General features: G+C 57.9%; 214 protein-coding genes and 1 other RNA gene (1 of these 215 cut by a window edge). 96 read left to right on the top strand and 119 right to left on the bottom strand.

The window, feature by feature from the left end; all coding sequences use genetic code 11:
- Positions 1-33: 33 nt before the first annotated feature.
- The 8 genes from gcvT to FEZ62_RS09010 form a co-directional block, all read right to left on the bottom strand.
- Complete coding sequence (gcvT, locus tag FEZ62_RS09045; protein WP_150547858.1) at positions 34-1,116, bottom strand: glycine cleavage system aminomethyltransferase GcvT; 1,083 nt, start codon at positions 1,114-1,116, stop codon at positions 34-36.
- Between the two features lie 199 nt (positions 1,117-1,315).
- Positions 1,316-2,935: an iron ABC transporter permease gene (locus FEZ62_RS09040; protein WP_090510082.1), complete on the bottom strand. Its 1,620-nt coding sequence runs from the start codon at positions 2,933-2,935 to the stop codon at positions 1,316-1,318.
- Positions 2,936-3,010: 75 nt separating this feature from the next.
- A complete protein-coding gene (locus FEZ62_RS09035; RefSeq protein ID WP_172927442.1) occupies positions 3,011-4,012 on the bottom strand; it encodes an extracellular solute-binding protein in 1,002 nt (333 codons plus the stop codon).
- 124 nt (positions 4,013-4,136) lie between these two features.
- Positions 4,137-5,369, bottom strand: coding sequence for a 2-octaprenyl-3-methyl-6-methoxy-1,4-benzoquinol hydroxylase (locus tag FEZ62_RS09030; RefSeq protein WP_172927441.1), 1,233 nt, complete (start codon positions 5,367-5,369; stop codon positions 4,137-4,139).
- A 9-nt stretch (positions 5,370-5,378) separates the two neighbouring features.
- Positions 5,379-5,861, bottom strand: a complete 483-nt coding sequence (locus FEZ62_RS09025) for a DUF4442 domain-containing protein (protein WP_069898441.1) — start codon at positions 5,859-5,861, stop codon at positions 5,379-5,381.
- An 8-nt stretch (positions 5,862-5,869) separates the two neighbouring features.
- The gene (gene ubiH, locus FEZ62_RS09020; RefSeq protein WP_069898442.1) at positions 5,870-7,057 is read right to left on the bottom strand and encodes a 2-octaprenyl-6-methoxyphenyl hydroxylase; all 1,188 of its coding nucleotides are present in this window, start codon (positions 7,055-7,057) and stop codon (positions 5,870-5,872) included.
- A gap of 4 nt (positions 7,058-7,061) precedes the next feature.
- Positions 7,062-8,396, bottom strand: coding sequence for a Xaa-Pro aminopeptidase (pepP, locus tag FEZ62_RS09015; RefSeq protein WP_172927440.1), 1,335 nt, complete (start codon positions 8,394-8,396; stop codon positions 7,062-7,064).
- A gap of 149 nt (positions 8,397-8,545) precedes the next feature.
- The gene (locus FEZ62_RS09010) at positions 8,546-9,100 is read right to left on the bottom strand and encodes a YecA family protein (protein ID WP_150547863.1); all 555 of its coding nucleotides are present in this window, start codon (positions 9,098-9,100) and stop codon (positions 8,546-8,548) included.
- A 264-nt stretch (positions 9,101-9,364) separates the two neighbouring features.
- On the opposite strand from FEZ62_RS09010, the gene FEZ62_RS09005 reads away from it, so the two are divergent.
- The 4 genes from FEZ62_RS09005 (at position 9,365) to FEZ62_RS08990 (ending at position 10,748) form a co-directional block, all read left to right on the top strand.
- Entirely contained in the window at positions 9,365-9,574 is a 210-nt protein-coding gene (locus FEZ62_RS09005) for a TIGR02449 family protein (protein ID WP_069898445.1), read from the top strand.
- A complete protein-coding gene (locus tag FEZ62_RS09000; RefSeq protein ID WP_069898446.1) occupies positions 9,571-9,885 on the top strand; it encodes a cell division protein ZapA in 315 nt (104 codons plus the stop codon). The genes FEZ62_RS09005 and FEZ62_RS09000 overlap by 4 nt, the downstream gene beginning before the upstream one ends.
- Before the next feature lie 30 nt (positions 9,886-9,915).
- Positions 9,916-10,094: non-coding RNA, 6S RNA (gene ssrS, locus FEZ62_RS08995), on the top strand.
- 57 nt (positions 10,095-10,151) lie between these two features.
- Positions 10,152-10,748: a 5-formyltetrahydrofolate cyclo-ligase gene (locus tag FEZ62_RS08990; RefSeq protein WP_172927439.1), complete on the top strand. Its 597-nt coding sequence runs from the start codon at positions 10,152-10,154 to the stop codon at positions 10,746-10,748.
- Positions 10,749-10,843: 95 nt separating this feature from the next.
- On the opposite strand, the gene FEZ62_RS20855 is transcribed toward FEZ62_RS08990, so the two are convergent.
- Positions 10,844-10,972, bottom strand: coding sequence for a hypothetical protein (locus FEZ62_RS20855; RefSeq protein ID WP_256547012.1), 129 nt, complete (start codon positions 10,970-10,972; stop codon positions 10,844-10,846).
- A 192-nt stretch (positions 10,973-11,164) separates the two neighbouring features.
- On the opposite strand from FEZ62_RS20855, the gene FEZ62_RS08985 reads away from it, so the two are divergent.
- Positions 11,165-11,614 (top strand): EVE domain-containing protein, encoded by a 450-nt coding sequence (locus FEZ62_RS08985; RefSeq protein WP_172927438.1) that lies wholly within the window; start codon positions 11,165-11,167, stop codon positions 11,612-11,614.
- A gap of 147 nt (positions 11,615-11,761) precedes the next feature.
- The gene (locus FEZ62_RS08980; RefSeq protein WP_345940436.1) at positions 11,762-13,507 is read left to right on the top strand and encodes a diguanylate cyclase; all 1,746 of its coding nucleotides are present in this window, start codon (positions 11,762-11,764) and stop codon (positions 13,505-13,507) included.
- Between the two features lie 13 nt (positions 13,508-13,520).
- On the opposite strand, the gene FEZ62_RS08975 is transcribed toward FEZ62_RS08980, so the two are convergent.
- Complete coding sequence (locus FEZ62_RS08975; RefSeq protein WP_172927436.1) at positions 13,521-13,934, bottom strand: flagellar basal body-associated protein FliL; 414 nt, start codon at positions 13,932-13,934, stop codon at positions 13,521-13,523.
- A gap of 177 nt (positions 13,935-14,111) precedes the next feature.
- On the opposite strand from FEZ62_RS08975, the gene FEZ62_RS08970 reads away from it, so the two are divergent.
- Positions 14,112-15,089: an NADPH:quinone oxidoreductase family protein gene (locus tag FEZ62_RS08970; protein ID WP_172927435.1), complete on the top strand. Its 978-nt coding sequence runs from the start codon at positions 14,112-14,114 to the stop codon at positions 15,087-15,089.
- 40 nt (positions 15,090-15,129) lie between these two features.
- Here the strand turns inward: FEZ62_RS08970 and FEZ62_RS08965 are convergent, their stop codons facing one another.
- From FEZ62_RS08965 to trxA, 4 genes are all read right to left on the bottom strand, one after another.
- On the bottom strand, positions 15,130-16,098 hold the full coding sequence (locus FEZ62_RS08965) for a CDP-6-deoxy-delta-3,4-glucoseen reductase (protein ID WP_069898454.1): 969 nt from the start codon (positions 16,096-16,098) through the stop codon (positions 15,130-15,132).
- Positions 16,099-16,138: 40 nt separating this feature from the next.
- Complete coding sequence (gene ubiD, locus FEZ62_RS08960) at positions 16,139-17,605, bottom strand: 4-hydroxy-3-polyprenylbenzoate decarboxylase (protein WP_069898455.1); 1,467 nt, start codon at positions 17,603-17,605, stop codon at positions 16,139-16,141.
- A 333-nt stretch (positions 17,606-17,938) separates the two neighbouring features.
- Positions 17,939-19,198: a transcription termination factor Rho gene (gene rho / locus FEZ62_RS08955; protein WP_069898456.1), complete on the bottom strand. Its 1,260-nt coding sequence runs from the start codon at positions 19,196-19,198 to the stop codon at positions 17,939-17,941.
- Between the two features lie 233 nt (positions 19,199-19,431).
- Positions 19,432-19,758 (bottom strand): thioredoxin TrxA, encoded by a 327-nt coding sequence (trxA, locus tag FEZ62_RS08950; protein ID WP_069898457.1) that lies wholly within the window; start codon positions 19,756-19,758, stop codon positions 19,432-19,434.
- Between the two features lie 282 nt (positions 19,759-20,040).
- Here trxA and ppx point away from each other — a divergent pair, with 282 nt between their 5' ends.
- Entirely contained in the window at positions 20,041-21,543 is a 1,503-nt protein-coding gene (gene ppx / locus FEZ62_RS08945) for an exopolyphosphatase (protein WP_172927434.1), read from the top strand.
- Here ppx and ppk1 read toward each other — a convergent pair.
- From ppk1 to FEZ62_RS08925, 4 genes are all read right to left on the bottom strand, one after another.
- Positions 21,530-23,737 (bottom strand): polyphosphate kinase 1, encoded by a 2,208-nt coding sequence (gene ppk1 / locus FEZ62_RS08940; RefSeq protein WP_172927433.1) that lies wholly within the window; start codon positions 23,735-23,737, stop codon positions 21,530-21,532. The two genes, ppx and ppk1, sit on opposite strands and share 14 nt — an antisense overlap.
- 17 nt (positions 23,738-23,754) lie before the next feature.
- On the bottom strand, positions 23,755-24,768 hold the full coding sequence (gene hemB / locus FEZ62_RS08935; protein ID WP_069898460.1) for a porphobilinogen synthase: 1,014 nt from the start codon (positions 24,766-24,768) through the stop codon (positions 23,755-23,757).
- Between the two features lie 190 nt (positions 24,769-24,958).
- Positions 24,959-26,194, bottom strand: coding sequence for a sterol desaturase family protein (locus FEZ62_RS08930; RefSeq protein WP_172927432.1), 1,236 nt, complete (start codon positions 26,192-26,194; stop codon positions 24,959-24,961).
- Between the two features lie 135 nt (positions 26,195-26,329).
- Positions 26,330-26,737, bottom strand: coding sequence for a thioesterase family protein (locus FEZ62_RS08925; RefSeq protein ID WP_172927431.1), 408 nt, complete (start codon positions 26,735-26,737; stop codon positions 26,330-26,332).
- Positions 26,738-26,976: 239 nt separating this feature from the next.
- Here FEZ62_RS08925 and elbB point away from each other — a divergent pair, with 239 nt between their 5' ends.
- Both elbB and FEZ62_RS08915 read left to right on the top strand, forming a co-directional pair.
- Positions 26,977-27,636 (top strand): isoprenoid biosynthesis glyoxalase ElbB, encoded by a 660-nt coding sequence (gene elbB / locus FEZ62_RS08920; protein ID WP_069898463.1) that lies wholly within the window; start codon positions 26,977-26,979, stop codon positions 27,634-27,636.
- 111 nt (positions 27,637-27,747) lie between these two features.
- The gene (locus tag FEZ62_RS08915) at positions 27,748-28,218 is read left to right on the top strand and encodes a thioesterase family protein (RefSeq protein WP_069898464.1); all 471 of its coding nucleotides are present in this window, start codon (positions 27,748-27,750) and stop codon (positions 28,216-28,218) included.
- Positions 28,219-29,454: 1,236 nt separating this feature from the next.
- Here FEZ62_RS08915 and FEZ62_RS08910 read toward each other — a convergent pair.
- Together FEZ62_RS08910 and FEZ62_RS08905 are read right to left on the bottom strand one after the other, a co-directional pair.
- Positions 29,455-29,907 carry a YaiI/YqxD family protein gene (locus FEZ62_RS08910; RefSeq protein WP_172927430.1) on the bottom strand — a complete coding sequence of 151 codons (453 nt, stop codon included), beginning with the start codon at positions 29,905-29,907 and terminating at the stop codon, positions 29,455-29,457.
- A gap of 84 nt (positions 29,908-29,991) precedes the next feature.
- Positions 29,992-31,890 carry an FTR1 family protein gene (locus FEZ62_RS08905; RefSeq protein ID WP_069898466.1) on the bottom strand — a complete coding sequence of 633 codons (1,899 nt, stop codon included), beginning with the start codon at positions 31,888-31,890 and terminating at the stop codon, positions 29,992-29,994.
- 122 nt (positions 31,891-32,012) lie between these two features.
- Here FEZ62_RS08905 and FEZ62_RS08900 point away from each other — a divergent pair, with 122 nt between their 5' ends.
- Positions 32,013-32,786, top strand: a complete 774-nt coding sequence (locus tag FEZ62_RS08900; protein ID WP_172927429.1) for an SDR family NAD(P)-dependent oxidoreductase — start codon at positions 32,013-32,015, stop codon at positions 32,784-32,786.
- 12 nt (positions 32,787-32,798) lie between these two features.
- On the opposite strand, the gene FEZ62_RS08895 is transcribed toward FEZ62_RS08900, so the two are convergent.
- From FEZ62_RS08895 to FEZ62_RS08885, 3 genes are all read right to left on the bottom strand, one after another.
- On the bottom strand, positions 32,799-33,431 hold the full coding sequence (locus tag FEZ62_RS08895) for a LysE family transporter (protein WP_172927428.1): 633 nt from the start codon (positions 33,429-33,431) through the stop codon (positions 32,799-32,801).
- 90 nt (positions 33,432-33,521) lie between these two features.
- The gene (locus FEZ62_RS08890) at positions 33,522-34,280 is read right to left on the bottom strand and encodes a TerC family protein (RefSeq protein ID WP_090510033.1); all 759 of its coding nucleotides are present in this window, start codon (positions 34,278-34,280) and stop codon (positions 33,522-33,524) included.
- 181 nt (positions 34,281-34,461) lie between these two features.
- Entirely contained in the window at positions 34,462-36,378 is a 1,917-nt protein-coding gene (locus tag FEZ62_RS08885) for an ATP-binding cassette domain-containing protein (RefSeq protein ID WP_172927427.1), read from the bottom strand.
- Between the two features lie 50 nt (positions 36,379-36,428).
- Here FEZ62_RS08885 and FEZ62_RS08880 point away from each other — a divergent pair, with 50 nt between their 5' ends.
- Entirely contained in the window at positions 36,429-36,902 is a 474-nt protein-coding gene (locus tag FEZ62_RS08880) for a TIGR02444 family protein (protein WP_172927426.1), read from the top strand.
- Here the strand turns inward: FEZ62_RS08880 and FEZ62_RS08875 are convergent.
- The 9 genes from FEZ62_RS08875 to FEZ62_RS08835 all read right to left on the bottom strand — a co-directional run bounded on the left by FEZ62_RS08875 (position 36,897) and on the right by FEZ62_RS08835 (position 45,680).
- Positions 36,897-37,970 (bottom strand): AlgP family protein, encoded by a 1,074-nt coding sequence (locus tag FEZ62_RS08875; RefSeq protein ID WP_172927425.1) that lies wholly within the window; start codon positions 37,968-37,970, stop codon positions 36,897-36,899. The genes FEZ62_RS08880 and FEZ62_RS08875 overlap by 6 nt on opposite strands.
- 260 nt (positions 37,971-38,230) lie before the next feature.
- Positions 38,231-38,704 (bottom strand): Rsd/AlgQ family anti-sigma factor, encoded by a 474-nt coding sequence (locus tag FEZ62_RS08870; protein ID WP_069898473.1) that lies wholly within the window; start codon positions 38,702-38,704, stop codon positions 38,231-38,233.
- 279 nt (positions 38,705-38,983) lie between these two features.
- A complete protein-coding gene (locus FEZ62_RS08865; protein WP_172927424.1) occupies positions 38,984-39,475 on the bottom strand; it encodes a disulfide bond formation protein B in 492 nt (163 codons plus the stop codon).
- Positions 39,476-39,629: 154 nt separating this feature from the next.
- On the bottom strand, positions 39,630-40,877 hold the full coding sequence (locus tag FEZ62_RS08860; RefSeq protein WP_172927423.1) for a heme biosynthesis HemY N-terminal domain-containing protein: 1,248 nt from the start codon (positions 40,875-40,877) through the stop codon (positions 39,630-39,632).
- Positions 40,874-42,016, bottom strand: a complete 1,143-nt coding sequence (locus FEZ62_RS08855; RefSeq protein ID WP_069898476.1) for a uroporphyrinogen-III C-methyltransferase — start codon at positions 42,014-42,016, stop codon at positions 40,874-40,876. The genes FEZ62_RS08860 and FEZ62_RS08855 overlap by 4 nt, the downstream gene beginning before the upstream one ends.
- A gap of 17 nt (positions 42,017-42,033) precedes the next feature.
- A complete protein-coding gene (locus tag FEZ62_RS08850; protein WP_172927422.1) occupies positions 42,034-42,807 on the bottom strand; it encodes a uroporphyrinogen-III synthase in 774 nt (257 codons plus the stop codon).
- Complete coding sequence (gene hemC / locus FEZ62_RS08845; RefSeq protein ID WP_172927421.1) at positions 42,804-43,742, bottom strand: hydroxymethylbilane synthase; 939 nt, start codon at positions 43,740-43,742, stop codon at positions 42,804-42,806. Before hemC ends, FEZ62_RS08850 begins: the two co-directional genes overlap by 4 nt.
- Before the next feature lie 118 nt (positions 43,743-43,860).
- Complete coding sequence (locus tag FEZ62_RS08840) at positions 43,861-44,607, bottom strand: LytTR family DNA-binding domain-containing protein (protein WP_069898479.1); 747 nt, start codon at positions 44,605-44,607, stop codon at positions 43,861-43,863.
- Positions 44,604-45,680 carry a sensor histidine kinase gene (locus FEZ62_RS08835; RefSeq protein ID WP_172927420.1) on the bottom strand — a complete coding sequence of 359 codons (1,077 nt, stop codon included), beginning with the start codon at positions 45,678-45,680 and terminating at the stop codon, positions 44,604-44,606. Before FEZ62_RS08835 ends, FEZ62_RS08840 begins: the two co-directional genes overlap by 4 nt.
- 409 nt (positions 45,681-46,089) lie before the next feature.
- Between FEZ62_RS08835 and argH the strand changes: the two genes are divergently transcribed.
- The gene (gene argH / locus FEZ62_RS08830) at positions 46,090-47,484 is read left to right on the top strand and encodes an argininosuccinate lyase (protein WP_090510009.1); all 1,395 of its coding nucleotides are present in this window, start codon (positions 46,090-46,092) and stop codon (positions 47,482-47,484) included.
- Between the two features lie 55 nt (positions 47,485-47,539).
- Here argH and FEZ62_RS08825 read toward each other — a convergent pair whose 3' ends face one another.
- Positions 47,540-48,205, bottom strand: a complete 666-nt coding sequence (locus FEZ62_RS08825) for a glutathione S-transferase (RefSeq protein WP_172927419.1) — start codon at positions 48,203-48,205, stop codon at positions 47,540-47,542.
- Positions 48,206-48,347: 142 nt separating this feature from the next.
- On the opposite strand from FEZ62_RS08825, the gene FEZ62_RS08820 reads away from it, so the two are divergent.
- The 4 genes from FEZ62_RS08820 (at position 48,348) to FEZ62_RS08805 (ending at position 52,926) form a co-directional block, all read left to right on the top strand.
- Positions 48,348-48,629, top strand: coding sequence for a hypothetical protein (locus tag FEZ62_RS08820; protein WP_069898483.1), 282 nt, complete (start codon positions 48,348-48,350; stop codon positions 48,627-48,629).
- A gap of 71 nt (positions 48,630-48,700) precedes the next feature.
- Entirely contained in the window at positions 48,701-49,498 is a 798-nt protein-coding gene (locus FEZ62_RS08815; protein ID WP_172927418.1) for a transporter substrate-binding domain-containing protein, read from the top strand.
- A 188-nt stretch (positions 49,499-49,686) separates the two neighbouring features.
- Positions 49,687-49,932 (top strand): TIGR02647 family protein, encoded by a 246-nt coding sequence (locus tag FEZ62_RS08810; protein WP_069898485.1) that lies wholly within the window; start codon positions 49,687-49,689, stop codon positions 49,930-49,932.
- 117 nt (positions 49,933-50,049) lie between these two features.
- The gene (locus FEZ62_RS08805) at positions 50,050-52,926 is read left to right on the top strand and encodes a class I adenylate cyclase (RefSeq protein ID WP_172927417.1); all 2,877 of its coding nucleotides are present in this window, start codon (positions 50,050-50,052) and stop codon (positions 52,924-52,926) included.
- An 8-nt stretch (positions 52,927-52,934) separates the two neighbouring features.
- Here FEZ62_RS08805 and rnk read toward each other — a convergent pair whose 3' ends face one another.
- Together rnk and cyaY are read right to left on the bottom strand one after the other, a co-directional pair.
- A complete protein-coding gene (gene rnk, locus FEZ62_RS08800; protein WP_069898487.1) occupies positions 52,935-53,345 on the bottom strand; it encodes a nucleoside diphosphate kinase regulator in 411 nt (136 codons plus the stop codon).
- Positions 53,346-53,561: 216 nt separating this feature from the next.
- Positions 53,562-53,894 carry an iron donor protein CyaY gene (gene cyaY / locus FEZ62_RS08795; RefSeq protein ID WP_069898488.1) on the bottom strand — a complete coding sequence of 111 codons (333 nt, stop codon included), beginning with the start codon at positions 53,892-53,894 and terminating at the stop codon, positions 53,562-53,564.
- 390 nt (positions 53,895-54,284) lie between these two features.
- On the opposite strand from cyaY, the gene FEZ62_RS08790 reads away from it, so the two are divergent.
- Genes FEZ62_RS08790 through FEZ62_RS08765 form a run of 6 tightly spaced genes read left to right on the top strand, consistent with a single transcriptional unit; the run spans position 54,285 to position 58,825 of the window.
- Complete coding sequence (locus FEZ62_RS08790) at positions 54,285-54,410, top strand: lipoprotein (protein ID WP_075723223.1); 126 nt, start codon at positions 54,285-54,287, stop codon at positions 54,408-54,410.
- Between the two features lie 9 nt (positions 54,411-54,419).
- Entirely contained in the window at positions 54,420-55,667 is a 1,248-nt protein-coding gene (gene lysA, locus FEZ62_RS08785) for a diaminopimelate decarboxylase (protein WP_172927416.1), read from the top strand.
- Between the two features lie 5 nt (positions 55,668-55,672).
- A complete protein-coding gene (dapF, locus tag FEZ62_RS08780) occupies positions 55,673-56,503 on the top strand; it encodes a diaminopimelate epimerase (protein WP_069898490.1) in 831 nt (276 codons plus the stop codon).
- Positions 56,500-57,198, top strand: a complete 699-nt coding sequence (locus FEZ62_RS08775) for a DUF484 family protein (protein WP_069898491.1) — start codon at positions 56,500-56,502, stop codon at positions 57,196-57,198. Before dapF ends, FEZ62_RS08775 begins: the two co-directional genes overlap by 4 nt.
- A gap of 38 nt (positions 57,199-57,236) precedes the next feature.
- Positions 57,237-58,133: a tyrosine recombinase XerC gene (gene xerC, locus FEZ62_RS08770; protein ID WP_172927415.1), complete on the top strand. Its 897-nt coding sequence runs from the start codon at positions 57,237-57,239 to the stop codon at positions 58,131-58,133.
- On the top strand, positions 58,130-58,825 hold the full coding sequence (locus FEZ62_RS08765) for an HAD-IA family hydrolase (RefSeq protein WP_069898493.1): 696 nt from the start codon (positions 58,130-58,132) through the stop codon (positions 58,823-58,825). The genes xerC and FEZ62_RS08765 overlap by 4 nt, the downstream gene beginning before the upstream one ends.
- A 125-nt stretch (positions 58,826-58,950) precedes the next feature.
- On the opposite strand, the gene sutA is transcribed toward FEZ62_RS08765, so the two are convergent.
- The 4 genes from sutA to glnK form a co-directional block, all read right to left on the bottom strand.
- Entirely contained in the window at positions 58,951-59,277 is a 327-nt protein-coding gene (sutA, locus tag FEZ62_RS08760; RefSeq protein ID WP_069898494.1) for a transcriptional regulator SutA, read from the bottom strand.
- 234 nt (positions 59,278-59,511) lie between these two features.
- Positions 59,512-60,762 carry an ammonium transporter gene (locus FEZ62_RS08755; RefSeq protein WP_172927414.1) on the bottom strand — a complete coding sequence of 417 codons (1,251 nt, stop codon included), beginning with the start codon at positions 60,760-60,762 and terminating at the stop codon, positions 59,512-59,514.
- An 81-nt stretch (positions 60,763-60,843) separates the two neighbouring features.
- Entirely contained in the window at positions 60,844-62,157 is a 1,314-nt protein-coding gene (locus tag FEZ62_RS08750) for an ammonium transporter (protein ID WP_069898496.1), read from the bottom strand.
- A gap of 36 nt (positions 62,158-62,193) precedes the next feature.
- The gene (glnK, locus tag FEZ62_RS08745) at positions 62,194-62,532 is read right to left on the bottom strand and encodes a P-II family nitrogen regulator (protein WP_003096476.1); all 339 of its coding nucleotides are present in this window, start codon (positions 62,530-62,532) and stop codon (positions 62,194-62,196) included.
- Positions 62,533-62,958: 426 nt separating this feature from the next.
- On the opposite strand from glnK, the gene FEZ62_RS08740 reads away from it, so the two are divergent.
- From FEZ62_RS08740 to FEZ62_RS08730, 3 genes are read left to right on the top strand one after another with little or no spacing between them, the layout of a single operon-like run.
- Positions 62,959-63,231: an accessory factor UbiK family protein gene (locus FEZ62_RS08740; protein ID WP_172927413.1), complete on the top strand. Its 273-nt coding sequence runs from the start codon at positions 62,959-62,961 to the stop codon at positions 63,229-63,231.
- Positions 63,232-63,270: 39 nt separating this feature from the next.
- Positions 63,271-64,779 carry a YifB family Mg chelatase-like AAA ATPase gene (locus FEZ62_RS08735; RefSeq protein ID WP_172927412.1) on the top strand — a complete coding sequence of 503 codons (1,509 nt, stop codon included), beginning with the start codon at positions 63,271-63,273 and terminating at the stop codon, positions 64,777-64,779.
- A 51-nt stretch (positions 64,780-64,830) separates the two neighbouring features.
- On the top strand, positions 64,831-65,418 hold the full coding sequence (locus tag FEZ62_RS08730; protein WP_172927411.1) for a DUF427 domain-containing protein: 588 nt from the start codon (positions 64,831-64,833) through the stop codon (positions 65,416-65,418).
- A 130-nt stretch (positions 65,419-65,548) separates the two neighbouring features.
- On the opposite strand, the gene FEZ62_RS08725 is transcribed toward FEZ62_RS08730, so the two are convergent.
- Both FEZ62_RS08725 and FEZ62_RS08720 read right to left on the bottom strand, forming a co-directional pair.
- Positions 65,549-66,349 (bottom strand): gamma-glutamyl-gamma-aminobutyrate hydrolase family protein, encoded by an 801-nt coding sequence (locus FEZ62_RS08725; protein ID WP_069898499.1) that lies wholly within the window; start codon positions 66,347-66,349, stop codon positions 65,549-65,551.
- Positions 66,350-66,725: 376 nt separating this feature from the next.
- Positions 66,726-67,643, bottom strand: a complete 918-nt coding sequence (locus FEZ62_RS08720) for a LysR substrate-binding domain-containing protein (protein WP_090509986.1) — start codon at positions 67,641-67,643, stop codon at positions 66,726-66,728.
- A 100-nt stretch (positions 67,644-67,743) separates the two neighbouring features.
- On the opposite strand from FEZ62_RS08720, the gene FEZ62_RS08715 reads away from it, so the two are divergent.
- Positions 67,744-69,072, top strand: a complete 1,329-nt coding sequence (locus FEZ62_RS08715; protein WP_172927410.1) for an FAD-binding oxidoreductase — start codon at positions 67,744-67,746, stop codon at positions 69,070-69,072.
- Positions 69,073-69,090: 18 nt separating this feature from the next.
- Entirely contained in the window at positions 69,091-70,491 is a 1,401-nt protein-coding gene (locus FEZ62_RS08710) for a NorM family multidrug efflux MATE transporter (protein ID WP_069898502.1), read from the top strand.
- Between the two features lie 45 nt (positions 70,492-70,536).
- On the opposite strand, the gene FEZ62_RS08705 is transcribed toward FEZ62_RS08710, so the two are convergent.
- Entirely contained in the window at positions 70,537-72,210 is a 1,674-nt protein-coding gene (locus tag FEZ62_RS08705; RefSeq protein ID WP_172927409.1) for a bifunctional diguanylate cyclase/phosphodiesterase, read from the bottom strand.
- A gap of 265 nt (positions 72,211-72,475) precedes the next feature.
- On the opposite strand from FEZ62_RS08705, the gene rep reads away from it, so the two are divergent.
- Positions 72,476-74,485: a DNA helicase Rep gene (gene rep, locus FEZ62_RS08700; RefSeq protein ID WP_172927408.1), complete on the top strand. Its 2,010-nt coding sequence runs from the start codon at positions 72,476-72,478 to the stop codon at positions 74,483-74,485.
- A gap of 86 nt (positions 74,486-74,571) precedes the next feature.
- Complete coding sequence (locus FEZ62_RS08695; protein WP_069898505.1) at positions 74,572-75,144, top strand: xanthine phosphoribosyltransferase; 573 nt, start codon at positions 74,572-74,574, stop codon at positions 75,142-75,144.
- A gap of 46 nt (positions 75,145-75,190) precedes the next feature.
- Here FEZ62_RS08695 and FEZ62_RS08690 read toward each other — a convergent pair whose 3' ends face one another.
- From FEZ62_RS08690 to dadA, 6 genes are all read right to left on the bottom strand, one after another.
- Positions 75,191-77,326, bottom strand: a complete 2,136-nt coding sequence (locus tag FEZ62_RS08690) for an acetyl-CoA hydrolase/transferase C-terminal domain-containing protein (protein WP_242454918.1) — start codon at positions 77,324-77,326, stop codon at positions 75,191-75,193.
- A gap of 204 nt (positions 77,327-77,530) precedes the next feature.
- Positions 77,531-77,953, bottom strand: a complete 423-nt coding sequence (locus tag FEZ62_RS08685) for a c-type cytochrome (RefSeq protein ID WP_172927586.1) — start codon at positions 77,951-77,953, stop codon at positions 77,531-77,533.
- A 187-nt stretch (positions 77,954-78,140) separates the two neighbouring features.
- Complete coding sequence (locus FEZ62_RS08680) at positions 78,141-78,689, bottom strand: cupin domain-containing protein (protein ID WP_069898507.1); 549 nt, start codon at positions 78,687-78,689, stop codon at positions 78,141-78,143.
- Between the two features lie 104 nt (positions 78,690-78,793).
- Positions 78,794-79,867, bottom strand: coding sequence for an alanine racemase (gene alr, locus FEZ62_RS08675; protein WP_172927407.1), 1,074 nt, complete (start codon positions 79,865-79,867; stop codon positions 78,794-78,796).
- Positions 79,868-79,935: 68 nt separating this feature from the next.
- On the bottom strand, positions 79,936-80,292 hold the full coding sequence (locus FEZ62_RS08670) for a RidA family protein (RefSeq protein WP_069898509.1): 357 nt from the start codon (positions 80,290-80,292) through the stop codon (positions 79,936-79,938).
- Positions 80,267-81,565, bottom strand: a complete 1,299-nt coding sequence (gene dadA / locus FEZ62_RS08665) for a D-amino acid dehydrogenase (RefSeq protein WP_069898510.1) — start codon at positions 81,563-81,565, stop codon at positions 80,267-80,269. The genes FEZ62_RS08670 and dadA overlap by 26 nt, the downstream gene beginning before the upstream one ends.
- A gap of 155 nt (positions 81,566-81,720) precedes the next feature.
- On the opposite strand from dadA, the gene dadR reads away from it, so the two are divergent.
- Positions 81,721-82,209, top strand: coding sequence for a transcriptional regulator DadR (gene dadR, locus FEZ62_RS08660; protein ID WP_025163949.1), 489 nt, complete (start codon positions 81,721-81,723; stop codon positions 82,207-82,209).
- 129 nt (positions 82,210-82,338) lie between these two features.
- Here dadR and FEZ62_RS08655 read toward each other — a convergent pair whose 3' ends face one another.
- A complete protein-coding gene (locus FEZ62_RS08655; protein WP_172927406.1) occupies positions 82,339-82,839 on the bottom strand; it encodes a lactoylglutathione lyase family protein in 501 nt (166 codons plus the stop codon).
- Positions 82,840-82,935: 96 nt separating this feature from the next.
- On the opposite strand from FEZ62_RS08655, the gene FEZ62_RS08650 reads away from it, so the two are divergent.
- On the top strand, positions 82,936-83,805 hold the full coding sequence (locus tag FEZ62_RS08650; RefSeq protein WP_150547895.1) for a LysR family transcriptional regulator: 870 nt from the start codon (positions 82,936-82,938) through the stop codon (positions 83,803-83,805).
- Between the two features lie 24 nt (positions 83,806-83,829).
- Here FEZ62_RS08650 and FEZ62_RS08645 read toward each other — a convergent pair whose 3' ends face one another.
- The gene (locus FEZ62_RS08645) at positions 83,830-84,183 is read right to left on the bottom strand and encodes a YkgJ family cysteine cluster protein (RefSeq protein ID WP_069898512.1); all 354 of its coding nucleotides are present in this window, start codon (positions 84,181-84,183) and stop codon (positions 83,830-83,832) included.
- A gap of 160 nt (positions 84,184-84,343) precedes the next feature.
- On the opposite strand from FEZ62_RS08645, the gene FEZ62_RS08640 reads away from it, so the two are divergent.
- Complete coding sequence (locus FEZ62_RS08640; RefSeq protein WP_069898513.1) at positions 84,344-85,657, top strand: FAD-binding oxidoreductase; 1,314 nt, start codon at positions 84,344-84,346, stop codon at positions 85,655-85,657.
- Between the two features lie 49 nt (positions 85,658-85,706).
- Here the strand turns inward: FEZ62_RS08640 and FEZ62_RS08635 are convergent, their stop codons facing one another.
- Positions 85,707-86,303: a DJ-1/PfpI family protein gene (locus FEZ62_RS08635; protein ID WP_172927405.1), complete on the bottom strand. Its 597-nt coding sequence runs from the start codon at positions 86,301-86,303 to the stop codon at positions 85,707-85,709.
- Positions 86,304-86,362: 59 nt separating this feature from the next.
- Entirely contained in the window at positions 86,363-86,602 is a 240-nt protein-coding gene (locus tag FEZ62_RS08630; RefSeq protein ID WP_172927404.1) for a DUF1127 domain-containing protein, read from the bottom strand.
- Between the two features lie 185 nt (positions 86,603-86,787).
- Between FEZ62_RS08630 and FEZ62_RS08625 the strand changes: the two genes are divergently transcribed.
- Entirely contained in the window at positions 86,788-88,212 is a 1,425-nt protein-coding gene (locus FEZ62_RS08625) for a PLP-dependent aminotransferase family protein (RefSeq protein WP_150547899.1), read from the top strand.
- A 5-nt stretch (positions 88,213-88,217) separates the two neighbouring features.
- Here FEZ62_RS08625 and FEZ62_RS08620 read toward each other — a convergent pair whose 3' ends face one another.
- The gene (locus FEZ62_RS08620) at positions 88,218-89,363 is read right to left on the bottom strand and encodes an MFS transporter (protein ID WP_090509962.1); all 1,146 of its coding nucleotides are present in this window, start codon (positions 89,361-89,363) and stop codon (positions 88,218-88,220) included.
- 161 nt (positions 89,364-89,524) lie between these two features.
- Positions 89,525-91,018: an aldehyde dehydrogenase gene (locus tag FEZ62_RS08615; protein WP_090509960.1), complete on the bottom strand. Its 1,494-nt coding sequence runs from the start codon at positions 91,016-91,018 to the stop codon at positions 89,525-89,527.
- Positions 91,019-91,269: 251 nt separating this feature from the next.
- Between FEZ62_RS08615 and FEZ62_RS08610 the strand changes: the two genes are divergently transcribed.
- Positions 91,270-91,635, top strand: a complete 366-nt coding sequence (locus FEZ62_RS08610) for a cupin domain-containing protein (RefSeq protein WP_172927403.1) — start codon at positions 91,270-91,272, stop codon at positions 91,633-91,635.
- 146 nt (positions 91,636-91,781) lie between these two features.
- Here FEZ62_RS08610 and rpmG read toward each other — a convergent pair whose 3' ends face one another.
- Positions 91,782-91,937, bottom strand: a complete 156-nt coding sequence (gene rpmG, locus FEZ62_RS08605) for a 50S ribosomal protein L33 (protein WP_002551515.1) — start codon at positions 91,935-91,937, stop codon at positions 91,782-91,784.
- Positions 91,938-91,948: 11 nt separating this feature from the next.
- Entirely contained in the window at positions 91,949-92,185 is a 237-nt protein-coding gene (gene rpmB / locus FEZ62_RS08600; protein ID WP_010489195.1) for a 50S ribosomal protein L28, read from the bottom strand.
- Positions 92,186-92,573: 388 nt separating this feature from the next.
- Here rpmB and FEZ62_RS08595 point away from each other — a divergent pair, with 388 nt between their 5' ends.
- Entirely contained in the window at positions 92,574-94,166 is a 1,593-nt protein-coding gene (locus tag FEZ62_RS08595; protein ID WP_172927402.1) for an ABC transporter substrate-binding protein, read from the top strand.
- A 39-nt stretch (positions 94,167-94,205) separates the two neighbouring features.
- Here FEZ62_RS08595 and radC read toward each other — a convergent pair whose 3' ends face one another.
- Positions 94,206-94,880, bottom strand: a complete 675-nt coding sequence (gene radC, locus FEZ62_RS08590; RefSeq protein WP_172927401.1) for a DNA repair protein RadC — start codon at positions 94,878-94,880, stop codon at positions 94,206-94,208.
- 177 nt (positions 94,881-95,057) lie between these two features.
- Here radC and coaBC point away from each other — a divergent pair, with 177 nt between their 5' ends.
- The 4 genes from coaBC to argB all read left to right on the top strand — a co-directional run bounded on the left by coaBC (position 95,058) and on the right by argB (position 100,271).
- Positions 95,058-96,269 (top strand): bifunctional phosphopantothenoylcysteine decarboxylase/phosphopantothenate--cysteine ligase CoaBC, encoded by a 1,212-nt coding sequence (gene coaBC, locus FEZ62_RS08585; protein ID WP_069898522.1) that lies wholly within the window; start codon positions 95,058-95,060, stop codon positions 96,267-96,269.
- A gap of 43 nt (positions 96,270-96,312) precedes the next feature.
- Positions 96,313-96,768 carry a dUTP diphosphatase gene (dut, locus tag FEZ62_RS08580; protein WP_069898523.1) on the top strand — a complete coding sequence of 152 codons (456 nt, stop codon included), beginning with the start codon at positions 96,313-96,315 and terminating at the stop codon, positions 96,766-96,768.
- A 1,185-nt stretch (positions 96,769-97,953) separates the two neighbouring features.
- Positions 97,954-99,348: a phosphomannomutase/phosphoglucomutase gene (gene algC, locus FEZ62_RS20630; protein WP_201970339.1), complete on the top strand. Its 1,395-nt coding sequence runs from the start codon at positions 97,954-97,956 to the stop codon at positions 99,346-99,348.
- A 26-nt stretch (positions 99,349-99,374) separates the two neighbouring features.
- Complete coding sequence (gene argB / locus FEZ62_RS08570; protein ID WP_069898574.1) at positions 99,375-100,271, top strand: acetylglutamate kinase; 897 nt, start codon at positions 99,375-99,377, stop codon at positions 100,269-100,271.
- Between the two features lie 52 nt (positions 100,272-100,323).
- Here argB and FEZ62_RS08565 read toward each other — a convergent pair whose 3' ends face one another.
- Both FEZ62_RS08565 and pyrE read right to left on the bottom strand, forming a co-directional pair.
- Positions 100,324-100,911: a DUF4124 domain-containing protein gene (locus FEZ62_RS08565; protein WP_172927400.1), complete on the bottom strand. Its 588-nt coding sequence runs from the start codon at positions 100,909-100,911 to the stop codon at positions 100,324-100,326.
- Positions 100,912-100,934: 23 nt separating this feature from the next.
- Complete coding sequence (gene pyrE / locus FEZ62_RS08560; RefSeq protein ID WP_069898526.1) at positions 100,935-101,576, bottom strand: orotate phosphoribosyltransferase; 642 nt, start codon at positions 101,574-101,576, stop codon at positions 100,935-100,937.
- Between the two features lie 92 nt (positions 101,577-101,668).
- Here pyrE and FEZ62_RS08555 point away from each other — a divergent pair, with 92 nt between their 5' ends.
- On the top strand, positions 101,669-102,448 hold the full coding sequence (locus FEZ62_RS08555) for an exodeoxyribonuclease III (RefSeq protein ID WP_069898527.1): 780 nt from the start codon (positions 101,669-101,671) through the stop codon (positions 102,446-102,448).
- A gap of 44 nt (positions 102,449-102,492) precedes the next feature.
- Here the strand turns inward: FEZ62_RS08555 and FEZ62_RS08550 are convergent, their stop codons facing one another.
- Complete coding sequence (locus FEZ62_RS08550; RefSeq protein WP_069898528.1) at positions 102,493-102,867, bottom strand: DUF4870 domain-containing protein; 375 nt, start codon at positions 102,865-102,867, stop codon at positions 102,493-102,495.
- A gap of 24 nt (positions 102,868-102,891) precedes the next feature.
- Positions 102,892-103,614, bottom strand: coding sequence for a ribonuclease PH (gene rph, locus FEZ62_RS08545; protein WP_172927399.1), 723 nt, complete (start codon positions 103,612-103,614; stop codon positions 102,892-102,894).
- A gap of 140 nt (positions 103,615-103,754) precedes the next feature.
- Between rph and FEZ62_RS08540 the strand changes: the two genes are divergently transcribed.
- The 7 genes from FEZ62_RS08540 (at position 103,755) to FEZ62_RS08510 (ending at position 111,179) form a co-directional block, all read left to right on the top strand.
- Positions 103,755-104,618, top strand: a complete 864-nt coding sequence (locus FEZ62_RS08540; RefSeq protein ID WP_069898530.1) for a YicC/YloC family endoribonuclease — start codon at positions 103,755-103,757, stop codon at positions 104,616-104,618.
- 487 nt (positions 104,619-105,105) lie between these two features.
- Positions 105,106-105,723 (top strand): cytochrome P460 family protein, encoded by a 618-nt coding sequence (locus FEZ62_RS08535; RefSeq protein WP_090509943.1) that lies wholly within the window; start codon positions 105,106-105,108, stop codon positions 105,721-105,723.
- A gap of 341 nt (positions 105,724-106,064) precedes the next feature.
- The gene (locus FEZ62_RS08530; protein WP_172927398.1) at positions 106,065-107,345 is read left to right on the top strand and encodes a beta-propeller fold lactonase family protein; all 1,281 of its coding nucleotides are present in this window, start codon (positions 106,065-106,067) and stop codon (positions 107,343-107,345) included.
- Between the two features lie 183 nt (positions 107,346-107,528).
- Positions 107,529-108,149: a guanylate kinase gene (gmk, locus tag FEZ62_RS08525; protein WP_069899890.1), complete on the top strand. Its 621-nt coding sequence runs from the start codon at positions 107,529-107,531 to the stop codon at positions 108,147-108,149.
- Positions 108,150-108,265: 116 nt separating this feature from the next.
- Positions 108,266-108,529, top strand: coding sequence for a DNA-directed RNA polymerase subunit omega (gene rpoZ, locus FEZ62_RS08520; protein ID WP_069899891.1), 264 nt, complete (start codon positions 108,266-108,268; stop codon positions 108,527-108,529).
- A 60-nt stretch (positions 108,530-108,589) separates the two neighbouring features.
- Positions 108,590-110,698 (top strand): bifunctional GTP diphosphokinase/guanosine-3',5'-bis pyrophosphate 3'-pyrophosphohydrolase, encoded by a 2,109-nt coding sequence (gene spoT / locus FEZ62_RS08515; RefSeq protein ID WP_069899892.1) that lies wholly within the window; start codon positions 108,590-108,592, stop codon positions 110,696-110,698.
- 100 nt (positions 110,699-110,798) lie between these two features.
- Positions 110,799-111,179 carry a RidA family protein gene (locus tag FEZ62_RS08510; protein ID WP_069899893.1) on the top strand — a complete coding sequence of 127 codons (381 nt, stop codon included), beginning with the start codon at positions 110,799-110,801 and terminating at the stop codon, positions 111,177-111,179.
- 43 nt (positions 111,180-111,222) lie between these two features.
- Here FEZ62_RS08510 and FEZ62_RS08505 read toward each other — a convergent pair whose 3' ends face one another.
- A complete protein-coding gene (locus tag FEZ62_RS08505) occupies positions 111,223-112,086 on the bottom strand; it encodes an SDR family oxidoreductase (protein WP_172927397.1) in 864 nt (287 codons plus the stop codon).
- A gap of 96 nt (positions 112,087-112,182) precedes the next feature.
- Here FEZ62_RS08505 and FEZ62_RS08500 point away from each other — a divergent pair, with 96 nt between their 5' ends.
- From FEZ62_RS08500 to FEZ62_RS08490, 3 genes are all read left to right on the top strand, one after another.
- Complete coding sequence (locus FEZ62_RS08500; protein WP_090509935.1) at positions 112,183-113,109, top strand: hydrogen peroxide-inducible genes activator; 927 nt, start codon at positions 112,183-112,185, stop codon at positions 113,107-113,109.
- Positions 113,110-113,112: 3 nt separating this feature from the next.
- Positions 113,113-115,188 (top strand): ATP-dependent DNA helicase RecG, encoded by a 2,076-nt coding sequence (recG, locus tag FEZ62_RS08495; protein WP_172927396.1) that lies wholly within the window; start codon positions 113,113-113,115, stop codon positions 115,186-115,188.
- Between the two features lie 200 nt (positions 115,189-115,388).
- Positions 115,389-116,795 carry an aminoacyl-tRNA deacylase and HDOD domain-containing protein gene (locus FEZ62_RS08490; protein WP_172927395.1) on the top strand — a complete coding sequence of 469 codons (1,407 nt, stop codon included), beginning with the start codon at positions 115,389-115,391 and terminating at the stop codon, positions 116,793-116,795.
- A 5-nt stretch (positions 116,796-116,800) separates the two neighbouring features.
- On the opposite strand, the gene FEZ62_RS08485 is transcribed toward FEZ62_RS08490, so the two are convergent.
- The 12 genes from FEZ62_RS08485 to glcD all read right to left on the bottom strand — a co-directional run bounded on the left by FEZ62_RS08485 (position 116,801) and on the right by glcD (position 128,777).
- Complete coding sequence (locus FEZ62_RS08485; protein WP_172927394.1) at positions 116,801-117,529, bottom strand: hypothetical protein; 729 nt, start codon at positions 117,527-117,529, stop codon at positions 116,801-116,803.
- A 51-nt stretch (positions 117,530-117,580) separates the two neighbouring features.
- Complete coding sequence (locus FEZ62_RS08480; RefSeq protein ID WP_069899899.1) at positions 117,581-117,973, bottom strand: helicase; 393 nt, start codon at positions 117,971-117,973, stop codon at positions 117,581-117,583.
- A 240-nt stretch (positions 117,974-118,213) separates the two neighbouring features.
- Positions 118,214-118,486 (bottom strand): HU family DNA-binding protein, encoded by a 273-nt coding sequence (locus FEZ62_RS08475; protein WP_069899923.1) that lies wholly within the window; start codon positions 118,484-118,486, stop codon positions 118,214-118,216.
- 188 nt (positions 118,487-118,674) lie between these two features.
- Positions 118,675-119,823, bottom strand: a complete 1,149-nt coding sequence (locus FEZ62_RS08470; RefSeq protein WP_172927393.1) for an FAD-dependent oxidoreductase — start codon at positions 119,821-119,823, stop codon at positions 118,675-118,677.
- Between the two features lie 79 nt (positions 119,824-119,902).
- On the bottom strand, positions 119,903-120,070 hold the full coding sequence (locus FEZ62_RS08465; protein WP_069899925.1) for a rubredoxin: 168 nt from the start codon (positions 120,068-120,070) through the stop codon (positions 119,903-119,905).
- 117 nt (positions 120,071-120,187) lie between these two features.
- Positions 120,188-120,355: a rubredoxin gene (locus tag FEZ62_RS08460; protein ID WP_069899926.1), complete on the bottom strand. Its 168-nt coding sequence runs from the start codon at positions 120,353-120,355 to the stop codon at positions 120,188-120,190.
- A 143-nt stretch (positions 120,356-120,498) separates the two neighbouring features.
- Entirely contained in the window at positions 120,499-122,199 is a 1,701-nt protein-coding gene (locus tag FEZ62_RS08455; protein ID WP_069899927.1) for an L-lactate permease, read from the bottom strand.
- Between the two features lie 172 nt (positions 122,200-122,371).
- A complete protein-coding gene (locus FEZ62_RS08450) occupies positions 122,372-124,546 on the bottom strand; it encodes a malate synthase G (RefSeq protein ID WP_150547910.1) in 2,175 nt (724 codons plus the stop codon).
- Between the two features lie 45 nt (positions 124,547-124,591).
- Positions 124,592-124,993: a heme-binding protein gene (locus FEZ62_RS08445; RefSeq protein ID WP_069899929.1), complete on the bottom strand. Its 402-nt coding sequence runs from the start codon at positions 124,991-124,993 to the stop codon at positions 124,592-124,594.
- Positions 124,994-125,002: 9 nt separating this feature from the next.
- The gene (gene glcF / locus FEZ62_RS08440; RefSeq protein ID WP_069899930.1) at positions 125,003-126,220 is read right to left on the bottom strand and encodes a glycolate oxidase subunit GlcF; all 1,218 of its coding nucleotides are present in this window, start codon (positions 126,218-126,220) and stop codon (positions 125,003-125,005) included.
- A gap of 2 nt (positions 126,221-126,222) precedes the next feature.
- Positions 126,223-127,278: a glycolate oxidase subunit GlcE gene (glcE, locus tag FEZ62_RS08435; protein WP_172927392.1), complete on the bottom strand. Its 1,056-nt coding sequence runs from the start codon at positions 127,276-127,278 to the stop codon at positions 126,223-126,225.
- Positions 127,278-128,777: a glycolate oxidase subunit GlcD gene (glcD, locus tag FEZ62_RS08430; protein WP_069899932.1), complete on the bottom strand. Its 1,500-nt coding sequence runs from the start codon at positions 128,775-128,777 to the stop codon at positions 127,278-127,280. The genes glcE and glcD overlap by 1 nt, the downstream gene beginning before the upstream one ends.
- Before the next feature lie 254 nt (positions 128,778-129,031).
- Between glcD and glcC the strand changes: the two genes are divergently transcribed.
- The 7 genes from glcC to FEZ62_RS08395 all read left to right on the top strand — a co-directional run bounded on the left by glcC (position 129,032) and on the right by FEZ62_RS08395 (position 136,115).
- A complete protein-coding gene (gene glcC, locus FEZ62_RS08425) occupies positions 129,032-129,805 on the top strand; it encodes a transcriptional regulator GlcC (RefSeq protein ID WP_069899933.1) in 774 nt (257 codons plus the stop codon).
- Positions 129,806-129,856: 51 nt separating this feature from the next.
- Positions 129,857-130,411, top strand: a complete 555-nt coding sequence (locus FEZ62_RS08420) for a chorismate lyase (protein ID WP_090512327.1) — start codon at positions 129,857-129,859, stop codon at positions 130,409-130,411.
- 116 nt (positions 130,412-130,527) lie between these two features.
- Positions 130,528-131,418 (top strand): 4-hydroxybenzoate octaprenyltransferase, encoded by an 891-nt coding sequence (gene ubiA / locus FEZ62_RS08415; protein WP_172927391.1) that lies wholly within the window; start codon positions 130,528-130,530, stop codon positions 131,416-131,418.
- Positions 131,419-131,510: 92 nt separating this feature from the next.
- A complete protein-coding gene (phoB, locus tag FEZ62_RS08410) occupies positions 131,511-132,200 on the top strand; it encodes a phosphate regulon transcriptional regulator PhoB (protein ID WP_069899936.1) in 690 nt (229 codons plus the stop codon).
- A 113-nt stretch (positions 132,201-132,313) separates the two neighbouring features.
- Entirely contained in the window at positions 132,314-133,621 is a 1,308-nt protein-coding gene (gene phoR, locus FEZ62_RS08405) for a phosphate regulon sensor histidine kinase PhoR (RefSeq protein WP_069899937.1), read from the top strand.
- A 127-nt stretch (positions 133,622-133,748) separates the two neighbouring features.
- Positions 133,749-135,089 (top strand): hemolysin family protein, encoded by a 1,341-nt coding sequence (locus FEZ62_RS08400; RefSeq protein WP_090512335.1) that lies wholly within the window; start codon positions 133,749-133,751, stop codon positions 135,087-135,089.
- A 231-nt stretch (positions 135,090-135,320) separates the two neighbouring features.
- The gene (locus FEZ62_RS08395; protein ID WP_069899939.1) at positions 135,321-136,115 is read left to right on the top strand and encodes a hypothetical protein; all 795 of its coding nucleotides are present in this window, start codon (positions 135,321-135,323) and stop codon (positions 136,113-136,115) included.
- A gap of 78 nt (positions 136,116-136,193) precedes the next feature.
- On the opposite strand, the gene FEZ62_RS08390 is transcribed toward FEZ62_RS08395, so the two are convergent.
- From FEZ62_RS08390 to FEZ62_RS08370, 5 genes are all read right to left on the bottom strand, one after another.
- Positions 136,194-137,012 (bottom strand): ABC transporter ATP-binding protein, encoded by an 819-nt coding sequence (locus tag FEZ62_RS08390; protein WP_242454932.1) that lies wholly within the window; start codon positions 137,010-137,012, stop codon positions 136,194-136,196.
- A gap of 5 nt (positions 137,013-137,017) precedes the next feature.
- Positions 137,018-137,821 carry an ABC transporter permease gene (locus tag FEZ62_RS08385; RefSeq protein WP_172927389.1) on the bottom strand — a complete coding sequence of 268 codons (804 nt, stop codon included), beginning with the start codon at positions 137,819-137,821 and terminating at the stop codon, positions 137,018-137,020.
- Between the two features lie 71 nt (positions 137,822-137,892).
- The gene (locus FEZ62_RS08380) at positions 137,893-138,879 is read right to left on the bottom strand and encodes an ABC transporter substrate-binding protein (protein ID WP_069899942.1); all 987 of its coding nucleotides are present in this window, start codon (positions 138,877-138,879) and stop codon (positions 137,893-137,895) included.
- Positions 138,880-139,020: 141 nt separating this feature from the next.
- Positions 139,021-140,403 (bottom strand): aspartate aminotransferase family protein, encoded by a 1,383-nt coding sequence (locus tag FEZ62_RS08375; RefSeq protein ID WP_069899943.1) that lies wholly within the window; start codon positions 140,401-140,403, stop codon positions 139,021-139,023.
- A gap of 52 nt (positions 140,404-140,455) precedes the next feature.
- The gene (locus tag FEZ62_RS08370) at positions 140,456-141,946 is read right to left on the bottom strand and encodes an aldehyde dehydrogenase family protein (protein ID WP_172927585.1); all 1,491 of its coding nucleotides are present in this window, start codon (positions 141,944-141,946) and stop codon (positions 140,456-140,458) included.
- A gap of 382 nt (positions 141,947-142,328) precedes the next feature.
- Between FEZ62_RS08370 and FEZ62_RS08365 the strand changes: the two genes are divergently transcribed.
- Complete coding sequence (locus tag FEZ62_RS08365) at positions 142,329-143,243, top strand: LysR substrate-binding domain-containing protein (protein ID WP_069899944.1); 915 nt, start codon at positions 142,329-142,331, stop codon at positions 143,241-143,243.
- A gap of 263 nt (positions 143,244-143,506) precedes the next feature.
- Here FEZ62_RS08365 and FEZ62_RS08360 read toward each other — a convergent pair whose 3' ends face one another.
- Positions 143,507-144,403, bottom strand: a complete 897-nt coding sequence (locus FEZ62_RS08360; protein WP_069899945.1) for a M23 family metallopeptidase — start codon at positions 144,401-144,403, stop codon at positions 143,507-143,509.
- 234 nt (positions 144,404-144,637) lie between these two features.
- Here FEZ62_RS08360 and FEZ62_RS08355 point away from each other — a divergent pair, with 234 nt between their 5' ends.
- Positions 144,638-146,125: an acetyl-CoA hydrolase/transferase family protein gene (locus FEZ62_RS08355; RefSeq protein ID WP_172927388.1), complete on the top strand. Its 1,488-nt coding sequence runs from the start codon at positions 144,638-144,640 to the stop codon at positions 146,123-146,125.
- Positions 146,126-146,282: 157 nt separating this feature from the next.
- Here the strand turns inward: FEZ62_RS08355 and FEZ62_RS08350 are convergent, their stop codons facing one another.
- The 6 genes from FEZ62_RS08350 to FEZ62_RS08325 form a co-directional block, all read right to left on the bottom strand.
- Positions 146,283-147,176, bottom strand: a complete 894-nt coding sequence (locus tag FEZ62_RS08350; RefSeq protein ID WP_172927387.1) for a response regulator — start codon at positions 147,174-147,176, stop codon at positions 146,283-146,285.
- Between the two features lie 118 nt (positions 147,177-147,294).
- The gene (gene phoU, locus FEZ62_RS08345) at positions 147,295-148,041 is read right to left on the bottom strand and encodes a phosphate signaling complex protein PhoU (protein ID WP_172927386.1); all 747 of its coding nucleotides are present in this window, start codon (positions 148,039-148,041) and stop codon (positions 147,295-147,297) included.
- A gap of 247 nt (positions 148,042-148,288) precedes the next feature.
- The gene (pstB, locus tag FEZ62_RS08340; protein ID WP_090512345.1) at positions 148,289-149,122 is read right to left on the bottom strand and encodes a phosphate ABC transporter ATP-binding protein PstB; all 834 of its coding nucleotides are present in this window, start codon (positions 149,120-149,122) and stop codon (positions 148,289-148,291) included.
- 105 nt (positions 149,123-149,227) lie between these two features.
- A complete protein-coding gene (pstA, locus tag FEZ62_RS08335; protein WP_172927584.1) occupies positions 149,228-150,844 on the bottom strand; it encodes a phosphate ABC transporter permease PstA in 1,617 nt (538 codons plus the stop codon).
- Positions 150,845-150,919: 75 nt separating this feature from the next.
- Entirely contained in the window at positions 150,920-153,205 is a 2,286-nt protein-coding gene (locus tag FEZ62_RS08330) for an ABC transporter permease subunit (RefSeq protein ID WP_172927385.1), read from the bottom strand.
- A gap of 170 nt (positions 153,206-153,375) precedes the next feature.
- On the bottom strand, positions 153,376-154,344 hold the full coding sequence (locus tag FEZ62_RS08325; protein WP_172927384.1) for a phosphate ABC transporter substrate-binding protein PstS: 969 nt from the start codon (positions 154,342-154,344) through the stop codon (positions 153,376-153,378).
- Positions 154,345-154,711: 367 nt separating this feature from the next.
- Between FEZ62_RS08325 and FEZ62_RS08320 the strand changes: the two genes are divergently transcribed.
- Positions 154,712-155,113: an acyl-CoA thioesterase gene (locus tag FEZ62_RS08320; protein WP_090512353.1), complete on the top strand. Its 402-nt coding sequence runs from the start codon at positions 154,712-154,714 to the stop codon at positions 155,111-155,113.
- 89 nt (positions 155,114-155,202) lie between these two features.
- Here the strand turns inward: FEZ62_RS08320 and FEZ62_RS08315 are convergent, their stop codons facing one another.
- The 3 genes from FEZ62_RS08315 to FEZ62_RS08305 all read right to left on the bottom strand — a co-directional run bounded on the left by FEZ62_RS08315 (position 155,203) and on the right by FEZ62_RS08305 (position 157,106).
- Positions 155,203-155,526 (bottom strand): transcriptional regulator, encoded by a 324-nt coding sequence (locus FEZ62_RS08315; protein WP_172927383.1) that lies wholly within the window; start codon positions 155,524-155,526, stop codon positions 155,203-155,205.
- A gap of 5 nt (positions 155,527-155,531) precedes the next feature.
- Complete coding sequence (locus FEZ62_RS08310; RefSeq protein WP_172927382.1) at positions 155,532-155,870, bottom strand: type II toxin-antitoxin system RelE/ParE family toxin; 339 nt, start codon at positions 155,868-155,870, stop codon at positions 155,532-155,534.
- A 135-nt stretch (positions 155,871-156,005) separates the two neighbouring features.
- Positions 156,006-157,106 (bottom strand): TRAP transporter substrate-binding protein, encoded by a 1,101-nt coding sequence (locus FEZ62_RS08305; protein WP_172927381.1) that lies wholly within the window; start codon positions 157,104-157,106, stop codon positions 156,006-156,008.
- A gap of 396 nt (positions 157,107-157,502) precedes the next feature.
- Here FEZ62_RS08305 and FEZ62_RS08300 point away from each other — a divergent pair, with 396 nt between their 5' ends.
- The 3 genes from FEZ62_RS08300 (at position 157,503) to FEZ62_RS08290 (ending at position 160,759) form a co-directional block, all read left to right on the top strand.
- Complete coding sequence (locus FEZ62_RS08300; protein WP_069899956.1) at positions 157,503-158,048, top strand: TRAP transporter small permease subunit; 546 nt, start codon at positions 157,503-157,505, stop codon at positions 158,046-158,048.
- Positions 158,041-159,417 (top strand): TRAP transporter large permease subunit, encoded by a 1,377-nt coding sequence (locus FEZ62_RS08295; RefSeq protein WP_069899957.1) that lies wholly within the window; start codon positions 158,041-158,043, stop codon positions 159,415-159,417. Before FEZ62_RS08300 ends, FEZ62_RS08295 begins: the two co-directional genes overlap by 8 nt.
- Positions 159,418-159,853: 436 nt before the next feature.
- The gene (locus FEZ62_RS08290; RefSeq protein WP_172927380.1) at positions 159,854-160,759 is read left to right on the top strand and encodes a D-hexose-6-phosphate mutarotase; all 906 of its coding nucleotides are present in this window, start codon (positions 159,854-159,856) and stop codon (positions 160,757-160,759) included.
- A 2-nt stretch (positions 160,760-160,761) separates the two neighbouring features.
- Here FEZ62_RS08290 and FEZ62_RS08285 read toward each other — a convergent pair whose 3' ends face one another.
- Positions 160,762-161,247, bottom strand: coding sequence for an FAD/FMN-containing dehydrogenase (locus tag FEZ62_RS08285; RefSeq protein ID WP_172927379.1), 486 nt, complete (start codon positions 161,245-161,247; stop codon positions 160,762-160,764).
- A gap of 139 nt (positions 161,248-161,386) precedes the next feature.
- Between FEZ62_RS08285 and FEZ62_RS08280 the strand changes: the two genes are divergently transcribed.
- A complete protein-coding gene (locus FEZ62_RS08280) occupies positions 161,387-162,670 on the top strand; it encodes a glycosyltransferase (RefSeq protein ID WP_172927378.1) in 1,284 nt (427 codons plus the stop codon).
- Between the two features lie 92 nt (positions 162,671-162,762).
- On the opposite strand, the gene FEZ62_RS08275 is transcribed toward FEZ62_RS08280, so the two are convergent.
- The 4 genes from FEZ62_RS08275 to purE all read right to left on the bottom strand — a co-directional run bounded on the left by FEZ62_RS08275 (position 162,763) and on the right by purE (position 165,424).
- Positions 162,763-163,299: a DUF3299 domain-containing protein gene (locus FEZ62_RS08275; RefSeq protein WP_172927377.1), complete on the bottom strand. Its 537-nt coding sequence runs from the start codon at positions 163,297-163,299 to the stop codon at positions 162,763-162,765.
- A gap of 39 nt (positions 163,300-163,338) precedes the next feature.
- Complete coding sequence (locus tag FEZ62_RS08270) at positions 163,339-163,584, bottom strand: GlsB/YeaQ/YmgE family stress response membrane protein (RefSeq protein WP_069899962.1); 246 nt, start codon at positions 163,582-163,584, stop codon at positions 163,339-163,341.
- A gap of 175 nt (positions 163,585-163,759) precedes the next feature.
- The gene (locus FEZ62_RS08265; RefSeq protein ID WP_150547923.1) at positions 163,760-164,845 is read right to left on the bottom strand and encodes a 5-(carboxyamino)imidazole ribonucleotide synthase; all 1,086 of its coding nucleotides are present in this window, start codon (positions 164,843-164,845) and stop codon (positions 163,760-163,762) included.
- Between the two features lie 87 nt (positions 164,846-164,932).
- Positions 164,933-165,424 (bottom strand): 5-(carboxyamino)imidazole ribonucleotide mutase, encoded by a 492-nt coding sequence (gene purE / locus FEZ62_RS08260; protein ID WP_069899964.1) that lies wholly within the window; start codon positions 165,422-165,424, stop codon positions 164,933-164,935.
- Positions 165,425-165,698: 274 nt separating this feature from the next.
- Here purE and adhP point away from each other — a divergent pair, with 274 nt between their 5' ends.
- From adhP to FEZ62_RS08235, 5 genes are all read left to right on the top strand, one after another.
- Positions 165,699-166,721, top strand: coding sequence for an alcohol dehydrogenase AdhP (adhP, locus tag FEZ62_RS08255; RefSeq protein WP_172927376.1), 1,023 nt, complete (start codon positions 165,699-165,701; stop codon positions 166,719-166,721).
- Between the two features lie 157 nt (positions 166,722-166,878).
- A complete protein-coding gene (locus FEZ62_RS08250; protein WP_172927375.1) occupies positions 166,879-167,868 on the top strand; it encodes an AraC family transcriptional regulator in 990 nt (329 codons plus the stop codon).
- Positions 167,869-168,011: 143 nt separating this feature from the next.
- Positions 168,012-169,049, top strand: coding sequence for a histone deacetylase family protein (locus FEZ62_RS08245; protein ID WP_069899967.1), 1,038 nt, complete (start codon positions 168,012-168,014; stop codon positions 169,047-169,049).
- 61 nt (positions 169,050-169,110) lie between these two features.
- Positions 169,111-170,211, top strand: coding sequence for a polyamine ABC transporter substrate-binding protein (locus FEZ62_RS08240; RefSeq protein WP_150547927.1), 1,101 nt, complete (start codon positions 169,111-169,113; stop codon positions 170,209-170,211).
- 187 nt (positions 170,212-170,398) lie between these two features.
- On the top strand, positions 170,399-170,557 hold the full coding sequence (locus FEZ62_RS08235) for a hypothetical protein (RefSeq protein WP_172927374.1): 159 nt from the start codon (positions 170,399-170,401) through the stop codon (positions 170,555-170,557).
- Positions 170,558-171,560: 1,003 nt separating this feature from the next.
- On the opposite strand, the gene FEZ62_RS08230 is transcribed toward FEZ62_RS08235, so the two are convergent.
- Positions 171,561-172,466: a LysR substrate-binding domain-containing protein gene (locus tag FEZ62_RS08230; RefSeq protein ID WP_069899969.1), complete on the bottom strand. Its 906-nt coding sequence runs from the start codon at positions 172,464-172,466 to the stop codon at positions 171,561-171,563.
- Between the two features lie 217 nt (positions 172,467-172,683).
- On the opposite strand from FEZ62_RS08230, the gene FEZ62_RS08225 reads away from it, so the two are divergent.
- Together FEZ62_RS08225 and FEZ62_RS08220 are read left to right on the top strand one after the other, a co-directional pair.
- Entirely contained in the window at positions 172,684-174,108 is a 1,425-nt protein-coding gene (locus FEZ62_RS08225; protein ID WP_090512386.1) for an aspartate ammonia-lyase, read from the top strand.
- A 341-nt stretch (positions 174,109-174,449) separates the two neighbouring features.
- Complete coding sequence (locus FEZ62_RS08220) at positions 174,450-175,718, top strand: dicarboxylate/amino acid:cation symporter (RefSeq protein ID WP_172927373.1); 1,269 nt, start codon at positions 174,450-174,452, stop codon at positions 175,716-175,718.
- 11 nt (positions 175,719-175,729) lie between these two features.
- On the opposite strand, the gene FEZ62_RS08215 is transcribed toward FEZ62_RS08220, so the two are convergent.
- Positions 175,730-176,542: a helix-turn-helix transcriptional regulator gene (locus tag FEZ62_RS08215; protein WP_172927372.1), complete on the bottom strand. Its 813-nt coding sequence runs from the start codon at positions 176,540-176,542 to the stop codon at positions 175,730-175,732.
- Between the two features lie 157 nt (positions 176,543-176,699).
- Here FEZ62_RS08215 and FEZ62_RS08210 point away from each other — a divergent pair, with 157 nt between their 5' ends.
- From FEZ62_RS08210 to FEZ62_RS08200, 3 genes are all read left to right on the top strand, one after another.
- The gene (locus FEZ62_RS08210; RefSeq protein ID WP_172927371.1) at positions 176,700-178,148 is read left to right on the top strand and encodes an alanine/glycine:cation symporter family protein; all 1,449 of its coding nucleotides are present in this window, start codon (positions 176,700-176,702) and stop codon (positions 178,146-178,148) included.
- A 67-nt stretch (positions 178,149-178,215) separates the two neighbouring features.
- Complete coding sequence (locus tag FEZ62_RS08205; RefSeq protein ID WP_172927370.1) at positions 178,216-179,208, top strand: asparaginase; 993 nt, start codon at positions 178,216-178,218, stop codon at positions 179,206-179,208.
- Between the two features lie 132 nt (positions 179,209-179,340).
- Positions 179,341-179,799, top strand: a complete 459-nt coding sequence (locus FEZ62_RS08200; protein WP_090512399.1) for a GNAT family N-acetyltransferase — start codon at positions 179,341-179,343, stop codon at positions 179,797-179,799.
- A 34-nt stretch (positions 179,800-179,833) separates the two neighbouring features.
- On the opposite strand, the gene FEZ62_RS08195 is transcribed toward FEZ62_RS08200, so the two are convergent.
- Positions 179,834-180,244: a GFA family protein gene (locus FEZ62_RS08195; protein WP_172927369.1), complete on the bottom strand. Its 411-nt coding sequence runs from the start codon at positions 180,242-180,244 to the stop codon at positions 179,834-179,836.
- Between the two features lie 143 nt (positions 180,245-180,387).
- Here FEZ62_RS08195 and FEZ62_RS08190 point away from each other — a divergent pair, with 143 nt between their 5' ends.
- On the top strand, positions 180,388-183,294 hold the full coding sequence (locus FEZ62_RS08190; protein ID WP_172927368.1) for an autotransporter outer membrane beta-barrel domain-containing protein: 2,907 nt from the start codon (positions 180,388-180,390) through the stop codon (positions 183,292-183,294).
- A gap of 77 nt (positions 183,295-183,371) precedes the next feature.
- Here FEZ62_RS08190 and FEZ62_RS08185 read toward each other — a convergent pair whose 3' ends face one another.
- The 8 genes from FEZ62_RS08185 to FEZ62_RS08150 form a co-directional block, all read right to left on the bottom strand.
- A complete protein-coding gene (locus FEZ62_RS08185; protein WP_090512705.1) occupies positions 183,372-184,643 on the bottom strand; it encodes a serine hydrolase in 1,272 nt (423 codons plus the stop codon).
- Between the two features lie 277 nt (positions 184,644-184,920).
- Positions 184,921-185,097 (bottom strand): hypothetical protein, encoded by a 177-nt coding sequence (locus FEZ62_RS08180; protein WP_170827744.1) that lies wholly within the window; start codon positions 185,095-185,097, stop codon positions 184,921-184,923.
- A 20-nt stretch (positions 185,098-185,117) separates the two neighbouring features.
- Positions 185,118-185,477: a hypothetical protein gene (locus FEZ62_RS08175; protein WP_069899976.1), complete on the bottom strand. Its 360-nt coding sequence runs from the start codon at positions 185,475-185,477 to the stop codon at positions 185,118-185,120.
- 288 nt (positions 185,478-185,765) lie between these two features.
- A complete protein-coding gene (locus tag FEZ62_RS08170; RefSeq protein WP_090512404.1) occupies positions 185,766-186,032 on the bottom strand; it encodes a YrhK family protein in 267 nt (88 codons plus the stop codon).
- A 543-nt stretch (positions 186,033-186,575) separates the two neighbouring features.
- The gene (locus FEZ62_RS08165; RefSeq protein ID WP_201970333.1) at positions 186,576-187,280 is read right to left on the bottom strand and encodes an HNH endonuclease; all 705 of its coding nucleotides are present in this window, start codon (positions 187,278-187,280) and stop codon (positions 186,576-186,578) included.
- Between the two features lie 123 nt (positions 187,281-187,403).
- Complete coding sequence (glsB, locus tag FEZ62_RS08160; protein WP_069899979.1) at positions 187,404-188,312, bottom strand: glutaminase B; 909 nt, start codon at positions 188,310-188,312, stop codon at positions 187,404-187,406.
- A 338-nt stretch (positions 188,313-188,650) separates the two neighbouring features.
- On the bottom strand, positions 188,651-190,471 hold the full coding sequence (gene oadA / locus FEZ62_RS08155; protein ID WP_069899980.1) for a sodium-extruding oxaloacetate decarboxylase subunit alpha: 1,821 nt from the start codon (positions 190,469-190,471) through the stop codon (positions 188,651-188,653).
- 11 nt (positions 190,472-190,482) lie between these two features.
- Positions 190,483-191,898 (bottom strand): acetyl-CoA carboxylase biotin carboxylase subunit, encoded by a 1,416-nt coding sequence (locus tag FEZ62_RS08150; protein ID WP_069900111.1) that lies wholly within the window; start codon positions 191,896-191,898, stop codon positions 190,483-190,485.
- Positions 191,899-192,123: 225 nt separating this feature from the next.
- Here FEZ62_RS08150 and FEZ62_RS08145 point away from each other — a divergent pair, with 225 nt between their 5' ends.
- Complete coding sequence (locus tag FEZ62_RS08145) at positions 192,124-193,086, top strand: LysR family transcriptional regulator (protein ID WP_172927367.1); 963 nt, start codon at positions 192,124-192,126, stop codon at positions 193,084-193,086.
- Here FEZ62_RS08145 and FEZ62_RS08140 read toward each other — a convergent pair.
- Both FEZ62_RS08140 and hexR read right to left on the bottom strand, forming a co-directional pair.
- A complete protein-coding gene (locus FEZ62_RS08140; protein ID WP_172927366.1) occupies positions 193,028-193,252 on the bottom strand; it encodes a transcriptional regulator in 225 nt (74 codons plus the stop codon). The two genes, FEZ62_RS08145 and FEZ62_RS08140, sit on opposite strands and share 59 nt — an antisense overlap.
- 797 nt (positions 193,253-194,049) lie before the next feature.
- Entirely contained in the window at positions 194,050-194,916 is an 867-nt protein-coding gene (gene hexR, locus FEZ62_RS08135; RefSeq protein ID WP_069900112.1) for a transcriptional regulator HexR, read from the bottom strand.
- A 110-nt stretch (positions 194,917-195,026) separates the two neighbouring features.
- On the opposite strand from hexR, the gene zwf reads away from it, so the two are divergent.
- Complete coding sequence (gene zwf / locus FEZ62_RS08130; RefSeq protein WP_172927365.1) at positions 195,027-196,514, top strand: glucose-6-phosphate dehydrogenase; 1,488 nt, start codon at positions 195,027-195,029, stop codon at positions 196,512-196,514.
- 18 nt (positions 196,515-196,532) lie between these two features.
- On the opposite strand, the gene FEZ62_RS08125 is transcribed toward zwf, so the two are convergent.
- Entirely contained in the window at positions 196,533-197,198 is a 666-nt protein-coding gene (locus FEZ62_RS08125) for a hypothetical protein (RefSeq protein ID WP_172927364.1), read from the bottom strand.
- A 299-nt stretch (positions 197,199-197,497) separates the two neighbouring features.
- On the opposite strand from FEZ62_RS08125, the gene uvrD reads away from it, so the two are divergent.
- The 5 genes from uvrD to FEZ62_RS08100 all read left to right on the top strand — a co-directional run bounded on the left by uvrD (position 197,498) and on the right by FEZ62_RS08100 (position 202,875).
- Positions 197,498-199,693: a DNA helicase II gene (uvrD, locus tag FEZ62_RS08120; RefSeq protein ID WP_172927363.1), complete on the top strand. Its 2,196-nt coding sequence runs from the start codon at positions 197,498-197,500 to the stop codon at positions 199,691-199,693.
- A gap of 33 nt (positions 199,694-199,726) precedes the next feature.
- Entirely contained in the window at positions 199,727-200,839 is a 1,113-nt protein-coding gene (locus FEZ62_RS08115) for a TRAP transporter substrate-binding protein (protein WP_090512419.1), read from the top strand.
- 161 nt (positions 200,840-201,000) lie between these two features.
- Positions 201,001-201,840, top strand: a complete 840-nt coding sequence (locus FEZ62_RS08110; RefSeq protein ID WP_172927362.1) for a TIM44-like domain-containing protein — start codon at positions 201,001-201,003, stop codon at positions 201,838-201,840.
- 133 nt (positions 201,841-201,973) lie between these two features.
- The gene (locus FEZ62_RS08105; protein ID WP_090512425.1) at positions 201,974-202,342 is read left to right on the top strand and encodes a VOC family protein; all 369 of its coding nucleotides are present in this window, start codon (positions 201,974-201,976) and stop codon (positions 202,340-202,342) included.
- A gap of 125 nt (positions 202,343-202,467) precedes the next feature.
- Complete coding sequence (locus tag FEZ62_RS08100; RefSeq protein WP_069899988.1) at positions 202,468-202,875, top strand: SMI1/KNR4 family protein; 408 nt, start codon at positions 202,468-202,470, stop codon at positions 202,873-202,875.
- Positions 202,876-202,957: 82 nt separating this feature from the next.
- On the opposite strand, the gene FEZ62_RS08095 is transcribed toward FEZ62_RS08100, so the two are convergent.
- Both FEZ62_RS08095 and FEZ62_RS08090 read right to left on the bottom strand, forming a co-directional pair.
- Positions 202,958-203,605 carry a GntR family transcriptional regulator gene (locus tag FEZ62_RS08095; RefSeq protein WP_172927361.1) on the bottom strand — a complete coding sequence of 216 codons (648 nt, stop codon included), beginning with the start codon at positions 203,603-203,605 and terminating at the stop codon, positions 202,958-202,960.
- 63 nt (positions 203,606-203,668) lie between these two features.
- Positions 203,669-204,448 carry an SDR family NAD(P)-dependent oxidoreductase gene (locus FEZ62_RS08090; protein WP_172927360.1) on the bottom strand — a complete coding sequence of 260 codons (780 nt, stop codon included), beginning with the start codon at positions 204,446-204,448 and terminating at the stop codon, positions 203,669-203,671.
- 134 nt (positions 204,449-204,582) lie between these two features.
- Between FEZ62_RS08090 and FEZ62_RS08085 the strand changes: the two genes are divergently transcribed.
- From FEZ62_RS08085 to FEZ62_RS08065, 5 genes are all read left to right on the top strand, one after another.
- Positions 204,583-205,974 (top strand): aspartate aminotransferase family protein, encoded by a 1,392-nt coding sequence (locus FEZ62_RS08085; RefSeq protein ID WP_172927359.1) that lies wholly within the window; start codon positions 204,583-204,585, stop codon positions 205,972-205,974.
- A gap of 65 nt (positions 205,975-206,039) precedes the next feature.
- Positions 206,040-207,407 carry a glutamine synthetase family protein gene (locus tag FEZ62_RS08080; RefSeq protein WP_172927358.1) on the top strand — a complete coding sequence of 456 codons (1,368 nt, stop codon included), beginning with the start codon at positions 206,040-206,042 and terminating at the stop codon, positions 207,405-207,407.
- Between the two features lie 324 nt (positions 207,408-207,731).
- The gene (locus tag FEZ62_RS08075) at positions 207,732-208,490 is read left to right on the top strand and encodes an SDR family oxidoreductase (protein WP_150547941.1); all 759 of its coding nucleotides are present in this window, start codon (positions 207,732-207,734) and stop codon (positions 208,488-208,490) included.
- 186 nt (positions 208,491-208,676) lie between these two features.
- Positions 208,677-209,159, top strand: a complete 483-nt coding sequence (locus FEZ62_RS08070) for an acyl-CoA thioesterase (protein ID WP_172927357.1) — start codon at positions 208,677-208,679, stop codon at positions 209,157-209,159.
- A gap of 95 nt (positions 209,160-209,254) precedes the next feature.
- Complete coding sequence (locus FEZ62_RS08065; protein ID WP_172927356.1) at positions 209,255-209,719, top strand: DUF3301 domain-containing protein; 465 nt, start codon at positions 209,255-209,257, stop codon at positions 209,717-209,719.
- Between the two features lie 15 nt (positions 209,720-209,734).
- On the opposite strand, the gene FEZ62_RS08060 is transcribed toward FEZ62_RS08065, so the two are convergent.
- Positions 209,735-210,613, bottom strand: coding sequence for an alpha/beta hydrolase (locus tag FEZ62_RS08060; RefSeq protein WP_172927355.1), 879 nt, complete (start codon positions 210,611-210,613; stop codon positions 209,735-209,737).
- 64 nt (positions 210,614-210,677) lie between these two features.
- Positions 210,678-211,655 (bottom strand): CobW-like GTP-binding protein, encoded by a 978-nt coding sequence (locus tag FEZ62_RS08055; RefSeq protein WP_172927354.1) that lies wholly within the window; start codon positions 211,653-211,655, stop codon positions 210,678-210,680.
- A 118-nt stretch (positions 211,656-211,773) separates the two neighbouring features.
- On the opposite strand from FEZ62_RS08055, the gene FEZ62_RS08050 reads away from it, so the two are divergent.
- The 3 genes from FEZ62_RS08050 (at position 211,774) to FEZ62_RS08040 (ending at position 215,192) form a co-directional block, all read left to right on the top strand.
- Complete coding sequence (locus FEZ62_RS08050) at positions 211,774-212,127, top strand: NADH:ubiquinone oxidoreductase (protein WP_069899997.1); 354 nt, start codon at positions 211,774-211,776, stop codon at positions 212,125-212,127.
- A 414-nt stretch (positions 212,128-212,541) separates the two neighbouring features.
- Positions 212,542-214,458 carry a putative nucleotidyltransferase substrate binding domain-containing protein gene (locus FEZ62_RS08045; RefSeq protein WP_150547947.1) on the top strand — a complete coding sequence of 639 codons (1,917 nt, stop codon included), beginning with the start codon at positions 212,542-212,544 and terminating at the stop codon, positions 214,456-214,458.
- 8 nt (positions 214,459-214,466) lie between these two features.
- Positions 214,467-215,192 (top strand): 3'-5' exonuclease, encoded by a 726-nt coding sequence (locus tag FEZ62_RS08040; protein ID WP_242454930.1) that lies wholly within the window; start codon positions 214,467-214,469, stop codon positions 215,190-215,192.
- Between the two features lie 83 nt (positions 215,193-215,275).
- Here the strand turns inward: FEZ62_RS08040 and FEZ62_RS08035 are convergent, their stop codons facing one another.
- Positions 215,276-216,943 (bottom strand): BCCT family transporter, encoded by a 1,668-nt coding sequence (locus tag FEZ62_RS08035; RefSeq protein WP_172927352.1) that lies wholly within the window; start codon positions 216,941-216,943, stop codon positions 215,276-215,278.
- A gap of 224 nt (positions 216,944-217,167) precedes the next feature.
- Here FEZ62_RS08035 and cls point away from each other — a divergent pair, with 224 nt between their 5' ends.
- Entirely contained in the window at positions 217,168-218,613 is a 1,446-nt protein-coding gene (gene cls / locus FEZ62_RS08030) for a cardiolipin synthase (protein ID WP_172927351.1), read from the top strand.
- Positions 218,614-218,644: 31 nt separating this feature from the next.
- Here the strand turns inward: cls and FEZ62_RS08025 are convergent, their stop codons facing one another.
- Both FEZ62_RS08025 and FEZ62_RS08020 read right to left on the bottom strand, forming a co-directional pair.
- On the bottom strand, positions 218,645-219,856 hold the full coding sequence (locus FEZ62_RS08025; RefSeq protein WP_172927350.1) for a PepSY-associated TM helix domain-containing protein: 1,212 nt from the start codon (positions 219,854-219,856) through the stop codon (positions 218,645-218,647).
- 51 nt (positions 219,857-219,907) lie between these two features.
- Positions 219,908-221,995 carry a TonB-dependent siderophore receptor gene (locus tag FEZ62_RS08020; RefSeq protein ID WP_150547950.1) on the bottom strand — a complete coding sequence of 696 codons (2,088 nt, stop codon included), beginning with the start codon at positions 221,993-221,995 and terminating at the stop codon, positions 219,908-219,910.
- A gap of 339 nt (positions 221,996-222,334) precedes the next feature.
- Between FEZ62_RS08020 and FEZ62_RS08015 the strand changes: the two genes are divergently transcribed.
- The 4 genes from FEZ62_RS08015 to FEZ62_RS08000 all read left to right on the top strand — a co-directional run bounded on the left by FEZ62_RS08015 (position 222,335) and on the right by FEZ62_RS08000 (position 226,007).
- A complete protein-coding gene (locus FEZ62_RS08015) occupies positions 222,335-222,934 on the top strand; it encodes a PepSY-associated TM helix domain-containing protein (protein WP_090512457.1) in 600 nt (199 codons plus the stop codon).
- Between the two features lie 13 nt (positions 222,935-222,947).
- Positions 222,948-223,460, top strand: coding sequence for a DUF2271 domain-containing protein (locus tag FEZ62_RS08010; RefSeq protein WP_090512459.1), 513 nt, complete (start codon positions 222,948-222,950; stop codon positions 223,458-223,460).
- A gap of 42 nt (positions 223,461-223,502) precedes the next feature.
- Positions 223,503-224,378, top strand: a complete 876-nt coding sequence (locus FEZ62_RS08005; protein WP_172927349.1) for a DUF4198 domain-containing protein — start codon at positions 223,503-223,505, stop codon at positions 224,376-224,378.
- A gap of 72 nt (positions 224,379-224,450) precedes the next feature.
- The gene (locus tag FEZ62_RS08000; protein ID WP_172927348.1) at positions 224,451-226,007 is read left to right on the top strand and encodes a sulfite reductase subunit alpha; all 1,557 of its coding nucleotides are present in this window, start codon (positions 224,451-224,453) and stop codon (positions 226,005-226,007) included.
- Positions 226,008-226,014: 7 nt separating this feature from the next.
- Here the strand turns inward: FEZ62_RS08000 and FEZ62_RS07995 are convergent, their stop codons facing one another.
- From FEZ62_RS07995 to FEZ62_RS07980, 4 genes are all read right to left on the bottom strand, one after another.
- The gene (locus FEZ62_RS07995) at positions 226,015-226,545 is read right to left on the bottom strand and encodes a DUF3617 domain-containing protein (protein WP_069900006.1); all 531 of its coding nucleotides are present in this window, start codon (positions 226,543-226,545) and stop codon (positions 226,015-226,017) included.
- A gap of 65 nt (positions 226,546-226,610) precedes the next feature.
- On the bottom strand, positions 226,611-227,087 hold the full coding sequence (locus FEZ62_RS07990) for a GNAT family N-acetyltransferase (protein WP_172927582.1): 477 nt from the start codon (positions 227,085-227,087) through the stop codon (positions 226,611-226,613).
- 180 nt (positions 227,088-227,267) lie between these two features.
- Positions 227,268-227,684: a DUF1850 domain-containing protein gene (locus FEZ62_RS07985; RefSeq protein ID WP_172927347.1), complete on the bottom strand. Its 417-nt coding sequence runs from the start codon at positions 227,682-227,684 to the stop codon at positions 227,268-227,270.
- Positions 227,681-228,442 carry the 3' end of a TRAP transporter permease gene (locus tag FEZ62_RS07980; protein WP_069900008.1) on the bottom strand. The gene runs 1,266 nt beyond the window's last position, so 762 of the gene's 2,028 nt are visible here — the last part of the coding sequence; its start codon lies off the right edge, out of view; it ends in the stop codon at positions 227,681-227,683. The genes FEZ62_RS07985 and FEZ62_RS07980 overlap by 4 nt, the downstream gene beginning before the upstream one ends.

Genomic DNA, 228,442 nt, shown 5'->3' with positions numbered 1-228,442 from the left:
TACCTGAGGCTGAGCTTACACAAGGTATAACGGTTAAATCAGCGGTTTGCCATTGCGGACGAACTTCGGCGCTACAACGCGAACCGGATACCATTTGCCGCGAATTTCAACTTCTGCGCGCTCACTGGTGGCCAGCGGTACGCGCGCCAGTGCAATCGACTTGCCCAACGTTGGCGAGAAGCTGCCACTGGTAATTTCGCCTTCACCGACCTCGGCCACTCTCACCACCTGATGCGCCCGCAGTACGCCGCGTTCCTCCAGCACCAGACCGACCAGTTTGCTGTCGAGGCCCTGGGTACGTTGCTGCTGCAAGGCCGTGCGGCCGATAAAGTCGCGCTCCTCCGGCTCCCAGGCAATGGTCCAGGCCATGTTGGCTTCAAGCGGCGAGACGCTGTCATCCATATCCTGACCGTACAGGTTCATCCCGGCTTCCAGGCGCAAGGTGTCCCGCGCGCCAAGCCCGATGACCGCGATACCGGCGCCGATCAGGTCGTTGAGCAAAGGCACCGCCTGCTCTGCCGGCAGAATCACCTCAAGGCCGTCTTCACCGGTGTAGCCGGTACGGGCAATAAACCACTCGCCTTCACTCACGAAGCTGTAAGGCTTGAGCGCGAGAATGATTGCCGCACGCGCCTGATTAACCAACTCTGAACAGCGGGCGCGCGCTTGCGGGCCTTGAATAGCCAACATAGCCAGGTCGTAGCGAGGCGTGATTTCAACAGCAAAGCGGCTGCCATGTTCACGCAACCACGCGAGATCCTTGACCCCGGTAGAAGCGTTCACCACCAGCCGGTAACCGCTCGCGGTGCGGTAGACGATCAGGTCATCAAGGATGCCGCCCTGATCGTTGAGCATGGCGCTGTAAAGAGCCTTGCCGACACCTTCAAGCCGGGCGACATCATTGGCCAGCACATAGCGCAAAAACGCTTCGGCCTGCTCGCCGGCGATATCGATGATGGTCATGTGCGATACATCAAACACACCACAATCGCGTCGCACTTCATGGTGCTCATCAACTTGCGAGCCATAGTGTAACGGCATGTCCCAACCGCCGAAATCAACCATCTTGGCACCGAGTGCCAAATGCAAATCGTACAAAACTGTGCGCTGTCCCATGGGTGTCTCCTTCCGGGCTTGGCAAAGCTGTGGCTAAGTACTGAAGGCTGATGCAGCTAAAAAATAAGGCTGCACTGCACGCTTCAACGGCCGGATGAAAATGGCAGGCCACAGCGAATGGCGCGCATTGTAGCCGCAAGGTCGAGGCGGGTCATCTCGACCTTTGTGGAGATGCACAATCGTTCACTCTAAGCTGAGTCTATTGGCCGTATCGTCGCGCCGATTTACGGATTAAACCGACCACCGGTAGCAGGCCGACCAGCACCAGTGTCAGCGCCGGCAATGCAGCCCGCGCCCACTCGCCCTCGCTGGTCATTTCGAAGACCCTGACTGAGAGCGTGTCCCAGCCAAACGGACGCATCAGCAGCGTAGCTGGCATTTCCTTGAGTACATCGACAAATACCAGCAAGGCGGCCGACAGAGCACCGGGCACCAGCAGGGGCAGGTACACCCGGAAAAACAGCCCAACGCCGCCGACACCGAGGCTGCGCGAGGCTTCAGGGAGTGAAGGGCGAATTCGCGCCAGGCTGTTCTCCAGCGGGCCGTAAGCCACAGCCATGAAGCGAATCAGATACGCCAGCAGCAAGGCGCCAAGGCTGCCAAGCAGAATAGGCTTGCCGGAGCCGCCCAGCCAATTGGACAGCGGGATCACCATTTCACGATCCAGATAACTGAACGCCAGCATGATCGCCACCGCCAGCATTGAGCCCGGCAGTGCATAGCCGAGATTGGCCAAGCCGACGGTCGAATTCATCAGCCGCGTGGGCGTCATGCGTCGGGCAAAGGCCAGCATCAGGGCAACGCACACGGTGAGCACAGCCGCTATCGAGCCAAGGTAAAGGGTATGCAGGATCAGCGCGGTGTAACGCTCGTCGAGATCGAAGCGTCCGCGCTGCCAGAACCAACTGAGCAACTGCAACATCGGCACAACGAATGCGCAGGTAAAGACCAGGCCACACCAGGCGCTGGCGGCAAATGCTTTGCCGCCCTTAAGGTGATACAGCGCAGCGCCCCGCTGCCGTTCATTGCTCGGGCGTACAGCGCCACGGGCACGCCGCTCGCCATACAGCACCAGCATCACCGCCAACAGCAGCACGCTGGCCAGCTGGGTGGCGCTGGTCAGGCTGTAGAAGCCGTACCAGGTCTTGTAAATGGCCGTGGTGAACGTATCGAAGTTGAACACCGACACCGCGCCAAAGTCCGCCAGCGTCTCCATGATGGCCAGCGCCAGCCCCGCGCCGATGGCAGGACGCGCCATTGGCAAAGCCACTCGCCAGAATGCCTGCCAGGGACTTTGCCCAAGCACCCGCGCGGCTTCCATCAAGCCCTTGCCTTGGGCCAGAAACGCATTGCGCGCGAGAAGATAAACGTAGGGATAGAACACCAGCACCAGCACGATAATTACGCCGCCGGTTGAACGCACCCGGGGCATTCTCAAGCCGCTGCCAAACCATTCGCGCAGCAGGGTTTGCAGCGGCCCGGAAAAATCCAGCAAGCCGACGAAAACAAAGGCCAGCACGTAAGCAGGAATGGCGAATGGCAGCATCAGCGCCCAGTCCAGCCAGCGTCGTCCGGGGAACTCGCACAGGCTCGTGAGCCAGGCCAGGCTCACGCCGATCAGGGTCACGCCGACACCCACGCCCAACACCAAAGTGATGGTGTTGCCGATCAGCCGGGGCATTTGGGTTTGCCACAGGTGCGACCAGATCTCGCGGTCAATCTCGCCCCAACTCAACAGCAGTACGCTTAACGGCAGAAGTACCAATGCTGCAACGGCAAAGGCCAGCGGATACCAGCGACGCTGGGCAGGATGAGACACGCAATATCCTCAGAACAAAAACACGAAACCCCGAACAAAGTCGGGGCGTCGAGTATAACCGTTAAGCGCTGCGTTTTAGTTCCAGCCAGCGCGATCCATCAACATGATTGCTTCAGCCTGGCGCTTGCCCGCTACTTCAACTGGAATCGAGTCAGCCTTGAAGGTGCCCCATGCCTGAACTTCGGCAGACGGTTCAATCTTCGGGTTGGCCGGATATTCCTGATTGAGGCCGGCGAACAGACCCTGCGCTTCTTCACCAGTCATCCACTCCAGCAGCTTCTGCGCAGCTTCAGGGTGCGGTGCGTTAAGCGTTACGCCAGCGCCGGCAAGGTTAACGTGAACCCCGCGATCAGCCTGATTCGGCCAGAACGGCTTGACCTTGAAGTTCGGGTTGTCTTTGTGCAGACGGCCGTAGTAATAGGTGTTGGTGATACCGACATCGCACTGCCCGGCGTCGATGGCCTGCAGCAGAGCCGTGTCATCGGCAAATACGTCGGTGGCCAGATTGTTGACCCAACCCTTGATGATTTCTTCGGTTTTTTCCGCGCCGTGAGTCTCGATCAGCGTGGCTGTCAGCGACTGGTTATAAACCTTCTTGCTGGTACGCAGGCACAGACGGCCTTCCCAGTTATTATCGGCCAGTGCTTCGTAGGTCGACAACTCTTTAGGATCAACCCGCTCGGTCGAGTAGAAGATAGTCCGCGCGCGCAGTGAAAGACCGGTCCAGCTACCGGTGCTGGAGCGATACTGAGCCGGGATGTTGGCATCGATTACGGTTGACTTCAGCGGCTTCAGAACACCCTGCTGCTCGGCCTGCCAGAGGTTACCGGCGTCGACAGTGATCAACATGTCGGCGGGAGTATTCTCGCCCTCGGCCTGGAGGCGCGCCAACAGTGGCGCTTCTTTGTCGGTGATGAACTTGACTGGCACGCCGGTCTTGGCGGTGTAGGCATCAAAAACAGGCTTAATCAGCTCGTCGATACGCGCGGAGTAGACCACGACCTCATCGGCTGCCTGGGCGGCTCCGGCAAAGGCTGTGAGTGAAAGTGCGGCGAACAGTTGCTTGTTAAGCTGCATGAAATCCTGCCTCTTTATTAAGGTCGTGATAAAGCCAGGCACAAATGATAGTTACTTGCATCTAGATTCTCAACAAGCCCACATTTGGCAAGTGTAACAGCGGATTACTTCCTGTCAGCGACGCTCAGGGCCGCGCTAAATCGGGCAAATCCCCGACCAGACCCAACGCCTGACGGACGAACAATGCCTTGGCTTCAGGCAAATCATCGACCCACTTCAAACCGCTGTTGCGCAACCAGCGCACGGGCAACGGGTCGGCCTGAAACAAGCGCTGAAAGCCTTCCATCGCCGCCATCATGGCCAGATTGTGCGGCATGCGCCGACGCTCGTAGCGGCTTAATACACGCTCATCGGCCAGCGACTCGCCGCGCTCATGAGCGCGCAACAGCACTTGCGCCAATACCGCTGCATCGAGAAAACCCAGATTGACGCCCTGACCCGCCAGCGGATGAATGCTGTGCGCGGCATCGCCGACCAGCGCCAGGCCGGGCTCGATATAGCGTTTGGCGTGGCGCTGGCGCAGCGGGATACACATGCGCCGATCGGCATGCTCTACCGTGCCAAGGCGATGCTCGAAGGCCTTGCCCAACTCGACACAGAACTGGGCATCATCGAGCGCCATCAGCCGCTCGGCTTCAACCGGCGTGGTTGACCAGACAATCGAACACCAGTTTTCCCCCGCCATCGGCGAGTCAGCCGGTGCATGCAGGGGCAGAAAAGCCAGCGGACCGTCATCGGTAAAACGCTGCCATGCCGTCGCCTGATGCGGCTGGGAACAGCGCACGCTGGTGACGATAGCGTGATGCAGGTAATCCCACTCACGCGTTGCACAACCGGCAAAGCGACGCACCGTCGAGTTGGCGCCATCGGCAGCGATCAACAGAGGAGCCCGCAATTCGCGGCCGTCTTCAAGTGTCAGCAGCCAGTCGTCACCCGAGCGGCGCATCTGCGCCAGTCGCGAGTTAGCGAGCAGACCAATATTGCTCTCAAGCAATCCTTCAAGCAGCGCATCCTGCACCACCCTATTTTCGACAATATGCCCCAGCGTTTCGGCGTGCACGCTGGCCGCACTGAAATGAATATTGCCGGTACCGGAACCATCCCAGACCTGCATATCGCGGTAGGCACTGCTGCGCCGTGCAGCAATTGCGGGCCACACACCCAGGCGCTCGAGAATCCGCTGACTGGCCACAGACAACGCGCTCACCCGCGGCTCAAAGGCGCTGTCGGGCGCGAAGGGTTTAACGCTTAGGTCTCCCCCATCGACCAGAAGAATTTCCAGACCACTGTCTTGCAGCGCCAATGCCAATGCACTGCCAACCATTCCGGCGCCGACGATAATCAGATCAGCTTGCATGTGTATTCCTTAAGCCGCTTGCTGAACGCGCTGCTTGAGCCGCACGTAGAGTGTCTTGTGAACGCGGGCGACCAGCGTGCCCTGAGCATCGCGCACCTCGACCTGCAATTGCGGCAGGTATTTACTGCCATCGGCGGTGCGCGCACGAATATCGTCAAGCAGGTGGTTATCAATGCTGAAATCGGCATACACCGGGCCTTTGCCCGGTGCGATGAAATCAATATTGGCGGCCTTGTCCCAGACAATGTAATCGCGGCCCAAGTTCTCCATTACCAGCAGCATGAAGAACGGATCGGTCATCGAATACAGGCTGCCGCCAAACTGGGTACCGACATAATTGCGGTTATACCAGCCAAGGCCCATCTTCACGCGGGCCTGTTGGAAGTTGTCGCTGATGTGTCGCACGCGCACGCCAGCGCCCAGATACGGCGGATAAAAATTCATCGCCCAGCGCAGTAGACGCGCCTTACGGGCCATTTTCTTGCTGCTCATTCGTTCACTCAATAGTCGCCACGCGTGCCGATACCCATAGCCTGGCGGGCAAACCAACGCTTGGCCGGCGGCAATAAATCCAGTCCGAGCAGCCCGAGGTTGCGACCTGTGGCTTGCAAGGGCTGGCTGTTGCTGAACAGACGCGTGACCTGATCAGAAAAGCCCACGGTCAGTTGCTGATCAAGCCGTTGCTTGCGCAAATAAGCCTGCAAGGTTGCCAGCGCGCCCAGTGGTTCGGTGCTTGCGATGAGCGTATCGGCCAGCGCCATGGTATCGCGCAGCGACAGGTTATAGCCCTGCCCCGCAATCGGATGCAGGCTGTGCGCGGCATTGCCCAGCACCACCAGATTTGCGCGAACCTGTTCCTGCGCCTCAACCAGCGACAACGGGTAAAGATGCCGTTCGCCGACCTTCTCCAGCGCGCCCAGCCGATAGCCAAAGGCAAGCTGCAACTCGCTGAGGAACGCGGCGTCCGATGCGCCAAGCAAGCGTTCGGCATCGGCAGCCGAGCGGGTCCAGACCAGCGCGCAACGTTTGTCAGCGAGCGGCAGCATGGCCATCGGGCCTTCTTCGGTGAAGCGCTCGAACGCCTGCCCGCAATGCGATTCGCGCGGGCTGATATTGGCAATCAGAGCGGTCTGGCCATAAGGCGTGGTTTTCACCGTCACGCCCAATTGCTCACGCAGACCGGAACGCCCGCCGTCAGCCAATACCGCAAGATTACATTCAAGGGTCGAACCGTCGTCCAGTGTCAGCTGGTAGCCATCGGCCAACGTTTGCATGCGCGTGACCTGCGCCGGACTGCGCCATGTCACCACTTGCTGATCCATCGCCTGCCACAGGCATTCGCCGAGCCAGGCGTTCTCGACCACATAACCAAGCGCCGGCACGCCCTCTTCCTGAGCACTCAGGCGCGCCGCCGCAAAACGGCCCTGATCGGAGACGTGAATGTGCTTGATCGGCTCGGCACGCTTGCTGATCTGTTGCCACAAACCGAGGCGCTGGTAGATCTGCTGCGTGCCGTAGGAAAGCGCCGTGGAGCGGGCGTCATAACTCGGTTGATAACCGCTACCCGGGGTAAACGGCTCGATCAGGCAGATCGTCCAGCCGCGCACCTTGGCCTCGGCCTGCAGAGCCAGAGCCAAGCTGGCGCCAACCAGACCGCCGCCAACGATTGCGATATCGACCCGTGACATAAGGTTAAGCCACCTCGGCGCGAGCCGCCGCCATCAGTGCTTCGATCTCGGCGACGGTTTTCGGGCAATCCTTGGTGAGGATTTCGCACCCGTCACGCGTCACGACCACATCGTCTTCAATGCGCACACCAATGCCGCGCCACTTTTTCGCCACGCTCTGGTTATCCAGCCCAATGTAGATACCCGGTTCCACGGTCATTGCCATGCCGACCTCAAGCACGCGCCATTCGCCGCCGACTTTGTAGTCGCCAACATCATGCACATCCAGCCCCAGCCAATGGCCGGCACGGTGCATGTAAAATGGCTTGTAGGCTTCGGTCGCGATCAATTCGTCGACGTCGCCCTGAAGAATGCCCAGCTCGACCAGCCCCGAAGTAATCACCTGCACGGTGGCTTCATGCGCCTGGTTCCAGTGCTTGTCGGGACCGATTTCAAGGAAGGCGGCTTCCTGCGAGGCCAGCACCAACTCGTAAATAGCCTTTTGCTCGGGCGAGAACGTGCCACTGACCGGGAACGTGCGGGTGATATCACTGGCGTAGCAGTCGATTTCGCAACCGGCATCAATCAGTACCAGATCACCGTCTTTAAGGGCCGCGTCGTTTTCGTGGTAATGCAGAATGCAGGCATTCTTACCCGCCGCGACGATGGAACCGTAAGCCGGCATCTTCGCCCCGCCCTTGCGGAATTCGTAATCCAGTTCGGCTTCCAGGTGAAACTCGAACAGGCCAGCGCGACTCGCCTGCATGGCACGAACGTGTGCACGTGAAGAAATAGCTGCGGCCTCACGCATCACCTTGACCTCGTTGCTGCTCTTGTAAAGGCGCATGTCATGCAGCAAATGGTCGAGGGCGACAAACTCATTCGGTGGCTGAGCCCCCTGACGCGCCTTGGAGCGGATCACATTGATCCATTCCATCAAGTGACGGTCGAATTCCTGATTGGTGCCCATGGCGTAATACACACGCTCACGGCCTTCGATCAGCCCCGGCAGAATGTCGTCGATATCGCCAATCGGAAACGCGTCATCAGCGCCGTATTGGCTGATCGCACCATCCTGCCCGGCACGCAGGCCATCCCACAGCTCGCGCTCGGGATCACGTTCGCGGCAGAACAAGACATATTCGCCATGCTCGCGGCCCGGGATCAGGGCAATTACGGCTTCCGGCTCGGGGAATCCTGACAAGTACTGAAAGTCGCTGTCCTGACGGTAAATATGCTCAACGTCACGGTTACGGATGTAAACCGGCGCAGCAGGCAGAATTGCGATGCTGTTGGGTTCCATCTGATCCATCAACGCTTTGCGTCGACGGGCAAATTCCGACTTGGGGATTCGAGTCATGGGCAAGCAGGTCCATTAAGTTAGTAGAAGTAGCACGGGGCCCGGCAGGTTGGGCGCATGGCCTGAGGATAAAACCGCTGCACCAACATCATCCCGTCAAGCCTCAACCAGACACGGCCAAGTCAGGCTTGGCCATGCTCGCCGCCATTTCAGTGCAGCGACGGCTTTTCGACCGGAGCAACCGGCTTGGCGCACTCGCTGAACAGCAGCAATGGAGCAACCCGCAGGTATTCCATCACTTCCATATAGTCGTTTTCGCCGTCTTCGGACTCTTCAAGCGCATTCTGCACCTGAGCAATGGCCGACAGGTCTTGCAGAACTTCCATGGCCTCAGCGCTCAGCGCCGCATCGCCAGCGGTCAGACCGAAGCCGCCAAGGAAGCCCTGACACCACTGGCCCAAAGCCACGGCACGCTCGCTCAGCGGCGCCTCATCGGACGGCAACAGCAGCACCAAAGTGACGTCACTGCCGGTCAACTCAGTCTTGACCATTTCCTGCAAACCCAGCAGTGCCTGGCGCACAGTACCTTCAGGAGCCGCGCCGAGCAGCTCGGCAGCATCGACCAGCCATGGGTCTGTGGCAAAGCCTGCGCCTGCACAGCTACGACCCAGCAGCAGCCCTTGCAGCTCAGCGGGAGAGACAGAAAAACCGTTGCTGGTCAGCAAAGCGGCGAATGCGGTGTACGGAGAACTAGAAGTTGGCATAGATAACTAGGCGCCAGACGGCGCAATCACTAGAATGGAGGTCCCGTATCCTAGCACCGGCAAGCGCGCGAAGACTATCGGGTGCGGCCATCGGTCTGTGTCTGGTTTAACCGCCAAGGCGCACAATTGAACAAAACCGCTGCACATTTTTGCCACGCGCGCCGACATGCACAGCGCTACATGCCTAAAATTGGTTGTAGAGGTTTGACCGCTTGCCCAGTCAGACCTATATAGTCCGGTCAATACTTGCCTTTGCGAGCCCACATGGAAGATCCAAACCTGCAAGCCCTGACATCCAAGCTGGAGCTACTGATCCAGCGGGTTGAACAGCTCAAAGTGCAAAACCGACAGCTCCTGGCGCATGAGCAAGCGTGGCGTGAAGAACGCGCTCATCTAATTGAAAAGAACGAATTGGCCCGACACAAGGTCGAATCCATGATTTCGCGCTTGAGAGCCTTGGAGCAAGACACATGAGTCAATCAAATACGGTTAACGTACAAATTCTCGATAAAGAATATTGCATCGCCTGCCCAGCCGACGAACGGGCCAATCTGGAAGGCGCCGCGCGCTATCTGGACGGCAAGATGCGCGAGATCCGCAGCAGCGGCAAAGTCATTGGTGCCGACCGCATCGCCGTGATGGCTGCGCTCAACATCACCCACGAATTGCTGCACAAACAGCAGAACCTCGACTATCAGTCGAGCTCGACCAAAGAGCACGTGCGCACACTGCTAGAGCGGGTCGATCAGGCGCTGGCTGCCGACGAAGAACATCGCGGGGCCTGATAAACTGATTTGATTCGGGTATACTGGCCCCGCTCCCTGAAGTGTGCGCCAGTTGGTCATGTCCCTGAGCCGATACGCACAACCCCGGGGGTTGCAAGCCGGGGCCGGTGTGCATGTCCGCCTGACGGAAAGCCTTAACGCCTCCTTCAACCTCCACCTTGAACTTTCGGGTTCAAGGGCTACACCGACAGCGGCACGTCGGGGGGTCCTAATTTTCTCTGCTGCTGCCTCGATTGACTGCGCAGCAGCAGCGCCCAGGCATCAACATGCTTGAATCGAACAACCTCTCCCGCCAGCAACTGCGTCGCCAGCTACGTCAAGCCCGACGAGCACTTGGCCGCCACGCCCAACGGCAGGCCAGCCTTGGCCTCTACCGCCAGCTAGCGCAAAACCCAGCCTGGCGTCGCGCCCGACACATAGCCCTGTACTTACCCAACGACGGTGAAATAGACCCGCAACTGCTGCTGCGCGCGGCGCAGCGTCAGGGCAAGGCAACCTATCTGCCAGTTCTGAGTGCATGGCCACGCACCAAAATGGTGTTCCAGCGCATACGCCGCGGCGAAGCACTCACGCCCAATCGCTTTCGCATACTCGAACCACGCCGCAACCTGCACCAGCAGCGCAAGATCTGGGCACTGGATCTGGTGTTGATGCCGCTGGTGGGTTTCGATGATCAGGGCGGCAGGCTGGGCATGGGTGGCGGCTTTTACGACCGCAGCCTGGCCTACAAGGCGCGCCGCAAGAGCGCGAATAAACCCATGCTGCTAGGGCTCGCCCACGCCTGCCAGCAAGTCGACCAACTGGCGTTGGCGAGCTGGGACGTGCCGCTGAATGCGACGGTGACAAATAAGGGCTGGTTCTGACATTTAGCGCCGGAGCCAGGGCGCAAGTACCCTGTCTCACTGCTTGCGAGGCCGCATTCCTTGCGGCGTGAATTTCTTGGTCCGCGGATTAGCGCTTATTCAGTGCGACTCACAGAAACAGTTTCGTTTTGTTTGTCCCAAAGGCTTTGCGTGTATCCGGTGGTGACGATTCCCAAAGTAAAAAGAACGACCAAAACCCACAACATATCTGGTTTACGTTTCATTGAATGCCTCCCCCTTCGAGGCATACTGCGCACGTTGGACCGTGCGACAATTATTGTTATCGGTTAACAGTATTACTGCTGGTACCAGTCGGCATTCCATGCCAAAGCCATAACAGCATTTAGAACTGCACACATAACCCGGGCCGATCACTGGCCTACTGAGTCAATGACCTGATTAACGGAGCAAAGTTCATGCCCAATTGGCTAATGAAATCTGAGCCTGATGAGCTTTCAGTGTCTGCATTACAGCGCCTTGGCGAAGCGCGCTGGGATGGTGTTCACAATTATCAGGCACGAAATTTCCTGCGCAAAATGCAAACAGACGAACTGTTCTTTTTTTATCACTCAAGCTGCCTGGAACCGGGTATCGCCGGAATCGGCCGGATAAGCCGCGAAGCTTATCCAGACCCGACTGCACTCGATCCTGAAAGCCATTATTACGACCCCAAAGCGACCGCGGAGAATAATCCCTGGAGCGCTGTCGATGTGCAGTGCGTCGAGGTATTCAGCAGAGTCATCGCATTGTCGCGCTTGAAAACTCAGAGCGCACTCGAGGAACTGGCCTTGGTAAAAAAGGGCAGTCGTCTGTCTGTTATGCCCGTTAGCGAAGAAGAGTGGCAGGCCGTACTAGCAATGCGTTGAGCCAATAGCGGCAATATGCTATTACACAGCCTGGTTTAGCGGATGGACTTTATGGCGCAGCATTATCGGCACTCGTGGCCAGCACGCATTGCTATTGCAGCCCTGTTTCTGGGGTTGGTCATAGCCAGCGTTAAGCTATGGCGCCAAATGCAGACCAGCGAACAGGAGCATATCCGCGAAGTTGTCCGTTATGAGGCAACTAATCTGGCCAGCCAGCTTGAACACGGCCTGCACGATCAAGCTCAAGGACTGCTCAGGGTAGCGAACCTGTGGAACCAGCTTGGCCGCCTGCCCGAGCAACAGTGGCGGCTCGACAACCAGTTTTCACTCGACAATTTCCAGGGCTACCAAGCCATTCAATGGCTGGGCCCCGACTTGCACATGCGCTGGATCTTGCCGCTGGCCGGCAACGAGGCCGCCATAAACTTTGTGCTGACGCCTGATCACCCCAACTACCCGCTGGCAATGTTAGCCAAGAGCACTGGCAAGGCACGCTTCTCCAACAGCTTCGCATTGGTTCAGGGTGGCCGCGGTTTTGTTCTTTACACCCCGTTGCAGATCATGGACGAGCAGCAAAAGCCGGTGTTCGACGGTTTCTTGCAGGCCGTATTCCGGGTTGAAAACCTGATGGATAACCTGCTCAAGAACATCGACAAGAATAAATTCAGCGTCTATCTGGAGGAATTCGACAAGCCCATCTACAGCCGCGAGCAGGGCATTACGGTCGCCAGCCTGCAACAGAAGATCCCCCTGCACCTGATCAACAACCAAAACTACTCGCTTCGCCTGCGACCCAGTGCGCAGTGGGTTGCCACACTCTCCAGCAACCTGCCGACCTTCGTGCTGGTCGCAAGCCTGACTATCAGCACCCTGTTGACCGCCGCGCTGGGCCTGGCGCTTAGCAATCGACGCCGGGCCCGTGAGTTAAAAGCCGGTAACAAGCGCTTAAACGCCGAAGTCACACGACGCGAACAAGTCGAGCAGGTACTGCGCAGCAGCAGCGAACGCCTGCAATTGGTATTGGACCTGACGGGCTCGAGCAAAGACGGGCTGTTTATTATCGACCCGCAAAATCGCGACATTCTGTACATGAATCCCGCCACCTACAGCGCCCTCGGCTACAGCGAGCAGGGTTTCATCAAGTTGTTCAAGGACAAACCCGAACAGGTTATCCGCGACTATGCGCAGTGGATCGCCAATGTCCGCAAGGCCCAGACCAGCGAGCACTCAAGTATTTTTCAACAGTACATGCGCCGCTTCGATGGCAGCTTTCAGGCCGCCGAGATCAGCGCACAGTTGGTCAATGTCAGCGGCCATGAATACCTGATCGGGGTTTCTCGCGACAACAGCGAGCGCCTAAAGCTTGAGCAACAGCTGCAAACGCTCAGCCAGCTAGATGGCCTGACCGGCCTCTTCAACCGCCGCTATTTTGATAATCAGTTGGGCGGCGAGTGGCGGCGCCTACGCCGCGAGCATTTACCGCTGACGCTGATGATGATCGACATCGACTACTTCAAAGCCTACAACGACCAGCTCGGTCATTTGGCCGGCGACGATGCCCTGCGCCGAATTGCGGAACTACTCAAGAGTTGCCTGCAACGTGAAGGCGATACCGCCTGCCGTTATGGCGGCGAAGAGTTTGCGATCATCCTGCCAAACACCCCGGCAGAAGGCGGCAGGCATCTGGCAGAAAGGATTCACGCCAAACTCGCAGAACTGCAACTCGAGCATCCGGGCAGCCCGCTTGAGCGCCTGACAGTCAGCATTGGCATTGCCTGCGTTCAGGCCAACGAGACCGAGTTACCGGATGATCTGATCGCGCGCAGCGACAAGGCGCTTTATCAAGCCAAGCATCAGGGCCGCAACCAGACGTGCGTGTGGCGCCAACCCTGAATCCGTGGTGCTCTTAGCGCTGCAGTATCAGGTTATTGAACAACAGGTCTTCCACCAGCGGCTCGCCTTCTTCAGTCGCCAGCACTTGCTGTACCTGCTTCAAGGCTTCCTGACGCAACGCCTCTTTGGCGTCCGGCGCGCTTAAACCTTCTTCGGTTTGCTGGGAAAACAGCATGACCAACTGATTGCGGATCAGCGGCTCGTGGTGCTCGACCTTAGTCTGAGCTTCCGCGCCCGTAACGCGCAACGACACATCTGCCTTGTAAAACTTGAGTTTCGGGCCGCTGCCAAAGTTACCCACAAGCGCAGGCACCAGGCTCACATAAGCCACAGTCGACTTGCCCTCTTCGCCTTCTGCAGACTCCTGGGCAATCGCCTGAACCGACACCAGCGATGCCAGCATGGCAAACAACAATGCTTTGAACATCAAAAACCCCCATGATCCAGCAGCGCCCGCATGGCCTTGCTGGGCACTAGCATATATAGACTCGGGCAATCCCCCAAGCCTAATGCTTATACGTATGTATCAGGCGCAAGCATGCTTGTTGACCCGCCCCTCAGGACTTTTAGACTGGGCGACATAACACCAAAAGGAATACTGCTGATGAAAGCCCTGCTGTGCAAAGCCTTCGGCCCGGCCGAGACCTTGGTTCTGGAAGATATCGCCAGCCCCGAGGCGAAAAAGAACGAGATCGTCCTCGATGTGCATGCCGCCGGGGTTAACTTTCCCGACACCTTGATCATCGAAGGTAAATACCAGTTCAAGCCCCCTTTCCCATTTTCACCGGGCGGCGAAGCAGCCGGGATTATCAGTGCTGTCGGCGAGAAGATCAGCCACTTGAAAGTCGGTGACCGGGTAATGGCGTTAACCGGCTGGGGCAGCTTTGCCGAGCAGGTTGCAGTGCCTGGCTACAACGTCATGCAAATCCCCAAAAGCATGGACTTCGCCAGTGCCGCAGCCTTCGGCATGACTTACGGCACCTCAATGCACGCGCTCAAGCAACGCGCCAACTTGCAGGCGGGTGAAACCTTGCTGGTCCTCGGCGCATCGGGCGGCGTGGGTCTGGCGGCAGTGGAAATCGGCAAGGCCATGGGCGCCAAGGTAATCGCCGCTGCCAGCAGTGCCGAGAAGCTTGAAGTGGCCAAAGCCGCCGGCGCCGATGAGCTGATCAACTACACCGAGACCAACCTCAAGGAAGAAGTAAAACGCCTGACTGGAGGCCTGGGTGCGGATGTAATTTACGATCCGGTTGGCGGTGACCTGTTTGATCTGGCCGCCCGCAGCATTGCCTGGAACGGTAGATTGCTGGTGGTCGGCTTTGCCAGCGGGCGCATCCCCGAACTGCCGGTCAACCTCATGCTGCTCAAAGGCGCGGCCGTGATTGGCGTGTTCTGGGGCTCATTCGCTCAACGCCAACCACAAGACAACGCGGCGAACTTCCAGCAACTCTTTGCGTGGCACGCCGAAGGCAAACTCAAACCACTGGTCTCGGAAAGTTATCCACTGGAGAAAGCCGGCGACGCCATCAACCGGCTGGGCCAGCGTCAGGCTGTGGGTAAAGTCGTGGTGCAGGTCAAATAATAACCCGCACATTCAATTGCAGGCCGAACGGCCTGCAACCTCAGTTGCGCGGTGCGTAAGCGAATACGTCGGCGCGCATCTGGTGAGCGTCCATCCCGGCCTCGACCAGCGCATCGAGCGTGCCGTAGATCATTGCCGGTGAGCCGCTGGCGTATACATGCACATTGCTCAGGTCCGGAAAGTCCTCGCTGACCGCTTCGTGCAGAAGACCGCAACGCCCTTTCCAACCGCATTGGTCGCTGACTACCTGATGCAGAGTCAGATTATCCAGTTGCTGCCAGCTGTCCCAGACATCCAACGCGTAAAAATCTTCCGGATTACGCGCGCCCCAGTACAGGTGCACCGGATGCGCAAAACCACTCGCCCGGCAGTGCTCGATCAGGCTGCGCATTTGCGCCATGCCAGTACCGGCGGCGATTAATACCAGCGGCCCATCAGGCAGCTCGGCCAAATGGGTGTCGCCAAAGGGCATTTTCACCCGCACAAAGCCTTCTGCCTGAAAGTACGCCAGCAGGCTGCGGGTGGATTCGTCGCGGGCCAGAATATGCAGGTCCATCTCGCGACCGTTGTGCGGTGCAGAGGCCAGGGAGAATGCGGCAAACTCACCGTCTTCACGGCGCAGCATCAAATATTGACCGGCGTGATAACGCGGCAACTTGCCAGCGGGTGCGCGCAGCTGCAGATGAAAAACATCGCCACCCAGACTGTTACAGGCAACTACTTGGCACGACATCTCGCGCACCGGCAGCTCGCCGGGCATCAATACGCCATCCCAATGCAGCACACAGTCGGTCAGCGGTTTGGCCAGACAGGTGAACAGTTCACCGTGATCAATCGCCTGGCCTTCTTGTTCCACACGCCCTTCAACCAGCAACGCCGCACAGATGTGGCAATTACCGTTGCGACAACTCGACGGGCATTCAAACCCCAAACGCCGGGTGGCGCTCAGAATCGGTTCATCCGGATGTACGTCGAGCACTGCTCCGCACGGCTGCAGCGTTACCTTCACATGACCTCCCAGGTCGTTTTCATGCCCTTAACAGCCGTCATCAGTCGATACCCAACTCGGCCCACATCTCGTCAACACGACGCGTCACTGCATCATCCTTGACGATAACCCGGCCCCACTCGCGCGTGGTTTCGCCCGGCCATTTATGGGTGGCATCGAGGCCCATCTTCGAGCCAAGGCCCGAGATCGGCGAGGCAAAGTCGAGGTAGTCGATGGGTGTGTTATCGATCATTACCGTGTCGCGCTTGGGGTCCATGCGCGTGGTGATCGCCCACATCACATCGTTCCAGTCGCGCGCGTTGATGTCGTCGTCGGTGACGATAACAAACTTGGTGTACATGAACTGACGCAAAAACGACCATACCCCGAGCATTACGCGCTTGGCGTGCCCCGGATATTGCTTCTTCATGGTCACCACCGCCATGCGATACGAGCAACCTTCTGGCGGCAGGTAGAAGTCGGTGATCTCCGGAAACTGCTTCTGCAGCAGCGGTACAAAGACTTCGTTCAAGGCTACACCGAGGATTGCCGGCTCATCAGGTGGCCGTCCGGTGTAAGTGCTGTGATAAATAGGCTTCTGCCGACGCGTGATGCGCTCGACCGTGAACACCGGAAAACTGTCGACTTCGTTGTAGTAGCCGGTGTGATCGCCGTACGGCCCTTCATCGGCCATTTCGCCTGGATGAATCACCCCTTCCAGAACGATTTCGGCACTGGCCGGCACTTGCAGATCACTGCCGCGCGCCTTGACCAACTCGGTCTTGTTGCCGCGTAACAGGCCAGCAAACGCGTACTCGGAAAGGCTGTCCGGTACCGGCGTCACCGCGCCGAGAATGGTTGCAGGGTCTGCACCCAGGGCAACGGCAACCGGATACGGGCGACCCGGATACTTGTCACACCACTCGCGGAAATCCAGCGCGCCGCCACGGTGGCTCAACCAGCGCATGATGACCTTGTTACGGCCGATCACCTGCTGACGATAAATGCCCAGATTCTGCCGTTCTTTATTCGGCCCCTTGGTAATGGTCAGGCCCCAGGTAATCAGCGGCGCCACGTCACCCGGCCAACAGGTCTGCACCGGCAGCTTGGACAGGTCGACATCGTCGCCCTCCTCAATCACTTCCTGGCACGGTGCGTCCTTGAGCACCTTGGGCGCCATATCCAGGACTTTCTTGAAGATCGGCAGCTTCGACCAGGCATCTTTCAAGCCCTTTGGCGGCTCAGGTTCCTTGAGGAACGCCAACAGCTTACCAATTTCACGCAGTTCGCTGACCTCTTCTGCGCCCATGCCCAACGCCACCCGCTTGGGCGTGCCAAACAGATTGCCGAGCACCGGCATATCGAAGCCGGTCGGATTCTCGAACAGCAGCGCAGGCCCTGCCTTACGCAGTGTACGGTCACAGATTTCGGTCATTTCCAGAACCGGAGAAACCGGGGTCTGGATACGCTTGAGTTCGCCGCGCTTTTCCAAGCCGCTGATAAAGTCGCGCAGGTCGCGATACTGCATGCAGGAGCCTCGTGTCAGGCAGAGCTATCGAAGCGCAAAGTTTAGCGCCCCAGTCGGATATGCAGAAGAGCAAAAGCCATTCCACAAAAACACAAAAGCCGGGATCAGTACTGATTACCCGGCTTCATGCACAACAAACATCACATCTATTTCACTCAGTTCAGCAAATGCAGACAGGCAAAATGCCGACCGCTCTTTACCAAATCGAGGCCGCGTGTGCAAAGGTCAGGCAAGGCAGAAATTGCCGAGGCCGCGCAGTGTACGCCAGTACATGAGCACGCCCGAGGCGATTTCTAACGCCGCATCACCGCCGCACACACGGCCGTAAGCCAATCACTTACGCTTCATGGACATAAAGAATTCGTCGTTGGTCTTGGTCGCTTTGAGCTTGTCGATCAAGAACTCGATGGCCGCAATCTCGTCCATCGGGTGCAGCAACTTACGCAGAATCCACATACGCTGCAGCTCGTCTTCGGCGGTCAGCAACTCTTCGCGGCGGGTGCCGGAGCGGTTGATGTTGATCGCAGGGAATACGCGCTTTTCAGCGATGCGACGGTCCAAAGGCAGTTCCATGTTACCGGTACCTTTGAACTCTTCGTAAATCACTTCGTCCATCTTCGAGCCGGTTTCAACCAGCGCGGTGGCGAGGATAGTCAGCGAACCGCCTTCCTCGATGTTACGTGCAGCGCCGAAGAAACGCTTCGGCTTCTCCAGTGCGTGGGCATCAACACCACCGGTGAGTACCTTGCCGGAGCTTGGGATCACGGTGTTGTAGGCACGCGCCAGACGCGTGATCGAGTCGAGCAGGATGACCACATCTTTCTTGTGCTCAACCAGACGCTTGGCCTTCTCGATAACCATTTCAGCAACCTGCACGTGGCGGGTTGGCGGCTCGTCGAAGGTCGAAGCAACCACTTCGCCGCGCACGGTGCGCTGCATTTCAGTTACTTCTTCCGGGCGCTCGTCGATCAACAGAACGATGAGGTGGCACTCGGGGTTGTTACGCGTGATGTTGCTGGCAATGTTCTGCAGCATGATGGTCTTGCCCGCTTTTGGCGGAGCAACAATCAGACCACGCTGACCTTTACCAATCGGTGCGCACAGGTCGATAACGCGACCGGTGAGGTCTTCTGTCGAACCGTTACCCGCTTCCATGACCAGACGCTTGGTCGGGAATAATGGCGTAAGGTTTTCGAACAGAATCTTGTTCTTGGCGTTTTCCGGACGATCGTAGTTGATCGTGTCGACCTTGAGCAGGGCGAAATAACGCTCACCCTCTTTTGGCGGTCGGATCTTACCGACGATGGTGTCACCGGTACGCAGGTTGAAGCGGCGGATCTGGCTAGGCGAGACGTAAATGTCGTCTGGGCCTGCGAGATAAGAGGCATCCGCCGAGCGGAGAAAGCCGAAACCGTCCTGGAGGATCTCCAGCACGCCATCACCGGAGATCTCTTCTCCACCCTTGGAATGTCGTTTGAGCAACGAAAAGATCACGTCCTGCTTGCGCGAACGGGCCATGTTATCGATGCCCATCTGTTCGGCCATTTCCAGCAGTTCAGTGATCGGCTTTTGCTTGAGTTCAGTCAGATTCATAGGAATGACGTAATCATTATGAGGAGGGAAAATAAGCTATTAGCTTGGGAGGCCGCGCCGCACAGAAGGCGACTGGATCGCGAGTAATTCGTAATGAAATTGAGTCGGCGACGGCAATGCAGGGGGCTGTATAGGAAATACAGCGAGACCGAATTTAACACCCAGCTGCGCGGGCGTCTAGCCTGTAAATATAAAAAAGCCCCGTTTTTTACGGGGCTTTTGTGGGCAATTTCTCAGATATTGCTATCGAGGAATGCAGCCAGTTGCGACTTCGACAGTGCGCCGACTTTGGTCGCTTCAACGTTGCCGTTCTTGAACAGCATCAGCGTTGGGATACCACGAACGCCATACTTCGGCGGGGTGTCCTGGTTTTCGTCGATGTTCAGTTTGCAAACTTTCAGCTTGCCTTGGTAGGTCTGTGCAATTTCGTCCAGAACCGGTGCAATCATCTTGCACGGGCCGCACCACTCAGCCCAGTAATCGACCAATACCGCGCCTTCTGCCTGAATAACTTCTTGGTCAAAGCTGGCATCGCTGACGTTGGTGATAAATTCACTCATGGATAATCTCCGTAATCGCAAGCTACAAAATTGGCTGACATCATAACTCGGGTTTTATGACACAGGAAGGAAAGCTCGATTGTGCTTCTCTATCGGCGGTCTTAAAAACTTCATTTTTTAGCCATACTGTCACACGCCACGTATTACAGTGGTAGAGGCTAATACAAGCACAAATTCGATCAAACTGGCCGTTTGTTTGCTGTCACTGCGACATCAGTATGCGTTGGCGCGCGGTGGCTATCGTGGCACGATGACCCTGTTCTGCTTTGAGACCTTTAATCCATGCCGCAAAAATCTGCTGACAATTTCCCCCTGATTGCCGCCATCGACCTCGGTTCAAACAGCTTTCACATGGTCATGGCAAAGGCTGATCACGGCGAAATACGCATACTTGAGCGCCTCGGCGACAAGGTCCAACTCGCTGCCGGTATCAATGAAGAGCGCTTGCTGAGCGAAGAAGCCATGCAACGCGGCCTCGATTGCCTGCGCCGGTTTGCCCAACTTACCGCCAGCCTGCCCGAAGGAGCTGTCCGGATTGTCGGCACCAACGCACTGCGCGAAGCGCGCAATCGCGCCGAATTCATCAGCCGCGCCGAAGAGATTCTGGGCCATCCGGTCGAAGTCATTTCCGGTCGCGAAGAAGCACGTCTCATCTACCTGGGTGTATCGCACTCAATTGCCGACACACCGGGCAAGCGACTGGTTGCCGACATTGGCGGCGGCAGCACCGAGTTCATTATTGGTCAGCGTTTCGAGCCGCTGCTGCGCGAAAGCCTGCAGATGGGCTGCGTCAGTTTCACTCAGCGCTTCTTCAAGGACGGCAAGATCACTCCCGCGCGATATGCGCAGGCGTACACTGCTGCACGCCTCGAACTCATGGGCATCGAGCACGCGTTGCAGCGCATCGGCTGGGAAGAAGCGGTGGGCGCATCGGGCACCATCAAGGCCATTGGCTTAACAATCAAGGGCGCGGGACTGGGCATCGGCGAGGTCAACAAAGAAGGCCTGGCGTGGCTCAAACGCAAGGTGTTCAAAATCGGTGATGCCGAAAAGCTCGACCTCGACGGCATCAAGACAGACCGGCGCGGCATCTTTCCCGCCGGGTTAGCAATTCTCGAAGCCATATTCGATGCCTGTGACATCGAAACCATGTCGCACTCCGAAGGCGCGCTGCGTGAGGGCGTGCTGTATGACCTGCTCGGCCGTCATCAACATGAAGACGTACGCGAACGCACCCTGAGCGCGCTGATGGAGCGTTATCACGTCGACCTTGAGCAAGCCGCTCGCGTCGAGGCCAAAGCGCTGGAAGCCTTTGAGCAAGTGGCCGAAAGCTGGCAGCTGGATGATGACTGGTACCGTGAACGCCTGATCTGGGGCGCTCGCGTGCACGAGCTTGGGCTCGACATTGCCCACTACCAATATCACAAGCATGGCGCCTATCTGGTCGAGCATTCGGACCTTGCCGGTTTTTCGCGCCTCGACCAGCAAATGCTGGCGTTACTGGTGCGCGGCCACCGTCGCAATATCCCTAAAGACAAGCTCGCTGAATTTGGCAAAGAGGGAATCAAGCTGGTTCGGCTGTGTGTGCTGCTGCGTTTTGCGATTCTGTTCCATCACATCCGCAGCACACAGGAAATGCCCAAGGTCGTACTCAAAGCCAACGAGCACAAACTGGAATATCACTTCCCCGCAGGCTGGCTTGAGGCCAACCCGCTAACCCAAGCGGATTTCACTCAGGAAGCGGAATGGCTCAAGCGCGTCGGCATCGAACTCAGCGTGCACTAACCACCGGCACCGTCAGTTTTTCCAGTAACAACGCCTGCGCACTGCGGGCGTTTTGGTTTCCGGTTGGGCTGTTACGGATGTAGCGACCATCGGGCTGCAACAGCCAGCTGTGGGTGTTGTCGGCCAGATAGGTTTCAAGCTCTTTCTTCACGCGCATGATCAGCTTTTTACCTTCGACCGGGAAACAGGTCTCGATACGCTTGTCGAGGTTGCGCTCCATCCAGTCGGCGCTGGACAGATAAACCTTCTCATCGCCGCCGTTAAGGAAGTAGAACACCCGCGTGTGTTCAAGGAAGCGACCGATAATCGAGCGCACCTGAATGTTGTGCGAAACCCCCGGAATCCCCGGACGCAGGCAGCACATACCGCGCACCACCAGCTCAATCTTGACCCCGGACTGACTAGCTTTGTACAGCGCGCGGATGATCTTCGGATCGGTCAGCGAGTTGAACTTGGCCATGATGTGCGCCGGTTGGCCATCAAGTGCCAGCTGGGTTTCATGGAGGATCATGTCGAGCAGGGTTTTCTTCAGCGTGAACGGCGCATGCAGCAGTTTTTTCATGCGCAGGGTCTTGCCCATGCCGATCAACTGGCTGAACAGCTTAGAGACGTCTTCGCACAGCGCCACGTCCGCGGTGAGCAGGCTGTAATCGGTGTACAGACGCGCATTACCGGCGTGATAGTTGCCCGTACCCATGTGCGCATAACGCACGATGTCGCCCTGCTCACGGCGCAGGATCAGCATCATTTTGGCGTGAGTCTTGAGCCCGACCACACCGTAAATCACCACCGCACCCGCCGCCTGCAGGCGACTCGCCAACTGAAGGTTGGACTCTTCATCGAAGCGCGCACGCAGCTCGATTACGGCCGTTACTTCCTTGCCGTTACGCGCCGCTTCAACCAGCGCATCAACGATTTCCGAGTTGGCCCCGGAGCGATAAAGCGTCTGTTTAATTGCCAGCACGTGCGGGTCTTTTGCCGCCTGACGAAGCAGGTCAACGACCGGTGTGAACGACTCGAACGGGTGCAGCAGCAGGATGTCCTGCTTGCTGACCACATTGAAAATGTTATCGCTGTTTTGCAGCAGTTTCGGGATCAGCGGCGTGAACGGCTGGTACTGCAATTCAGGGTGGCTATCAAGCCCGGTAACACTGAACAGCCGAGTCAGGTTGACCGGCCCACCGACCTGATACAGCTCGCTTTCCGCCAGCCCGAACTGCTTGAGCAGATAATCGCTCAGGTGTTTCGGACAGCTGTCGACCACCTCCAGACGGACCGCATCGCCGTAGCGCCGCGAGAACAGCTCGCCACGCAGGGCGCGGGCCAGATCTTCGACGTCTTCGGTATCAACCGACAAGTCGGCGTTACGGGTGAGGCGGAACTGGTAGCAACCTTTCACCTTCATGCCGTGGAACAAGTCATCCGCATGGGCGTGAATCATTGACGACAGGAACACGTAATTGTCGCCTGGCCCGCTGACTTCTTCCGGCACCTTGATAATGCGCGGAAGCAGACGCGGCGCCGGAATAATCGCCAGACCGGAGTCACGGCCAAAGGCATCGACACCTTCAAGCTCAACGATAAAGTTCAGGCTCTTGTTCACCAGCAGCGGGAACGGGTGAGTCGGGTCGAGGCCGATCGGCGTGATAATCGGTGCGATCTCATCGCGGAAATAACGCCGCACCCAGGCCTTGAGCTTGACCGTCCACTGACGCCGGCGAATGAAGCGCACGTTGTGCTTCTCCAGCGCCGGCAGCAAGTTTTCGTTAAGAATCGCGTACTGACGATCAACCTGCTCGTGAACCAACTCGGAAATGCGCGCCAGCGCCTGATGCGGCTGCAAACCATCAGCGCCCGCCTGTTCGCGGGCAAAGTTGATTTGCTTCTTGAGGCCAGCCACACGAATTTCGAAGAACTCATCCAGATTGCTGGAGAAGATCAGCAGAAACTTCAGCCGCTCCAGCAACGGATAGGACTCATCCAGCGCCTGCTCAAGCACGCGGATGTTGAACTGCAACTGCGACAATTCGCGATGAATGTACAGGCTGCTGTCATCCAAGCTCGGCACCACCAGTGGCGGAGCAGGCGGCGGTGCCTCGACTACCGCTGGAGTCTCGGCGGGCACCTCGGCAGTGACCACTTGCGCTTCTGGCAGCTCAACCACTTCGTCGCTGCTGAGTCCTTCGATATTCATGGTTTGTCCTTTTGGGACTACTGTCCCTGCTTCAACTGTTCTGCCGCGCGAACGGCGAAATAAGTGAGAATGCCGTCTGCGCCCGCGCGCTTGAAGGCAGTCAGTGATTCAAGAATCACTGCGTCGCTCAACCAGCCATTCTGGATGGCGGCCATGTGCATGGCGTACTCGCCCGACACCTGATAGACAAAGGTCGGAACACGAAATTCCTGTTTGACGCGCCAGAGGATGTCGAGATACGGCATGCCCGGCTTGACCATCACCATATCAGCCCCTTCGGCCAAATCGGCAGCCACTTCGTGCAGCGCCTCATCGGTATTGGCCGGGTCCATCTGATAGGTGTTCTTGTTGCTCTTGCCCAGATTCGCAGCCGAGCCCACCGCATCACGGAACGGGCCGTAATAGGCGCTCGCATATTTGGCCGAGTAGGCCATGATGCGCACATTGGTGTGATCGGCCAACTCCAACGCCTCGCGGATTGCCTGAATGCGGCCATCCATCATGTCGGACGGCGCCACAACCTGCGCACCAGCCTCAGCGTGCGAAAGTGCCTGCTTGACCAGCGCATCGACCGTAATGTCGTTCTGCACGTAGCCATCTTCATCCAGAATGCCGTCCTGACCGTGCGTGGTGAACGGATCGAGCGCCACATCACTGATCACGCCCAATTCGGGGAAACGTGCACGCAATGCACGGATGGCGCGCTGGGCGATGCCTTCCGGGTTCCACGCTTCACTGCCGTCGAGCGACTTCTTTTCGAGCGGCGTTACCGGGAATAAAGCCAGCGCAGGAATGCCCAGCTCAACCCACTTCTCGGCTTCGCTCAGCAACAGATCGATCGACAAGCGCTCGACACCTGGCATTGATGGAATGGCCTCGCGACGGTTTTCACCGTCCAGCACGAACACCGGCAAAATCAGGTCATCAACGCTCAAGCGATTTTCACGCACCAGACGGCGGGAAAAGTCATCACGACGATTACGACGCAAACGAGTGGCGGGGAACAAGCGATTGGCAGGGGTAAAACTCACGACAGACTCCTGGGCCCGCGCGGACGGGCGAGTGCGGCAGTTATAAAGCGTCATTATGACCAAATGATGACAGCACAATGACAGCTGCGACTGCGCGTCGCAGCTCAGGCTTAAATTCAGAGTCGTATTGTGGCTGCTTGGTTGCGCTTTAGTCGAGCCTGCATCTCAACCAGGCGCGTGCAGTTGAATGTCAGACTGGTGCATACGCCGAGCGTCGCTGAAAACCCCACAGCAGCGCAGCATTTATCAGCGTGTAAACGCCCAAAACCAACCAGGCGCTTGGAGAAAGTGCCAGTAACCCGCTAAGCCCGGCCAACCACAGCAGCGGCCAGTTGCTGGCGAGTCGCAGCCATTCCAACCGCCGGGAACCCGCGCGATTCTCCAGCCACATGCCGAGGCAAAACAGGCTCAGCGCTATCCACATGCAACCCAGCAACAGCGCCTGCAGGCTGACCGACGTGCTAACCGCCATGAGATAACTGCCCGCCGCCAGAGCCACGCCCAATTGCAGCACGGCGTAGGCTTTGCTGGCCGTGGTCAGCGGCACATCGAATTTCACGAAGTTGGCCAGATCAGGCTTGCTCTGCGGAAAACGCGCCGCCACATCAGCAGGTCGCCAGCCGGTGCGCATAAACCAGATGCGCAATTTATCCTTCAGCGACGCCGTGTGTCGGGCGTCGTGCCAAAGCGAGGCATACACCTGCAGATTCGCCCACAGCGGATTCCAACTGGCCAAGGGCACTGTCACCCCGAAGACCACGGGCTCATCGTCGAGTTCTTCCTGAAAGGTTCCAAACAGCCGGTCCCAGATAATCAACACGCCACCGTAATTTCGGTCCATGTAGACGCGGTTCTGCGCATGATGCACACGATGATTGGACGGGCTGACGAACACCCACTCAAACCAGCCAAGCTTGGCAATATGGCGGGTGTGAACCCAGAATTGATAGAGCAGGTCAATCGCGGCCACCGTCAGGAACACCAACGGCGGTACGCCAACAATCGCCATCGGCAAATAAAACACCCAGCCGCAGAGGAAACCGCTGCTGGTTTGCCGCAGCGCGGTCGTCAGGTTGTACTCCTCGCTCTGGTGATGCACCGAATGCGCCGCCCAGAGCACATTGCGCTCATGGCCAAGGCGGTGATGCCAGTAATAGCAAAAGTCGTAGAAGACCAGCGCAAACAGCCAGACCCAGAACTGCTCAGGGTCGAACTCAAACAGCCCAAGATGCTCCCAGGCCAGGCTGTACGTGAGCAGCCCGACAACACCTGTCACCAACCCAAGGCTGGTCGAGAGCACGCCAGCACTGAGGCTGTTCAGTGCATCGGAAAAACCGTAGGTGCGCACGCCACGCCAGCGGTCAGCCAGCAGTTCCAGCGCAATCAGGGCAAAAAATACCGGCACGGCAAAGAGAATGTAGTTCATTTCACGGCCATCATTTTGTAGTTATTGGCAGGCAACTTATGCAGTCAATCCTAGCCCAACCCACAACTGATTACCGCGACATATCCCGCCAAACTTGCAGGCATTCAAGCCGCATTTGCCAATAATGTGGCCGATTCAGTCCGCGAATGCGTTGCGCAGGAACTCCGGCAACGGCACCGAATGCCCCGCCTGATGATCGATCCAGACGATTTTGCAATTTCCTTCGCCATACACAATGTCGGGCTGCTCAAGCGTGGTCAGCCGATGCTCCAGCACCATGCTGCTGCGCCCCAAAGCGCCAGCAAAAAGTTCAACACAGGCTGTTGCAGGGTGCACCACCGGCTTCAGGAATGTGTGCTGGATCTGCAGCACCACGGGGCCTTTGGGGACGTTATTCATCACCACCCCGACCTGCTCGAACCACGCCACCCGCGCCTCTTCGATGTATTGCATGTAAATGCTGTTATTCACATGCCCGTAACTGTCCATATCGCCCCAGCGTACGGGGATTACGGCGCGGTAAAGTAATTTCCTATCTGACATCTGAGTCTTCGCTATGCTGGATTTAAATGTTCAATTAAGCCGAATTTAAGCCTGCGCAGGCAGACTACGCAGGTCGAACACAGATTTGAAATACCGAAGAGTGACCACGCGAACAAATACAGCACGACGCTGATGGCGCGCGTTGAACTTGGCCGGTAAAAATACACTCCATTGTTTACCGATAATCTGCCGCAATTGCCTTGCGCAACCCGGCCCAATGTTTTGCCCAGGAGCCTTTGATGAATAAAAAAGTTGCGGTGATTTTGTCTGGTTGTGGCGTCTACGATGGCGCCGAAATCCACGAGAGCGTCATCACCCTGCTGCGCCTGGATCAGCGCGGCGCATTGGTGCAGTGCTTCGCCCCGGATATCGAACAAATGCACGTGGTCGACCACTTCAGTGGCGACGAAACCGGCGAGACCCGGAATGTGCTGGTCGAGTCAGCGCGCATTGCCCGTGGCGAAATCAAAGATGTGCGTGAACTGCACGCGGCCGACTACGACGCGCTGATTATTCCCGGCGGTTTTGGCGCGGCCAAAAACCTCTCGGACTTCGCCATCGCCGGTGCCAATTGCACCGTTCAGCCCGACGTGTTGAAAGCCGCGCAAGGGTTTGTCAGCGCACAGAAACCAGTCGGCCTGATGTGCATCGCTCCCGCCATGGCCGCCAAGATATTTGGTCAGGGCATTACCTGCACCATCGGCAAAGATGAAGAAACCGCGGCAGCGCTGACTAAAATGGGCGCAGTGCATCAGGAGTGTGAAGTCAGCGAAATTGTCGAAGACAGCCAACACAAGCTGGTCACGACGCCGGCCTACATGCTCGCGCAATCCATCAGTCAGGCGGCGTCAGGCATCTACAAGCTGGTAGACCGGGTGCTGGAACTGGCTCAGCACTAAAACGGGGCTCATAGGCCGTTTGCGCCAATAATCACCGTACACCTGCCGTGCCTCTGGTCACGGCAGGTTTTGTCCGGCAGCGTTGACCCATTCCGTTAACGCGAGTCACCCATGAACCAGCAGCCCTTCGAATTGACCGACGAACTGAAACAGGCGGTCAGCAGCTTCTTCCAGCGCATCCCGTTCAACAATGTGATTGGCATCGAGATCGATCAACTCTCGCCCGAGTTGGTGCTTATGAGTTTTGCCATGAAAGATGAGCTAATCGGCAACTTCATTCAGGGCATTCTCCACGGCGGCGTCATCTCCTCGGTTCTCGACGTAGCCGGCGGAGCCATGGCACTGATCGGCGCATTCGAACGCCACCAACACCTTTCCGGCAGTGAACGCATGGCGCGCCTGTCCAAGCTGGGCACCATCGACCTGCGAGTCGACTTCCTGCGCCCCGGCCGTGGCAAACGCTTCACCGCCAGCGCGGTGTTGTTGCGTTCAGGGAACAAGGTCGCCGTGGTACGCAGCGAATTGCACAACGACGACGGCGAATTGATCGCGGTTGGCACCGGCACCTATTTGTGTGGTTGAACACCGCAAATTTATTGCCATTGCGGCCTTATGGATTCACCCGGTCCGGCGTTTGATCACCGAATCGAATCGCGAAACACGTAGGCCGTCAGGCGGCAACGTAAACGTCGCCATGACGGATTGCCCCGTTGGGACGATCCATCCTCCGCGGTGTGCCGAGGCGGAGGATGGATAAACCGCAGGTTAATCCGTCATGGCGATCTGAAGGATGTACCCGGTCTGGCGTTTGATCACCGAATTGAATGGCGAAAACGCATAGGCCGTAAGGCGGCAACGTAAACGTCGCCATGACGGATTGCCCCGTTGGGGCTATCCATCCTCCGTGGTGTCGAGGCCGGAGGATGGATAAACCGCAGGTTAATCCGTCATGGCGATCTGATGGGTGTACCCGGTCTGGCGTTTGATTGCCGTTTTGAATGGCGAAACACGTAGACCGTCAGGCGGCGACGTATGCGTCACCATGACGGATTGCCCCTTTGGGGCGATCCATCCTCCGTGGTGTTGAGGGCGGAGGATGGATAAACCGCAGGTTAATCCGTCATGGCGATCTGATGGGTGTACCCGGTCTGGCGTGTGATTGCCGAATTGAATCGCGAAAGCGCATAGGCCGTCAGGCGGCAACGTAAACGTCGCCATGACGGATTGCCCCGTGGGGCGATCCATCCTCCGTGGTCTCGAGGGTGGAGGATGGATAAACCGCAGGTTAATCCGTCATGGCGATCTGTGGGATGTACCCGGCTTGGTATTTGATTGCCGAATTGAATCGCGAAACGCGTAGACCGTCAGGCGGCAACGTAAACGTCGCCATGACGGATTGCCCCGTTGGGGCTATCCATCCTCCGTGGTGTTCCGAGGTGGAGGATGGATAAACCGCAGGTTAATCCGTCATGGCGATCTGATGGATGTACCCAGCTCGGCGTTTGATTGCCGTATTGAATCGCGAAACACGTAGACCGTCAGGCGGCGACGTATACGTCGCCATGACGGATTGCCCCGTGGGGCGATCCATCCTCCGTGGTGCCGAGGCGGAGGATGGATAAACCGCAGGTTAATCCGTCATTGCGATCTGAAAGATGTACCCGGTCTGGCGTTTGATTGCCGAATTGAATGGCGAAAACGCATAGGCCGTCAGGCGGCGACGTGTCCGTCGCCATGACGGATTGCCCCGTTGGGGCTATCCATCCTCCGTGCGTGCCTTGGGTGGATGATGGATAAACCGCAGCTTAATCCATCCTCCTAGCCGCGGGTTAGGCGGGTCAGGATACGGTCTAATGAATTGGCAAACTGCTGGCGGTCCTTTTCGCCGTATGCGCTCTGTCCGCCGCCCATCTGGCCTTGCTCGCGCAGGTCGGTGAACAGGTTACGCACGGCCAGACGCTCGCCCATGTTGCGCTCGTCGAACTCTTTGCCGCGCGGATCGAGCGCCGCCACGCCCTTCTTCACCAGCCGGTCAGCCAGCGGCACATCGCTGCAAATAACTAATTCGCCAGGCACTGCATGCTCGACCAGATAATCATCGGCCGCATCGGGGCCGCTTGGCACCACGATCAGCTTCACGCACGCGAAGTTAGGCCGTGGCTGTGCCTGCCCGGCGACCAACACCACCTCAAAGCCACGCTTGAGGGCAAACTTGACCACCTGATCGCGCGCCGCGCGCGGGCAAGCATCAGCATCTATCCAAACGCGCATTAATCACTCCCCCCGTATTTATGTGTGGCATTAAAAAACCCGGCGAGCCTCGTGGCAAGCCGGGTTTTCTCGGATCGTTACAACTTAGGGCTGAGCAACTTCCGCGCGCCGGCGTTCGGTCAGCCAGCTACGGCCATACAGCACCACGATTGCCGTCAGCGCCACAGCTTGAGCGCCCAGGCTGTAGGCATCTGGGTGAATACCCATCCAGTCAAACTCGAAGAAGTTAACCGGACGTGTGCCAATAACGCCAGCTTCTTGCAGGGCTGCAATACCGTGACCGGCAAATACCACCGACAGCACGCAGAGCAGAATTGCGTTGAGGCTGAAGAAGGTTGCCAGCGGCAGTTTGCGCGATCCACGCAGAATCACCCACGCCAGGCCAATCAATATAACCAACGCCGCACAAGCGCCGAAGATGACCATGCTGTGGCCTTCAGGCCCGGCCTGCAGCCAGAGTGTTTCGTAAAACAGGATCACTTCAAACAGTTCGCGGTACACCGAGAAGAAGGCCAGCAGGGCAAAGCCGAAACGACCGCCGCCACTCACCAGGCTGCTCTTGATGTAACTCTGCCACGCTGCGGCATGACGGCGGTCGTGCATCCACACGCCCAGCCACAACACCATGACGCTGGCAAACAAGGCGGTAGCGCCTTCGAGCAATTCGCGTTGCGCACCACTGACATCAATCAGGTAGGCAGCCAGAGCCCATGTCGCAAAGCCCGCGGCAATCGCCAAGCCCCAACCAACATGCACGCTGCGTACGGCTTTTTCCTGCCCGGTATTGCGCAGGAATGCCAGAATCGCCGCCAGTACCAGAATGGCCTCAAGGCCTTCACGGAGCAGGATCAGCAAGCTTGAAATGAATGTCAGCGAGGCGGACATGGCATCGCCGCCGAGCAAGTCGGAAGACTTCGCCAGTTCAACCTTGGCTTGCTCCAGACGCTGCGCTGCGACCGGCACCGACAGACCATCCTGCAGCGCCTGACGATAAGCCATCAGTGCTTTCTCGGTGATCTTGCGCTGATCAGAATCGATGTTGTTCAGCGCACTCTCGACCAGCTCGAAGCCTTCCAGATACGCACCGACAGACAAATCATACGCCTGCTCTGAATCGCCCTCGGTGTAGGCCTTGAGGCTATGCTCCAGCGTCTGGCGGGTGTGATCGATCAGTTGCGCAGGGCCACGTTGTTCAACCGGCGGCTGGGCGCGCTGGGCACGGAACAACGCAGCGGCCTCGGGACCCTGCGCCGTCGCCACTTCGGCGGGCGTTTGCGCCGCCAGGCTGGCAATCCCGAAGGATTTGCCCTCAGCCACGGGCGCGGCAGTGAAACCGGCAATATAACTGGCCAGATCCCAGCGCTGACGATCATCGAGCTGGTCGGCGAATGCCGCCATGTCGGTGCCTTCAATGCCCAGACCAATGGTGTTATAGATATCGTAAAGGCTCAGGCGGTCTATCCGCGCAGCGTCACGCAGGTTCGCCGGAGGCGGCTCAAGGCCAATACCTGCGGGGCCATCGCCAGCACCGGTCTGGCCATGACAAACCGCACAGTGCTGAGCAAACAATGGCTCGCCGCGAGTAGGATCAGGCGTGATCGCCGGCGCCTGACTCACCTGATAAGTGCTGACCAAGTTGGCTGCCAACTGCCGCGCCTGAATGGCGACCTTGCCACCGTCTTCGCGTTGTTCGATGTTCTTGCGCAGGCTGGCAACGCCCGACACCAGTTCATCACGACCTTCCTGGGCCGGTAATGCCACAATCAAACCTTGCAGCACGGTGAGAAATTCGAGTTGTTCCTGATACTCGCTGGCATCAATAATCTTGCCATCAGCGACGGTTGCGGGGTAATCCGCACCGAGGTATCCGAGCATATGCAGCGCTTGGGCAGCGCCATCACCGGCCTCGGCCATTGCAGCAAGGCTGCAGAGCAGAGTCAGTGGGAGTAGCAGCCAGCAAATGAGACGGCGTGGAAGAAACATATAGGATTCAATCCCAAATACGAATGGGTGGCATTACATTGTTGCCTCCCTAACGATTTTCCTCAAGCCCCAAATGTCTGATCGTCAGTGTCGATTTGTCGCAAAGCCTCCGGAGACCCGTTATGACGCTGTCCAGCCGCTTGCAAGAAGCTGCAAATATTGTGATCTGCGGTGCCAGCCGTGGCATTGGTCTGGCAATGACCGAGCAACTATTGGCCAGTCCACACACCGGCTGTATCTGGGCTATTGCCCGCTCGGCGTGCGAGTCGCCCGCACTCGATGCGCTGCAAAAGCGTTATCCCGGGCGCCTTGAACGCTGCAATGTGGATGTTACCGATGAAGCCTCTATCGAGCGCTTCGCCAGCCAACTACAGGGGCAGATAAGTCGACTGCACGTGCTGATCAGTACCGCAGCCGTGCTGCATCAGGATGGCGCACGTGCGGAAAAAAGCCTGGCGCAACTTGATCAGCAGAGTTTGCACGCAGCCTTCCAGACCAATGCATTTGGCCCGGTTCTGCTTCTCAAACACTTGTTGCCCCTGTTGCGTGGCCGCCACGCCTGCACGGTTGCAGCACTTTCAGCACGGGTTGGCTCGATTGGCGACAACCATCTGGGCGGCTGGTACAGCTATCGCGCCAGCAAGGCGGCACTCAATCAGTTGATGCACACCGCCAGCATCGAACTGCGTCGGCTCAACCCGCAAAGCTGCGTATTGCTGCTGCATCCGGGGACCACCGACACTGAGCTTTCAAAACCGTTTCAGGCCAATGTGCCAAGCGAAAAACTGTTCAGCTGCACCTATGCAGCCAACCAACTGCTGGCGCAGATTGACCGCCACGACCCGGAACAAACCGGCAGTTTCTGGGCGTGGGACGGCCAGCCAATTGAGTGGTAAAGCGGCTGCTGCTTAAGCCGAGGCGCGGCTGACAGTTGCCAGCAGGCTCGCAGCGCCGACAAACAACACCGCGAAGGTACGATTCATCACACGCTGCTGGCGCGGGCTGCGGAGCATACGCAGCACCTTGGATGCCAGGCCGGTGTAGCCCGCCATGACAATAAGGTCCACGCTGATCATGGTCACGCCCATGATCAGGTATTGGCTTAGCAGCGGCTCATGTGGATTGAGGAACTGCGGCAATACCGCGAGCATGAACACAATGGCTTTGGGGTTGCTGAAATTGACCAGAAAACCGCGCAAAACCAGACTCAGTGGTCGCCCGGTTGGCCGCTCGGAAGACTCAGCAGACAAGTCGCTCGGCAGCGCAAGCCACTGGCGATAGGCCAGATAAACCAGATAGACCACACCGAACCACTTGATCAGGCTGAAGGCCACAGCCGAGGTCGCGAGGATTGCGCCAACACCGGCGGCAACAATCGTGATTTGCAGAATCAGGCCAATCTGCAGGCCCAGTGCCGTCCAGTAACCACGCAAGAAACCGTACTGCAGGCCAGATGACATCGACGCGATAGCGCCCGCACCCGGCGACAGGCTGATAATCCAGCACGCCACGAAAAACGCCATCCAGGTTTCAAGCGCCACAGCAATCACCTCAAGATCGAATCAGCCCAATAGAAAGAGGCGGGAAAAACCCGCCTCTTTATCATGCATCAAACAACCCCACGCTGGCGATCATTCCGGCGTGTCTTTACGCAAGCGCACAGGCTCCTGCCCTTGCTTGCGGGCCATGGCGCCACGCAGACGAATGTTGATCGCCTCGACCGCCAGCGAGAAAGCCATGGCGAAATACACATAACCTTTCGGCACGTGCACTTCAAAGGCCTCAGCCACCAGCATGGTGCCGACGACGATGAGGAAGGACAGCGCGAGCATTTTCAACGACGGATGCTTGTCGATGAAATTACTGATGGTGCTGGCCGAGAGCATCATCACCACAACCGAGATGATAATCGCCGCGACCATGACCGGTACGTTATCAACCAGGCCAACTGCGGTAATGACCGAGTCGAGCGAGAACACGATGTCGATGATCGCGATCTGCACGATGATGCCCATGAAGCCATAAGCTTTACCGCCGCTCGCCTGCTGCTCTTCAGCGCCTTCAAGGCTGTGATAGATCTCCATGGTGCTCTTGAACAACAGGAACAGACCACCGAAGAACAAGATCAGGTCGCGTCCCGAAATACCGTGCCCGAACGCCACGAACAAATCGGTAGTCAGGCGCATCACCCAACTGATCGAGAGCAAGAGCAGAATTCGCGTGACCATGGCCAAGGCCAGACCGAAGAAGCGCGCGCGCGGCTGTTGCTCCTTGGGCAGACGGCTGACCAGAATCGAGATGAAGATAATATTGTCGATGCCGAGAACAATTTCCAGGGCGGTCAGGGTCAGAAACGCAACCCAAATTTCCGGGTTAGCCAGCCATTCCATAATCAGGTTTATCTCTGGAGAGAAGCGTGAGAGGTTGCCACGACAGCGGCATTTTTGCGCCCGCTATTAAGCACCTGGCGCATGACGCCGCCAAGTGGGCAGAGGCAGGCTAAAACAACAAATTTGCATCAATCTATGTCAGCGCAGCCAACGGCTGGCGCCGACATGGAACAACTAAATGCTAGCTGGCTTCTTCCAACTGGCGTTGCAACTCTTCAAGAATTTCCAGTGCTTCCATCCACTGCTCTTCCAGCGTTGCTTCGCGGCTTTTCAACGTGCCCTGCTCCGCCAGCAAATCACGCAATTCATTCTTGCGCGAAGCGTCATAGAGGTCACTGTCGCCGAGCTTGGTTTCAACCGCGGCCAACTTCTCGTGCAACTGGCCAAGCTCTTTCTCCAGCTTTTCGGCCTGACGCTTATGCGGTGCCAATTGCTGGCGCAACGCTGCCGCAGCCTGACGCTGTGCACGCTTGTCGGTACGATCGGCTGCGCCTTCCGCCGCCACCTGATTGCTCACTGCCTGCCGCGAGCGGAAATCGATCAGCCAGCGCGAGTAGTCTTCAAGGTCTCCGTCAAACTGCTGAACCCGACCGTCTGCGACCAGCAGGAACTCGTCGGTGGTGCTCTTCAGCAAGTGCCGGTCGTGAGAAACCACCACCACGGCGCCTTCGAACTCTTGCAGCGCCATGGTCAATGCCAAGCGCATTTCCAGATCGAGGTGGTTGGTTGGCTCATCGAGCAACAGCAGGTTTGGCCGGCCCCATGCGATCAAGGCCAAGGCAAGACGCGCCTTCTCGCCACCCGAGAAGTTAACCACAGGCTCATCGCAGCGCGGGCCACGGAAATCAAAACCGCCGAGGAAGTCGCGCAGGGTTTGCTCACGTTCGGTAGGCGCCAGCCGCTGAAAATGCAGAAGCGGGCTGGCTTTGTCGTCCAGTGAGTCGAGCTGATGCTGGGCGAAGTAGCCGACCACCAGATTCTCGCCACGCTGCAAGCGGCCTGAAATCGGACTCAGCTCGTTCGACAGGTTCTTGATCAGCGTCGATTTACCCGCGCCGTTAGGCCCAAGCAATCCAATCCGCGCACCCGGCGCCAGATTCAGCTTCACGTTTTCAAGGATTACCGTCTCGCCATAGCCAAGACGCCCTTCCGAGAGATCCAGCAACGGGCTGGAAATCTTGTGTGCTTCACGAAAGCTGAAATCGAACGGTGAATCAACGTGCGCCGGCGCCAACTCTTCCAGGCGCTCAAGTGCCTTGATCCGGCTCTGGGCCTGACGTGCCTTGGTGGCCTGCGCCTTGAATCGGGCGATGTACTTTTCCATGTGCGCGCGTTGCGCTTGCTGCTTCTCGTACGCCTGCTGCTGTTGCGCCAGACGCTCAGCACGGGTGCGCTCGAACGCCGAATAGCCACCGCGATACAGCGTCAGCTTTTGCTGGTCGAGATGGGCGACGTGATCGACTACGGCATCGAGGAAATCGCGATCGTGAGAGATCAGCAGCAATGTTCCCGCGTAGCTTTTCAACCAGCCCTCGAGCCACAGAATGGCGTCGAGATCCAAGTGGTTGGTCGGCTCATCGAGCAGCAACAAATCGGACGGGCACATCAGCGCCTGCGCCAGATTCAGGCGCATACGCCAGCCACCGGAGAAATCGCTGACCAGACGGTCCATCTGCGCATTCTCAAATCCCAGACCAGCCAGCAATTTGCGCGCACGGGCATCGGCGGTGTAGCCGTCAAGGCTGTCGAGTTCAACGTGCAGGCGGGCAACAGCCGCGCCATCTTCTGCCGCCTCAGCACGCGCCAGCTCGGCCTGAACCCGACGCAGATGAGTATCGCCGTCGAGCACATACTCAACTGCCTGACGCTCAAGGGCATCGATTTCCTGGCGCATGTGGGCAATACGCCAGTCCGCCGGAAGCAGGCAATCACCGGAATCCGGTGTCAGCTCGCCCAGCAGCAAAGCGAAAAGCGTGGACTTACCCGCGCCGTTCGCACCGATGAGGCCCGCTTTATGGCCGGCGTGCAGGGTCATCTCGGCATCTTCTAGCAGACGCTGAGGGCCACGTTGTAAAGTGAGGTTTTGAAGTCGGATCATAATGGCGGCGGATTCTACCAGAGTCGCCGACTAATCACTCAGGAAGCAGCATGTCCTCTGATCTATGGCATTTCGCCGAACAACTCTACAGCCAACCCGGCGTGGAAACCGCCTGCCTGGAGCTGCAAGAGCATGGCGCCGACGTGTGCCTGCTGCTCTGCGGTGCTTGGCTCGGGGTCAACGGCGTTGAGTGCAATACTGAACGCGCCGCGCAACTGCGGGCGATGAGTCAGCCATGGCAAGAGCAGGTGGTCATGCGTCTGCGTGGTGTACGTCAGGACTGGCGAGCAAAAGCCTTGGAGGACTCGCAACTGAAGGCTCTGCGTGAGCAGATTAAACAGCTTGAGTTGCAAGCCGAGCGCATTCAGCTCGAACGTCTGGCCGGGCTTGCAACCCAATGGCCGCGCAGCGACCAACCGAGTGTCGGCTTATGGCTGACTTCGCTGAGCGCGCCGCTGGCCGACAGTGGCCGGGCCGCACAAAACTTACTGTGCGACTCGGCCACGGCACTTGCCCGATTATGACTCTGAAGATGACGTTACCGGTGTGGTGACGCTGGCAGTCGATGCAGGTGCAGTTGGAGCCGCCGGAGTAGCCGCAGCGGGTTGAGCAGCTGGCTTGGCCGCTGGTTTACGGGCAGCCCTTACAGCAGGCTTAGCGGCCGGCTTTGCAGCGGCAGTTGCGGCTGGTTTTGCTGCAGGTTTAGCCGCAGCTTTTGCAGGCGCTTTGGCAGCGGGTTTAGCCGCAGGCTTTGCTGCCGCCTTTGGCGCAGGTTTAGCTGCTGTTCTGGTGGCGGGCTTAGCGGCGGGCTTAGCGGCGGGTTTTGCCGCTGCTCTTGGCGCAGGCTTCGCGGCAGGTTTCGCAGCTGCCCTTGCAGCGGGTTTGGCCGCAGGTTTAGCAGATGCCGCGGCAGCCGTTTTTGCAGCGGGCTTGGTAGTGGTTTTTGCGGCGGACTTGGCAGCCGGTTTCGCAGCCGTCTTTGTCGCGGGTTTGGCGGCGGGCTTAGCTGCCGCCCTTGCAGCAGGTTTAGCTGCAGGCTTGGCAGTAGCTCTTGCAGCGGGTTTTGCCGCAGCTTTTGCAGCGGGCTTGGCAGCTGTTTTCGCTGCAGGTTTGGCCGCTGTTTTTGCAACAGTGCGAGCAGCGGGTTTTGGCGCTGGCTTCACAGTTGCAGGTTTAGCTTCACGGCTGACCAGAGCCTTGTTGGCTGCTTCCTTAACACGAGCAACACCTTGCGCCAGTCGCAAGCTCTGCTGAGCATCGCGCTTGAGCTGTGCGATGTATTCACGCGTTTGCGTTTGACGCTCTTTCAGTGCGTCGAGCAGATCTTCAAGCTCATTGACTGTCTTGCGCGCCTTGGCCTGTGACTTGGCCTTACCCGCCTCGGCGGCGTCTTGCAGTTTGCCGCGAGACTTGTGCAGTTTTTCCTGCGCTTTGCCGCGCTGGGTTTCCAGCTTGGCCAGCAGTTCTTCAGCATCAACCAACGCCTTGCTGCACGCATCTTCAAGGTGATCAAGCAGGCTGCCGGAAAGCTGTTGAAGTAGATGCAAAGGGGTACGAACTGCTTTCTTATTCGCTTTCTGTTTAGCTGACATAACGCCTCCTGGCGGGGATATATGCAGCCATACTAGACGCCTGACCGAGTGGTCGCTAGTTACTCACGCACATAGCAACAAAATCTGCTGAAGGGCATCAGCAGATCATCGAAAGGATTCGGGGCAACAAGAAGTTTTCAGGACGTTAAACAGAAACACAATTTACGCTTCAAGCAAGGCACTAGAAGCGCGTTTGCAGCGGGCCTTGTTCAGTGCCAACTGCAAACTCATCAGCTCGACTCACAGGATTTTGCGACAACTTATACGGTGGCGCTGGCCTGATGTTGATGGGCGTTATGCAGCACTTCGATCAAGCAGTCTTCAAGGTCAAAGCGTTCATGGAGCAATTGCCCCAGTTGCTTGAGCTCATGTGCCTGGGATGCATTATCGCGGCAGTCGCCGTTATCGCAACGGTCGTTGAATGACAGCGCGACCTCAGTGATTGCATCAATACGCGGGTAGATTTTCTTGGCCAATTCCAAGCCGCGTTGATCATCGAAAGCCTTGGCCTCGTTGGTCAACTGCTCATAGACCTCGAAGTGTCCTGCCGATACATAATCGACCAGAACTTCACAAAACCGTTGCAGTGCCTGCGTTGCGGCGGCGGAAGCCTGAGGCGCAGCGTGCACAGCATCATAGCTACTGATCAGCTCCTGGCGTTCCTGTAACCAACGATCGATTAACAGGTTTACACCACCCCAACGTTCCTGCGCGTTCTGACAACTCTCGAGCATGATGGCCTCACTTCCCTTATCGGTTTTTCTATTTTACGCCCGATCCGATACGTTTTATTTGACGGCCCAACAATCGCCTGATCAGGCAAATACGCCCAACACACTTTACTGCTTGATGGCCAGAGTATGCTGGCAAATTCGCCCCATCAAGCTACATGAGCGACAAATTTAATACGTACGTTTTAATCGCAATGCCGCGTCATTCGCGGCATCTAGCCAACAACAATACGCTCATTGGCGGCACAGCCCAAGCAACAAATTGACGCGCAGCGAGTGATGTCAGTCGCGGCGCAGCAGTTGCAACAGGGCGAAACCGATCATGCCGACAAAAGCCAACAGGCTCCACTCGGGAATGCTCATGCCGAAAAGCGTCCAGTTCACCTCGGCGCAATCTGCAGAACCGTGCAGAACCACCCGGATGATTTCCTGAAACGGCAGCGCTTCCATCATGTATTCAAGGCTCGGCAAACACGCTGGCAGTTGATCTGCCGGCACCGTTTGCAACCAGATTTGCCGTGCGGCCGTGGCGGCGCCGCCGGCTGCAAACAACAATGCAAATACCGAGTAGACGCGCGTACCGATGCGACCAGGACCGTGGATGGCACCGATCAGGCAGACCACGGCAAAAGCGATCACGAATATGCGCTGCAACACACACAGCGGGCATGGCTCAAGACCAACGATATGTTCCAGATAAAGTGCGCCACCCATCAAGGCAACGCAGCCCAGGAACGCAAAGGCGAATAATGAACGGGGTCTGGCCAACGACATGACAGCTCCAGCTGATTGAATAAAGACAGCTACGGTAGAGTAAAGCGCTTAGTGCATACAAGTGAAAACCGCCCATATAGAGCGGTTCCCATCCTGCTAATCCGACCATACGTCCGGATCAGATTTATCGACCTGCCGTGAAGCAGCAGCCCGGTCAGCGGCTGAGTGAGGCGGCTCTCGGCAAACCAATCAAGCGTTGATCAAGCAGGCCCAAGCCTTCTTGAAACAATTGATTACTGCGCTCCACTTCGCCTAACTGGGCAAGCAGCCTGGCCAGCTCGGCACAGGTTTCCGGATGACGCTGCAGGCGCATGCTGCTTTCTAAATAATCGCGGGCCTTGCCCCACAGTTTGTTGTGCAGGCACAAACGACCCAGAGTCAGAAGCAAGCCGGCATCGTCGGAGTGCGCCTTCAACCAACCCTCGGCCGCCTGCAACTGGCGAGTTGGGTTGGAACTGTGCAACAATCCGTACAAGCGCACCAGACGGCTGTCGTATTTGCGCTGCAAGGCACTGCGCAGCAACTCTTCCGCGCCATCGTCATTGCCCAGCGCACGCAATTGATCCGCATAAACGGCAAGCAATTGCGGCTCTTGGCGCTGGTTTGCGGAAAGCTGCTGCCAGGCGTTGGTCAGTGTCGAGTTCGCGGAATCTGCCGACTGCTCATCGGTGTGTCCGGCATCGGCCAGACGCCCCGCCCAAGCCTGCGCCTCGATCACTTCGAGTTGCGCGCCAGTCAGCACCTTGTCTTTGCGCAGCTTAGGCAGCAAAGCCAGCAGAGCGGACCACTCCTTGCGCTCAACGTAGATTTCCTGAAGCTTGAACAGAACCTGCTGATTGTCCGGGTAACGCTCGTGCATCACCTGCAAGGTTTCCAGCGCGGCCTGAGTTTCACCGCGCTCCATCTGAAACTCGGCGTCGGTCAAGGCAACAGCCAACTCAGCTTGTGGCTGGCGCTGTACTGCCTTTTCCAGCAAGGCTTCGCTTTCGCTGTATTTTTCCAGTTGGTGGGCTGCTCGCGCAGCACCCAGGTAATACATCAGCGGCAATGGTGAATGATCGCCAGCGCGGCGCAAATGACGCAATGCGTGCTCCCAGCGGCCCTCGACCAAATCCACAAACCCTTGTTCGGTGGCCAGCTTGACCCGACGGCTGCGGTGACGACGAGACCATGGATTAACCCACTCGCCCGATACAAACACCAGGCGCAGGACTTGGCGCACGAGATACACCACCAGCAAGATGGCGACCATCAGAGCCAAAAATACCCACAGGCTCGACTCGTAACGGAAGCCCTGATAGGCGAACAGCACATAACCTTTGTGTTCAGCGATGGCCAGCCCGAGCAAGGCCAGACCGCCCGCCACGAGCATCAGCAGAACCAGCAGATAAAACCGCTTCATTGGCTGGCATCCCCCGCTTCGGCTTCGTCAGCAGGCGCTGCGTCTTTGAGGCGTTCACGAGCGGATTGCTTGAGTTCGATATAAGCATCCACCGCCGTCAGCGACTCGCTCAGATCCGGCGCATCCACCTCGATCGGCTTGTCGAACAGCTCGACGATGCGGTTACGCAATGCGCGGCTGCTCGGGTTGTCCTGATTGAAGTTGGCATCAAGCACTTCAGCAGCCTGGCGCATGGCTTGTTTGTAGACCGGCGTCTGCCCGTGCAAAGCGGCCCACTGCGCTTGCTCCAGCGCCAGGCTCAGAGCCAGACGCACCTGAACCAGGCTTTGCCCGGCGAGCAGCGGACGAACATTCTGGTCGGCATCGAAATCGAGGCGCACGTATTGCGAGAGCTTATCCAGCCACTCGGCCCACCAGCCAGCTTCGTAGTTGGCCTGCGCAACGTCGTGCAGCACGCCGTCACCGCCATTGAAGACCGGATTGAGTGCAGTCAACTGTACCGCCTGATCACGCAGCGCACCGATCTGCAAAAACAGCCCGGTACGGTCCGGGTTAGCGGTTGTGTGCAGGGCTTCCAAACTCTTCGCCAATTGCTGACGGGCAGCATAGGCGGCCGGATCATCCTGGCCGCGAAGAATTTCATCGGCGGCTTCAACCAGCGCAGTCGCACTGTTGATGTCTTGCAGTGCCGACAAGCGCAAACTGGCAAGACGCAACAAATGCTCGGCCTCGGCCAGACGCCACTCCTGACGACTGGCGCCGAGAACGGTTTCAAGGCGCTTGTTGAGCAGTTGCTGATCGGCTTGCAGCTGCACAACCAACTGGCGATTGGCTTCGAGTTTTTCAGGCGATGGCAACTGTTCCAGCCGCGCATCGAGCCCTTTAGCGCGCTCGGCGACCGCATCGGCTTGCGCTTCGGTACGCTGCAATTGGCTCAACTGCTGCTGGCCGCGCGTTTCGAGATCACGCACCTGCCAGACGCCCCAACCGCCAACGGCGACGCCTGCAGCGCCGAGCAAAAGCGCAATGATCGCTAAACCGTTACCTTTTGAAGGCTGTTTGTCCTTGGGCGGGCTCGGTGGCGTCGGGTTAACCGGAGTCGATTGCTCTGGCTCTTTTGGGGTAATCGCTTCGCTCACGTATCCATCCTTTGTTTTTAGGGGGCCGGTGCAGAGGTTTCCTGCAACGCTGCCAACAACGCCGCGGCATTCGCGCCACGGCAATCCACAACAGTCTCAGCACCAGCAGCGCTGGCCATTTCGGCAACTCTGGGGCTTGGTACAAACAAGGGTAGCTTGCTTAACGCTTTCCAGCGCTCGCCAGCCAGTAACAACAGGTTGCTCAGCCCCTGCCCACTACTGATCACCAGAGCGTTCAAACGTTCACGGCTGACTAACTCCGGCAACGCCGCAGGTGCGTATTGCGGCAGGGTACGCCGATACAGCGCTAGATAATCAACCACTACGCCCTGACTGCGCAAACGATCGGCGAGTAATTCACGTCCGTCTTCGCCGCGCATAATCAACACCCGCGGGTTTTGCACATGCGCAATGGCTTGTTGCAGTTGCGCCATGCTCAGCAACGCTTCGCTGTCATCACCGCTTGCGGGGTAATGCACCTGCAGGCCTGCGTCGGCAATGATTTGTCCGGTTGCAGCGCCAACGCTAAACCACGGCTGAATGGCTTGATGCTTGACGCTGTATTGATCGAGCAGGCTCAGGCCCAGCCGCGCAGCAGGTTTGCTGACCACGATAACCGCGCAGTAATTGCCTATTTGTTCAATCACCGCCCGTTGCTCGACGGTCGGGGCCAGCGCTTCGATATTCAGCAGCGGCAAACTGCTGCTGAAGATTCCACGCTCGGCCAACACCTGTGCCAGCGCCGCAGACTCCTCTGCCGGGCGCGTCAGCAACAGGCGCCATTCACTCACTCGCTTGCGGCCTCGCCGTAAACCGCCTGCAAAATTGCCGCGGCGCCCTGCTGTAACAGGTCTTCGGCCACAGCGACGCCCAGCTGTTCGGCGGCAGTTGCCGGCATCCGCTGCTGCGCGCTGAGCAACTGGCTGCCATCGGGCTGGCCGACCAGGCCGCGCAACCACAACTGATCACCTTCAAGCAGTGCGTAGCAGGCGATAGGGACCTGGCAGCCACCATTGAGGTGCTTGTTCAGCGCACGCTCGGCGGTCACACGCATGGCGGTTTCGGCGTGGTGCAAAGGCGCCAGCAAGGCATGGATTTCGGTGTCTGCAGTACGGCACTCGATCCCCACAGCGCCCTGCCCGCCCGCTGGCAAGCTGTCGTCGACGCTGATGCTTGCAGTGATGCGCGACTCGAAACCGAGGCGGATCAAACCGGCGGCCGCAAGAATGATGGCGTCATATTCGCCGGCATCAAGCTTGGCCAGACGCGTGTTGACGTTGCCGCGCAGGAACTGGATTTTCAGGTCGGAACGACGCGCCAGTAACTGGGCCTGACGGCGCAAGCTGGACGTGCCAACGACGCTGCCAGCAGGCAATGCATCAAGACTGGAATAGGTGTTGGAGACGAATGCATCGCGCGGGTCTTCACGCTCGCAGATGCAATACAGGCCCAGACCTTGCGGGAAGTCCATGGGCACGTCTTTCATTGAGTGGACGGCGATATCGGCCTGATCTTCGAGCATGGCGGTTTCAAGCTCTTTGACGAACAGGCCCTTGCCGCCGATTTTCGCCAGCGGCGCATCCAGCAGCTTGTCGCCACGGCTGACCATCGGCACCAGGGTAACAATCAGCCCCGGATGCGCTTGTTCAAGCCGAGCTTTTACATGCTCTGCCTGCCACAAGGCCAAAGCACTTTTACGGGTAGCAATACGAATTTCGCGAGGCATTGAGGCATTTCCAGAAAACGAACTGCCCCAGATAATAACAGGCTATGCCAGTGGCGACCTCCCGCTGCGACGCATCGCAGCATGGGTCGCGACAACCAGCCGCAACCAATACCGGAGGCTACAGCGCGCTCATAAGTTTGCGAACGCCCGCCACGTGACGCCGGCTGACAACCAGCGCATCGCCATTCAAGCCTTTCAGGTACAACTGGAAATGGCCGAGAGGTGTGCGTTGCAGGCGCTCGATACGATCACGGGCGACCAATGCGTTGCGGTGAATTCGCACAAACCTGTCGCCGAATTCGTCCTCAAGCGCTTTCAGCGGCTCATCAAGCAGGACTTCGCCTTGCTCATGACGCAGGGTCACGTATTTGTGGTCGGCAATGAAATAGACCACTTGATCCAGCGGAATCAGCTCGATGCCTTTGCGGGTACGGGCACTGATATGAGTGCGGGGTTCGCCACCGGAAACGGCTGCCGGACGAGTCAAGGCCGCCAGCTGCACACGGTTGGGCCGTTCAGCCTTTTTCAGCGCCTCAACCAGATGCTCCGGGCGCACCGGTTTCACCAGATACCCCACAGCGCTGACCTGGAATGCCTCAAGGGCAAATTCATCATGCGCTGTACAAAAGATAACCGCTGGCGGGGCATCGCGTTCGCAAAGCTTGGCCGCCACTTGCAGGCCATCAAGGCCCGGCATACGGATGTCGAGCAAGACCACATCCGGTTTCAAACTGTCGATCAGGCTCAGTGCTTCTTCGCCGTTGCTCGCAGCCGGCTCAAGAACACGGTAACCATCAAGTTCGCCCACCATTCGGCTAAGGCGTTCACGCGCTAAGGGTTCGTCATCGACGATCAGGACATTCATAGTGCTCTGGCTTCCTGCGTGAGTCTCGCACAAGGATAGCGTAGACGGGTGTAGTGTCGACCGTCACGGCGCTCCACGCTGAGACTGGCCCGAGGTCCAAAAAGTGCCGTAAGACGTGCATCAATGTTATCCAATGCCTGATGCGTTCCATTGGAGGGCGCCGTTTCGGCACCCGCGTCATACGGATTGCTCACGATCAACTGAAACACGCCTTCACTATAGCTGGCGTCGATACAAACCTTGCCACCTTCTATGCGCGGCTGGATGCCATAGATCAATGCATTCTCCAGTAATGGTTGTAGTGTCAGTTGAGGAATCGGCAAATCATCCGGTACATCAGCAACTTCCCATTGCAACTGTAGACGCTCGCCAAGCCGATAGTGTTCGATCGACAAATATCGTTTCGCCAACTCCAGCTCTTCACTCCACGAAACCAGGCTGCCGGGCTTGGCCAGACTGGCTCGAAACAAATCCGACAGATCCAGTACCGCTTGCTCGGCCTTGTAGGGATCGACCACCACCAGGCTGGCAATACTGTTAAGGCTGTTAAACAGAAAATGCGGACGAATCCGCGCTTGCAAGGACTCGATGCGCGCACGCAATTCGGCCTGCTCCTGCTTACGCCACTGACTCTGCAGATAAAAATAGCGTAGCAGTAGTGCGGACATGATCAGGCTGATCAACGCATGTCGCAGGTATAAATTCACTTCACCCTGGCGTGCCAGCTGGCCGCCAAGGGAAAAATAATCGGCGACCGCAGTGCAAATCAGCGTCAGCCCGACCACGATGGAACAGCACATGAATGCGGCCAAAGGTGTCGACATGCGCGCCATTACCGGGCGTAACTGACAAAGCAGGGCTGCCGACAACAGCAAAATCCATTGCACGAATAATGAGGCAAGCGCCAGCCTGACCCAGTTGAACACCGGCACCATCGGCTCTGCCAATACCAGTACAAAAACCAGTAATTCGGCGAGTAAAACCATGCTCAGTAAGGCTTCCGGCTTGCAAAGCTCGGGCACAAAAAATTCGTCGACTGCCGCCACGTGATTGTTGGTTTTCTTATTAAGCATCAACCCGGATTCCGCGTGAGCTGCATACGCAGCGTGCAAGACCATTCTTGCTGAACAAAGCAAAGCGCCAGGCAAGTGTTCCCAGCGCCAGAAACTGCACCATCAGAAATGCCACGGGGCATGTTTGTGAACACAACTTCGCGGCTATTTTGTGCAGGCGCTATCGTCGCGCTTTACCTGCGCAAAGGCTCCTGTAAAAAAGCACTGGCGCTGCAAAGTGTGAACCACAGTGCATTCCGAGGCGCACCCGGCAAATGACCGTTAACGCATCCTGACAAACGAATTTAGCTGCGACCCTGTTATTATCGACGAACTTTTAGCTCATGCAGTGCTTGGCAGGTTGTACGAGGCTTTTTCCGCACCTTGCCATACCACTTGCATGGAACAGCGCACCAGCCGAGCGAATCCCATGAGTACTGAAAAGACCAATCAATCCTGGGGCGGCCGCTTCAGCGAGCCAGTCGACGCCTTCGTCGCCCGTTTTACAGCATCCGTTGAGTTCGACAAACGCCTTTACCGCCATGACATCATGGGCTCTATTGCCCATGCGACCATGCTCTGCAAAGCGTCGGTCCTGACAGAAGACGAGCGCGACACCATCATCGACGGCCTGCACAAGGTTCAGGCCGAGATCGAAGCGGGCCAGTTCGAGTGGAGCATTGAGCGCGAAGACGTTCACATGAACATTGAAGCGCGCCTGACCGACCTGATTGGCATCACCGGCAAAAAACTGCACACCGGCCGCAGCCGTAACGATCAGGTGGCTACCGATATCCGCCTGTGGTTGCGCGACGAAATCGACCTGATCCTGGCTGAAATCACCCGCCTGCAAAAAGGCCTGCTGGAACAAGCCGAGCGTGAAGCCGAAACCATCATGCCCGGTTTCACCCACTTGCAAACCGCGCAGCCTGTGACCTTTGGTCATCATCTGCTGGCGTGGTTCGAGATGCTCTCGCGTGACTACGAGCGTCTGGTCGACTGCCGCAAGCGCACCAACCGCATGCCGTTGGGCTCAGCGGCACTGGCCGGCACCACCTACCCGATTCAGCGCGAAATCACGGCTGAGCTGCTGGGCTTTGAAGCCATCAGCGGCAACTCACTGGACGGCGTTTCCGACCGCGACTTCGCCATCGAATTTTGCGCGGCGGCCAGCGTGGCGATGATGCACCTCTCGCGCTTCTCCGAAGAGCTGGTGTTGTGGACCAGCGCGCAGTTCCAGTTCATTGAACTGCCAGACCGTTTCTGCACCGGCAGCTCGATCATGCCGCAGAAGAAAAACCCGGATGTACCGGAGCTGGTACGCGGCAAGACCGGCCGGGTATTTGGTGCCCTTACCGGCCTTCTGACCCTGATGAAAGGCCAACCGTTGGCCTACAACAAGGACAATCAGGAAGACAAAGAGCCGCTGTTCGATGCCGCCGATACGCTGCGTGACAGCCTGCGCGCCTTCGCCGACATGATCCCAGCCATCAAGCCCAAGCACGCGATCATGCGTGAAGCGGCATTGCGCGGTTTCTCGACCGCAACGGATTTGGCTGATTATCTGGTACGCAAAGGCCTGCCTTTCCGCGACTGCCACGAAATTGTCGGCCACGCCGTGAAGTACGGCGTAGACACTGGCAAAGACCTGGCCGAGATGAGCCTTGAAGAACTTCGCCAGTTCAGCGACCAGATTGAGCAAGATGTATTTGCCGTTCTGACGTTGGAAGGCTCGGTGCAAGCGCGTGACCACATCGGCGGCACCGCACCTGCGCAAGTTCGCGCAGCCGTTAAGCGCGGCGAGCAGTTGCTGGCCAGCCGCTAACAGGCGGGATGTCAGATCAGGCTCGCGGCGGGCCTGATCTGACCCTTAATTTGTACTAGCCCTGCGCCCGCGCCTTGATCATCGCCAGAAACTCTGGCATCTGCGCCTCTTTAGCGGCCGCAATTGCCTGCACATTGGCATTGCCATTGAGCTTCGCGAGCAGCTGCGCCGCCTGCGGGAAGTCTGCCAGCAGATCAAGACCGAACACGGTTTTCCCCACCGCACAGGCTAAATCCACGCTGTACAAAAAGTAGATATCCGCCAAGGTAAACGTATCGCCCGCCACATACGGGCTAAAACGCCCATGGCGCTTGAGCGCGGCAAAGCCATCCAGCAACTCGGCCTTGGTCCGCTCTTTGATTGCATCCGGCACCTGCATGCCAAAGAAGGCTTCGGGATAACACATGCGGGCAGGCAGCTCGATATACAGCTCAATTTCGCGCATCAGAGCGCGGACTTGGGAACGCGCAAAAGGCTCGGCTGGCAAGAGCGCTTTGCCACTGCCGCAAGCCTCCAGATGTTCAAGAATGGCGCTGGTTTCGCTGATAAAACCCTGTTCGACCTCAAGCACCGGCACTTTGCCGCGCGGGCTTTTGGCATAGAACTCAGGCGTCTTTTCGGCAAATGCCAGAACTTCCTCGAACTCCATGCCCTTTTCCAGCAGGGCGAGCTTGACCATGTTGTAGTAATTGCTAACGGCAAAACCGTGCAGTTTGAACATTTCGGGCGCTCCAGAAGGTGACTGCGGGTCAATACTTATAGCACCGAACGCGCGCCAGACTGCACGCGGATAGACGGGATGAATAGCGCAGCAAAGCGCACACTGGCAAACTTGATTAACTCTTTAAATTGCGAGCACTACCATGAGCGAAATAGACAATGATGATGAATCGTTTGCCGCTGACAAACTGATCGAAGCCATCGAAAATCAACTGGAGGCCGGGGAACCAGCAGCCGCTCAGGCCACTCTGAATAAACTGACGCTGGTAGGTTATGAGCGTGCAGACAGCGTGGAGATGATGGCCATGGTTCTGGCCAATGAAGTCAACCGCATGTTTGCTGAAGATCGCCCCTTTGACAGCGCACGTTACGAGCAGCTTTTGCGTGCCCTGCCGCAGTTGCCGGAGGACGATGAGAGCAATTGATAAAACCCCTGAATAATGTCGTCGGCCGCAGCCGTTTCAGGCAAAGCACCTCAGTAATCTCATTTCTAGGTATGAGCTTGCTGAGCGCATTGCTGCTGTTGAGTTCAGGGAGTTACGTAGCCGCCGATGAGCGCATCAGAATCGGCGCCGAAGACGACTGGTATCCGTTCAGCGCGCTACGCGATGAGCATATTCAGGGCATGTCGGTTGATATTGTCCGCGCCGCCTTTGCCGCCGGCGGCGCGCAGATCGAATTGCAATCCTACCCCTATACGCGTTGCATGCAGCTTAGCCTCAAGGGTGTGCTGGCCGGCTGTTTCAACACCACGCCCACTGCCAGTACCCGCGCCCAATATCTGCTGCCTGAAGAGCCCTTGTTCAGCGATGACATTGTGCTGTGGGCACGCAAGGATTACCCGCTCGCCTCGATTACCCCGACGCAGCTGGCCGGCCACTCGATAGCCGTCACCAGCGGCTACGAGTATGGCACCGGGTTTGACAGCGACACCCGCTTCAAACGGGTCTTTGTGCGACGCGATCTGCATGGCTTTCGCATGGTTGAACATAACCGCGTCGACTTTGTGGTGGCGTTTCGCACCGTTGCGCACAGTCTGTTCCGTGAGTACAACGACCTGACCGACGAATTCAAACCGCTGCTCATTGTCGCAAGGCCCAAGCTCTACCTGAGCTTTTCGCGGGTTAATCCGCACTCGCCCACACTCATCCAGCAGTTTGATCGGGGCATGCGCGCCATTCGTGCAGACGGCCGTTATCTGCAAATTCTTGATCATTGGCAGCACACTCAGGCAGCAGACCAACCCGCGTCTAACTACACTACAGGGAAACACGGCAAGGCCGATGCGCGCTGAATGAAGACTGACCATTAGCGCATGGAGCAAAGCTGCAAGTTCGTGCTAACGTCAAACCGCCTGTTTAATGATTCCTCACACAAGCAATGCCGCAGCACTAGGTTTCGTACGGCGCCGTCACCGCGTCTGTACCCATATACATCCCGAACGCCGCCCGAGTGGCGGTGACTACAACAAGTGGAGTACCTATGGCCTATACCCCTGAGTTAATTGCCGAGCTGGAAATTCTGTCGCTCTTCAACATGGACAGCACGCAGGAAGGCATCAAGGTTCACCAAACCGCAGCGCCCACCGCAGTGGCGGCGGCAAAAAGACTGCACGAAAAAGGCATGATCAGCCGCGAAGATGGCGGTTACCTGACCGGCCTGGGCCATGATGCCGCCGAACACGCGCAAGCCCTGTTGATTATTCTTACCAGCAAAGAAACCGCTTAACCCGCCCTCCCTAAGCCCAACCGCCGATTGCCTTAAGAAATCCGGCGGCTGGGCGATATAGCGTCTAAACCTATTCCGCCCGAAGAGCCTTACAGGCATCTGCAGTCGAGCCTGAACATGACGCGCAACCAAGAACTCCGCCCAGACCTAGACGACGGTATCGACCGTAAAGTCCTGAGCCAGTTGCGCGCGCGATTCATGAGCATTAATCAAGGCCGCCTGCTGCGCGCCCTGCAACCACTCTCGGCAAGGCAGCGGGCCGTGATAAAGCTGCTGCCACTGCTGTTTGATGTAAACCATCCTTTGCTGCCCGGTTATGTCAGCGGACTTACGCCTGCCGGGCTCAGCGCCTATCAGCCAGACAGCGAGGCGCTGGCCGAGGCGCAGCGTTTAACGCGCTCGTTCTCCTACAAACCGCTGCCAAGAATGGCGCCCAGAGCGCTGCACGGGCTGTTTTTGATGGGCAGCCTCGGCACGCTGGCGCAAGCGGAACAGAGCGACATGGATGTGTGGCTGTGCCATGCCCCGGACATTGACGAACAAGGGCTGGCGGAATTGCGCAACAAAGCCCGGCTGCTGGAGCAGTGGGCGATCAGCATGGGCGCGCAGCTGCATGTGTTTCTGGTCGACCCGCAGCGCTTCCGGCAAGCCGAGCGCGATGCCCGCCTGACCTCGGATGACTGTGGCACGACCCAGCATTACCTGCTGCTCGACGAGTTTTATCGCACGGCAATCTGGCTCGCCGGCCGCACACCGCTTTGGTGGCTGGTGCCGGCATTTGAAGAGCACCGTTATGACGACTACACCCATCAACTGCTGAGCAAGCGCTTCGTTGCTGCTGACGAGGTCATCGACTTTGGCCATCTGGCGCACATCCCGCCGAATGAGTTCGTCGGTGCCGGTATGTGGCAGTTGTTCAAGGGTATCGAGTCGCCTTACAAGTCCGCGTTAAAACTGCTGCTCACCGAGGTTTACGCCAGCGAGCATCCGCAGGTCGAGTGCCTGGCCTTGCGCTTCAAGCGCGCGGTGTACGCCAACCAACTCGACCTCAATGAACTCGATCCATATCTGGTGGTGTATCGCCGGCTGGAAGAATATTTGAGCACCAGCCAGAGCAGCGAACGGTTGGAGATGGTGCGTCGCTGCCTGTACCTGAAAGTTAATCGCATGCTCAGCCGGCCACCGCGCAACCGCCAGAAAAGCTGGCAACGCGTGCTCCTCGAAAAGCTATGCCGGGAATGGCAGTGGGATGAACGCCAGTTGCGCCTGCTCGACAGCCGCAGCCAGTGGAAACTTCGTCAGGTCAGTAACGAGCGCCGCATGCTGATCAACGAACTGACCTACAGCTATCGCTTCCTGCAGAAATTCGCCGCCGACCTGAAAATCAGCACCTCGACCAGCAAGCGCGACCTGGCGCTACTGGGCAGGCGTTTGTATGCCGCCTTTGAACGGCGTCCGGGCAAGATCGAATTCTTCAATCCGGGGATAGCACCCGACTTGGGCGAGGATGCACTGACGCTGGTTCAGCATGCCCAGTCAGACACTGCAGAGCCCACGCAATGGGCACTTTACAGCGGCAATCTGGTGGCCAGCGAGATCAGCAATTTTGCGCCGTTAAAACGCACCAGCAACCTGATCGCGCTACTTACCTGGTGCCATCGTAACGGGGTGATCGACAGCGGCACGCATTTGTCATTGCATCCGGGCAGCAGCGACCTGAGCGAGTTCGAGCTGGCCAATCTGCTCGACAGCCTGCAACAGACCATCAAACTGCCGCTGGCTACCGCCACGGAAGACGAACTCCTGCGCAGCAGCATTCCGCGTTCAGTGTTGTTACTGGTGAATGTCGGCATCGACCCGCTGAAACAGCACAGCCAATTGAATGTTCATCTGGCCACCGACCAGACCGATGCACTGAATTACTCGGGCGCGCAGGACAATCTGGTGCAGTGCATAGACCGCGTCACGCTCAACAGCTGGAACGAGGTGCAGGTCAAACATTATCAGGGGCCCAATGCACTCCTCGACTGCTTGCGCGATCACCTTGATACGCTACCGGTGAATGCAGAGCTGCCTGCGCTGAGCGTGAAATGCTTCTGCCGCAACCGCGCCAATACCATTACCAAACGCGTTGAAAGCCTGTTTATCGAAAGCCAGAAACACTATCGCGCGGCAAGGCCGAGTCGCTTTCTGTTGCAGATCCAGCATCAGTATCACGTGCTCGAGTTGGTCCCCAGGCAAGTGCGCCATGTAGCGCTGAAAAACCGCGCGGCACTGGTGGATTACCTAGGCCAGCCACAAAGCCAATTTGTCGATTTGCGGCTGGACAGCAATGCCCTGCCCCGCGACGATCTGAGACTGATTCTCGGCAGTGCCCGCACTGATTGTATTCAGGTGTTCTACCGCCTGTTTACGCAAACTCAGGAAGCCGAGATCAGCGTGCTCGACGAGCACAATGCCCTCTGGCGCCAGCGCTGCCCGCTGCAAAGCGAGCAACACCTGTTGATCCCGCTGGATCGTCTGCTGCAATCGCTGCTGTTCCGGCGCAGCGCGCGCGGCCAGCTCGACCCGTCAACGTCGCCGGATGAACTTGAGGTGGTGTATTACCAATTGCTCTGCAACAACAATGGCATGGTCACAGGCGTGCAGCGCATCGAGCTGCAACGCTCGACCGTGAGTGATCCGTTTTACGATATTCAGGCGATTATCGAGCCAGGCGCTGGCAAGCGCTTGCAGGTGACGCTGTATTGCAATCACCGCGAATTCTCGGCGCTGGAATACGCCGAAGGTCTGTTCGTCGCCGTGGCCCGCGAGATACTCGCGCAACGCAAAGCTGACGAAAACTATCCGTGCTACATCAGCGATATCGACTACACGGCTGTAGACCAGCAAAAACCGATGCAGACAGTGCAGGCGTTGCGCTACAAGACCACACTGGAATTGGCGCTGAACAAGGCGCTAAGCAGCCCCAAACTCAACGCCCAGCCTCGGTAGCGAGGGACTCAGACGCCGATATCGCCCGCCGCTTCTGGCTGATATTCGACTTCGAGCAGGGTCAGTTTGAGCACTTTGCCTGTCGGCGAAGTCCAGTCAATCTGCTGGCCCACAGTGAGACCCAGCAAGGCGCTGCCCACCGGCGCAAGAATAGAAACCTTGCCTTCGCCGCCGGCATCCTGTGGATAAACCAGCGTGAGGTGATAGTCCTTGCCGCTGACTTCTTCGCGGCAATGCACGCGCGAGTTCATGGTGACCACACCCGCTGGCACTTCATCCGGACCCACGACTTCGGCGCGGTCCAGTTCATCCTGCAAGGCTTCTGCGCCCGGACCAAAATCTTCAAGGCTGTCGAGCAGGCGCTCAAGGCGCTGCATGTCGAGGCGGGTAATCGTGATCGACGGTGTGGTGTTACTCATGATGAAGGCAGCTCTCCTGATTGACTTGCGAAAATTTAATCCTGAAAAAAGCAAAACCCCGCCTCAGAGACGGGGTTTGATAAACACGCAGCCTGACCGTATCACAGCCATTTAAATAAACAAGACCGTGCGGTCATGATGCCGGTGCCTTATCGGGCATAATTGCCCCAGACTATCGCAGGTTAGGCCGCAGCCACGAACAGGCCTGCTGGAGAATCAGAGTTCATCGAACTCCAGGTCGGCGCCGGATTGCTCCTGAGTAATGCGCACCAGCATTTCGCCCAACAGCTCATCGCTGCTGTCGCAGATCCAGCGGTCGGAGTCCTGATCGTAATCGAAGTGGAAACCACCCGAACGCGCTGCAACCCACAATTGGCGGATCGCTTCCTGACGGCTGAGGATCAATTGTGTGCCGTTCTCGAAACGTACAGTGAGTACGCCCGCCGAATTTTCCAGATCGATATCCAGATCGCTGTCATCGAAAATGTCTTCTACCGCTTGCTGTGCGGCATCCACCAAATCGTGAAAGCGGGCTTCGGTCAAACTCATTGCGCACTACCTCTGTTCTACAAAAACGATAATTTGCCACGCTGACAATTGGCCAGCACCACCTGAATTGGCTCGCAGCATAGCCGAGCAAGGCTTGCGCGGCACCCTTGGCGCACGCTTTATTGTGCCTGACGATCCCGCCGCCCAGCCGCAAAAGCGCATTTCAGACACCAAACCCCGGGCGGGCTGCGCCTATTGTGCAAAAAACCATCACAGCTAAACAGCCCCATACAGGTTACGGTGACTCGCCCGCCCAGCTGACCGCCGCCTATCGCCCAAGCATTTACCCATGCAGCAAAGCCCCGCCAGACGGAAACCCCAGCGCATAGGCAAGCTGGCAGGGGGTCGGTATACTCGGGCGCAATAGTGATTTATTACAAGGATTTCCCCATGAAGCGACTGCTTACCGCCTTTATCGCGCTCGTCGCCGTCACTTCCCTGCTCTCAGGCTGTGGTCAGAAAGGCCCCCTGTATTTGCCGGATGACAGCCAAGCCGACGCAGCGCAGACCGAATAGGGACGGAATATGAACGTTTTCAACTACCGCGACGGTGAACTGTTCGCGGAAGGCGTGGCGTTGTCCGCCATTGCCGAACGCTTTGGTACGCCGACGTATGTTTACTCGCGTGCGCACATTGAAGCGCAATACAACGCCTACGCCGACGCGTTGCAGGGCATGCCGCATCTGGTGTGTTTTGCGGTCAAGGCCAACTCCAACCTCGCGGTGCTGAATGTTCTGGCGCGCCTCGGTTCGGGTTTCGATATTGTCTCGCGCGGTGAGCTTGAGCGTGTACTGGCCGCTGGCGGCACGCCGGACAAGATCGTGTTTTCCGGTGTGGGTAAAACCCGCGACGACATGCGCCGTGCGCTGAGTGTTGGCGTGCATTGCTTCAACGTCGAATCACGCGACGAGCTTGAGCGCCTGCAGGAAGTAGCGGCCGAGATGAAGGTCAAGGCTCCGGTTTCGCTGCGGGTCAACCCGGACGTCGACGCGGGCACTCACCCGTATATTTCGACCGGTCTCAAAGAGAACAAGTTTGGTATCGCCATCAGCGAAGCCGAAGCGGTTTATGCCCGTGCAGCCGAGCTTTCGAACCTGCAGATTATCGGCGTCGATTGCCACATCGGCTCGCAGCTGACCACGCTGCCGCCGTTCCTCGATGCGCTGGACCGCCTGTTGGTTCTGGTCGACCGCCTTGCCGAGAACGGCATCCAGATCAAGCATCTGGATCTGGGTGGCGGTTTGGGCGTGCAGTACCGCGATGAAGAGCCGCCACTCGCCGGTGACTACATCAAAGCGGTACGCGAGCGTCTGGCAGGCCGTGACGTGGCACTGGTGTTCGAGCCGGGTCGCTCCATCGTCGCCAACGCCGGTGTTCTGCTGACGCAGGTTGAATACCTCAAGCACACCGAACACAAGAATTTCGCCATTGTCGATGCGGCCATGAACGACCTGATTCGTCCGGCGCTGTATCAGGCCTGGATGGATGTGAAAGCCATCAAGCCACGTGACGCAGCAACCCAGCAGTACGACATTGTCGGGCCGATTTGCGAGACTGGCGACTTCCTTGCCAAAGACCGCGAGCTGGCGTTGGCCGAAGGTGATCTGCTGGCTGTTTGCTCGGCCGGTGCCTACGGTTTTGTGATGAGTTCCAACTACAACACGCGCGGCCGTGCGGCCGAAGTGATGGTGGACCACAACCGCGCCACGGAAGTACGCAGCCGCGAGACCTACAGCGAACTCTATGCGGGCGAAAGCCGGCTGCCGGAGTAACCGCGATGCTTCTGCGCTTTACCAAAATGCACGGGCTGGGCAATGACTTCATGGTCCTCGACCTGGTCAGCCAGCACGCGCATATCCAACCCAAGAATGCCAAGCAGTGGGGCGACCGCTACACGGGCGTCGGTTTCGATCAGCTGTTGATCGTGGAGCCGCCGAGCAACCCCGATGTCGACTTCCGCTACCGGATTTTCAACTCCGACGGCACTGAAGTCGAACAGTGCGGCAACGGTGCGCGCTGTTTCGCCCGCTTTGTACTGGACAAGCGCCTGACCACCAAGCGCACCATCCGGGTTGAAACCAAAGGCGGCATCATCGAGCTTAACGTGCGCAATGACGGCCAGATCACGGTCGACATGGGCCCGCCCCGCCTGATCCCGGAGCAGATCCCGTTCCAGGCCGAGGCACAGGCGCTGAGTTATCAGGTGCAGGTTGACGAGCAGTGCGTCGAGTTGGCGGCCGTGTCGATGGGCAACCCGCATGCGGTGTTGCGCGTGGATAACGTCGGCAACGCGCCGGTGCACAGTCTCGGCCCGAAAATTGAACATCACCCGCGCTTCCCGCAGCGAGTCAATGTCGGCTTTTTGCAGGTGATTGACCGCCAGTTTGGCAAGTTGCGCGTGTGGGAACGTGGCGCCGGGGAAACCCAGGCGTGCGGCACTGGCGCGTGCGCGGCAGCAGTCGCGGCGATCAGTCAGGGCTGGATGGACTCACCCGTGCAACTGGAATTGCCAGGCGGCAAACTCACAATCGAATGGGCAGGCCCCGGCCAATCGGTCATGATGACCGGCCCGGCTGTACGCGTCTACGAAGGACAGGTTCGCTTATGACAGACCAGCAGGATTCACCCAAGCCACTCGACTCGGAAACAGTAGCCGCTTACCTGCGCCTGCACCCGGAGTTCTTCATCGATCACGATGAGCTGATCCCCGAGCTGCGCATTCCGCACCAGCGCGGCGACACTATTTCACTGGTTGAACGGCAGGTGAAACTGCTCCGCGAGCGCAACATCGAGATGCGTCATCGCCTGTCTCAGCTGATGGACGTGGCGCGCGACAATGATCGTCTGTTCGAGAAAACCCGCCGCCTGACCCTCGATATTCTCGATGCTGCTAGCCTTGAAGAAGTGGTCATCGCGGTTGAAGACAGCCTGCGCAATGAGTTTCAGGTGCCCTTCGTCAGCCTTATCCTGTTCAGCGAAACAACCTTGCCGGTCGGGCGCTCGATGGCCATCAGCGAAGCCCAGCAAGCCATTGGCGGCCTGATGACCAGCGGCAAAACCATCTCTGGCGCCCTGCGCGAACACGAGCTGGCATTTCTGTTTGGTAAAACCGCTGCGACCGATGTCGGCTCTGCCGCCGTCGCGACCATTTCCCATCAGGGCCAGCATGGCGTCTTGGCAATTGGCAGCGCTGATCCACAGCACTACAAGAGTTCGGTCGGCACACTTTTTCTCAGTTATATCGCCGAGGTGCTGGCACGGGTTTTACCGCGCCTGGCCACGCCGCTGCGATCGGTGCGTTAAGAGGCCACGCCAGCAATCGACGCCCTCCGGGAGCCATCATGCAAACCCAGCTGGACGCCTACCTTGAGCACTTGCGCAGTGAGCGCCAGGTTTCCAGCCACACGCTGGATGGCTACCGCCGCGACCTGATCAAGCTGCGTGAGTTTGCCGAGCGCGAAGCGATCAGCGACTGGAACGGCCTCGACATTGCCCGCCTGCGGCGCCTGATCGCCCATCTGCACAAACAAGGTCAATCGGGCCGCAGTCTGGCGCGCCTGCTCTCGGCCACACGCGGCCTGTACAAATACCTCAATCGTCTGGGTTACTGCCAACACGACCCGGCTAACGGCCTGATGCCGCCCAAGGGCGAACGCCGGCTGCCGAAGACGCTGGACGCCGATCGCACCTCGCAATTGCTCGACGGCGCCGTGGAGGACGACTTCATCGCCCTGCGCGATCAGGCCATGCTTGAGCTGTTCTATTCATCTGGTTTGCGCCTCTCCGAGTTGGTCAGCCTCAATCTCGACGGCCTCGATCTGCCAGCCGGTCTGGTGCGCGTGATCGGTAAGGGCAACAAAACCCGTGAGCTTCCAGTTGGGCGCATGGCCCGCAAGGCACTGGAAAACTGGTTGGCCGTGCGCGTACTGAGCAATCCTGCGGACGGCGCGGTGTTTGTCAGCCAGAAAGGCAAACGCATTGGCGCACGCGCGGTGCAATTGCGGGTCCGTGAAGCCGGCGTGCGCGAGCTGGGCCAGCATGTTCATCCGCACATGCTGCGTCACTCCTTTGCCAGCCATATTCTCGAGTCGTCGCAAGATCTGCGCGCGGTTCAGGAGTTACTGGGCCATGCTGATATCGCCACGACCCAGATCTACACCCATCTCGACTTTCAGCATTTGGCCACGGTCTACGACCAAGCCCATCCGCGAGCAAAACGTAAAGGCACCTCTGAATGACCATCAAGCTAATCACCTTCGACCTCGACGACACGCTGTGGGACGTTACTCCGGTGATGCAAGACGCCGAAACGGCGCTGCGTAACTGGCTGGTGATGTATGCGCCGAAACTTGGCGCGGTGCCGGTCGAGCACTTATGGGCCATCCGCAATCGCCTGCTGGAAGCGGAGCCTGGCCTGAAGCATCGGCTCAGCGAGCTGCGTCGGCGAATTCTGCTGAATGCGCTGTGCGGTGCTGGCTACCCTGCAAGCGAGGCTAAGGCCCTGGCTGAAACCGGTTTTCAGGTGTTTCTCGCGGCGCGTCACCAGGTCGAGCTGTTCGCCGAGGTGCATCCAACGCTGGAAGCGCTGGCGAGTCGTTACAAGCTCGGCGTGATCACCAACGGCAACGCGGATGTGCGCCGGCTGGGGCTGGCCGACTATTTCCAGTTTGCCCTGTGCGCGGAAGATCTTGGCGTGGGCAAACCCGACCCCAAGCCGTTTGAAGAGGCGTTACGCCTGGCCGGAGTTGCGCCTGAGCATGCGGTGCATATCGGCGATCATCAAAGCGATGATATAGGCGGCGCCAAGGCTGCTGGCCTGCGTGCGATCTGGTTCAACCCGCAAGGGCGAATCTGGGAGGGCGAAACAGCCGCAGACGGTGAAGTGCATAGTCTGGCAGAGCTGCCAGCGCTATTGGATAGCTGGGAATAGCATAAGGCCGCGACACTGTTCTACAGGCAAAAGCACCTGAGCGTGGCGCGGCACTATGCCGGGCACTGCTGAAAAGTCCGCGGACGCCGCTTGCGGGCGGGTACTTTTCAGCAACCCGGATCTGATCAGATAGGGCGGCTGCCGTACTTGCTGTCGGGCTTTTTGGGCGGATCGGAAACCACGTTGGGTTCGACTTCCTGCACCTTGCCACCACGCGCCAGAAACTCTTCCATTGCCTGCGCCAGTGCATCACGTTCTTTCTGCTTCGCTTCTACGCTTGGCAGGTCATCCGGATCCACAGCAGCCTTGGCTTTGGTCTTGCTCTTGCTGGTGGTTACGACTTCACCGTCATCATCGTCAGAAGAATCGATATCGTCGGCTGTTGCCAGCTCCTCGCTATCGTCCTCTTCAACGCTGTCCATATCGTCTTGTTCCAGATCTTCGTCGCTCATGTTCAACCTCATGACTTGCGAAAGCAGAATAGTTATAGCCCAGCGCAGCCGTTTTAAAAGCACCGCCAGTAAAAATTCAGATGCCCTTGCATGACATAGACGCACAAAGTCTTCGACGTCAGCTCGGACGCAGATCCGGCTGCATGGCAATCCCGGATCTACGGCGCGCATTCTAGCGTGCCCGCAGAAAAAACAAAGGGCGCCAGAGGCGCCCTCGTTAAAACTTTTGGCTAATCAGGACTTGGTGAACTCCGGATAAGCTTCCATGCCGCATTCTGCAATGTCGACACCTTCGTACTCTTCTTCTTCGCTGACGCGCAGACCAATCACTGCTTTGATGATCGACCACACCACCAGGCTGGCTACAAACACCCAGGCGAAGATCGAGGCGATACCCAGCAGCTGAGCGCCAATGGTTGCGTCCGGGTTGGTCAGGCAAACTGCCAACAGGCCCCAGATACCGCAAACACCGTGTACCGAGATCGCACCCACCGGGTCATCGAGTTTGAGCTTGTCCAGAGCAAGAATCGAGAACACCACCAGAACGCCGCCCACACCACCAATCAGAGTGGCTTGCAGGGCAGACGGGGTCAGCGGCTCAGCAGTAATTGCCACCAGGCCAGCCAGCGCACCATTGAGTGCCATGGTCAGGTCGGCCTTGCCGAACAGGATGCGCGCTACAATCAGCGCCACGATCAGGCCGCCGGCAGCTGCCATGTTGGTGTTAACGAACACCTGAGCCACTGCGTTAGCGTCTTCGATGGTGCTCATTTTCAGCTGTGAGCCACCGTTGAAGCCGAACCAGCCCATCCACAGGATGAACGCGCCCAGTGTTGCCATCGGCAGGTTGCAGCCCGGAATCGCATTGACCTGGCCGTTAGGGCCGTATTTGCCTTTGCGTGCGCCCAGCAGCAGTACACCGGCCAGAGCAGCAGCAGCGCCCGCCATGTGCACAACACCCGAACCTGCGAAGTCGAGGAAACCAGCGCTGTTAAGGAAGCCTGCGCCCCATTTCCAGAAACCCTGAACCGGGTAGATGAAACCAGTCATCACCACCGCGAAGGTCAGGAATGCCCAGAGCTTCATACGCTCGGCAACTGCACCCGAAACGATCGACATGCAGGTTGCAGCAAACACAACCTGGAAGAAGAAGTCGGAACGCAGCGAGTAGTAAGGGGCATCATCGCCACCCGCCAGAACGGCTTCGGCGGTGTGCTCATCACCAATCAGGAAACCCAGGCTTGGCAGAATGCCGCCTTCAGGGCTCGAATACATGATGTGATAACCAATCACCAGATACATCACACTCGCTACCGCATAGAGCGCGATGTTTTTGGTGAGGATTTCAGTGGTGTTCTTGGCGCGTACCAGGCCGGATTCGAGCATGGCGAAACCTGCCGCCATCCACATAACCAGTGCGCCGCAAATCAAGAAGTAGAATGTATCAAAGCCATACGTCAATGCAGTCAATGCTGTGTTGTCCATGTGCCACCTCGCTCCGATGCGCTTTTATTGTTAGCGCTATTCGCTTGAAGCGCCCGGGTTGGCTCCGGGCGCCCTCAGTGTTTAAAGGTTGTAACCGCGCTCGTTGTGCAGGGCGAGATCGAGACCGATGGTCTCTTCTTCCTCGCTGACGCGCAGGCCCATCACCATGTCCAGCACCTTGAGGATGACGAAGGTCACCACGGCGGTGTAGATAACGGTGAATGCCACGCCCTCGAACTGCACCCAAAGCTGAGCAGGAATGTCTTCGACTGTGCCGAAACCGCCCAGCGAAGGCGCTGCAAATGCCCCCGTGAGGATTGCCCCGACGATGCCGCCCACTGCGTGCACACCAAACACATCCAGCGAGTCGTCATAACCCAGCTTGCGTTTGAGTGATGTGGCGCAGAAGAAGCAGATAGTCCCCGCAGCAAAACCGATCACCAAAGCCCCCATCGGCCCTGCAGTGCCCGACGCCGGAGTAATGGCTACCAGGCCTGCAACAGCACCCGAAGCAATACCCAGAACGCTTGGCTTACGGTGAGTGATCCACTCGATGAACATCCAGCTCAGTGCCGCAGCAGCTGTAGCAATCTGCGTGACCAGCATGGCCATGCCCGCAGTACCGTTAGCTGCAACAGCGGAACCCGCGTTAAAACCGAACCAGCCGACCCAGAGCATGCTCGCGCCAATCAGCGTGTAGCCCAGGTTGTGTGGTGGCATGGCTGTAGTTGGGAAGCCTTTTCGCTTGCCCAGCACCAGACACGCAACCAAACCTGCGATACCCGCGTTGATGTGCACGACCGTACCGCCCGCGAAGTCGAGAACGCCCCAATCCCACATCAGGCCACCGTCACCACTCCAGACCATGTGAGCGATCGGCAGATAGACGATGGTGAACCAGATCGCCATGAACACCAGCATCGCCGAGAACTTCATGCGTTCGGCGAAAGCGCCGACGATGAGGGCCGGGGTGATGATGGCGAAGGTCATCTGGAAGGTAATGAACACGCTTTCCGGAACGCTGGCGACCAGGCTGTCGACCGTCAAACCGCTGAGGAAGGCTTTGGAAAGGCCGCCCACAAACGAGTTGAAGTTGACGACGCCCTGCTCCATGCCCGTGGTGTCAAAAGCCATGCTATAGCCGTAGACAACCCACAGGACGCTAATAAGAGCGCAGATTGCAAAACACTGCATGAGCACCGACAGGACGTTCTTGGAACGCACCATACCGGCGTAAAACAGTGCCAGACCAGGGATGGTCATGAACAATACAAGAACGGTTGCTACCAGCATCCAAGCTGTATCACCGCCGTTCAGACTTGCCTCATCGGCCAGGGCAATTCCCGGAACGAGAGACAAAAGGGCTCCTAGCCCTGCGAATTTACGCAGAGTCATGGTTTAACTCCTGGGGCGTGGGGTTCGGTTCGGGGCTTAAATCGCGTCTGTATCGGTTTCGCCGGTACGGATGCGGATCGCCTGTTCCAGGTTAACTACGAAAATTTTGCCGTCACCGATCTTGCCGGTGTTGGCTGCTTTGGTAATGGCCTCGATGACGCGATCGAGTTGATCGTCAGCGATGGCTACGTCGATTTTTACTTTTGGTAGAAAATCGACCACGTATTCGGCGCCGCGGTACAGTTCGGTATGGCCTTTCTGACGACCGAAGCCTTTGACTTCAGTGACAGTGATGCCCTGCACGCCGATCTCCGACAGTGATTCGCGGACGTCGTCCAGCTTGAACGGCTTGATGATGGCAGTGACTAGCTTCATGTAACTCTCTCCCGTGTAAGGTGGACTTGCCCCAGGAATTTCGAACCCGGCTCAAGTCTAAGCGCAGTGTCTGGCTTTTGTAATGCACCGGTTGCCTTGAAAGCCGAAATAGCTGCAGGACAACCTGTTCTCAACCAACCGCTACCAGCGAAACACTTCCCCGCTTCGCCTGACGCACCGGAACTGCATCGGTGCATCCGTCATCAAGGACTAAGCAGATTCCTTGCCAAAGTCGTGAAAAGCTCAATTTTTCATGCAGTTAGCCCTAAAACACTGGTTTTCAGGCGGGTTTGACCAACGGTATACGCACAACATCGGTGCACAGCGCCAAGCCGCTACGCTCGATAATCGGGCGCGCCGGAGCGCTGCCTTCTGCGGCAGAAAACGCGTGATACACTGGCGCCAAACGTATCTGGATAAACACCTATGTTGCCGCCAAAAGCCCTGCTTGATGCTCTCAGCACCCACGCATCCCGCCTGTTCAGTGGTGATACACCCCTACCACGTAACGAATTCGAACAGCAATTCAAGATGATGCTGCAAAGCGCATTCAGCAAACTCGACCTGGTCAGCCGCGAAGAATTCGACAGCCAGATGGTTGTACTGGCCCGCACACGCGCCCGCCTTGAAGCCCTTGAAGCCAAGGTCGCGGCCATGGAAACAGACGCCGAACAGACGCCACCACCACCCGCCGAGTAAACCTCACTCGCGGGGCGACAGCTGATCAAGGAGTGATCAATGTCCCTGGCCATCGTCCACAGTCGCGCCCAGGTTGGCGTGGAAGCGCCGCCGGTTACCGTCGAGGCGCATTTGGCCAACGGCCTTCCTTCGCTGGCGTTGGTCGGCCTGCCGGAAACAGCGGTCAAGGAAAGCAAAGACCGGGTGCGCAGCGCCATTCTCAACTGCGAATTCGACTTCCCCTCCCGGCGCATCACCCTCAATCTGGCTCCCGCCGACCTGCCCAAAGATGGCGGACGCTTCGATCTGGCCATCGCCTTGGGGATTCTTGCCGCCAGCTCGCAGATTCCGCCAGCAGCGCTGGCGCAGGTCGAATGCCTGGGCGAGCTGGCATTATCCGGGGCAATCCGCCCCGTTCAGGGTGTATTGCCCGCCGCATTGGCAGCGCGAAGTTGCGCACGCACCTTAGTGGTGCCTAAAGCCAACGCCGAAGAAGCCAGCCTGGCCACGGGACTGATCGTGATAGCCGCCGACCACCTGCTGGAGTTGGCCGCGCACTTTAATGGTTCATCGCCTATCGAACCGTTTGTGTCTCAGGGTTTACTGCGCCAGACGCGTCCCTATCCAGACCTTGCTGAAGTGCAGGGCCAGACAGCCGCCAAACGCGCCCTGCTGGTGGCCGCCGCCGGATCGCACAATCTATTGCTCAGCGGTCCGCCCGGCACTGGCAAAACCCTGCTAGCCAGCCGCCTTCCCGGCTTGCTGCCGCCACTGGATGAACAGGAAGCGCTGGAAGTTGCAGCCATCCAGTCAGTCGCCAGCCATAACCCTCTGGAAGCGTGGCCGCAGCGACCCTTTCGCAATCCGCATCACAGCGCCTCGGCGCCCGCGCTGGTTGGAGGCGGCAGTCGTCCGCAGCCTGGAGAAATAACGCTGGCCCATCAAGGTGTGCTGTTTCTTGATGAGTTGCCCGAGTTCGACCGCAAGGTGCTTGAAGTCTTGAGAGAGCCGCTGGAAAGCGGTCAGATCGTCATCGCCAGAGCCCGCGACAAAGTCCGTTTTCCGGCGCGTTTTCAGTTGGTGGCCGCGATGAACCCTTGCCCGTGCGGCTTTCTCGGTGACCCCAGCGGGCGCTGCCGTTGCAGCCAGGAACAGATCCAGCGCTACCGCAGCAAGTTATCCGGGCCGCTGCTCGACCGAATCGACTTGCACATAACCGTCGCCCGCGAAGCAACGGCGCTGCATGTTGCAACCGACAGCCACAGCCATAACGGCCCCGACACTGCCACCTGCGCCCTTCAGGTGGCCAAAGCACGCCAGCAACAATTGCAGCGTCAGGGCTGCGCCAATGCTTTTCTCGACCTTGCCGGTTTACGTCAACACTGCGCATTGAGCACAGCGGATCAGACCTGGCTGGAAAACGCCTGCGAACGTTTGGCCTTGTCGCTGCGCGCCGCTCATCGCGTGCTGAAGGTTGCACGTACGCTGGCAGACCTGGAGTCCGCGCCGGACATCAATCGCCAACAGCTGGCAGAAGCGCTGCAGTACCGCGATCACCCACAAGGTTGATCACAACACACACGCATCGGCTGAATGCCTGTTGCCTGCGGAGAACTTGTCATGAGCACTGTAGATAACACTCCAAGCGACCTCACGGACGTACCGCCAGAATTGCACGCCGAAGTGCTCAAATGGCGCACTGTAGAGCGCCTGCGCCCAGAGCACATTGTGCTTGCGGGGCCGGGGCAAGAGTCGGTCTGGGATTACCCGCGGCCACCCAGGGTCGAACCCGTGAGCGCCACGATTACTGTGGTTTTTCACGGCCTTACTCTGGCATCCAGCCAGAACGCCTATCGGGTGATCGAGACATCCGGCGCACCGGTGTATTACATCCCGCAATCCGACATAAACATGGAATGCCTTGAGCCCAGCGCCCGGCAAACCTTGTGCGAATGGAAAGGCAACAGCGCCTATTTCAACGTCAATGTGGATAACCACACCGCCGCAGATGCTGCATGGACTTATCCACAGGCGTGGGGCGAGTTTGCCGTGATCAGCGGCTACATTGCCTTCCATCCGGCCCAGATGAGTGAGTGCTGGGTCAATCAGGAACTGGCCAGACCGCAGCCCGGCAATTACTACGGCGGCTGGGTAACCGACGCGATTGTCGGCCCATTCAAAGGCGAACCCGGCTCGGAAGGCTGGTAAAGCAATCGCGCACCAAATCGGTGCAACACCAGCAATTAGCCTCTGCGGACGTTGGCATGCCGGGCTCTCAGAATAAATTACAGGCAAAAAGAAGCCCGGCATAACCGGGCTTCTTTAGTAAACGCGGGTATTAAGCCGCGCTGGATACTTGCTTGCTCTGGCGCTGACGGCAGGCTTCACCGAACGCTTCGAACATTTTTACCGAGTCCGGGTTCTGCGCAGCTTGCCATTCCGGGTGCCATTGCACCGCGAACAGGAAGTTCGACAGGCTCGGCGCATGGAACGCTTCAACCAGCCCATCTTCAGCAAACGCCAGCGGCTCCAGGCCTTTAGCGAGGGTTTTGATGCCCTGACCGTGCAGCGAGTTAACACCAATTTCCTCAGTTGCCAGCAGCTTGGCCAACCATGAGCCTTCTTTCAGGCGCACGTTGTGGCTCTGCGCATACTGCACATCAACCGGGTCATTGGGGTTTTCACGGTGGTCATTGAAGCCAGGTTCGGCGTAGAGCTTCTGGTAGATATCGCCGCCCAGTGCAACGTTGATTTCTTGCATGCCACGGCAGATGGCGAAGATCGGCAGGCCACGCTTGATGGCAGCACGGATCAGCGGCATGTCGAACATATCGCGATCAATGTCCTGGCCTTTCTCAGGCGTCATGTTTTCCTGACCGTAAAGCGAAGGCTCGATATTCGAACCGGCGCCTGTCAGGTAAACGCCATCGACCATATCCAGATATTGCTCAATGTCGTCAGGACCGCAGCACGTCGGCGCGAGCAGCGGTACACAACCAGCGAAGTCGACAACTGGTGTGATGTATTTGTGGGTCATTACTTGATACAGGTGGCCCTTGCGTTCGTGGACCCCCATGGACATCAGTACAACGGGTTTGCGTTTAGATTTAGAAGTATTAGCACTGTCGTTTTTGGACATACGTCACCTTGAGGCAGGTCGGCCTGCCGTTGCTGTGCAGGAAGGGCGAGAGACTCGCAGCGCATCCTGTTTGGCACGGATCGTTTGTCTGGCAGCGTGGTTTGCAACCCGCAGAGGGAGCACGCCTTGACGCAGGGAGTGGAAGGTAACCGAACCTTCCGCGACGGCTGCCTGACGAACAGAACCGCCCACACAGATTGCCCGAACCGTAAAATATGTCAAACACTTCCCGCTAAAATGCTGAAAATTCTTCCGCCGTCATATTGCCCACACGCACCGTATAACGGTCGATTAAACCCAGCAAACCCGCAGCCAGACTGGCTACGAGTCCATTATTTTTTACGATAAACCGATGTACGCCCAGATCGGGGCCAGACTATAGATAGCGCACCTGCGGCAGGGTCATCGCCTGCACCTCATTCTCGAGAAACTCGCTGAGCCGGTGATAACGCTGCTGATTGCGCCGCGCCTTGGGCCATACCAAGTAGTAACAGCTGCCGCTGGCAACCGCAGTCGACCACGGCAGGCCGAGGCGTCCTTCGGCAACATCCTCCGCCACCATCACCAGATCACCAATCGACACACCATAGCCGCGCGCTGCCGCGACGATACCCAACTCCAATGTGTCGAATACCTGACCACCCTTCAGCGGCACCTGATCGAGCAGTTGCATGGCCTGCAACCACTGACGCCAGTCGCGCCGGTCGGGTGTCGGGTGAAGCAGCTCTGCGCCTTGCAGGCGTTGCACATCCCACTCGCCGTCCCGCGCCAGCTCCGGCGCACAGACCGGGGTCAGCCACTCGGCAAACAGCAACCGACACTCCCACTCTGCCGGGAAGTTGCCGCGCCCAAGCAACACGGCGCAATCGAAGGGCTCGCGCTGGAAGTCCACCTGGTCGACATCCATCCACGCGCTGGTGAGCTGTATTTCGGCCTCTTTATTAATCTGCCGAAACCGCGACAGGCGCGAGAGCAGCCAGCGCATGGTCAGCGTCGACGGGGCTTTCATGCGGATAACCGAATCGTCGATATGCAGCGGCATGCACGCCCGCTCCAGGGCATCGAAACCATCACGCAGGCCCGGCACCAGCAACCGGCCTTGCTCAGTCAGGCGCAGGTTGCGCCCATTGCGCTCAAACAGACGGCAATCGAAATGCGTCTCCAGCGTGCGGATATGCCGACTGACTGCGCTCTGCGTAATCAGCAGTTCTTCGGCAGCCCGGGTGAATGAGGCATGCCGGGCTGCCGCCTCGAAAGCGCGAAGTGCATACAGGGGCGGGAGCTTACGATTCATAGATGACTAAAACTCATGCTAGATATACCTATTATCCCTTTGCCGTTTACGGGCTCAGTTTCCCATACTGCATAACTCAATACCTGTTTGCGAGATTGCCATGAGCCACGGTTGCTATCCACTTCACCCCTCACTTGCCTCAGCGAGCGAACTGCCACGCGAAGTCGATATGGTGATCGCCGGCTCAGGCATCATGGGCTGCGCGACAGCTTACTACTTGAGCAAACAGGGATTATCGGTACTGGTTTGCGACAAGGCCGGCCTTGCCAGCCAACAGTCCACCCGCGCGTGGGGCTTTGTTCGCCAGCAGGCCCGCGACCCCGCCGAAGTACCCTTGATGATGGCGGCCATGCCTCTCTGGCAAAACCTTGAGCATGAGCTGCAGTTGCCCTTGGAGTGGCGTCAGGGCGGGTGTTTGTATCTGGCCGAAACCGAACAGCATCTGAGTGAATATCAGGAGTGGCTAGGCGTGGCGCAACAGTTCGGGCTCGACACCCGCGTGCTCAGCCGCAACGAAGTCGCGGAAAAGATCCCCGGTTTGGCCGATCCGGCTAAAGGCGGACTGTTCACCGCAAGTGATGGTCAGGCCGAGCCTCGTCGCGTCACGCCCGGCTTTGCCCTGCGCGGCTTCGAAGCTGGCGTGCATTTCGCCGAAGGCTGTGGCGTCACGGCCATCGACCGCGCAGCCGGAGCCATTTGCGGGGTACAAACCGAGCGCGGCTATGTCAAAACCAAGCGCGTGTTGATCGCCGCCGGCGCCAGCAGTTGGCGCCTGCTCAAGCCGCTAGGGCTGGAGATTCCGCAGCAGGCCATTCGCAGCACCGTCTCGCGCACCAGTCCGGGCGCGGATATTGGTGCCTGCAGTTTCATTGGGCATGGCATCGGCATGCGCCAGCGCGCCGATGGCAGCATCAATCTGGCCGACGAGGCGCAGGCCGACATCGACCTCAGCCTGAGCTTCTTACGTGGTGCATCCTGGTATTTGCCGCTGTTGCCCGAGCATCACCACAGTTTCCGATTCCGTCTCAATGGCGCGTTTTTACACGACCTGCGCCAGCGTTTTAGCGGCAATGATCCGGCCATTGCCGAGCGCGACCCGCATGCCCTGCCGCAAGCCGAACGCATCAAGCGTGCGCAGGCAGCACTGGGCCGCGCCTTCCCGCAATTGCGCGGTGTTCGGGTGATCGAAAGCTGGGCCGGATTCATCGACGTACTGCCCGATGGCATCCCGGTGCTGGATGCTCCGTCGCAAGTGCCGGGCTTGCTGATCGCGACCGGCTTCTGCGGCCACGGCTTTGCGATGGGACCGATTGTCGGCAAGTTGATGAGCCAGTGGGCCACCAGCGGCCAACCTGGTTTTGACCTCAAGGCCTTCGGCTGCTCGCGCTTTGCCGACGGCACCGCGGGCAAACCTTATTCGCTGTTTTAAGCAGGATATCCGCAGGCCATGCTGCATTCGAACAAACGTGAATTTGTCGCCATCCTGCGCCTCGCCGGGCCATTGATCGTTGCGCAACTGGCGCACGTGCTCATGGTGTTTACCGACACCGTGATGATGGCCATGCTCGGCCCAGACGAACTGGCAGGCGGCGGCTTGGGGGCCGCGACCTACTCGTTCGTGTCGATTTTTTGCGTGGGCACGATTGCCGCTGTCGGTAATCTGGTGGCGATCAAGCATGGCGCCAACGATGCCGCCGGCGTTACCCGCATCACCCAAAACGGCCTGTGGATGGGCTGGATGCTCGCGCTCGGTGCGGGTCTGCTGCTCTGGAACCTGGAGCCGCTGCTGCTGAAACTCGGCCAGACACCGGCCAACGTGGCCATGGCAGCGCCGTTTCTGAGCACGCTGGTGTTTGCCCTGCCTGGCTACATGACATTCATGGCGCTGCGCGGCTTTACCAGCGCCATCGACCGGCCCGGCCCGGTTGTGGCGATCAGCATTGGCGGCGCCGTGGCCAACTTCGTACTCAACTATGCGCTGATTAAAGGCTGGTTCGGCTTGCCGCCCATGGGTCTCGCTGGCATTGGCTTGGTGACTGCGATTGTGATGAGCGTAATGGCCTTGCTGCTGCTCTGGCATGTCATGCATCACAGCGCCTACAACGCCTATCCGCTGCAACGCGGCCTGCTCCGCCCACAGCTTGAAGAGCTGCGCGAACTGGTGCGTCTGGGCTTGCCAATTGGCGGCACCTATGCGGTGGAGTCCGGGTTATTTGCCTTTGCCGCGCTGTGCATGGGCGCGATGGGCAGCACGCAGATAGCCGCGCACCAAATCGCTATCCAGTCGGTGTACGTCGCCTTCATGGTGCCGGTGGGCATTTCCTACGCAGTCACCTTTCGTATTGGCCGCCACTACGGCGCCAACAATTTGCTCGAGGCCAGACGCGCGGGCAGGCTCGGTCTACTGCTCGGTGCAGGCTGCATGCTCGGCTTTGCCGCGTTGTTCTGGCTGGCGCCGCACTTTGTTGTCGGCCTGTTCCTCGACCCGCAAGATCCGCAATTCAGTGATGTCGTCGCAATGGCTGTCAGCCTGCTGGCGATTGCCGCCCTGTTTGAATTGTTCGACGGTATCCAAACCATCGCCATGGGCGCGATTCGGGGCCTTAAAGATGCCAAGACCACCTTTTACGTTGGCCTGCTGTGCTATTGGCTGATCGGTGCACCGCTGGCCTGGTCACTGGCGTTCCCGCTGGGCTGGGGCGCTGCAGGCGTGTGGTGGGGGCTGGCCGGGGGCTTGGCGTGTGCGGCTGTAGGCCTGAGCCTGGGCTTTGAATGGAAAACCGCGCGCCTGCTGCGTGCCGAGGGCGCAGGAATAGCGCTAGCTGAATCTGCGGTCGAACGCGCGTAGCTGACGCGCGTAGCTGAAAATGCCGGGGGCTAAACGGGCGTGGAGCTAGTTCTGTGCCATGCCCAGTTGCGCATGGCGGGGAGCCTGCATCAGAAAACGCACCAGCTCGTTGAGCGGCAGGCCCTTGCTGATCAGATAACCTTGCGCCTGATCGCAGCCGAATTGACGCAGCAGCATCATCTGTTCGGTGTCTTCCACACCTTCGGCGACCACTTCCAAATTGAGGTTATGCGCCAGGTTGATCATGGCGCGCACCAGTTGGCGGTTTTCGGTGCGCTCAGTCATGCCGCCGACAAAGCTCTTGTCGATTTTGAGCAGCGTGATCGGCAGGTTGTTGAGGTGCACGAACGATGAGAAACCGGTGCCGAAGTCATCCAGCGAGAAGCGCACGCCCAGCTCACCCAGCGCAAGCATGGTCTGCTGTACCTGATCGCTGCGGCGCATGATCGCCGTCTCGGTCAATTCAAACTCCAGCCAGCGCGCATCGACGCCGCGTTCTGCAATCAGACGACTCAGGGTCGGCAATAGCTGGCTGTCCTGAAACTGGCGGAACGACAAATTGACCGCCATGTGCAGCGGCGGCAGGCCACGGCCGAGCAACCACTGCATATCGCGCAGCGCACGGGAGATAACCCAATAACCGAGCGGCACGATCAGCCCGCTCTCCTCCGCCAGAGGCACAAACTCGCTCGGCGGCAACAAACCACGCTCAGGATGTTGCCAGCGCACCAGCGCTTCCAGCCCGACGACCCGGCCAGCCTTGAGGCACAGCCGCGGCTGATAATGCAGCACCAGTTCATCACGGCGCAGAGCACGGCGCAGTTCGCCTTCGAGATCGGTCTGGCCACGCGCATCGCGGGTAATGCGCTCGTCATAGACATGGTAGGCGCAGCCCTGCTGGCCTTTGGCTTGCTGCATGGCGATATTGGCGTGCCACATCAGCGGGTCGGCAGCGCTGACGCTGTTGGCATGTGCCAACCCCAGACTGCAACCGAGCAGCAGGCTTTCGCCATCCACCCAATAGGGTTCAGCCAGCGCTTCACAGATCTGCTCGCCAACCAGCTCGACTCGTTTCGGATCGCGGCGGGTGTCGAGCAACAAAGCAAATTCATCGCTGCCCAAGCGGGCAATTTGATCGCCGGCCTGAAGCAATGCTTTTAGCCGTGCGACCACTTGTAGGATAAGTCGGTCACCGGCGCGAAAACCCAGCGCATCGTTAACGTGGCGGAAGTTATCCAGATCAAGGTGGCCCATGGTCAAGCCACGGCCTTCGTTTGAAGCCAGTCTGGCTGCCAGCAGAGTCTGGAAGCCCTGCCGATTGGCGATTCCGGTGAGGGCATCTTGCTCGGCCAACCGGTTGAGCGTCTGCCGCAGCGTGCCTTGCTCGCGCACGTAGCGCAGCGAACGACGCAACACATCGCCAGTGACACGCTCACGCACCAGCCAGTCGCTAACCCCTTCGGGCTCGTTTTCGGGCTCTTCTTCGAGTAACAGGATGACTGGTAACGGGCAGGTGCCGGGAGCCGGCTGGAATTCTTTGGTCGTCAGCAACAGGCCGTTGCCGCAATTATGGAAGAGGCTACGCGCCACATCCCAGGAAGGTGCCGTAATCAGCGGGAATGGACATGCCTCAGCCCCAAGGAGCTTACGTAATAGTTCTGGCCAACCAGTAGCATCGGCTAAGAGAACCAAGCGTAAGGGTTCGACGAGCGCGGACAAGCAACTTCCCCCAGACCACAAAAATTTCGACGGAGATCCGTCTCGCTGCACCATTAAATGATGTCTTTTCAAACACCTCCGTGTGTCCTTAAGTGCATCCTGCTCTAAAGCTGATTTTTCGACAAGTGCTCAAGGGTAAAGGATTAGATGTTTCTCCCCGTCAGCAGATTTTTCAATGTGTGCGGCAAGACACACTTCCAGACGGTTAGGGCACAACGCGCTCAGCCTGTTAAAATGCCCGGCTACTTCTTTGGTGATCAGTGCAATGTCCCGACTTAACCCCCGGCAAAAAGAAGCCGTGAATTACGTCGGCGGCCCTCTTTTGGTGCTCGCCGGCGCTGGCTCCGGCAAGACCAGCGTGATCACCCGAAAAATCGCTCATCTGGTGCAGAACTGCGGCGTGCGCGCCCAGCACATTGTCGCGATGACCTTCACCAACAAAGCCGCGCGCGAAATGAAAGAACGTGTCGGCACCTTGTTGAAAGGTGGCGAGGCGCGCGGCCTGACGGTTTCGACGTTCCACAATCTGGGCATGAATATCATCCGCAAGGAATATGCACGCCTCGGCTACAAGCCCGGTTTTTCGATATTCGATGAGGGCGATATCAAAGCGCTGCTCAGCGACATCATGCAGAAAGAGTACGCGGGCGACGATGGCATCGACGAGATCAAGAACTACATCGGCTCGTGGAAGAATGACCTGATCCTGCCTGATCAGGCGCTGGCCGAGGCGCGCAACCCGAAAGAGCAAACTGCCGCCATCGTTTATCTGCATTACCAGCGCACGCTCAAGGCCTACAACGCAGTGGACTTTGACGACCTGATCCTGATGCCGGTGAAGCTGTTTCAAGAGCACGCCGATATTCTCGAGAAGTGGCAAAACCGCATCCGCTACTTGCTGGTCGACGAATATCAGGACACCAACGCCAGCCAGTATCTGCTGGTAAAGCTGCTGGTGGGCACGCGCAATCAGTTCACCGTGGTGGGCGACGATGACCAGTCGATTTACGCCTGGCGTGGCGCGCGGCCGGAAAACCTGATGCTGCTGAAAGATGATTACCCGTCACTGAAAATCGTCATGCTGGAGCAGAACTACCGCTCTACCAGCCGCATTCTCAAGTGCGCCAACACCCTGATTGCCAACAATCCGCATGCGTTCGAGAAGCAGCTGTGGAGTGAAATGGGCGTGGGCGATGAGATCCGGGTGATTCGCTGCCGCAACGAAGACGCCGAGTGCGAACGGGTCGCCATGGAAATTCTCACCCTGCACCTGCGTAAAGACCGCCCCTATAACGACTTCGCCATTCTTTATCGCGGTAACTATCAGGCCAAGCTGATGGAGCTGAAACTCCAGCACCACCAGATTCCTTATCGCCTGAGTGGCGGCACCAGCTTCTTTGCCCGTCAGGAAGTAAAAGACCTGATGTCCTACTTCCGCCTGCTGGTAAACCCGGACGATGACAACGCCTTCTTGCGCGTGATTAACGTGCCACGCCGCGAAATCGGCTCGGCCACGCTGGAGAAGCTGGGGAATTACGCCACTGAGCGCAAGATCAGCATGTACGCCGCCGCCAGCGAGATTGGCCTCGGCGAACACCTCGACAACCGCTACACGGAGCGCCTGGCGCGCTTTGCCCGGTGGATGGATGGCGTGCGTCAGCAATGTGCGCAGAACGACCCGATAGCGGCGCTGCGCAGCATGGTCATGGATATCGACTACGAAAACTGGCTGCGCCAGAACGCCTCCAACGACAAGGTCGCCGATGCCCGCATGGGTAACGTCTGGTTCCTCATCGAAGCGCTGAAAAACACTCTGGAGCGTGATGAAGACGGCGACATGACCATCGAGGATGCCATCGGCAAGCTGGTTCTGCGCGACATGCTTGAACGCCAGCAAGAGGAAGAGGAAGGCGCCGACGGCGTGCAGATGCTGACGCTGCATGCCTCCAAGGGCCTCGAATTTCCCTATGTGTTCATTATCGGCATGGAGGAAGAAATCCTCCCGCACCGCTCCAGCATCGAGGCGGACACTATCGAGGAGGAGCGCCGTCTGGCGTATGTGGGCATTACGCGCGCGCGGGAAACCCTGGCCTTCACCTTTGCCGCCAAGCGCAAGCAATACGGTGAAATCAGTGACTGCTCGCCGAGCCGTTTCCTTAACGAACTGCCGCCTGAAGACCTCGAATGGGAAGGTCTTGAGGATGCGCCCGTAGAAGTAAAAGCCGCCCGCGGCAATGCCGCACTGGCAGACTTGCGGGCAATGCTGAAAAAATAACCGCTGAATGCCCGCACAATGGCTGCATTCAACGCTATAAATTCCGACACCAGTACGGAAAATCACACCAAAACGAGGGTAACTGCGTGGAAGCGCTGAAACAGAAAATTCGCCAAGAAGGCATTGTGCTTTCTGAGCAGGTACTTAAGGTCGATGCCTTTCTTAACCATCAGATCGACCCGAAACTGATGCAGCAAATCGGCCATGAGTTTGCCGTGCGCTTCCGCGATCAGAACATCACCAAGATCGTCACCATCGAAGCGTCCGGTATCGCACCGGCAGTCATGGCCGGTCTGGAACTCGGTGTACCGGTAATTTTCGCGCGTAAATACCAGTCGCTGACACTCAAGGATGACCTGCTGACCTCGAAGGTTTACTCCTTCACCAAGCAGACCGAAAGCACCATTGCCGTTTCGGCCAAGCACCTGACTGCTGACGACCACGTACTGGTAATCGACGATTTCCTGGCCAATGGCCGCGCCGCCAAAGCCCTGATCGACGTGATCGAGCAGGCAGGCGCCAGCATCGCCGGGATTGGTGTGGTCATCGAGAAGTCATTCCAGGCCGGTCGCGCCGAACTGGACGCTCAGGGTTTCCGCGTAGAATCACTGGCGCGCATCAGCTCGCTCGCCGACGGCGCAGTCAGCTTCCTCGAGTAAGCCAGACGTTGAGTAACGGCGAATACGCCGTTACTCAAACACACCGCTAAGCCTCTGCGGTCGCCTGCAAGCCTGCCAACAGCAAGCGCTGATACAGCCCTTCGGTCAGACCTTGCGGCTGCGCCAGATTCATCCGCTGCAAATGGGTCATGAAGGCCGCAGGCTCCGGAGCGTCGAGGGCTGCTTTGCCCAACTCAAAGACTTCGGTGAGCTTGAACTTGCTCTTCAGCCAGTTCAGCGCACGCAGCAAGTCGCACTCATCGGGCGTGAAATCGCTGCCCAATGGATACTCTTCGAACAGCTCGGCATTACCGGCCCGCACGGCCTGCAAGCGCTCGGGTGTGTTGTTGCAGTAACACTCATCGAGCTGGAAGTCTTTGGCCAGTTTGCCGGCTTTTATTGCCTGCTCGATAAGCTCGGGCTGAAACCGCGAATCACTGATCGCCAGCAGCGCCGCAATCACCTCGGCATCATTCTTACCGCGCAGGTCCGCCACGCCATATTCGGTGACGACCATATCGCGCAAATGCCGTGGAATGGTGACGTGACCATAATCCCAGACAATGTTCGATGTAACCTCGCCTGCCGACTCGCGCCAGCTGCGCAGCAGCAGAATCGAGCGGGCATCGTGCACTGCATGGCCCTGCACGACAAAGTTGTACTGCCCGCCCACACCACTCAGCACCCGGCCATCTTCGAGCTGATCAGATACCGCCGCGCCCATCAGCGTCATGGTGAACGCCGTGTTAATAAAGCGTGCATCGCGGCGTTGCAGGCGTTTCAGCTGCTCCTCGCCGTAAAGCTCATTGATGAAGCAGATACCGGTCATGGCGTAACGCCGGCGCTGCTGCAAATCCAGCTCATTGAGTCGGGCATAAAAGGAGCGCGGCCCAAGGAAGAACCCACCGTGCAGCACCACGCCAGCAGTTGCTGGCCGCAAATACGCCGCCAGCGCGGCCTGGGTCGCTGAATCCGCAAGATTGGCAGGCACCTGATTGCCGTCTGGCAAATGCAACTCACCAGCCTGTAACGTGATCCCGTCCGCAAGCAACCCGTGCTGTTGCAGATGTGCCAATGCATCCGCCGTGAGGTTTGGGCAGAACCCGGCGTCGAGCATGGTTTGCACACTTTTCGGCGCGCCCTGATCGTCGAGCGCATCAGCCGAGGCCAGTTTTTGCACCACTAAATCCGGGTACACCGCACGGCGAATAATCCCGGCATCCGCCAGTTTTAGCAGGCCGTTTACAAACATCTCACTGCAGCCGTACAAGCCCTGCTCAAACCCACCGCTGCCGCCAATCGCCACGCTGCCTGCTAAGGTCTCAGGGGTGACTGCCAGCGCCTGCAAAACCTCGTTGTAGGCGGCATTGTTGGCATCGCGCGCCAGCAGGGCAGCAGTCAGCGCATCGCCCATCGAACCGATACCAATCTGCAAGGTTCCGCCATCGCGCACCAGCGTACTGGCGTGTAAACCAATGCAATGGTCTTGCAAGCTGACTGGCATGTTGGGTGTCGAGAACAGCGTGGTGTGCTCGTTTTCCTGCAAATGGATGTCGAACACCTCCCGCGCAACCTCGGCATCACCTGGCATGTAGGGCAGATCTGCATGCACATGCGCCAGATAGATAATCGGCTCACCGCGTGCTCTGCGCTGCTCCATCAGCGGCATCAGGTCGAGGGTGATATCGGGGTTGCTGCTCAGGCTGAAATGATCGGGCCGCTGAGGATCGCTGGCCACCAACTGGGCGATCAGGTTCACCCCGTGATCATTGAGGTCGCGCGCCACATGGCTGTAGTTGCTGCTGATGTAGCTCTGCTGGGCGACATCACAATGCAGCAGGCTGCCGGGCTGCATGAAAAACTGCTCGACGCTGATATTGGCCGGAAGCGTTCCATGGCGAAGGTCGCTGAGAAAATCCAGCTCGGGATAGTCAGCAAACACCCGCTCAAGAAACGGCTCTACAAACAGCTGCTGTAACCCGGCTTCGGGCTGTGGACGAGCCAGACACAGCGCGGTATAGATTTTCAGCTGACGCTCGGGGAGTTGTTTGCAGCGCTGATACAAGGCATTAACCCAGCGATTGGGTTTACCCAGGCCAAGCGGCAGGGCGAGCTTTATCGGCCCCTTGATACGATCAAGCACCTGCTCGATTGCCGCGTCAAACGAATACATCGACTGCATTAGGCTCTCCTTGCATGGTTAGAACTCTGCGCCTTCGTCACTGAAGTTGCTGCGCAGTTTGCACACTGGCTGACATGTGTAAGCGTAGCGGCACGCCACCCGCTGTCACGTGAACATAGAGGCACATGCCAACGCCAAGTTCCTGCCAGTTTTCTGCGGGCACAAAAAAGCCGCCCGCAGGCGGCTTTTTCTAAAAATGCAGTCTTACAGACCCGACATTTTCTGGATGGTCGCTTTCAGCTCGTCATCGGTACAGTCAGCACAGGTGCCTTTTGGCGGCATGGCATTGATACCGGAGATGGCTTTAGCCAGCAGGCCGTCAAGACCGCCTTGCTCGTCAGCACGTTTTTTCCACTCAGCGGTATCACCGATTTTCGGAGCACCCAACACGCCAGTGTTGTGGCACGCGCCGCAATGAGCAGCGATCACGTCGTCGGGGGTTTTAGCACCACCGCCAGCAGCAGAAGCGACAGCCTCTACGCCTTTACACTCTTCACCCTGCACACAGACCTGACCTACCGGCTTCAAACGCTCGGCAATAGCATCGTCGGTAGTGGCCTGAGCAGTAACGGCCCAAAGCGCCATCACTGTAACGGGGGCTATTAGCATCTTCTTAATTAGGTTCACACGCATTACCTCATCATGGCTAGATTCACCCGCGGCCACGGTTTCGCGAGCGATATGCAAGTATAACGGCAAGCCCAGCTGGCCGAAACAACCTAAATTGCCGCAGCAGGCGCGAGGCACTGCCACCAACTAAAAGTTTAGTCAGTGGCCAATACCGGCCAAAGGGCCGATCTAAGCGCCTTACAGATTAAAAGTTGGCCGGCGTTGTCGCACTCACCAGCTTTGCCGGTACGTCGAAAGGATTACGGAAACGGTGGGGTTTACTGCTATCAAAGTAGTAGCTGTCGCCCTGCTCCAGAATGTAAGTCTCGGTACCGACTACCAACTCAAGACGCCCTTCCACCAGCAATCCGGCCTCTTCACCTTCGTGCGCAAGCATCGAGTCGCCCGTGTCGGCGCCCGGCGGATAGGTTTCAGAGAGAAATGCGATAGCCCGGCTGGGATGTGCCCGGCCGACGAGCTTCATGGTGACCGCGCCATCGGAGATGTCGATCAGCTCTCCGGCCTTGTAGACGACTTGGGCACTGCTGTCCTGTTCCATGTCGAGGGAGAAAAACTCGACCAGTGACATGGGAATACCCGCCAACACCTTTTTCAATGAGCTGATCGAAGGGCTTACGCTGTTCTTCTCGATCATCGAAATAGTGCTGTTGGTAACGCCTGCCCGTTTAGCGAGTTCACGCTGGGAAAGGCCTTTGAGTTTGCGAATGGATTGCAGTCGTACACCGACGTCCAATGCTGGAGTCCCCCTTCGGGCTGATACAGAAAATGTGTCCGTATCATGGCAACAGCGTTCAGTATTTACAACAGTCTTGTCCCATATCCTGCTCAGAAAATTACTCAGTCCTCAGAATAGAGCAGCGGAACGCGACGTAAATTGCAAAAAATCTGATAAGGAATAGTCCCTGCACGGCTGGCAACGTCGCTGGCGAGCACCTGTTTGCCCCAGAACTCGACCCGACTGCCCAGGCCTGCCTGAGGTAGATCGGTGAGGTCGACAGTGATCATGTCCATCGATACCCGGCCTATCAGCCGCGTCAGTTGGCCATCGACCGCAACCGGGGTGCCGGTCGGCGCGTGGCGCGGATAACCATCGGCATAACCCATGGCCACAACGCCGACACGGGTCGGCCGTTCGGTCACAAAGCTGCCCGCGTAACCAACCGGCTCACCCGCCGGCAGTTCGCGCACACTGATAATTTTCGATTCCAGGGTCATCACGGGCTGCAACTGGCTGGCCAGCGTCTGCGGTTGCTCAAATGGCGTGGCGCCGTACAACATAATGCCGGGGCGCACCCAATCGCTCGGTACTTGCGGCCAGCCCAGCACCGACGGGGAATTGCGCAGGCTGATCTCGGCATCAATGCCGCTACGCACCTGTTCAAAAGCCTCAAGCTGCTCTTCGCTGCGCGAGCAGTCGAGTTCATCGGCACGCGCAAAGTGGCTCATCAATACGACTTTGCCGACATTGCTGCTGGCCTGCAGACGCTCATGGGCGGCGACGTAATCGTCTGGATGAAAACCAACCCGGTGCATGCCCGAGTCAAGCTTGAGCCAGACCGTAAGCGCGCGATTGAGTTGCGCACGCTCAAGCGCTTCAAGCTGCCAGAGCGAATGCACTACGCACCAGAAGTCGTGCTGCTCGATCAGCTCAAGCTCAGCGGCTTCGAAAAAACCTTCCAACAGCAGAATCGGCGCGCGAATGCCGGCTTCGCGCAACTCCAGCGCCTCTTCAATGCAGGCCACAGCAAAGCCATCGACCTCATCCTGCAACGCTTTCGCACAGCGCACCGCACCATGCCCATACGCATCCGCCTTGATCACCGCGAGGGCTTTGGCAGCGGATACTTCGCGGGCCAAACGGTAGTTATGACGCAGCGCATTGAGGTCGATAAGGGCACGGGCTGGACGCATTATTCTGTCTTCTGCTGTGGATAAGTCATAAAAAAACCCGGCAGGGACAACATGCCGGGTCAATGGGACTAGTTATTGAGTGCAGCCACTACGGTCATTTCGACCAGTACGTCGGGCTTGTACATCCGCGCTTCGACTGCCGCGCGGGCAGGTGCGGTGCCGGGACGGACCCAAGCATCCCAGACCTGATTGAGGCCGGCGTAATCACGCTCCATGTCTTTCAGGTAGATGGTCACCGAGAGGATCTGGCTCTTATCGGTGCCCGCCTCAGCCAGCATCAAATCGATGTTGGCCAGGGTTTGTTCGGTTTGCGCGACGATATCGCCGCTGAAGTCGTCGGCCAATTGGCCGGCCAGATAGACCGTGCCGTTATGGATGACGATTTCGCTGTAGCGCGACTCAGTGCGCAGGCGCTGGACTGCCATGAGCAGAGCTCTCCTTGTTCTTGCTGTAACGGGAAATATCCAGACCTTCACTGCTGATCTGCGGACGCTTTTTCGCCATCAGATCGGCCAGGAAACGCCCGGAACCACAGGCCATGGTCCAACCCAGCGTACCGTGACCGGTGTTCAGGAACAGGTTGCTGTAACGGGTTGCACCGACGATTGGCGTGCCATCCGGGGTCGCCGGACGCAGCCCGGTCCAGAATTCGGCCTGGCTGACATCGCCACCTTGCGGGTAGAGATCGCCAACGATCATTTCCAGCGTCTCGCGGCGACGCGGATTGAGGCTCATGTCGAAACCGGCAATTTCAGCCATACCGCCAACGCGGATGCGCTGGTCGAAACGGGTGATTGCAACCTTGTAGGTTTCATCAAGGATGGTCGAAGTCGGCGCCATGTCACCGTTGGTGATTGGCACAGTCAGCGAATATCCCTTGAGCGGATAAACCGGTGCACGAATGCCCAGCGGCTTGAGCAATTGCGGGCTGAAGCTGCCGAGCGCCAATACATAGCGGTCAGCGGTTTCCAGTTTGCCGTTGATCCACACGCCGTTGATGCGATCGCCTGCGTGATCGAGGCGCTCGATGTTCTCGCCGAAGCGGAATTCAACACCCATGGCGCGGGCCATATCAGCCAACTTACGGGTGAACATCTGGCAGTCGCCAGTCTGGTCATTCGGCAAACGCAGTGCACCTGCCAGCTTGTCGGTCACGCTGGCCAGTGCCGGCTCAACCCGGGCAATGCCGGCACGGTCCAGAAGCTCATAAGGCACGCCCGACTGCTTGAGTACGGCGATATCCTTGGCAGCATTATCGACCTGCGCCTGCGTGCGGAACAGTTGAGTTGTGCCCAACTTGCGGCCTTCGTAGCTGATACCGGTCTCGGCACGCAGCTCATCGAGGCAGTCACGGCTATATTCGGAGAGGCGCACCATGCGCTCTTTGTTCACCGCATAACGGCTGGCGGTGCAGTTGCGCAGCATTTGCGCCATCCACAGGTACTGATCCGGGTCGGATGTGGCCTTGATGGCCAAAGGAGCATGCTTTTGCAGCAACCATTTGATGGCTTTAAGCGGCACGCCCGGTGCAGCCCAAGGCGATGCATAGCCTGGAGAAACCTGGCCGGCGTTGGCGAAGCTCGTCTCCATAGCGGGTGCCGGCTGACGGTCAACCACTGTCACTTCAAAACCCTGACGGGCCAGATAGTAAGCACTGACCGTTCCGATTACACCGCTACCAAGCACCAAGACCCGCATCGTTTTCTCCTTGCCGCGACTATGCACTGGCATTTTTTATTTAGAGCGTTGATGCGCGCAGTATATTGAGCAATGAGCAGTGTTATTCACTATATATAAAGCTATATTTGGCGAGAATTATCGGCAAAACACACTTCTACGGAGGGGCATCGCCCATGCGCACCCAACATCAGAGCCGCCGCGAACTGGACAAGATCGACCGCAACATCCTGCGAATCCTTCAGGAAGACGGGCGCATCTCTTTCACTGAACTGGGCGAACGCGTGGGGCTGTCTACTACGCCGTGTACCGAGCGGGTGCGGCGCCTGGAACGCGAAGGCATCATCATGGGCTACCACGCCCGGCTGAACCCGCAGAACCTCAAGGCCAGCCTGCTGGTATTTGTTGAGATCAGCCTCGACTACAAGTCAGGCGACACCTTCGAAGAGTTCCGCCGCGCGGTGCTGAAACTGCCGCACGTGTTGGAATGTCACCTGGTTTCGGGGGATTTTGACTACCTGGTAAAAGCGCGCATCAACGAGATGGCCTCGTACCGAAAACTGCTTGGCGACATCCTGCTCAAACTGCCCCACGTACGCGAATCCAAAAGCTATATCGTCATGGAAGAGGTTAAAGAGAGCTTGTCTCTGCCGGTTCCGGAATAGGCCCGCCATGAGCAGCCACGTCGGCTGACAACACACCCGGCAGCCAGACGTGACAGCCGGAGCAACAGAACGCGACTCAGCGAATGGCCGGTGAACGCGGCCATTCGCTGCAATCAAACGTTCAGCGCATTACTGATAGGCGCCTGCGGAGTAAGTCAGCTCATAGCTGTGGCTATAGATCTCAAGGATGATGCCGAACGGATCTTCCATGTAGACCATGCGATATGGCTTCTCGCCCGGGAAGTACTCGCGCACCGGCATCCGCTGCTTACCACCGGCAGCAACAATTTTGGCCGCCAGACCTTCTACATCCGGGTCTTGTACGCAGAAGTGAAAGACCCCGGTTTTCCAGTATTCAAAGTTGTTCTGTGGCTTCTCGGCATTGGAGAATTCGAAGATCTCCACACCGATGCGGTCGCCTGTGGAGAGGTGCGCGATGCGCGTCGAGCCCCAGCCCTCGCCAAATACGTCGGTGCACATGGCGCCAATGGCCGTGTCATCCTCGACAATGGTGGTTGGCGGCATGATCAGGTACCAACCCATGACCTCTGTGTAGAACTTGACCGCCGCGTCGAGGTCGGTCACCGACAAGCCGATATGGGAAAAGCTTCTTGGGTAGACAGTGGACATGGTCATTACCTCGGGGTGATTAATGAGTAGCCAGTCTATGCAGCCATAGCCATAATAAAAATAAGGCAACTGTTATCGAGAGCATAAGTATTCGTTATGATAAATCCACAGTGGCTGCGCACCTTTGCAACTCTAGCGGAGCAAGGTAATTTCACCCGCACCGCCGAACGGCTCGACCTCACCCAAGCGGCCGTCAGCCAACATGTGCAAAAACTCGAAGAGCGCCTGGGCCAGTTGTTAATCCGGCGTCCGCGCGCACTGGAGCTGACCCCGGCGGGCCATGCATTACTGGAATACTGTGCAGAGGTTGGCGCGGCGGATCAGCGCTTGCAGTTGCGCTTGTCTGAGGCTGAGAGCGACCACGGCGAGATCAGCCTGATAAGCCCCGGCAGCATCGGCCTGGCAATTTATCCACACCTGCTGGAGTTACAGCAGGCTCATCCCGGGCTGAACATTCGTCATCGCTTCGCCCCGGACAGCGAGGTCTTGTCCAGCGTGCTGGAAAACCGTTTTGAGCTGGGTTTGACGACCCTGAGACCGGACGACCCACGGCTCAAGGTCAGCCGCTTTTGCGAAGAACCGCTGGAACTGGTCGCGCCGAGCGCCGCAGCGGTGAACAGCTGGCAGGATCTTGAGCGTCTGGGCTTTATTGATCACCCCGACGGACAAGCAATGGCCAGCAGATTGTTAAGCCGTACGTTTCCCGGAGCGCCGGGTATTCGCAACCTGCCGACACGCGGCTACACCAATCAAATCTCGTTGATTCTGGAGTCAGTAGCGCGTGGTCTGGGCTTCACGGTGATACCGCGCTTTGCGCGCATCGCCTTCGGCCAGTCTGAGCGTGTGCAGGTGATTCAGAGCGAGCGAGGCGTTATCGACACCTTATGGCTGATACACCGCGCTGAATGGCCGCTGTCTGCACGGGCTAAACGTGTGATCGAGCAGATTCAGCCCTTGTTCGTGTGAGCCGCAGGCAGCTGCACATGTGCGCTAAACCAAAACCTGCCGGGTAGTCGCAATCAACTTGTGCACCTGCGCCTCAAACTCCGGCTCAATCGGCACTTCGGGGCCACGGCCATGCGGGCACGGCAGATTCGGCGTGGTGCCGAACAGGCGACAAATAAGTGGACGCTGGTCATACACCTGACAACCGTTCGGCCCCAGATGCACGCAGTTCAACTCTTCCAGCGCCGCCTCATGCTCGGCATCGCTCTTGTGCGGCAGCCGCGACATCTCTTCGGAGGATGCTGTGACCGGCCCACAACAGTCGTGACAACCCGGGATACAGGCAAAGCTGGGAATCTGCCGACGCAGGTAATCAATTTTCCGGCTGGTACAACTCATAAGCAGCATCCTTAACAGGTTTACACAGTTTAACCTGTGCCGAAGCGCAACGAGATTTATGCGACGCTCAGCCACTTTTTTGGATTTATGCTTGGCGATCAGCTGCAACCATGCTTATGCTTCGTAAAATTTTCCAAACACAATAAACAGGATTTAACACATGAACGCCCGCGTTCACCAACCGGTTCACAGCAATCAGCACGCCGCCTCCTACTATGCCGCCAGCGCTAACCGCAGCGTGGCCTATGCACCATTGGGAGGTGAGCTGCGCGCTGATGTGTGCATTGTTGGTGGGGGCTTTTCGGGGCTTAACACAGCGATCGAGCTGGCCCAGAAAGGCTTGTCCGTGGTGGTTCTAGAAGCCCACAAAATGGGCTGGGGAGCCAGCGGTCGCAACGGCGGACAGTTGATTCGTGGCGTTGGCCATGACGTTGACCAGTTCAAATCGGTAGTCGGCGAGGAAGGCGTTCGCGACTTCAAGCTCATGGGCATCGAGGCTGTGGATATCGTGCGCAAGCGTGTTGAGCAATTCAACATCGCCTGTGATCTGACCTGGGGTTATTGCGACCTGGCCAATAAACCTCGCGACCTCGCAGGCTTTGCCGAAGACGCCGAAGAGCTGAAAAGCCTCGGCTACCAGCACGAATTGCGCCTGCTGCAACCCAACCAGATGCGTGAAGTGGTGGGCTCCGACCGCTATGTTGGCGGCTTGATCGACATGGGCTCAGGCCACTTGCATCCACTGAATCTGGCGCTTGGCGAGGCCGCTGCAGCCGAGTCGCTGGGCGTCCAGCTGTTCGAAGACAGCGCAGTTACCCGCATTGAGTACGGCTCACAGGTCAAGGTGCACACCGCCAGCGGCGTGGTACTGGCAAACAATCTGGTGCTGGCCTGCAACGCCTACCTTGGCGAGCTGAATACCAATCTCGGCGGTAAAGTGCTGCCGGCGGGTAGCTACATCATCGCCACCGAGCCCCTGAGCGAAGAGCAGGCGAAAGCGATTATTCCGCAGAATATGGCCCTGTGTGATCAGCGTGTCGCGCTGGATTACTATCGCCTGTCTGCGGATCGCCGCCTGCTATTTGGCGGTGCTTGCCACTACTCCGGTCGCGATCCTGCGGACATCGCCGGCTATATGCGGCCAAAGATGCTGGAAGTGTTTCCGCATCTGAAAGACACCAAGGTGGAATATCAGTGGGGCGGCATGATCGGCATTGGCGCAAACCGCCTGCCGCAAATTGGTCGCCTCAAAGGCCAAAACAATGTGTTCTACGCCCAGGCCTACTCCGGCCACGGCGTGAATGCCACGCACCTCGCTGGCAAGTTGCTGGGCGAGGCGATTGCCGGTCAGGCCAGTAACGGCTTCGACCTGTTCGCCAAAGTGCCGCACATCACCTTCCCAGGCGGCAAATACCTGCGCTCGCCACTTCTGGCGATGGGCATGCTCTGGCACCGCATGAAAGAGGTTCTGTAACCTTGCAAAACGGCGCATGCAGTTGTTGTTGCATGCGCCGGTTAAGGCTTCAGATGTAGGGCGTGACCACCGAAAGACTGTGCGCCACACTGGATTCCTTCTCGCCCACCGGCGCCACGTAATGGATTGCCGTCTCGGCCGCCGCAGTACCCGCCAGTTTGGCAATCACCCACGTCGCCAGATATTGCGAAGCCATGCAGCCGCCTGCCGTGGCGACATTGCCCTTGGCAAAAAACGCCTGCTGTAACACCTCAACCCCAGACTCGACCACCCACGGCTTGCTCAGCAAATCGGTACACGCGGGCACGCCATCGAGCAAGCCCAATACCGACAACAGCAAAGTGCCCGAGCACTGGGCGCCAATCAGTTGCCGCGACGAGTCCAGTTGTAACCGATCCAGAATCGAGCGGTCTTGCGCGATATCGCGCGTCAGGATACCGCTGCCGAACAGCACCACATCGGCGCTATTGGCGAACTCCAACGGTTGCTGGGCTTCGATGCGCACGCCATTCATTGAGGTCACCGTGGCCGCTGGAGAGGTGATCTGCACATTCCAGCCCGAACCCTTGAGGCGGTTGAGGATACCGGCAGCGATGAATGAATCGAGCTCGTTGAAGCCTTCAAAAGTTAAAATTGCGATATCCATGATCGACTCCTATCCGTTGGCTGGCAGCGTAACCGAGACGCCAGCGGTCTGACTAAATTTCATAATTTCCAGAACGGCAGCGACGCCTCGCGATTCGCTTGCTGTCGGGTCAGGCCGATGTCCTTCAGTTGCTGGTCGGTCAGTTTGAGCAACTGTCGCCGTGTGCTCAAGCGGCGCAGCATCAGGGTCCAGCGCGACATCTGCGGCCCGTATTCAACACGGCCAGCCAGCGTCGTCTGAGCACTGTGCTGTAACTCCTGCGCGGCCAACGACAGCCTTACATCACTTAATCCGTTCATCTCCTTCTCCCGGCAATTAGCCCATTCGAGCAATCATCATGGGCTTTGCGGAAAAAGCATGACAGATTCAAAAAATGATTATTAAATCCATACAGATTTGCCAATTAGCCTTCTGAATCACACTTTTCAGCGACAACTGTACTGGTTCATCGCCGAACAAACGGCCAGCACCGAGAGACGCGCGCATGACGCTTTATATCGACCTCGCAACGCTGATCAGCTCCAGAATCGAGCAAGGTCTGTATCGGCCAGGGGATCGCCTGCCTTCCGTGCGCGCCCTCAGCATCGAGCACGGCGTCAGCTTGAGCACCGTGCAACAGGCTTACCGCCACCTTGAAGATCAGGGCATGGCAACACCCAAACCCAAATCGGGCTACTTTGTTTCACCGCAGCGCAAAGTCCCTGCCCTGCCCCAAGTGGGCCGACCGGCACTGCGACCGGTCGAAGTCTCACAATGGGACCAGGTACTGGATCAAATCAGCCATAGCCCAGAACATAGCGGCCTGTTGCAACTCGGCCGGGGCCGCCCGGACATCACTGCGCCCACCCTGAAACCGCTGCTGCGCTCGCTGTCGCGCTTGAGCCGGCGCCAAGACGCCAGCGTGCTGACTTACGGCTGTATCCGTGGCGAGCAGAGCCTGCGTCAGCAAATCTCGCGGTTAATGATCGACTCCGGCTGCCAGATTCCCTTCGAGGAAATCGTTGTGACCACGGGCTGCCATGAGGCGCTCTCGGCAGCTATCCGCGCCATTTGTCAGCCCGGCGATATTGTTGCGGTCGACTCACCGAGTTTTCATGGGGTCATGCAAGCGCTCAAGGGCTTCGGCATGAAGGCACTGGAATTGCCGACCGACCCCATCACCGGGATCAACCTCGACGCATTGAAGATGGCGCTGGAGCAATGGCCGATCAAGGCCATACAACTGACCCCGAATTGCAATAACCCGCTGGGCTACATCATGCCCGATGCGAATAAGCGCGCCCTGCTCGACCTCGCCCAACGCTACGACGTGGCGATTATCGAGGATGACGTATACGGCGAACTGGCGTTTAGCTACCCGCGTCCACGCACCATTAAGTCCTACGACCGTGACGGCCGCGTGCTGCTCTGCAGCTCTTTCTCGAAAACCCTGGCGCCAGGCCTGCGAGTTGGTTGGATTGCACCTGGCCGCTATCAGGAGCAGGTGCTGCACATGAAATACATGGGCACCGGCAGCACCGCCCAACTGCCGCAACTGGCACTTGCCGAGTTTCTTGCCGCTGGCCATTACGAGCCGCACCTGCGGCGCATGCGTAGCCAGTATGCGCAAAGCCGTGACCAGATGATCGATTGGGTCAGCCGCTACTTCCCCAGCGAGACCCGGGTCAGTCGTCCACTGGGCAGCTTTATGCTGTGGGTTGAGCTGCCGACAGGCTTCGATAGCGTGTACCTGAATCAGGCGCTGCTTGAGCACAAGATCCAGATAGCGCCGGGCAGCATCTTTTCTGCGGCCGGCAAGTACCGCAATTGCCTGCGCATCAATTACGCCAGTAAAGCCACTGACGAAATTGAAAACGCAGTGCGGATTGTCGGTGAAACCGTCGCCAGACTGCTCAACGAAACTGGCTGAATCGATTAGGTGGCCGATACCGTCTGCGGCAGTTCATCCCGGCGCCAGGCAAGTACCACGAAACCAGCCGCTCCCAGCGCCATCAGCAACGGCAATGCGTGACCGCTCACCCACTGGCTGGCAGCCCCCGTTGCCAGTGGCCCGACCAGACAACCAATACCCCACAACTGCGACACGTGAGCGTTGGCGCGCACCAGCTCATCGTCACGGTAACGCTCGCCAATCTGAATAAGCGACAAGGTAAACAAGCCACCGGCACTGGCGCCGAACAACACCAGAACAGGCCAGATAACAGACGAGTGCAAGGCCAGCGGAATACTCAGGCTCGACAGCATCAGCACCACACCACACCCGCGGAACAGGTTGCGCCGCGACATCACGTCCGCCAGCCAGCCGATCGGCAGTTGCAGCACCGCATCCCCGACAACCACCACGCTGACCATGAACAACGCAACGTCTTGTGTGAAACCCTGACGCAGGCCGTAAATGGGCAACAGCGTCAGCATCATCGCTTCAAACGAGGCGAATAACGCCACCGCCCAGGCAATGGCCGGGAGCTTGCGGCAGAACACCACCAATCCCTTGAGCGAGACGCTATGCCCGCCGACCTTGGGCGCACCTGTGCGGCCAAGCAGCAACAGCGAGCCGCCAATCAACAGACAAGTACCGGTCCAGAATGCGTGATCACCTTCAGTGCCCAACGCCGTCAGCAACAACGGCCCACACAGCTGGCTCAGGGCGTAGCCGGTGCCGTACAACGCCACCAGCCGACCGCGCCATTTCTCGATCGACAGCTGATTGATCCAGCTCTCACCCAGAATGAACACCATGGTCAGCGCCACGCCCAACAGCAGGCGCAACACCACCCACACCGCATAGTTCTGCACCAATGCCAGCGTTGATACGGACACGGCGCCGACCAAAAGACACATCTGCATCAACGCACGCGTGCCAAAACGGCCCGCCAGTTTGCCGGCCAGCGAGGCGCCAAGCAGTACGCCAACGGCGGGTGTTGCGGCCATCACGCCGATTGCGAACGAGCCATATCCCCAGCTTTCCAGGCGCAACGATACCAGCGGCATGGTCACACCCAATGCCAGACCAATACTGATGACCGCCATGGAAACGGCGAAATAGGTACCCCAACGCATGTCCAGATTCCTTCTGTTGTAAGGCCTACAAAGCAAAACGGCCGAGCCTCCAGAGGGATAAATCCCCCGGGAAACCCGGCCGCAGGTTTGGCTCATAAGAGCCGGCCCCGATAGCGGGGCGGACCTGATACTGCTACAAGGCGATTAAGCCCTGCTGTGGATCAAAGCTTGATCCAGGTCGATTTCAGTTCGGTGTACTTGTCGAACGCGTGCAACGACTTGTCGCGACCATTACCCGACTGCTTGAAACCACCAAACGGTGCGGTCATGTCGCCGCCATCGTACTGGTTTACCCAGACGCTACCGGCGCGCAGCGCTTTGGCAGTCTGGTGAGCCTTGGACAGGTTGCTGGTCCAGACCGCAGCAGCCAGACCATAAATGGTGTCGTTGGCGATAGCAATGGCCTCTTCCGCATCATCAAAGGCGATAACCGACAGCACCGGGCCGAAGATCTCTTCCTGAGCGATGGTCATGGCGTTGTTCACGCCGTCGAAAATGGTCGGCTCAACGTAAGTGCCACCAGTCTCTTCCATCACACGCTTGCCGCCCGCAACCAACGTGGCGCCATCTTTGTGACCCGCCTCGATGTAACGCAGTACGTTATTCATCTGCTGGGTATCAACCAGTGCACCCACATTGGTTTCCGGGTCGAGCGGGTTGCCGGCCTTCCAGCCTTTGATCGCTTCAACCACCATCGGAACGAATTTGTCTTTGATCGAACGCTCAACCAACAGACGCGAACCGGCGGTGCACACTTCGCCCTGGTTGAACGCAATTGCGCCGGCAGCCGAAGCAGCAGCCGCTTGCAGATCAGGCGCGTCAGCGAAAACGATGTTCGGGCTCTTGCCGCCTGCTTCCAGCCAAACGCGCTTCATGTTCGATTCGCCTGCATAAACCATCAGCTGCTTGGCGATCTTGGTCGAACCTGTGAATACCAGCGTGTCGACGTCCATGTGCAGGGCCAGAGCCTTGCCCACAGTGTGGCCGAAACCTGGCAGCACGTTAAATACGCCAGCCGGGATACCGGCTTCAATCGCCAACTGGGCAACACGAATGCCGGTCAGCGGGGATTTTTCTGAAGGCTTGAGGATAATCGAGTTACCGGTGGCCAGTGCCGGGCCGAGCTTCCAGCAGCTCATCAGCAGTGGGAAGTTCCACGGCACGATCGCAGCAACCACACCGATTGGCTCGCGAGTAACCAGACCCAGCTGATCGTGCTCGGTGGCCGCTACTTCGTCGTATACCTTGTCGATGGCCTCGCCGTTCCAACGAATGGAGTTGGCAGCAGCAGCCATGTCGATGTTCAGCGAGTCGCTGATCGGCTTACCCATATCGAGGGTTTCGAGCAGCGCCAGTTCTTCAGCATGCTCAGCGATCAAGTCGCCAAAGCGGATCATGATCTGCTTGCGCTTGGCCGGCGCCATGCGCGACCAGACACCCGAGTTGAAAGTAGCGCGGGCGTCACGCACAGCGCGTTCGGCATCGGCCAAATCACAGCTGGCGACATGGCCCAACAAACGACCGTCGACCGGGCTGAGGCATTCGAACGTCTCACCCGACTCAGCCGAGCAGTATTCACCGTGTACAAACGCTCGGGTTTCAATTTTCAACGTCTTGGCGCGCTGTTCCCAGTCGGCGCGAGTCAAACTAGTCATGCGAATATCCTCTATGGCTGTAGAAAGTGTGCCGGATTTATCACCGCACACCTGCAATTTTTTGTCGTGGCGCAGAGCCTCACAATCCTGTGAGCAACACTAAACCAGAGCAACGCTAAATTTCAATATATTTGACACTTTATGCCCTTAGCGGCTTGTCATGTTCGTTTTATTAAACATAGACTGCGCCAAATCTTCAGCCAAATCTGCCTTTGTGCCTGACAAACTAAACGCCAGATAGAGACAATAAAATGAACATTCAGCAGATCGTCGACTTCGCCAACTCCCCTAGCAAAGCCGAGCACTACCGCCCAGCCCCCGAGAAAGTCCTCAAGGGCGATCCGGCGCAAAGCGTTATCAATCATTACGGCAGCCCGTGCGGCCAGTTCAATGCTGGCATTTGGGAAGGCGCTGTCGGCCAATGGAATGTCAGCTACACCGAATTTGAATACTGCGAAATTCTGCAGGGTGTATCCGTTCTGCGTGACCAGGACGGCAACGCCAAGACTGTCAGAGCTGGCGACCGTTTTGTCATCCCAGCCGGCTTCAACGGCACTTGGGAAGTGCTGGAGGCATGTCGCAAGGTCTACGTGATCTTCGAGCAAGCCTCAAACTGATACTCGCACGATTCACGCAACACCCTTACCCGTCCTTGTGGCGGGTTTTTTGTGCCTGAATGATGCGCATAAGGGTCAAACACTAAATTGCAGGCAAGAAAAAGCCCGCTAAAAAGCGGGCTCTCTCAGCAAGGATGCTTGATCAATTACTTGATCTTGCCTTCCTTGTAGATCACGTGCTTGCGCACAACCGGATCGAATTTTTTAATTTCGATTTTGTCCGGAGTGGTGCGTTTGTTCTTGTCGGTGGTGTAGAAGTGGCCAGTACCGGCGCTCGACACCAAACGGATCAATTCACGCATGATTTAGCTCCTTAAACCTTTTCGCCACGAGCACGAAGCTCGGACAGCACAACATCAATGCCACGCTTGTCGATGCAACGCATGCCTTTGGCAGATACGCGCAGACGTACGAAGCGATTCTCAGACTCAACCCAGAAGCGGTGATGCTGCAGGTTTGGCAGGAAACGACGACGGGTTTTGTTGTGTGCGTGGGAAACGTTGTTCCCGGTTACCGGACCCTTACCGGTAACTTGACAGACTCTCGACATGCCTCAGCCCTCTAAAACCACATGCCCAACCCGGCATGGGTTGGCCGCTTAAATTCAATGTCATTGGCGCAAAGCGCCGCGTTTCTCGAGGGTCTTACCGGCCACACCTGAAAGCGCAACAACCGGGCCCCTAGAAAAGAGCGCTGCTTTATACCAGAAAGACTCCCGAGCAACAACCTTAAACGCAAAAAGCCACTCACCGCGCAAACCGCGATTTAGCGCATCAGGCCTCTACGTGGGGGCTTGGACGATAATACCACTCGTCGCCCGATTTGATTGTTCTGTGAGCAACTTATGGTCTAGGGTAAGACTTTGCTCGTGCGCGTGCTGGCCAAACTGCCTGCTTTCAGCGCCAATGGATGCTCGCCTTATTACTCAGGAGCTGGTTATGCGCCTTAACGCCCTACCCCTAATTATCGCACCTCTACTCATGAGCCCGCTACTGGTGAATGCAGCGACCCTGAGTGTATGCACGGAAGCCAGCCCGGATGGCTTCGACGTGGTGCAGTACAACTCGCTGACCACCACCAACGCCTCGGCCGACGTACTGATGAATCGACTGGTCGATTACAACGCCACCAGCGCCAAGCTGACGCCTAGCCTGGCCGAGAGCTGGCAAGTATCTGACGACGGCCTCAGCTATACCTTCAAGCTGCGCAGCGATGTGAGCTTTCACACCACCGACTATTTCAAACCGACGCGCAAGCTCAACGCCGACGACGTGCTGTTCAGCTTCCAGCGTATGCTCGACGACGATCACCCGTGGCATAAAGTGGCCCAGAGCGGCTACCCGCATGCGCAGTCCATGCAATTACCACAGCTGGTAAAAAGCATCGAAGCGCCCGATGCACACACTGTGCGCTTCAACCTGACGCATCCGGATGCGACCTTTCTCGCCACGCTGAGCATGGGTTTCGCGTCGATTTACTCGGCCGAATATGCAGACCAACTGCTTAAGGCCGGCACGCCGGACGCGCTAAACAAACAGCCTATCGGCACCGGGCCGTTCATATTCAAGCGTTTCCAGAAGGACGCCGTAGTGCGCTACGACGCCAACCCTGCTTACTTCGCCGGCAAACCCGCTGTGGATAAGTTGATCTACGCCATTACCCCGGACGCCAACGTACGCTTGCAGAAACTGCGACGCAATGAATGCCAGATTACCCTGTCGCCGAAACCACTGGACGTACAGGCGGTGGCCGATGACAGCTCGATCAGCGTGGTCAAGACAGCGGCATTCATGACCGCCTTCGTTGGCATCAACACCGAACACCCGCCGCTGGACAAGCCCGAGGTACGCCAAGCCATCAACCTGGCATTCGACAAGGCCAGCTACCTCAAGGCGGTATTTGAAGACAGCGCCGAGGCGGCCAATGGTCCGTACCCGCCAAACACCTGGAGCTACGCAAAAGACTTGCCGGGCTATAAATATGACCCGCAAGCGGCGCGCAAACTGCTGGCTGACGCGGGCCTGCAAACACCGCTGAAAACCACGATCTGGACGCGCCCATCCGGCAGCCTGCTCAACCCCAACCCCAAGCTGGGCGCGCAATTGTTGCAGGCGGATCTGGCCAAGATCGGCATTCAGGCCGAGATCAAGGTGATCGAATGGGGCGAGCTGATTCGCCGGGCCAAGGCTGGCGAGCATGGTTTGCTGTTCATGGGCTGGGCCGGTGATAACGGTGATCCGGATAACTTCCTGACCCCGCAATTCTCCTGCGCCTCGGTTAAATCCGGGCTCAACTTTGCGCGTTATTGCGACGCCAAGCTGGACAAGCTGATCAGTGATGGCAAAACCGCGACCACCCAGGCGCAGCGCAGCGATATCTACCAGCAGGCACAACAGATTATCCAGCAGCAGGCGCTGTGGTTACCGCTGGCACATCCTACCGCGTTCGCCCTGACTCGCAGCAATGTCAGCGGCTACGAGGTCAGCCCGTTCGGCCGGCAGGACTTCGCCAAGGTCACTCTTGCGAAGTAAGCGCAACCGGGGGTAGGCCACACGCCAGCCCCCGACACCTTACAACCAGCCGAACTCGGCCATCGACAGCGGTTCGCCATCGCCGACGATGAAGTGATCAAGCACCCTCACCTCGATTAATTCCAGCGCCGCCTTGAGACGTTGCGTCAGCACGCGGTCGGCCTGGCTCGGCTCGGCGACACCTGATGGATGGTTATGGGTGAGGATCAGCGCCGCCGCGTTGTGCGCCAATGCCCGCTTAACCACTTGGCGAGGGTAGACGCTGGCACTGTCTATCGAGCCTTGGAACAGCGCCTCAAACGCCAGCACCCGGTGCTTTGCATCGAGAAACAGACAACCAAACACTTCGTGCGGCTCATGGCGCAACAGCGCCTTGAGGTAATTACGCACCGCTTGAGGACTTTCCAGCACCGAGTCGCGGCGCAATTGCTCAGCCAAATGCCGACGGCCCATTTCAAGCACTGCCTGCAATTGCGCAAACTTCGCCGGCCCCAAGCCCAGATGCAGGCAAAATACTGGCTGGTCGGCTTCAAGCAAGCTGCGCAGGCCGCCGAACTCGCAGAGTAAATGCCGCGCCAAATCCACCGCACTCTTGCCGGCAACGCCGGTGCGCAGAAATATCGCCAGCAGCTCGGCGTCGGTCAGGGTTGCTGCGCCCTGCGCCAACAGTTTCTCACGCGGGCGCTCTGCCTCCGGCCAATCGCGAATGCTCATGCACACCTCCTTGTTGAGTCTCACGCCCACAACCCTGTAGGCGCCTCGCAACCTCCTGCTGCGCAGCCGCTGCCGCAATGCGGCCGCTGTGATATCGTAGCCCATCTTTTTACGCGGTGGCCGACCTGGGGAGGGGCGTACACCGTGGCGCACATCCACCTTATATAAGGCAAGCCTATGCAGCGGCTTTATCGCAAACGCATCATTCTCGGTGTAGGCGGCGGCATTGCCGCTTACAAGAGCGCTGAGCTGGTCCGCCGACTCAAGGACCAAGGGGCTGAGGTACGCGTGGTCATGACCCACGGCGGCCGCGAGTTCATTACTCCGCTGACGCTGCAAGCGCTGTCCGGCAACCCGGTGCACATGGACCTGTTGGACCCCGCTGCAGAAGCGGCAATGGGCCACATCGAACTGGCGCGCTGGGCCGATCTGGTACTGATCGCACCCGCCACAGCCGACCTTATGGCGCGCCTGACCCAAGGCGTGGCCAACGACCTGCTGACCACCTTGGTACTGGCCACCGACGCGCCGGTCGCACTGGCGCCGGCCATGAATCAGGCCATGTGGCGCGATCCCGCGACCCAGAGCAATGTCGAGCAGCTGCGTGCCCGCGGGATTCGCATGTTTGGCCCGGCGTCTGGCAGCCAGGCCTGTGGCGATGTCGGCCTTGGCCGCATGCTGGAGGCTGATGATCTGGCGCAACTGGCCGCTGACTGCTTCGAGAACGCGATGCTCACTGGCGTGCATGTGCTGATTACCGCAGGCCCGACCCAGGAAAACATCGACCCGGTGCGCTACATCACCAACCACAGCTCCGGCAAAATGGGGTTTGCCCTGGCCGAGGCGGCCGCCGAAGCCGGTGCCAAAGTCACCCTGATCAGCGGCCCGGTGCACCTGCCGACGCCGGATCGGGTCAATCGCATTGATGTGGTCAGCGCGCGCGACATGCTGGCTGCCTGCGAGGCTGCGATGCCGTGCGACGTGTTGATCGCCGCAGCGGCAGTTGCCGATTACCGCCCCGAAGTTGTCGCGCAGCACAAACTGAAGAAAGACCCCACCAGCGGTGATGGCCTGCTTCTGCAGATGGTCCGCAACCCCGACATTCTGGCGACACTGGCGGCACGCGAAGATCGCCCGTTTAGCGTTGGCTTCGCTGCAGAAACTGAAAACTTGCTGGAATATGCTTCGCGCAAACTCAAGGACAAGAACCTTGACCTGATCGTCGCCAATGACGTTGCCAATCCTACTATTGGTTTCAACAGCGAAGAGAATGCCATCACCATTATTGACCGCGAGCTGCATAAAAATAGTTTCGCCCAAACCAGCAAGGGCAAGATTGCCCGGCAACTGGTCGAATTCATCGCCGATCGCCTGAACAACCGCGGCTAGACCGAACGCGATCCGCCACAGCCAACACATTACAGAGCCTGATATGCACGCACTACAAGCCAAGATTCTCGACCCGCGCCTCGGCGCTGAATTCCCGCTGCCGGCTTATGCCACTCCAGGCTCGGCGGGATTGGACCTGCGCGCTATGCTCAAGGAAGAGCTGGTTATCGAGCCGGGGCAAACCGTGCTGATCCCAACCGGCTTGTCGATCTATATCGGCGACCCGGGTTTGGCCGCAATGATTCTGCCGCGTTCGGGCCTTGGCCATAAACACGGCATCGTACTGGGCAATCTGGTCGGCTTGATCGACTCGGATTATCAGGGCGAGCTGATGGTTTCGTGCTGGAACCGCGGCCAGAGCGCATTCACCGTCGCCATTGGTGAGCGCATCGCCCAACTGATTCTGGTTCCAGTGGTCCAGGCGCATTTTGATCTGGTCGAGGAATTTGACCTGAGCCAGCGTGGCGCCGGCGGTTTCGGGCACTCTGGCAGTCACTAAGGGCACTTGAGACATCAACGGACTATTGTCGGGAATGACTGAGTGAAGCTATTTAAAAGCGGAAAAAAACAACAACAAGACCCCTTGGCCCCAAGCTCACCTGCCAAAGGCGCCGAAGCCACCTCAAGGCAAAGCAACCCCGGTTTGGTTATCGCCATCGGCGGTTGGCTCTTGGCGACAGCAGTCGTTGCCTACAGCCTGTACGACAATGGCCAGCAGCAGCGCCAACAGCTAAGCCAGGCCTGGAGCAGCAGCCAGGCCGGAGCGTTGCAACAGTCGCTCAAGCAGTTGGCAGCCGACACCCAGACCGCCGCGCAGAGCCCGGCGCTGGTTGCGGCCCTGCAAAGCCAGGACCCCGGCCAAATCCAGAGCACTGAGGCAACGCTCAGCTATTGGCAAGGCATTGTCGATGCGCACCTGACTGCGCGCGGCAAAGGCGCGCTGCAGGCAGACCGTCGGGCGCCGCTCAACTACGCCGCACTGGACATGATCAACCGTGTCGAGAAAGGCAAGGACGCAGCCGTCGAGGCCTACAAGATCGGCGACCAGTGGGTGGTGTATAGCGCCGCAGCCGTGCGTAAAGACAGCAACTCACCCGTGCTCGGCACCCTGCTGCTGGCATTCGACCTTAAGCGCGTCATGGCGGGCGTACCCGAATTGCCGGCCGGCATTGGCCAAATCGTACTCACCCAAAAATTCGCCAGCGCCCCGGCGCAAACCCTGAGCCAGCGCGGTAATGGCGGCCAGGCAAGCGAAACCCTGAGCAGCGGCAATCAGAACTGGCAATTAAGCTTCAGCGCTGGCCCTGAACTGCAACCTACATGGCCTTCATGGCCGCTGTTGGGGCTCGCCGCACTGATTGCGCTGGGCGGATTATTGCTTGGCTTCAAACTGGCATCACGCGGCCTCAAGCAACAACTCAGCGAAGATGTCGACCAGCTTCGCCAGCTGATTGGCGAACTCTCAGTGGGTAAGAGCGTCAAATCATTTAGCCTCAACTTGCCAGAACTCGGCCATCTCGCCCAATTATTGGCGAGCATGCCGCGCCGCAGCAACGAGCCGCCGGCCAAACCGGCAGCCAAGCCGGCCGAGCCTGCGCCACCCCTGTTTCAAGACACCGATATCCTCGATATCGACATTCTCGACAATGACCAGGACCCTCTGGAATTGGAGCAAGCACCTGTAATGACTACTGAAATAACTGCACCCAAGCTTCCCGCAGACATTTTCCGCGCGTATGACATTCGCGGCGTCGTGGGCCGTACCTTAACGCCCGAAACCGCTTACTGGGTTGGCCGCGCAGTGGGTTCCGAAAGCCTCGCTAAAGGCGAGCCCAATGTTGCTGTAGGTCGCGATGGCCGCCTCTCGGGGCCAGAGTTGGTTGAGCAGTTGATTCAAGGCCTGGTCGATTGTGGCTGCAATGTCAGCGATGTCGGCATGGTGCCAACGCCGGTGGTTTATTACGCGGCCAACATCCTCAGCGGCAAGTCTGCAGTCATGCTCACCGGCAGCCACAACCCGCCGGATTACAACGGTTTCAAAATCGTTGTCGCCGGCGACACGCTGGCTAACGAGCAGATTCAGGCCCTGAAAACCCGCATCGACAACAACGATCTGGCCAGCGGCAACGGCAGTGTCGAGCAGGTCGATGTACTCGAGCGCTACTTTGCCGAGATTCGTGACGACATCGCGCTGGCCAAGAACCTGCGCGTAGTAGTCGATTGCGGTAATGGCGCAGCTGGCGTCATCGCACCACAGCTGATTGAAGCGCTGGGCTGCGAAGTGATCCCGCTGTTCTGCGACGTCGATGGCAACTTCCCGAACCATCACCCGGATCCGGGCAAGCCTGAGAATCTGGTCGACCTGATCGCTGCAGTAAAAGAGCACAACGCCGACCTCGGCCTGGCCTTTGATGGCGATGGCGACCGCGTAGGTGTTGTGACCAATAAAGGCACGATCGTGTACCCGGATCGCCTGCTGATGCTGTTCGCCAAGGATGTGGTTTCGCGCAACCCCGGCGCCGACATCATCTTCGACGTTAAATGCACGCGTCGCCTGATCCCGCTGATCAGCGGCTACGGTGGCCGTCCGGTGATGTGGAAGACCGGCCACTCGCTGATCAAGAAGAAGATGAAAGAAACCGGCGCCCTGCTGGCCGGTGAAATGAGCGGCCATATTTTCTTCAAGGAACGCTGGTTCGGTTTTGATGACGGCATTTACAGCGCCGCACGCCTGCTGGAAATTCTCAGCCAGGAAGACAAAGACGCCGAAAGCATCTTCAACGCCTTCCCGAGCGATATTTCGACGCCGGAAATCAACATCGAAGTTACCGACGCCAACAAGTTCCAGCTGATCCAGAGCCTGCAAGACGACGGCAGCTGGGGCGAAGCCAAAATCACCACACTCGATGGTGTTCGCGTCGATTACCCGAAAGGCTGGGGCCTGGTTCGCGCATCCAACACCACTCCAGTGCTGGTATTGCGCTTTGAAGCCGAGACCGAGGAAGAGCTGGAGCGCATCAAGACGGTGTTCCGCACCCAGCTGAACAGCCTCGCACCCGACATTGATGTACCGTTCTAATGACCGATTCAGTAGTGGAGTCCAGCATGCCCCTCGAACGTGATGCCGCCATTCAGGTAGCCCGGGTTCTTTCTGAAGCACTGCCGTATATTCGCCGTTTTGTCGGCAAGACGCTGGTAGTCAAATACGGCGGCAACGCCATGGAAAGTGACGAGCTGAAGACCAACTTTGCCCGTGACATCGTGCTGATGAAGGCCGTGGGCATCAACCCGGTCGTCGTGCACGGCGGCGGGCCGCAAATTGGCGACCTGCTCAAGCGTCTGTCGATTGAAAGCCACTTTGTTGATGGTATGCGCGTTACCGACGCACAAACCATGGATGTGGTGGAGATGGTGCTCGGTGGTCAGGTCAACAAGGACATCGTCAACCTGATCAACCGTCATGGCGGCAGCGCCATCGGCCTGACCGGTAAAGATGCCGAATTGATCCGCGCCAAGAAGCTCAAAGTCAGTCGTCAGACACCTGAAATGACCCAGCCCGAGATCATTGATATCGGCCATGTTGGCGAAGTCACCGGGATCAACACCGAACTGCTGAACATGCTGGTCAAGGGCGACTTCATCCCGGTTATTGCGCCGATTGGTGTAGGCCCCGATGGCGAGTCCTACAACATCAACGCCGATCTGGTTGCAGGTAAAGTTGCAGAAGCACTGCAAGCTGAAAAGCTCATGCTGCTGACCAACATTGCCGGTCTGATGGACAAAGAAGGTCAGGTTCTGACAGGTTTGAACACCGAGCAGGTCGACCGGCTGATCGCAGACGGGACCATTTACGGCGGCATGTTGCCGAAAATCCGCTGCGCGCTTGAAGCGGTGCAAGGCGGCGTGACCAGCGCGCACATCATTGATGGCCGCGTACCTAACGCCGTATTGCTGGAAATTTTCACCGACAGCGGCGTCGGCACACAGATCTGTAACCGCTAAAAACCAGCCAATGCATGGCCAAGCGCAAAAGCGCGAAGCCATGCATTGATGGTTATTGCGTGCGTGTTAGCTCAACAAACCGCGCACGCTCATTGTTGAAGCTGGCCTCGGTTTTCAAGCGGATGTCCTGATACCGCTTGATATCGTCCTGCAGCCGACGCTCCTCGCCCTTGAGGTTATTGATGCGGCTAACCACATCCTCCGGAACCGGAGTTGCGGCGCGATCATATTCAGCGGCCTTCTGTTGCAGCTGAGATTGCTGCAAGCGCACTGACTGCAGATTGCCCCGCGCCACACCGATAACCCCATCCAACTCTTGCAGGCCCCGTTTCCGGGCACGATCGATGTCCTCGACTGAGCTGTACATGCGCAACAATTGGGCGTCAGCAGCCGCCTTGTCGCGCGCATCCAGTTTTTGCTGCATTTCTTCGCGGCTCAATGCCGCCGGCACCACACGAATTACCCGCCCCTGATCGTTGAGCACTTCATAGCCGCGCGCAATCGAGTCAGGCGGAACACCCTGACGGCTAATCGCCACGCCACCCTTGCTATCGATATAACGATAAGACTCACCGGCAAAGGCCAGTGTGGGCAGCAGTGTTATCAGCAACAAGCAGGGGTTTAGGGCCGACTTGGGCATTGTATTTTCCTTATCTATTAACGTCAGACTCCATAGGTAGCGCGATAAGCCTGAACCGCTGGAAGATGCTGTTTAAGCTCAGCATCTTCTGCCAAATACTCAAGCACTTGCTCCAGCGAAACGATGCTGACAACCGGAATACCGAAATCCCTCTCGACTTCCTGAATGGCTGACAACTCGCCTTTACCACGCTCTTGACGATTCAATGCAATTAAAACGCCAGCAGCCGTCGCACCCTGCGCCTGAATAATCTGCATGACCTCGCGAATCGCCGTTCCCGCGGTAATAACATCATCGATAATCAGAACTTTGCCGGCCAGCGGCGCTCCAACCAACGTGCCGCCTTCGCCATGGTCCTTGGCTTCCTTGCGGTTGAAACACCAGGGCACATCGTGCTCATGATGATCAGCCAATGCGACAGCAGTGGTAGCCGCGAGCGGAATACCCTTGTAGGCTGGTCCGAACAATACATCGAAAGAAATACCGCTATCTGCGACTGCTGCGGCATAGAATCGCCCCAGTTGCGCCAACGCCGAACCACTGTCAAACAGGCCCGCATTGAAGAAGTATGGACTGGTGCGCCCCGACTTGAGAGTGAACTCACCAAAGCGCAAAACACCGCGTTGAATGGCAAAACGAATAAACTCGCGTTGGTATGCTTGCATGGAAAGCCCCAAAAAACAGAGATTTGACTAGGAATTTAGCTAATAGACACGACCTCGGGTATCATACACGCACGTGTTTTTGGGGGCCATTTATGCGGATCATCAGTGTAAACGTGAATGGTATTCATGCTGCAGTCGAGCGCGGTTTGCTCAGTTGGCTGCAAGCACAGAATGCCGACGTGATCTGCCTGCAGGACACCCGTGCCTCCGCCTTTGAGCTGGACGACCAAGCCTTCCAACTGGATGGCTATTTCCTCTATGCCTGCGATGCAGAAGTACCAAGCCAAGGTGGCGTGGCTCTGTATTCGCGTTTGCAGCCCAAGGCGGTAATCAGCGGCCTCGGCTTTGAAATGGCCGATCGCTACGGGCGCTACCTGCAGGCAGATTTCGATAAAGTAAGTATCGCCACTTTGTTGCTGCCATCGGGGCAGGACGGCGATGAGAGCTTGAATCAAAAATTCAAGTTCATGGACGACTTCACCCATTATCTGGACAAGCAGCGCCGCAAGCGCCGCGAATACATTTATTGCGGTTCGCTGTACGTCGCGCACCAGAAGCTGGATGTGAAGAACTGGCGCGACTGCCAGCAATCACCCGGTTTCATGGCGCCAGAGCGGGCCTGGATGGATGAAGTGCTGAACAACATGGGCTACGTTGACGCCCTGCGTGAAGTGAATCGTGAAGGCGACCAGTTCAGCTGGTGGCCGGATAACGAGCAGGCAGAAATGCTCAACCTCGGTTATCGCTTCGATTACCAGTTGCTCACACCCGGCATGCGCCGCAGTGTGCGCACCGCACGCCTGCCGCGTCAGCCACGCTTCTCGCAGCACGCTGCACTGACGGTGGATTACGACTGGATTCTCAGCGTATAAACCGCCAGACATAAAAAAACCGGCTCGCGCCGGTTTTTTTATGTCTACTTGATCAGCCGCCAACTGAACGGATAACGATAGGCCTGGCCCTCGTTAGCCTTGATCCCGGCAATGATCGCCAGCACGATGCCGGCAATAGTTACCAGGCTCGCCAACATGAAGCCGACCACAACCAGCATCAGCAGCACGCTGATCATGAAGGCAATGCTCACGCTAATCTGAAAGTTCAGCGCCTCTTTACCCTGCGCGTCCACAAAAGGATCTACATCCTTCTTGATTTGCCAGAGAATCAGCGGCCCGATCAGATTACCGAACGGAAAAACAAACCCCAGAAAAGCCGCAAAATGGCAGAACATTGCCCATTGCCGTGCTTCTTGGCTGGGAGCGGGTACGGGTACCTGTGGCTCTTGTTGATCCATTACTTGCCCTCCTGACTCATTGGCTCAATCGGCCAGTGCGGCCTTTTGAATCTCGAACAACTCATTAACGCCCTTGCTTGCCAACGCCAGCATGGCATTCAGCTCTTCCGGCTGGAAAGGTGCGCCTTCAGCGGTGCCCTGCACTTCGATGAAGCCGCCAGCGCTGGTCATGACCACGTTGAGGTCAGTCTCGGCTGCCGAGTCTTCCAGATAATCCAGGTCGAGTACCGCCTCGCCCTTATACATGCCAACGGAAACAGCTGCGATCATCTGCTTGAGCGGATCGCCGCCTTTCAGGCCGCCACGCTTCTTGATGATTTTCAGCGCGTCGATCAAGGCCACCATCGAACCGGTGATGGATGCAGTACGGGTGCCGCCATCTGCCTGAATCACATCGCAATCGACGTACAGGGTGTTTTCACCCAGCTTGGACATGTCGAGCGCAGCGCGCAGCGAACGGCCGATCAGGCGCTGGATTTCCAACGTACGACCGCCCTGCTTGCCACGGCTGGCTTCACGCTGGTTACGGTCACCGGTTGCACGCGGCAGCATGCCGTATTCAGCAGTCAACCAACCCTGACCCTGGCCCTTGAGGAAGCGCGGTACGCCCGACTCGACGCTGACCGTACAGATCACCTTGGTATCACCGAACTCAACCAGCACCGAACCCTCGGCATGCTTGGTGTAGTTACGGGTGATGCGGATTGCGCGCAACTCGTCGGCGCTGCGGCCACTTGGACGTTTCATCAAGGTATACCCACTCTGTATAGAATTCTGGCGCCCATTATAAAGGTCCAAGCCTTACGGCGACATGACCAATTGGGCCGCCCGACACACTGCGCTACAATCGGCGCTCAATGCATCAGACAGACTCCGAGGTTAGCTCCATGATCCACAGTATGACCGCCTTCGCCCGTAACGAGCAGACTGTGGCCAACGGCACGCTGAGCTGGGAGCTGCGCTCCGTCAATCATCGCTACCTTGAGCCGCATTTGCGCCTGCCGGAGTCGTTCCGCGACCTGGAAGGCTCGGTACGCGACGCGCTGCGCAAAGGCCTCTCACGCGGCAAGGTCGAATGCACCCTGCGCTATACCGAAGACAATAGCGCGGGCGAGTTGCAGGTTGACCGCGAGCGCGCCTCGCAGCTGATCGCAGCGGCCGAGACCATCGCCGGCCTGATCAAACAACCTGCGCCGCTCAACCCGCTGGAAGTTCTGGCCTGGCCTGGCGTGCTGGTTGCCGATGCCAGCGATCCACAAGCCTTGAACAAAGCCGCGCTGGACGCATTCAACAAGGCCCTGCGCGAGCTGAAAGAAGGCCGCAAGCGTGAAGGCGCCGAACTGGCAAAAGTGCTCAGTGAACGCCTCGACGGCATCAGCGAGCAGGTCGTGACATTGCGCGAACTGGTCCCGGAAATGCTCAAGGCACAACGCCAGAAGGTGCTTGACCGCTGCGTCGAGATGCAAGCCGAACTCGACCCGCAACGTCTTGAGCAAGAGATGGTGCTGCTGGCACAAAAGAGCGACGTCGCCGAAGAGCTGGATCGGCTCAACACACATGTGACTGAGGTTCGCCGGGTTCTCAATGCCGAAGGCGCAGCCGGTCGCCGCCTTGATTTCCTCATGCAGGAACTCAACCGCGAAGCCAACACCCTTGGTTCAAAAGCCTTCGACACGCGCAGCACGCAAGCGGCCGTAAACCTCAAGGTGCTGATTGAGCAGATGCGCGAGCAAGTACAAAATATCGAGTGAATAACCGATCAACAGACGGGTCGAGCACACGCGAAACCCGTCTGCGCACACACTGCGATGAATACCCTGACTGACCCGCCTCGCAAAACGCTCACGCCCAACACCTCTCGCAATCTCGGCACGCCTCCATTCATCCTGCGCAACGCATGATGTCGCGTCGTGCATGTCCACCAAAAATATAATTAACAAAACCCATACTTAAGTTATGCAGGCTTGATTTATATCCCTATTTTTCAACTAGTAACTTGCTGAAAACAGCTCATTTAAAACTTATCAGCAAACTATCTGACGGAAGGTAAATCTTTGTAGTCATATTCCTACATATTTATCTTGTTATTAATGCGCCAGCAGGTTTCAGCACATATAGCGATGGGTTCTTGGTCAGATACTACGCACACGTGCTTACACAACTTCAATATTATGAGCTAATGTTCCGCAAGCATTGCACGACGCAATGTGTATAAAACTTTACAAGGACTTGTTAGCCATGAAATCAATCAAGAAATCATTGCTGGGCTTAGCCCTCGCCGGGACAATCGGCCAAATATTTATTGCAGGCGCGGCAGTTGGCGGCGAGCTTTATACATTTAAAGACGGCAAGCTGGACCGCCCAACGGGCTATCGCGAATGGGTATTCGTGGGCACCCCGCTAACCCCGAATGACATGAACAACGGCAAGGCCGCTTTTCCTGAATTCCACAACGTCTACATTGACCGCAAAAGCTGGGATCAATGGAAAGAAAAGGGCACCTTCCGTGACGGCGCGATCATGGTTAAAGAACTGATCGATGTCGGCAGCAAGGCCGCACCTAGCGGCAAAGGCTACTTTGAAGGCGACTTCATCGGCCTGGAAGCCACGATCAAGAGCAAGAAGCTGTTCCCGAAAGAGCCTGGCAACTGGGCCTACTTCAGCTTCTCGACGCCTGACCACAAGGCGCTGACCGACACCGCAACCGCCTTCCCGACCGCCGCCTGCAATGCCTGCCACGACGCATCGGCAGCCGACGACTTTGTCTTCACCCAGTACTACCCAGTGCTGCGTGCCGGTAAAGGCAAAGGCAAAGATGCAACCGGCGGCACCCTTTCCGACCTGACGGCAAAGTAACAGCACAGGCAGCCCAGCCACGCTGGACTCACTGATGCCCAGTCAACCCGCGCGGGCTTATATGCGCGCGGATTGACTCGATAACTTAAGATTTATCATTTAAATGCAAATAAGAACTATTGGTAATAACTTAGCCAAGGCTTTGCCTCGCCTGAACATCCGCCTTGTATAACGCGATATTAATATTGTTCACACAGCGTTTTATTGAAATTCTGCATAAGCCGCTAATTAGCCGAAGAGCACAGCCATAGACTTATTTACTGTGGCTAGCAGGTTGATTATGCAGCAGCTGAAACTGCCCGCCACGACTTCTTGTTCGTAATCCGATAAAGGGAATTGTCATGAATACAGCAAAAACTTTACTCGCCATTGCATTGACCACCGCCTGTGCAAGTGCAATGGCGGCCGAGCAGGTAGGCGCGGTATATGCCTCAAGTAATAAAGCCGAAGGCAATACCATCGTCGCCTTCAAGCAAATGAGTGATGGCAGCCTGGCCACACTGGGCGAGTTCAAATCCGGCGGCAAAGGCACCGGCAATATCGAAATTTTCGACGGCGGCTATGACCCGACTCACCCACTGGCTGACGGCATTGATCCGCTGATTTCCGCTTATGGTGTCTATAACACCGAAGACAAAAAGCACCTGCTCACCGTCAACTCCGGCGACGGCACCATCAGCTCGTTCAATGTCGCCGACGACTTCAAGCTGAAACTGGTGAATACAGTCAAAGCCAGCGATATCCACCCGGTCAGTATCGCCTCCAAAGGCAAACTGGTTTATGTGGCGAGTTCCGGCGATGCCAAGGCTCCGCCATTCAGCGGCAACATCAGCGGCTTCACCATCGACGCGGCTGGCAAGCTCACGCCCATCGCCAACTCGACCCGCAATCTGGGCGCTCGCCCAACCACCATTGTGTTTTCGACTGACGGCAAGTTTGTCGTGGTCAACGAGTTGGTGACCGGCCAGTTCAAAGTGTTCGCGGTGAATGCAGACGGCACTCTTTCCAAGGAGCCGGTTTCTGTCGCCAGCGCGCCGAACGGCGATTCGAGCCGTGCCCTGCCAATCCCGGTCGGCTTCGACATTGTAAAAGGCGCTAAGGGCGACATCATTGTTGCCTCTGAGGCACGCTTTCTGGACAAGAAAGGCATGCTGCGCGAAGAAGCCGGCAAGGTCCCGCAGTCGCCGAAATACTCATGGCAAACAAGCTCGTCCTCGTCTTACACCCTGGACGGCAAAGGCCAGATCAAACTGGTAACAGCAGACGCCCTGACCGGCGATGCGGTCGAAGGTGGCGAGATCGCCAATTGCTGGGTCGAGACCTCGCGAGACGGCAAAACGCTGTGGGCGGCCAATGCACTGTCCAGCTCCATCAGCGCCTACACCATCAACCCAGATGGCAGCATCGCTCTGAAAACCGCAACGGCCTACAAGAACGAGGCTGAAATGGACTTCTACAGCGACCTGACGCTCAGCGCCGACGGCAAGTACATCAACCAGCTGATCGGCAACAAAGGCGAAGTGACCGTGTTCAAGGTTGGCGCTGACGGCTTCACATTGACGCCCGTTGGCACCTACGGCGGCCTGCCAAAAATTGGCGCTTACGGCATCATTTCGCTGTAATCGGCCATCCACTTTCAAGCCGCCGCCCGCAGAAATAAGCCTGCTCGCGGCGGCTCAAATGCCCACGATTTACCCAATGCAGATGGATATCCCGCGAAGTTTCAGCCGTGTTTGTCGCCAAACCGCCTTATAATGCTCAATCGTTGCGACTACGCTTGGCTTATTGCTTTTCAGGACACACACATGACGCTTACAACCGGGACCCTGTACATCATCTCTGCACCTTCTGGCGCGGGCAAGACCAGCTTGGTCAAGGCGCTGATCGACAGCGAGGCGATGATTCGTGTGTCTGTCTCGCACACCACACGCGCCATGCGCCCGGGCGAAGTCGATGGTGAGAACTACCACTTCATCAACCGCGAGCAGTTCCACGCCATGCTCGACAAGAACGAGTTTCTGGAACACGCGCAGGTTTTCGACAACCTCTACGGCACCTCGCAAACCTGGGTCGAAACCACGCTGGCCGAGGGCTATGACCTGATTCTGGAAATCGACTGGCAAGGCGCGCAACAGGTTCGTCGCCTGATGCCGGAATCACGTTCGATCTTCATCCTGCCGCCGACTCAGGAAGCCTTGCGCCATCGTCTGACCAACCGTGGCCAGGACAGCGGCGAGATCATTGAGCGCCGCATGCGCGAGGCCGTCAGCGAGATGAGCCACTACGTCGAGTACGATTATGTGATCATCAATGATGACTTTGCTCACGCATTGAGCGATCTTAAAGCCGTATTCCGTGCCAACCAGCTGCAACAAACCGCACAGCAACAGCGTCACGCCGGGCTGTTGAGCGAGCTTCTGGCTTAAGCCGTACGGCAGCACGACAAAACAAAAGCTTCCCATAACGCTGGTGATTTTTTAGACTATCCAGTCCGCTCGCCCATTCGGGCCCAGCTTTAATTGCATTTGCTACGAGGAACACCATGGCCCGCGTTACCGTTGAAGATTGCCTGGACAACGTTGATAACCGCTTTGAGCTGGTCATGCTTGCGACCAAGCGTTCGCGTCAGCTCGCTACCGGCGGCAAAGAGCCAATGGTTCCGGTTGAAAACGACAAGCCTACCGTTATCGCCCTGCGCGAAATCGCTGCCGGCCTGATGAACTACGACGTCATCGCCCAAGCTGAAATCGTTGAAGAAGAGCCATTGTTTGGCTCATTTGAGGACGAGGCTAACGAGCCTCTGTAAGCCTATGCCCGGTCGACGTCGTAAGGCGCATGGTCGCTCAGCTCAGCATGGAGAACACCTATGCCGAGCATAGACGCCCTCGCCACTCGACTTTCGACCTACCTCGGCGATGACCAGGTCAATCTGGTCCGCCGAGCCTATTTCTATGCCGAGCAAGCCCACGACGGCCAACGCCGCCGCAGTGGTGAGGCATATGTAACCCACCCGCTCGCGGTGGCTAGCATTCTTGCTGACATGCACATGGACCATCAAAGCCTGATGGCGGCCATGCTGCATGACGTAATCGAAGACACCGGCATCGCCAAAGAGGCACTCACCGCGCAGTTCGGTGAGTCCGTGGCGGAGTTGGTTGATGGCGTCAGCAAGCTGACCCAGATGAACTTCGAAACCAAAGCCGAAGCGCAAGCCGAAAACTTCCAGAAGATGGCGATGGCCATGGCCCGTGACATTCGGGTGATTCTGGTCAAACTGGCCGACCGTCTGCACAACATGCGCACGCTGGAAGTGCTGTCTGGCGAGAAGCGCCGTCGCATCGCCAAAGAAACGCTGGAAATCTACGCACCGATCGCCAACCGTTTGGGCATGCACAGCATGCGCGTAGAGTTCGAAGACCTCGGCTTCAAGGCCATGCACCCGATGCGCGCCGGCCTGATCCGCGCAGCCGTGCGCCGTGCCCGTGGCAACCGCAAAGAAATCGTCAATAAAATTGAAGAGTCTCTTGTGCATTGCCTTGAACGCGAAAATCTTCAAGGCGAGGTCAGCGGGCGCGAGAAGCACCTGTACGGTATCTACCAGAAGATGCGCGGCAAGCGCCGGGCGTTCAATGAAATTATGGACGTCTACGCCTTCCGCATCATCGTCGACAAGGTCGACACCTGCTATCGCATCCTCGGCGCCGTGCACAATCTGTACAAGCCGCTGCCGGGACGCTTCAAAGACTACATCGCAATTCCCAAGGCCAATGGCTACCAGTCGTTGCACACCACGCTGTTCGGCATGCATGGCGTGCCCATCGAAATCCAGATCCGCACGCGTGAGATGGAAGAGATGGCCAACAACGGCATCGCTGCGCACTGGCTGTACAAATCCAACGAAGAAGATCAGCCCAAAGGCACTCACGCCCGCGCACGGCAGTGGGTCAAGGGCGTTCTGGAGATGCAGCAACGCGCGGGCAACTCACTGGAATTTATCGAGAGCGTGAAGATCGACCTGTTCCCGGACGAGGTCTACGTCTTCACCCCGAAAGGCCGCATCATGGAGCTGCCAAAAGGCTCAACGGCGGTCGACTTTGCTTACGCGGTGCACACCGATGTCGGCAACACTTGTATTGCCTGCCGGATCAATCGTCGCCTTGCACCGCTGTCACAAGCACTGGAAAGCGGCTCGACGGTTGAGATCGTCAGCGCACCGGCGGCACGCCCGAACCCGGCGTGGCTGAACTTTGTAGTCACCGGCAAGGCGCGTACGCATATCCGCCACGCGCTCAAGCAACAGCGTCGCTCAGAGTCGATCAACCTCGGTGAACGCCTGCTCAACAAGGTGCTGGCCAGCTTCGACACCAGCCTCGAGAAGATCAGCCAAGAACGAATTCAACTGGTACTCAGCGAATACCGTCAGCAGGTCATCGAAGACGTGCTGGAAGATATCGGCCTGGGTAACCGCATGGCCTATGTTGTCGGCCGCCGTATGCTCGCCAGCGAAGGCGAAGAGCGCCCAAGCAGCGAAGGCCCGCTGGCGATTCGCGGCACCGAAGGCCTGGTTCTGAGTTACGCCAAATGCTGCACACCCATTCCTGGCGACCCGATTGTCGGCTACCTGTCTGCGGGTAAAGGCATGGTCGTGCACCTCGAAAGCTGCCGCAACATTGGCGAGGTGCGCAACAATCCGGAAAAGTGCATCCAACTGTCCTGGGCGAAAGATGTCACCGGCGAATTCAACGTCGAGTTGCGCGTCGAGCTGGAACACCAGCGCGGCCTGATCGCTTTGCTCGCCGGCAGTGTCAACGATGCCGACGGCAACATCGAGAAGATCAGCATGGATGAGCGCGACGGGCGCATGAGTGTCGTGCAGTTGGTGGTCAGCGTACATGACCGCGTGCATCTGGCCCGCGTGATCAAGAAGCTGCGCGCCTTGCTGGGCGTTATTCGCATCACCCGGGTGCGTTCCTGAGTACACACATTCATCGACATTGTTGTACGGTGGCCTGACCACCGTACTCGAATTGTCTGCACGTGGGCCAAGCCCGCGCAACCTTCAACTGGAGAATCTCATGAGCAAGAGCGTTATCACCAGCGACAAAGCACCTGCAGCTATCGGCACCTACTCTCAGGCGATCAAGGCTGGCAACACTGTGTACATGTCCGGCCAGATCCCGCTGGACCCGAAAACCATGGAACTGGTTGAAGGCTTTGAAGCCCAGACCGTTCAGGTATTCGAGAACCTCAAGTCGGTTGCAGAAGCTGCTGGCGGCTCGTTCAAGGACATCGTCAAACTCAACATCTTCCTGACCGACCTGTCGCACTTCGCCACCGTCAACGAAGTGATGGGCCGTTACTTTGAGCAGCCATATCCAGCTCGCGCCGCCATTGGTGTTGCGGCGCTGCCAAAAGGCGCTCAGGTAGAAATGGACGCGATTCTGGTCATCGAATAAGCGTTTTTGAGCAGGGGCGCGCTAAACGCCCCTGCTCTGCTGCTCAGCTCAAATCCTGCAGGATAGCGGCATAGCCTTCGCGATAACTCGGGTACTGCGGCGTCCAGCCCAAAGCCCGCGCACGCGCATTACTGCAACGCTTACTCCCCGCCCGGCGCACTGTCGCCTCATCCCCCGCCCAATGCGTCACGCCTAATTGCTCGCGTAACCACGCCACCACTTCGTGCAGGGGCGCAGGCTGATCATCGACGCCGATGTAGCAATCCTCCAGCGCAACGCCGCGCTCATCTGCTTGCAGTAAAAAGGCCAGCAGGCCGCTCGCGTCATCGACATGAATGCGATTGCCATACAGCGGCGGCTCGACCGCGACCCGATACCCTTCACGCACCTGATTGATCAGCCATTTACGTCCCGGCCCGTATATTCCGGTGAGGCGCACAACAGTGGCCGGCAGGCCAGCGGACAACGCCACCTGCTCGGCTTCGAGCATGATCCGCCCGCTAAAACGCTCGGCGCCGACTGGCGAAGTTTCATCCACCCATTCGCCCTCCTGCTGGCCGTAAACGCCACTGCTCGAAACAAACAGCACGCGCTTGGGTTGCTGGCCGGACTGCGCCAACCAGCCCAGCGTACGTTTTAGCCCATCGACATAAGCTGCGCGGTATCCAGCCTCATCGGACTGAGTCGCGGCAGCACAATAAACCAGATAATCCAGCGCTCCCGCCGGCCATTGAGCCGGGCAGGCAGCGGCCTGCAAATCAGCCGTGACCGGTTCGATCTGCGGCGGCAATTGCGCCGTGTTGCGGCGCAGCCCAAACACCTGCCAACCCGCCTGAGCCAGCCGTAAGCCCAAGCGCGTGCCGACGTCACCACACCCTGCAATCAATACCCGCGTAGCTGTTGGCATGCGATTCTCCATTATTTTCACCTGCGAGCAGTTTAGCGCGGTTGGTTCATTGCATTGCAAAGGCTATGCTAGGGCGGTACTTAATGGATGGACGCTATGACCCTTACTGAACTGCGCTATATCGTCACCCTCGCTCAGGAGCAGCACTTTGGCCGTGCGGCCGAGCGTTGCCATGTCAGTCAGCCGACGCTTTCGGTCGGGGTCAAGAAACTCGAAGATGAACTCGGTGTGCTGATTTTCGAGCGCAGCAAAAGCGCCGTGCGCCTGACGCCTGTTGGTGAAGGCATCATCACGCAGGCACAGAAAGTTCTGGAGCAGGCTCAGGGTATTCGTGAACTGGCTCAGGCGGGTAAGAACCAGCTCGCCGCACCGCTGAAAATCGGCGCGATTTACACCGTTGGCCCGTACCTGTTCCCGCATCTGATTCCGCAGCTGCACCGTGTTGCTCCGGAAATGCCGCTGTACATCGAAGAAAACTTTACTCACGTCCTGCGCGACAAACTGCGCACCGGCGAGCTGGATGCAGTGATCATTGCCCTGCCGTTTCAGGAAGCCGACGTGCTGACCAAAGCCCTTTACGACGAGCCCTTTTACGCACTGATGCCGAGCGGCCACCCGTGGACTGAGCTGAAATCGATCGACAGCAAGCTGCTCAACGACAAGAGTCTGCTGCTGTTGGGCGAAGGTCACTGCTTCCGCGATCAGGTACTTGAGGCCTGCCCGACCCTGCGCAAGGGCGGCGAAGATCACGCCAAGCACACCACCGTGGAATCCAGTTCGCTGGAAACCATTCGCCACATGGTTGCCTCCGGTCTGGGCGTATCAATCCTGCCGCTCTCGGCTGTCGACAGCCACCATTACGCGCCAGGGATTATCGAAGTGCGTCCGCTGAGTGCGCCCGTGCCCTTTCGCACCGTGGCCATTGCCTGGCGCGCAAGCTTTCCACGGCCCAAGGCGATTGAAATTCTCGCGGACTCGATCCGCCTGTGCTCGGTCTCTCGCGCACAACCGCAAAGCGTATAAGCAATGACCGAGTTGGCAGCGGTTCCCGTAACTGCACTTAAAGGTGTTGGCGCGGCCATGCAGGAGAAGCTCACCAAGGTCGGTCTGGAAAACCTTCAGGATGTGCTGTTTCACTTGCCGTTGCGTTATCAGGACCGCACGCGCATTGTGCCAATCGGCTCGCTGCGCCCCGGTCAGGATGCTGTGGTTGAAGGCACGGTTACCGGCGCCGACATTGCCATGGGCAAACGCCGCAGCCTGTTGGTGCGCCTCAACGATGGTACCGGCACGCTCAGCCTGCGCTTCTATCATTTTAGCAATGCGCAGAAGGAAGGCCTCAAACGTGGCACCCATCTGCGCTGCTACGGCGAGGTGCGTCCCGGCTCATCGGGGCTGGAGATTTACCACCCGGAATACCGCGCGCTCAGCGGTGAGACGCAAATTGCCGTCGAACAAACCCTGACGCCGATCTACCCGACCACCGAAGGCCTGACCCAACAGCGCCTGCGTCAGCTCAGTGAACTGGCGCTCGCCCGCCTTGGCCCGCACAGCTTGCCAGACTGGCTGCCGGAAGAGCTGGCTAAGGAATACCAATTGGGCCCGCTGGCCGAGGCTATTCGCTATCTGCACCGGCCACCCGCCGATGCCGACATTGAAGAACTCGCCGAGGGCCGACACTGGGCGCAACACCGCCTGGCTTTTGAAGAACTGCTTACCCATCAGCTGTCGCTGCAGCGCCTGCGCGAGAGTGTTCGCGCGCAACAAGCGCCGCAACTTCCAGTCGCCAGCAAGCTGCCTGCGCAGTTTTTGCACAATCTTGGTTTTGAACCCACCGGAGCCCAGAAGCGCGTGGGCGCCGAGATTGCTTACGATCTGGCACAGGATGAACCCATGCTGCGCCTGGTTCAGGGTGACGTTGGCTCCGGCAAAACCGTGGTCGCCGCCTTTGCTGCCCTGCAAGCACTGGAAGCCGGGTATCAGGTGGCGCTGATGGCCCCGACCGAGATTCTCGCCGAGCAGCACTTCATCAACTTCAGCAAATGGTTGCAGCCACTGGGGCTGGAAGTTGCCTGGCTGGCGGGCAAGCTCAAGGGCAAGGCCCGCGCAGCAGCGCTCGAACAAATCGCCAGTGGCGCGCCGATGGTGGTTGGCACCCACGCGCTGTTTCAGGATGAAGTGAAGTTTCACAAACTGGCGCTGGTGATCATCGACGAGCAACACCGTTTCGGCGTCCAGCAACGTCTGGCCCTGCGCAAAAAAGGTGTCGAGGCGCGACTCTGCCCGCACCAGTTGATCATGACCGCGACGCCGATTCCGCGCACGCTGGCCATGAGTGCTTATGCCGATCTCGACACCTCGATTCTCGATGAATTGCCGCCCGGGCGTACGCCGGTCAATACCGTCCTGATTGCCGACAGCCGCCGCATCGAAGTGATCGAGCGCGTGCGCACTGCCTGCAACGAAGGCCGCCAAGCGTATTGGGTGTGCACGCTGATTGAAGAGTCTGAAGAGCTGACGTGTCAGGCCGCCGAAACCACCTTTGAAGACTTGGCTGCCGCGCTGGGCGGGCTCAACGTGGGCCTGATTCACGGCCGCATGAAACCCGCCGAGAAGGCGGCGATCATGGAACAGTTCAAACAAGGCGCCCTGCAATTGTTGGTCGCCACCACCGTGATCGAAGTCGGTGTGGACGTGCCGAATGCCAGCCTGATGATCATCGAAAACCCCGAGCGCCTGGGGTTAGCGCAACTGCATCAGCTGCGGGGCCGGGTCGGTCGCGGCAGCGCTGCCAGCCATTGCGTGCTGCTCTATCACCCGCCGCTGTCGCAACTTGGCCGTGAGCGACTGGGCATCATGCGTGAAACCTGCGACGGCTTTTTAATTGCCGAAAAAGACCTGGAAATTCGCGGCCCAGGTGAAATGCTCGGCACCCGTCAAACCGGCCTGCTGCAATTCAAGGTGGCCGATCTGATGCGCGACGCCGATCTTTTGCCAGCAGTGCGGGATGCGTCAATGAGCTTACTGCAGCAGTGGCCGCAACATGTCAGCCCGCTGCTGGATCGCTGGCTGCGACACGGCCAGCAATACGGTCAGGTGTAACACTTAACAAGCCTGATACTCGACATTGGCATGGGAAAATGACGAAAAATTGGCACTTGATGACAAGTTAGGCGAAGATTGACCGCTACTGTCATCGATCAATCAGGATTCTGGGGTTACTCTTGCTCCATTGTTAAACTCTTGTCGCCTATTTAATCAGCCATTATTTCGATCTGTTATCGCCCAGAACCGGATATACAATGCCTCAAGCTCTCAATCCAGCTGTCGACTCTGCTACTGCGCCGCTCATCATCACACAACTGCTCGACAAGCTCGGCCTCAGTTATCAGGTTCACTCGGAGAAGGCCAGCATCCCTGCAGCCCAGCGCCTGCAAGCGATCATGCTGGAAGACAGCATCGGCGCCATGTTGCTGCTGTTTCGCCACGACCAACTGCTTGACCTCAACCGGCTCGAAGAACTTACCGGCCGCAAGCTCACGGTGCTCAAGCCCGAGCGCCTTGCGCGCATGCTCAGCCCGCATAACCTGAATACGCTGCCCGGTTTACCGCCGCTGACCAACTCGCCCTGCACCTACGACGAATCGATCCTGCAGGAGCCAAGCGTGTGGGTTGAGTCGGGCAAGCCCGGGGTTTTGCTCGAACTCTCCAGTGCTGACTTCAAGACCCTGCTGAACAAGGCCAGCTGTGCACGATTTGCCGAGCCGCTGGAACGAATCCGCATCAACCTTGATCGCCCCAACGATGATCCGGCAGAGATCAATCAGGCAGTAAAGGCGTTCACCGCGCGCCGCATTCAACAGCGCCTTGAAGAAACCATCGAAATCCCGCCGCTGTCCGCCACCGCCCGAAAAATCACCAAGCTGCGCACCGAGCCGGATGCAACCATCGACGACATTACCGGCGTGGTCGAAACAGATCCCGCGCTGGCAGCGCAGGTGGTCAGTTGGGCGGCTTCACCCTACTACGCCGCGCCGGGGAAAATTCGCTCGGTAGAAGATGCAATTGTCCGCGTGCTGGGCTTTGATCTGGTCATCAATCTGGCCCTGGGGCTGGCGTTAGGCAAAACCCTGGGCCTGCCCAAAGATCATCCGCAGCAAGCCACGCCCTATTGGCAGCAAGCCATTTATACCGCCGCAGTCATTGAGGGGCTGACCCGCGCCATTCCTCGTGAACAACGCCCGGAGCCGGGCCTGACCTATCTCGGCGGGCTTTTGCACAACTTCGGCTATTTGCTGCTGGCGCATGTATTCCCGCCACACTTCTCGCTGATTTGCCGGCATATCGAGGCCAATCCGCACGTGCCACACAGCTACATTGAGCAGCATTTTCTGGGCATCAGCCGGGAGCAGATCAGCGCGTGGCTGATGCGTTACTGGGACATGCCGGAAGAGCTCGCCAACGCGCTGCGTTTTCAGCACGACAGCGACTACAGAGGCGAGCACGCGCAATATGCCAACCTGATTAACGTTGCAGTCGGGCTGCTGCGTAATCGCGGCATCGGCCATGGCCCCGACCGCGAAGTTCCGCAGGAGCTGTTTGACAGGTTGGGACTGAGCCGTGACAAAGCCAATCAGGCGGTAGACAAAGTGCTTGAGGCCGAGGCCACGCTACGCGAACTGGCGTTGCAGTTTCAGCCCATCCACTAACCGGATCAGAGCTTGGCGCGGCGCTCAGCGAACAGTTGCGGCATCAGCTCGATGCTGCGCTGCAATAGGCGGCTTAACTCAGGCTGCTCATAAAGCGCGGCATACTCAGCAACCTTGTCACTCGGCTGCTGGCGATACGCGAACAGCATGAAGGACTCAACGGCTGAGCTGCTCGACTCGCGCAATACCGGCATTTGCGCGGCAGTCTGTTCGGCCAGCTGGGCTTCATCGGCGTTCTTGTTCTGCGCCTTGAGGGCCATCAGCGCCTGCGTCTTGGCGACTTCATAGCGCAGTAACGTGGCCATATCGGAAGTACGCGCCGCCGCATCGAGACGATGCACCAGCTCAACACGTGAACCGCGCGGCGGCTTCGCCTTGAGCTGCTGACGATACGCTTCCAGCGCCTCACCGCCGCCCTCACCCACCGCCCGTTCAGCTTGAGTGAACTGCAGCGCCAGCGGGCTCTGCAAGGCCAGCTCTATGCGCTCAAGCTCGGCTTGCTGGAACTCGCCAGACATCTTCTCGGCGAGCTCTGCACAGAGTGGCTTGGCAGCAAACAGCTGATCGAGTTGCGGCTGCTCGGGCTGACCACGCTGGATCAACGGCGCGGCTTGCTCGCACAACAGGCTGATACCGGATAAACCAAATACCTGCTCGTAGTGTTGAGGGCTCGCCGGTTCGGCTTGAACCAGGGTTGCCCCCAGCAGAAATGGCAGCGCCAGCAGCAGTCGCATCGTTTATCTCCCTGAAGTTGAGGCGAATCTCACATTAAGCTTAGCGGCCACTCACGCAGCGCGTTTCTCGCTTTTGGGCTTCCTGGGTACAAGGTACTTGGTCAGCCCCTGGAACCAGATGACCAGCGCCGGATTGCCCTGAATCTGAATGTCTTTATTCTGAATGCCCTGCATAAACGCCAACTGCTTGTTCTTGGCATTCATGGTGGCGAAACCGTAGGCACCGTCTTTGAACCCTAGGGCAAATGCAGGCTCGCTGACCGGGCCGCGCTTGCTGGTAATACGTTGGTCTTTGACGATGAAGTGACGGGCGATTTTGCCGTCGAGCGTATGCAACTGGAAGACCATGTCGCGGTTCAACAGCTGCTCCTGAAACGCAGGATTTTCGCGACTAGCCTTGGCCATCAGACGACCAAGCATCCACAACAGAAAACGGAATTTCATGCACACAGCCTCGAAGCGAAAATGGATCGGCGGTGCATTGTAGCGATTTGCCCGAATGAGCTACAGCGGTCGTTGCGAGCGCCGCGAAACCGCGCAAATAAGGGCCTGATCACAACCAGCAACGCTAAAGTCTGACGTCGTATCTTTACCGCACAGCTTTAAACGCTAAAAGCATCCAGCAGCGCGCAAGTCGTGAACAGGCTCTTGTCCCGAGACATGCCACGCCCCGGGAAGCCGCACTCAGTTAACAGCGTCTTTGAGGGACTTGCCCGGTTTGAAAGCGACGGTGTTGCTGGCCTTGATGGTCACAGGCTGACCGGTTTGCGGATTCTTGCCGGTACGCGCACCGCGGTGACGCTGCACAAATGTACCGAAACCGACCAGCGTGACGCTGTCTTTACGGTTCAGTGCACCGGTGATTTCTTCCAACACTGCGTTCAATACGCGGTTTGCCTGGTCTTTAGTCAGATCAGCTTTTTCTGCAATCGCTGCAGCAAGTTCTGGTTTACGCATAAATGCCCCTATGACGGTTTGTTGTTGTTTTGTCCGGGCTGTTCCAGTTGAACAGCGCCCAAGGCGATACAGCGGCTCTACGCTGCTGCAATCACGTTGGAGGATGGCATGCGTTCAAGGGATATGCCAGCATCGTCCTACAGGAAAATAAGATGATTTTGTGGCGTACCCGACAGAAAGGAAGCTAATTACGCCAAAAGGGCCGGAAGTAGCTTATTCAGGGCCAATTTTTCCTGAACGGCAGTCCCAGTTAATGCGTAACCGAGCAGTTCTCCCGAGGCATTTCGGCACAGGGCTTTGATGTCGCCAGCGCTGCCTTCAACCGTCCATTCACCCTGCAAACCATGCGGCACTGGCGACACAACCAGAGGGCAGATTGGGGTTTTGACCGTAACCGGCATGGCGCCGTACTTCACCGCGGTCGGGTTACCGGCCAATGTTTGCGCCAACGCGCGCGCGCAACTCATGAGCGGCATGACGTAGAGCAAATTGAGACCGTCGACTTCGGCGCAATCGCCCAACGCGAAGATGTTGCTGTGCGAGGTGCGCAGCTCACGGTCAACCACCACGCCACGATTAACCTCCAGACCTGCCGCCATCGCCAGCGCCGTGCGCGGCCGCAAGCCAATTGCCGAAAGCACCAGATCACATTCGATCACCGCGCCATCCGACAACACCGCTTCAAGCGCCTCGCCTTTATGGTTAAGACGCGTGAGCACCGGCCCCAGATGGAAACGCGCGCCAAGCCCTTCAAGCCCTGCCTGCACGGCAGCTGCGGCGGCCGGGTGCAACAACGCGGGCATCACTTGCTCGCAAGGCGCCACGAGCTCAACCTGATAGCCGCCGAGCATCAGGTCGTTGGCGAACTCACAGCCGATCAGGCCGACGCCGAGCAACAGCACGCGTTTTTTACCTTCGGCCGCCGCACGAAAACGTGCGTAGTCCTCAAGGTCATTGATTGGGAAGACCTGCTCACTGGCATCGCCCTCAACCGGCACCCGAATCACTTCCGCGCCCCACGCCAAGACAAGATCGCGGTACGCCACAGCTTCTTCACCGACCCACAATTGTTTGTGGCCAGGGTCAATTCCGGTGATCTGGGTGTGGGTGCGCACTTCGGCATTCAACTGCTCGGCCATTGCGCCGGGCTCGGCCATGCTCAGGCTGTCGGCATCCTTGTTCTTGCCGAAACCAGTGGAAAGCATTGGCTTGGAATAGGAGCGGCCGTCATCTGCCGTAATCAGCAACAAAGGGGTTTCGCTGTCGAGCTTGCGGAACTCACGCGCCAGGTTATAGCCAGCCAGGCCGGTGCCGATAATTACGACCGGTGCAGTCATTATTGTTCGCCTCTTGATTAGATTTATAACGGCTGCAACCAGCCAAAAAACAGTTAAGCAGTAGTCGATTGGCCCGGTTTCAACTGATCTCGATCATCTCGAAATCGGCCTTGCCAACCCCGCAGTCCGGGCACACCCAGTCTGCTGGTATGTCTTCCCACGCGGTACCGGGCTCGATGCCTTCATCAACCAGCCCTTCGGCTTCGTCGTAGATGAAACCGCAGACCACACATTGCCACTTACGCATGTGAACCTCCGCCAGAGTTGCCGGTAATCATTGCTCTATTGTCTATCGCAGTGGCCACGCTTGGCCAGAACCACCAATAAAAACGGCGGCCAAGGGCCGCCGTTGGGGAAATCTGAATTAACCGATTTCGATCATTTCGAAATCCATCTTGCCAACACCGCAATCCGGGCAAAGCCAGTCTTCCGGTACATCCTGCCATGCTGTGCCGGCGGCGATGCCTTCATCAGGCCAGCCCTGACTTTCATCGTATACCAGCCCACAGACTACACATTGCCACTTTTTCATTTCAACCTCAGGTAATCGCAGGGTAATTGCGCGAGCAAACTAACGTAATTAGCCGAACCCGCCAAGCACCGCCACGACGAACGTGTATTAATCCACCAGGTGCCTGACGCCCCCAAAGACCGCCAGGCACCTGACTCAAGCGCTTACTTAGCCGCCATCAATGGATCAACGATGGACATGCCATACATCGCAATCATCGTCAGGCTGCCAGCAGCCAAGAGGTAGTACAGCGTTGGCAGCATGGTTTTGCGCAGGGTAATCCCTTCACGACCAAGCAAACCGACCGTTGCCGAAGCCGCGACCACGTTGTGGATCGCAATCATGTTACCGGCTGCGGCACCTACCGACTGCGCGGCCACCATCATCGCACCCGACACGCCCAGCAGGCCTGCTGCGTTGAACTGGAACTGCGAGAGCATCAGGTTGGAAACGGTGTTCGAACCGGCGATAAACGCGCCGAGACCGCCAACTGCAGGTGCGAACAGTGGGTAAATACCGCCCACGCTGTCAGCCACCAACTGCGCCATCGCCACCGGCATGGACACCAGATCAGAACCGTTGACACCGGAGTTGATCAGGATACGCACCATCGGAATGGTGAAGATCAGCACGAAACCAGCGCCCAGCAGGGTGCGGCTCGATTCACTGATGGCAGCGGTCAGTTCGGAGAAGCGCATGCGGTGCAGGAAGAAGGTCACCAACACCACCATGCACAGAATCCCGCCTGGCAGATACAGCGGCTGGATGGCACCCGACACGCCGGCTTCGCCGAGAATGTCAGTCCAACCGAAGCTCACTGCGCTCAGCGCGTTCTTCAGGTCCGGGAACACCCGCGATGCAACCAGGAACACCGCCAACAGCAGGTACGGCGCCCATGCCATCGGCACGGAGATCGGCGTTTTACCGGCGATGTCATCGAGTTTCATCTCGATCTTGCCCATCCACTCGGCTGGCCAGTCTTTGGCGTCAGCGAAATCCCATGTTTCCTTTGGCAGCAGGAAACCGGCCTTGGCCGCTGGAATAACGATTGCCAGACCTACCAGAGCACCGATCATCGACGGGAACTCAGGACCCAGGAATACCCCGGCAGCCATGTACGGCAGCGAGAAAGCCAGACCGGTAAAGATCGCGAACGGGGCCATTTGCAGGCCTTCCTTCCACGACTGATTCTTACCGAAGAAGCGGGTCATGATCGACAGCATGAACAACGGCATCAGCAAACCGATCACGCCGTGCAGGATTACCACACGCGAGACGATCATCTGGAAGAAGATGTCCCAGCTGCTGCCCAGTGTTGCCAGTTGTTCGGTCAGGCCGGTTTTATCCAGACCACCCGCAACACCCACCAACATTGGCGTACCCACGGCACCGAAGGATACCGGAGTCGACTGCACCATCATCCCCAAAACCACTGCTGCCAGAGCCGGGAAACCCAGCGCGACGAGCAATGGCGCAGCCACCGCAGCCGGCGTACCGAAGCCGGATGCCCCTTCAATGAAGCAACCAAACAGCCAGGCGACGATCAGTGCCTGCACGCGGCGGTCCGGGCTGATGCCCGAAAAACCACGGCGAATGGCACTGATGCCACCCGAATGTTTGAGTGTGTTGAGCAGCAAGATCGCGCCAAAGATGATCCACAGGATCGACGCGGTCAGCACCAAGCCTTGCAGACTTGAAGCCACTACCCGTACCAGTGACATGTCCCAGGCGGTTAACCCGATGATTGCCGTAAGTAAAAAAACCACCGGCATTGCGTATTTGGCTGGCCAGCGAAAGCCGATCAGCAAAACACCCGCCAGCACCAACGGCACGAATGCCAGGATCGAGAGCAAGGTTTGACTCATTTTGTGGGTCCCTTATTTTTTTTGTGAACCGCTAATTTCCCGGGCGATAACCCGGCGCCACGCATCTAGGGCATTCCTTCTGCCCCGAAGCCCAACAGAGTTACTGTATGGGCTAATGCTCAAAAGCCCCGCCAACGTTAATTGGCGGGGCGAATCTTGTTGCTATGTCACTTTACTGCTGCTTGAAGCGCAAACGCCAAGCATGCAGCAAAGGTTCGGTATAACCACTGGGTTGCTCACAGCCCTTGAATACCAGATCACTTGCAGCCTGGAAGGCTGCGGATTGCTGTGGATTGGTTGCCATTGGACGATACACCGGATCACCCGCATTCTGCTGGTCAACCACCTCGGCCATGCGCAGCAGGCTTTGCTCAACCTGCGCTTCGCTGATCACACCGTGGCGCAACCAGTTGGCGATGTGCTGGCTGGAAATACGCAGCGTGGCCCGGTCTTCCATCAGGCCGACGTTGTGGATATCCGGCACCTTCGAGCAACCAACACCTTGTTCAACCCAACGTACAACGTAGCCGAGAATGCCCTGACAGTTGTTGTCGAGCTCTTGCTGAATCTCGCTTGCGCTCCAGTTGCGCTCAGCGCTTACCGGCACGGTCAGCAGATCATTGAGCAAGCTGTTGCGCTGAGCGTTGAGATCAATCATCTCCAGCTCACGCTGAACCGCCTGTACATCAACCTGGTGATAGTGCAATGCATGCAGTACCGCAGCCGTTGGCGATGGTACCCAGGCGGTGTTGGCACCGGCTTTCGGGTGACCAATTTTCTGCTCGAGCATCGCAGCCATCAGATCCGGCATGGCCCACATGCCTTTACCGATCTGCGCCTTGCCGCGCAGGCCGCAGTTAAGACCAACCAGCACGTTATTGCGCTCGTAGGCCTGAATCCATGCGCTGCTCTTCATGTCGCCTTTGCGCAGCATCGGGCCCGCTTCCATCGCCGTGTGCATCTCGTCACCGGTGCGATCGAGGAAGCCGGTGTTGATGAATGCAACGCGCGCAGCGGCCTCAGCGATACACGCCTTGAGGTTGACCGAGGTGCGGCGCTCTTCATCCATGATGCCCATTTTCACGGTGTTGGCTGGCAGGCCCAACAGCGCTTCAACGCGGCCGAACAGTTGGTTGGCAAACGCCACCTCTGCCGGGCCATGCATCTTCGGCTTAACGATGTAGACGCTGCCAGTGCGCGAGTTGCCTTTGCGCTGCAGGTCATACATGGCGATGAGCGTGGTCATCACGCCATCGAGAATACCTTCCGGGATTTCAAAGCCTTCAGCGTCGATAATCGCCGGGTTGCTCATCAGATGGCCGACGTTACGCACGAACAGCAATGAACGACCATGCAGGGTCAGCGCCGAGCCATCCACAGCAGTGTACTGACGATCAGGATTGAGGCTACGGGTAATAACCTTGCCGCCCTTCTCCAGGTCTTCACGCAGATCGCCCTTCATCAGGCCGAGCCAGTTGCGGTAGATGACCACTTTGTCGTCGGCATCAACTGCAGCAACCGAATCTTCGCAATCGAGAATCGTCGACAACGCCGCCTCAATCAGCAGGTCTTTGACGCCAGCCGGATCGGTTTTGCCGATCGGGCTTTGCGCATCGATCTGAATCTCGACATGCAGGCCGTTGTTCTTCAGCAGCAGCGCGGTGGGCGCAGCAACTTCACCCTGATAACCGACAAACTTCTGTGGCTCGCGCAGGCCGCTCTCGCTGCCATCACGCAAGCTCACCAGCAATTGGCCATCGGCAATCTGGTAACGCACAGCATCAACGTGCGAGCCCTTGGCCAGCGGCGCTGCCTGATCGAGAAAACCGCGGGCGAAGGCAATAACCTTGGCGCCACGCACTTCGTTGTAGCCCGGGCCTTTGCTTGCGCCGTCAGCTTCGGAGATAGCGTCAGTGCCGTACAACGCGTCATACAGCGAGCCCCAACGGGCGTTGGCGGCGTTGAGCGCGTAGCGCGCATTCATCACCGGCACGACCAACTGCGGGCCCGCCTGAGTGGCGATCTCCGAGTCTACATTGGCGGTGCTGGCCTGCACGCTTGCAGGTTGCGGCAACAGATAACCGATCGACTCAAGGAAGCTGCGGTAGGCCGGCATGTCCTTGACTGGGCCCGGATTGGCGCGGTGCCACTGGTCCAGTTCAATTTGCAGGCGATCGCGCTCGGCCAGCAGCTGACGGTTCTTCGGTGCAAGATCATGCACCAGCGCCGCAAAGCCGCTCCAGAATGCTTCGCGCTCCAGACCGCTGCCCGGCAGCACTTCTTCATCAACAAAACGCTGCAGGTTGCTGGCCACTTGCAGGCCGTGGCAATTAACTCGATCGGTCATTTCAAAATCTCCTTTCAATGGGTTGCAAGGGGTGCGAGCAGCGGCTTATGCCACGCTCGAAGCACCCGCCTTGGCAATCTGCGAGTCCTGATCGGCGCGAACGCCGGACACGCCCACGGCACCAACGATCTGGCCGTTTACAACAACCGGTACACCGCCTTCCAGCGAGGTCAGCAATGGCGCTGAAATGAACGCATTGCGACCGCCATTGACCATGTCTTCATAAATTTTCGATTCGCGGCGGCCCAGCGCAGAGGTGCGGGCTTTTTCCTGAGCGATGTAGGCACCGATTGGCGCGCAACCGTCGAGACGCTCCAACGCCAGCGGATGGCCACCGTCATCGACTACTGCAATGGCCACAGCCCAGTTGTTGGCTTCGGCCTCGGCACGTGCGGCGGCGATGATCTGGCTGGCTTCCTGTAGACCCAGTACGGCTTTGGTTTGCATGTAAATCTCCTAGTTCAGGGCTTCTTCGACCAGCTCGATCCAGTGGCGCACAGGCGTACGCCCGGCTCCGTCGAGGTGGGTCTGGCAACCGATATTGGCGGTGACGATAACCTCGGGCTTACCGCTTTCGAGGGCATTCATCTTGTTGTCACGCAGCTGCTTGGAAAGCTCTGGCTGGGTGATTGAATAGGTACCGGCAGAGCCGCAGCAAAGATGGCTGTCTGGCACTTGGGTAAGGCTGAAACCGAGCTTGCTGAGCACCGCCTCGACCTCGCCGCCCAGCTTCAGGGCGTGCTGCAAGGTGCATGGGCAATGGAACGCCAGGCGCTTGCCTGCCGTGCCGGTCAATGTCTCTAATGGCTCTTCACGCAGAACCTCGACCAGATCTTTGCTGAGGGCGCTGATACGCTCGGCTTTCTTCGCATACTCGCGGTCGTCCTTGAGCATGTGCGCGTAATCTTTGACGAATGCGCCGCAGCCACTGGCGGTCTGCACGATGGCTTCTGCGCCCGCTTCGACGGCTGGCCACCAGGCATCGATGTTGCGCCGCGCCCGCTGCAAACCAGCTTCCTGCGCGTTCAGATGATAGTCCACCGCGCCGCAGCAACCGGCCTGAGCAATAGGCTTGACGCTGATGCCCAGACGATCGAGAACCCGCGCAGTCGCCGCATTGGTATTAGGCGACAAACCGGGCTGCACACAGCCTTCGAGCATTAACACCTGACGTGCATGACGCATCTCAGGGCGGGGCTTGGCCGGGCGTACTTCACGCGGCAGCTTGTTCTTCAGGGCTTCGGGCAATACCGGCTTGAACACCTGGCCGAGCTGGGTCATGGCTTTGAACACGCCGGGGTTCGGCGTCATCATGCGCAGGCCTTCACGCAGCATGCGCTCACCCAACGGGCGCGGTACTGCGGCATCGACCACGGCGCGACCGATATCGAGCAGGTTGTGATACTGCACGCCCGACGGGCAGGTAGTTTCACAGTTGCGGCAGGTCAGGCAGCGGTCGAGATGCTGCTGAGTCTTGGCGGTAACTTCGTTGCCTTCGAGCACCTGCTTGATCAGATAGATACGCCCACGCGGGCCGTCCAGTTCGTCGCCAAGCAATTGATAGGTCGGGCACGTTGCGTTGCAAAAACCACAGTGCACGCAGGAGCGCAGAATGCTTTCTGCCTCGGCGGCGCGCGGCAGACGCTTGGCTTGTTCGCTTAGATTAGTCTGCATACTTAAACTTCCGAATACATACGCCCGGGGTTAAAAATCCCCTGCGGGTCGAGTTGCGCTTTGAGCTGCTGGTGATAACGCAGCAGTGGCGCTGCCAAAGGCTGGAACGGGCTGTCGCTGGCGCCCGCAGTGAAGCAAGTGGCATGGCCGCCAACCTTGCTCACGGCCGCGCGAATCGCCTGCGCGTCGGCATCAGACTTGAGCCAGCGCTGCGCGCCACCCCAGTCGAGCAACTGTTCACCTTCAAGTTCCAAAACCCCGGTGTTGTTCGGCACCGACAAACGCCACAACGTCTTGGCGCCTGCAAAGAACGGCAAACACTGCTCGTTCAGGTCACTCCAGAATGTGGCTGACAGCTCTTCACCGCCAATGCGCTCACGCGCCGCTGCAACCGAGCCCTCACCGCCCTCAAGACGCAAATACAGCGCGCTGCCGTCGTGACAGGCGGCGCTGATCGGCACCGGCTGCTGGCCCCATTCAGCCAGTTTCAGCAACGCGGTTTGAGTGTCCATTTCCACTCGCAGGCTCAGGCACTGGCGGGGTTTTGGCAGCACTTTGAGCGACACTTCGGTGAGCACTCCGAGGCAGCCGAAGCTACCGGACAGCAAACGCGACAGGTCGTAACCGGCGACGTTCTTCATCACTTCGCCGCCAAAGCGCAAATGCTTGCCGTGCCCGGTGATGACACGTGTACCCAATACATAATCACGCACCGAGCCCGCCCATGGCCGGCGCGGACCGGAAATACCGGCAGCCACCATGCCGCCGACCGTACCGCCTTCGGCAAAGTGCGGTGGCTCGCATGGCAGCATTTGCCCTGCTGCGTCCAGCGCCGCCTCAAGCTCTGCCAACGGCGTACCGGCGCGAGCGGTGATCACCAGCTCAGTCGGGTCGTAACTGACAATTCCGCTGTGGCTGCGCATGTCGAGCACTTCACCGCTTACCGGGCGGCCGAGAAATGCTTTGCTGTTGGTGCCTTGAATGCGCAATGTGCCCTGATTGTTAAGGGCATGATTAACCTGTTCCAGCAGCGCCTGGCTGGCATCGAAAGCAGACATCAAAAACGCTCCAGTTCAGGGAATGGCAGTTGGCCGTGGTGCACGTGCATCGAGCCGAACTCGGCGCAACGGTGCAAAGTCGGAATGTTCTTGCCGGGATTAAGCAGGCCACTCGGGTCGAAGGCGGCTTTTACGGCGTGGAACAAAGTCAGCTCATCACTGTTGAACTGCGCGCACATCTGATTGATCTTTTCACGGCCTACACCGTGCTCGCCGGTGATGCTGCCACCGACCTTGACGCACAATTCGAGAATCTTGCCGCCCACAGCTTCCGCACGCTCAAGCTCGCCTGGCTGGTTGGCATCAAACAGAATCAGCGGGTGCATGTTGCCGTCACCGGCGTGGAATACGTTGGCGACACGCAGGCCGTGCTCAGCGGAAATTTCGGCAATGCCTTTGAGAACGCCGGGTAATTCGCGGCGCGGAATGGTGCCGTCCATGCAGTAGTAGTCCGGCGAAATGCGCCCAACTGCCGGGAATGCGTTCTTGCGACCGGCCCAGAACTTGACGCGCTCGGCTTCATCTTTGGCTAGGCGCACTTCAGTCGCACCAGCCTTCTCAAGCACCAGACGCACACGCTCGCATTCGTCATGAACATCGGCTTCAACGCCATCGAGTTCACACAGCAGAATCGCTTCTGCCTCGACCGGATAACCGGCGCGGATAAAGTCTTCGGCGGCGCGAATCGCCAGATTGTCCATCATCTCCAGACCACCCGGAATGATGCCCGCGGCGATGATGTCGCCGACGGCGCGACCGGCCTTTTCAACCGAATCGAAGCTGGCCAGCAAAACCTTGGCAACCTGTGGTTTGGGCAACAGCTTGACGGTAACTTCGGTAACAATGCCGAGCATGCCTTCGGAGCCGGTGAACAGCGCCAGCAGGTCAAAGCCCGGCGAATCCAGCGCATCGCTGCCGAGCGTCATGCGCTCGCCTTCAACGGTGAGAATCTCCACCTTGAGCAGGTTATGCACGGTCAGGCCGTACTTCAGGCAGTGCACGCCACCCGCGTTCTCGGCAACGTTGCCGCCAATCGAACAGGCGATCTGCGACGACGGGTCCGGCGCGTAATACATGTCGTATGGGGCGGCCGCATTAGAAATCGCCAAATTGCGCACACCGGGCTGCACCCGCGCAAAACGACCTTGCGGATTAACTTCGAGAATTTTGTTGAAGCGCGCCATGACCAGCAGAATGCCCTGCTCCAATGGCAATGCACCGCCGGACAAACCAGTACCAGCGCCGCGTGCGACCACCGGGACTTGCCGCTTGTAGCAAAGCTTGAGCAAGGTTTCGACCTGCTCCAGGCGCTCGGGCAGCACCACCATCATCGGCGTGGTGCGATAGGCGGAAAGACCGTCACACTCGTAAGGTTTGAGGTCTTCCTGGGTGTGTAACACCTCAAGATCAGGCAGAGACTCACGTAGAGCACTGAGCAAAGCCGGTTTATCGACTTTGGGCAGCGCACCGTCGACTCGTTCGTCGTACAGAATGCTCATGGCAGGCTCGAATCAGGCAACGTTCATTTTTATTGCGCGCAGCAGACGTAGTGCAGCGTGCGGTATGCCAACATAAATAAGCCGATGAACCGCTGACGTCTACTCAAACACTTACTGGTCATACCAGTTTAAATTCAGCCATACTGCACAACAGGTGCCTGTATAGCCCATAATCAGCGGCCATAAAGAATGCGGCAAGACGAAACAGACAGGCTTGTATAAACTGGTACGACCAGTTGTAGGAAATTCAATAAATGACCGAAAACACACCTGCTGCTCGCCGTCAGGTCAGCGATGTCGTCGCTGAACGAATCGAGCGCCTGATCGTCGACGGTGTACTCAAGGCCGGCCAGCCCCTGCCCTCGGAAAGACGCCTGTGCGAGAAGCTGGGCATCTCGCGCTCAGCGCTGCGTGAAGGCCTTAAAGTGCTGCGCGGGCGCGGCATTATCGAAACGGCGCAAGGCCGCAACTCACGAATCTCCGACCTCAGCGGGCCGCGCGACAGCACACCGCTGATGCACCTGTTCAGCTCGCAACCGCGCACATTGTTCGACCTGCTGGAGGTGCGCGCATTGCTGGAAGCCGAGTCGGCACGCCTGGCAGCGCTGCGTGGCACCGATGCCGACTTTGTTTTGCTGACACGCTGTTATGAAGAAATGGTCGCCGCACACAGCCAACCAGTGCCCTTGGAGCCCAGCGAACACGCGCGGCTCGACCATGCCTTTCACCTGGCGATTTGCGACGCCTCACACAACCCGGTGCTGCTGTATACCCTGCAATCGCTTACCGACCTGATGCTCAACACGGTGTTTGCCTCGGTCAACAACCTCTATCACCGGCCGCTGCAAAAGCGCCAGATCGACCGCCAGCACTCGCGCCTTTATCACGCAATTATCGAGCGCTTGCCCGAGCAGGCGCAGCGGGCTGCCCGCGAACATATCCACAGCATCCGCGACAACCTGAAAGACATCGAACTCGAAGAACAGCGTCTGGTTCGGGCCACCATGCGCCTCGAAGGCTGGTCGTGAAGCGGCTGCGTGATAAACTCGCAGCCCGCCAAATTGCCGTGAAATAATCCCGTGCCCCACGCCGTATTAGCTCACCCGCCCCGCTGGCTAACCGCCAAACAACTGCAACCGGCCCCCAGCGCCGGCGTGCACAACTGGCTGTTTATCAATCAGGACTCGCTGACCCAGCGTCTGATTGGCTTGTCGGCGAACAATTTCAGCGTAGTGCCTTTGGATGAAGGCTGGCAGCGCCTGCGGGCCGATGAATGCAGCGCGCTGAATGTGCCGGAAGGCAGCCAGGGCTGGGTGCGCGAGGTGTACTTGCGCGGCCATGAACAACCCTGGGTATTTGCCCGCAGCGTTGCCGCACGCAGCGCCCTGCAAGGTTCCGGCTTTGATCTGGGCAAGCTCGGCAGCCGCTCGCTGGGTGAGCTGCTGTTCAGCAACCCGGCGTTTGATCGCGGCGAACTCCAGGCATGCCATTATCCGGCCGCCCACCTGCCGCCAGAGGTTCGCACCGAGCGGCTGTGGGCGCGGCGCTCGTGCTTTAGTCGCGGCGAACTGGCGGTGCTGGTGGCCGAGGTATTTCTGCCGGACTTCTGGCTCGCCGCGAAAGTCGACTGTTAACCCGCACACACCTCGCGCCTGTGGATAACTCGACTGCGCCACAGCGCCGGCATGTGTTCTACGATTGTGCGGCGCGCATCCGTATAATCCGCGCAACTCCCACGGAGACGCATTAGATGTATACCCGCCTGCTGCAATCGCTCAACCACCTGCACCCACGCGCCTGGGACTTTATCCAGCTGACGCGCATGGAAAAGCCCATCGGCATTTACCTGCTGCTGTGGCCAACACTCTGGGCCTTGTGGATTGCAGGCGACGGCAACCCGAGCGTAAAGAACGTGCTGATCTTCGTGGTCGGGGTGGTTCTGATGCGCGCCGCCGGCTGCGTGATCAATGATTACGCCGACCGCAATTTCGATGGCCACGTGAAACGCACACAGGCTCGGCCCTTGGCCAGCGGCAAGATCAAAGGCCGTGAGGCGCTGGTATTGTTTGCCGTGCTGGTGGCGTTGAGCTTCATATTGGTGTTGTTCACCAACGCCAATACCATTTGGCTGTCGTTCGGCGGGCTGGCACTCGCGGCCTGCTACCCCTTCATGAAGCGCTATACGTTTTATCCACAGGTGGTGCTGGGCGCGGCTTTTTCGTGGGGCATGCCGATGGCATTTACCGCCGAAACCGGCAGCGTGCCGCCCGCAGCGTGGCTGTTGTATATCGCCAACCTGCTGTGGACAGTGGGCTACGACACCTATTACGCGATGGCCGACCGCGAAGACGACCTGAAAATCGGGGTTAAATCGACCGCCATTCTGTTTGGCGATGCCGACCGCATCGTCATTCTGCTGCTGCAATCGCTGGCACTGCTTTGCCTGTTGATGGCGGGCGCACGTTTCGAGCTAGGCCTGTACTTCTATCTGGGCCTGATCGGCGCTGCTGGCTGCTTTATCTGGGAGTTCTGGAGCACCCGCAACCGCGAGCCGATGGTCTGTTTCAAAGCATTTTTGCACAACCATTGGGCCGGTTTAGCGATCTTTCTGGGCCTGGCTATCGACTACGCAATGCGCTGATTGCAGACAAAGCAACGTCACACTGTCATATCACTGCAATAATTCCGTTATCTAATGCGGCGCATGACAGTTTTAAGGACCGAGGCTTAACCATGGCTGGCAAGAGTATTCTGATCGTCGATGACGAAGCGCCAATCCGCGAAATGATCGCGGTTGCGCTGGAGATGGCAGGCTATGAATGCCTGGAAGCGGAAAACACCCAACAGGCGCACACGATCATCGTTGACCGTAAGCCCGACCTGATCTTGCTCGACTGGATGCTGCCCGGCACTTCGGGTATCGAGTTGGCGCGCCGCCTCAAGCGTGACGAGCTGACCGGCGACATCCCGATCATCATGCTCACGGCCAAAGGCGAGGAAGACAACAAGATCCAGGGTCTTGAAGTCGGCGCCGATGACTACATCACCAAACCGTTCTCGCCGCGCGAGCTGGTTGCACGGCTCAAGGCGGTATTGCGCCGCGCCGGCCCAAGCGACAGCGAAGGCCCGATCGAGATTGGCGGCCTGCTGCTCGACCCGGTCAGCCATCGCGTGACCATCGACGGCAAGCCTGCCGAAATGGGCCCGACCGAATACCGCCTGCTGCAATTTTTCATGACTCACCAGGAACGCGCCTATACCCGCGGCCAATTGCTGGATCAGGTTTGGGGTGGCAACGTCTACGTCGAGGAACGTACAGTTGATGTGCACATCCGCCGTCTGCGCAAAGCCCTCGGCGATGCCTATGAAAATCTGGTACAAACGGTACGCGGCACTGGCTACCGCTTTTCGACCAAGAGCTGAATCAGCGACAACCCTGTGCGCCGCCCTCAAGCGGCTGGCAGCAAGAATGGATGCTTACCGGGGCTACCGGTGAACTAACCGGCAATAAGGACTAATTGGCGGATGAGCTCTAAGTGAATCAAAACTGGCGTGCAATCATCATCCGACGCGTAATCCTGATCGTACTCGTCAGTTCACTGGTCGGCATGGTGACGGGCTATTACGCATGGTCCCTGCTCGCAGGCCTGAGCATTTACCTGTTCTGGAACCTCCGCCAACTGCTGCGCCTGCATGAATGGCTGAAGACCCAGCAAGGCGACGAAGCGCCGCCCGTGGGCTACGGCCTTTGGGGCGAAGTGTTCGACAGCATCTACCACCTGCAACGTCGCGACCAACGCGTGCGTGGCCGCCTGCAAGCGGTGATCGACCGGGTACAGGAATCCACCACCGCGCTTAAAGACGCCGTAGTGATGCTCGACAGCGATGGCAATCTGGATTGGTGGAACATTGCCGCCGAAACCCTGCTCGGGCTTAAAACTCCACAAGACAGCGGCCAGCCGATTACCAATCTGGTGCGTGATCCGCGCTTCAAGGAATACTTCGACGGCGAGAACTACGCCGAGCCGCTGGACCTGCCTTCGCCGGTCAATGACCGCCGCCGCTTGCAGTTCCATATCACCCAATACGGCAACCGTGAGCACTTGATGTTGGTGCGCGACGTGACCCGCCTGCACCAGCTGGAGCAGATGCGCAAAGACTTCGTCGCCAACGTATCGCATGAGTTGCGCACGCCACTGACGGTGATTTCCGGTTACCTCGAAACCTTGCTCGACAACGTGGACGCCATCAATCCGCGCTGGCTGCGGGCGCTGCAACAGATGCAGCAGCAAGGTGGGCGCATGCAGAATCTGCTCAATGACTTGCTCCTGCTGGCCAAGCTCGAGGCCACAGACTATCCGTCGGATAACGCGCCGGTGACGATCGACCTGATGCTGCTGTCGATCAAGAACGATGCGCAGGCCTTGTCGGCTGAGCGCCATCATCGCATCACGCTGGAGGCAGACCCGCATCTCAAGCTCAAAGGCAGCGAGGCCGAGTTGCGCAGTGCGTTTTCCAATCTGGTGTTCAATGCGGTCAAGTACACCCCGGACGAAGGCGAAATCCACATCCGCTGGTGGGGCGATGAGCGCGGCGCGCACATGGAGGTCAAAGACACGGGGCTGGGCATTGAGGCCAAACATTTGCCACGCCTGACCGAGCGTTTCTATCGGGTCGACTCCAGCCGCGCCAGCAACACAGGCGGCACCGGACTCGGTCTGGCGATTGTGAAGCACGTATTGCTGCGCCATCGCGGCACGCTCGACATCAGCAGCACGCAGGGCAAGGGCAGCACGTTCACCTGCCATTTCCCCAGCGCGCAGATGGTCCGGCGTAACCAATAGCCAACTGATGCGTCAGCAGGTGTCTGTAACGGTAAATCCGTTCAGGCATCTGACTTGCGCATCTGGCTCTTGAAAAGCCGGGCCAAAGCCCCCAATCTAATGTCCTCATTGGCCAACTGAAACCCTAATGGACCCCTCCTCTAGTTACTCTGCTGCATCCTACTTCGCCGATTTCGGGCTTGTTCTGTTCGCTATTTTTCTGGTGTTTCTCAACGGCTTCTTTGTTGCCGCCGAGTTCGCCATGGTCAAGCTACGCTCGACCAAAGTGGAAAGCCTTGCCGCCAAACACGGCTGGCGCGGGCACATTCTGCGCACCGTACACAATCAACTCGACGCTTATCTTTCTGCCTGCCAACTGGGTATTACCCTGGCATCGCTCGGCCTTGGCTGGGTCGGTGAGCCGGCGTTCGCGCACCTGATCGAGCCACTGCTTGGCAGCATCGGGATCGACTCGCCGAAGCTGGTCAGCGGTATCGCTTTCTTCACCGCCTTCTTCATTATTTCGTACCTGCACATCGTGGTCGGCGAGCTTGCGCCCAAGTCATGGGCCATCCGCAAACCCGAGCTGCTGTCGCTGTGGACAGCAGGACCGTTGTACCTGTTCTACTGGGCCATGTACCCGGCGATTTTCCTGCTCAACGCCAGCGCCAACGCGATTTTGCGGGTGGCCGGTCAGGGTGAACCCGGCCCGCATCACGACCATCACTACAGCCGCGATGAGCTGAAACTGATCCTCCACTCAAGCCGCGCCAGAGACCCCAACGATCAGGACATGCGTGTGCTGGCTTCGGCCGTCGAGCTGGGTGAACTGGAAGTGGTTGACTGGGCCAACTCACGTGAAGACCTGGTGCATATCGACCTGAAGGCGCCGCTGGATGAAGTGTTCTCGGTATTTCGCCGGCACAAATACAGCCGCTATCCGGTGTACGACAGCGAACGCGAAGACTATGTCGGCGTGCTGCATATCAAAGACTTGCTGCTGCACTTGTCGCTGCTGGAAATGCTCCCGTCGGCGCTGAATATCAGCGAGTTGATGCACCCGATCGAACGCGTCAGCCGGCATATGCCGCTGTCGAATCTGCTCGAACAGTTCCGTCAGGGTGGCTCGCACTTTGCGCTGGTCGAGGAAGCCGACGGCAAGGTTATCGCCTACCTGACCATGGAAGACGTGCTCGAAGCACTGGTCGGCGACATTCAGGATGAACACCGCAAAACCGAGCGCGGCATCGTCGCCTATCAGCCAGGCAAATTGTTGGTACGCGGCGATACACCGCTGTTCAAGATTGAACGCCTGCTCGGCATCGACCTAGACCACCTCGACGCAGAAACGCTGGCCGGCCTGATCTACGAAACCCTCAAGCGCATGCCAGAGGAAGAAGAAGTGATCGAAAGCGATGGCTTGCGCATCATCGTTAAGAAAATGAAAGGGCCGAAGATAATCCTCGCCAAAGTCCTCAAAGTCGACTGATAACAAAGGCGCTGAGCCTTTGTCAGAACCGCAACTTCCTGCCTGTGAACTAAGTGCTGTCTGGCCTCAACAGCACTTTAGTTCAGACTTTTTCCGACACTCATTCTGAAAGAGTCTAATCTGAACTAATCATTGAAAGCGCCCAAAGCCCAAGCTAATTTGTGGGCAGTTAACGCTTGATCCGTGCACTGGAATTGCGAATTTTTGACTGGAAACAAAAGGACTCACGCGATGATTACGAGGCTCAAATACCCCCTTGCTGCCGCTGCTTTAGCGCTTTCTCAAGGCGCGCTTTCAGCAGAAGAGACCACCGACTCCGCCGCGCAAGCGAACAACCCGCTCGCCAATATGACGGCATTCAACCTGCAGAACTACTATATCGGCGAACTTACCGAATCGGATAAGTCAGCCGACCAGTTCTGGTTTCGCTACGCCAAGCCCTTCAGCGTTGGTGAAAGCAATTGGTTGTTGCGTGCCTCGTTACCGATCAACAGTTTCCCGTCTGCAACCAGCAGTGGTCGCACCACAGGTATTGGTGACCTGAACCTGTTTGCCGCCTACCTGATCGACACTGGCGATCCTGCTGTCAGCTTTGGTGTGGGCCCACAATTGACCGCGCGCACCGCAACCGATGACGAACTCGGCAGTGAGAAGTGGTCAGGGGGTTTGGTTAACGTGCTGTTCAATGCCAGCTCGCCCAAATTTCAATACGGCTACTTGTTGTCGTGGCAACAAAGCTTCGCCGGCAATGAAAGTCGCGAGGACGTGAATATAGCGGCGTTCCAGCCATTCGCCTTCTACCAACTCGGCGGCGGCACGTACCTGCGGGCGGCGCCGATCTGGACCTATAACATCGAGAACGACAACTACAGCGTGCCGCTGGGTCTCGGTATCGGCCAGGTATTCAAGCAGAAGAAAACGGTCTACAACTTTTTCATCGAGCCACAGGTATCAGTTGCCGACAGAGGGCCTGGCCAGCCTGAATGGCAAGTTTTCATGAGCCTGAACCTGCAATTTCTTGACTGATAACAGCCATCGGGCGACTCGGGTTATCCACAGCCAGCACGTAGCTGCGGATAACCCGACACGCAGTCTTGCTATAACTTAATGCGCCTCTTGCAGATCATCGTGAAGTAACCCGAGGATCTGGCGCTTCATGCGGATAAAATCCGGTTCCATGACCATGTCCATGGTCCGTGGCCGCTCGATAGGCACATCGAGGATTTCCTTGATCCGCCCCGGCCGGGCGCCCATCACATACACCCGATCGCCCAGTAGCACAGCCTCGTCGATATCGTGCGTGACGAACACCACTGTCTTTTTGCTGTGCTCCCAAATGCGCAGCAGCAATTGCTGCATCTGCATGCGGGTTTGGCTGTCGAGCGCACCGAATGGTTCGTCCATCAGCAAAATTTGCGGATCATTGGCCAGCGCACGGGCAATTGCCACACGCTGCATCATCCCGCCCGACAGTTGCTTTGGATAGTTATCGGCAAAGTTATTAAGGCCGACTTCATTGAGATAGAAATCAACAATTTCCTTGCGCTCGGCAGCGGCAATCCGTTTGCGCTTGAGGCCAAATTCAATGTTCTCGCGCACGGTCAGCCACGGGAACAGAGTGTAACTCTGGAACACCATGCCGCGATCTGCACCGGGCCCGTCGACCTTGGCGCCGCCCACATAGATTTCACCGTCACTCGGTTCAGCAAGACCGGCGGTGAGATACAACAGGCTGGACTTGCCGCAACCGGACGGCCCGACGATGACCGCAAACTGCTGATCCGGCACCTCGAAAGAGACATTTTCCAGCGCGCTGAACGTACTGCCCGACGGCGTGCGATAGCGCAGGCTGACGTTGTCTACACGCAGTCGCGCGGGCGCTGTATCCGGCGCTGTGAGCGAGGTAGGAAGTTCGAGTTGCATCGCTGCTACTGAGCCCATGACGCCACCTTCAATCGGAGAATTCGGAACAGTTGATCGGTCATCAGACCGAGCAAACCAATAATCGCAATCGCCAGGAAAATTACATCCACCTGGAAGCCGCGCATGGCCTTGAGGCTGATGTAGCCAAGGCCACTGGATGCGGCTACCAGTTCGGCCACCACCAGATACGTCCAGGCCCAGCCCATGGTCACGCGCAGGGTGTCGAGCACGCCTGGCAACGATGCCGGGCCCAAGACATGCAGGACCACATCACGACGGCTCGCGCCGAGGGTGTAGCTGGCGTTGAGCAGGTCTTTGGAAATGCCTTTGGACACGTCGGCAATCATCACCAGTTGCTGGAAGAACACACCGAAGATAATCACCGTGACACGCTGCTCAAGACCGATGCCGATCCACAAGATAAACAGCGGCACGAATGAGGTCACTGGCAAGTAACGGATAAAGTTGACCAGCGGCTCAAGCACCGCCTGAACAATACGGAAGCTGCCCATCAGCAACCCCAGCGGTACAGCGACCAGCGATGAAACAACAAAGCCGATAACCACCACTTCAACACTGGCGAACACATGCTTGCCCAGCGTGCCATCACTCGCGAGGCGTACACCGGCGTTGATTACATCGCCGGGCGTTGGCAGGAACATGCTCGGCACCATGCCGCCATAAGAAAGAATCGCCCACAGACCAAACACCACAATCCAGCAGAGTGCGCCGGCGGCAAGGGTGAGTTTATGCGGCAGATCGACCTTGGGCGTCAGGCAGCGCTGCACCCAGGATTTTTGCGTGGCCATTGCGCCACCTCCACATCAGGCTAAGAAATAGCAGCCGTGCGCAGTGCCGTGGCGCTGCGCACGAAAGACGCTTACTGGGTGACGAAACTGTTGTCGACCAACTCGTCATAGGCAACGTTGTAAGTCTTGCCTTGCAGCTCGCTCCACGTCTCGTTAGCCATCTTGATGATGGTGCTGATATCGCCTTCCTTGCCTGCGGTGCCGAGCAGTTTCTCGCTCATCGCCTGGTCATAGAAACGCACGCCCTTCGCTGCTTCCGCCAGCTCAGCCGGATCGGAAAGATAACCACCCACGCCCTTGGCCATGATCTTGTAGGCGTCTTCGGGATGCTCTTTGGTGTACTCAACCGCCTTGTACAAGCCAGTCACCAGCGCCTTCACATCGTCCGGTTGCTTGTCGATCACGTCGCAGGACAACGCCACGACATCGACAATTACGCCTGGTGTTTTACTGCTGTCGACCAGCACTTTGCCTTCGCCTTTGGCGCGCACCATCGACAAATGCGGCTCCCACGTCACAGCCGCCGGAATGCGGCCGGCGATAAACGCGGTAGCGGCGTCATCGGCGGTCATGTTCTGGATATCCAGATCAGACATTTTCATGCCTTGCTGCTTGAGCAAATACGACAACCAGAACTGCGAAACCGAGCCCTCGTTGACCGCCACCGACTTGCCCTTGAGATCACTCAGGCTGTTCACGTCGTTGCCGACCAGAACGCCATCGCCGCCATAGCTCTCATCCAGCGCGGCAACCGCCTTGAAACAGAAATCCTTGTTGCGGTACTTGAGCACCTCGTCCAGCGTCGAAGCCGAGCCCGACAACTGGCCGGACGCCTGAGCCGCCATGTACATGGCTGCCTCTTCGATGGTGGTGAGTTTTACATCGAGGCCTTGTTCCTTGAAGTAGCCCAGATCACGCGCCAGATACAAGGTGCCGTAACCTACCCAAGTGGTGTGGCCGATCTCCAGCGTACCCGCCTGAGCGGTAGCACTGACGCCAGCGGCCAGAGCGGCGCAGGCGATGGAACGGGTGAGTGTTTTACGCAAGGTCTTCTTCATGGAGCACTCCCACAGCCTCTCGGCTTGTTATTGGTTTAAATGTGGCAGAGCAGGCCAAAGGCCAAAGTTTCTCCATGGCGCCTGTCGTGATGACAGGCGCCTTGTTATCGCATATGCCCTCTGACGGGGCTTTTTGGAGGGTTACAGCAGGCCCAGATCGCGGGCAGTACGGTCGACGGCGCGGCGGGTTTTCTCGACCAGCTCGTCAATATCAGCGTGATTGGCAACCAGCGCCGGCGCCATGATCATGCGGCCCAGAGTCGAGCGGATAATCACCCCTTCCTCAAAGCCGTAGGTACGGCATTTCCAGGTGAGGTCGCCCTCATTGGCGAAGCGTTTGCGGCTGGCTTTGTCTTCGCTGAACTGCAACGCCGCAACCAAACCAGTGCCCTGAATTTCACCAATCAGCGGATGGTTGGCAAAGTTCTCTTGCAGGGCTTTGTGCAGATACGGGCCGGTGTCGTTCTTCACCTGCGTGACGATCTGCTCATCGCGGATTGCCTTGAGGTTGGCAATCGCCACCGCTGCTGCAACCGGGTGACCGGAATAAGTCAGGCCGTGGGCAAAAACTCCGCCTTGCTCGACCAGTACTTCAGCCATGCGCTTGCTCAGAATCAGGCCGCCCATTGGGATGTAGCCGCTGGTCAGGCCCTTGGCGATGGTCAGGGTGTCGGGTTCGAAACCGAAGTGCTGGTGAGCGAACCATTCGCCGGTGCGGCCAAAGCCACCGATCACTTCATCGGCGCACAGCAGCACGTCGTACTTGCGGCAAATACGCTGAATTTCCGGCCAGTAGGATTCCGGCGGGAAGATCATGCCACCAGCGCCCTGGAACGGTTCGGCCACGAATGCCGCCACGTTCTCGGCGCCCAGTTCGAGGATTTTGCTTTCCAGTTCACGCGCCGACTTGAGGCCGAATTCTGCCGGGGTCATGTCGCCGCCATCGGCGAAATAGTAAGGCTCACCGATGTGCGCAAAGTCCGGCAGCATGCCGCCCATTTCGTGCATGAAGCCCATGCCGCCCAGCGCGGTGCTGGCCAGAGTTGAGCCGTGATAGCCGTTCCAACGGCCAATCATGATCTTCTTCTGCGGCTTGCCGAGCACCTGCCAGTAACGGCGCACGGTGCGGATCAGTACTTCGTTACCCTCGGAACCCGAGTTGGTGTAAATGGCGTGGCTGTAGTGGCTCGGCAACAAGCTGAACAGCAACTCGGACAGCTCGATAACCGCCGGGTGCGTGGTGTGGAAGAACATGTTGTAGTAAGGCAGCTGCTCCAGCTGGCGCGTCGCAGCGGCCGCGAGGTCTTTGCGGCCATAGCCCAGATTGGTGCACCACAGCCCGGACATCCCGTCGAGGTAACGCTTGCCGTCGTTATCCCAAAGGCTCAGGCCTTCACCTTTGACCATGACCCGTGCGCCTTCTTCATTCAGCGCCTTCTGGTCAACAAAGGCATGGATATGGTGAGCAGCATCCAGTGCCTGATAATCTTCGGTGGTACGTTGCGGGTTGATCGGGGCAGTCATTGCAAGGCTCCTCTACACAGTTCTCGGGATTGGCATCGTTAGGCCGATCGCCTTATCGCAGCTGAAACCAGGTGGTCTTCAGCTGGGTATATTTATCAAATGAATGCAGCGACAGATCGCGGCCAAAGCCGGATTGCTTGCCGCCGCCAAACGGTACGGTGACATCCAGCGCATCCACGGTATTCACCGACACCGTGCCGGCGCGCAGCTTGCGGGCAACACGATGAGCGCGGTTCAAATCATCACTCCACACAGAAGCGGCGAGCGCGTAGATCGAGTCATTGGCAAGGCGAATTGCCTCGTCTTCGTCATCGAACGGAATCACCGCCAGCACCGGCCCAAATACCTCTTCGCGGGCAATGCGCATGTCGTTGCTAACGCCACAGATAATCGTCGGTTCAACGAAGTTGCTCGAACCGTTATGGCTGCTTTGCTTGCCGCCACAGACAACCTGCGCCCCTTCGCTGCGAGCGGTTTCAATCGCGGCGATAATTTGCGTGGTCTGACGACTATCAACAATCGCACCCGCGGTGCTCGCCGGATTCAGCGGGTCACCTGGCAGCCATTGGCGAGACTTGGCGATCAGCCGCTCGACAAACTCATCGTGAACCGAGCGCTCAACCAGCAAGCGCGAGTTGGCCGTGCACACCTCGCCCTGATTGAAAAAGATACCGAACGCCGCTTTTTCCGCTGCCAGGTCGAGGTCCTGACAGTCAGCAAACACCAGATTGGCGCTCTTGCCGCCACACTCCAGCCACACCTGCTTGAGGTTGGACTGCGCGGCGTATTGCATGAAGTATTTGCCCACTTCGGTCGAACCGGTAAACACCAGGCAATCGACATCCATGTGCAGGCCCAAGGCCTTGCCAGTGACTTCGCCCAGCCCCGGCAGCACGTTGAATACGCCCGGCGGAACGCCCGCCTCCAGCGCCAGCTGACCAAGACGCAACGCCGAGAATGGCGACTGCTCGGCGGGTTTCAGAATCACCGAGTTACCGGCAGCCAGCGCCGGCGCCAGCTTCCAGGCGGCCATATCCAGCGGGAAATTCCACGGCACAACGGCGGCGATTACGCCCAGCGGCTCGCGGGTAATCGTGGCCAGTACATTGCTAGCGCTAGGCGCGACCTGATCGTAGATCTTGTCGACGCTCTCGGCGTACCAGCTAAACACGTTAGCCGCACCCGGCACATCAATGTTCCAGGCATCCATCACCGGCTTGCCCATGTTCAACGAGTCGAGCAGCGCCAGCTCTTCGCGATTGGCCATCATCAAATCAGCCAGCTTGAGCAAAACCTGCTTGCGCTCAACCGGTGCCATACGCGCCCAGGGACCGTTCTCGAACGTGTCACGAGCAACACTCACAGCGCGATCAACGTCGCCTGCGCTGCACGCTGCAACATTGGCCAGCAACTCATTAGTGGCCGGGTTGACCGAGGCAAAAGTGGCACCCGACTCGGCCGTTACAAACTCGCCATTGATCAGCGCCTTGTCGATGAAACTCAGCGCTTGAGCGCGTTGTTGCCAATCAGTCAGTTCCAACACTTTCACATCCCCTTCCCGTGCCACATTCAAAGCGTACTGGCGAGTTGAATTACGATGAGGCAGATGGTGGCTCAAGCGGCCAAGAAGGAAAATTAGTAAATATGTCTTCGGGGTATATGAAAAAACTGGTCAGGCAAGCACCAACAAAGTGCGCCATGCTGGGTTATTGTGCATAACACAGCGGTCGCGACAGTAGCGTCAGTTTCCCAATAGCCGTTACCGCGCGGCAATAAATACCAAACCCAATAAAACCAGCGCATTGAGGGTTATCCACAGGCAGCAAGGCGCACTCCTTGCTTGAACCTGATCAATGCAAACTGCAGATAGTGACTAACCCCGTGCCCCATCCTGAGACTTCTCAGAGGCACGTTCGAGGCTAACCGTGGCAACCTATACCCTGCGTCAACTCAAATACTTTGTAACCACCGTCGAATGCGGCAGTGTGGCCGAGGCTTCCCGCAAGCTGTACATCGCCCAGCCGTCGATTTCGACCGCCATCAAAGGCCTGGAAGAAAGCTTTGGCGTGCAGCTGTTCATCCGTCACCACGCTCAGGGCGTGTCACTCACACCGAGTGGCGCACGCTTTTACCGCAAGGCTCAGGAACTGCTGCGCATGTCGCACGAGTTCGAGCAAAACGCCCTCGCCGATAACGATGTAGTCAGCGGCCAGATCGACATCGGCTGCTTCGAAACCGTCGCCCCGCTCTACCTGCCGCGCCTGATTGCCGGCTTTCGCAAACTCTATCCCGGCGTTGAAATTCGCATCTTCGATGGCGAACAACAGGAACTGGTACAAGGACTGACCGCCGGACGCTTCGACCTGGCAATTGTTTACGACCACGACCTCGACGCCACCATCGAAACCGCACCTCTGATGCCGCCGCAGCCGCCCTACGCGCTGCTGCCTGCGGGCCATCGCTTCGCCCAGCAAGCCAAGGTTTCCCTGCGTGATCTGGTCCTCGAACCCATGATCCTGCTCGACGTACAGCCCAGCCGTACCTACTTCGTCAGCCTGTTCGAAGAACTTGGGCTGAACCCGAACATCGGCTTCAGCTCACCCTCGATAGAGATGGTCCGCGGCATGGTCGGCCAAGGTTTCGGCTTCTCGGTGCTGGTCACCAAACCGCACTCCGAATGCACCTACGACGGCCAGAAAGTCGTCACCGTCGACATCGCCGACGCCGTCACCGGCTCCGGCCTGATCGCCGCCTGGCTAAAACGCTCACAACTAACCAAACCCGCGCAGTTGTTCGTCGAATACTGCAAAGAACAACTAACACCCGCAGCTCAGGAATAAATACTCCCTGCTCCGCTCAAACACCCAAAATAAGCGCGACGCCGCCCCGCCCTCTATCCAGAACATAAAAGGAAGGCCTGCGAACAGAGCAACACAAAACTAAGGCATTAAGATCTGCTCAGCCCAACCAGCGCCCATGCCCTCTATTAAAAATATCGAGGGTCTGTGGGCTGGGTGAGGCAAGGCGCAAGCAGCGAAGTTTGGTCTACCAAATGAGCTGTGCAGTAACGCAGCATCACACGCTCACAGCCCCTCGAAGCGATCTAGTCGCCGCCTACGGCAAAGTTCGGTAGCGAATTCACGGGCTGATTAAAGTCAAAAGGAATCGACTCCAGCGCCAGCCCGACGTTGCGCTGCACCACGAAGTGCAGATGCGGGCCACTGCTGTTGCCGGTATTACCGGACAACGCCAGGAGCGATCCGGTGCTGACGTGCTGGCCTTCGTGGACTTTGACTGAGCCCTTTTTGAGGTGCAGGTAAACGCCCATTGTGCCGTCGCTGTGGAGGACGCGAACGTAGTTGCCGGAGGGGTTGTTACCGCGACCACTTTGCTGGTTTTCGGTTTTCACCACGACGCCTCCGCGCGCCGCAACAATCGGGGTGCCGACTGGCATGGCTATGTCCAGTGCGTAACGCCCTTTGGGGGTGAAGTGCGAGTATTTGCCGTTGGCCCCTTGAGACAGGCGGAATGGACCACCGCGCCAGGGTAATGGATACTTTTTCTGGGTTGGCAGCAGCCGTGGATCACCCAGCGCATAGTTGAGTGAGGTTTTGTACTTGAAGGGCTTGGTTGGGTCGAGCGCTGCCAGCGTGGCCAGACGAATCTTGCTGCGGGGCTGCAGAATCCATTCAATCGGGCCTTCGGATACGCCGGTGACATTACTCAGGTTGCTCAGATTGAGTCGGATTTGCACGGGCGCATAGAGGTCGTTACGCACAATCAGGGTTTCACCGGCCTGATGCTTTTTCACTTCAAGTTTGACCTGGTTATCCAGCTTCTCAACCATTCGGTCACGAAACACGAACACCTTGGCACCCGCCGTTTCCTGGTCGGTGTATGTCACCACCCCATTCGCGTCGGTGTATTTGTAGATGGTCAGAGCCGCAGCCTCCCCGGCTGCAACCAGCATCATGCACAACAGTATGAAACGCCCTAGCATAAAAATTCTGATCTTATGTATTGGTGAGATATGCCGATTTGCAGACTAGCAGCCCCGTTGTTTGGGTGCGAGATGCGCGGGCCGTGGTTGTGCGCTATCTCTCGGGCAAAACCGACGACCGGTCATCCACAACAGGCAGAATAGAGCGGGCTATTGGACTTATGTACTAGAGGCTTTACGGCTCGGTGCGCCTAGACTGCGGCCCTTTATTTAGGCCGTGTTCTGAGGTTTTGCATGCACCGTGTTCGCCTACCCGCCCTGATGGACAAAGTAATGAGTGCGGCCGACGCCGCCCTGCTGATCGAAGACGGCATGACCGTTGGCATGAGCGGTTTCACCCGTGCCGGCGAAGCCAAGGCGGTTCCTCAAGCATTGGCTGAGCGCGCTCGCTTGCAGCCGCTGCAAATTACCCTGATGACGGGCGCCAGCCTGGGTAACGATCTCGACAAGCAACTCACCGAGGCCGGGGTTTTGGCCCGTCGCATGCCGTTTCAGGTGGACTCGACCTTGCGCAAGGCAATCAACGACGGCAGCGTGATGTTTATCGACCAGCATCTGTCGGAGACGGTCGAGCAGCTGCGTAATCACCAACTCAAGCTGCCGGACATTGCTGTTATCGAGGCTGTCGCCATCACCGAGCAGGGCCATATTGTGCCAACCACTTCGGTGGGCAACTCGGCCAGCTTCGCGATTTTCGCCAAGCGCATCATTGTTGAGATCAACATGGCGCACAATCCGAATCTCGAAGGCCTGCACGACATTTATATCCCTACCTATCGGCCGACCCGCACGCCGATTCCACTGACGGATGTACAACAGCGCATCGGCACACCGGCCATCGCCATCGACCCGGCGAAAATTGCCGCGATCGTGATCACCAATCAGCCAGACTCGCCGTCTACCGTGCTGCCGCCAGACACCGAAACCCAGGGCATTGCCGATCACCTGATCGAGTTCTTCAAAGCCGAAGTGACTGCCGGGCGCATGACCAACGAACTCGGCCCGTTGCAGGCGGGTATCGGCAGCATCGCCAATGCGGTGATGTGTGGTCTGATCGATTCGCCATTCGAGAACCTGAGCATGTACTCCGAGGTGCTGCAGGACTCGACCTTTGACCTGATTGACGCGGGCAAGCTGCGCTTTGCCTCGGGCAGTTCGATCACCTTGTCGGGCCGGCGCAATGCCGATGTGTTCGGCAATCTGGATAAGTACAAAGACAAACTGGTACTGCGCCCGCAGGAAATTTCCAATCATCCGGAAGTGGTTCGCCGTCTGGGCATCATCGGGATCAACACGGCGCTGGAGTTCGACATCTACGGTAACGTCAACTCGACTCACGTGGGCGGCACCAAGATGATGAATGGCATTGGCGGCTCGGGTGACTTCGCCCGTAATGCGCACTTGGCGATCTTCGTCACCAAGTCGATTGCCAAAGCTGGCGCGATCTCCAGTGTGGTGCCAATGGTCAGCCATGTTGACCACACCGAACACGACGTCGACATTCTGGTCACCGAACAAGGGCTGGCGGATCTACGCGGTCTGGCACCGCGCGAACGGGCCCGGGCAATTATCGAAAACTGCGTGCACCCGGACTTCCGCGCTCCGCTGCAGGATTATTTCGATCGTGCGTGCGCCAAGGGCGGCCATACCCCGCACTTGCTGCGCGAGGCCATGAGCTGGCACATCAATCTGGAAGAATGCGGACGCATGCTTGCAAGCTAATCGCTAAAACAAGGCCCGCGCAATGCGGGCCTTGTTTTGTCACCCTCGCCAAATCGCACGATCTACCTATTCGCCATTGGCCGCAGCAAAAACCCCAAACCGGTGGTTTGCACCAGTGGGCAAGCTGTGAGTTGCGCAACTCACCTGCAAGGCGTTCTCAAGCTCCGGGGATGAAGTGCTTTTGCGGGGAGCCGCGAGCGATCATGCGCGACAGGTAATCGAGTTTCTGCGCATCGCTGTCAACAAAGCGTAGCGTCAGTTGCAGCCATTCGCTGTCCGGCTTCGGCTCGAAGGCGGCAACGGCATGCAGGTAACCATTCAAGCGGGCAACTTCGGCGTTATCGCCCTGCTCCAGATCCAGCACTGCGCTGGCCAGCACTTGCGGCAACGACTCAGTGCGCTTGACCACCAGCAAGGCTTCCTTGAGGCTCAGCGCCTTGATCACGCAAGCCGTGCTTGAATCAGCCAGGCGCAACTGACCCTGACCGTAACCGGCGGCCGTCTTCTTCGGTATTGGCGGTGCAACAGACTCACGCGCCTGCGTCGGCGCAGCGCTTGGGGGCGCCGCGCTTTCGGTCTTACCGGCGGTCAATGCCGACAGCGAGTCATTGGCGAAAGAGCCACTGCTGAGTATTTTCGGTGGCGTGCGTGGCTCCAGATTCTGCAAAACGCCGGAACGATGCAGGGCCTTTTTAACCTTGGTGATCAGTTGTTCATTGGAGAACGGCTTGCCGATGAAGTCGGAAACACCGGCCTGAATGGCCTGCACCACGTTCTCTTTGTCACCGCGGCTGGTAACCATGATGAACGGCGTGGTCTTCAGACTGTCTTGTCCACGGCACCAGGTGAGTAGCTCAAGGCCGGACATTTCCGGCATTTCCCAGTCACACAGGATCAGCTCTACAGGTTGGCGATTGAGCAACTGCTGGGCTTTGCGCCCGTTAATCGCTTCTTCGATCTGCACGCCGGGCAGATGGTCGCGCAACGCCTTCTTCACCAGATCGCGGATGAAGTTGGCGTCATCAATTACCAGCACTCGGACTTTGCTCATCAGACCTACCTTGCAAACAGTTACCTGCAAGGTATCGGCAGTGCAGCTAAAAACACCAGCGCTATCGCAGTATAAATTAGCAGCCCCTCAACTTGCGTATGAGAGGCCGCTAAAAAGCTTATTGGGCTTTGTTGTCTGGGTTGCTGGCGGTGCCTTCAACTTCTTCCGCCATGCGCTTGAGGCCCATGTGGCGAACATCGGTACCGCGTACCAGATAAATCACCAGCTCGGAGATATTGCGCGCGTGGTCGCCGATACGTTCGAGCGAGCGCAACACCCAGATAATGCTCAACACGCGGGTAATCGAACGCGGGTCTTCCATCATGTAGGTCACCAGCTCACGCAGCGCCGTCTTGTACTCGCGGTCGATGGTCTTGTCGTACTGGGCAACGCTCAGTGCCAGATCAGCGTCGAAGCGGGCAAAGGCATCGAGCGACTCCTGCACCATGCGACGTACCTGATCACCAATGTGGCGAACCTCAACATAACCACGCGGCGCTTCGCCTTCTTCGCACAACTCGATGGCGCGTTTGGCGATCTTGCTGGCCTCATCACCAATGCGCTCCAGGTCGATTACCGACTTGGAGATGCTGATGATCAGTCGCAAATCAGACGCCGCCGGCTGGCGACGGGCAAGAATGCGCAGGCACTCTTCGTCGATGTTGGTTTCCATCTTATTGATTTGCTCATCCATCTCGCGCACCTGCTGCGCCAGACCGGAATCCGCTTCAATAAGCGAAGTCACCGCATCGTTAACCTGCTTCTCAACCAGCCCACCCATCGCCAGAAGATGGCTGCGCACCTCTTCCAACTCCGCATTGAACTGCTGAGAAATGTGATGGGTAAGACTGTCTTTATTAATCATGCTCAAGCCCTTGCGACGCGAAATTAGTTAAACCCAAAAAACCGAAAGCCAAATCTCAAACCCACTGCCAAAACGCTACTCGTCAAAGTCAAACCCGACGCTTGATCCAAGGGCTCAAGCCTTGGGCGCTTCGCCGGAGTCGGGCCCTGTCAGGCAGTGCCGAGCAAGAAGGCTGGCCGCAGACAGCACGCCCAGTACGGCAAGGCCTGCCGCCGCTCAGTGCGCCTGAAAGGGGCCGAAGCGATCATCAACCGTAGCGACCGGTGATGTAATCCTCGGTCTGCTTTTTGTCTGGATTAGTGAACAACGTATCGGTGTCGCCGTACTCGATCAACTTGCCCATGTACATGAACGCGGTGTAGTCGGAAACCCGCGCCGCCTGTTGCATGTTGTGGGTCACGATGACGATGGTGTACTTGGATTTCAGTTCGTAGATCAGCTCTTCAACTTTCAGCGTCGAGATCGGATCGAGGGCTGAGCAAGGCTCATCGAGCAGTAGAACTTCTGGCTGTACCGCAACGGTACGCGCGATCACCAGACGCTGTTGCTGACCACCGGACATGCCCAATGCCGACTCGTGCAGACGGTCTTTTACTTCATCCCACAGCGCTGCACTTTTCAGTGCCCACTCAACGGTTTCATCGAGAATGCGCTTCTGGTTCACGCCTTGAATACGCAGGCCGTAGACCACGTTTTCATAGATGCTTTTCGGAAATGGGTTCGGCTTCTGGAACACCATGCCGACGCGACGACGCAGGTCGGCAACGTCTTCGCCCTTACGGTAGATGTTGGTGCCGTCGAGGTTCACTTCACCTTCAACGCGGCAACCATCAACCAGGTCATTCATGCGGTTGAAGGTGCGCAACAGGGTCGACTTGCCGCAACCCGACGGACCGATGAAGGCAGTAACACGCTTCTTCGGAATGTTCAGGCTGACGTCAAACAGTGCCTGCTTGTCGCCGTAATAGAGGTTCAGGCCCGGCACTTCGATCGCGGTCGTTTCCGAGGCGAGATCAAGGCTCTGCTTTTCGCGGCCAAGGGCTGAAATGTCGATACCGTGTGTGGGTGTTCCGTGCTGCATGGGATGCTCCCTACGCTAACAATTTGTTGAGAAACCACTGAAACTCAGGCAATCAGGTTTCAGCGGTTTCTATCTGCGCAGATGCGGGCATCTGCGAAAAAATGATTAATGATCCAGCGCCTTGTACTTCTCGCGCAGGTGGTTACGGATGAATACCGCGCTGAGGTTAAGCAGCGCAATCACCAGCACCAGCAACAGCGCTGTGGCGTATACCAACGGGCGGGCAGCCTCGACGTTAGGGCTCTGGAAGCCAACGTCATAAATATGGAAGCCCAGGTGCATAATCTTCTGGTCGAGGTGCAAGTAGGGGTAGTTGCCATCAACCGGCAACGACGGCGCCAGCTTGACCACGCCCACCAGCATCAGCGGTGCCACTTCACCGGCTGCGCGGGCAACCGCCAGAATCAGACCGGTCATCATCGCCGGGCTGGCCATTGGCAGCACCACTTTCCACAGGGTTTCAGCCTTGGTTGCGCCGAGCGCCAATGAGCCTTCACGCAGGGCGCGGGGAATCCGTGCCAGGCCTTCTTCGGTCGCCACAATCACCACGGGTACCGCCAGAATAGCCAGCGTCAGCGATGCCCATAACAAGCCAGGCGTACCGAAAGTAGGTGCCGGTGCGGCCTCGGGGAAGAAGATCCGGTCGAGCGAGCCGCCCAGTACATAGACGAAGAAGCCCAAACCAAACACCCCGTAAACAATCGCCGGAACCCCGGCAAGGTTGTTTACCGCGATACGGATCGTGCGGGTCAGCGGCCCTTGCTTGGCGTATTCACGCAGGTATATCGCCGCCAGTACACCAAACGGGGTAACGATGACCGCCATGATCAAGGTCATCATGATGGTGCCGAAAATCGCCGGGAAGATACCGCCTTCGGTGTTGGCCTCACGCGGATCATCGCTGACGAACTCCCACACCTTGGCGCCATAGAAGCTCAGTTTCTGGCCAATGCCCATGGCGTTAGGCTGATAGGCACGAACCACTTTGCCCAAGCTGATTTCCTGCTCGCGGCCATCAACAGTCTTCACTGTTACGGTGTCGCGATTGAACTCTTTGTTGAGCGCGACCAGTTGGGTTTCGAGCACTTTGTACTCGGCATCCCACTGCGCACGCTCAGCGTCGAGATCCGCCTGAGCAGCCGGGCTGAGTTCATCCTTGAGTTCGAGGCTGCGCTTTTTCAGGCGCAGGCCTTCCAAGCCGTAGTTGATGCGGCCGATGTCTTTCTTCTCAAGTTTGCTGATCTCGGCATGCAGCTCGTCGATGCGGGTGATGCGCTTTTGCAGCTCATCCCATGCTGCATCGCCCTCCGCCACCAAATTGCCGGACTCTTTGACATTGACCAGATAGCCGTAGAAGTTGCCCCACTCACGGCGCTCCATCACCACCATCTTCTCTGGGGTCTTCTTGTCGCTCATCCACTCATCGACCACCCAGCTGAAGTCCGCGCCGTACACATCACGGTTACCGACCTTGAACAGTTCACGGGTCATGAACTCGCCGCCTTTGACATCCACCGGCAAGCCGGCAGCCGCCAGACGAGCACGCGGGACTTCTTCAGCCTGCACCAGTTCACCGGCCATCACCCGTGGCGCTTCGCCCGGGATTTGATAAGTAGATTCAATTACATCGGCTGGCCAGAAGTGCGCCAGACCACGTGTGGCAATGACAGCTAACAGGCCGATGGTCATGATCACGGCGATGGAAACACCGCCGGCTGTCATCCAGACCCAAGGAGAACCGCTCTTGAACCAGGATTTGAGGTTTTGCTTTTTCACAGACGTCTACCTTCCCGAGTCTTAGAGCGAAGCGTATTTCTTACGCAGGCGGGTACGAATGATTTCAGCCAGCGTGTTCATCACGAAGGTGAAGCTCAACAGCACCAGCGCCGACAGGAACAGGATGCGGTAGTGGCTACTGCCCACTTCCGATTCCGGCATTTCCACCGCGACGTTGGCGGCCAGCGTACGCAGGCCTTCAAAGATGTTCATGTCCATGATCGGGGTGTTACCGGTGGCCATCAGTACAATCATGGTTTCACCAACCGCACGGCCCAGACCGATCATCAGTGCCGAGAAAATACCCGGGCTGGCTGTCAGGATCACCACACGGGTGAGGGTCTGCCACGGCGTTGCGCCAAGTGCCAGGGAGCCAAATGTAAGGCTCTTGGGCACACTGAACACAGCGTCTTCAGCAATCGAGTAGATGTTCGGGATGACCGCAAAACCCATCGCCAGACCAACCACCAGTGCGTTGCGCTGATCGAAGGCAATACCCAGGTCGTTGCTCAGCCACAGGCGCATGTCGCCGCCGAAGAACCAGTTTTCCATGTGTCCGCTCATGCTCAGCGAACCGCCGGCTACCAGCAGAATCACCGGAATCAGCAGAGCGGCTTCCCAGCCATCCGGAACGATCAGGCGGATGCGCTCAGGCAAGCGGCTCCAGCCATAAGCGGCAAGCAGAATGCCGATTGGCGTTAGCAACAATAAGCTGAATATGCCGGGCAGATGACCTTCGACATACGGCGCCAGAAACAGGCCGGCGAAGAAACCCAGAATAACCGTCGGCAATGCTTCCATCAGCTCAATGACCGGCTTGACCTTGCCGCGCAGGGCCGGAGCCATGAAGTAGGCGGTGTAGATTGCGGCGCAAATTGCCAGTGGCGCAGCCAGCAGCATCGCGTAGAAGGCTGCTTTCAGAGTACCGAATGTCAGCGGCGCGAGGCTCAGCTTTGGCTCGAAATCACTGTTGGCCGAGGTCGACTGCCAGATGTATTTGGGCTCGTCGTAGTTTTCGTACCAGACCTTACCCCACAGCGAACTCCAGGAAACTTCCGGGTGCGGGTTATCAATCTTGTAAGTTTGCAGCGTGCCATTCGACTCGACCAGCACACGCGATGCACGCGGTGACAGGGCTGCGACTGCATCGCCATCAGCAACCTTTTCAACCAGCAGGGTGCGGTGAGCGGTGCTGTGGAAAATACCCATATTGCCTTTCGCGTCCAGCGCCATGAAACCTTTACGGCGCTCTTCCGGCATGAATTGGGTAATCGGGCTGTCGCTCATCTGGAAGCCGCGAATGTGCGTGAGTGCCGACTTGCCGTCGTTGTCACGCACCATGAACCATTGGTCAATACCGCCCAGGCTGTTACCAATCAACAGCGAAATACCGCCCAGCAGTGGGCTCACTGCAGTTACTTCGGCATTGCCCGAAAGCAGGTTGTAACGGCCATTCAGGGTTTTGCTGCGCAGGTCGAACACACTGGCGGCAGACTTGCCGTTGAACACATAAAGCCACTGCTGACGCGGGTCGATCAGCATCGAACTTATCGGCTCAGCCATCTGCGGCAGGCTCAGACGCTCTTGCGACTGCGAGACTTCGCCGGTGAATTCATTTTCTTCATTGGTCATCGACAACACGTGCAATTCATTGCCGGTCGATGCCGAAATAATCAGGTTATCGCCATTCAGGTTCATCGCCACGTGCTCAAGCGGGCGACCCTGCGGGTCAAGGGCGATTGGTTCTTCGCCGAATGGATATTGCAGAACCGGGGTGATGGTTTTGACGTTGTTGGGATAAGTGACGGCGTAATTCTGCTTGAACACCAGCGCCTGACCATTGGACAGACCAATGATGGTGCGGCGGCTGCCCGGCTGATCTTCACTGTGCGAGGTGATGGTGGCACCCTCTGGCAGCGGCAGATCAAAGTTGGTCAGGGCCGAGCCATCTTTCATGGCAAAGAACTGCACGTGGCCTTCAGTATTGAGGCGCATGGCAACCTTGTTCTGTTCTTCCACCGCGAGCATCAGCGGTTTGCCTTCGCCAGCCAGCCAGCCAGGCTGCTGTTCGGTTTTTGCCTCGATACTGGCGCCAGAGAAGATCGGCATAACCACGTAGGCGAGGTAGAAGAAAATCAGGGTAATTGCACCCAGCACGGCCAGGCCGCCGATTGAAACGTACCAGCGCGCCATGCGGTCTTTGAGCGCACGTGAGCGACGCTTGCGCAGCAAGGCGGGCGTATTGAAGTCCAGCCGTTGGCTGCTGTTCGAAGGAGCGGTCATGGTTTCATTGGCCAAGTCGTTCATACAAAAATCTCTGGGGCGGGTTACGCACTCGCGCCGCTGATTAAAGCGGAAGCATGAATTTAACGATCTTGTGTGACAGAAAGATTACAGAGAGGTGACGCGACAACGCCCACCTCTCCAAAGGAGGGCGGGCGTTGCTGCTTGAGGCTATAAGAAGTCTTAAAGACGCCTTACAGGCCCAGGTCCTTCATGGTCTTGGCAACCACTTTGGAAGGCAGCGGGATGTAACCATCCTTGACCACAACTTCCTGACCTTGCTTGGACAGAACCATCTTCACGAATTCAGCTTCCAGCGGGCTCAGAGCCTTGTTTGGGGCCTTGTTCACGTAGACGTAAAGGAAGCGCGACAGCGGGTATTTACCTGCCAGAGCGTTGTCTTCAGTGGCCTCTTCAGCCTTGCCGTTCTTGTCCAGCAGCGCGACAGCACGAACGCTGGAGGTCTTGTAGCCAATGCCCGAGTAACCGATGGCGTTGATCGTGCTTGAGATCGACTGCACAACCGAAGCCGAACCCGGCTGCTCGTTCACGTTCGAACGGAAGTCACCTTTGCACAGGGCTTCTTCTTTGAAGTAACCGTAAGTGCCGGATACCGAGTTACGACCGAACAGCTGAACCGGCTTGCTAGCCCAGTCGCCAGTCAGACCAGCATCACCCCAGGTCTTGATTTCTTTAGCTTCGCCGCAAAGACGGGTGCTCGAGAAGATCGCGTCAACCTGTTGCATGCTCAGGCTTTTGATCGGGTTGTCTTTGTGTACGAATACAGCCAGGGCGTCGATAGCCACCGGGATTGCAGTTGGCTTGTAGCCATACTTTTCTTCAAAAGCCTGCAGCTCGGCATCTTTCATCTTGCGGCTCATCGGGCCGAGGTTGGAAGTGCCCTCAGTCAGTGCAGGTGGCGCGGTAGAAGAACCAGCAGCCTGAATCTGGATGTTTACGTTGGGGTAAAGTTTCTTGTAGTTCTCAGCCCAGAGAGTCATCAGGTTGGCCAGGGTGTCAGAGCCTACGCTCGACAAGTTACCCGAGACGCCCGAGGTCTTTTCATAGGTCGGCAGTGCCGGGTCGATAGCGGCTACCGCATTGGCGGTGGCGACGCCAGCGGCGACAAAAGTCATGGCCGCCATCAAACGCTTCAGATTCATGCCTTGCTCCTAGCAGAAAGGGTGTTGGAAAGAACGGGGCCATTATCTGCAGGCCTTGTGACCAATCTATGAAAGCAATGTGACAGTTAGATGACCGTGACATCCTTTTGCCACTTTTTATGCTTAAAACATGGCAAAAGTCGGCGAACAGCACGACATAAGCTGTGCTGGCAGTCGCCCAGCGACTGCTCAGTCGGTATACTCTGCATGCCCATGCTTTGAGGGTCTGCTAGCTATTTGACAGCGCAGCCTTTAGACCAGCGCCAAGCATGTGCCGGTTTATGCGTCGCACTCAGGTGCCTCGCAAGCATTTTTACCGAGCTGATACGCGCTGATAACAATAACCGCGCTGAGAGCCGTTAATTAGATGAACGATTTCGAACAGGAAGACCCGATACCACAAGGCGATCTGGCCCTTCAGATCACCGCCCTCCCCCGTGAAACCAATGGTTTTGGCGATATTTTCGGCGGTTGGCTGGTAGCTCAAATGGATTTGGCAGGCACGGCGATGGCCAGCAAGATTGCTGGCGGACGTGTTGCAACCGTTGCAATCGACCGCATGGCGTTTCTGGTGCCGGTAGCCGTTGGCGCGCAATTATCTTTTTATACCCAGGCGCTGGAAGTCGGCCGCAGCTCGATCCAGATGATGGTCGAGGTGTGGAGCGATGATCCGCTCTCAAGCGAGTGGCGCAAGGTAACCGAAGCCGTTTTCGTGTTCGTCGCCATTGATGGCAGCGGGAGAACCCGCTCACTCCCTCCACGCCGCTGAGCAGTCTGTAAAGCACAACCAACAGACACAAAAACGCCGACTCGAAAGTCGGCGTTTTTGCATGCGTACGTTTAAGGGCGGGAGTTAGCTCAAGCTGCGCGCACGGCGCGCACTTGAATCTCGACGCCCAGATTGGATCGAATGACCGCCAATATCGCCGCCAGATTATCCATGCTGGGGTTACCGCTGGCAGACAGCATGCGATGCAGGCTTTTGCTGGGCTTGCTGGTTTGCTTGGCAAGCTCTTCGAATCCGACAGTCGCGTTGACTAAATCGCGCAGAATTACTCGGGCGGTTTCAGGTTCGCCGTTGAGGAACAGGCTTGCGGCCTCATCAAGCAGCGACAGAGCAAACTCTGGATCGCGCTGCGCACGCTCGGCGATGGAATGTTTGAAGCTGCGGGTGAGCGCCATATCGGTTACCTCTTTCGCGTTGCCGCACGCTTGCGGCTTTTGTACTCGCGCAATAACTGTGCTGCACGTTTGATGTCGGCTTTCTGGCTGGCTTTGGTGCCACCAGCAAAGAGGATGATCAGCCGCGAGCCTTCTTCTACCAGATAGATTCTGTAGCCTGGCCCCCAATTGATGCGGTACTCGCCCAGCCCATCGAACCATTTGATATTGGCAGTGTTGCCCATTTCCATCCGCACAATTGCGGTGGAAACCTTGGCCGCAGCTTGCGCGTCCAACGCACAGAACCATGCGTTAAAAGGGCTTGAGTTATCCTCGCGCAAATATTCTTCAACAGTTATCGCCATACACAATGGTAACCAATATGTTACCAAAAAGCAAACGAACTACGACAATGTGGCTGGCTGAGTCCCAGCGCGCGACATTTTCCCCAGACACAAAAACGCCGACTCGAAAGTCGGCGTTTTTGCAGTCCCGCTAAATTAGCCGCGGATGTTGTAAATGTCTTTCTCGTTGGCCTCGGCGTATTCATACATACGCTCAAGGAATGCGCTCTGCTGAGCCCAAACCTTGGCCGCAACCGGGTCGGCTGCTGCAGTGGCGTCGACGACGCCCGATGCCACTTCCTTGAGCTTGGCCAGCACCTCATCCGGCAGACGACGCACGTCGACGCCTTCTTTCTTCAGCTGTTCCATGGCTTCCATGTTGCGCGTGTTGTAATCGTCGAGCATGTCGCCGTTCACATCACGGGCCGCTGCACGCACGATGGCTTGCAGGTCTTTTGGCAGGCTTTCCCATGCCTTGATGTTAACGTCCAGTTCGAACGTTACGTTCGGCTCTTGCCAGCCTGGTGTGTAGTAGTACTTGGCTGCTTTATGCAAACCCAGCGCCTGGTCGTTGTACGGACCAATCCACTCGGTAGCGTCGATGGCACCGGTTTGCAGTGCGGTGAAAATTTCACCCGCCGGCATGTTAACCACGGTACCGCCCATTTTGGTCAGCACTTCGCCGCCCAGACCCGGAGTACGCATTTTCAGGCCGTTGAAGTCATCAACCGAGTTGATTTCTTTGTTGAACCAGCCAGCGGTTTGTACGCCGGTAGCGCCGCACGCCATAGGCAGTACGCCGAAAGGCTTATACGCCTCTTCCCACAACTCCATGCCGCCACCCTTGTGCAGCCAGGCGTTCATTTCTTGGGCATTAGGGCCAAATGGCAAGGCGCAGAAGAACTGGGCAGCAGGCACTTTGCCTTTCCAGTAGTAAGGAGCACCGTGGCCCATTTCAGCAGTACCACGCGAAACAGCGTCGAAAACTTCAAGTGCCGGCACCAGCTCCCCAGCGGCGTAAACCTTGACCTTCAGACGACCATTACTCATCTCATTGACGAGCGTGGCGAAACGTTCGGCACCTACGCCAACGCCCGGAAAGTTTTTTGGCCACGAAGTAACCATCTTCCAGTTAAAAGTCTCACCACCCGCGCCTTTTTGGGGTTCGCCAGCAGTTTTAGCCTCTTCTTTGCAGCCTGCCAAAGCAGTAGCTGCCAGACCTACACCCGCGGCCGCGAGTATTTGACGACGTTTCATTCAATGCTCCTTCTTGTTGTATTGGTCTGACCACAGGATCACTGTTGGCAGACCACGCCTGACTAACATAGGGTGAACTAGCGCTCAAGCCTAGTAGATTCGACTAAAGTTGTAGTGCCATTGCCGCATTATCAACAGGTGCCTAGAATCGCCTGACTTTTCACTGCGTACAGTTTTGCGTGGCGAAAATGGGCTGAAATACGCTCAACTTTTGCTCCGGGCCTGGCCCCTCTGCAGATTAGGGACAATCTGATAACTGCCCTGAGCAGTTTTTTAGTGCCTGCAGAGTAGAAACTGAACAACAATATCACTGCAACTAATTGCTACATGATCGCGCGTCGTGGTTTCAGCTAGCCTGTGCCTGCAATTCTCACCCTATAACGATAAGGACTCCTTATGTCCGACAAGCCCCCACTTCCATTAGCAATCGCTCGTTTCATCGATGCACTGAACATGCGCTTCGGTCAGGCGTGTGCCTGGCTCACCGTATTTCTGGTGCTTGGTACAGCCGTCGTTGTGGTTCTGCGTTACGGTTTCGGGATTGGCGCCACCGCCCTGCAAGAAGCGGTGCTGTATGCACACGCCCTTGTCTTCATGGGTGCCTCCGCCTGGACACTGCAACGCAATGCCCACGTTCGAGTGGATATTTTCTACCAGAAGTTCAGCCCGAAACGTCAGGCGCTGGTCGACATCGGCGGCACGCTGCTGTTCCTGCTGCCGCTGTGCCTGTTCCTCGGCTGGAGCAGCTGGGATTACGTCGCCAACTCGTGGGCAACGCATGAAGCGTCCAGCGAGTCGGGCGGCCTGCATTACGTCTATCTGCAAAAAAGCATCATTCTGGTGTTGGTTGTGTCTCTGGTTCTGCAAGGCATCTCCGATCTGATCAAAGGTATTTATCTGCTCGCCGGTCGCCTGCCCGAGCCGGAGGTGAAACATGGCTGAGCTGATGCCGATTCTGCTGTTTATCTGTATCTGCGTGGCCTTGATGGCCGGCTATCCGGTGGCGTTCACCTTAGGTGGTGTATCGCTGGTTTTCGCCGGTATTGGCGTGCTGACCAACACCTTTGATGCAACCTATCTGAGCGCCCTACCCAACCGTCTGTTTGGCATCATGAACAACCAGACCATGTTGGCGGTGCCGCTATTCGTGTTCATGGGAGTGATGCTGGAGAAATCCAGGGTTGCCGAAGACCTGCTGGAGTCGATGTCGCGTTTGTTCGGCACTCTGCGTGGCGGCCTGGCCATCTCGGTTTGCGTGGTAGGCGCACTGCTTGCCGCTTCCACCGGTATCGTGGGTGCAACCGTAGTCACCATGGGTTTGCTGGCATTGCCAACCATGTTGCGTCGCGGTTACGACCCGGCCATTTCGACCGGCACACTCGCCGCGACTGGCACGTTGGGCCAGATCATCCCACCGTCGATCGTGCTGGTTTTGCTGGGTGACGTAATGTCCAGCGCCTACCAACAAGCACAGTTGAAGATGGGCATCTTCTCGCCCAAGACCGTCTCGGTGGGTGACCTGTTCGTCGGCGCGTTCCTGCCCGGCATGCTGCTGGTGGGCATGTACATTCTGTACATCATCGCGGTAGCCATTTTTCAACCGAAAAAACTGCCGGCGCTGCCGCAGGAAGAGCTCGGTCCGATCGAGTGGGGCAAGCTGGCCAATGCACTTATCCCGCCGCTGATTCTGATTGCGGCCGTGCTGGGCTCGATCCTTGCCGGTTACGCCACTCCGACAGAAGCTGCGGCGCTGGGTGCTTTGGGCGCAATGGTTCTGGCAACCGTGAAGCGCAAGCTGAACTTCACCCAACTGCGTGAAGTGGCTTACGGCACCACCGAAATCAGCGCGATGGTCTTCATGATCCTCATCGGCGCCTCGTTGTTCTCCCTGGTATTCCGCGGCTTCGGCGGCGAAATCCTGATCGAGGACGTATTCGCGCAATTGCCTGGCGGCGTACTGGGTGCGTTCTTCCTGGTGATGGTGGTGATTTTCTTCCTCGGCTTCATCCTCGACTTCATCGAAATCACCTTCGTGGTGGTGCCGATTGTGGGCCCGGTGTTGCTGGCGATGGGCCTCGACCCGATCTGGCTGGGGGTCATGATTGCACTCAACCTGCAAACATCCTTCCTGACGCCACCGTTTGGTTTTGCGCTGTTCTACCTGCGTGGTGTTACGCCACAGTCGGTTCCGACCAGCACGATCTACAAAGGTGTCGTGCCGTTTATCCTGATTCAGCTGTTCCTGCTGGTGATTGCCTACATGTATCCAGGCTTAATCACGTGGTTGCCTGAGCAGGTTTACGGCAACTAAATTGGCGGGTCAGGTTCGGCCCCTGAGGGCCTGATACTGCGTTGCTGCACCTCGCCATAGATGGCTATGGCTCGGTGCAGCGCCTTGTCTCAGGACCTCAGGTCCACGAACCTGACTCCACCAATTCGGTGACAGCTTGGTTAAGAGCAAGAGCGCTCATCATTTGATGGGCGTTTTTTATGGGCGAAAAGCAGTGCTAGAGATGGCTAAGGGCAAGAGCGCTTTTTTTGATGGGCATTTCGAGACTGGCGAATAGCCCTGCGAAAGCAGCTCAGTTACAGGCCACATCTGTGCCGCACCTCAGGTGCACTAACCCAACTCCACCAGTTCGGTGGCATTTGGCTAGAAGCAAAAGCGCTCATCAGTCGATGGGCGTTTTGCTTTTAGGGGGCGGCTGCGTTCCAATGGTCATCAATGCTTTTTCAGGAATACGCTCATGACGACATATAACGTTGAACGGCTCGAACTGGGCGGATTGAATTGCTGGCAGGTTCGCTACGGCGCTGCCGAGTTATTGGTGACTCAGCAAGGCGCGCAAATTCTCAGTTATCAGCGCGACGGTGAACCGCCAGTGATCTGGCTGAGTGATTTGGCTGAGCTGCAAGCCGGCAACAGTCCACGGGGCGGCGTACCGGTTTGCTGGCCGTGGTTTGGCGATTTGCAGCGCAATCCGGCGATCACTCAGGCCATGCACACCGATCCGCAGAATGCGCCATTTCATGGCCTGGTGCGGAACATCGACTGGCAGTTGGTCGACATCGCAAGCAGCGCGGCCGGGGTATCGCTGGAGTTCAGCCTCAACACCGCCGAGACGCCGCTGGAAGGCTGGCCGCATCAGGCTGATCTGCGCCTGCACATCCGGCTCGACGAGAAGCTGCATATCGACCTGCACTGCAAGAACATCGGCGACAGCCAGTTGAATATCAGCCAGGCGCTGCACAGCTACTTTGCAGTGAGCGATATTCGTCAGGTTGAAGTCGAAGGCCTCGCCGATTGCCGCTACATCGAAACGCTGGCGGATTGGGAGGTTCGCGAGCAGCGCGGCAACATCAAGTTCCACGGCGAAACCGACCGCATCTACCTCAACACGCCGAACGAGCTGAGCATTGTCGACAGCCATTGGCAGCGCCGGATTCGCATGAGCAGCAGCGGCACGCGCTCGGCGGTGGTGTGGAATCCTTGGGTCAAAAAGGCCCAGCAGCTCAGCGAGTTTGCCGACAACGCCTGGCTCGACATGCTCTGTATTGAGCACGCCAACGTGATGGACGACTTGGTGCAACTAAAGCCCGGGGCCGAGCACCATCTGGCGATCAGCCTGTGGAGCGAGGCGTATAGCGACTGATTTCAGTCGCCCGCCCCGCTGTCTTGCGGGGCGGCCTCTAATGCGCCGCGCAATGCAGCTGCATCGGTAAAGTTATGCAGTTCTTGCAGCTTGCCATCCTTGAGTTGCAACCACATCACGGTCGATTCCGCGACGTCATAGCGCGGCACCACCCGCGACTCGCGATCGAGCAGCACCCGATAGTTGTAATCGCGCATGGCAGGCACTGCGAACATCTTGGCAATCAAGCTGGGCATCTTGCTGATATCGGCGAGAAACACCGCGTTGCGCTGCTGCAAATAGCCTTTGGGCTGACCCTGCAACGCCGCTTCAAGCATTTCGGCGCCCTCCATGTCGCGAGCGACCAACAGCACCTGCAGTTGGTTATCCAATGTGTAGGGCTGCTCGAACTGGTCCAGCAAGGTCCAGGACTCCAGGCGCTCTCCTTTCTCCAGCGCCAGCGCCGCGCTCGATAGCAGGCATAACATCAACAGCATCAATGCTTTCATGACTCACTCCCGTTAACCAATTAGCCGCAGGCAGATTAAAGCACTGATTACGGCTTCCCGATGGGCCACAATGCCTGCCGGATATCCAAGCCAGCCTCTGTATAATCGCCGACCTCAGCTCCTTTTGATAAGCGCCCGCATGCACAAAATTCTGGTAATCGGTTACGTCTGGCCCGAGCCCCGCTCATCCGCGGCGGGTAGCCGCATGATCGAGTTGCTCGAACTGTTCCGAAAGCAGGGCTGGAGCGTGAGTTTTGCCAGTGCTGCGGCGTTATCAGAGCACCGTGCAGACCTCAGCTCACTGCAAATCCCGGAGCTGCAAATCGCCCTTAACTGCGACAGCTTCGATGCACTGGTGAGCGAGCTGCAGCCAGACATGGTGCTGTTCGACCGTTACTTCACCGAAGAACAATTCGCCTGGCGAGTGGAACGGGCCTGGCCGCAAGCCCTGCGCGTGCTCGATACCAGTGACCTGCACTGCCTGCGCGATGCCCGCCAGCATCTGCTGAAAACCGCCCAGCAAGCCTGCGACTCGGAAGCTGAACGCCATCAGGTGCCGGCAGTAACGGCCGACATGGACACGCTTTATCAGGTGATGGCCAGCCATGACATGGCCCAGCGCGAAATCGCCGCGATCTACCGCAGCGACCTGACGCTGATGATTTCTGATTTCGAGGTGCAACTGCTGCAACAGCGCTTTGGCGTGCCGCCAGCATTGCTCATGCACAACCCGTTAATGCTGATTCCGCCGGTGGTTGAGCCGTTACCTTTCGAGCAGCGCCAGCACTTCATCAGCATTGGCAACTTCCGCCATGCGCCCAACTGGGATTCGGTGTTATGGCTGAAGAACGTGTTGTGGCCACTGGTGCGCCAACGCCTGCCCAATGCGCAATTGCACGTTTATGGCGCTTATCCACCGCCGAAAGCCACCGCACTGCATAACCCCAAGCAGGGTTTTCTGGTACTGGGCTGGGCGGATGATGCACATGAAGTGATGACGCGCGCACGCGTGTGCCTCGCGCCGCTGCGTTTTGGCGCGGGCATCAAGGGCAAGCTGGCCGATGCAATGGCCTGCGGCACACCCAATGTCACCACGGCCATTGGCAGCGAAGGCATGCACGGTGAATTGGCCTGGGGCGGGGCAATCGTGGCGGATGCTGAGTCGTTTGCCGAGGCGGCTGTAGCGCTGCATGAAGACCCGACGTTGTGGCAGCAAGCTCAAGACAATGGCCGGGCCATTCTTGAGCAACGCTTTGCGCGTGAGCCGTTAGGAGATGAGTTGATTGCCAGGCTCCAGCTGCTATTTGAGCAGCGCGAACAGCACCGTGTGGATAACTTTACTGGCCGCATGCTGCGCCATCACACGCTCAAAAGCACTCAATACATGTCGCAATGGATAGCCGCCAAAACCGCGGCAAAGTAGGCGCTGCCAACGGCAGTGTTTGAGATCACGGCGCAATCAGAGAAGCCTGTACACCTGAACTGTGAATGCCGGCGAGCCCTGAATCAACAGCGTCAGAGGTCGTCTTCTTCCACCATGCGCACGCTGTCGGCGGTCATGGCGTATGCCGCGTTGGCGAGGTCGTTATTCACGGTTTCGATCTGCAACTTGCCGCTGATCCAGATTGGCGCGTAGATATCACTGAGTTCGATGCCCTGTGGATAACGCACCAGCACCAATTGATTGGGCGGTGGTGGCGGCACATGAATGCAGGCCCCCGGATAAGGCACGAGGAAGAACTCGGTACTGCGGCCCTGATTGTCGGTTTCGAGCGGCACGGGGTATCCGCCTAAACGCATGACCTTACCATCGAGGGCGGCCACGGTTTTAGCCGAGTACATCACGGCTGGCAGCTTTTTATCCTGCTGCTTGAGGCCGCCCGGCGAATAGAACGTGCCGTCTTGCTCTGGGGTGTCATGCGTGATTTCTGGCATGTCTTCCAGCGCCTGACGATCGTCCGGCGGCATCAACTCCAGCCAGTCCGTCTCGGGTAACTGCGCCATCGCAACACTACTGGCCAACAACAGCGAAGTTATCCACAGACGGCGCATCAACTCGAGTTTCCTTATGCAGTAGGCGGTTTCAGCCGATTATTTCTTCTTGATCATGCCGTAGATGAACAACAGGACCACAGCACCCACAACGGCACCGATAAACCCTGCGCCCTGCCCGGCCTGGTAGATGCCCAGCGCTTGACCGCCGTAGGTCGCTGCCACTGAACCGGCGATACCCAGAATGATGGTCATGATCCAGCCGAGGCTGTCATCGCCCGGCTTGAGGAAGCGTGCAAGCAGCCCAACAATGAGTCCGATGAAAATCGTGCCGATAATGCCCATAGCGTGCTCTCCGTGTAGATGGGGTCGTCCAATGCAGGCAGCTAACGGCCTTGCGCTGCGGCTCTGCGGTGTTGAACAGGAATTATTCTAGTTCAAACATGGCGACAGGCTATCAGATAGCCTACAACCGCAGAGGTTCAATGCGCGCCACGGAGAGAGGCGCGCATTGGGCGGATCAAACGGCTTTGATCAGGCTCTGGACCTGGCTGATCTTCTGATCGAGCGTGGCGCGGTCAGCACAACGCAACGTAGCGTGACCGACTTTGCGACCAACCTTGAATGCCTTGCCGTAGTGATGCAGATGGCAGTCATCAATAGCGGTCACTTTATCCACAGGCGGCACTTCACCGATGAAGTTGAGCATGGCGCTCTCGCCCACTTTGGCGGTTGAGCCCAGCGGCAGGCCGGCGATCGCACGCAGGTGGTTTTCGAACTGGCTGCACTCGGCGCCTTCGATGGTCCAGTGGCCAGAGTTGTGCACGCGCGGTGCAATCTCGTTGGCCTTGAGGCCGCCGTCGATTTCGAAGAACTCGAACGCCATCACACCGACATAATCCAGCTGCTTGAGCACACGGCCAACGTAATCTTCGGCGAGGCTTTGCAGGGGGTGATCGGTGCTGGCAATCGACAGCTCCAGAATCCCGCTGTTGTGCGTGTTGTGCACCAACGGATAGAAACGCGTTTCGCCGTCACGGCCACGCACAGCCACCAGCGAGACTTCACCGGTGAAGGGTACAAAGCCTTCCAGAATGCACGGCACGCTGCCCAACTCGGCAAATGCTCCGGTTACATCCTGCTCGCTGCGCAGCACTTTCTGGCCCTTGCCGTCGTAACCCAGCGTGCGGGTTTTCATCACGGCAGGCAGGCCGATGCTGGCAACGGCGGCGTCGAGATCGGCTTGCGACTGAATATCGGCGAACGCGGGGGTCGGAATGCCCAGATCCTTGAACATCGACTTTTCGAACCAGCGATCACGGGCAATGCGCAGGGCTTCGGCGCCTGGATATACGGGCACGAACTGCGAAAGAAAGGCAACGGTCTCGGCCGGCACGCTTTCGAATTCGAACGTGACCAGATCAACCTCGTCGGCCAGTTGGCGCAGGTGATCCTGATCCGCGTAATCCGCACGGATATGCTCGCCCAACGCTTGCGCGCAAGCATCCGGGGCCGGATCAAGGAAGGCGAAGTTCATGCCCAGCGGCGTGCCCGCCAGTGACAACATACGGCCCAACTGGCCGCCACCGATTACACCGATTTTCATTGCAAGGCCCCTTTTCGCAGGTGGCAGATCAACCAAAATTTTACCGCTACAACGCCATTGAAAACGGGCCGCGAGGGCCCGTTAAACTTATGCGTTGCGCGGGTCCGAGTTTGCCAGAACGGTCTCGGTTTGCTCTTCACGGAACGCTTTCAGCGCCGTGTGGAACTGCGGATGCTGGTGGCCGAGAATACTCGCCGCGAGCAATGCCGCGTTGACCGCACCGGCCTTGCCAATCGCCAGCGTCGCCACCGGAACACCGGCTGGCATCTGCACGATAGACAGCAGTGAGTCGACACCCGAAAGCATGGACGACTGCACCGGCACACCCAGAACCGGCAAGTGGGTCTTGGCGGCGCACATGCCCGGCAGGTGGGCTGCACCACCGGCACCGGCGATGATCACCTGAATGCCACGGCCTTCTGCCTCGTCAGCATATTGAAACAACAGATCCGGAGTGCGGTGGGCAGACACCACTTTAACTTCGTAAGGAATGCCCAGCTTGTCCAGCATCTCGGCGGTGTGGCTAAGGGTGGACCAATCGGACTTGGAGCCCATGATCACGCCAACCAGTGCGCTCATCGTCGTGCCTCTTCATTGTGCGCCCGCTGGCGCGTCTAAAACCAACAAGCCACGTGAGTCAAACTCGCGTGGCTTGTGAATAGTTCAGGCTGGGCTCTGCCAGCCAAAGGCCGCGCAGTATACCGCAAAGGTGATGGCAATGAGCAGTGCCACTGACCGTTTGTCCAGAGTCTGCGGGCCGCCAGTGCAAACTGACTAGATTATGTTCTGTGTCAATTGCTTGGCTTACCAGCGGAGCAAACTCCACCGATTACATTGTCATGGGAGTTTCAACATGCCACAGACCATGAAAGCAGCCGTGGTGCATACCTTCGGTGAGCCTTTACGCATTGAAGAAGTCAAAGTGCCGATGCCCGGGCCGGGCCAGATTCTGGTCAAGATCGAAGCCACCGGGGTTTGCCATACCGATTTGCACGCCGCCGAGGGTGACTGGCCCGTGAAGCCAAGCCTGCCGTTTATACCGGGTCACGAAGGCGTGGGTTATGTGGCTGCCGTGGGCAGTGGCGTCACCCGGGTGAAGGAAGGTGACCGCGTCGGCGTGCCCTGGCTATATACCGCCTGCGGTTGCTGTGAGCACTGCATTACTGGCTGGGAAACCCTCTGCGAAAGCCAAGAAAATACCGGTTACTCGGTAAACGGCAGCTACGCCGAATATGTACTGGCAGACCCTGACTACGTGGGGATTTTGCCGAAGAACATTGGCTTTGTAGAAATCGCGCCGATTCTCTGTGCGGGCGTGACTGTTTACAAAGGCCTGAAGATCACCGGCGCACGCCCTGGCCAGTGGGTCGCGATCTCCGGAATCGGCGGCTTGGGCCACGTTGCTGTGCAATACGCACGCGCCATGGGCCTGCATGTTGCGGCCATTGATGTCGACGACAGCAAACTCGACCTCGCGCGCAGGCTCGGTGCAGAACTCACCGTAAACGCACACAATGAAGACCCCGCAACAGTGATTCAGCGCGATATTGGCGGCGCTCACGGCGTACTGGTTACCGCCGTTTCGAACAGCGCGTTTGGTCAGGCCATTGGCGCAGCCCGGCGCGGCGGCACCGTCGCCTTGGTCGGCCTGCCGCCAGGTGATTTCCCTGCACCGATTTTCGATGTGGTGCTAAAAGCCATCAGCATTACCGGCTCCATTGTCGGCACCCGCGCAGATTTGCAGGAAGCCATGGAGTTCGCTGGAGAAGGCCTGGTCAAGGCAACGTGCACCACCGATAAACTGGACAACATCAACGTCATCCTCGACCAGATGCGCGCCGGCAAAATTGAAGGCCGCACAGTACTGGAGTTCTAAAACCGTGAGAAGAAATGCCTCGTCGCGCAGTTAGCACAAGCATTTCTTTTCGTCTCACCTGATTCACCCCTCTGCTCTGCTGTTGGCGGCCTGCACACGGGCGGCGGCATACATCTTGCTGTTTATTGGCCAATCTCAGCCATTGGATTCGGCAACGATGCACGCCCAAGTGACAACTCTGCACGTAGTGTCCATGACCCTCGAATATTTTGCCGACACGGCTGTGCCAGTCTCACGCCTGCTCGAGGCGAGCGGCATCCAGCCTGCCGATCTGAGTGGCAACAACAGCCGCATCACGCCCCATCAGGAACTTCAGGTGTGCGCCAACGGCCTGACCTTGCGAGAAGATCTCGGGCTCGAACTGGGCCAGCGCATGCACATCTCCGCTTACGGCATTCTCGGTTACGCCGCGCTATCAAGTGCCACTTTTGGTGACGCCTGGCGGCTGATGCTCGAGTATCCGGCGCTGCTCGGCACCTACTTCAAACTGGACTTGAACATTGAGGGTGAACTGGCCTGGGTCAGCGCCAGCAACTACCAGCAGCGCCCTGAGCTTGAAGTTTTCAATGTCGAGATGTGCCTCGCCTCACTGCGAACGGTTTGCGCCGACTTGCTCGGTCAAGTCCTGCCCTTGAGCGCCGCGCAATTTATGTACAGTGAGCCGACGTACTCAAACCGCTATGCCAACAGTTTTGATTGCCCGATCAGATTTGATGCGCCCAGCAATGCGTTCGCCTTCCCTGCCAGCTGGCTGACAAAACGCCTGCCGCTGGCGGACGCAATTACTCATCAAGATATGCTCATGTGCTGTCGCAAGCTCAACAGCGAACTGTCGGCCCGGCAGATATGGCTGGCACGCATTCGCGAACTACTCGCCGGACAACTGGCCGACTCGCCAGGCCTAGAACAACTGGCGCAGCAGATGCACTGCTCCCCACGCACCCTGCGCCGCCACTTGCAGGCGCTCGGCACGCATTATCAAGAGCTGCTGGATGACCTGCGCTTTGAGCGAGCTAAAGACCTACTCTGCCAGGAAGGCTGGCCGGTGGGTCGGATTGCTGAGGAACTGGGCTTTAGCGAAAGCGCCAGTTTCCGGCATGCCTTTCAGCGCTGGAGTGGCATCGCACCGAGCCATTTTCGCCCTTGATTCATTCACTCAAAAACAGCTGATGGACAAGCATGGCCGCAAAATTTGGCCAGATTTATCCCCTTTTGGCCATTATCGACGTTTTCGCAAACGCAACTTAGGCAAACAATGGGGCATAACAAGTACACACCGAGAGCCCAGCCATGCTGACCATCTACAGTGACGACCACCACTTGCATCACGGCAAATGCGAGTTGATCGACGGGCAATTGATGCCTTGTTTTGAGAAACCGCAGCGCGCCGACCATATCTTGCAGCGTGTGCAAAATCAGAACTTGGGTGAGGTACGCGGCCCGGAAGACTTCGGTCGCGAACCATTGCTGCGGATTCACACCCGCGAATATCTGGACTTCTTCGAAGGTGCCTGGTCACGTTGGGCGGCCCAAGGCGGCACCAGCGATTTAATGCCGTACACCTTCGCCGCGCGCAATCTGCGCCAGAAGCTGCCCAACCATTTGCACGGTGAGCTGGGCTATTACAGCTTCGATGGCGGCGCTCCAATTACTGCTGGCACTTGGCAAGCCGCGTACAGCGCCGCACAGGTCGCGCTGACCGCACAACGTGAAATCAGCAACGGCGCGCACACAGCATTTGCCCTGTGTCGTCCACCTGGCCACCACGCAGCCGGCGATGTAATGGGCGGCTATTGCTACCTCAACAACGCCGCCATCGCAGCGCAGGCGTTCCTCGATCAGGGCAGCAAGCGCGTGGCCATTCTCGATGTCGATTACCACCACGGTAACGGCACCCAGTCGATTTTCTACAACCGCAAAGATGTGCTGTTCACCTCGATCCACGGCGATCCGGCTGCAGAGTTTCCATTCTTTCTGGGCTATGCCGATGAGCCGGGTGAAGGCGAAGGTGAAGGCTACAACTTCAATTACCCACTCCCTGCCGGCAGCGGCTGGAGCGAGTGGAGCGCCGCGCTGGAACAAGCCTGCGCAGAGATCAGCCGCTACGACGCCGACGTGATCATCGTCTCGCTGGGCGTCGATACATTCAAAGAAGACCCAATTTCGCAGTTCAAGCTCGACAGCCCGGACTACTTAAAAATGGGCGAACGAATTGCGGCGCTCGGCAAACCGACTCTGTTTGTAATGGAAGGTGGTTACGCCGTCGAAGAAATCGGCATCAATGCCGTCAACGTACTCAAAGGTTTTGAAACAGTCTGCCGCCCCTAAAAGACCGCGAGTCCCGCTCAGGGATTCGCGGTTCTAATAAAACTAACAAGGACGCATCACTATGAAGAAGCTTTGCACTTTGATTGGCGCCGCAATTTGCGGCACCGCCATGCTGGCCAGCGCAGCCCATGCTGCGGAGCGCGAGTTACGGGTTTATAACTGGGCCGACTACATTCTGCCTTCAGTGCCCAAAGACTTCGCCAAGAAGTCCGGCATCAAGCTGACTTGGGACGTATTCGATACCAACGAATCGCTGGAAGCAAAATTGCTCGCCGGTAACTCGGGCTACGACTTGGTCGTGCCGAGCAACACCTTCCTCGACACCCAGATCAAGGCAGACGTGTTCCAGAAGCTCGACAAGAGCAAGCTGCCTAACTGGAAGAACCTCGACCCACAGCTGCTCAAGCTGATGTCGGCCAACGACCCGGGCAACGAACACGCCGTGCCTTACATGTACGGCACCGTGATCATCGGCTTCAACCCGGAAAAGGTCAAAGCGGTACTGGGTGACGATGCGCCGGTGGACAGCTGGGATCTGGTGTTCAAAGAGGAGAACATCAGCAAGCTCAAGCAGTGCGGCGTAGCGATGCTCGATTCGCCCGGCGATATCATGCCGATTGCCCTGCATTACCTTGGCCTGGACCCAAACAGCACCAAAACGGCCGATTATAAAAAGGCCACGGATCTGATGCTGAAGATCCGTCCGAACATCGCCTACTTCCACTCGGCCAAATACATGACCGACATCGCCAACGGCAACATCTGCGTTGCGGTCGGCTACTCGGGGAGCTTCTATCAATTCGCCAACCGCGCCAAGGAAGCCGGTAATGGCGTAGTAGTGGACTGGCGTTTGCCGAAGGAAGGCGCGCCGCTGTGGTTCGACTCGTTCGCCATTCCGAAAAGCGCCCAGAACGTTGCCGAAGCGCACGAGTTCCTCAACAACCTGCTCGACCCGGAAGTGATTGGCCCAACCAGTAACTTCCTCGGTTACCCGAACCCGAACAAGGCATCAATGCCGTTGATCAAGGCTGAAATCCGCGACAATCCGGGCCTGACGCCGACCGCCGAAGCGCAGAAAACCCTGTATGTGTTGCAGCCTCTGCCGCAGAAAGCTGAACGCGCCAGAACCCGCGCCTGGACCAAGATTAAATCGGGGACCTGAGTAGATACGGCTCAGCGCAATGACCAGCCGGAGGACGGAATCCGCATCGCGGCTTCCGTCATGGCGTTTTCGCGGGTCGATTTGGGAATGGTGGTGTTGCGCACATCGTCCGACGGATTGCGTTGCTACGCGCCGCTATCCATCCTCCGGGTGTTTGTGATTATCGGGGGCGTGACCGGGCGGCGTCATGGCGTTCTTACGAATCGACTCGGGATTGGTGGCGTGGCGCAAATTGCTCGACGGATTGCGTTGCTTTGCGACGCTATCCATCCTCCGGGTGTTGGTGATTATCGGGGGCGTGACCTGCGGAGGATGGAATCCGCGTCGCGGCTTCCGTCATGGCTGAATTCCCGCTGGCGCGGTCTGCTATTGATTGGTTCTTTTGATTTTTGAACGCTGGCGCTAAGCCTTAATTTGTATTGTTCTTGCGTCACCTTTTCGCCCTTACGGCGAGTTACTTTTCACAATCGATTGAAAAGTGACCAAAAGATCTTGCCCCTCCATTGGGCCTCGCCTTGCTCGGCTTCCCGCATTCCATCGTTGTTTCGTGGGCACGTCGCGATGGGCCGTCCTTGGCCCAACGCAACTCTCGCCGCATCCATGCGGCTCAACCCACTACGCAACGATTGCATTTGGCCGGCTGGAATGGGGCACTTTGCGGTGTTTGGGCTTTTGCTGATTGGCTTGGGGATGTTTGGTTTCGCTGCTTTATGGCGGATTTGGGTATCGACTCGGGATTGGTGGTGTTGCGCAAATTGTCTGACGGATTGCGTTGCTTCGCGCCGCTATCCATCCTCCGGGGGTTTGTGATTATCGGGGGCGTGGCCGGACGGCGTCTTGGTGTTCTTAGGGATCGACTCGGGATTGGTGGCGTGGCGCAAATCGTCTGACGGATTGCGTTGCTTCGCGCCGCTATCCATCCTCCGGGGGTTTGTGATTATCCGGGGGCGCGGCCGGGCGGCTTCATGGCGTTCTTACGGATCGACTCGGGAATGGTGGTGTTGCGCAAATTGCTCGACGGATTGCGTTGCTTTGCGCCGCTATCCATCCTCCGGGGTTTGTGATTATCGGGGGGCGTGGCCGGACGGCGTTGTGGCGTTCTCTCGGGTCGACTCGGGATTGGTGGCGTGGCGCAAATCGTCCGACGGATTGCGTTGCTGCGCGCCGCTATCCATCCTCCGGGGGTTTGTGATTATCTGGGGGTGGGCTGCGGAGGATGGAATCCGCGTCGCGGCTTCCGTCATGGCGGACTTTCTGGTGGGTGCGGTTTGCTTGTGATCGTAGTGCGGTTACGGAGCGCGGCGATTATGTTTCGGCGCCGTATGAGCCACTCCAAATACTCTTCTGCGTTAACGGCCGACTTCGCCTGTTTCGAGCTTGCGCCAGAGCAATCGTACGGCGGCTTTGCGGACTAACGCGCAGCGATACAGGCGGATTTCCAGCGGTGCTTGCCAGCTCTCGCCGCCGCATACCACCAGCTCTCCACGCGCCAGTTCGGCGGTGACGCTCAGGCGCGGCACCCACGCTACGCCCATACCTTGTAGCGCCATACTTTTCAGGCTGTCGGCCATCGCGGTTTCGTAAACGGTGACCGAACGCAGCGCACGTTGGCGCAACAGCAGATTTACCGAGCGGCCCAAAAATGCACCTGCGGTGTAGGCCAGCAGCGGCACGGTCTGGCCCGAGTCGAGATCGAACAGTGCTTGCCCCTGTTCATCCACGGCGCACACCGGCAGCATCTCGGTGCGGCCCATGTGCAGCGATGGAAATATTTCGGGGTCCATTTGCAGCGCTGCATCGGGGTCGTAATAGGCGAGGATCAAATCGCAGCTGCCTTCACGCAACGAGTGCACCGCCTCGCCGACGTTGGTTGCGACCAATCGGGTATTCAGCGGCAACCCTTCGCGGCGCAAGCGTGCAATCCATTCCGGAAAGAAGCCCAGCGTGAGCGAGTGCGCGGCGGATATCTGCAAGACCTCGCCTTGCTTGCCCTCAAGGTTATGCAGATGCCGGACGACTTCGCTGAGTTGCTCGACCATGCTCCGCGCCGTCACCAGAAACAGCTGCCCGGCCTCTGTCAGTTCGATCGGCGTACATGAACGATTGATCAGCGTCAGCCCGAGTACGGTTTCCAGGCTGCGAATGCGCCGACTGAAAGCCGGCTGGGTCACGAAGCGTTTTTCAGCTGCCCGTGAAAAGCTGCGCGTAGCGGCAAGCACCACAAAGTCTTCCAGCCACTTGCTCTCAAGGTTCATCTCAACTCCACCAATACGCCCTGCTGGCCATCAATCCGCGCGCCTCGATATTGCACTTCGGGCGCTCGCCTCACGTTCGCTTAACGCAAGTAGTCACACCCGCATTATGCCGATTGTGCATAGCATAGCGTTTAACAGCATTGGCCGCCAAACCGTCGAAACCCCTAATCTATAGGCATCGCGGCGCCTGCCGCTTCCATCAGAGACCTAGACGATCATGTCCGCTGCTGCATCATTCCGCGTAGAGAAAGACCTGCTTGGTACCCTTGAAGTACCTTCCGATGCTTACTTTGGTATCCAGACCCTGCGTGCTGTGCATAACTTCCGCCTGTCTGGCGTGCCGCTGTCCCACTACCCGAAACTGGTAGTGGCGCTGGCCATGGTCAAGCAAGCAGCAGCCGACGCCAACCGCGAACTGGGCCATCTGACACCCGCCAAGCACGACGCGATCAGCGAAGCCTGTGCACGGATTATTCGCGGCGATTTCCATGAAGAATTCGTCGTTGACATGATTCAGGGCGGCGCGGGCACCTCGACCAACATGAACGCCAACGAGGTGATCGCCAACATCGCCCTCGAGGCGATGGGCAAGCAGAAAGGTGAATACCAATTCCTGCACCCCAACAATGACGTGAACATGGCGCAGTCGACCAACGACGCCTACCCGACCGCAATCCGTCTGGGTCTGCTGCTGGGCCACGACACCTTGCTGGCCAGCCTCGACAGCCTGATTCAAGCATTCGCGACTAAAGGTGAAGAGTTCTCTCACGTACTGAAAATGGGCCGCACCCAGTTGCAGGACGCCGTGCCGATGACTCTCGGTCAGGAGTTCCGCGCGTTCGCCAACACCCTCAGCGAAGACCTCGCCCGTCTGCGCAGCCTGGCCCCTGAACTGCTCACCGAGATCAACCTCGGCGGCACCGCCATCGGCACCGGCATTAACGCCGACCCGGGTTATCAATTGCTTGCTGTACAGCGTCTGGCTGCCATCAGCGGCCAGCCATTGGTGCCCGCAGCCGACTTGATCGAGGCCACTTCCGACATGGGTGCGTTCGTGCTGTTCTCCGGCATGCTCAAGCGCACCGCGGTAAAACTGTCGAAGATCTGTAACGACCTGCGCCTGCTGTCGAGCGGCCCGCGTACCGGCATTAACGAAATCAACCTGCCGCCGCGTCAGCCCGGCAGCTCGATCATGCCCGGCAAGGTCAACCCGGTTATTCCGGAAGCCGTGAATCAGGTGGCTTTCGAGGTTATCGGTAACGACCTGGCGCTGACTCTGGCAGCGGAAGGCGGCCAACTGCAGCTGAACGTGATGGAGCCGCTGATCGCTTACAAGATTTTCGACTCGATCCGTCTGCTGCAACGCGCCATGGACATGCTGCGCGAACATTGCATCGTCGGCATCACCGCCAACGAAGCGCATTGCCGCCAGTTGATGGAGAACTCCATCGGCCTGATCACCGCACTCAACCCGTACATCGGTTACGAGAACGCCACCCGCATCGCCAAGTTGGCACTGGAAAGTGGCCGTGGCGTACTCGAGTTGGTACGCGAAGAAAAGCTGTTGGATGACGACACGCTCAGCGACATCCTACGCCCGGAAAACATGATTGCACCGCGCCTGGTTCCGCTTAAAGCCTAGCAATTGGCCATTAATCATTTCCGACGAAACACGCTCTAAAGTGCTCAATCAGGGGATTTGTGGGGGAGAAAACGCAGCGAACGCTCTGTAAACTGCGCGCCTTTCACTGCATCCCCTGATTGCTGCTACACGATGTGAAGCATCCTCTCTTTTCCTGCACAGTAGGTTTATCGCCTGCTGCGCTATGGTGTTAGTGCAGGCCTGGTCTCTCACAAGCGGCTTGATGGGGCTGAACGGTGCCGGCCTAAATCAACCAAACGCCTTTGCATTGCACGATAAAAGCACGCATTAAGGCCACCTAGATGGCCTGCTCAGCAACAGTTACCAAAAGGGTAAACCGCATGACTCAGAGTTCTTCGAAGACGACGCTGCTAGGCCGTTGGAAGCGTATGCCCCTGTGGCAGAAAATCATGATCGGGCTGGTGCTCGGGGTGATCACCGGCGCGATCTTCAAGCAGGACGCACTGATAATCGCACCGATCGGCACGCTGTTTCTCAATGCCATCAAGATGCTCATCGTACCGCTGGTTTTCGTCTCACTGGTCTCGGGCATCACCTCCATGCAAGACACCGCCAAACTCGGGCGGATCAGCATTAAAACCATCAGCATTTACATGGTGACCACCGCATTCGCGGTGAGTATCGGCCTGTTGTTCGGCGCGCTGTTTACCCCGGGCGAAGGCCTTAATATGGTGGCCAGCGGTACCGAAACGGCGAAAGAAGCGCCGTCACTGGTGAGCATTCTGGTCGGCCTGGTGCCGAGTAATCCGGTAACCGCGTTTGCTGAAGGCAACGTGTTGCAAATCATCGTGTTCGCCATCGCGATTGGCGTGAGCATGAACCTGGTCGGGGAAAAAGCGGCGCCGGTTGTAAAGCTGTTCGATGGCCTTGCCGAAACCTTCTACAAACTCACTGATCTGGTCATGAGCCTGGCGCCTTATGGTGTGTTCGCCCTAATCGCCGGTGTAGTCGGCAGCCACGGCGCCGAAGTGTTGCTGCCGCTGGCGCAAGTAATCGGGGTGATTTACCTCGCCAGTATCGCCCACGTAATTCTGGTGTACGGCGGCCTCATTGGCCTGCTCGCGCGCCTCAATCCTGCGCGTTTTTTCCGTGGCATTGCCCCGGCTCTGGCGGTGGCATTCAGTACGTCGAGCAGCTCCGGCACCCTGCCGGTATCGATTGAATGTGCGCGCAAAAATCTCGGCGTTTCCGAAGGCGTTGCAGGCTTCGTTCTGCCCGTTGGCGCGACCATCAACATGGACGGCACGGCGATTTATCAGGGCGTACTTGCGCTCTTTATCGCGCAGGCTTTCGGTGTTGATCTGGGCGCGGGCCAGTACATGATGATCATCCTCACCGCGACGCTGGCCTCGATTGGCACGGCAGGCGTACCCGGCGCAGGCTTGATCATGCTCGGTCTGGTGCTAACTGCCGCAGGCTTGCCGCTGGAAGGTGTGGCCCTGATTGCCGGCATCGACCGGATTCTCGACATGATGCGCACCGCGGTTAACGTTGCAGGCGACCTGATGACCACAACGCTGGTGGCCCGCAGCGAGAAAGAGCTGGATGACGCGATCTTCGACAGCCCCAACCACGACGGCAACGACTGATCACCTCGCGCCTATTCGATCTCGAATAGGCCATGCCGAATACGAGCGCCAGCCAAGCGTTGGCGCACGTCTTCATCGATACGCGGATCATCCGCCGCATAAAGCATCACTTGCCGGTAGGCATTGACGCGATTGATGTCACTGCCCAAAAACTCCCACACCACCCGCGTGCAAGCTGGCGTACGCCGATCGCCACTGGAAACCCCGGTCTTCATGCCGTTAAGGCGAGTGATGCGACTCTTGAAACTGGGAATCAGAATGGTCTGGCTCATCTCGTTGCCGGTCAGGCTTTCGTAGTCGATCAGAAACACCCGATCCTGCAAATAGAACGCTGCGCCCAGATAGCGACACCGCACCCAGTCTTCGGCACTGCCGCCCCGCGCCCGCTCCTGACGTTCCTGACGCTCGAATACAAAGCTGCCGCGCTCCTCACGCAAATGCACCAGCGAGAGCAGGATCTGCCCCGGCACCGACATGCAATTTGAATATTCGAAGTAGTAGCCGCAGTAGCGCGAAAGATCACTGGCGTGCTGATTGATCGACTCGAACAACTCCAGCAGCGGCGCCCCCGTAGATGCAGACGTCTGGCTGTTGCCACGCGCGCCTACCAGTCGGGCGAATTGATCCTCAGGCAGCGCCAGCTCGTAATCCTCAACCCCAAAGAAGTTGCAAATACGTTTGCGGTTATGCGCGGTCGGACGGCTCTGCCCCGCCAGATAGCGGTTGAACTGTGCCCGGTTGATCGCCAACTTGCGGCACACCTCGGCAATCGATCGGTAATGACTGCACAGCAGCTTGAGGTTGTTACCAAAGGTTTCGGACATGCGGGCCGCCAGAGTGATGCGAGTGACGCGATATTAGCATCAAATAGCATCACTTCACTGCAACCCGCGAAATTGTTTGCCGCTATCGCATCGTCAACCATTTAGCAGCGCCCGCAGAGGCCATCTCCTAACCAGAACAACAAGAGTGACCACGCCCATGCTCGACTTACTCAACGACCTCATCTGGAGCAAGCTGCTGATTGTGATGCTAATCGGCCTCGGCCTGTTCTTCACCATCGCCTCACGCTTTGTTCAATTTCGCTATTTCGGCAACATGTTCAGCATCTTCGCTGAAGCCTTCCAACGCCAACCTGGCCAACTCAGCTCGTTCCAGGCGCTGATGCTGTCGGTTGCAGGGCGTGTCGGCGCAGGCAACATTGCCGGTGTTTCGGTGGCCATTATTCTCGGCGGCCCGGGCGCTATTTTCTGGATGTGGGTTGTGGCGCTGGTCGGCATGGCCACCAGCTACTTCGAATGCTCGCTGGCTCAGCTGTACAAGCGCCGTGACGCAGACGGCAGCTACCGTGGCGGCCCGGCCTTTTACATTCAGCACGGCCTCAAGCAGCGCTGGTTGGGCATCGTGGTTTCGATTCTGCTGCTGATGACCTTCGGCTTCGGCTTCAACGCCGTGCAGTCGTACACCGTCGCCAGCTCGCTGCATGACACCTTCGGCGTACCGACCCAGATCAGCGGCGTGGTGCTGATGGCCGTTATCGGCCTGATTATCTTCGGCGGCATCAAGCGTATCGCCAAGTTTGCAGACATTCTGGTGCCGGTCATGGCGTTCTCCTACATCGCCATGGCGCTGTTCGTGATCGGCAGCAACATTGATCGCGTACCGGAAACCCTGACGCTGATTTTGCGCAGTGCATTTGGCCTTGAGCCCGCATTCGCCGGCGGCATCGGCGCTGCCATCATCATGGGCGTCAAGCGCGGTTTGTTCTCCAACGAAGCCGGTCTGGGCAGTGCGCCCAACGTTGCCGCTGTTGCCGAGGTCAAGCACCCGGTTGCGCAAGGCATCGTACAGTCGCTCAGCGTATTCATCGACACCATCATTCTGTGCAGCTGCACCGCGCTGATCATTCTGCTCTCCGGCGTTTATCAGCCAGGCAGCGAAATGGCCGGTGTATTGCTCACCCAAACCGCCGTTGCCAGCGTAGTCGGCGAGTGGGGCCGCGTGTTCATCAGCGTTGCATTGCTGCTGTTCGTGTTCACCACCTTGATCTACAACTACTACCTGGGCGAAAACGCGCTGGGCTTCTTCACCCAGAAGCGCTCACCGGTGGTGGTTTACCGCGTACTGGTTATCGGGCTGGTGTTCTGGGGTTCGGTACAAGACCTGGGCACCGTATTTGCTTTTGCAGACGTGACCATGGGCCTGCTCGCCATCTGCAACTTGATTGCCCTGGCATTACTGTTCAAGGTCGGCCTGCGCTTGATGCGTGACTACGACAAGCAAATCAAAGCTGGTGTAAAGTCTCCGGTATTCGACCCCAAAGGCTTTGCTGATCTGGACCTCGACCCAACTGTTTGGAGCGCGCCAGTCGCAGCCGAGCCAGCTCGCACTGATTCTGTAGTTGCCACCGAGCCTCTGCATCAGCGCTGAGTGAGTCGCCAACTCGCAAAAAAGGGGGCTTCGGCCCCCTTTTTTTAGCCTTCTTCTAGGAGCCAACATGTCTGCGTGTGAAAAACTCCTGCTGCTCTATACCGGCGGCACCATCGGTATGCAGCAAAGCGCCGACGGACTGGCGCCGGCCTCTGGGTTTGAGGCGCGCGTACGTGCCCAACAAGCACAGGCTGGCGATCTGCATCTTCCTGACTGGTGTTTCCGCGAACTGCTGCCGCCCATCGACAGCGCCAACATGAGCCAGAGCAACTGGCTGGCAATGGTCGACGCTATCCGCGCCGGCATTGAACAAGACGGCTGCGATGGCGTGCTGGTTCTGCAAGGCACCGACACCCTCGCCTACAGCGCCGCCGCATTGAGCTTTTTGCTGTTGGGCCTGCCGGTGCCGGTCGTGCTTACTGGCGCCATGTTACCGGCCGGCGCTGAAGGCAGCGACGCCTGGTCTAACCTGTTCGGCGCCATGCAGGCATTGCATCAAGGGACCGCGCAAGGCGTTCAGGTGTACTTCAATGGCACGCTGATGCACGGCGCCCGCGTCAGCAAATTGCAAAGCGATGCCTTCGACGCCTTTACCGTCTTGCCGCGCCAGCGCGTGGCTGAGCGCGCGACGCAACTGCCCGACGCGATCAACTATCGCGTACAGCGCCAGCCGGTGAATATTGCCGTGCTGCCGTTCTATCCAGGCATTCAGGCCAGCCATGTCAGCGCATTGCTCAACAGCGGAGTTCAGGCACTGCTGCTTGAATGCTACGGCAGCGGCACCGGCCCATCGGATAACGCTGAACTACTGGCCACGCTCAAAGCGGCTCACGAGCGCGGCGTGGTGCTTGCCGCTATCAGTCAGTGTCCGCAAGGGCATGTCGAATTTGGCGTGTATGCGGCGGGCAGCCAACTGCGCAACGCTGGCCTGATATCCGCGGGTGGCATGACTCGCGAAGCCGCCTTGGGCAAGTTATTCTGTTTGTTGGGCGCGGGCCTGCCACCTGCAGAAGTCGAGCACTGGTTTGCTCTGGACCTCTGCGGCGAACGCGCCGAATAAGGCATCGCTGAAGCCCCTGGCAGCATGGTTGCCGGGGCATTTTCAACGCATGACCCTGTTCCCCCAAGGCTGTGAACATCACTGCCAGCTGAATCAAAAGTTCCTCGAACAATAATTACAGGAGGACGCAACATGCCCGCTCGTATCGAGATAGAAGTTCGCCCCGTCACTGCTGACGATCACGCCGCGTGGCTGCCACTGTGGCAGGGTTACCAGCGTTTCTACATGACCGAGATTCCAAGCGAGACCAGCGATATCAATTGGCAGCGCTTTCTTGATCCTGCCGAACCGATGCACGCAGCACTGGCCTGGCATGAAGGCGAAGCCATTGGCTTGGTGCACTGGGTTTACCACCGCTCAACCTGGACTGTTGAAGACTACTGCTACCTGCAGGATCTGTTCATCAACAAAGCCGTGCGCAGCAACGGCGCCGGACGCAAGCTCATTGAGTTTGTTTATGAGCAGGCCAAGCAAGCCAGCTGCGCACGAACTTACTGGCTCACCCACGAGAGCAATAGCCGCGCCATGCTGCTTTATGAGCGTGTGGCCGAGCGCTCCGGCTTTTTGCAGTACCGCAAAGTCTTCAAATAAGTCGATCAACCCAGCGTGGCTGCGCTGGGTTGAGTCATTCCAGCGGTGGAAACTCGGGATAACGCGGCAAGGCGTCGGCAAACTCAGCCCAGGCCAGATGCTCCGCATGCCAATAATGCAAAGTCGGCTCGATAAGTTGCGGCGTGTCGAGACTGCCAACACTGATATCAATCAGACCCGGCAGAAACGTCGCCGTGAAGGTAATTTGCGTGCCGCAAGTCGCACAAAAGCCGCGCTGAGCATCTTCTGAGGATGCATAAAGCGTGGTCTCTCCCTGAGTAAAACCAACCTGCTCTTGCCGATATAACGCCCAGGCAACAGCGGGCGCAGCATGGGCACGGCGGCACATTGTGCAATGACAGATCGCCGCCATGAGCGGCTCGCCCTCAACGCTGTAACGCAGGCTCCCGCACAAGCAACCGCCCTCTAGTTTTTGCGCTTGCATCTTTGCCTCCAACTTGGCGCGACCACAAAAATTCTAGCTCACTGCATCGTCTCGAATATTACAAAAACTCTGTTGTTACAAAACTGTAAGACAAGATGGTTATAAACAGCGGTTACGCCAAACGCTAAGGACTGCCTGTTGTCATGTTTTTCCAATCTACCCGCCTTGCCCGCTGTATCGCCCTGAGCTTCTGTGCCGGAATATCCACCCCCGTACTCGCGGCCTCTGTGAGTATTGAGGATGCCCAAAGTGAAACGCAGACCGCTGCCGGTGATGACACCCTCATAATTGGCGAACTGGGCAGCGTGATCACCCAGAAAGACCCGGCTGTGCTCCTTGAGGGCGACACCCACGACGGCGGCGTCATTATTGATAACAGCGGTTTACTGCAATCAAGCAAAGACCGTGGCATCGACAGCGATGACGAAGGTGGCGCCCGCCACTACCAAATACTCAATCGCGCAGGCGCCACCATCGATGCAGCCAAGCAAGGCATTCGCATTGACGGGGACTTTGCAGGCAGCACCATCAGTATCGATAACGCGGGCACCATCACATCGCAAACCGATCGCGCGATCATGCTCAAAGCACTGCAAACGGATGTCAGCATTCGGATTATCAACCGTGACTCCGGGCTGATTCATGGCGCTGACGACGGCATGCGCTTGGGCGCCAATGCCACCGTGATTAATTACGGCGAAATCAGCAGCGATGATTTACCCGAAGACGGCGAGAAATTTGACGGTATCGATTTTGATGAATCGTTAAACGGCCGAGTTGAAAACCACGGCCTTATCAGTGGCGGCCGCCACGGCATTACCACTGACCTTGGCGCAGAGCTGATTAACTACGCAGACGGTGTGGTGATCGGCCGCAATGGCTCGGGGTTCGGCTCAGACGGCAACGGCAAGGTGATCAACTACGGCCTTATTAGCGGCCGTTTCAATGAACAACTCACCACCGGTGACGGCGATGGCGTCGATATCGATGGTCAAGGCATCATTGAAAACTACGGCACCATCGAAGGCACCGGCGCCGGCGGTGAAAAAGACGGCGCAGCCAATAGCGGCGAAGGCATCGCCATGGGCGGTGGCAGCATCATTAACCATGCAGGAGCCACGATTAGCGGCGCCGCCAACGCCATTTTGATTGATGACAGCTCAACGGGCGGAGCGCCGTTCGCCACCGACTTACAAAACTACGGGCGCATCACCGGCTTGGATGGCGACGGCGTACGCATTATTGGCGATCAGGCAGACCATGTGCTCAACGCGGGCCTCATTAGTGGAACCAGCGGCTTAGCGCTGGACCTTGGTGGCGGCGACGACCAATTAACATTGACCGCCGGCAGCCAATTCGTCGGTCTGGTGGACGGTGGCGCGGGACATGACAGTCTCATACTGAATGACACCGCAGGTGGCCACTTCTCCAACAGTCAAAATTTTGAGTGGCTGGCCGTCCAGCAAGGCATCTGGACGATCAGCAGTGACGACTTTAGCCAAGGCGGCGAAGTCTCTACCGGCGCCGAGCTGAACAACCAAGGGCGCATTGGCGGCACATTGACCGTTGCATCCGGTGGTGTTTATAGCGGCAGTGGGCAGCTGCAAAATCTCAATCTGGCAGCAGGCTCAACCTTGGGCTTTGCGGTTGCGGCAGACGGCAGTCACTCACCCGTCCAGGTGAATGGCAACGCACAAATCAACGGCGCCAAACTGGACATTCGCGCAGGTGCTGGAAACTATCCTGCGCAAAGCAGTTACCGCGTCCTCAATGCTGCTGAAGGGATTAACGGGCAGTTCTCCAGTGTCAGCAGCAACTTTGCCTTTCTAACGCCAACACTTTCCTATACTGCCGACAGCGTCGAGCTTGAATTGCAGCGCAACGACATCGACTTTGCAGATGTCGCCATCAGCCAAAACGGAGCCAGTGCCGCAAACAGCATCACAGCCGATAGCACACCGGTCTTGTATAACGCGCTCCTAACCAGTGACGTAACCTCCGCGGGCGACGGACTCGAACAACTCTCGGGCGCCAGTAATGCCAGCTTGGCCAACGTGACTCTAGCGGCAAGCAACCAAGTCGGCCTCGCCATGCTTGGTGCCATGCAACAACGAGGTGGCGGCATGAGCGGCAACCTGCAAAGCTCGGTTAACTTGCTAGACGGCCCTGTTCTCGCTGCCAATGGGTTGCCAAATGAAGCTCGCAATCTTAATGACCCCAACGCCCAAGGCCGGCTTTGGATTCAGGCGCTTGGCAGCAGCGCAAACCTTGACGCTACGTCAGGTAGCCACGACCTCGACCAAGACACTCAAGGCGCTGTAGTGGGGGCAGACTGGGCGCTGGATGCGCAATGGCGAGTTGGCTTAGTGGGCGGTTATTCAAGCACTGATATTGGTGCGGGCAGCAGTGTCGATGGCAACGTCGACAGCTACCATCTCGGTGTGTATGCCTTACACCAACGCGGCGCATACAATCTGCGGCTCGGCGCGGCGTACAGCGATCACGATGGTGACAGTAAGCGCCAGATCAGATCCAACGGCTTTGATGACACCGTGCGCGGTGATTACGATGCGGACAGCCTGCAAGCGTTCGTCGAGCTGGGTTACGCCATCAACCGTGGCAGATTAGAGGCCGAGCCTTACGCTAACTTGGGCTATCAACGCTACGATCAAGACAGCTACACCGAGAAAGGCGGTCCGGCTGCACTGCACGTAAAGTCCGAGGATCAAGACAACGTCACCAGCGCCTTTGGTGTGCGCCTCGCCTATTTAGACACACTGCAAAACGGCATGAGCGTCACCCCGCGTCTGGGCGTCGGTTGGCGTCATGTTTATGGAGAAGTAGACAGTCATATCAAACAGTCCTTCGCCAGCGGCGGCACGGCATTCAGCGTTGAAGGCAGTGCGCTGGATCGCGACAGTGCGTTGCTTGAGGCAGGCTTGGATGTTGGTATCAATGCTAAGCAAAATATTGGCATCGGCTACAGCGGACAACTCGGCAGTGACTCCCAGAATCATGCGTTCATGGTGCAGTGGCAACTGGGGTTTTAAGCGGCGCTGTTCGTTGAAACAAAAAGGGCCGCTCTTATGAGTGGCCCTTTAGCAGGTATGGTTGAATCAACTACGGCCTATTTCAGCGCTTTGATAGCCGCCGCGATGAAGTCGTAAGTCTCCATCTCTTGCTTGTCCATTTCCGGCTCTGGCCATGCACTCCAAACTACCGCGACTACGTTTTCCTTGCGGTTAACGTAGACAAACTGACCAAAGATTCCCTGCGCCTCAAAAGCTCCGTCATGTTGAGGCAAAGCAGCCTCGCCCGCGGGGAACAGCCACCACTGGTAGCCGTAGCCAAGGATGTAATCGCCGCCATACAGCTTGCCCGGTGCCAGGTAAGAAGCCGGGTCCACTTCAGTGGCTTTATCCAGCCAGCCTTTTGGCAGAATGCGTTCGCCGTCGATAACCCCATCATTGAGGATGAACTGACCGAAGCGGCCGTAATCCTTCAAGGTTGCCGAGAAACCACTGCTACCAATCTCTTGACCCGCTTGTGCATCGAGCTGCCAGAACGCCGGCTTCTCCATACCCATCCGCGCCCAGATGCGATCAGACAGATAGTCACTGGTGGTCATGCCCGTCGCTGCGTGAATCAATTCGCTCTGCAGGTGCGATTCGCCCGTGCTGTATTTGAAGACGGTGCCCGGCTTGGATTTGCGCTTGAGCTGGCTCATCTGTTTAACCAAAGCGCCAGGTGTGTTCGACAGCTGCAGTTCGAACATTTTGCGGCGGTCAGAGGTGATATCGCGGTACGTCTCGTTCCAGTCGGCGCCAGAACTCATGCGCAGCACATTCTCAACCGTGACGTCGTCATAAGCACCGCCTTTGAGCGCTGGCAGGTACTGAGTGATCGGCTTCTTAACATCGATCAGCCCTTGCTCCACGGCCGCGCCGACCAAGGTCGAAGAGATCGACTTGACCACACTGAAAGAGGTCCAGCGGGTATCAGCATCGTTGCCAAGGCCGTATTTTTCCAACCGTACTTTGCCGTCTTTAATGATCAGTACGCCGCCAACGCGGTTACGACGCATGAAGTCATCAACGGTTTGCTTGGCGCCATCGGCCTCGTAGGTAACGTCGAGATTGCCCTCTTGCGGCAACTCATAGACCTTTTCGCCACGCGCAACAGAACGGGTGAAGTAGACCTTGTCCATGTTGCGATACGTGCCTGGCTGGTAAAGCGGCGGCAGGTCGTACAAGTCTTGACCGCGGCCAATATATTCGTGATTGATCGCCAGACCTGCATCTTTGGGTGCGGGTGTTGAGTCCGTGGCTGCCTGTGCATAACCATTCACCAGAAGGCTGATACTCAACGTGAGTAAGCTGCCAGTGGCTCGAAGTGTCATCGACATTACGCGTCCTTATTTTTTGACTTGGAGATGGATTGTCGTCGTACCTTAACTAAAAAATTTTCAGATGTCCCGAAGCAGCCAACCCATGGTCGCCCAGAAACTACGCGGCTAAAAGTCGTGTACTCAATACAAGACATCATTGGAAAAATGGACGACGCACATAAAGTGTGTGGCCACAAACGCAAAACGGCGGATTTATCCGCGCTGATTCCGCGTTGATAAATCCGCCGCCAGGGCTTAGTGCAAAAACGTGTCGGGTGGCCGAGCGCGTTCAGTCCGAGATATCAATCATCATGCCGATGCCTGCACCAATCATGCGTCCGGCCTGCTCATCACCGGCCATACGGCCAACACCACCCCCGACCATACCGCCCGCGACAGTCGCGCAAGCAGACAAGATAAAAGCCGCGCAAAGCAGCGCAGCCACAGCCGAATAAATACGGTTCATTGCTGAGTCTCCTGAGCCGGTCACTGATTACCTTTAACCACATTTCTCCAGAGCACACCCATCACCAGCTTGTCGCGCCCGTCTGGGTTGGCTTCGTACCAAGACGTTATGCGCGCCTCAATTTCAGGCAGCTTCATGCTGGAAACGCCCTTGGTGATCGCAGCCCCCATCGGTGGAGCATCCAGACCGTGACGCTTGGCGTAGGCCGCTTCGGCGATCAGCATATTGGTGACGCCAATCAAAAACGCTCGGCGCTCACCGGAGGAGGAACTCATCCAGTTATTGCCATCAACAACTACGGGGGATGCCTTTTGCTCGCCCAACGCGCCTGCAGACGCCAAAACCAGGCAAAGCGCCAAAGTGTACTTACTCCATTTCATGTCGATCTCCAGTGATGAAAGACAGGAGCGCAGAAGCATTTCAACGCTCCGACCTCGGTAGGCTACGCAGCAAAATCAAGGGCAACGGAACCGTGTGCGTCCGAACCCAAGACATCAAGCGGGCAGCTGCATGCACAAAAGAAGTTAAGCAGCAGGCAGCCACTCAAGTATCCCTAAGCCCATGAATGCTTATATCGATTGCGAGTAAAAATTGAGCATATACAAGCTTTTGGTATGGCCAGCGGCAAGGCGAATCCAGCGACAGCACTGGGCTGCACGCGTTGTTTGCTATGTCTGATTGGCTAAATGGCGACCCACGTGGATCAGACTCGCAAGCTTGATCATTGGCTTGATAAGCATCTGCGCGCTGCCCGCAATGAACAGCCAGGTGCCGGTTTGCATCAGCGAATCGCTTAAAAAGAAAAAACTACCAACAAGAAACCAGATCGCGATCAGCAAATCATTGAACGCGCCTACAGCCTCGTAGCGCCGCTGAATCACAACATGGCGCTGAATAAAATTCGGAATGGGTATTTTGGGGTTGTTTGAGTTCATTAATCCTCTCTGCTGGGTAAGTCGGATGCTTGGCTTCGATCAGGCAAGGCACGTTTTTGAATGGGCTGAAACGGCTTCGAACAGCAGGCTCTGGATGAAGTTCAAGCTTCTTCGTACTGCACACAATACACGCCATGGGATATAGGGCTTGGCCGAGACGGGAGCGGCAAGCCGTGCCTGCTCATGGTTTCACTGGCCAACTGATACGGCGTACTGATCGCTTCGGTGCCAGTAAAGCCCGCACCTGAAAACCTTGGATCTGCACGCTGAAATGGCTTTCGTTGCTGGGGTTGAACATCCCTGCCCCCTTTTTACGTCATCCCTGAATACAGCAAGAAAACGCTAAACCACGCGTATCGAAACCGACTGAAAGTTTTGAGATAGAGCATTCACCAAGAAGTTTATGCACACACTGGGGAGGTTATACGCCGCTAACAAGTTCGGCATGGGGCGGCAGATCAATGAAACGATTGTTATGTGCAGTAGGAGCTTATGATTTAGCGACCCACTGTTAGACGTACGGATTGATAGGACAACTGGAAATCACTCAATCTTGGCGCTTTTTTCTAAATTGTGCCGCGCGCAAAGAAGTTGAACATTCTCAGATTTGAGCGAGGTTCCACCCTTTGAGTAGGGCAAAATATGATCGAAGTGCAGCTCGTCAGCAGAACCGCATTTCGTGCAAACCCCTTTATCCCGCTTCCAGACCTCAAGCTTGACGTGAGTAGGAATAATCCGGCGATGCTTTGTAATCCTGAAGGCGGGGTCAACAGCAGCTGCGGCATCAGTAACTTCTTCAATAGCCTCCAAACGAAACTTAAACACATTACGTGTGCCGTCGCTTTCACGCCAAGAGTCCACAAGGTGAAAATAGCCGTTGTAACCCCAAATCCCCTTGCGTAACTTCTCGTAAACTCGAATTAAATCGGGTGCTTTCTCCCCGGCTTTGAATGCTTGGGCAGCATGGTGAAATTTGCCGTTTTCAGTTGGCCCGCCGCCAGGCAAGAACTCAGGTTGGTCGAGTGTTTTAGGCTGAGGAGTCGATGCGGTTTTGGGGTGATCGTGCCCTTCGTAGATCAATACTGCGCCGTTCTCTTGCACTTCATCCTGATAAGGAGAGTTGGGCCGAACTGACATGAGTACGACTGAGTGCCCGCCATGCAGGCGAAAATTCATCCCGCGCTGAAGAGACGTCCGCTCTCTCTGACACATATCAAAATATGAAATTATTTCATTATCAGCGGCCACAGCATTCCTCAAACACTTATCCATTTTTAGAATCTGAAGTGTATTTGAACGCTGTAATCTGTACTTAGATTTTTACTAGCTAACGAGCCACTAAAAAAACCGCATCGACGCACGTCGAGCCAGTTAGAACACCGACCAGCCTATCCGATCACTGAGCATTTCCAGGGCTGCAAGCCCTGCCAGTGAGTTACCTGACGGATTCAATTCTGGCGACCACACGCAGATCGAATAGCGCCCCGGAACGACTGCGACGATGCCGCCGCCGACGCCGCTCTTGCCGGGCAAGCCGACGCGGTAGGCGAAGTTTCCTGCCTCATCGTACAGCCCGCTGGTGGCCATGATGGCGTTGATCTGTTTGGCTTGGCGTGGGCTCATGATGGTTTCGCCGTTGTGTTTGCACACGCCAGCGTTGGCCAGAAAGCAGAATGCCCGCGCGAGGTCTGCGCAGTTCATGCGCAGCGCACAGTGATTGAAGTAACTGCGCAGAACGGAATCGACATCGTTATGGAAATTGCCGAACGACTTCATCAAATAAGCAGCCGCCGCGTTGCGCGCTCGGTGCTGGTATTCGGACTCGGCAACTTTGCTGTCGATGACGATTTCGCAGTTTCCCGAAAGGCGCCGCGCCATGTCACGCATCGACAATGACGGCGCAGCGAAGCACGACTCGTTAATATCGCAGATAACCAACGCGCCCGTGTTGATAAACGGATTGCGCGGAATACCGCGCTCCAACTCAAGCTGCACCAGCGAGTTGAAGGGCTGACCCGACGGCTCATAACCGAGGCGCTGCCAGATCGCTTCGCCTGAGTGGCTCACCGCCTGCACCAGGCTAAACACCTTGGAGATACTCTGAATCGAAAACGGCGTGTGCGCATCGCCGGCACAGAACAGCTCGCCTTCATTGCTGTACACCGCGATGCCGAGTTGATTCGGCTCAACGCAGCCCAACGCCGGAATGTAATTGGCAACCTTGCCCAGACCAATCAGCGGGCGGGTCTTCTCGATAATTTCATCTAGCAACGCTTGCATCTGATCGACTCGTGATGGCTCTGAACAGCGTCCAGACTACCGTTGCTAGACGCGCCCCGGCTAGGCGCAATCACACAAACCGACCCGACCCAAACAAAAAAAGGGAGCCATTTGGCTCCCACTGAGAAACTTGTAAATTGTTCGGGGCCAGCGCTTAAGCGCCGAATGACACAATCCCCGATTGCGCTTCGAGAAGCTCAGCAAGCGGCACATGCACAGGTTAAAAACAGGCTAAGAACGAGCGAGGTCACGCTCAACTTGACTCATTTTAATGAGCATTCTTTCGCCTGTTTCAACCCCGCAATGCCTGGCTGCATTCGCTTTCAGCGCTGCCTAAACTAGGCAATCTCGACCAGAACTTCACCCGGGTTAACCCGATCGCCTTTGGCCACGTGAACGGCTTTGACCGTACCGTCGATTGGCGCCTGCACTTCGGTTTCCATCTTCATCGCTTCGGTGATCAGCAGTGACTGACCGGCCTTGACCGTGTCGCCCTCTTTGACCAAAACGTCGACGATGTTGCCCGGCATGCTGGTGCTGACATCGCCCGGCTCGCTGGCTTGTTTGCGCTTGCCACCGGCACCGGCGACGAAGTCGTTCAGCGGCTCGAACACCACTTCTTCCGGCATGCCGTCGATCGACAGGTAGAAGTGACGCTTGCCATCACCTTTCACGCCGACACCGGTGATGTCTACGCGATAGCTTTCGCCGTGAACATCGACCACGAACTCGGTCGGTACGCCTTCCCCACCCGCCGCTGCAACGCCGCTACCGTCCGGAATTGGCAGCAACACTTCGGGCACCAGCGTGCCGGCTTCACGTTCCTCGAGGAACTTGCGCCCGATATCCGGGAACATGGCGTAGGTCAGCACGTCTTCTTCAGACTTGGCGACTGTGCCAATCTCTTCGCGCAGTTTCGCCAGCTCCGGCTTGAGCAGATCAGCCGGACGCACGTCGATTACTTCCTCGCTGCCGATCGCCTGCTTGCGCAGCTTCTCGTTGACCTTGCCCGGCGCCTTGCCGTAACGGCCTTGCAGGTAAAGTTTGACCTCGTTGGTGATGGTTTTGTAACGCTCACCGGCGAGCACGTTGAACACCGCCTGAGTGCCGACAATTTGCGAAGTCGGGGTCACCAGTGGCGGGAAGCCAAGGTCTTCACGAACACGAGGAATCTCAGCGAATACTTCGTTGATACGATTCAGCGCGCCCTGCTCTTTGAGCTGGTTGGCGAGGTTGGACATCATCCCGCCCGGCACCTGATTCACCTGAACGCGAGTGTCGACCGCGGTGAATTCGCTTTCGAACTGGTGGTACTTCTTGCGCACCGCATGGAAGTACAAACCGATTTCCTGCAGCAGCGCCAAATCGAGGCCGGTGTCGTAAGGGCTGCCGCGCAGCGCGGCGACCATCGACTCGGTACCCGGATGGCTGGTGCCCCAGGCGAAGCTGGAGATGGTGGTGTCGATATGGTCAGCACCGGCTTCGATCGCCTTGAGCTGACACATCGAGCCCATGCCCGCCGTGTCGTGGCTGTGGATAAACACCGGCAGATCGACTTCATCTTTCAGCGCTTTAACCAACTCGGCAGTCGAGTAAGGCGTCAGCAAACCGGCCATGTCTTTGATCGCGATCGAGTCGATGCCCATTGCCTGCATGGCTTTGGCCTGATCGACGTAAGCTTGCGTGGTGTGCACCGGGCTCACGGTGTAGCTGAGCGTGCCTTGAGCATGCTTGCCCGCCGCTTTTACAGCCTCGATGGATACGCGCAGGTTACGCACATCGTTCATCGCATCGAAAATACGGAACACGTCGATGCCGTTCACGGCTGCTTTGGCGACAAAGGCTTTAACCACGTCATCGCTGTAATGACGGTAGCCGAGCAGGTTCTGACCGCGCAGGAGCATTTGCAGACGAGTGTTCGGCAGTGCTGCTTTCAGCTTGCGCAGACGCTCCCACGGGTCTTCTTTTAGGAAGCGCACGCAGGCGTCGAAGGTGGCGCCGCCCCAAACTTCCAGCGACCAGTAACCCACCTGATCAAGCTTGCCGCAAATGGGCAGCATGTCGTCGAGGCGCATGCGCGTGGCCAGCAGAGACTGGTGCCCATCACGCAGGACGGTATCAGTAACGGTGATCTTTTTAGGCGAAGACTTATTAACCATTTCTCAATTCCTCACAGGCCAGCGTGGGCAGCAATTGCAGTGGCGATGGCGATGGCCAGGTGCGACGGGTTACGTTTGATCGAGTATTCGGTCAGTTCCGGGTGGCTCTCAACGAAGCTGGTGTTGAACTGGCCGCTGCGGAATTCCGGGTTACGCAAAATTTCCTGATAGTAGGCGGCAGTGGTTTTAACCCCCTGCACGCGCATGTCATCCAGGGCGCGCAAGCCACGGTCCATGGCCTCTTCCCAGGTCAGTGCCCAAACGATCAGCTTGAGGCACATTGAGTCGTAATACGGCGGAATCGTGTAGCCGGTGTAAATCGCCGTGTCGGTGCGCACGCCCGGGCCGCCAGGCGCGTAGTAACGGGTGATCTTGCCGAACGACGGTAAGAAGTTGTTCTTCGGGTCTTCCGCGTTGATCCGGAACTGGATCGCGAAACCACGGTGAATAATATCTTCCTGCTTCACCGAGAGCGGCAAGCCCGAGGCAATGCGAATCTGCTCACGGACGATATCGATACCGGTGATTTCTTCGGTAATGGTGTGCTCAACCTGAACGCGGGTGTTCATCTCCATGAAGTAGACCTCGCCATCGGCGAGCAAAAACTCCACGGTACCGGCGTTCTCGTAACCCACGGCCTTGGCCGCACGTACCGAAAGATCACCAATATAGGCGCGCTGTTCAGGCGTTAGTTGCGGGCTTGGCGCAATTTCGATGAGTTTCTGGTTGCGCCGCTGAATCGAGCAGTCGCGCTCGAACAGGTGCACGGCATTGCCGTGGCTGTCAGCCAGAACCTGCGCTTCGATGTGCTTGGGATTAACGATGCATTTTTCGAGGAATACTTCGGCGCTACCAAAGGCTTTGGTAGCCTCGGAGATTACTCGCGGATACGCCTGCTCTAGCTCGGCTTTGCTGTTGCAGCGGCGAATACCACGACCGCCACCGCCAGAGGTGGCCTTGAGCATGACCGGATAACCGATCCGGTCGGCTTCGCTCAGTGCTTCGTTAATATCGGCAACGTTGCCTTCAGTGCCAGGCGTGACAGGCACACCGGCTTTAATCATGCTGCGACGGGCTTCTGTCTTGTCGCCCATGCGGCGAATGACTTCTGCACTGGGGCCAATGAACTTGATCCCGCGCTCGGCGCAAATCTCTGCCAGCTCGGCGTTCTCCGAGAGAAAGCCATAACCGGGATGCAGGGCATCACAACCGGTTTCGACGGCCAGATTGACCAGTTTGCGGGGGTTCAAATAACCCGCCAGCGGGTCATCACCGAGACTATGCGCCTCATCCGCACGCTTAACGTGCAGCGCCATGCGGTCGGCGTCTGAGTAGACAGCCACCGAGCGAATACCCATCTCGGCGCAAGCACGCACGATACGGACGGCAATCTCGCCACGGTTAGCAATCAGAATTTTCTTGATCACGAGCATCATCCTCGACCAATGGGCAAGCAAACCAGCCAAAACCAGTCAGCACGTGACCACTATCAAGTTTGTAGTGGCCGCCTATTCACCCTACGCCGTGTAGCGGATAACCCAAAATCAATAATTATTAGATTCAATATAAGTAATTACTTATGTACGGAGATAAACTGCGCTGAACAGGCCCGCTCTAGCGTGTTAAATAATCCCTGAAGGAGACCCCAGCCAATGCGTAAGTCACTGATGCGTATGACGTTGCGCCAAATTCAGGTATTTCGCTCGGTATGCCAACAGCACTCTTACAGCCGGGCAGCTGAGGAGATGTCACTGACTCAACCGGCGGTCAGCCTGCAAATTCGACAGCTGGAAGAATTGATCGGCCAACCCCTGTTCGACTATGTCGGCAAAAAGCTCTACCTGACCGATGCGGCAGAAGCCCTGCGCAAAGCCAGCGACGATATTTTCGGCCGACTCGAAAGCCTCGACATGCAATTGACCAATCTGAAAGGCTCGCTTCAAGGGCAATTGAGTCTCGCCGTCGAGTCCAGCGCCAAGTATTTTATACCTCATCTTTTCGCCGCATTTCGTCGCGACTTTCCCGAAGTTAGCCTGCAATTGGTAGTGGTTAATCATCAACAGGCGATCAAGCGACTGAGCACCAATCGCGACGATTTGCTGATCATGTCGCAAGTGCCAACCGACATGGCATTGGAGTTTCTGCCATTTCTCAACAACCCGATTATTGCGGTGGCGCCGCCCGATCACGCCCTGAGCAAAGCTAAAAAATTAAGCCTGGAAGACCTGACAAAGTGGCCTTTGCTGATTCGTGAACAGGGCTCCGGCACGCGTAAAGCCTGCGAAGACTACTGCAATCAGAAGCGCGCACACTTTGCGAATACTCTGGAAGTGGGTTCTATGGAGGGCCAGCGCGAATGCGTACTGGCAGGCTTGGGAATTGCTCTATTGCCACGCCACGCGGTACTGCGCGAACTGGCTTGCGGCGCACTCAAAGAACTCCCGGTAGCCGAGCTGCCACTCGTGCGCAGCTGGTGCGTGGTCCACCCGCGCGGCAAGTATTTGTCACCGGTCGCGCAGGCCTTCTTCGATTTCGTACGCGGGCAGCGCAGCCAGATCAGCCAGCTGGCCGAGCAGTTTGCCGACCAAACTCGCGGGCACCAGCCAGATAGTTAGCTGCGATTATCTCGGGGAAATCCGCCAGCTCATGTTGCAGCATGCGCTGCTCGGCATAACTCTCAATCGCACGACGGTATTCCATACGACGCTGATCAATCACCTTGCGGCGAGCTTTAGCATCGGTGTTGTGTACGCTTAACGATTCTTCCAGATGACGAGGCATAGCATGACTCCCAGGCTGAATATCGGGAGCCATAGATTCCTAGCTGCGGATGACAGTTTGACTGCAAAGCCATTAAGCAACGATGAACAGTGATCAGGGGTTGGGCACGCCAGCGAAACACACCTAACTACCCGATCACGCACGGAGGATGGTTAACCCGAAGGGTAAACCGTCGTAGCGATCGAGCTTTCAACGCAAAGCCGCGCCTGTCGGAAGGCCGTCATGACGGAAGCCGCGATGCGGATTCCATCCTCCGTCAACGCCCGGTCACGCACGGAGGATGGTTAACCCGCAGGGTAAACCGTCATGGCGATTGAACATTCAACGCAAAAGCCGCGCCTGTCGGAAGGCCGTCATGACGGAAGCCGCGTTGCGGATTCCATCCTCCATCAACGCCCGATCACAAACGGAGGATGGTTAACCCGCAGGGTAAACCGTCATGGCGATCAAACATTCAACGCAAAAGCCGCGCCTGCCGGAAGGCCGCCATGACGGAAGCCGCGAAGCGGATTCCATCCTCCATCAACGCCCGATCACGAACGGAGGATGGTTAACCCGCAGGGTAAACCGTCATGACGATCGAACATTCAATGCAAAGCCGCGCCTGTCGGGAGGCCGTTATGACGGAAGCCGTGATGCGGATTCCATCCTCCGTCAACGCCCGGTCACGCACGGAGGATGGTTAACCCGCAGGGTAAACCGTCATGGCGATTGAACATTCAACGCAAAAGCCGCGCCTGTCGGAAGACCGTCATGACGGAAGCCGCGATGCGGATTCCATCCTCCGGCGCAGAGGATCAATCTTCTGGGGTTTTCACTGTTTTCGGTGACAGGCGCAAACTGCGCAGGCTGCGCTTGACGCTCTTCAAGTGATTAACCAGCGTAGGACCACGGGCCATTGCGACGCCCATTGCCAATACGTCGATCACCACCAAATGCGCGATACGCGAGGTCAGCGGCGTGTAGATTTCGGTGTCTTCCTGCACATCAATCGCCAGGTTCACGGTGGCCAGATCCGCCAGCGGGGTTTGACTTGGGCACAGGGTAATCAGCGTCGCACCGGACTCACGCACCAGATTGGCGGTGATAAGCAGGTCTTTTGAGCGCCCAGACTGCGAAATACAGATCGCCACATCACCGGCCTTCAAGGTTACTGCCGACATGGCCTGCATGTGGGGATCGGAATACGCAGCGGCGGTCAGCAGCAAACGGAAGAATTTGTGCTGGGCATCTGCCGCTACAGCGCCGGAGGCACCAAAACCGTAGAACTCAACGCGCTGAGCATGGGCGCACGCGGCTATCGCCTGCTGCAACGCTTGCGGGTCGAGCTTTTCGCGCACCTCCATCAGCGTGTGCAGCGTGGTATCGAAGATTTTCAGGCTGAAATCAGACACTGAGTCATCTTCATGGATCGCAAACTGACCAAAGCTGGCACCCGCGGCCAGGCTTTGCGCCAACTTAAGTTTGAGATCCTGAAAACCGCTGCATCCAATCGCCCGACAAAAGCGCACGATGGTTGGCTCGCTGATGCCGACGCTGTGCGCCAGTTCGGCCATGGAGCTGTGCATCACCACCGCAGGATCGAGGAGTACATGATCGGCCACCTTGAGCTCGGACTTACGCAACAGGTGACGGGACTGGGCTATGTGCTGCAACAAATTCACAAGATTGGACTCGGATTCAATGGGCTTATCCATCGGCTAGCCGCATCCGAGCACATGCTCGGGTATGATCAGGGGCTTGCCGGATTGTAGTGGCTTTGTAGTTATACTACATGAGTGCCTCACTCGCACGATTTAACCGAGTTGGAGATCACGCTTTGAGTATTCCCTGCGACATTCTGGTGTTTGGCGGAACCGGCGATCTGGCGTTACATAAACTGCTCCCGGCGCTCTATCACCTGCATCGCGAACGCCGCCTGCATTCAGACGTACGCATAATTGCCCTGGCGCGCAGCCCGCATGAGCGCAAAGCCTATCAAGCACTGGCCGAGCGCCACTGCCGCGCCCAGGTTGCCAAAGCCGACTTCACTGAAGAGGCGTGGGCCGAGTTTGCCCAGCGCCTGGAATACCTGAGCATTGACGCCTCGCAAAGCGGCGACTTTGGCCGTCTTGCCAAGCTGCTCGGCAAGAATGAAGAACGCGTGCGGGTTTACTACCTGGCGACAGCGCCCAACCTGTTTGAAGACATCGCCTCGCATCTCAATATCGCCGGCCTCGCGGGCCCGAAAACGCGGATCGTGCTGGAAAAGCCGATTGGTCACTCACTTGAGTCGGCGCAAGCGATCAACGCAGCGATTGGTGCGGTATTCGATGAGCATCGGGTGTTCCGCATCGATCACTATCTGGGCAAGGAAACCGTGCAGAACCTGATGGCGCTGCGCTTTGCCAACGTCCTGTTCGAGCCGGTCTGGCGCGCTGCGCATATTGATCACGTGCAAATCAGCGTGTGTGAAACTCTCGGGGTCGAGAATCGGGGCGGTTATTACGATCACTCCGGCGCGATGCGCGACATGATCCAGAATCACCTGCTGCAGCTGCTCTGCCTGGTCGCAATGGAAGCGCCGGTACGCTTCGATGCCGAGTCTGTGCGTAACGAGAAGGTCAAAGTGCTGGAAGCGCTGATCCCGATCAGCGGCCAGGACGTACGCGATAAGACCGTGCGCGGGCAATACAGCGCCGGCAAGATCGGCGGGCAAGACGTGCCGGCGTATTACTTCGAGAAAAACGTCGATAACGACAGCGATACCGAGACGTTCGTCGCCGTTCAAGCCGAGATAAGTAACTGGCGCTGGGCCGGCGTGCCGTTTTACTTGCGCACCGGCAAGCGGTTGGCGAAGAAAACCTCGGAAATTCTCATTCAGTTCAAATCAGTGCCGCATCAATTGTTTGGCGAAGGCGACGCCAACAGTCTGTTAATCCGCCTGCAGCCCGAAGAGCGCATCAGTTTACGATTGATGGCGAAAAACCCGGGCAAAGGCATGCGTCTGGAACCTGTTGAGCTGGACCTCAATCTTGCAGCCGCATTCAGCAAGCAGCGCCGTTGGGACGCTTACGAGCGCTTGCTGCTTGACGTGATTGAGGGCGACTCGACTCTGTTCATGCGCCGCGATGAGGTCGAGGCTGCATGGCAGTGGATCGACCCGATCATCAAAGGCTGGCAGCAACATTATCAACGCCCTCGCCCCTATCCTGCTGGCAGCAATGGCCCTGAGCAGTTGCAACACTTGCTCGAACGCCACGGTCGCGAGTGGATGGAGTAGCACTAGGCTGAGCCTTGGCTAGATAGCGCCAAACAAAGCATCCATGAGTTTGGGCGGCAAATGCCGGCTCAACTCATGGTCATTAATCGGCAGTAACTGCGGCATTAGCGGTATCAGTATCGCGGGCGACAGTTTGGCGCACACGTCGACCTGACGCTGCATGGGCAACATGCCGAGCAAATGCGCGGAATCATCAACATCGCCCAATTTGACCGCTTCCTCGGTCAGCTGGCGCAGGTAGCTGGTCGAGCAGTTGCGGATACTTTCCACCACCAGAAACTCATTTTTCATGTGCTTGATGACTTGCACCACGTGGCTGACGCTGTTGATGGCGAAGAACAGCACTTTCAACTGCATGCCCGTAAGTAAATCAGCAAAACCCGCCGCAGCTGAGAATTCTTGCTTGCTGCACAACTCACGCGTGAGCTTGAGATGAAAACTATCGGGCATATTCAGGTAGGCATTACGCACGGTTTCAGGGTCGAGATGTGCCGCCAGTCTGGCAACCCGCTCAACTGACTCATACAAGGCTATTTCACGAAACGCATCAACCGATAGCTGGGCTACAACGCTTGCCGCCTGCCTGGTGCTCATGCTTCGCAGCAGAACACGCTTGAACATTAATGGGGTTTTACCCTGTTTCGCCGTTAACAGGCGCACCGCAAGACTCGGAACATGAGACATGGCTAACATCCTTTTAAGCCAGTAGAACAAACACGTAATATCCTTATTACGGGTGCAGCACGCCTTGTGCTGGCTGGATTGGATAAAGATTGACCGGCGCACTAGCCAGATGAAAATCCCAATCTGAGACGGAGTATGCCGCAATAGTGGCCCCTTGATGCCACCTTGCTCACTTCTTGAAACTTATCTGCTACTCACATCACCTTTATGTACCGCTTGTCCGCTGGCCGGTTATTCGCGGCACGTATTAAAGCTCACGGCGGTTTGCCCAATATGGCGCAGCCCCCTAGAATGCCGCGATGCATGATGACATCTCGTTTCTCCTCAACTCTCTCAACGATGCCCAGCGTCAGGCCGTAGCGGCCAGCCTTGGCCGTCAGTTGGTTCTGGCCGGCGCAGGTTCCGGCAAAACTCGCGTGCTGGTGCACCGTATCGCCTGGCTTATTCAGGTCGAGCATGCCTCGCCGCACAGCATTTTGTCGGTAACATTTACCAACAAAGCGGCTGCGGAAATGCGCGCGCGTATCGAGCAGATGCTCGGTCACAACCCCGCCGGCATGTGGGTGGGTACGTTCCACGGTTTGGCGCATCGCTTATTGCGCGCGCACTGGCAGGAAGCGGGGCTGACGGAAAACTTCCAGATCCTCGACTCCGACGACCAGCAGCGCATGGTCAAGCGGGTTATCCGCGACCTTGGTCTTGATGAGCAACGCTGGCCCGCACGTCAGGCGCAGTGGTTCATCAACGCCCAGAAAGACGAAGGCCTGCGCCCGGACAATATTCAGCCGGCGGGTGATCACTACCTCGCCACCATGCTCAATATCTACAAGACCTACGAAGAAACCTGCGCGCGGGCCGGAGTCATCGACTTCTCCGAACTGCTGTTACGCGCGCTGGATCTGTGGCGCAACAAGCCCGGCTTGCTTGAGCATTACCAGCGCCGTTTCAGGCACGTACTGGTCGACGAATTCCAGGACACCAACGCCGTGCAATACGCCTGGCTGCGGATTCTCGCCAAAGGCGGTGACAGCTTGATGGTGGTCGGCGATGACGATCAGTCCATCTACGGCTGGCGCGGCGCCAAGATCGAGAACATTCAGCAGTTCTCCAGCGACTTCGCCGACGCCGAGATGATCCGTCTGGAGCAAAACTATCGCTCCACGGCTGGCATTCTCAAGGCCGCCAACGCCTTGATCGCCAATAATCAGGGACGCCTCGGCAAAGAGTTGTGGACCGAAGATGGCGACGGCGAACCGATTAGCCTGTACGCCGCCTTCAACGAGCACGACGAAGCCCGTTACGTGGTTGAGTCGATCGAAGATGCGTTGCGCAAGGACGGTCTCAAGCGCAGCGAAATCGCCATTCTGTATCGTTCCAACGCCCAGTCGCGGGTGCTTGAAGAAGCCCTGCTGCGCGAGAAAATCCCCTATCGCATTTATGGCGGCCAGCGCTTTTTCGAGCGCGCCGAAATCAAGAATGCGATGGCCTACATGCGCATGCTCGATGGCCGTGGCAACGACGCCGCACTGGAGCGGGTAATCAACGTTCCAGCCCGCGGGATTGGCGAGAAAACTGTCGAGCAGATCCGCGAATATGCGCGCACCCACGACGTCTCGATGTGGCACGCGATCACCCTGATGCTTGAGCACAAAGCTCTGCCGGGCCGCGCCTCGGGGGCGCTCGCCGGTTTTATCGAGCTGATTGAAAACCTGGCCGCCAAAGTCGCCGAAATGCCGCTTCACTTGATGACTCAAACCGTTATCGAGCAAAGCGGCCTGATCACCTATCACAAGGCTGAAAAAGGCGAAAAAGCTCAGGCACGGGTAGAAAACCTTGAGGAACTGGTGAGCGCAGCGCGCGCTTTCGAGAACCACGAAGAACCCGAAGAAGACCTGACGCCGTTGCAAGCATTCCTCGGCCACGCCTCGCTTGAAGCAGGTGATACACAAGCAGCCGAAAACGAAGACAGCGTGCAACTGATGACCCTGCACAGCGCCAAAGGCCTCGAATTCCCGCTGGTATTTCTGGTGGGCGTCGAAGAAGGTCTGTTCCCGCACAAGATGAGCCTGGATGAGCCGGGCCGCCTTGAAGAAGAACGCCGCCTGGCCTACGTGGGCATCACCCGGGCGATGCAGAAGCTAATTGTCAGCTATGCCGAAACCCGTCGCCTGTACGGCAGTGAAACCTATAACAAAGTCTCGCGTTTCATTCGTGAAATACCGCCGGCACTGGTTCAGGAAGTACGCCTTTCCAACAGTGTTTCCCGGCCTTTCACCAGCAACAACCGCAACATGGGCGGCACCAGCATGTTCGCTGGCTCCGAGGTTCCGCAAACCCCATTCAGCTTGGGCCAGCGGGTACAACACTCATTGTTCGGCGAAGGCACCATTCTCAATTTTGAAGGTGCCGGGGCGCAGGCGCGGGTACAGGTTAATTTTGAAAGCGAAGGAAGCAAGTGGCTGATGCTCAGCTACGCCAAGCTAGAAGCCTTATAAGCACCACAACTGTCACTCTGGGGAGACACATTGATGAACCGCCGCACTCTGCTCGGCGCCGCTGCCGCGCTACTCGCCGCCTTCGGCATGACTGGCTGCAAGGAAGAAACCAGCCCTGCAAAGCAGGCACCCGCCGCTACCGAGGCCGCTGCAGCACCTGCAACCACATTCCACTGGAAGATGGTTACCGCCTGGCCAAAGAACTATCCGGGCCTGGGCACTGCGGCGGAGCGACTGGCTGAGCGCATTGCGACCATGAGTAACGGCCGTCTGACCATCAAGGTATATGCCGCAGGCGAACTGGTTCCGGCGCTGGAAGTGTTTGATGCTGTGTCTCGCGGCACCGCTGAAATTGGCCATGGAGCGGCGTACTACTGGAAAGGCAAAGTGCCCGCGGCGCAGTTCTTCACTGCGGTGCCATTCGGTTTGTCAGCCAGCGAAATGAATGCCTGGCTAAGCAAGGGCGAAGGCCAGAAACTCTGGGACGAAGCCTATGCCCCGTATGGCGTAAAGCCGCTGGTAGTGGGCAACACCGGCATGCAGATGGGCGGCTGGTACAACAAGGAAATCAACTCGCTGGACGACCTCAAGGGTCTGAAAATTCGCATGCCGGGTTTGGGTGGCGAAGTGCTCAGCCGTTTGGGCGCAACCACCGTCAACCTGCCGGGCGGCGAAGTATTCACCGCGCTTGAAACCGGTGCAATTGATGCCACCGACTGGGTTAGCCCTTACAACGACCTGGCATTTGGCCTGAACAAGTCGGCCAAGTATTACTACTTCCCGGGCTGGCAGGAGCCGCAAGCGGTGCTCGAACTGTTGGTCAACCAGAAGGCGCTCGACAGCCTGCCAGCCGACCTCAAGGCGATTCTTGAAGAAGCCACACTGGCGGCCAATCAGGACATGATGGATGACTACGTCTATCACAACGCCGTTGCCCTGGCTGAACTGAAGAAGCAGAACGTGGTACTCAAACGTTTCCCGGATGAAGTACTGGCTGCAATGAAAGCCAAGTCCGGCGAAGTACTCGATGAGCTGGCCAGCCAGAACGAGTTGAACGGGCGTATCTGGACTTCGATGAAGAACTTCCAGGAGCAAGTGACGCCGATGCACGAAGTGGCTGAAAAAGAGCTGTACGACTGGCGGTAACCCTCCTCCTCCAAACCCTCGCAGCCAGAAACTGCGGGGGCTTGGCCTGTTCGGTAAAAAGCCGAAACATTCTCTGTCTGGTCTTCCTTCCCTGCCTGGCGCAGTATCCCGCGCAAAGCTCCATTGTCAGCTAACCACTCATAACCAAGAGAAATTTCCTAATGCAGCGTTTTCTCAGCCTTGCCATGGCCTTGTGCCTGGCGATGACTTTTAGTCTTCACGCCGAAGCCAAACGTTTTGGCGGCGGAAAATCTTTCGGCTCCGCGCCGAGCCACCAAACGCGTCAGGCAGCACCTGCATCGCAGCCAACCGCCGGTGCAGCAAAGGCTGGCGGTGCGGCCGCCGCTAGCGGTGCTTCTCGCTGGTTAGGCCCATTGGCTGGCCTCGCAGCGGGTGGTTTGCTGGCTTCGATGTTCATGGGTGACGGTTTTCAGGGCATGCAGATTTTCGATTTCCTGATCATCGGCCTGATCGCCTTCCTGGTATTCCGCTTTATCGCGGCGCGCCGTCAGGCTGCTCAGCCACAAACTGCCAATGGCGCCCCGATGTCGCGTGAAATGCCACAAGCAGCGCCAGCCGCTTCGATTTTCGGTAACAACGCCGCTGCCGCCAAGCCGGTAATCAACGCGCCTGCCTGGTTCAACGAGCAGAACTTCATTGCCGCTGGCCGTGAGCACTTCCTGAGCTTGCAGCAGCACTGGGACGCCAACGAAATGGACCAGATCAGCGAGTTCGTAACGCCGCAACTGCTTGAGTTCCTCAAGCGCGAGCGTGCGGAGCTGGGTGATGCCTTCCAGTCGACTTACATCGACGACCTCAATGTGCAGCTGGATGGCGTTGATGACCAGAGCGACAAGACTGTTGCCACGCTGACCTTCAGCGGCCTGTCGAAAACCTCGCGCTTTGATCAGGGCGAAGCCTTCAGCGAAAGCTGGCGCCTTGAGCGTGAAACTGGCGACAACCAGCCTTGGATTGTTGCCGGCATTCGCCAGAACGCCTAAAGCCAAACCCCGGTCGTTACCGCCGTTTGCAGGGCTGCCTATTCAAGGTAGTGATCTGCAACCGGTTGTAGCACCGGGGTTTTTCTTTTCGGCTAGAGTGGCTTGATCAATCCAACACAAAGAGAGCACTCGCATGATCGGATACACCACCGTAGGTTCCAATGATCTGCCAAAGGCCAAAGCCTTCTATTCAGAACTGCTCGGCGAAATGGGCTGCAGCGCACTGATGGATCTGGGCCGCATCGTTCTGTTTGGCAAAGCACAAGGCCAGCCGATGTTTGCCGTTTGCACCCCGTTCGACGGCCAGCCGGCAACTGTCGGCAACGGCAACATGGTGGCATTGGCGCCCGGCTCGCGCGCAGCCGTCGACAGCCTCTATGCCAAAGCCATGAGCCTGGGCGCCGCCTCGGAAGGCGAACCTGGCGAGCGTATGCCCGGTTTCTACGGCGGCTACGTGCGTGACCTTGAAGGCAACAAGCTGGCATTCGTGCACATTGGCTAAATTTCCTCGCCACTGGACTGTTTGCCTGCGCTTGGCTGCTGTATAAAGCGCCCATCAGACGCTAATGCGCGGCTTATTCAGCGCGCATTCATACTGCCAGCCATCCGCCTCTCAGGAGCCTGCCCGTGGAAGAAATAATCGATCAACTGCGCGAATTGAACGAACCCGTGCCAGTGCCGCTGGAATTGCCGGAAGAAGAAACGCTGGTCGAAATTCAGGAACAAATCCTCATCCATCTGCCGTTTGGCCTGCATGAATTTCTGCTCAAGGTCAGCGACGTGGTTTACGGTCGTCTGGAGCCGGTCACGGCTTGCGACCCGCAATCACACACCTACTTACCGGAAGTCGCATCAGTTGCCTGGTCGTTGGGCGTACCGCGTGAGTTGGTGCCGCTCTGCGAAGACCGTGGCAACTACTACTGCGTAGAAGAAGACGGCACCGTCGTACTCTGGGAAGCCGACACCGAAGAGCTCAACGAAGAGAGCTGGGAATCGGTCTGGCACTGGGCGCGTGACGTCTGGCTGGAAAGCTGATCAGAAATCTGGCCATGCAAGCCACAAAGGCCCTTGAGCGATCTGCTTCAAGGGCCTTTGTGCTTTAAGCGCCGGTCATTTATCAGGCGGGTTCCAACGCCAGCAGATTGAGCAAAAAACGCCCAAAATAAGTTAAATCCTGCTCAACTGCATGGCGCACGCCTCCGCTATCGCCCGCCTCAAGGGCTTGCAGCGCCTGCAAGTGGAAGTCATTCAAACGCGGCGACAGATCGGCTTCGGTGAACAGCCGATTGAAGAACGGCCCGACTTGCAGCCACAGCGACTCGATCATCCGCAGCAGAATCGGATTGCCGCATGCGTGGTAGAGAATCAGGTGAAACTGGCTGTTTTCGTGCAAGTACTTGCTGAGGTCACGGCCTTCCAGCGCCACCTCCATTTGCTCGACACAGCGGCGCAATTGGGCGATTTGCTCAGCACTTAAGCGCTCGGCAGCCAACTCGGCGGCCTGGCCTTCGAGATTAAGCCGAACCTGCAAGATATGCTTGAAGCGTTCGTCGGTCATCAACGGTACGCGCACCGAGCGCTGCTGCTCGCCTTCCAGTGCGCCCTCGGAAACCAGACGTTGTAACGCCGTGCGCACGGGCATCGGGCTGGAACCCCACTGCGCGGCCAGGTCACGAATCTTCAGGCGCTCGCCGGGCATATATTGGCCGCTCAACAATGCCTGTCGAATGTTCTGGTAAAGCGTCTCTTGCAGGTTGTCACTCATCAACCACCTCCGTAGCGGGCGGTGCGGGCAACTGACTGAACGTGATTAAACAGTTATTCATGGTTACGGAGCCTTATTCTCGATAATGCAATTTCCGCCATCGACCACCAGCACTTCGCCGGTGATGTAACTGGCTTCCGGGGAGGCTAAAAAAGCCACGGCGCTAGCCACCTCTTGAGGCTTACCGGCGCGGCCAATTGGCGTGTATTTGGCTGCCTCGACCTCCTCTGCGGTGCTCGATCCGGTAGCAATCCAGCCTGGAGCGACACTGTTGACGGTAATCCCCTGCTTGGCCACCTCCAGCGCCAATCCCATGTTCATGCCGAGCATCCCGGCTTTGGCAGCGCTGTAGGCCGCCTCGCCCGGATTACTGCCGCGAGTGCCGGTGGTTGAGCTGATATTGACGATGCGCCCGTAACCGCGCGCCTGCATGCCGGGCAATACGCCACGAGTCAGCAGGAATGCAGTCGTCAGATTGCGCGCCAGCGACAAATTCCAGCTGACCAGATCGGTGCTTGCCAGCGCCGAGAACGGTTCGGGACTGCCCAACATGGCCATCCCGGCATTGTTCACCAGAATGTCGATGCGCCCCCAAACACGCTCAGCCCACGTCACCAGTTGCTCGACTTGAACCTCATCCGTGAGATCGGCGGGACGGCCTTCTACGCAGAATCCTTCACGGCGCAACTCAGCCACGCGCTCGGCAATTCGGGCGCTGCTAGCGGTGATGATCAGCTTGACCCCAGCACGGCCCAGGCGCCGGGCGATGGCGATTCCAATACCGTCCGGGCTGCCTGCACCGCTGATAAGCGCAACTTGTCCTTGCCATGCCGAGTCTGTCATCTCACACCTTTGTGATCACATAGTTAAACAGACACTAACAAATCAAACAGCTTGTCGCAGCAAATAAACCAGCTATTGACACAAATGTGATCACAAATACAAGATGTGCAAAAATTCGAACGAGGTGTTCAACCATGACAGCCAGCGGCATCAGCCCATCCGCCGTAGAAACTTTCAGCCAACGCGAGCGCGAGCGGTTTCTGGCCCGCAACCCAAGATCTGCTGCATTGGCAGAGCGCGCCCGCCACTCGCTGTACGGTGGCGTGCCGATGCATTGGATGGCCGACTGGTCGACGCCGGTTCCGTTGTTTGTCGAGCGCGCCAAAGGGGCTCGCTTCTATGATGTTGATGGCCACGAGTACACCGACTTTTGCCTGGGCGACACTGGCAGCATGTTCGGCCACTCACCAACGCCGGTCGCCCGCGCCATGGCCGAGCAAGCCGAGCGCGGCCTGACCACCATGCTGCCCGGCGAAGATGCGGTGGTGTGTGGCGAGTTGCTTGCCGAGCGTTTCGGCCTGCCATACTGGCAAGTCACCGCCACCGCCACCGACTCCAACCGTTATGTACTGCGCTGGGCGCGGGCCATTACCAAACGCAACGTGTTGCTGGTGTTTGATGGCTGTTATCACGGCACCGTGGACGACGTCATGGTGCGCAACCAGAACGGCGCCACCGTGCACCGCTCGGGGCTGGTCGGCCAGGCGTATGACCTCACGCAGTACAGCCGTTCGATCCCGTTCAACGATGTCGACGCACTGGAAGCCGCCTTGGCTCAAGGAGATGTCTGCGCACTGCTGTGCGAACCAGCCATGACCAACATCGGCATGGTTTTACCCGAGCCTGGCTTCATGCAGAAATGCCGCGAGCTGACACGTAAATACAACAGCCTGCTGATCATCGACGAGACGCACACCATCTCCACCGACATAGGCGGCTGCACCCAGCTGTGGCAACTTGATCCGGACTTTTTCGTGGTCGGAAAACCGATTGCCGGCGGCATGCCCTGCGGAATTTTCGGCTGCAGCGCGGCAATGGCAGAAGCCATGCAAGAGGTGCAGAAAGCCGGGAGCGAAAACAGTCACGGCCATGGCCACAGCGGCATGGGCACCACCCTTTCAGCCAACGCTTTGGCAATGCATTGCATGCGCGCCAACCTCGAACAGGTAATGACGCCAGCCGCCTACTCGCACATGTTGCCGCTGGCCAAGCGCCTCGCCGATGGCTTTCGCGGGTTGATCAACAAGCACCAGCTGCAATGGTCGGTGACCGAGCTGGGTGCACGCAGCGAGTTCCAGTTCTGTGCGGTTTCACCGAAAACCGGCGCCGAAGCCGAAGCGGCATTCCACGATGAGCTGCAAATGGCCCTGCACCTGTACTTGATCAACCGGGGCATTCTGATCACCCCGTTCCACAACATGACGCTGTGCTGCCCGGACACCAGCGCGGAAGACGTCGACCGCCTCATCAGCACGCTGGATCAGGCGCTGAGCGAGTTGCTGGCCATCCCCGGTGCGCGCGAATAAGCCCAACCCCAACAAATTTATAAGGCGCAACGCGGCCCAGCCCGGCGCCTTTGGTGAGAAAACCCATGCAATTCGCTCAGATTGATGAAGCCCGCGACTTCCTCGAAAACAATCCACAGGTGCGCAGCATCGAATTGATGCTGTTCGACGCCAACGGCATTCCGCGCGGAAAGTTGTTGCACCGCGATGAACTGCTGGCGATTTATCAAAACGGCCGCGCCCTGCCCAGCTCGATTCTGGCGCTGACCATTAACGGTGAAGACGTCGAATCCAGCGGGCTGGTCTGGGAAGTCGCCGATGCAGACTGCTGGGCTTATCCACTGCCGGGCAGCCTGTGCCTGCAACCATGGCGCAACGTACCGACTGCGCAGCTGCAAGTGAGCATGCACCCCGAGCGCGGTTTACCGGCCGCGCCAGCAGACCCGCGTCATGTGCTGATTCGCGCGATAGACCGGCTCAAAACCGAGGGTTATCACCCGGTCATGGCGGTTGAGTTGGAGTTCTACCTGCTGGATAAGCAGCGCGACGCTAACGGTCGCCCGCAAGCCGCCCTGCAGAGCAATGGCGTGCGACCGCAAGCGCCGCAGGTATACGGCGTATATGAGCTGGAGCAGTTGCAACCGTTCCTGGATGACCTCTACGCCGCCTGCGAGGCGCAAGGTTTACCGGTACGCACGGCCATTTCGGAATACGCCCCGGGCCAGCTCGAACTGACTCTGGAACACCGCTTCGATGCGCTGCAGGCGATTGATGAAGGCATGCGCTACAAGCGACTGGTCAAGGGCGTGGCCAGCCGTCATGGATTGCAGGCGTGCTTTATGGCCAAGCCATTTGGCGATTTGTCCGGCAGCGGCTTGCACATGCATGTCAGCCTCGCCGACGAGCAGGGCAATAATCTCTACGCCAGCGAAGACCCGCACGGCACCGACCTGCTCAAGTATTCGGTAGGCGGCATGATGGCAACGCTCAACGACATGCTCGCGGTGTTCTGCCCGAACGCCAACTCGTACCGCCGCTTCCAGGCCAACAGCTACGCGCCACTGGCGAAGAGCTGGGGCGTCAACAACCGCACCGTATCGTTCCGCGTGCCGAGTGGGCCGGCCAACAGTCGCCATATCGAACACCGGATCTGCGGTGCCGACGCCAACCCGTATCTCGCCGCCGCAGCGATCTTGAGCGGTATCCACAAAGGCATCCGCGAGCAAATTGATCCGGGAATGCCTGTGACCGGCAACGGTTACCAGCAAAGCCACGAAACCCTGCCGACAGACTGGCTAACTGCACTGCGCTCGCTGGAGGCTTCGAGTTGGGCCAAGTCGGCGTTCGGCGTGGATTTCCTCAAGGTCTATCTGGCTATCAAGTGGGAAGAGTTCGGCCAGTTCATGGGCGAAGTCAGCGAACAGGACTGGCGCTGGTACCTGACTCACGCCTGAGTTTCCTCGTGGCGAAGTGCCCGCTGGTGCTGCGTTTGCAAGCAAGCATCGGCGGATATTAAGGCAGGACGAACGGATACGTCTTCGATACAGCCGGGCGCATCTGCCATCACCGGTCCATGCCACGCACCAGAACGAGATCGCTCTGCTGGAATTTAAATCACTCGAGCCAATCAAATCTCCCAGCAGAGTTGGCCGCAGCGTATATGCTCAGGACAACCCGGCCAGCCGAGTGCACAAAGGTTGCTCACGCAGGCCTGCGGCAAGCATCATGTTGCGGCACAGCAACAGCACGGAACCATCCCAACCCGGAGGAATGTCACTATGAGCACCCCTGTTGTCTTGATCACTGGCGCTGCTGGTGGACTTGGTCGGGCCATTGCCAAGCGCTTCTCAACGAGCCATTGGCGCGTGACAGCGACAGACGTCGACAAAAGTGGGCTGCATTCACTCAACACATTGGTGCCGCTGGATTACAGCGCCACGGCCGATCTGCGCAGCGCCAAGAACTGCCACGATTTGATTTCGGCGGTAATGGCCAGTGCTGGCCGTATCGATGCCGTGATCAACGCCGCCGGCGTGTGGCGCGAAGGGCCGGTCGAGAATTTTCAGGAGGACGACTTTGATCAGGTAATGGGCGTCAATCTCAAGGCAGCCTTCTACCTCAGCCAGGCGGCGATTCCATTCCTCAAGGAGAGCCGTGGTGGCATCATCAATATCTCCAGCGACGCCGGACGTCAGGCCTATCGTGGCTCAGCGGCATACTGCGCGAGCAAAGCAGCACTGGTGATGCTGAGCAAAACCATGGCACTCGAACTGGCCGAGTTCGGCGTGCGGGTCAACACTGTGTCGCCCGGCGATATCGCCACACCGATGCTCGACTATCAAGCCGAGCGCTATGGCAATGGCAACCCCAAAGCCTACAAGCGCGAGCTGCTCAGCCAGTACCCGCAAGGGCGTGAAGCGCGCTTCCTGCGGCCCGAAGAAATCGCCGAGCTGGTCTGGTACCTCTGCCAGCCACAGGCAGAAGCAATTACTGGCGCCGACATGGCCATCGACTTCGGCCTTTCTGCCGGCAAATAAGTCTGAATTTTGCATCCCTTACAGGCCCTGCTTAAGTAGGGCCTGCGTCTTTGTGGCGCGGGCTAATTTGCACTGCTCTGCCCCGTAGCGATTAAATATGCCCTGATTAGTGACCCTCAAACGCCAACGACACTCTGATCAGTAACATCCCCGATGTTCTCAACCCCGCATAAAGAGCCTTAGCCAATGGAAGCCGGAAACGCGCAACTCTCGATGACCGTCCTGATGACTCCGGACATGGCCAACTTCTCAGGCAAGGTACACGGCGGCACCCTGCTCAAATACCTCGATGAAGTCGCTTATGCCTGCGCCAGCCGCTATGCCGGCTGCTACGTGGTGACCTTGTCGGTTGATCAGGTAACCTTTCGCGAACCGATTCAGGTGGGCGAACTGGTGACGTTCCTGGCTTCGGTCAACTACACCGGCAACACCTCGATGGAAGTCGGCATCAAGGTCATCACCGAAAACATTCGCGAACGCTCGGTACGCCACACCAACAGCTGCTTCTTCACCATGGTCGCGGTGGATGACAACGGCAAATCGATCAAGGTACCGCCGCGTCAGCCGCAAACGCCCGAAGAGCACCAGCGCTTCCACAAAGGCCAACGGCGCCGGGATATCCGCCAGGAAATGGAACGCCGCTACAAACAGCTGAAAGACCTCGGTTAATCACCGGCACAAGACAGCCCTGTGCATGGCTGGCAGAATGAGTTAACCCGCAACGCTATTGCGCCAAGCTGCCAGCGCGCACCCGGAGCCAAGTAATGCTGACCCTCGGCAACATTTTTGTACTGATGCTGCTGGCAACAGCCGGCGCCTGGCTTTGGCACGCCCACGGTTTACGCGAAAGAACCCTGGCGCTGGTCAAGGCGCATTGCGCCAAAGCCGATATCGACCTGCTGGATGAAAACGTCGCGCTGCGCAAAATCACCCTGCTGGCCGACGCCCGTGGGCGCAAGCGGCTGGCACGCATCTACAGTTTCGAATTCACCGTCACCGGTGAGCAGCGCCATGTCGGTCGTGTGGTCATGTTTGGCCAGCAGATGGGCCGCATCGAACTTGAGCCGCATCCATTTCGCCAACCCATGGATGATGGCCCGCAAGTGATTAATGCGCGACCTTCTCCGCCGGATGCAAGTGCGGAGCAACCGAATACGGCCCGTCCGCGGACTTCGCAGGTGATCGAACTGGATCAGTGGCGCCGCGAGCATCGCCCGCCCCGCGACTAACCGAGGCAAAGTTTCTCAGCTATTCCCGAGCAGGGCCGCTGTAACCCGGGCGGCTGTGTCCTCGGGTTGTTCCTGCACAAAGCAATGCCCGCCCGGCACAGTATGCGCACTGACATGCGCATTACTCGCGCACCAACGAGCAACTGACTTGGCCACAAACGGATACGTGTTCTGCCCGACTATCACCTGCGTCGGCGTGGTCACGCGGGCCAAAGACGGCCAGAGGCGCCTGGGATAAGAGCCAAAAATATCGGCCTCGCGACTGGGTCGACACTTGAGTTCGACTGCATTGTCGGTGTCTTTCAGCGCATGGTTGATGTAGGCCAGAAATGCCGGTTCAGTCCAACCCCGGAACATCCCACGATTATGCAGGCTGGCATACGCCGCTTCCCGGTCCGGCCATGTACTGCGTCGTTTCAGTGCGCGAGTAGCCTCGCCGTGACGCTTGCTCAATCCAGCAACATCAGACAGCGCCATGACCCCGATCATGGCCTTGGTAAACAGCACCGGATCGAGCAACACCGCGCGTTTGAACAACTGCGGCTGCTGGGCCAGCATCAAGCTGGTGAGCACACCGCCAAAGCTGTGGCCGACGGCATAGCGCTCAACATCGGCAAACATCGGGGAGCCAACGGCGAAGGCTTCAAGTGCCAACTCGGCGCTGCGATTCCAGCCATGAAATCGCCCACCGTGATCACTGTCGCCGTGGCCCTGAACATCACACAGCCACAGATCAAAGTCCGCTGCCAGCAACTCCAGCATCGGCTCATAAACACGCCCGCAGTAGCCGTTGCCATGAATGAAATGCAGCACGGGTTTGCCGCTGGACGGCGTATGCCAGCCGCGCAACGTGAAACCTGCTGAGCTTTCGTGTGACCACTGAATGAGTTGCATAGCCTGCGCCTGTAGAAATCAGCGCGCAGTTTAACCAGCGCCCGCCTGCTGGCGAAAGCGCAACTCAAGCGCCAGAGGTATCCAACACGCAGCGGCTCACGCCAGCCGTTAATGCCTGAGCGTCTTGTGCGCTGCTGAAAATCAGTTCAAGGCGTGAGTCCTTGCGCCACTCGCTGGGTTTGAAGTGCAGCGCTTGTTGCGCCAGCGCATTGGCCGAGTAGCAGCCTTGCGCCGTTTGCAGCAACAACTTGGCACGACGCCACGGCAACCCGAGCAAAAACGCCTCGATGCGCGACAGTTCAAAATGCTGACCGGGATGCCAGCGCCAACCGATACTCCAACCCTCGGCTTGCTGCTGAACCTGGGTGATGGGTTGCTGCGGATTTTGCCAAACCTGACCCAAGGCAGGGCCAGTCGCCGGCAAGGCGATCGACTGTTCGCCAGCGACTGCCGAGTACTCAATGCCCGGCAGTTTGGCCAGCGCTAACTGGCCCTGCGTGGTCCATACAATTGAGTTATCCACAAACTGCGCGGCCACACTGAGCTTATCGCGTGAAGTCAGACTCTCTGCCTTGTTAAGCACCAGCAATCCGGCTTTATCCACAGCCTGCTGCTGGCTCTCAGGCAATGCAACTCCCTGCGCCAACGCAACCGCATCCAAAACCATGACCAACGGCTGCACTGCCAGCACGTCCTGCCAAGGCGACGCTTGCAGTTGCTGGAGCAGACTATTCGGGTGCCCAAGCCCGGATGGCTCGATAAACAGCCGATGCGGCTTGACCTTGCGCAGCAGTCGGCTCAAACCCACCTGAAACGGCACGCCGTTGACGCAACACAGGCAACCTCCCGCCACTTCGGCAATCGCCAAACCGTCTTCATCGCGACTCAACAACGCGGCGTCCAGGCCGATCATGCCAAACTCATTGATCAATATCGCCCAGCGTTCGTGCGCGGGACGCTGCGCCAACAGGTGATCGATCAGGCTGGTTTTACCGGCGCCAAGAGGCCCTGCTATCAAGTGAGTCGGAATGTTTTTGAGCATGGCCTGAACCTGGTCGTGTGAGGCAAAAATAAGCAGCGCGATCACAGCATCGCAGGGCGGCGCTGACGCAGAAATGGCGGCGTGCTAGAGTCGCCGGAATTGATCCGGAGGTGGCCGCATGCGTTGCTTTGCAGTACTGGCGTTGAGTGTAATGTCGAGCCTGGCTTGGGGCGAGGCCTGTGTTGTGCACACTCAGGCGCAACGCCTGGACGTAAAAGTTTGCCAGCAGAACCGCAGCATCCCACCCAACCTGTTCCGCAGCGGCTTCTGCAAGCCCGAACTCAAAGGGCAAAAGGTTGATGTCGCCTTTGTCGAGCAATGCCCGACAGGCGCTTTCGGCGTCTGCCGCAATGCCAAAATCAACGGTACGCCGTACCAGCAAGACATCCACTATTACGGCGTCGCCAGCGACAGTAACTTCCTCAAACCCTTTTGCGAGCAACAGAGCAAAGGGGTGTGGATGAGCCGCTAGGGTCACGTTCAAAAAGCTCAACGTTTTCACCAATGCCACAAAAAGTACACATTAGTGTCATCTGCAAAGTGCTTAATAACTGCGGGAGACTCACGCCCCTGCTGATCATGTGTTGGCAGAACATTAATGGTGCTTAGGACCGCGATCTTCGCGGTCTTTTTTTGTCTGCGATTTGCCTTCGCCTAGTCCATTGCACTCACAACCAGAAAGATCTGTCATCTGCGCAGCGCCCGAGTTCCAGCTCCGCAGCAACTGAACTCTCGCCAGCGTTCCACGTGGAACCTATTGAAATAACAGCAACTTTTGATAGAACAACCCGGCAGGAGGCCCGACAAACAAACAGTGGCCCTCTGAACAGGCTATAACCTGTATCGTTGACCCTAATTGTCGAAAGTTGCAACACGCGAGGATCGCATGCAAATCGAGTTGATCGAAATCAGGGACCACCTAAGTCGCTTTCCGCCGTTTGATGGCCTGCCGGAAGATACGCTGGACGAGATAGCGCCTCAGGTCGAGATCAAGTACTTCAAGGCGGGCACTGACATCCTCAGCTATGGTGCCCCGATTCATGATCTGCACTATGTGCGCTCGGGCGCAGTCGAGATTTATCGGCGTGACGGTGACCTCTACAACCGCCTGACCGAAGGCGATATTTTTGGTCAGTTCGGCCTGCTGCGTAACAACAAAGTCCGCCTGCCGGCGCGCGCAATTGAAGACAGCCTGATCTATTTTTTGCCCGCGGCGCTGTTCCACCAACTGTGTGATAACCATGACAGCTTTGCCGACTTCGTCGAAGCCGAAGGCCAGTCGCGCCTGAAGTCCGCTGTCGACTCGCATGGCAAGGCCAGCGACCTGATGAAGATCAAGGTGCGCAAGCTGGTTAGTCGTATGCCGGTAACCGTTGGCCCGCGTGCAACGGTGCAGGAAGCGGCGCAGGCGATGACGCAAGAAGGCGTCTCGTCAGTGCTGATTGTTGATCCCGACTCAAGCTGGCCCAATCCTGAGCGAGTCGAGCCTTTGGACAAGCCTGTTGCGAGCATGATCGGCATTGTTACCGACCGCGATTTCCGTACTCGCGTAATCGCCGAAGGCCTGCCGCCAGAGACGTCCGTGTGTGATGTCATGACTGCTCACCCGATCACTGTGCAATCGGATGACACGGTGTTTGAGGCCATGTTGCAGATGCTGCGCAACAATATTCACCACCTTCCGGTGCTCAGCCGGCGGCGGCCGATTGGCATGATCAACCTGGCGGATATCATCCGCTACGAGTCGCAGAGCAGCCTGTATCTGGCTAACAGCATCTACAACCGCAAGTCGGTCGCCGAGCTGCAGGCTCTGGTGCCGGATCTGCGCTCCACGTTCCTGCGCATGGCCAACGAGGAAGCCAGCGCGCACATGATCGGCAGCGCGATGGCTGGCATCGGCCGGGGCTTTACCCAGCGCCTGCTGGAGTTGGGCGAGGAACAATTCGGACCGCCGCCCGTGCCTTACAGCTTCATGGCACTGGGCTCGATGGCGCGTGACGAACAGTTGATTGTCACCGATCAGGACAATGCGATGGTGCTCGACGACAGCTTTGACCCGAAGCTGCATGATGAGTATTTCCTCAAGTTGGCCACTTTTGTCAGTGATGGCCTCGCCGCCTGCGGGTATAGCTACTGCAAGGGCGGGATCATGGCGACCAACACCAAATGGCGCCAACCGCTGCGCGTGTGGAAGCGCTACTTCAATGACTGGATCGACAAGCCCAGCGCCCAGACCTTGCTCAATGCCTGCATTTTCTTCGATCTCGACAGCGTCTACGGCAATGCCGATCTGGTTGAAACACTCAAGGAACTGCTCGCCGACAAGGCCAGCAACAGCCCGTTGTTTCTCGCGGCGCTGGCGCGTAACGCACTCAATCGAACGCCGCCGCTGGGCTTCTTCCGCACCTTTGTGATGGAAACCGACGGCCAGCAGAAACACATCATCAATCTCAAGGGCCGAGGTACGGCGCCGCTGACTGACTTGATCCGCGTGCACGCGCTGGCTTGTGGCGCCACCGCGCAAAACTCGTTGGAACGCCTTGATGCCATCGCCGCCACCAAACTGATGCCGCAGGAGGCGATCAACCACCTGCGCTATGCATTCGAGTTCCTGTCGATTGTGCGCATCCGCCATCAGGCGCTGGAGTTGGAAGAAGGCCGTGTGCCGAACAACTATATCGAACCCGAGAAAATCTCAGCCACAGACCGGCACAATCTCAAAGAGGCCTTCCAGGTACTGAGCAACGCGCAAAAGTTTCTCCGTTTCCGCTACCCGGCGCACCCGGCAGGTAAGTCGAGATGAGCCTGTTCATGCCGCGTGAGCGCGAGCCGCAAACAGTTGCGCCAAACTGGCAGGCGCATCTTGCAGCGCTGGCTGAAACGGCAAAGGACTCGCACCTGCGCGGGTTTTATTCCGCCGGTGTACCCGCAGCAGACACGCCAATACGCGACGTGCCGATGATTGCGCTGGATGTCGAAACCACCGGCTTGCAAGTCGGCACACATTCTATTGTCAGCCTGGGCCTGATGCCTTTCGACCTGAATCGGATTCATTGCGGCCAGAGCAAATACTGGGTAGTAAAGCCGATGTCTGAACTCAGCAGCGAGTCGGTGGCGTTCCATCACATTACCCACTCCGACATCGACAATGCCCCCCGCCTCACCCATATCTTCGAGGAGTTACTCGACGCTATGGCCGGCAAAATTGTGGTGGTGCATTACCGCAACATCGAGCGTGAGTTTCTTAATCATGCGGTGCATGTACACCTCAATGAAGGCCTTAGTTTTCCGGTAATCGACACCATGCAACTGGAGGCTCATCTACATGGCAGCCAGTTGAAGCAGAGCTTGTGGAGCAAATTGCTGCGCCGCCAACCTTTGTCGATTCGCCTGGCCGACAGCCGCCTGCGTTACAACCTGCCGCATTATCAAGCGCATCACGCGCTGACCGATGCAATGGCAACAGCCGAGCTGCTGCAAGCGCAGATCGCCACGCATTTCTCGCCTGACACGCCACTCGGCGATCTCTGGCTGTAATACAGACCGAAAGACTTGAACAGCGCCCAATAAAAAAGGCGCGTCCGAAACCGGACGCGCCTTTAGCTGTAGCAGCGAGCGTTTTACCGCGGCTCGGACATCAAGCCTTTGACGATGGCAATACAACCCACCAACAGCACCACGGTAAACGGCAAGCCGGTCGAAACAGACATTGCCTGCAAGGCGCCGAGCCCGCCACCCAGCAGCAGGGCGATGGCCACGATACCTTCGATCAATACCCAGAACACCCGCTGTGGCACCGGCGCATTGACCTTGCCGCCAGCGGTGATGGTATCGATTACCAGAGAGCCGGAGTCGGACGAGGTGACAAAAAACACCACCACCAGCACGATACCGATGAACGAGGTGATCTGCGCCAGCGGCAACTCAGCCAACATGGCGAAGAGCTTCAGTTCCAACGCAGCATCCTGCACGCCGGTAAAGCCGTCAGTGACCAGTTGGCCGATGGCGGTGCCACCGAAAGCAGTCATCCACAATACCGACACTATTGAAGGCACCAGCAATACCGAGACGAGGAATTCGCGAACGGTACGGCCACGGCTTACGCGCGCGATAAACATGCCGACAAATGGCGACCAGCTAATCCACCAGGCCCAGTAAAAGGCCGTCCAGCCTTGCGTGAAGTTGGCATCTGCCCGGTTGAACGGGTTAGCCAGTTCAGGCAGGTAGGTGGCGTAAGCTGCCAGGTTGCTGAAGAAGCCGGTGAAGATCGCCAGAGTAGGCCCGACGACAATGATGAACGCCAGCAGCAGGAAGGCCAGTCCCATGTTGATCTCGGAAAGGATTTTCACACCCTTGTCGAGGCCCGCAAGCACTGACAGCAAGGCGATGCCGGTGATACCGACAATCAAAAATACCTTGTTGGTATTCGACACCGAGAAGCCAAACAGGTGATGCAATCCGCCCAGCGCTTGTTCAGCACCCACACCCAGAGAAGTCGCCAGACCAAACAGGGTGGCAAATACCGCCAGGATATCGACGATGTGGCCAGGCCAGCCCCATACACGCTCACCCAGCAGCGGGTAGAAAATCGAGCGGATGCTCAGGGGTAAGCCTTTGTTGAAGGAAAACAGCGCAAGCGCCAGACCAACAACCGCGTAGATCGCCCACGGGTGCAAGCCCCAGTGGAAAATGGTTGCAGCCATTGCCAGGCTGGCAGCGGCCTTGGGATCACCCTCGGCACCGCCCAACGGCGCCCAGTCGGTACGCACGCCGTCTGCGCCCACGGTAATGCCGCCCATGGCAGATGAGAAATGCCCCATCGGCTCGGCAACGCCGTAGAACATCAGGCCGATACCCATACCGGCGGCGAACAGCATGGAGAACCAACCGATATAGGTGTAATCCGGCACGGCCTCTTTACCGCCCAACCGCACCCGGCCCAGCGGCGAAACGACCAGAGCGATACACAACAGCACGAAGATATTTCCGGCGCTGAGGAAGAACCACGCCATGTGGTGGGTCAGCCAGTCCCGCAGGGATGTAAACAGCGGCTCTACTTCTGTTTGCAAGGCCATCGTCAGTACGACAAACAACACCACGACCAACGCCGAAATGCTGAAAACCTTACTGTGGATGTCCATGGAAAACAGGAACTTACCGGTGTAGTTGTCCTGCCCGATAACATAATCCGTGTCGATCAGATTGGACTCGCCGCTAGGCGCGGGAATACTGTCTGGCCGGTCATCAACTGGCTTTGCAGCAGGGTCTTGCGAAGGGTCTTGGCCCATGAATAGCTCCTTTTCTTGGTCTTGCTGACAATCATGTGCAGCTTAAATCCGCACAACTTTCAGCCGACTCGCAATCGACTCAACCAACCATACTAACAGTCATGCGCCAATCGTGCAGTCTGGGGGACTACTACTCTGCACAAGCCCAGCCAATTAAACTTTAGACTAACGCCAGCCAATCACTGCACTATCTCTGCTCTGAACGCTCAATAAAGGACTAAGTAATGCTCGCGGATTTCGGCATGCCCCATTTTCTCAGCTACCTGCTTATCTCCATTCACCTGTGCGGGCTGATTGCCGCCGTTCATGCCGTGCTCACCGTGCGTACCGCGCAAGGCGCGCTGGCCTGGGGTTTGTCATTATTCTTCATGCCCTACCTGACCCTGTTGCCCTACATCGTATTTGGCCGCAGCCGTTTCGACGCTTACGTGAAAGCGCGTCGTAAGTGTGACGAAGAGATGCGTCAGGCCATGGCCTCGCTGGACTCCAAGCCGTGGCTGGCAGAAGCAGAAGCCGCTCGTGAGTCGCCGCTGTACCGTCGTCTGCGCGCACTGCCCAAGCTCAGCCGTTTGCCGTGCCTGGCGAATAATCAGGTCAAGTTGCTAGTTAACGGACAAGATACCTTTGCCGCCATCTTCACGGCCCTGAGCCAAGCGCAGAAGGTGGCGCTGATTCAGTTTTACATTGTTCACGATGACGAACTCGGCAAACGCATGCATCAAGCCATGCTTGAACGCGCAGCAGCAGGCGTGCAGGTTTACTTCCTGTACGACGGTATCGGCAGCCATGCCCTCCCCGCAGCCTATGTCGACAGCCTGCGCGCTGGCGGCGTAAACGTCAGTGAGTTCCCAACGGGCGGCGGCATCCTTGACCGCTTCCAGCTGAACTTCCGCAATCACCGCAAAATCGTCGTGGTCGATGGCATCACCGGTTTCGTTGGCGGCCACAACGTGGGCGACGAGTACATGGGTAAAGACCCCAAGCTCTCGCCGTGGCGCGACACCCATGTGCAGATTCACGGGCCGGTGGTGGCGAGCTTACAGGTGTCGTTCGCGCAGGACTGGTTCTGGGCCACCCATGAACTACCCAAGCTGGTACTGCCAGAGCATTTCGACGCGGGCGGAGTGCTGTGTCAGGTCATCCCCAGCGGGCCGGCAGACCCGCAGGAAACCGGTTCGCTGTTGTTCGTCGAAGCGATCCATGCCGCCAATGAACGCATCTGGATCTCCACGCCCTACTTCATTCCGGATGAGGCACTGGACGCGGCCTTGCGCCTGGCGGTGCTGCGCGGTGTCGATGTGCGCGTGATGATCCCCGCGCATGGCGACAGCAAAGTGGTTTCGGCCGCGACTCGCCTGTACGCCTTTCAGGCCATGAAAGGCGGCATTCGCGTGTTCTGCTACCAGCCCGGCTTTATTCACCAGAAGGCCATGCTTATCGACTCTGGCGCCGCCATCATCGGCAGCGCCAACTTCGATAACCGCTCGTTCCGGCTGAATTTCGAAATCAACCTGCTGACGGTGGATAACACCTTCGCCCAGGAGGTTGAGCAGATGCTCAACGATGACTTCAAACTGGCCCGTGAGCTGCAAACCGCTGACCGCAAAAGCGTCAACGTCCTGCAGCAATTCGGCATGCGCGTCGCGCGTCTGGTTTCGCCGATCCTCTAATGCCTCAGGCAAGAGTCAGTTGGCCAACGCGCTAGCTGACGGCCTGCTTCAGCACACTGCGGCGTTCGCGGCCGAGCACCCGCGAACGGCGCTTTCTGGCCCAAATCACCAGCCCAGTGATGGATAAACCGGCAACCGCCAAGCCCATCACCGACACCAGAATACGCCCCGGCATGCCGAGAATCCGCCCTGAATGCAGCGGGAACTGTGCCTGCATGAAAATATCCCCGGCACTGCCGGTGCCCGGAATCGAGTGGCCCACCGGCTCGCCAGTCTGGCCATCGTAATACAGCCACGGATTGCCCAGCCCGCCATCGCCATGATCATTCTCGGCGGTGTAGAAGCCGACGCCATACACATCAAACTCCGGCGAATAGAACACCCCGCCCGCCGGGTTGGTGATCCCCAACTCAGGAGCATCGCTGCTGGCCCGCGCAACCACCTGCGCCCGGTTGATCGCAGGCGTTACCTGCTGATCGAGGCTCACCGGCGTGCGACTGGCAAACGGGCTCGGCGTTAGCGGCGAGAACAGCTCAACCAGCGGCCGGGTGACCTGCACATTGAGGTTCATCGACACCGACGTAACTGCCAGCACCAGCAACAGCAACCAGATCCACACACCGCCTGAACGGTGCAGATCGAAGTTGAGCTTGTAGCCGCCCTGACGCACACGAAACGCCAACGACTTGCGCCACGCGCGCCAGCTGGGGAACGACAACCACAGCGCAACAAAGGCATCCAGCGTCCAGACTATGGCCACGATCCCGAACAGCAGAACGCCCAGCTCAATGCCAAAACCATCGGGAATATGCATGCTGTAATGCAGCTTGTAGAGAAACGGCATGAGGTTTTCGCGGGTCAACGACACCGCGCCCCACATGCGCTTGCCCTGCTCTTGCGCTGTAACCGGGTCGAGTGCGAGCTGGTTGAAGCCCAGCTCATAGGCTTTGTTGGTGGCCGGGTCGACGCGCGGATTAACGCTCATGCCAAAGGCATGGCCGGGCTCGGTGTACAACGGCATGAAGCCGACCTGCAAACGCGGGTCGCGCGCCTCCAGTTGATCGGCCAACTCCAGCGGCGATTGCGGGGTGCCCACCGTGGTGGACTTGAACAACGTGGGGTTAAGCCACTCGTCGATCTCGTGATCCCAGGAAATGATCGCGCCGGTCAGGCCGGAGACAATCAGGAACACCGCGATGAATAAGCCAAACCAGCGGTGTAAACGAACCAGTGCTGCGCGCATAAACTATCCCATAAGCCGCGCCCCGCAATGCCGCTTGCGGGGCGCCGGTATTCAGTATTTCCAGCTGACCGTCATGCTGGCGTTACGTGGGGCACCGTAATAGGCCTGCGTCCAGTACAGGCTGGTCAGGTACTTTTCATCGGTGAGGTTGTTGAGATTGGCCGAGACGTTCCAGTGCTCGTCGATCTCGTAACTGGCCATCAGGTTGACCAGTGCGTAGCTGTCCTGCTCGGCAATGCCGTTGTAAATTTCGTCCTGCCAGCTGAGGCTGCCACCGACCTTGAGTTTGTCGATGCCGGGCACCCGATACGTCGTGGATGCACGCACCATATGTTTGGGTGCGTAGGTCACCGCATGGCGGTCATCGGCATCGGTGATATCAACAAAGGTGTAGCCGGCGGTGGTCTGTAAACCAGGCAGCAGTTCGCCGGAAACCTCCAGTTCATAACCTTCGCTGGTAATCCCTTCGGCGGCTGAGTAATAGGTGGTCGCGCCGCTCATGCCGGCCACTTCGGCAATATTGTCCTGCTCGGTGCGGAATACGGCGAACGAAACATTCACCGTATCGTCGAACAACTCACCCTTAATACCGGCTTCGTAGTTCACCCCTTCGATTGGATCGAGTCGGTCACCGGCAAAGGTTTCTTTGGTTTGCGGAGTGAATATCTCGGTGTAACTGGCGTACAGCGAATACTCATCGTTAAGGTCGTACACCACGCCGGTATACGGGACGATTTTGTTCTCACTCGTGGCCTTGCTGTCACCGTAGTTCTCGCCTTCGCTGTCGAGATCAATCGCACGCGCGCCGACAATCAGGCTCAAGCTGTCTGCCAGGCTGAAACGCGCCGCCGAATAGGCGCTTTTCATCTTGTCGGTGAAGTCACTGCCGGCACTTCCGGCGTCATTCAGTGGCTTGGCATAGTCGCCATTCCAGCTTTCCAGTGGCGGCAATGCGGTGCCGGTAGTGGAGTCGTACCACGACAGATCCTCAAGCTCGGATTTCGACCAACTGGCGCCGACCACCAGCTCGTGCTGTCGACCGCCAAGCATGAACGGGCCGTTGGCGTACACGTCTGCGATCAGCTGCTTGTTCTTCTCGTTGTACTCGGACGGATAGCTGAACAAACCCAGCCCGGTATCGCGATCAGGTTCGCCGTAGACATAAAACATCGAGCCATCGCTGGTCTTCTCGACATAGGTGAGCACGCCTTTGGCTTGCCAGCCGTTGTCGAAACGGTGAACCAACTCGGCGAAGCTGCGATTTTCCTGATTGTCCCAGTAAGCCCAGTCGGTTGCGGTGCTGGTCGATACGTCGTAATTGGTCGGCGAGCCATCACTGAAATTGAGCGGCAAAGCGCCCCACATCGGGCTGTTGGCGTCGCTCTTTTGCAGGGTGTGGCCGATGCTGAACATCGTGCGCTCATCAAGATCTGCCTCGATGATCCCGTAAAACACGTTCTTCTCACGCGAGTAACGGTCGAGATAGGAGTTCTTGTTTTCGTTGGCGTAGACCACTCGCCCACGAATATTGCCCGAATCAGTCAGCGCACCCGAGGCGTCGACATCGATGCGCCGCTTGTCCCAGGAACCGGCGGTGAGATCGATCGATGCTTGCGGGGTAAAGGTCGGGCGCTTGCGGATGAAGTTGATGGTGGCCGACGGGTTGCCGGTGCCGGACATCAAACCGTTGGCGCCGCGCACCACTTCAATCCGCTCGAACATGGCGGTGTCGAGATCGCCTTCGACGTTGCCGTAAACAAACGGAATACCAATGCCGTCGTATTGGAAGTTGGTGATATCAAAACCGCGCGCGGTGTAATAGGTGCGGTCGGTTTCAACTTCTTCCACCTGAATCCCGGTGGTGTATTTGAGGGCATCGTTAACGCTGTCTAACTGGAAGTCCTGTAGCTGCGCACCGGTGATGGTCGACATCGACTGCGGCGTTTGCCGTGGCGTCAGATCGAGCTTGGTCGCCGCGCTGCTGCTGACTGGCTTGTAGCTATCAGGATCTTCGGCGGCGGTGCTGCCCACAACGGTCTGCGCTTCGAGCGTGACGCTTGCCTGATCTTCGGCCCATGCATGAGTGCAGCTGATTGTTGCAGCGATGGCCAGCGCCAAACGGGTCTTGTACGACAACACAGAACTCCCCTTCCAGGAAATCTGGATGTTCTACAGCCGTCCGCAGCACCTCAGGGCACCCAAGACAGCCTGGATCACCCAGCACTATTGATAATGGTTATCATTATATGTTTACAGCTCGGCTGTTCTTCGTCAATACAATTGCGAAGTATTATCATTTAAATACGCTCCGAAAGTTTTGCTCCGCCCCACCACAGATTCATGCCTTTGACCCTTTAAAACCGCAGGTTTCAGATACACATGAGTGCAAGGCCGGCAACGTATAGATTTTGTAAAGGTTTCCCATTTGCATTAAAAACTTTATAGAATCGTTCTCATTCTCTTCGTAATGTGAACTTTATGAGCGCTCTTCCCTGGCTCGGTACGCTGCGCCAATGGCACTGGCTGAGTTCTGCCCTGTGCCTGGCCGGCATGCTGCTGTTTGCCATCACCGGCATCACCCTCAATCACGCCGCGCAGATAGAAGCCAAACCGACAATCACCAGCCATCACGCCGAGCTCCCAGCCGAGCTGCAAGCCACATTACTGGCTGATATGCCCAGCACAGGAATACCGCTGGCGCTCAGGCAGTGGCTGCAAGCCGAGTTGCCGGTGCAGTTGGATGGCCGCACGGCAGAATGGTCGGACAGCGAGCTGTACATCGGCCTGCCCCGCCCCGGTGGTGACGCCTGGCTGAGCCTGGATATCCAGACCGGCGAGCTGGAGTACGAGCGCACTGATCGCGGCTGGATTGCCTACCTCAACGACCTGCACAAAGGTCGCAACACCGGTGCTGTCTGGTCCTGGTTTATCGATATTTTCGCTGGGCTGTGCGTGGTGTTCAGCCTCAGCGGCCTGCTGTTACTCAAGCGCTATGCCAGTAACCGACCCACAACCTGGCCGATGCTGGGTCTGGGCCTGGTAATCCCCGTGTTACTGGCGCTGCTGTTTATCCACTAATAAGGACATTGCTATGTCGAAACGCTTGCTCCTGCCTTTCTGCGCGCTACTCAGCGCCCCTGTAATGGCCGCCGAAGTAAAACTGGATGTAGAAATCCCGCGCTTGCAGGTCGCCGAATACCATCGCCCCTATGTCGCCATTTGGCTGGAGCAGCCGAACCAGAAGCACGTTGCCAATCTGGCGGTCTGGTACGACGAGAAACTCAAGGACAAAGAAGGCGAAAAATGGCTCAAAGACCTGCGCCAATGGTGGCGCCGTAGCGGTCGCAGCCTGGAAATGCCGATTGATGGTGTGAGCGGTGCAACCCGCGCTGTCGGCAAGCAATCACTGACCTTCAACAGCGCCGATGCGCCTTTCAATAACTTGCCTGCGGGCGAGTATCGCGTTGTTGTGGAGGCTGCCCGCGAGGTGGGTGGCCGCGAACTGCTGCGCCTGCCATTTACCTGGCCGCCGCAGGAGCGCGCCGAGAGCAACAGCAAAGGCAAAACCGAGTTGGGTCAGATTAATCTGACCCTGACTCCCTAAACCCGCCGATCCCTGAAATACGCCATTCTAAGGAAGCTTGCCATGCACCCCATCGTCAAATGGACTGCCCTGACCCTTGCTGTTTGCCTGCCACTCAGCGCACAAGCCCACCGCGCCTGGATGCTGCCTTCAGCGACGGTTTTATCCGGCGAAGATCCGTGGGTCACCGTTGATGCCGCTGTTTCCAATGACCTGTTCTACTTCGAGCACTTCCCGCTGCGCATTGCCGGTATCGGCAAACTCGACGCTGGTAAAGCCGGTGGCCCACCAGGCATGCGCCCACGCCCGGCTGCTGAACTGCAACTGCTGGCGCCGGACGGCAGCAGCATCAAAGCTGAAAACGGCAACATCGGCCGCTACCGCAGCACCTTCGATGTTCACCTCACCCAGAAAGGGACTTACAAGCTGGCCATCGCCAACAGTGGCCTGTTTGCCAGCTACACCGAGAACGGTGAAAAGCGCCGCTGGATGGGTAAGGAAGCAGACTTCGCCAAGCTGGTTCCGAGCGACGCCAAAGACCTCAAAGTGGCGCAGAACAGCAACCGCATGGAAGTGTTCGTGACCTCGGGCAACCCAACTGAAACCGTGCTGAAAACCACCGGTGTCGGCTTGGAACTGGCGCCGATCACTCACCCCAATGACCTGTTTGCTGGTGAAGCGGCCGAGTTCACTTTGCTGCTCGATGGCAAGCCTGCCAAAGACGTTGCGGTGAGTGTGATTCCAGGTGGCAACCGCTACCGTGATCATCTGGGTGAAATCAAAACCACCAGCGATGCCGACGGCAAAATCAGCATCACCTGGCCCGAAGCGGGCATGTACTGGCTCGAAGCTGAGCTGAGCAGCAAAGACGGGGTTAAAGCACCCGCCACTGAGCGCCGCGCGTCCTACAGCGCCACGCTGGAAGTGCTGGCGCCTTAAGCCTGCCTCGCCGCTGTCGGCCAAGACGACAGCGGCGCCTTCTTTTTCATCCTCCAGTTTAAGCGGCCCGCCTTGATCGCTCATTCCATCCTTCGTCGCTGGCCTGTACCTGTCAGTCTGCTGCTCGCGGCAGCTTTACTGTGGCTGCAGCCGCCGCGCGAAATATCTGCGCTGCTCATTTGTCTGGTGTATGTGGCGCTGTGTGCGCAATGCGCATGGCAACACCGCCGCGCTCGCCCCGAAGCAAGCAATGCCGACACGTTGTTGGTTGCCTATGCGAGCCAGAGCGGTCAGGCGCAACAGATTGCCGAGCGCAGTTGTGCGCAGTTGATTGAAAGCAAGGTGGCGGCGCAGTGTTTGCCCCTTAACCAGATCAACCTTGAGCAATTGTCTGCTGCGCAGCGCCTGTTGCTGGTCGTGAGTACCTACGGTGAGGGCGAAGCGCCGGATAATGCCGTGCGTTTCGAGCACGAGCTGTTTGCAAAAACCTCGTCACTGGCCAACCTGCAGTTCGCAATTCTGGCGTTGGGTGACAGCCAGTACGCGCAGTTCTGTGCGCTGGGTGAACGTTTGCAACAGCGCTTACATGCACGCGGCGCCGAGCCGTTATTCGACTTGCTCAAAGTGGATAATCTCGACCCCGGCACCTTGCGCCACTGGCAGCAGCAACTGGCGCACCTGAGCGCCAACAGTGACTTTGTCGACTGGCAGCCGGCGCATTATCGGCCTTGGCAATTGGTCCGGCGCACGTGCCTGAACCCCGGAAGCAGCGCCGCGCCGATTCATCACCTGAGCCTGCAAAGTGCCGACTCCGCCGAGTGGCAGGCCGGAGATATTGTCGAGATCGGCCCACGGCATTCAGCCGAGCATGTAGCTGAATACCTGCAAGGCTTGGGCATGGCCGCAGATACGCCCTTGGATGACGGTCAGAGCCTGGCTGAGGTGCTCAGTCGACATCACTTGCCAGTGCCCGGCCAGCATCTGCTTGAAGGCGGCGTCGAAGATCTGATCGACAACCTGAAACCGCTGGCTCACCGTGAATACTCAATCGCCTCCAGCCATGCGCAGGGCCACATCGACTTGCTGGTGCGCGAACAACATCAGGCCGACGGGCGCCTCGGGCTCGGCTCCGGCTGGCTGTGTCGTCACGCAGATCTGGGTGAATGGATTGATCTGCGCATCCGCCGCAATCCCGGATTTCACGGCCCGGCGCCGGAAGTACCGATGATTCTGCTCGGCAGCGGCAGTGGCTTGGCAGGATTGCTCGCGCACCTGCACGAACGCGCTGCAGGGGCGCGGTCACGCAACTGGCTGATCATGGGTGAGCGCGAGCAAGCGCATGACGCGCTGTTCGATGAGACACTTACGGGCTGGCAGCGCAGCGGCCACCTTGAGCGGCTGGACCGGGTATTTTCACGCGACGGAGAGCGGCTGCGTTATGTGCAGGACGCCCTGCGCGAGAACGCAGAAACGCTGGAATACTGGCTAAATCAGGGCGCGGCAATCTATGTTTGCGGCAGCCTGGAAAAGCTTGGTCGCGGCGTCGACAGCTGCCTGCGCGAGTTGCTGGGGCCTGAACGGCTGAGCCAGCTAAGCCTGAGCGGGCGCTATCGACGCGACCTTTACTGACCCGGTTTTAGCGAGGCGCCAGGGTGTCGCAATCGGCACCGACCCAACGGGCGCTCGATTCGATGGAGCCGTCTTTCTCGCCGTTCTCGGTTTGGAAGTGGGTCTTCACTTTGGTGGTAAAGGCCTTCTTGCTGGCAAAGTGAGTTTCGCCTTCACCGCGGGTATTCGGGCACAGGTATTCGAACTTCCAGACTTTGTCGGTGCGCTCGGTGATGTTTTGCGAGCAGCCCGAATTGGTGTCCAGCAGCGGCAGATGATTGGCGTTCACCTGCTCCTCGCTCATGCACACCTGAATGCCCTTCTCGCCAAGTCGGATGCCCTGGCGCTTCATCATGTCTTCCATCACCTTGCGCTGCTCATCCGGCATTTGCTTAACCTTCTTGAACATCTCTTCCATGCCCGGCATCGCTTTACCATCTACCTCCATCTTGTCTGTGCTGACTTCCCACAGACCAGGCAGGATCGGCGCAGCGCTCGCCAGTGTAGGAAGTAGACAGACCAGCCCGAGAATCAGTGTTTTGCGACTCCGTGTAGACATAACATGCTCCGGTGGATCAATGGTTAATAACCCAGCCAGTCTATCGCGCCTTCAGCCAGAGCACATCACTGCGCGGCTTCGGTCGTCAGCTCTTGTTTATAGATCTCAAGCCCGCGCGCCTGATAGTTGCTCAGCGCACTCGGGTGATCGAGCGTGCAGGTATGCACCCAGACGCGTTTCACGCCGGGCCAGTTCCACGCGGACTGCAAGGCATGGCTGAGCATCGGGCCGCCGAAGCCCTGACCGAAAAACGCCTCGGCCAAACCAAAGTAGAGAATCTCAACGTCGCCGTCCCAAGTCATTTGCAGCTCGTAATAACCGGCAATCGCGCCCCGGCAATACGCCACCCAGGTGCGGTGATTATCGGCATTGACCAACGCCTGCCACTGCTCGGGCGTCCACACCAGCTTGTCCGTCCACTGCCACGGCTCACCCACCAGCTGATAAAGAAACCGGTTGAGTTGATACTGCTTGAACTCACACTCGACGATGCTCAGCGCTGTCGGCAGCGGTTTGCTGCGCAGTTGCTGCGGGCTGAGCATTTGCAGGTAATAAGTGGTGTAACTCAAATCACTCACGATCAAATCCCTTAATGAGCGGGCCTGTTAAGCGCCCTGAAAACGTCCCGTCGCAGACGAACAAAACCCCCACAGGCGTCAGCCGCATGGGGGTTCGATTCAACAGTATACCGGTGCTTGTGGCGCCGGGAGCAGGCCGACATGTCAGCCCTTGCCTGCACCGTTCGCTGCAGGGGAGTCGAGCTCACAACTCCAGAGTTCCAACGCCGGCTGGCTCGCTTTTGGCGGGCCTAGCCATTTACTTGCCGCCTGGCAACGTTGGTTAAAACACAGTTGGTAATCCCCGGCCTCGGGAGTTCGTCCCAAGCGCAGGGGTTGCAAGGGTGGAAGCTGGCGATGGTAATGCCAGCTGCCCTCACGCAGTTCGGCATCGGCAGGGATTTCCATGCCAGCACCAGAACCTCGTACCCGCGCCTCGCCGAGTTGCAAGCCCTCGGCGGTCACGCGGTAATCCTCTTCCCAGCGGATGTGCTCAATTGTGTGCTTCCAGGCCAGGGTAAATTCGCTGACTGGCAACTGCGCCCAGACCGCGCCCGCAAGCCCCATGCACAAACCAATCATGCAGTAGCCGCCTGACTGCGGCGCGAACGCCAGAAGTGCGCAAAGAAGAACAATGCCGCCAGCACAAAGCCGATCTCGTCACTCGCCGGGGTTGCCAGAATCAGGCTGGCCCCTGCAGCGAAGCCCAGCACGCGCTCCCACCACGGCAGCTTGGATTGCAGGTAGCCGGTAAACACCACGCCCCACAAACCAATCGCCACGCCGGCCTTGAACAACGCATAGATAATCGCCAGCCAGCTATCGCTCTGCATCATCAGCGCCGGGTCGTAAACCGCCATGAACGGCACAATGAAGCCGGCAATCGCGATACGAATCGCCCACAGGCTGATCTTCAGACCAGTCTCTTTGGCAATCGGCGCCGCCGCAAAACAAGCCAGCGCTACCGGCGGCGTAAGGTCAGCCATGATGCCGAAATAGAACACGAACATGTGCGACACCACCAACGGCACGCCCAGATCCAGCAGCGCGGGGGCGGCAATCGAGCTGGTGATGATGTAGTTGGGAATGGTCGGAATACCCATGCCCAGAACCAGGCAGGTAAGCATGGTCAGCACCAGCGACAGGAACAGGTTGTCCTGACCGATGGCCAGAATGTAACCGGCAAAGGTCGACGCCACGCCCGTGAGGGAAACCACACCGATAATCACCCCGACCAGTGCGCAGGCAATACCCACCGGCACTGCGTGACGAGCCCCTTCAACCAGCGCATGCAGGCAGACGGTAAGCGTTTCACGGCCGCCCTTGATGAACCAGCAGAT

Source organism: Pseudomonas sp. MS19 (assembly GCF_013277615.1).
Classification (GTDB): Bacteria; Pseudomonadota; Gammaproteobacteria; order Pseudomonadales; family Pseudomonadaceae; genus Aquipseudomonas; species Aquipseudomonas marincola.
This window is presented reverse-complemented; position numbering and strand designations above follow the sequence as displayed.

Bases quoted from the DNA above. Each gene is read 5' to 3' on its own strand.
- gcvT (WP_150547858.1), bottom strand. From the start codon at position 1,116: ATGGGACAGCGCACAGTTTTGTACGATTTGCATTTGGCACTCGGTGCC.
- FEZ62_RS09035 (WP_172927442.1), bottom strand. From the start codon at position 4,012: ATGCAGCTTAACAAGCAACTGTTCGCCGCACTTTCACTCACAGCCTTT.
- FEZ62_RS09030 (WP_172927441.1), bottom strand. From the start codon at position 5,369: ATGCAAGCTGATCTGATTATCGTCGGCGCCGGAATGGTTGGCAGTGCA.
- FEZ62_RS09025 (WP_069898441.1), bottom strand. From the start codon at position 5,861: ATGAGCAGCAAGAAAATGGCCCGTAAGGCGCGTCTACTGCGCTGGGCG.
- ubiH (WP_069898442.1), bottom strand. From the start codon at position 7,057: ATGTCACGGGTCGATATCGCAATCGTTGGCGGCGGTCTGGTTGGCGCC.
- pepP (WP_172927440.1), bottom strand. From the start codon at position 8,396: ATGACTCGAATCCCCAAGTCGGAATTTGCCCGTCGACGCAAAGCGTTG.
- FEZ62_RS09010 (WP_150547863.1), bottom strand. From the start codon at position 9,100: ATGCCAACTTCTAGTTCTCCGTACACCGCATTCGCCGCTTTGCTGACC.
- FEZ62_RS09005 (WP_069898445.1), top strand. From the start codon at position 9,365: ATGGAAGATCCAAACCTGCAAGCCCTGACATCCAAGCTGGAGCTACTG.
- FEZ62_RS09000 (WP_069898446.1), top strand. From the start codon at position 9,571: ATGAGTCAATCAAATACGGTTAACGTACAAATTCTCGATAAAGAATAT.
- FEZ62_RS08990 (WP_172927439.1), top strand. From the start codon at position 10,152: ATGCTTGAATCGAACAACCTCTCCCGCCAGCAACTGCGTCGCCAGCTA.
- FEZ62_RS20855 (WP_256547012.1), bottom strand. From the start codon at position 10,972: ATGAAACGTAAACCAGATATGTTGTGGGTTTTGGTCGTTCTTTTTACT.
- FEZ62_RS08985 (WP_172927438.1), top strand. From the start codon at position 11,165: ATGCCCAATTGGCTAATGAAATCTGAGCCTGATGAGCTTTCAGTGTCT.
- FEZ62_RS08980 (WP_345940436.1), top strand. From the start codon at position 11,762: ATGCAGACCAGCGAACAGGAGCATATCCGCGAAGTTGTCCGTTATGAG.
- FEZ62_RS08975 (WP_172927436.1), bottom strand. From the start codon at position 13,934: ATGTTCAAAGCATTGTTGTTTGCCATGCTGGCATCGCTGGTGTCGGTT.
- FEZ62_RS08970 (WP_172927435.1), top strand. From the start codon at position 14,112: ATGAAAGCCCTGCTGTGCAAAGCCTTCGGCCCGGCCGAGACCTTGGTT.
- ubiD (WP_069898455.1), bottom strand. From the start codon at position 17,605: ATGCAGTATCGCGACCTGCGCGACTTTATCAGCGGCTTGGAAAAGCGC.
- rho (WP_069898456.1), bottom strand. From the start codon at position 19,198: ATGAATCTGACTGAACTCAAGCAAAAGCCGATCACTGAACTGCTGGAA.
- trxA (WP_069898457.1), bottom strand. From the start codon at position 19,758: ATGAGTGAATTTATCACCAACGTCAGCGATGCCAGCTTTGACCAAGAA.
- ppx (WP_172927434.1), top strand. From the start codon at position 20,041: ATGCCGCAAAAATCTGCTGACAATTTCCCCCTGATTGCCGCCATCGAC.
- ppk1 (WP_172927433.1), bottom strand. From the start codon at position 23,737: ATGAATATCGAAGGACTCAGCAGCGACGAAGTGGTTGAGCTGCCAGAA.
- FEZ62_RS08930 (WP_172927432.1), bottom strand. From the start codon at position 26,194: ATGAACTACATTCTCTTTGCCGTGCCGGTATTTTTTGCCCTGATTGCG.
- FEZ62_RS08925 (WP_172927431.1), bottom strand. From the start codon at position 26,737: ATGTCAGATAGGAAATTACTTTACCGCGCCGTAATCCCCGTACGCTGG.
- elbB (WP_069898463.1), top strand. From the start codon at position 26,977: ATGAATAAAAAAGTTGCGGTGATTTTGTCTGGTTGTGGCGTCTACGAT.
- FEZ62_RS08915 (WP_069898464.1), top strand. From the start codon at position 27,748: ATGAACCAGCAGCCCTTCGAATTGACCGACGAACTGAAACAGGCGGTC.
- FEZ62_RS08910 (WP_172927430.1), bottom strand. From the start codon at position 29,907: ATGCGCGTTTGGATAGATGCTGATGCTTGCCCGCGCGCGGCGCGCGAT.
- FEZ62_RS08905 (WP_069898466.1), bottom strand. From the start codon at position 31,890: ATGTTTCTTCCACGCCGTCTCATTTGCTGGCTGCTACTCCCACTGACT.
- FEZ62_RS08900 (WP_172927429.1), top strand. From the start codon at position 32,013: ATGACGCTGTCCAGCCGCTTGCAAGAAGCTGCAAATATTGTGATCTGC.
- FEZ62_RS08890 (WP_090510033.1), bottom strand. From the start codon at position 34,280: ATGGAATGGCTGGCTAACCCGGAAATTTGGGTTGCGTTTCTGACCCTG.
- FEZ62_RS08885 (WP_172927427.1), bottom strand. From the start codon at position 36,378: ATGATCCGACTTCAAAACCTCACTTTACAACGTGGCCCTCAGCGTCTG.
- FEZ62_RS08880 (WP_172927426.1), top strand. From the start codon at position 36,429: ATGTCCTCTGATCTATGGCATTTCGCCGAACAACTCTACAGCCAACCC.
- FEZ62_RS08875 (WP_172927425.1), bottom strand. From the start codon at position 37,970: ATGTCAGCTAAACAGAAAGCGAATAAGAAAGCAGTTCGTACCCCTTTG.
- FEZ62_RS08870 (WP_069898473.1), bottom strand. From the start codon at position 38,704: ATGCTCGAGAGTTGTCAGAACGCGCAGGAACGTTGGGGTGGTGTAAAC.
- FEZ62_RS08865 (WP_172927424.1), bottom strand. From the start codon at position 39,475: ATGTCGTTGGCCAGACCCCGTTCATTATTCGCCTTTGCGTTCCTGGGC.
- FEZ62_RS08860 (WP_172927423.1), bottom strand. From the start codon at position 40,877: ATGAAGCGGTTTTATCTGCTGGTTCTGCTGATGCTCGTGGCGGGCGGT.
- hemC (WP_172927421.1), bottom strand. From the start codon at position 43,742: ATGCCTCGCGAAATTCGTATTGCTACCCGTAAAAGTGCTTTGGCCTTG.
- FEZ62_RS08840 (WP_069898479.1), bottom strand. From the start codon at position 44,607: ATGAATGTCCTGATCGTCGATGACGAACCCTTAGCGCGTGAACGCCTT.
- FEZ62_RS08835 (WP_172927420.1), bottom strand. From the start codon at position 45,680: ATGCTTAATAAGAAAACCAACAATCACGTGGCGGCAGTCGACGAATTT.
- argH (WP_090510009.1), top strand. From the start codon at position 46,090: ATGAGTACTGAAAAGACCAATCAATCCTGGGGCGGCCGCTTCAGCGAG.
- FEZ62_RS08825 (WP_172927419.1), bottom strand. From the start codon at position 48,205: ATGTTCAAACTGCACGGTTTTGCCGTTAGCAATTACTACAACATGGTC.
- FEZ62_RS08820 (WP_069898483.1), top strand. From the start codon at position 48,348: ATGAGCGAAATAGACAATGATGATGAATCGTTTGCCGCTGACAAACTG.
- FEZ62_RS08815 (WP_172927418.1), top strand. From the start codon at position 48,701: ATGAGCTTGCTGAGCGCATTGCTGCTGTTGAGTTCAGGGAGTTACGTA.
- FEZ62_RS08810 (WP_069898485.1), top strand. From the start codon at position 49,687: ATGGCCTATACCCCTGAGTTAATTGCCGAGCTGGAAATTCTGTCGCTC.
- FEZ62_RS08805 (WP_172927417.1), top strand. From the start codon at position 50,050: ATGACGCGCAACCAAGAACTCCGCCCAGACCTAGACGACGGTATCGAC.
- rnk (WP_069898487.1), bottom strand. From the start codon at position 53,345: ATGAGTAACACCACACCGTCGATCACGATTACCCGCCTCGACATGCAG.
- cyaY (WP_069898488.1), bottom strand. From the start codon at position 53,894: ATGAGTTTGACCGAAGCCCGCTTTCACGATTTGGTGGATGCCGCACAG.
- FEZ62_RS08790 (WP_075723223.1), top strand. From the start codon at position 54,285: ATGAAGCGACTGCTTACCGCCTTTATCGCGCTCGTCGCCGTCACTTCC.
- lysA (WP_172927416.1), top strand. From the start codon at position 54,420: ATGAACGTTTTCAACTACCGCGACGGTGAACTGTTCGCGGAAGGCGTG.
- dapF (WP_069898490.1), top strand. From the start codon at position 55,673: ATGCTTCTGCGCTTTACCAAAATGCACGGGCTGGGCAATGACTTCATG.
- FEZ62_RS08775 (WP_069898491.1), top strand. From the start codon at position 56,500: ATGACAGACCAGCAGGATTCACCCAAGCCACTCGACTCGGAAACAGTA.
- xerC (WP_172927415.1), top strand. From the start codon at position 57,237: ATGCAAACCCAGCTGGACGCCTACCTTGAGCACTTGCGCAGTGAGCGC.
- FEZ62_RS08765 (WP_069898493.1), top strand. From the start codon at position 58,130: ATGACCATCAAGCTAATCACCTTCGACCTCGACGACACGCTGTGGGAC.
- sutA (WP_069898494.1), bottom strand. From the start codon at position 59,277: ATGAGCGACGAAGATCTGGAACAAGACGATATGGACAGCGTTGAAGAG.
- FEZ62_RS08755 (WP_172927414.1), bottom strand. From the start codon at position 60,762: ATGGACAACACAGCATTGACTGCATTGACGTATGGCTTTGATACATTC.
- FEZ62_RS08750 (WP_069898496.1), bottom strand. From the start codon at position 62,157: ATGACTCTGCGTAAATTCGCAGGGCTAGGAGCCCTTTTGTCTCTCGTT.
- glnK (WP_003096476.1), bottom strand. From the start codon at position 62,532: ATGAAGCTAGTCACTGCCATCATCAAGCCGTTCAAGCTGGACGACGTC.
- FEZ62_RS08740 (WP_172927413.1), top strand. From the start codon at position 62,959: ATGTTGCCGCCAAAAGCCCTGCTTGATGCTCTCAGCACCCACGCATCC.
- FEZ62_RS08735 (WP_172927412.1), top strand. From the start codon at position 63,271: ATGTCCCTGGCCATCGTCCACAGTCGCGCCCAGGTTGGCGTGGAAGCG.
- FEZ62_RS08730 (WP_172927411.1), top strand. From the start codon at position 64,831: ATGAGCACTGTAGATAACACTCCAAGCGACCTCACGGACGTACCGCCA.
- FEZ62_RS08725 (WP_069898499.1), bottom strand. From the start codon at position 66,349: ATGTCCAAAAACGACAGTGCTAATACTTCTAAATCTAAACGCAAACCC.
- FEZ62_RS08720 (WP_090509986.1), bottom strand. From the start codon at position 67,643: ATGAATCGTAAGCTCCCGCCCCTGTATGCACTTCGCGCTTTCGAGGCG.
- FEZ62_RS08715 (WP_172927410.1), top strand. From the start codon at position 67,744: ATGAGCCACGGTTGCTATCCACTTCACCCCTCACTTGCCTCAGCGAGC.
- FEZ62_RS08710 (WP_069898502.1), top strand. From the start codon at position 69,091: ATGCTGCATTCGAACAAACGTGAATTTGTCGCCATCCTGCGCCTCGCC.
- rep (WP_172927408.1), top strand. From the start codon at position 72,476: ATGTCCCGACTTAACCCCCGGCAAAAAGAAGCCGTGAATTACGTCGGC.
- FEZ62_RS08690 (WP_242454918.1), bottom strand. From the start codon at position 77,326: ATGCAGTCGATGTATTCGTTTGACGCGGCAATCGAGCAGGTGCTTGAT.
- alr (WP_172927407.1), bottom strand. From the start codon at position 79,867: ATGCGTCCAGCCCGTGCCCTTATCGACCTCAATGCGCTGCGTCATAAC.
- FEZ62_RS08670 (WP_069898509.1), bottom strand. From the start codon at position 80,292: ATGGCAGTCCAGCGCCTGCGCACTGAGTCGCGCTACAGCGAAATCGTC.
- dadA (WP_069898510.1), bottom strand. From the start codon at position 81,565: ATGCGGGTCTTGGTGCTTGGTAGCGGTGTAATCGGAACGGTCAGTGCT.
- dadR (WP_025163949.1), top strand. From the start codon at position 81,721: ATGCGCACCCAACATCAGAGCCGCCGCGAACTGGACAAGATCGACCGC.
- FEZ62_RS08655 (WP_172927406.1), bottom strand. From the start codon at position 82,839: ATGTCCACTGTCTACCCAAGAAGCTTTTCCCATATCGGCTTGTCGGTG.
- FEZ62_RS08650 (WP_150547895.1), top strand. From the start codon at position 82,936: ATGATAAATCCACAGTGGCTGCGCACCTTTGCAACTCTAGCGGAGCAA.
- FEZ62_RS08645 (WP_069898512.1), bottom strand. From the start codon at position 84,183: ATGAGTTGTACCAGCCGGAAAATTGATTACCTGCGTCGGCAGATTCCC.
- FEZ62_RS08640 (WP_069898513.1), top strand. From the start codon at position 84,344: ATGAACGCCCGCGTTCACCAACCGGTTCACAGCAATCAGCACGCCGCC.
- FEZ62_RS08635 (WP_172927405.1), bottom strand. From the start codon at position 86,303: ATGGATATCGCAATTTTAACTTTTGAAGGCTTCAACGAGCTCGATTCA.
- FEZ62_RS08630 (WP_172927404.1), bottom strand. From the start codon at position 86,602: ATGAACGGATTAAGTGATGTAAGGCTGTCGTTGGCCGCGCAGGAGTTA.
- FEZ62_RS08625 (WP_150547899.1), top strand. From the start codon at position 86,788: ATGACGCTTTATATCGACCTCGCAACGCTGATCAGCTCCAGAATCGAG.
- FEZ62_RS08620 (WP_090509962.1), bottom strand. From the start codon at position 89,363: ATGCGTTGGGGTACCTATTTCGCCGTTTCCATGGCGGTCATCAGTATT.
- FEZ62_RS08615 (WP_090509960.1), bottom strand. From the start codon at position 91,018: ATGACTAGTTTGACTCGCGCCGACTGGGAACAGCGCGCCAAGACGTTG.
- FEZ62_RS08610 (WP_172927403.1), top strand. From the start codon at position 91,270: ATGAACATTCAGCAGATCGTCGACTTCGCCAACTCCCCTAGCAAAGCC.
- rpmG (WP_002551515.1), bottom strand. From the start codon at position 91,937: ATGCGTGAATTGATCCGTTTGGTGTCGAGCGCCGGTACTGGCCACTTC.
- rpmB (WP_010489195.1), bottom strand. From the start codon at position 92,185: ATGTCGAGAGTCTGTCAAGTTACCGGTAAGGGTCCGGTAACCGGGAAC.
- FEZ62_RS08595 (WP_172927402.1), top strand. From the start codon at position 92,574: ATGCGCCTTAACGCCCTACCCCTAATTATCGCACCTCTACTCATGAGC.
- radC (WP_172927401.1), bottom strand. From the start codon at position 94,880: ATGAGCATTCGCGATTGGCCGGAGGCAGAGCGCCCGCGTGAGAAACTG.
- coaBC (WP_069898522.1), top strand. From the start codon at position 95,058: ATGCAGCGGCTTTATCGCAAACGCATCATTCTCGGTGTAGGCGGCGGC.
- dut (WP_069898523.1), top strand. From the start codon at position 96,313: ATGCACGCACTACAAGCCAAGATTCTCGACCCGCGCCTCGGCGCTGAA.
- algC (WP_201970339.1), top strand. From the start codon at position 97,954: ATGACTACTGAAATAACTGCACCCAAGCTTCCCGCAGACATTTTCCGC.
- argB (WP_069898574.1), top strand. From the start codon at position 99,375: ATGCCCCTCGAACGTGATGCCGCCATTCAGGTAGCCCGGGTTCTTTCT.
- FEZ62_RS08565 (WP_172927400.1), bottom strand. From the start codon at position 100,911: ATGCCCAAGTCGGCCCTAAACCCCTGCTTGTTGCTGATAACACTGCTG.
- pyrE (WP_069898526.1), bottom strand. From the start codon at position 101,576: ATGCAAGCATACCAACGCGAGTTTATTCGTTTTGCCATTCAACGCGGT.
- FEZ62_RS08555 (WP_069898527.1), top strand. From the start codon at position 101,669: ATGCGGATCATCAGTGTAAACGTGAATGGTATTCATGCTGCAGTCGAG.
- FEZ62_RS08550 (WP_069898528.1), bottom strand. From the start codon at position 102,867: ATGGATCAACAAGAGCCACAGGTACCCGTACCCGCTCCCAGCCAAGAA.
- rph (WP_172927399.1), bottom strand. From the start codon at position 103,614: ATGAAACGTCCAAGTGGCCGCAGCGCCGACGAGTTGCGCGCAATCCGC.
- FEZ62_RS08540 (WP_069898530.1), top strand. From the start codon at position 103,755: ATGATCCACAGTATGACCGCCTTCGCCCGTAACGAGCAGACTGTGGCC.
- FEZ62_RS08535 (WP_090509943.1), top strand. From the start codon at position 105,106: ATGAAATCAATCAAGAAATCATTGCTGGGCTTAGCCCTCGCCGGGACA.
- FEZ62_RS08530 (WP_172927398.1), top strand. From the start codon at position 106,065: ATGAATACAGCAAAAACTTTACTCGCCATTGCATTGACCACCGCCTGT.
- gmk (WP_069899890.1), top strand. From the start codon at position 107,529: ATGACGCTTACAACCGGGACCCTGTACATCATCTCTGCACCTTCTGGC.
- rpoZ (WP_069899891.1), top strand. From the start codon at position 108,266: ATGGCCCGCGTTACCGTTGAAGATTGCCTGGACAACGTTGATAACCGC.
- spoT (WP_069899892.1), top strand. From the start codon at position 108,590: ATGCCGAGCATAGACGCCCTCGCCACTCGACTTTCGACCTACCTCGGC.
- FEZ62_RS08510 (WP_069899893.1), top strand. From the start codon at position 110,799: ATGAGCAAGAGCGTTATCACCAGCGACAAAGCACCTGCAGCTATCGGC.
- FEZ62_RS08505 (WP_172927397.1), bottom strand. From the start codon at position 112,086: ATGCCAACAGCTACGCGGGTATTGATTGCAGGGTGTGGTGACGTCGGC.
- FEZ62_RS08500 (WP_090509935.1), top strand. From the start codon at position 112,183: ATGACCCTTACTGAACTGCGCTATATCGTCACCCTCGCTCAGGAGCAG.
- recG (WP_172927396.1), top strand. From the start codon at position 113,113: ATGACCGAGTTGGCAGCGGTTCCCGTAACTGCACTTAAAGGTGTTGGC.
- FEZ62_RS08490 (WP_172927395.1), top strand. From the start codon at position 115,389: ATGCCTCAAGCTCTCAATCCAGCTGTCGACTCTGCTACTGCGCCGCTC.
- FEZ62_RS08485 (WP_172927394.1), bottom strand. From the start codon at position 117,529: ATGCGACTGCTGCTGGCGCTGCCATTTCTGCTGGGGGCAACCCTGGTT.
- FEZ62_RS08480 (WP_069899899.1), bottom strand. From the start codon at position 117,973: ATGAAATTCCGTTTTCTGTTGTGGATGCTTGGTCGTCTGATGGCCAAG.
- FEZ62_RS08475 (WP_069899923.1), bottom strand. From the start codon at position 118,486: ATGCGTAAACCAGAACTTGCTGCAGCGATTGCAGAAAAAGCTGATCTG.
- FEZ62_RS08470 (WP_172927393.1), bottom strand. From the start codon at position 119,823: ATGACTGCACCGGTCGTAATTATCGGCACCGGCCTGGCTGGCTATAAC.
- FEZ62_RS08465 (WP_069899925.1), bottom strand. From the start codon at position 120,070: ATGCGTAAGTGGCAATGTGTGGTCTGCGGTTTCATCTACGACGAAGCC.
- FEZ62_RS08460 (WP_069899926.1), bottom strand. From the start codon at position 120,355: ATGAAAAAGTGGCAATGTGTAGTCTGTGGGCTGGTATACGATGAAAGT.
- FEZ62_RS08455 (WP_069899927.1), bottom strand. From the start codon at position 122,199: ATGAGTCAAACCTTGCTCTCGATCCTGGCATTCGTGCCGTTGGTGCTG.
- FEZ62_RS08450 (WP_150547910.1), bottom strand. From the start codon at position 124,546: ATGACCGATCGAGTTAATTGCCACGGCCTGCAAGTGGCCAGCAACCTG.
- FEZ62_RS08445 (WP_069899929.1), bottom strand. From the start codon at position 124,993: ATGCAAACCAAAGCCGTACTGGGTCTACAGGAAGCCAGCCAGATCATC.
- glcF (WP_069899930.1), bottom strand. From the start codon at position 126,220: ATGCAGACTAATCTAAGCGAACAAGCCAAGCGTCTGCCGCGCGCCGCC.
- glcE (WP_172927392.1), bottom strand. From the start codon at position 127,278: ATGTCTGCTTTCGATGCCAGCCAGGCGCTGCTGGAACAGGTTAATCAT.
- glcD (WP_069899932.1), bottom strand. From the start codon at position 128,777: ATGAGCATTCTGTACGACGAACGAGTCGACGGTGCGCTGCCCAAAGTC.
- glcC (WP_069899933.1), top strand. From the start codon at position 129,032: ATGACCGAAAACACACCTGCTGCTCGCCGTCAGGTCAGCGATGTCGTC.
- ubiA (WP_172927391.1), top strand. From the start codon at position 130,528: ATGTATACCCGCCTGCTGCAATCGCTCAACCACCTGCACCCACGCGCC.
- phoB (WP_069899936.1), top strand. From the start codon at position 131,511: ATGGCTGGCAAGAGTATTCTGATCGTCGATGACGAAGCGCCAATCCGC.
- FEZ62_RS08400 (WP_090512335.1), top strand. From the start codon at position 133,749: ATGGACCCCTCCTCTAGTTACTCTGCTGCATCCTACTTCGCCGATTTC.
- FEZ62_RS08395 (WP_069899939.1), top strand. From the start codon at position 135,321: ATGATTACGAGGCTCAAATACCCCCTTGCTGCCGCTGCTTTAGCGCTT.
- FEZ62_RS08390 (WP_242454932.1), bottom strand. From the start codon at position 137,012: ATGCAACTCGAACTTCCTACCTCGCTCACAGCGCCGGATACAGCGCCC.
- FEZ62_RS08385 (WP_172927389.1), bottom strand. From the start codon at position 137,821: ATGGCCACGCAAAAATCCTGGGTGCAGCGCTGCCTGACGCCCAAGGTC.
- FEZ62_RS08380 (WP_069899942.1), bottom strand. From the start codon at position 138,879: ATGAAGAAGACCTTGCGTAAAACACTCACCCGTTCCATCGCCTGCGCC.
- FEZ62_RS08375 (WP_069899943.1), bottom strand. From the start codon at position 140,403: ATGACTGCCCCGATCAACCCGCAACGTACCACCGAAGATTATCAGGCA.
- FEZ62_RS08360 (WP_069899945.1), bottom strand. From the start codon at position 144,403: ATGCTAGGGCGTTTCATACTGTTGTGCATGATGCTGGTTGCAGCCGGG.
- FEZ62_RS08355 (WP_172927388.1), top strand. From the start codon at position 144,638: ATGCACCGTGTTCGCCTACCCGCCCTGATGGACAAAGTAATGAGTGCG.
- FEZ62_RS08350 (WP_172927387.1), bottom strand. From the start codon at position 147,176: ATGAGCAAAGTCCGAGTGCTGGTAATTGATGACGCCAACTTCATCCGC.
- phoU (WP_172927386.1), bottom strand. From the start codon at position 148,041: ATGATTAATAAAGACAGTCTTACCCATCACATTTCTCAGCAGTTCAAT.
- pstB (WP_090512345.1), bottom strand. From the start codon at position 149,122: ATGCAGCACGGAACACCCACACACGGTATCGACATTTCAGCCCTTGGC.
- pstA (WP_172927584.1), bottom strand. From the start codon at position 150,844: ATGACAGCCGGCGGTGTTTCCATCGCCGTGATCATGACCATCGGCCTG.
- FEZ62_RS08330 (WP_172927385.1), bottom strand. From the start codon at position 153,205: ATGAACGACTTGGCCAATGAAACCATGACCGCTCCTTCGAACAGCAGC.
- FEZ62_RS08325 (WP_172927384.1), bottom strand. From the start codon at position 154,344: ATGAATCTGAAGCGTTTGATGGCGGCCATGACTTTTGTCGCCGCTGGC.
- FEZ62_RS08320 (WP_090512353.1), top strand. From the start codon at position 154,712: ATGAACGATTTCGAACAGGAAGACCCGATACCACAAGGCGATCTGGCC.
- FEZ62_RS08315 (WP_172927383.1), bottom strand. From the start codon at position 155,526: ATGGCGCTCACCCGCAGCTTCAAACATTCCATCGCCGAGCGTGCGCAG.
- FEZ62_RS08310 (WP_172927382.1), bottom strand. From the start codon at position 155,870: ATGGCGATAACTGTTGAAGAATATTTGCGCGAGGATAACTCAAGCCCT.
- FEZ62_RS08305 (WP_172927381.1), bottom strand. From the start codon at position 157,106: ATGAAACGTCGTCAAATACTCGCGGCCGCGGGTGTAGGTCTGGCAGCT.
- FEZ62_RS08300 (WP_069899956.1), top strand. From the start codon at position 157,503: ATGTCCGACAAGCCCCCACTTCCATTAGCAATCGCTCGTTTCATCGAT.
- FEZ62_RS08295 (WP_069899957.1), top strand. From the start codon at position 158,041: ATGGCTGAGCTGATGCCGATTCTGCTGTTTATCTGTATCTGCGTGGCC.
- FEZ62_RS08290 (WP_172927380.1), top strand. From the start codon at position 159,854: ATGACGACATATAACGTTGAACGGCTCGAACTGGGCGGATTGAATTGC.
- FEZ62_RS08285 (WP_172927379.1), bottom strand. From the start codon at position 161,247: ATGAAAGCATTGATGCTGTTGATGTTATGCCTGCTATCGAGCGCGGCG.
- FEZ62_RS08280 (WP_172927378.1), top strand. From the start codon at position 161,387: ATGCACAAAATTCTGGTAATCGGTTACGTCTGGCCCGAGCCCCGCTCA.
- FEZ62_RS08275 (WP_172927377.1), bottom strand. From the start codon at position 163,299: ATGCGCCGTCTGTGGATAACTTCGCTGTTGTTGGCCAGTAGTGTTGCG.
- FEZ62_RS08270 (WP_069899962.1), bottom strand. From the start codon at position 163,584: ATGGGCATTATCGGCACGATTTTCATCGGACTCATTGTTGGGCTGCTT.
- FEZ62_RS08265 (WP_150547923.1), bottom strand. From the start codon at position 164,845: ATGAAAATCGGTGTAATCGGTGGCGGCCAGTTGGGCCGTATGTTGTCA.
- purE (WP_069899964.1), bottom strand. From the start codon at position 165,424: ATGAGCGCACTGGTTGGCGTGATCATGGGCTCCAAGTCCGATTGGTCC.
- adhP (WP_172927376.1), top strand. From the start codon at position 165,699: ATGCCACAGACCATGAAAGCAGCCGTGGTGCATACCTTCGGTGAGCCT.
- FEZ62_RS08250 (WP_172927375.1), top strand. From the start codon at position 166,879: ATGCACGCCCAAGTGACAACTCTGCACGTAGTGTCCATGACCCTCGAA.
- FEZ62_RS08245 (WP_069899967.1), top strand. From the start codon at position 168,012: ATGCTGACCATCTACAGTGACGACCACCACTTGCATCACGGCAAATGC.
- FEZ62_RS08240 (WP_150547927.1), top strand. From the start codon at position 169,111: ATGAAGAAGCTTTGCACTTTGATTGGCGCCGCAATTTGCGGCACCGCC.
- FEZ62_RS08235 (WP_172927374.1), top strand. From the start codon at position 170,399: ATGGCGTTCTTACGAATCGACTCGGGATTGGTGGCGTGGCGCAAATTG.
- FEZ62_RS08230 (WP_069899969.1), bottom strand. From the start codon at position 172,466: ATGAACCTTGAGAGCAAGTGGCTGGAAGACTTTGTGGTGCTTGCCGCT.
- FEZ62_RS08225 (WP_090512386.1), top strand. From the start codon at position 172,684: ATGTCCGCTGCTGCATCATTCCGCGTAGAGAAAGACCTGCTTGGTACC.
- FEZ62_RS08220 (WP_172927373.1), top strand. From the start codon at position 174,450: ATGACTCAGAGTTCTTCGAAGACGACGCTGCTAGGCCGTTGGAAGCGT.
- FEZ62_RS08215 (WP_172927372.1), bottom strand. From the start codon at position 176,542: ATGTCCGAAACCTTTGGTAACAACCTCAAGCTGCTGTGCAGTCATTAC.
- FEZ62_RS08210 (WP_172927371.1), top strand. From the start codon at position 176,700: ATGCTCGACTTACTCAACGACCTCATCTGGAGCAAGCTGCTGATTGTG.
- FEZ62_RS08205 (WP_172927370.1), top strand. From the start codon at position 178,216: ATGTCTGCGTGTGAAAAACTCCTGCTGCTCTATACCGGCGGCACCATC.
- FEZ62_RS08200 (WP_090512399.1), top strand. From the start codon at position 179,341: ATGCCCGCTCGTATCGAGATAGAAGTTCGCCCCGTCACTGCTGACGAT.
- FEZ62_RS08195 (WP_172927369.1), bottom strand. From the start codon at position 180,244: ATGCAAGCGCAAAAACTAGAGGGCGGTTGCTTGTGCGGGAGCCTGCGT.
- FEZ62_RS08190 (WP_172927368.1), top strand. From the start codon at position 180,388: ATGTTTTTCCAATCTACCCGCCTTGCCCGCTGTATCGCCCTGAGCTTC.
- FEZ62_RS08185 (WP_090512705.1), bottom strand. From the start codon at position 184,643: ATGACACTTCGAGCCACTGGCAGCTTACTCACGTTGAGTATCAGCCTT.
- FEZ62_RS08180 (WP_170827744.1), bottom strand. From the start codon at position 185,097: ATGAACCGTATTTATTCGGCTGTGGCTGCGCTGCTTTGCGCGGCTTTT.
- FEZ62_RS08175 (WP_069899976.1), bottom strand. From the start codon at position 185,477: ATGAAATGGAGTAAGTACACTTTGGCGCTTTGCCTGGTTTTGGCGTCT.
- FEZ62_RS08170 (WP_090512404.1), bottom strand. From the start codon at position 186,032: ATGAACTCAAACAACCCCAAAATACCCATTCCGAATTTTATTCAGCGC.
- glsB (WP_069899979.1), bottom strand. From the start codon at position 188,312: ATGCAAGCGTTGCTAGATGAAATTATCGAGAAGACCCGCCCGCTGATT.
- oadA (WP_069899980.1), bottom strand. From the start codon at position 190,471: ATGGTTAATAAGTCTTCGCCTAAAAAGATCACCGTTACTGATACCGTC.
- FEZ62_RS08145 (WP_172927367.1), top strand. From the start codon at position 192,124: ATGCGTAAGTCACTGATGCGTATGACGTTGCGCCAAATTCAGGTATTT.
- FEZ62_RS08140 (WP_172927366.1), bottom strand. From the start codon at position 193,252: ATGCCTCGTCATCTGGAAGAATCGTTAAGCGTACACAACACCGATGCT.
- zwf (WP_172927365.1), top strand. From the start codon at position 195,027: ATGAGTGCCTCACTCGCACGATTTAACCGAGTTGGAGATCACGCTTTG.
- FEZ62_RS08125 (WP_172927364.1), bottom strand. From the start codon at position 197,198: ATGTCTCATGTTCCGAGTCTTGCGGTGCGCCTGTTAACGGCGAAACAG.
- uvrD (WP_172927363.1), top strand. From the start codon at position 197,498: ATGCATGATGACATCTCGTTTCTCCTCAACTCTCTCAACGATGCCCAG.
- FEZ62_RS08115 (WP_090512419.1), top strand. From the start codon at position 199,727: ATGAACCGCCGCACTCTGCTCGGCGCCGCTGCCGCGCTACTCGCCGCC.
- FEZ62_RS08110 (WP_172927362.1), top strand. From the start codon at position 201,001: ATGCAGCGTTTTCTCAGCCTTGCCATGGCCTTGTGCCTGGCGATGACT.
- FEZ62_RS08105 (WP_090512425.1), top strand. From the start codon at position 201,974: ATGATCGGATACACCACCGTAGGTTCCAATGATCTGCCAAAGGCCAAA.
- FEZ62_RS08095 (WP_172927361.1), bottom strand. From the start codon at position 203,605: ATGAGTGACAACCTGCAAGAGACGCTTTACCAGAACATTCGACAGGCA.
- FEZ62_RS08090 (WP_172927360.1), bottom strand. From the start codon at position 204,448: ATGACAGACTCGGCATGGCAAGGACAAGTTGCGCTTATCAGCGGTGCA.
- FEZ62_RS08085 (WP_172927359.1), top strand. From the start codon at position 204,583: ATGACAGCCAGCGGCATCAGCCCATCCGCCGTAGAAACTTTCAGCCAA.
- FEZ62_RS08080 (WP_172927358.1), top strand. From the start codon at position 206,040: ATGCAATTCGCTCAGATTGATGAAGCCCGCGACTTCCTCGAAAACAAT.
- FEZ62_RS08075 (WP_150547941.1), top strand. From the start codon at position 207,732: ATGAGCACCCCTGTTGTCTTGATCACTGGCGCTGCTGGTGGACTTGGT.
- FEZ62_RS08070 (WP_172927357.1), top strand. From the start codon at position 208,677: ATGGAAGCCGGAAACGCGCAACTCTCGATGACCGTCCTGATGACTCCG.
- FEZ62_RS08065 (WP_172927356.1), top strand. From the start codon at position 209,255: ATGCTGACCCTCGGCAACATTTTTGTACTGATGCTGCTGGCAACAGCC.
- FEZ62_RS08060 (WP_172927355.1), bottom strand. From the start codon at position 210,613: ATGCAACTCATTCAGTGGTCACACGAAAGCTCAGCAGGTTTCACGTTG.
- FEZ62_RS08055 (WP_172927354.1), bottom strand. From the start codon at position 211,655: ATGCTCAAAAACATTCCGACTCACTTGATAGCAGGGCCTCTTGGCGCC.
- FEZ62_RS08050 (WP_069899997.1), top strand. From the start codon at position 211,774: ATGCGTTGCTTTGCAGTACTGGCGTTGAGTGTAATGTCGAGCCTGGCT.
- FEZ62_RS08045 (WP_150547947.1), top strand. From the start codon at position 212,542: ATGCAAATCGAGTTGATCGAAATCAGGGACCACCTAAGTCGCTTTCCG.
- FEZ62_RS08040 (WP_242454930.1), top strand. From the start codon at position 214,467: ATGCCGCGTGAGCGCGAGCCGCAAACAGTTGCGCCAAACTGGCAGGCG.
- FEZ62_RS08035 (WP_172927352.1), bottom strand. From the start codon at position 216,943: ATGGGCCAAGACCCTTCGCAAGACCCTGCTGCAAAGCCAGTTGATGAC.
- cls (WP_172927351.1), top strand. From the start codon at position 217,168: ATGCTCGCGGATTTCGGCATGCCCCATTTTCTCAGCTACCTGCTTATC.
- FEZ62_RS08025 (WP_172927350.1), bottom strand. From the start codon at position 219,856: ATGCGCGCAGCACTGGTTCGTTTACACCGCTGGTTTGGCTTATTCATC.
- FEZ62_RS08015 (WP_090512457.1), top strand. From the start codon at position 222,335: ATGAGCGCTCTTCCCTGGCTCGGTACGCTGCGCCAATGGCACTGGCTG.
- FEZ62_RS08010 (WP_090512459.1), top strand. From the start codon at position 222,948: ATGTCGAAACGCTTGCTCCTGCCTTTCTGCGCGCTACTCAGCGCCCCT.
- FEZ62_RS08005 (WP_172927349.1), top strand. From the start codon at position 223,503: ATGCACCCCATCGTCAAATGGACTGCCCTGACCCTTGCTGTTTGCCTG.
- FEZ62_RS07995 (WP_069900006.1), bottom strand. From the start codon at position 226,545: ATGTCTACACGGAGTCGCAAAACACTGATTCTCGGGCTGGTCTGTCTA.
- FEZ62_RS07990 (WP_172927582.1), bottom strand. From the start codon at position 227,087: ATGCTCAGCCCGCAGCAACTGCGCAGCAAACCGCTGCCGACAGCGCTG.
- FEZ62_RS07985 (WP_172927347.1), bottom strand. From the start codon at position 227,684: ATGATTGGTTTGTGCATGGGGCTTGCGGGCGCGGTCTGGGCGCAGTTG.